Genomic DNA, 222,720 nt, shown 5'->3' with positions numbered 1-222,720 from the left:
CCTGGTCAGCGGCGCCCTGGGCACCTACTTCCTCAGCCGGGCCCTGCTGACGTTCAACGTCGGGGTCGGCTACGCCCTGTGGACCTCGGTCTCCGGCGTCGGCATCACGCTCCTCGGTGCCCTGCTCTTCGGTCAGAAGCTCAACTGGAGCAAGGCCCTGGGCATCGTGGTCATCATCGTCGGAGTCGTCGGTCTCCAGCTCAGCGGCGCCGCCTGAGCCCGCGCCCGCGCCGTCCCCTGCCCCGTAACCCCCAGGCCTCCACGCCCTCCCGAAAGGAACTCCGCTCATGTCCTCGACCCACACGCCCAACGGCTCCGCGGCCAACGCCTGGCTCATGCTCCTGCTCGCCGGTGTGTTCGAGATCGGCTACGCGCTCTCGGTCGGCGGAAGCCACGGCTTCACCCGCCTGACCTGGTCGCTGGTGGCCGTCGTCTTCTTCCTGCTGACCCTGTGGGCGCTGAGCGTCGCCCTGAAGACCATCGACGTCGGCACCGGCTACGCCGTGTGGGCGGGCATCGGAGCCGCCGGAGCCGCGGCACTCGGTCCCGTCTTCTTCGACGAGGGGCTCAACCTCGTCCAGTCCGTGTGGCTCGCCGTCATCATCGCCGGCGTCGTCTGGCTGAAGCTCGCGGACAAGACCAGCGGCGCGGACGACACCCAGGAGACGGCCGAGCGGCCGCAGGAGGTCCGCAGCGCGAGCGTCTGAGGCGTACGGCACCCCCGGGCAGCCCGCGGCCGGAACGACGGGCCGCCCCGGGTGCGCCGACCGCCTGGTATCCCCGCCGACGGCCCTCGTCCCCCAAGGACCCACTTCCCATGTCACGTGACACACTCGGCCGGCTCACCTCCCACGTGGAGGAAGCGGTCAGGATCAGCCGACAGCACGTCGCCGAGGGCGGCATCCCCTTCTCCGGGATCGTCGTACGCGACGGCCACGTCCTGGGCACCGGTTTCAACCGCGTCGCCGAGGACAACGACCCCACCGCCCACGCCGAGGTCGTCGCCCTGCGCGAGGCGACGCGCAAGGCCGGCAGGTTCGGCGTCGCGGGGGCGACCCTCATCGCCTCGGGCGAGCCCTGCGCCCTGTGCTACATGGCGGCCCTCTACTTCAACGTCGAGCACATCGTGTACGCCGCCGACCGCACGACCGCGGCCGCCTACGGCTTCGACTACGCCGGCTCGTACGCCATCTTCTCCAACGACCCCACCACGTGGCCGCTCAAGGTGACGCACGCCCCCGTCGAGGGGCACGAAGTGCCGTTCCAGGAGTTCCTGACCGGCCAGAAAGGCCGGATGCGGTGAGTGACCAGGCAGTGAACGACCAGGCAGTGAGCGACCAGGCAGTGAACGAACAGGCAGTGAAAGAACAGGCATTGACCGGCCAGGCGGTGAGCGACCGGCCGACGAGCGGTGCACCGGCGGGTGACCGACCGGTGAACAAGCCGGTGAAGATCCGGATCTGGTCCGACTACGTCTGCCCCTTCTGCATGCTGGCGGAGGGCCCGCTGGAAGAGGCGGCCGAGGGCCTCGACGTCGAGATCGAGTGGATGCCCTTCGAGCTGCGGCCTCACCCGCACCCCACCCTGCGGCCCGAGGACGCGTACCTGCCCGCCATCTGGCAGCGCGCCGTCTACCCCATGGCGCGGCGCATGGGCGTCGACATCACGCTGCCCACCGTCTCCCCGCAGCCCTACACGCGGCTCGCGTTCGAGGGCTACCAGTACGCCGTCGCACAGGGCAGGGGCGCCGAGTACACCGCCCGCATGTTCCGCGCCTTCTTCCAGGAGGACCGGGACCTCGGGCAGACGGACGTCCTCGTCCGGCTCGCGGAGGAGATCGGCCTGGACGGCGCGGCGTTCCGTACGGCGCTGGACGACGGCACGTACGGTGCCGCCCACCAGGACGCCCTGCGCGAGGCCGCCGCCCACCGCATCCAGTCCGTGCCCACCCTCCTCGTCGGCGACACCCGCATCGAAGGCGTTCCCGGCGTTGCCCAGCTGCGCAAGGCGATCCTCGACGCACAGGCGGCGCAGGACGGCCAGGACGCGGTGCACGGAGCGGCCTGCAGCGTGGACGGGGGCTGCTGACATGAGCATCCGCGCCCACTTCACCCCGGCCACCGAGTTACCCGGCACCGAACCGGGCCGGCACGTCCTGGCCACGGTCACCTACGGCGACACCGCCCGCCTCGCCTTCACCGCCCACGGCAACCCCGACCTGACCGTGCCCATGGCCGTCACGGGCGGCGGCGAACCGTTCCGCGAGGTGTGGACCGTGGCCGGCCGCCCCCGCTGGGCCCTGCGCGACGACCTCGCCTACGCCCACGACGGCCACCACCTGTTCATCGCCGGGATCCTGCCGGAACAGGACGTCTACACGCCCCCGGTCCGCGCCCTGTACGAGAAGGCGTTCGCGCTCGCGAGCCACCTCGACTACGGGCACGTCTTCCGGATGTGGAACTTCGTCGGCGACATCGTCGGCACCAACGCCGAGGGCATGGAGGTCTACCAGGACTTCGTCCAGGGCCGGGCCCAGGCCTTCCGGACCCACCTCGGCGACGGCACCGCCCAGCTGCCCGCCGCCACCGGCATCGGCACCCAGGGCCGCGGCATATCCTTCGTCCTGCTCGCCTCCCGCGGGGGAGCGCCCCGCCACCTGGAGAACAGCAACCAGACGGCCGCGTACCACTATCCCGACCAGTACGGTCCCAAGCCGCCCAGCTTCGCCCGGGCCACCCTCCTGGACGACGCCCTCTACGTCTCGGGCACCGCCTCCATCCTCGGCCACGAGACCGTCCACCGGGGCGACGTGCGCCGACAGACCCGCCAGACGCTGGACAACATCGCCCACCTCATCTCCCGCGACAACCTCGCGCCGCAGGGCGTCGACGCCGACCACGGCCTCAAGGACCTCCGGCTGATCAAGGTCTACGTGCGGCACGACGGCGACATCCCGGCGGTCCGTGAGGTCTGTGAGGAGACGCTCGGCGCCGGCGTCGAGGTGAAGTACCTCAACGTCGCCGTCTGCCGCGACGACCTCCTCGTCGAGATCGAGGGCATCGTCCCCGGGGCGGGGTGGAACCTGTGACCGAGCTGAAAGTGGGCATCGTCCTGCCCGGGCGCGAGTCCGTCATCGACGACGGCCCCTACCCCGAGAACCTCGCCTCCATAGCGGCCCTGGCCGAGGAGAGCGGCTTCGACTCCGTGTGGGCGGGCGAGTCCCCGCTGGCCCGCTCCCGGATGAACCCGTTGCTCGCCCTCACCGCGGCCGCCACCGCCACCGAGCGCCTGCAGCTGGGGACCGCCGTCCTCATGCCGCTGCGCCCGCCCGTTCATCTGGCCCACGAACTCGCGTGCCTCGACAGGATGTCGGGCGGCCGGCTCGTCGCGGGCATCGGATCCGGATTCGCCTCGCCGGCCACGGAGCGCGAATTCGGCAACTACGGGATCGACTTCACCACCCGCCTCGGGCGCATGCGCGAGACCGTCGAGATCTGTCAGGCGCTGTGGGCGGCCAAGGGCGACCCGGTCTCCTACGAGGGACGGCACTACCGGCTCCGGGACGCCGCCCTGCTGCCCGTACCGCACCAGCCGCAGGGCCCCCCGCTGTGGATCGCCCATTCCGGGCCCAAGATGCTGCAACGGGCGGGGCAGCGGTTCGACGGCTGGATGCCCACCTCGACCACGCCCGAGAAGTACGCCGAGGGCTGGAACCAGGTCGACGCCGCGCGCCGGGAGGCGGGCCGCCCGGACGGGGCCGTCACCGGAGCCGTCTACCTCTCCGTCGCGGTCGACCGGACCAGGGAGCAGGCCGAGGAGACCCTCTGGTCCTACTTCCAGGCCTATTACGGACTGCCCCTCACCACCATGCGCACGACCCAGGGCATCTTCGGCGGCACTCCCGGCGAGGTCGCCGACTGGCTGGGGCGGTACGTCGCGAACGGCGCCCGCCACCTGATCCTGCGCCTGCCCACCGGCGAGCTGACGGAGGCCGGCTACCGCGCCGCGGTACGGCGCACGGCGGACGAACTGCTCCCCCTCCTCCGCGACCTGTGACGCGCGGACCCCGGCGGTCCTGGGATGTCTGGGCAGCGGCGTGGCCGATCACGGCCGTGTTCATGCTGTCCAACATCCCGACCCCGCTCCTCGGCCTGTGGCAGCACCGCATCGGCTACTCCACCGGCACCACGACCGTGATCTTCGCCGCCTACATCGGAGGCCTGCTCCTGGCCCTCCCCTTCACCGGGGCGCTCGCCGACCGGTACGGCGCCCGCCGCGTCCTGGGCCCCGCCCTGGCGGCCGCCCTCGTCTCCTGTGTCCTGTTCATGGCGGCGGGTCACGTCCTCACCCTGATCGTCGCGCGGCTGCTCACCGGAGTGGCCGTCGGCGCCGTCCTCTCGGCCGGCACCGCCGCCGTCGTCCACGTCGGCGGCCCCGGGCGCCGCGCCCAGGCGTCCCTGGCCGCGTCCGTCTCCATCGGCACCGGCCTCGCGGCGGGCCCGCTGGTGGGCGGGGCCGTCTCCCAGTACCTGGGCGCCCCCACCGTCACCGCCTTCGTGGCCGAGGGCCTGCTGCTGCTGTCCGCCGCGGCCGTCGTCCACCTGCTCCTGCCCCGCCCCGCTCCCGCCGGACGGCACGGCCACGGCCCCGGATGGCTGCGCCTGCCCTCCGTGCCCCCCGCCAACCGGCGCGGCCTCGTCACGAGCCTCATGGCCTACGCCCCCGGCATGACGGGAACCTCGCTGCTGCTCGCCCTGGGCCCCACCCTGCTCGGCTCGCTCCTGCACACCTCCGACCGCCTGGTCACCGGCGGTATCGGCTTCCTGATGTTCGGGGCGTCCACCGCGGTCCAGTTCCTCGCCAAGAGGCTGCCGACGGGGCGCGTCCTGACCCTCGCGGGAGTCGTCACCGGGCTGGCCATGCTCGGCACGGCCGCCGCGGTCCACTCCCGGTCCCTCACCGCCCTGGGCTGCGCCGCGATCCTCGCGGGCGCCGGCCAGGGCATGAGCCAGTACGGCGGCTTCACCCGGCTGGCCACCGAGGTCCCCCCGCCCCGTCTCGCCGAGGCCAACGCCGCGCTCAGCGCGGGCGGTTACCTGTTCGCGGGCATCCTGCCCATCCTGACGGGATACGCCATCGACGCCACCGACGTCGTCACGGCCTCCACGGCCTTCGCGACCCTCATCGCGGCGGCCGCGCTCGCCGGGACCCTGGTGATCCGGACGGCGGGCCGCGAGGCGGTCGCCTCGTAGGGGTGCGGCGGGCACGTCGAGAGCCGCCCGCGGGGGCGGAGCGGCCCCGGGCCGGGTTCCGGGGCCGCTCCGGCCCCCACGTCGAATCATGCATGCGCGCTTGCTTGTTCTGCGTCCGGCTGCCAGGGTCCTGCCAAGACCTTCCGGGGTCTTCCCGAGCCGTACCCGTACAAGCCGTTCCGTCGCCACCACCCACCCAGAGTCAGGGGCCACGCGCGCATGGTGTTCTGCAGCGAGTACGAGGATGTCCCGGTCGCCTCCCTCCCCATCCACGACGCCGTCCTCGGCCGCGCCGCCGAGTTCGGCGACCTGCCGGCGCTGATCGACGGCGCCGGCGGAGACGGGGCGCTCACCCTCACCTACGGACAGGTCGACGCCTTCCACCGGCGGGTCGCCGCGGGGCTCGCCGAGGCGGGTGTCCGGCAGGGCGACGTGCTCGCGCTGCACAGCCCCAACACCGTGCTGTTCCCGGTCGCGTTCTACGCCGCCACCCGCGCCGGTGCGTCCGTCACCACCGTGCATCCCCTGGCCACGCCCGAGGAGTTCGCCAAGCAGCTGCGCGACTCGGCCGTCCGGTGGATCGTCACCGTGTCGCCGCTGCTCGCCACCGCCCGCGCGGCGGCCGAACTCGCGGGCGGCATCGAGGAGGTCTTCGTCTGCGACGCCGCGCCGGACGGGGACGGCGCCCGCTCGCTCCAGGCCTTCCTCGGTTCCACCGCGCCCGAGCCGGAGCCCGTCCTGGACCCCGCGACGGACGTCGCGGCGCTGCCGTACTCCTCCGGCACCACCGGCGTCCCCAAGGGCGTGATGCTCACCCACGCCTCCATCGCCACCAACCTCGCCCAGCTCGAACCGTTCATGCCGATGGGTCCGGGCGACCGCATCCTGGCCGTCCTGCCCTTCTTCCACGTGTACGGGCTGACCGCCCTGATGAACGCGCCGCTGCGGCGCGGCGCCACCGTCGTCGTGCTGCCCCGCTTCGAGCTCGACGGCTTCCTCGCCGCCATCGAACGGCACCGCATCAACGCCCTCTACGTGGCGCCGCCGATCGTCCTCGCGCTCGCCAAGCACCCGGCGGTCGCGCAGTACGACCTGTCGTCCCTGAAGTACATCGTCAGCTCCGCGGCACCGCTCGACGCGGCGCTCGCCGAGGCCTGTTCGGCGCGGCTCGGGCTGCCGCCGATCCTCCAGGCGTACGGCATGACCGAACTGTCCCCGGCCACGCACCTGGTGCCGCTCTCCGCGGAGAACCCGCCGCCCGGCACGGTCGGCAAGCTGCTGCCGGCCACCGAGATGCGGCTCGTCGCCCTCGACGACCCGGCGAAGGACGCCGGGCCCGGCGAGGAGGGCGAGATCGCCATCCGCGGCCCGCAGGTGATGAAGGGCTACCTCGGCCGGCCCGAGGCCACCGCCGCCATGGTCGACGCGGACGGCTGGCTGCACACCGGGGACGTCGGGTGGGTCGACGAGGACGGCTGGCTGTACGTCGTGGACCGGGTGAAGGAGCTCATCAAGTACAAGGGCTTCCAGGTGGCCCCGGCGGAACTGGAGGCGCTGCTGCTCACCCACGAGGGAATCGCGGACGCCGCCGTCATCGGCGTGACGGACGCGGACGGCACCGAGATGCCCAAGGCGTTCGTGGTCCGCCAGCCGGCCGCGGCCGGCCTGGGCGGCGAGGACGTCATGGCGTACGTGGCCGAGCGCGTCGCCCCGTACAAGAAGATCCGGCACGTGGAGTTCATCGACACCGTGCCCCGAGCGGCGTCGGGCAAGATCCTGCGCCGGGAACTGAGGGACCGCGCATGAGCACGGAAACGAGCCTCGTCGGCATCGCCACCGAGCGGGGGATCACCACCCTGACCCTGGACTCCCCGGCCAACCGCAACGCGCTCTCGGCGCCCCTGGTGACCGAGCTCGCGGACGCGCTCAGCGCGTGCGGCAAGGACCCCGGTGTCCGGGCGGTGGTCCTCGGTCACACCGGCGCCACCTTCAGCGCGGGAGCCGACCTCAAGGCCCCGCCGGGGCCGTACGCCTTCGTGGAACTGCTCCGGCAGATCGTCGCGCTGCCGAAACCGGTGGTCGGCGTCGTCGACGGGCACGCCCGGGCCGGCGGCCTCGGAATCCTCGGCGCCTGCGACATCGTCCTGGCCTCGGAGGGCTCGGACTTCGCGCTCACGGAGGTCCGGATCGGGGTCGCGCCCGCGGTGATCTCGCTGACGCTGCTGCCGAAGCTGGAGCCCCGCGCGGCCGCCCGCCACTACCTGACCGGCGAACGGTTCGGTACGGCCCAGGCCCGCGCCATGGGCCTCGTGACGGCCGGCACGGAGGAACTGGACGCGATCCTCGACGGGCTGCGCGGCGCCTCCCCGCAGGGGCTGCGCGAGGCGAAGCGGCTGGTCACGGCTAAAGTCCTGGAGACCTTCGAGCGCGACGCGGAGGAGCTGGTCCAGCTCTCCGCCTCGCTGTTCGCCTCGGCCGAGGCGCGTGAAGGGATGACGGCCTTCCTCGAACGACGGGACCCGACGTGGCGGCTCTGACCGGCCCCAAGCAGGACCGGAGCCGCGCCACCCGGCAGCGGCTCCTGGAGGCGGCGGTGGCCTGCCTGGCCGAGCACGGCTGGGCGGGCTCCACCGTCTCGGCGGTCGCCGAACGGGCCGGGGTGTCCCGGGGCGCCGCCCAGCACCACTTCCCGACCCGGGAGGACCTGTTCACGGCCGCCGTCGAGTACGTCGCCGAGGAACGCTCCCAGGCCCTGCGCACCCTGCCCCCCCAGAACCGCCGGGCGGTCGTCGCAGCCCTGGTCGACCTCTACACCGGCCCCCTCTTCCGGGCCGCCCTCCATCTGTGGGTCGCCGCCTCCAACGAGGACCAGCTGCGCGCCCGCGTCACCGAACTGGAGGCCCGGGTGGGCCGCGAGTCCCACCGCATCGCCGTCGAGCTGCTCGGAGCGGACGAGTCCCGCCCGGGGGTGCGCGAATCCGTCCAGGGCCTTCTGGACATGGCCCGCGGCCTCGGCCTCGCCACCCTCCTGACCGACGACCGCGCCCGGCGCGAACGGGTCGTGGCCCAGTGGGCGACCCTGCTGGACGAAGCCCTGAGCTGAGGGCTCGGCCCTGCGCCCGCCCCGCCCGCCCTGCCGGTCGTCCCGCCGTCCGGTCGTCCCGCCCTGCGCCCGGGCCGCCCTGCCTGACGCGCCCGCCCTGCGGCCCGGCCCCGCCCTGCGTCCCGGCCCTGCCCTGCGCCCGGCCCTGCCCTGCGCCCGGCCCCGCCCTGCCGCCCGGCCCCGCCCTGCGCCCGGCCCTGCCCTGCGCCCGGCCCCGCCCTGCCGCCCGGCCCCGCCCTGCCGCGCCCGCCCTCCCGGTCGTCCCGCCCCGCCTGCCGCGCCCGCCCTGCCTGCGCCCGGCCCCGCCCTGCCGGTCGTCCCGCCCTTGTCGGTCGCCCCAGCCCTGCCGTCGCGCGCCCCGGCCCTGCGCTGACCGGCCGGCCCCGCCACGCCGTCGTGCGGCGGGCGTCCTTCCGGGCGGCGGGCCGGGGCCGTCGGCGTGATCCGGCCGACACGGTGCGGCCCCCGCCGCCCCTCCGCCCCCGCAGTACGCTTGTCGCATGCTTTCGCTCGTACGTCGCCGCCACGTGGATCTCCTCCGCGTCGCGAGCATGGGCTGTCCGGGTTCTCGCTGACCCGTCGCCCCACCCCTCTCGTACACCCCCCGCGGACGCACACCATGAGTTATCCCTCGCAGCTCCCCATCGTCGACCTCTCCGCCGCCGACCGAGGCCCCCAGGCCCGGCGGCTGCTGCACGCGCAGCTCCATTCCGCCGCCCATGACGTGGGCTTCTTCCAGCTGGTCGGGCACGGCGTGACGGAGGCCGAGAAGCAGGCGCTGACGTCCGCGACGCGGGCCTTCTTCGCGCTGCCGGAGGCGCAGCGGCTGGCGCTCGACACCACGCACTCGCCCCACTTCCGCGGGTACACCAGGATCGGCGACGAGCGGACCGGCGGGGCCCGGGACTGGCGGGACCAGCTGGACATCGGGGCCGAGCGGCCCGCGCACGTACCGGCGGCGGGGGAGCCCGCGTACTGGTGGCTGCAGGGCCCGAACCAGTGGCCCGAGGCGCTGCCCGAACTGCGGCTCGCCGCGCTGAACTGGATCGAGCGTCTCTCCGGTGTCGCCGAGCGCCTGCTGCACGAGCTGCTCGCGTCGATCGGCGCCCGGCCGGACTACTACGAGGCGGACTTCGGCGCGCACGCCCACCCGCACCTGAAGCTGGTCCGCTACCCGGGCAGCAGCGGCGAGGGCGACGACCAGGGCGTCGGCGCGCACAAGGACTACGGCTTCCTGACCCTGCTGCTCCAGGACGACGTGGGCGGGCTCCAGGTGCAGCGGGAGGACGGCCTCTTCCACGACGTGCCCCCCTTGCCCGGGGCGTTCGTGGTGAATCTGGGCGAGCTGCTGGAGGTGGCGACGAACGGGTATCTCGTCGCCACCAACCATCGCGTGGTGTCACCGCCGGGGGCGACGGAACGATTCTCCGTCCCGTTCTTCTACAACCCGCGGCTCGACGCCCGGATCGCCCCGCTGGAGTTCCCGTACGCCGCCGCCGCGCCCGGTGTCACGGCCGACCCGGCGAACCCCCTGTTCGCCGAGTACGGCTTCAACGAGCTGAAGGGCAAGCTGCGCGCCCACCCGCTGGCGGCGGCCCGGCACCACGCGGACCTGCTGGTCAAGGACGGTCAGCCGGTGATGTCGGTGATGTCGGAGTAGCCCTCGATCTCGCGCGGGTTCCGCTGGCCGGGGCCCGTGTAGCGCGCGGACGGGCGGACGAGGCGGCCGGTGCGCTTCTGCTCCAGGATGTGCGCCGACCAGCCGGCCGTCCGGGCGCAGGTGAACATCGAGGTGAACATGTGCGCCGGGACCTCGGCGAAGTCCAGGACGATGGCCGCCCAGAACTCGACGTTGGTCGCGAGGACGCGGTCGGGACGCCGGTTGTGCAGCTCTTCCAGGGCCGCCTTCTCCAGGGCCTCCGCCACCTCGAAGCGCGGCGCGGCGAGTTCCTTGGCCGTACGGCGCAGGACGCGGGCGCGGGGGTCCTCGGCGCGGTAGACGCGGTGGCCGAAGCCCATGAGGCGCTCGCCCTTGTCGAGGGCCTGCTTCACGTAGGCCGTGGCGTCGCCGGTGCGCTCGATCTCCTCGATCATGCCGAGGACGCGGGACGGCGCGCCGCCGTGGAGCGGGCCGGACATGGCGCCGACGGCACCGGACAGGGCGGCGGCCACGTCGGCGCCCGTGGAGGCGATGACGCGGGCGGTGAACGTGGAGGCGTTCATGCCGTGCTCGGCGGCCGAGGTCCAGTAGGCGTCGACGGCCTTGACGTGCTTCGGGTCCGGCTCGCCGCGCCAGCGGATCATGAAGCGCTCGACGACGGACTGCGCCTTGTCGATCTCGCTCTGCGGCACCATCGCCAGGCCCTGTCCGCGCGCCGACTGCGCGACGTAGGAGAGGGCCATGACGGCGGCGCGGGCGAGGTCGTCGCGGGCCTGCTCGGCGGAGATGTCCAGGAGCGGTTTCAGGCCCCAGACCGGCGCGAGCATGGCGAGCGCGGACTGCACGTCGACGCGGATGTCACCGGAGTGGACGGGGATCGGGAACGGCTCGGCGGCCGGCAGGCCGGGGTTGAAGGCGCCGTCGACGAGCAGGCCCCAGACGTTGCCGAAGGAGACGTGACCGACCAGGTCCTCGATGTCGACCCCGCGGTAGCGGAGGGCGCCGCCCTCCTTGTCGGGTTCGGCGATCTCCGTCTCGAACGCGACGACTCCTTCGAGCCCGGGTACGAAGTCGGACATGAGGCGGCTCCTGATTCACGAGAACAACTGATCGATGATCAATCATTCGGGCGTTGGCTTGGTGGAGGGCAACAGCGATCCAGGGGACGAGTCTGTACGGTTTCGATGATGCGGGGAAAGGTGACATCCGGCACACTCCTCCGATCCGGCGAGGAAGGATTGGCGCCACGCGGTGCCGGGCAAACTCCGCCGCTACGGCAGGATGGGCCCGTGACCGACGCTCTCGATCCCGCCGACATGCGCGAGGTGTACCGGACCTTGGAGCTGACCCCGGCCGACCTCGCACCCGAACCGATCGAACAGTTCGCGCGCTGGTTCAAGGAGACCGCCGGCAGCCCGGCGATCCACGAACCCAACGCGATGGTCGTCTCCACCGCCGCCCCCGACGGCCGCCCGTCCTCCCGCACGGTGCTGCTCAAGCACTACGACGAGGACGGATTCGTCTTCTACACCAACTACGGCTCGCGCAAGGGGCGGGAGCTGACGGCCAACCCGTACGTGTCCCTGCTCTTCCCCTGGCACCCGCTGGCCCGCCAGGTCATCGTCACCGGCCGCGCGGCCCGCACCGGCCGCGACGAGACGGTCGCCTACTTCCGCACCCGCCCGCACGGCTCGCAGCTGGGGGCGTGGGCCAGCCACCAGTCCACGGTGATCGGGTCGCGGGCCGAGCTGCTCGCCCGCTACGAGGAGCTCGCCGCCCGCCATCCGGAGCACGAGCAGGTGCCGGTGCCGCCGGAGTGGGGCGGCTTCCGGGTGGTGCCGGAGACGGTGGAGTTCTGGCAGGGGCACGAGAACCGCCTGCACGACCGGCTGCGGTACGTACGGGAGGCCGGATCCTGGCGCGTGGAGCGCCTCGCGCCCTGACGGCGCGCCCCGCCCCGGGCCCCGGAGACGCAGACGACCCGTGGGCCTGGGTCCCGTCCGCCTAGGTCCGGACGGGAGCCGGCCGGACTGACCGGCGGCCCACGGGTCGGGTGACTGCGTTGGTGTTCGGCAGAGGGCCTGCCGAGGTGCACAGAGTGCGACGGCAGGCCTTAGCCCGCAGTCACCTCACGAGTCCGAAAAGAAACCATTTTTTCGGATCACCTCCTTTCGCGTGTGACCACACCCTAAGAACCTCTCCGCTCCTCCTTCAACCCCTTTTTTCTCGCCGTCACGCTCCGATGCGACCCCGATGCGCTCCGGATAGCCCGCGCAATACGGGGCCCGATACGGCGCTCGGGTTGGCTCGGTGGCACGAGTTCACCGACGAGCGGGGGAGTCATGGGCAGCACAGTGGTGCAGAAGTTTGGCGGCAGCTCGCTGGCCACCACCGGACACCTGCGCCGGGTCGCCCGCAGGATCGCCCGCGTCGCCGCGTCCGGCCGGCGCGTCGCCGTCGTCGTCTCGGCGCAGGGCAAGACCACCGACGACCTCCTCGGCACCGCCGGCGAGATCAACCCGGACGCCGACGGCCGGGAGCTCGACCAGCTCCTCGCCACCGGCGAGGCGGCCTCCGCGGCGCTCATGGCCATGGCCCTGCAGCGGCTCGGCACCCCGGCGACCGCCCTCGCGGGCGCCCAGACCGGCATCCTCGCCTCCGGACCACCGGGCGCCGGCGTCATCGTCGCCATCGACACCGAGCGCGCCGTGCGGCTCCTCGACGCCGGCCGGGTCGTGGTCGTCGCCGGCTTCCAGGGCGTCGACGCGGCCGGCGACATCATCACGCTGGGCCGCGGCGGCTCCGACACCACCGCCGTCGCCGTCGCGGCCGAACTCGGCGCCACCCACTGCGAGATCTACACCGACGTCCCCGGCGTGCTCACCGCCGACCCCCGCCTGGTCCCGACGGCCCGGCTGATGGACCGGCTCGACATGGACGTCATGGCGGAGATGGCCTTCGCCGGCGCGAAGGTCATGCACTCCCGGGCGGTCGAACTCGCCGCGCTCTGCGGCCTGGACATCCACGTCGGCCACTCCGCGGCCCCCGAGGTCGGCACCCGTATCCACGCGACGGACGGAGACACCATGCTCGAGACCCAGGCGGCCGTGATGGCGGTCGTCCACGACCACGACGCGGCCCGCGTCACCGTCCGCACCGCGCGGACGTCGGAGAACCCGGCGCTGACCGTCTTCCGCGCGCTCGGCCAGCAGGCCGTACCCGCGGACATGACCTCGGTGCACGAGGAGCGCGGCGGCGGCCACACCATCGGCATGACCGTGCCGCACACCCGGGTCGCGGCGGTACGGGAGTTCCTCGCCGCGCACGCCGCCGACAGCGCCGACGCGCTCACCGTGGACGACACGGTGGCGAAGGTGTCGATCGTCGGCAAGGGCCTGCTCAGCCGCCCCCAGTACGCGGCCCGGATGCTGTCCGCGCTCACCGACCGCGGCATCAGCGCCGGCGCCTTCTCCGCCTCCCAGCTGCGCATCTCGGTGACCGTGCCGCGCGCCGAGGCGGACCGGGCGGTCCGGCTGCTGCACACCGAGTTCGAGCTCGACGGCTCGCCGGACGACACCCCCCTGACCCTCGCGAGCCGCACGTGAGCCCTGCCCGTGTGAGCCGCCCGCATCCGAGCCACCCGCACCTCGCCCCCCTCTGGGAGAAGAACCGATGACCGAGCAGTTGTCCTTCGCCCGCCGCTTACGGCTGCGGAGGCTGTACCGCCACGCCCCGGACCGGCTCCTCGTCGTGCCGCTCGACCACTCCGTCACCGACGGCCCCGTGACCGGCGGCAGCCGGGTGGGCGAGCTCGTCGGCGACCTGGCCCGCCACCACGTGGACGCCGTCGTGCTGCACAAGGGCGCGCTGCGGCGGATCGACCCCGAGTGGTTCGCGCACACCTCGCTGATCGTGCACCTGAGCGCCAGCACCGTGCACGCCCCCGACCCCGACGCCAAGTACCTGGTCGCGGGCGTCGAGGAGGCGCTGCGGCTGGGCGCCGACGCGGTCAGCGTGCACGTCAACCTGGGCGCCGACGAGGAGCGGCAGCAGGTCGCGGACCTCGCGGCGGTGGGCGACGCCTGCGACCGCTGGAACGTGCCGCTGCTCGCGATGATGTACCCGCGCGGCCCCAAGATCGCCAATCCGCGGGACCCCGCCCTGGTCGCCCACGCGATCCAGCTCGCCGCCGACCTCGGCGCCGACATCGTGAAGAGCCCGTACGTCGGCTCCGTCGAGGCGATGCGCGACGTCACCGCCACCGCCGCGGTCCCGGTCATCGTGACCGGCGGACCCCGCAACGACGACGAGGCGGCCACCCTCGCCTACGTCGAGGACGCCCTCGGCGGCGGTGCCGCCGGCATCGCCATGGGCCGCAACGTCTTCCAGGCCCCGAACCCGGGCGCCCTCACCGACAAGCTTTCCGACCTCGTACACGGACGGCGCACCACCGCCTCCACCCCGCCGCACCACCCGCACCGCGTCGCTCAGACGACTCGCTGAAGCGCAAGCAGACCGACAGATCAGGAGAGTTCCGTGAAGATCAGCTGGCTCGACATCCGTTCGCTCGGCGAGGCCCGTGAGGCGATCCTCCAGGAGGCGCTGCACCACCGTGTGGAGGCGGTCGTCGCCGACGACACCGCGCACCTCAAGGACCTGCCGCCGACCATCACCAAGGTCCTGTTCCCGCAGAACAAGCCGCTGCCGGAGGACTTCGGCGACGCGACCGTCGTCATCGTCGACCCCGCCAAGCACGGCGTGACCCCCGCCGAGCTCGCCCTGAAGCACCCCGAGGTGGAGGTCGGCCGCTTCGTCGAGATCATCGACGCCCCCACCCTGGAGGACGCCTGTGAGTCGGCGCGCACCGAGAAGTGGAGCGTGCTGCTGTTCCGCGACCCCACGAAGATCCCGCTGGAGATCGTGATCGCGGCGGCCGCCCGGTCCACCGGTTCGCTCGTGACCGTCGCGCAGGACGTCGAGGAGGCCGAGATCATCTTCGGCGTCCTGGAGCACGGCTCGGACGGCGTCATGATGGCCCCGGCGAAGGTCGGCGACACCGCCGCCCTGAAGCGGGCCGCCGAGGCCGACGTCCCGAACGTCAACCTCACCGAGCTGCGCATCGTGGAGACCAGCCACATCGGCATGGGCGAGCGGGCCTGCGTCGACACCTGCACCCACTTCCGCGAGGACGAGGGCATCCTGGTGGGCTCGCACTCCAAGGGCATGATCCTGTGCGTCAGCGAGACCCACCCGCTGCCGTACATGCCGACCCGCCCGTTCCGGGTGAACGCCGGCGCGATCCACTCGTACACGCTGGGCAAGGACGAGCGCACCAACTACCTCAGCGAGCTCAAGGCCGGCAGCAAGGTCACCGCGGTCGACGTGAAGGGCAACACGCGTCTGGTCACGGTCGGCCGGGTGAAGATCGAGTCCCGTCCGCTGATCTCCATCGACGCCGAGGCCCCCAACGGGCAGCGGGTCAACCTGATCCTGCAGGACGACTGGCACGTCCGGGTCCTCGGCCCCAACGGCGTCGTGCTCAACAGCACGGAGCTGAAGCCGGGTGACGTGGTGCTCGGCTACCTGCCGAGCGAGGACCGGCACGTCGGCTACCCGATCGACGAGTTCTGCCTGGAGAAGTAGGTCCCGCGCGGTGCGCTCCCGGCCGTGCCACCCCTCACGGGTGGCACGGCCGGGGCCGTTCTCACACGCCGGCCGTGCCGGCCGGGACCTCCGGTGCCGGTACGGCCGGCGGGCGCCGCACCGCCCGGCTGAGGAGCACCGCGACCGCGCCGAGCAGGCCGGCCGCCGCGAAGACGAAGAACCCCCATCGCCCGTGGCCGTGGGAGAAGAGGTAGCCGCCCAGCCAGGGGCTCAGGACGGCGCCGAGCCGGCCGACCCCGGCGACCCAGCCGAGTCCCGGGGCCCGCAGCGCCGCCGGGTAGAAGCCGCCGGCCACCGCGTAGACCATCGTCGAGGCGCTGTAGAGCCAGATCCCGGTCACGGTGACGACGACGTACGTCACCGGCACCGGCATCCGTACCGAGAGCAGCAGCAGGGAGCCGGCCGTGAGCACGAACCAGGTCCCGGCCACCGGTACGGCGCCGAACCGGGAGGCGACCCAGCCCGCCAGCAGCATGCCGACGATGCCGCCCGCGTTGACCGCCATCAGGAAACCGACCGAGGACCCGAGGCCGTAGCCCGAGACCCGCATCAGCTGTGGCAGCCAGGTGCTCAGGCCGTACACGAGCATCAGCCCGCAGGCGGAGGCCAGCCACAGCAGCAGCGTGGACGTGCGGTGTTCGGGGCCGACGAGCGCGGCCACGGCCCGCCGCCGCTCCCCGGACCGCCCCTGGCGGGCCCGGCCCCTGGCGGCCAGGACGGTCGGTGACTCGGGCAGGAAGCGCAGCAGCAGCGGTACGGCGACGAGCGCGGGCAGCACGCCCGCGGCGAAGGCCCAGCGCCAGCCGTAGGCGGGGGCCAGCGCCAGGCCGACGCCCGTCGCGGTCATGCCGCCCGCGTGGTACGCCGACATGAGGATGCCGGTGGCCAGCGGCACCCGGCGCCCGGGCGTGAACTCGGCGACGACGGCGAGGCACACGGGGATCAGGCCGCCCAGGCCGAGCCCGGTGAGGAAGCGTCCGGCGCCGAACACGCCGACCGAGCCGGCCGCCGCGCAGACGCCGGAGCCGGCGGAGAAGGCGAGGATGCAGCCGACGAGCACCGGGCGGCGCCCGACGCCGTCGGTGAGGCTGCCGCAGCCGAGGGCGCCGAGCAGCATGCCGAAGGTGGTCCAGCTGCCGATGGTGCCGGCGGTCGCCGCGTCGAGACCGAACGCGGGGTCGTCGAGCATGTACGGCAGGCCTGCGCCGTACACCATGACGTCGAAACCGTCGAAGAAGACGGCCGCCCAGCACAGGGTGAGGACGGCCACGGGGGAGTGTCTTCGGGCGAGCACGATTACCTCCACAGGGTGGGGAGACACGAAGGCGCCGGACCCCGGCCTCCGGGGAGACCGAGGTCCGGCGCCTGCCGGGTGTCACTTGTCGTAGCGGTACCACTTGGTGTGGTCGATCAGGTCCTTGGGCGTCATGGTGTGCCAGGGACCCAGCGAGGTGTTGAGGTCGGGGACGTCCTGGGTGGGCTTGACGGGCAGGTAGGGCGGGACCTCGGGGTTCCGGGCCTGCCAGAGGGCCCAACAGCGGTCGATCATGCAGTGGTTGAGGAAGAACACCGGGTCGTTGGGCGAGCCGATGTACATCATGTGGCCGCCGACCCAGACGTGACCGGCCGCGTGCAGCTTGCCGGCGCTCTCCTCCCAGGCGAACTTGGTGTAGCCCTCCAGGTGGTTGCGGAAGCTCGCGTACGGCGGCTCGCTGCCCGCCGTGTGGTTGAACGGCGCCGAGTCGTACACCTTCAGGCTCAGGGTGTCGTCCAGCTGCTTCGGGGTGGGCAGCTTGTCGGTCAGGGTGCCCATGTCGCGGACGAGGAAGTCCCGGTCGTCATGGGTGTAGTTGCCGTTCAGCGCCGGGTTCTCGTCGCCGACGGGGATGACGCTGATGTTGAGGACCCAGCCGTTGTCACGGGCGAACGGCCCGGTCATGACCCGGCGGTCGCCGGGGCGCCCGTTGCCGCCCATGAAGTCGTCGGCCCACAGCGGGGAGTCCACGCCGTGGTCGATGGTCCAGTCCCAGTAGGGCAGGGTGACCCGCGGGTCGACCTTCTGCAGCTCCCGCTCGAAGCGCAGCAGGTACTGCCGGTGCCAGGGCAGGAAGCCGGGGTTGATGTGGCCGAGCCGCTTGCCGGTCACCTTGTCCAGGTAGTCCTGGGAGTTGACGCGTATGTGCAGGTCGACGAAGCGGTCGTAGATGCCTCTCCGCTTGATCTCCTTGACCGCGTGGATGAATCGGCGCTTCTCCTCGGCCGTCATGTCGAGGTGGTTCTTGCGTACGTGCACCATGGCGGAGCTCCGTTTCACAGGCGGGCGGGTCAGGCGGGCGTCGTGGCGTCCATGACGTGGGCGCCGTGGACGTTCGGGAGCAGGTGGGCGCCGCGGAGCTCCTCGACGGCGCGACGCGCGGCGACCAGCGGGGTCGGCGCCATCTCGTAGTGGCACAGCGAGCTGAGGTAGGCGTCGTCGGCGAACTTCATGAGGTGCAGCGGCCGCCCGTCGATGTACACGCCGCCGCCGGCCGCCGCGGACGCGACCCGGATGGTGCGGCCCTGGTACGTCTCGGTGTAGTCGCCCCCGGGGGTGCCGGCGGCCTGGGCGGGGGCCTGGTCGGCGCCGACGGCGCCGGTGGCGAACGGGACCGCGGCGGCGGAGGCGGCGAGGGCCGCGCCGGCGGTCAGTTTGACCATGTCGCGTCGCTTGATGGACACGCGTGATTCCTCTCTGAGGGGGAACGGATCCGGAGGGAACGATTCAGCGGGAGCGGTACGGCAGGCGCGTCAGGAGGCCGCGGCCACGACGCCCTTCGGCTCCAGCAGGAACTGCGTGTAGTTGTCGTCGTGCGGGATGCCCGGGACCGCCGTCCACGGCAGGACCGCGCCGCGCGTGACCTTGCGGACGCTCGGCTCGCGGACGGCCGCGTCGACCAGCCCCTCGTCCTCGGTGAGCAGGTTGAGGGCCAGCGACCCGCGCAGCGGGGCCACCCCGTCGGCGGGCGTCCAGGGCGCCACGACCACGAACGGGAACGGCAGCTCGGTGCCGACCGCCGGATGGTCCACCCGGTCGACCGACAGCACCAGCGGACGCAACAGCTGTGAGCCGTCGCCGAGTTCGACGACGACGGCGGTGGCCTCCGGATCGTGGCCCGCGCTGTGGTCGGTCACCCCGGGCGCCGCCCGGAGCTCGTCGACCTGGTGCCGGATCCGCGCCGCCCGCTCCCGGTCGGCGACCAGGAGGGTGGCGCCGGCGGTGGTCACGGGCACGCTCGGCAGGGCGGCCAGCCGCCGGGCGAGCGCGTCGGCGACGTCGTGCACGGGGCGGGTGGTCAGGACCGCCGAGAGGTTGGTGCAGCGGGTGCCGCCGTCGAAGGACGCCGCGAGCGCCAGGTGGGCGACGGTCGGCTCGTCGGGCTCGGCGTCCAGGAGCGCCTTCGTACGCCCCGGGCCGCGTACGGCGACCGACTCGTCGCCCTGCCAGCGGCGCACGGCGCTGTCCCCGCCGTAGACGATGCCGCGGTCGGCCTCCTTGAGCAGGAACTCGCCGGTCTGGTGCGAGGCCGGCAGGAACGCCAGCCTGTGCGCGGGCAGTCCGGCGGCGAGCAGCGCCCGGGTCAGCCGCAGCGGGGTGAACGGGTCGCGGCTGCCCGGCTTCACGGCGACGCTGTAGCCGTGGAAGAGGGCCTGCGCCCAGGTGACGTTGGGCGTCGGGTGGTTGCTGGCCATGACGGCGGCGAAGACCCGGCCGCGCGGCACCCAGCGGGTCGCGAACCCGGCGCCGAAGCCGGTGCCCGGCAGCTCGGCGGCGGTCGTCTCGGACAGCTCGCGCAGCTCGTCCACGAGGTCGCGGACGGACTGGGCGACGGCGGCGGCCGTGAGCCCGGTGGCGTAGGAGACGCGGTCGGCGTAGTCCTCGGGCGACTCGCCCCCCAGGACGGCCTCCTCGAAGAGCTCGGCCGCCCGGTCGAAGACCTCCTGGGGGACCGGGACGCCGTCGGCGTGGTCCCGCAGCTCGCGCAGGGCGGCGAGCGCCATGAGCCGTGGGGCGGAGCCGACGTCGGCGAGGTCGCCGCCGCGCACGTCGGGCAGCCGGCCGCGGTCGGAGCTGGTGACGGGCCGGCCGCAGACGAGCGGATCGATGCCGATCAGCTGGGTGTCCGCCATCAGTAGACCCCCTCGATGACGCGCACGTCGTCGACGGCGCGGTAGGTCTGGACGTCGGCGAGACCGTCCACGGGGGAGCCGGGGCGCGGGGCGATCCGGATGGCGCTGTCGCGTTCCAGGACGTTCGGCAGGAACATCTCCTCGGCGACCAGGTGCAGCCGGACCCGGCCGCGCTCCCCGTAGGCCACGGGCTCACCCCGGTCGTCGACGAGTTCCAGGCGGGTGGTGGCCGGGTACGGCTCGAAGACGCAGGGGTGGCTGTCGCCGGGGGCGGCCGGGCGCTGCGGGGCGACGCCCATCAGGCTGTTGCCGTAGACGCCGACGACGGCCGCGTCGGGGAAGAACTCCCGGTCGAGCATCCGCAGGCTCTCGGCGCTGATGGAGGTGCCGGCCCAGATGACCGCCTTCACGTTGCTCCGCACCAGCTCGTAGAGCGCGGGGCGGGCGCAGATGGCCTCCAGGAGCGGCGGGGTGGAGCTGAGGACGGCCACCTTCTGCGTGGTGAGGATGGTCTCGGCCTGGTCCAGCAGGTGCTGGACGTAGCGCTCCGCCTCGTCCTCGCGGCCGTCGCCGAGCAGCCGCTTCACCCAGCGCGGGTCGAGGTCGACGGTGTGGAAGAGGGCGCCGGACAGGGCGGCGTAGCGGGACACGTCGTAGCCGATGACGTGCGGGCCGCTCGGGCCCAGGTGCAGCCAGTCGCCCTCGGCGGGCACCCCGCTCTCGATGAGCCGCTGCCGCGCCCACACGAGGAGTTCGGCGCGGGCGGCGCTGTCCACGATCCGCTTCGGGGAACCCGTCGTGCCGCCGGAGTCGTAGACGCGGAAGACGCGGTCGGACACCCCGCGCGGGATGAGGTCGCCGACGGGCACCGTGCGCAGCTCGGCGCTGACGTCGGGGAACCGGGTCAGGTCGGCGAGGCCGCCGATGTCGGTGAGCGGGTCGAAGCCGAGGCTGTCGCGCTTGGCGAGCCAGAACGGCGAGCCGGTGTCCACACCGAAGTGCCAGGACATCAGCTTCCGTATGTGAAGGTCGAATTCCGTGGTCGGGGAGTCGGTCATGACGAGTACTGGTCTCCTTCAACGCGAAGAGGCGCCGACGAGCCCATCCTTCGGTCGGCGCCTATCGCGGCTGTATTGGTGTTGTTTCGGCGCCGGGCCCCGTGGGGGCCCGGCGCCGGGTGGGACGTCGGAGCGGGCTCCGGCTCAGGCCCTGGCCGCTCCGCCGCCGGAGCGCAGGGTGAGCGCGGACACCGCGGCGATCAGCGGGAAGACCGCGACGACCGCGAGCACGGTGGTCAGGTCCAGCGACTTGACCAGCGCGCCGGCGGTGGCGCTGCCGACGCCGCCGCCCACGAAGAAGGTCAGGTTGAGCAGGCCCATCGCACCGCCGCGCAGGGCGGGTTCGACGTGCGCCGACATCAGGGCGGTGGTGATGACCTGGGTGACGGCGAAGCCGGCGAAGCCGAGCGAGGCGCCGATCAGCAGCGGCGTCGGGTTGGTCGTGGCGGCCGTCAGGGCGAGCACCGCGGCCATCGCGAGGGCGATCAGGCTGAGCATCACCGCACCGGCCTGCCCGCCGGCGAACTTGCCGGCGAAACGGGACAGCACGGCGCCGACGGCCGCGCCGGGCAGCAGCCAGGAGCCCACGGCGAGGACGCTCCAGCCGTGTCCGCCGACGAGGATCTGCGGCACGAGGTACATGGCGGCGAAGAGGCCCGCGTAGGCGCCGACGCCGGTGATCGAGGCGCGCAGGAACACGCTGTCGGCGACCAGGCGGCGCGGCACGAACGAGCCCTCGGTGGTCCGCACCCGCTGGATCAGGCCGGCCAGGGACACCACGAGCGCGGCGGCGAGGGCGATCACGACCGACGTGGTCAGACCGAGCGAGTACGACTGGATGAGCAGCAGGAAGGACATGGCGGCGACGGTCAGGAGCACCGCGCCGGGCAGGTCGAGCCTGCGTCCGCTGCCGGCCCGGACCGAGGCGGCGCGCAGGCACAGCGGCACCGCGAGCAGCGACAGGGCGGGCAGGACGAGCGCGATCCGCCAGGTCACCCACTGGGTGAACACGCCGCCCGCGAGGGTGGCGCTGGCGGAGAAGACCGCCATCGTGGCGCCGAAGCCGCCCAACACCTTGGGCCGGTCCGCCGGGGGAGCTCCCGCGGACAGCGCCAGGGCGCCGGAGGTCATGGCGCCGGAACCGGCGGCGAGCACGAAGCGGCCGCCGACGAGGACGCCGATGTTCGGGGCCAGCAGGCAGATCACGGTGCCGACGGCGAGGACGACGGAGCCGATGAGCAGCGAGGTGCGGACGCCCTTCGAGTCGGCGAGCCGGCCGAAGAGGGCGGTGCCGACGCCGAGCGCCAGTGCGTGGGCGGTGAGCACCCAGGCCGCGGTGGCCGGAGTGGCGGAGAGGGCCTTGGCGACGTCGGGCAGGGCGACGCCGGCGGCGGTGACGCCGAAGACGGCGGGCCCGAACAGGGCACCGTAGCGGAGCCCGGCGGACCGGGCGCTGAGGACGGCGGCCGGCTGCCCGGAAGGGGTGGACACGGCCTGATCGGTGGTCATGGGTCTCCTCCTACGGAGACGAGCGGGTCGTGGATCGGTGGACGGGGGATCGGAGAAGGGGGAAGGGACCGGTGACCGCGGGGGAGCAGAGGCGGCCCGGGGGAGCCGGGGGAGCAGACATGGCAGGGGAAGCGGGGCGGTGCGGGTCGGGGGAGCGGGGAGCCGGGGGCCGGGGGACAGGCGAGGCCGGGGCGGCCGGGACGGCGGGGGCCACGGGGGGAGGGGAGGCCGGGTCGGGCCCGTCCGGGGGTGCGGGCCCGGCCCGGCCGGTCGGAAGGCTCAGGCGGCGCCGTCGGGGAGCAGCGCGTGCCCGAGCCGGAACGTGTTGTGCGGGTCGTAGTGCTTCTTGACCTGGAGCAGCCGGGCGAAGGTCGCCCGGTCGAAGCACTCCGGGGCGGAGCCCGCGGTGTCGGCCCCGGCGAGGAAGTTGAGGTAGCGGCGCCCGGTGGACCAGCCGGAGAGCGGCCGCAGCACGACGTCGGGCGAGCCCGGCAGGGAGAGCGTGGACAGGGTGTAAGCCCCGTCGCGGCCGACCGCGTTGGCCACGGCCGGCGGCCGGGACAGCGCCCCGCCCAGGTGCCGGAGCTCCACCATCGGGTCGGTGCAGCCGCTGTCCGGGCCCGCCGCGGCGAGCAGGGCGTCCAGCGCGTCCTCGTCGAGGTCCCGGAGCACGAGGTTGCGTTCGTGGTACGGCAGCGGCTCGGTCGGGTCCTGGTGGATCTCGGCGACGTCCCGGTACGGCATCTCGGCGACGGTGTCGGCGAGCAGCGGGCCGGCCTCGCGCAGCGGGCGCAGCAGCTCCTCGCCGTCCTCCTCGGTGCCGGTGAACGCGATCCGCACGTGGACGGCGAGTTCACCGGCCGGGTGTCCGGGCACCTGGTGCAGGCCGGGCAGCCGGAGCAGGGCCACGGAGGAGGTCAGGGTCTCGGGCACGGTCCGCGTCCAGGTGCGCCAGGCCTCCAGCACCTCCGCGGCCTGCGCGCCGGAGAAGTAGAGGCCGCCGCCGTAGAGCCGGGCGACGGGAACGAGGCGGAACTCCATGGCGGTGACGATGCCGAAGTTGCCCTTGCCGCCGCGCAGCGCCCAGAACAGGTCCTCGTCCGAGTCGGGGGTGACCGTGCGGTGCCGGCCGTCGGCGGTGACGAGGTGCACCCGGGTGACGTGGTCGGCCGCGTAGCCGTAGAGGCGCCCGAGCGGGCCGAGGCCGCCGCCGAGGGTGTAGCCGACGACGCCGACCAGGTGCGAGGAGCCGTTGAGGGGCGCGAGGCCGTGGTACGCGGCGGTCGCGATGACCTGGTGCCACTGGGCGCCGGCCTCGACGCGGGCGATCCGGGCGATCGGGTCGACGGCGACGGCGTTCATCCGGTGGGTGGTGACCAGGAGCGCCTCCCCGGCGGGGGCGGCGATGCCGTGGCCGGTGGCCTGCACGCCGACGGGCAGCCCGAGTTCGGTGGCGGTGCGGACGGCGGCGACCACGTCCTCGGCGGCGACCGCGCCCACCACGATCGCCGGCCGGTGCCGGCCGATCCGGTTGAAGCCGTCGAGCTCGGCCTCGTACCCCGGGTCGTCCGGGAGGAAGACCTCGCCCTTCACCTCGGAGACGAGCCGGTCCACCGCGCTGTCCGGGATGACGGTGTACTGAGGCTGGCGAGCCATGGACGGCCCCTCTCTCTGCGTACGGCCCCTGGGTGCCGTGCCTGGATGCGCCTCCGAGTCTTTCCGTGGCGGGTGGGGCGTCCCATCCCCCGCGGAGGAGGGACTTCGCGCCGGCCGCCCCCCTCAGCTGAGGGGGGAAGCCGGTCAGCGACGGACGCGGCCGGCGGCGGCCGGCTGCCCGAAGAGCAGGGCCTCGTCGGGGCAGGGGTGCTGGGCGGGACCGTCGAGCAGCCCGCAGCGGTCGGTGGTGGTCTTGTCGGTGGCGCCGAGGATCAGGCTCTCGATCGACTGGAGGCGTTCCCCGGGAACGATGCCGAGCTCGTCGCGGAAGCGCCGGTGGGTGTCGCGGAACAGCGCGAGGGCGTCCGCGGTCCGCCCCGAGCGGTAGAGGGCGATCATCAGCTGCGCGATGAGCGTCTCGCGGAACGGGTGCTCGGAGACGTGGTGGGTCAGCTCGCCGAGGACCCGGCGGTGGTAGCCGAGCCCCAACTCCAGCTCGTAGCAGTCCTCCAGGGCGGAGTGGTAGTCCTCGTGGTACTTGAGGGCCACCGTGTCGAGCAGCGGGCTGCCGAGCCCTTCGCCGAGAGGCCCCCGCCACAGGGCGAGGGCCTCTCGGTAGAGCAACGCCAGTTCGAGGTCGGGGCGGTCGGCCGCCTCGCCTCTGGCCCGGGATATCAGCTGTCCGAAGCGGTGCAGGTCGATGCCGGCCTCCGGGGTCCGCAGCCGGTAGCCGGTCTTGTGGGTCTCGATCGTCGCGGCGACGTCACCGGACGCGAACTGGCGGCGCAGCGAGGACACGCAGATGCGGATCTGGCTCCGGGCGGTGGCCGGCGGCGCGTCCCCCCAGATGGCCCGGATGAGGCGGTCGACGCCGACCACCCGGTTGCTCTCGAGTAACAGCATCGTCAGCAATATGCGCTGCCGGTTTCCGCTCAGCTTCACCTCGCCGTGCGCACCGTGCACGACAAGGGCCCCCAGGGCATGAAAAGTCGTCGGTTCTCTGGTCATGGATCTTCCCCCAAGATCGGATTGCCAGTGGAATGGACGTTGGTCTGACGGCCGTTCACCAGCTGGGCAGCAACTTTATTGCCCAGCCTTCCGGCGCAGCCAGTCTGTGGCTGATTTCCCTACCCAAAGATGTCAATTCGTCGAGAACCCGCGCGCGGTCGAGCCGTCCGGCGTCCAGGGCCCGCAGACCCGATCGATTGGCCAGCTCGATCACCCGGATCTTGGCCGATTCCTCGTCGGCCGCGACGAATATGTCGACGGGATGCCCGTCGATCAGGCCACGGTAGATCGACTCCGCGTCGCCGGCGGCGCAGGCCCGCACCCAGGAGGCGCCGGGTGCCGCCGCCATCAGGTCGCACATCTCGGTGCCGTACGCCTCGGCGGCGTAGGCGCTGGTCCCGGACGGGTCCGAGCCGTACGCGCCGGTCCGCGGCGCGGTCACCTCCACGAGCACCTTCCCGGCGAGCGTCCCGTGGTGGGCGCGCAGGAACTCCAGGGACTCGGCCCGGTCCACGGCCAGGATCACCAGGCCCGGCCGCAGCGCGGCCCGGACGGTGACGGCCTCGACGGAACCGGGGGTACCGCACGAGGTCTCACGGGCCACCCGCCGCGCCCGGCCGGCGCTGCCGTCGGCGAGCAGCACGCCCGATCCGGCCAGCGCGGCCCGGCGGGCCATGGCCCTGCCCATCGCGCCCGCGCCGATGATGCCCACTCTCATACGCGTACCCACCGCCTGCCGAGAAGTCGCTGTCCGAAAGAGCTTCGTAGATTCCCCGCCGGAGCCCTGCCGGAATGCGTGCCGTCACATTTTCTCGCAGGGCGCCCTCCGTTTCATCCCCCCTTTCGAGGGGTTGCGCGAGAACCCGGACGGTCTTCGAATGGGCGCCCTCCCGGCGGCGTAATCCCGCGTTAACGACGCTGTGGATTCGACCCCCTCAAGTGAGGGGTTGGCGCTCCGCCCCGGTCCTGCCAGGATCGGGGGGTGACCAGTGCCGGCCGCGTTTCACGCGCCTCCCGAATCGAGATCGGTCGCGCCGAGCTGCTGGCGCGGGCCGCGAAGAGCGACGACGCCCTCGGCATGTTCGCCGAGGCGTCCCAGCACGTCCGCCGGCTCATCCCGTACGACGCCGCCGTCTGGCGCGTCACGGACCCGGAGACCGGCATGATGGCCGCGCCCATCCGCGCGGAGAACCTGGACGAGCACGGCTGCGCCGTCTACTGGGAGACCGAGCTCTTCACCGAGAACGTGAACCTGTTCCGTGACCTCGCCCAGGCCAAGGTGCCGGTCGCGGGCCTGCGCCAGGTCACCGGCGACCTGCCGGCCCGCAGCAGCCTCTACCACTCCTTCATGAAGCCCCGTGGCCTGCAGGACGAGTTGAGGGCCGTGCTGCGCATCGGCGGCCGGCCGCACGGCCACATCAGCCTCTTCCGTGCCCACGGCAGGCCGGCCTTCGGCCCCGCCGAGACCCGGCTCGTCGAGAGCCTGGTGACCCCGCTCGCCCGCCGGCTGCGCTCCTTCGCCGGCACCGCCCCGCAGCCGCTGCCGGACTCCCCGCACGGCCCCGGCCTGCTCCTCTTCGACGCCTCCGGCGCGCTCCTCTCCGCCAACGACGACGCCCGCGCCCACCTCGCGGACCTCCCGGAGGGCCCGGCCATCGACGCCGCCGGTCTCCGCGTCCCCGCCTGGGTCCAGGCCACCGCGCTCAAGGCCCGTGCCATCTCCCAGGACCGCGACCGCGGCCACGCCCGGGTCCGGGTGCGCACCCGGACGGGTCACTGGCTGGTCTGCCACGCCTCCTGCCTGCGCGAGGCGGACGGGCGACTCGGCCCCTCGGCCGTGGTGATCGAGCCGGCCAAGACCTCCGAGATCGTGCCGCTGATCGTGGACGCCTTCGAACTGACCGAGCGGGAGACCGAGGTGACCCAGTGCATCGCGCGCGGGCTGCCCACCGGGAAGATCGCCGAGCAGCTCCACCTCTCGCCGCACACCGTCCGCGACTACATCAAGGGCGTCTTCGAGAAGGTCGGCGTCTCCAGCCGGGGCGAGCTGGTCGGCAAGCTCTTCACCGAGTACTACGCGCCGTTCGCGGAGAAGGGGATCGTCCGCGTCCACGGCGAATGAGTGCCGTGCGCCGGGGAGTCGGTCCCCGTTTCCCCCCGGTTTCCCCGAAAGGGCTGTGTCCTGGGTCACGTTCCAGTTGAATGAGGCCGGGGGGTGCCCGGATGAGTGGCTCTGCGAGTGACACGGCCGATACGGCGAGGGTTCCCGGGGTGCCGGGGGCCGACCTCCTCGCCGCCCTGCTGGACGGGATGGACGCGGCGCTCTGCGCGCTCGACGCCTCCGGGACCGTCACCCACTGGAACCGCGAGGCCGAACGGATCCTCGGCTGGACCGCCCGCGAGGCCGTCGGCCGGCCCGGCTTCGACGGCTGGGCGGCCCGCAGCGCCGACGCCGGGGAGATCCGGGCCCGCCTGCTGCGCGCGATGAGCGCGCCCGGCCGCCAGGTCCACGAGTTCGCGCTGCTGCGCAAGGACGGCGGCCGGGTCCTGGTCCGCACCCAGACCGCCGGCGTCCGCGCCGCGGACGGGCGGCCGGCCGGCGTCTACTGCGCGTTCAGCGAGGTCCACACCCAGATCGACCTGGAACGCTCCCTCGCCCTGAGCGAGGCCCTGTTCACCGACGCCGCCTGGGGCGTCGTCCTCGTCGACGTCGACCTGCGCCCCGCCGTCGTCAACGGCTACGCGGCCCGCGCCCTCGGCACCGCCCGCGGCTCGCTCCTGGGCCGCCCGCTCGGCGAACTCGTCACCCAGGGCGTCGAGGAGCTGGAGAGCGCCCTCCAGCACGTCCTGGCGGCCGGCTCCCCGCCCGAACCGGCGGACATCTGGGTGACCCTGCGCGGCGCCCGCGGCGAGCGCCGCCGCTGCTGGCGCTGCGGCTTCGTCCGGCTCGCCTCCCCGCTCGCCGAGGAGCCCGAGCCCGTCCCGCTGGGTGTCGGCTGGCTCTTCCAGGACGTCACCGAGGCACGTCTCGCCGAACAGGACGCCGACCGGATGCGGTTCCGCTGGAGCCAGCTGCACCGTGCCGGAGCCGCGGCCGCGGAGTGCGAGGACCCGGCGCGGGCCGCCGCCGTCCTCCTCGACTTCGCGCTGGCCGGCTTCGCCGACCACGTCCTCGTCGACCACGCCACCCCCGAGGGGCGTCTGGTCCGCGCCCTCGCGAGCCCCGCCGGCGCCCCCGGCCCGGTCGCCCCCGTGGCCAGCGGCGGCATCCCGCTGCGCTACCCCGCGACCCACCCCGCCCTCCAGGCCCTCGGCCGCCAGGGCCCCACCCGCGCCAGCGCCACCCCCGGCTCCCCGCGCTGGTCCACCGACCGGCTCTGGCCCGCCGGCACGGCCCACGCCCTCTGCCTCCCCCTCCGCGCCCGCGCGCGCACCCTCGGCATCGCCACCTTCCTGCGCACCCCGTCCCGCCCGGCCTTCGAACGCGAGGACGCGGTGTACGCGGAGACGGTCGCGGCGCGCGTCGCGGCGGCCCTGGACGTGGGGGAGGCGCTGGGGCCCGGTGGGGGCGGGTAGCCCGGAGCCGTCCTAATCCAGGGGGGACTTGTCGTTCGCCTGTGCGATCATCACGGCGAATCACCAAACTTCACCGCTCCGGGGGGACCGGTCATGCCTCGACCTTCGGGTACGCCGCCCAGATCCGCGCCGTACGCCGCACTTCTCGCTGTGCTCACCCTGCTGTCGTCCCTGCTGCTCCCGGTGATCACCGCCGAAGCCGCACGGGCCGCCGACGCACCCGCCGCGCAGCCGGGCGTCCCGGCCGCACCGGCGGCGGACAGGCCCGCCGCGGCCGAGGCGCCCGCCGCTCCCGCGGCCGAGGCGCCCGCCGCCGGGGACTGCGCGCCGCTCGCGCTCGCGCACTTCGGAGACCCGGGACCGGCGGTCGGCACGGTCGCGCTGGCCGGCAACGGCACGGCGTGCTTCACGTTCACCGCCGAGCAGCCCGGCATGCACCGGGTGCTGCCGGCCGCCCACTACAACACCCGTGCCACCGTCTTCGACGGTGAGACGGCCCTCGACTGCTACGACCACGACCGGGGCGCGGGCTGGTGCGTGCTGCCGCGCACCGGTGCGTTCACGCTGCGCCTCGACAACAGCTCGGTCGACCCCGACGAGCCGTCGGTGACCGTCACCCCGCTGGTCACGACCGAGGGGTGCCTCCCCGAGGCCCGCACGTCGTGGGACCAGCAGCCGCTGTCGGGGACCCTCCACCGACTGGGCCTCGTCTGCCAGCCGTTCGCGGCCGAGCCGGGCGAGCGCATCACCCACGACTTCGCGATGGTCGTGTACGGCGACGAGCGGGCCTGGATCACCGACGAGACCGGCGGCCCCGTCTGCGACCTGCGCGCGGAGGGCGAGGGCTGCGTCCTGCCCGGTGACGGCCCCTACCGGATCATCGGCGAGGGCATCTACGCCTCGGAGGGCTACCCGGCCGCCTACCGGCTGAAGATCCGCCGCCTCTCGGACCCCGAGGGCTGCGCGACCGTGGCGCCGAACGCCTACGGCTCGGCCCCCACGGCCGTGTCCCCGCCGACGGGCTGCAAGACCTTCACCGTGCCCAAGGCCGCCACGTACGACGTCTACGGCGTCGGTCAGGAGGGCCAGCGCTCGCACCTCCGGGTGTACGACCGCGCGGGCACGATCATCTGTCAGACCTACGACACCTGCGTGCTGAAGGACGGCGTCACGTACACGGTGACGACCGACGACCCGACCCTGATCCTGGACCCCGCCGCCACGGAGGGCTGTGTGCCCGCCGGCCTCGGCGCGGTCGACGGCTCGTTCGCCTCGCCCGGCGAGATCGACTGCCTGACGCTGCCGCTGCCGCAGGACGCGCACGTGGCGCTCCTCAAGCCGACCGGCGGCCCGGAGCCCCGCCCGGACGTCGTCGTCCGGAACGCGGACGGCGGCTACGTCTGCGGCGAGGAGAAGCTCCTCGACGGCACCTGCGTCCTGACCGGCCCCGCGCCGTACCGCGCCCTCGTGTCGACCGACGACACCCAGCCGCCCACCGGCGCCTACCGGCTGATGCTCCACCGCACGGACGCCGCCAACGACTGCCCGGTGTTCGCCGCGGGCGACTTCACCGGGACCGGCGCCGTCGCCCGTCTGACCACCGGCGGCGGGGTCTTCTCCCACTGCCTCACTATCCCGGCCGACGCGCACTCCGCCAACGAGAACGTGCAGATCACCGCCGGGGCGGCGCCCGCCGCCCAGTACGCCGTCCTCGACTCGACCGGCACGCCGGTCTGCAAGGGCTGGTCCAACTACGGCAGCTGGACCACCTGCGCGCTGACCCCGGGCCTCGCCCACACCGTGCTCTTCGTGGGCCGTGACACCCCGGCGGCGTACACCCTCGCCCGCCGGGACGTCACCGCGACCGCGAAGGGCTGCCCGGCGATCCCGGCCACCGCGGTCGGAGGTCCCTCCTCCGGCGGCGCCCTCGGCGCCCCGGGTGCGCTGATCTGCCGTCAGGTGACGACCGGCGCCGCGGGCGACGTGCTGCACCTCAACGTCCGCGACGCCCTCGGGACGGCGAACATCCTGGCGTACGACGCGGCGGGCGCGGGCGTCCCCACCTGCGGCTACCGCAACAGGTCCTGCTCGGTCACCGGATCGACCGCCTACCAGGTGGTGCTCTACGTGCCGCCGAGCCTGAAGGGCGCCGAGACCTACCGCCTCGACGCGCTGCGCATCGGCACCCCGGCCGGCCCGGCCCCGGAGTGCACCAGGGTCCCGAACATCACCTACGGCTACGGGCCGATCGCCGGCCGGCTGGACGAGCAGCACACGGCGGTCTGCCTGGCACTGCCCACCGCCGCCCGGGACCGGTTCGACCTGGTGGTCGCCGACACCGCCGGCCGGCCGGACACCGCGGTGCCCGCGCTGTACGACGCGAGCGGCGACTCCTGGTGCATGGGCACGGCCGCGGCGACGTACCAGTGCTACCTGCAGGAGCCGGGCTACGACGCCGCCTCGCCCAGCACCTTCGTGCTCGGTCTGCCCGAGAAGGCTTCGGTGACGGACTACAGCACCCGGCTCGACTGCACCTTCGGCCGCTGCGGCACCGAGAAGCTCACCGTGGGCACGGTCTCGCCGACGTCCGCCGCGAGCGGCAAGGTCACCACCCTCACGCTGACCGGCACGGCCCTCGGCATGAAGGACCAGGTCGTGCTGTCCGACGGCGCGCGGCAGCTCACCGCCACCACGGTGTCCGTCTCGCCGGACGCCAGGACCCTGACGGCGACGCTGGACCTGCGGTCCGCCGCCGAGGGCGTCTGGAGCCTCTCCGTGATCGCGCAGGGCGCCCAGTACGGCCGCGGCACCTTCACCGTCACGCCCGCCGAGGCCGCGTCCGGCCTCGGCCGCTACGTGCCCCTGGCGCCCACCCGCCTGATGGACACGCGCAGCGGGACCGGCGTGGCACCGGGCAAGGTCGGTCCGGGCGGCACCGTCACCCTCCAGGTGACGGGCGCGAAGGGCATCCCCGCCACCGGTGTCGGCGCCGTCGTCCTCAACGTGACCGCGACCTCGCCCACCGCCGGCGGCTTCGTCTCGGTGTACCCGGACGGGACCACGCGCACCTCCGCGTCGAACCTCAACTTCACGGCGGGACAGACGATCCCGAACCTGGTGGTCGTGCCGGTGGTCAACGGCAGGGTGACCTTCTACAACAGGGCGGGCTCCGTCGACCTGATCGCCGACGCGGCCGGCTACTACGTCACGGACGGCTCGGGGGCCACCTACCGGCCCGTGACGCCGACCCGGCTGATGGACACGCGGGCCGGCCTCGGCGTGCCCCGGGCCAAGGTCGGGGCCCAGAAGTCGGTGACCCTCAAGGTGACCGGACACGGCGGGCTTCCCGCCGCCGGGGTCACGGCCGTGGTCCTGAACGTGACGGCGACGGCGCCCACGGCCGCGAGCTTCGTCTCGGTCCATCCGGCCGACCGCCCGCGCACCTCCGCGTCGAACCTCAACTTCACGGCCGGGCAGACGATCCCGAACCTCGTCTTCGTCCCCGTCTCGGCCAACGGTGAGGTGACCTTCTACAACCACGCCGGGGCGGTGGACCTGATCGCCGACGTGGCCGGCTTCTTCACCATGGACGGGACGGGATCCGCCTACCGGCCGATGACCCCCACCCGCCTGATGGACACGCGGTCCGGGACCGGCGTGGCCGGGGCGAAGGTCGGGGCGGGGCAGACCGTGACCCTCCAGGTCGCGGGGCGGGCCGGCATCCCGGACACCGGGGTCACGGCCGTCGTGCTGAACGTGACGGCGGTCGCGCCGACGGCGGGGGGCTTCGTGTCCGTCTTCCCGGCCGGGACCACGCGCACCTCCGCGTCCAACCTGAACTTCACCGCCGGGACCACGATCCCGAACCTCGTGGTGGTGCCCGTGGTGAACGGAAAGGTGAGTTTCTACAACCACGCGGGGTCCGTGGACCTGCTGGCGGACGTCGCCGGCTACTACGTCTCCTAGGACCTGACGGAGAACGTGGGGGCCGCGGCGAGCACTCGCCGCGGCCCCCACGTCGCTTTCCGGCCTCAGTGGCGGAAGAAGATCCGGTCGCGGTACTCCGTCATCACACGGCCGTTCCACTCGTGCCCGCCGTCGACGTTCCCCGAGCGCAGCAGCGGCGGCTCGATGCCGCGGTGCACCAGCTCCTCGGCCGCCGCCGCCATCGTGGCCTGCATCAGGGCGCTGGTGACGACCGTGGACGCGGGCGCGAAGGGAGCCTCGATGCCCTCGTGGGTGAGCTCCGCGTCGCCGACGGCGATCCGGGAGTCGAGGACGATGTCGCAGTGGTCCTTCAGGTACGTGCCCGAGGTGTGCCGGGACTTCGTCTCGGTCGCGTAGGCCACCGAGGTCACGCCGATCACGGTGAGGCCGAGGGCGCGCGCGTTCATCGCCATCTCGACCGGCAGGGCGTTGCGCCCGGACAGGGAGATGATGATCAGGACGTCGCCGGCCTTGGCGGGGGAGGAGTCCAGGACCGCGCTCGCCAGGCCGTCCACGCGCTCCAGGGCGGAGCCGAGGGTCGCGGGCATCACGTCGACGCCGACCACCCCGGGGACCGCGAGCAGGTTCATCAGGGCGAGGCCGCCCGCGCGGTAGACCACGTCCTGCGCCGCGAGCGACGAATGACCGGCGCCGAACGCGAACAGCCGGTTGCCGTTCGCGACCGCCTCGGCGATGGCGGTCCCGGCGGCCGCGATCTCTTCCGCGTCCTCGTCCCGCACCTTCTGGAGCAGGCCGATCGCGGCGTCGAAGAACTGTCCGGCCAGCTTGCTCTCGCCCATGGCGGCGGCTCCTTCTCGTCGTGGTCGCGGATCACGGTGCGGTCTGGACCATTGCTCTGTCAATACCACCTCGCCCCGGCGCGCCCCGGTTGTCGGTGCGATGCGCAAGAATTGGGGCAGGGCCAGCGCACGACTCATCGAGGGGCACGTATGTCCGGACTGATCGACACCACGGAGATGTATCTCCGCACCATCCTTGAGCTCGAAGAGGAAGGTGTGGTCCCCATGCGCGCCCGGATCGCCGAACGGCTGGACCAGAGCGGTCCGACCGTGAGCCAGACCGTGGCCCGCATGGAGCGCGACGGTCTGGTGGCCGTGGCGAGCGACCGCCACCTGGAGCTCACGGAGGAGGGCCGGCGTCTGGCCACCCGCGTGATGCGCAAGCACCGGCTCGCCGAGTGCCTGCTCGTGGACGTGATCGGTCTGGAGTGGGAGCAGGTCCACGCCGAGGCCTGCCGCTGGGAGCACGTGATGAGCGAGGCCGTGGAGCGCCGTGTCCTGGAGCTCCTGCGGCACCCGACGGAGTCGCCGTACGGCAACCCGATCCCGGGCCTCGAGGAGCTGGGCGAGAAGGCCGAGGCGGAGTCCTTCCTGGACGACTCGATGGTCTCGCTCGCCGACCTGGAGGCCGGCGGCGAGGGCAAGACCGTGATCGTCCGCCGGATCGGCGAGCCGATCCAGACGGACGCCCAGCTGATGTACACGCTGCGCCGTGCGGGCGTGCAGCCCGGCTCGGTGGTGTCGGTGACCGAGTCGCCCGGCGGTGTCCTGGTGGGCAGCAGCGGCGAGGCGGCGGAGCTGGACTCCGAGGTCGCGGCGCACGTCTTCGTCGCCAAGGGCTAGACCCGGCACCGGCGTCCCGGGTTAGACCCGGCACCGGCGTCCCGGGTCCGCCGCGGGGCGTGGGGTCCGCCGTCGTGGAGCGGCGGCGGCGCCCCGTCCTTCCGGACTCCCGGCCCGTTTACGGCGGAACCGCCACGGCCGCGCCCTGTCCCGTGCCACGCTGGGGGGATGAGGGCCACCCTTCATACGGAGAACCCCGGCGCCTCGCGGCGCCGGGGTCCGTCCTCCCCTGTGTCGACCCGGAGCCCCGAGCTCCCAGGGTCGTTCCCCTCGGACCGTTTTCCCCGAGCGGTCCGCCTCCCGCTGAAGATCTCCCCTCGGCAGCAGCCGTCAATCCTTGAGCGCCGTCACTCGAACGTGGGGTGTTGAGTGGCAGAAGCGCATTTTCGAATACAGGTTCGATAGTCTGGCGTAGTTCCACGAGGCAGTTCCACGGGGTCAGCCACGGGGCCATGGAAAGAGGGGGTGCCGAGCAGCATGGTGCGACGACTCGACGTCACGGGAGCCGACGGCGTACGCCTGGCGGCCTGGGACTTCACGGAACAGACCGCCCCGCAGTCCGGGCCCGGTGTCTTACTGCTCCACGGCCTGATGGGCAGCGCCTCGCACTGGGCGCCCGCCGCCCGCCGGCTCGCCCCGCGCCACCGCACCGTCGCCCTGGACCAGCGCGGTCACGGCCGCAGCGAGAAGCCCACGGCCGGCCCCTTCACGCGCGAGGCGTACGTGGCCGACGCGATCGCCGTCGTCGAGGGGCTCGGTCTCGGCCCCGTCACCCTCGTCGGGCACTCCATGGGCGCGCTCACCGCCTGGCAGCTCGCCGCCGAGCGTCCCGACCTGGTGCGGGCCCTCGTCATCTGCGACATGCGGGCCTCCGCGCTCGGCGCCGCCTCCCAGCGCGAGTGGGGGGACTGGTTCGCCCGCTGGCCCGTCCCCTTCGCCTCGCTCGACGCCGTCCGCCGGTGGTTCGCCGAGGACGACCCCTGGGTGGAGCGCCCCCGTCCGGCGCGCGGCGCGTTCTTCGCCGAGGTGATGACCGAGCGGCCCGACGGCTGGCGGCCGGTCTTCGACCCGGCCCAGATGCTGACCTCCCGCGAGACCTGGGTCCACGACGCCCACTGGGACTCGCTCGCCCAGGTCCGCTGCCCCACCCTCGTGGTGCGCGGCCTCGACGGCGAGCTGGGCCGCGCCGAGGCCCAGGAGATGGTCCGCGTCCTCCCGCACGGCGCCTACGCGGAGATCCCGGACGCCGGCCACCTCCTCCACTACGAGCACGCGGACGCCTGGTGGGAGGCGGTGGAGCCGTTCCTGAACGGCGCCCTCACCTCGTGACCGGCCCGCCCGAGGGCGTGCGCCGCGGCCCTGCGCGACCGCGCCGGAGCGCCGGACGCACGGCGGCCGGCCGGGGAGGCCGGCCGTGGGCCCCGTCCGGTGCCGGACGGGGCCGGAGGACCTGCCGGGTGGGCCCGTGAGCCGTCGGGTCCACCCCGGTGGCGTCAGAACGAGAAGACCGCGCTCTCGCCCGTACGCGCCTGCAGCTCGCAGGAGTTGCCGTAGGTGGCCGACCAGCGCACGCGCTTGCCCTCCCACACGCCCTCGCTCGTGACCGTGACCGGGTTCCACTCGCGGGTGCACGGGCGGCCGCCGTCCCGTAAGGCCGTCAGGCGGGCGAAGTCGCCGTCCACGGAGTTCAGTTCGGCGCAGGCCGAGGCGGGGTCGGGGTGGCTGCCGGCGGTGGCCGGGCCGCAGGTGAGGGTGACCGCGCGGACGATCGTGGCGGTGGCGGGACGCTGGCCCTTGCCGATGGTGAGGACGAGGGCCGAGGGCGCGTAGAGGCTCGTCGGGGCGGCCTGGGCGGTGCCGGTGCCGGTGATCGCGGTGCCGAGGAGGGCGAGACCGCTCGCGGTGGCGAGCGCGGTGGCGCCGAATGCGCGGAAGTAGCGCACGGGTGGAATCCCTTCGCTTGTGGCTGCGGGTGCTGATGTGCACGCAGATGCCGGTGTGCACTGTTGTGCACGAGTTGTGGATGCGGAGTGGAGTCTTGTCGACGCGGAGGGTGATCGCACATCCGTACGCCGGTTTCCGGCCGGTCCGGCCGCGGGGAGCCGACCGACTGGTCGTTCGGGCAGCTCGGACGGGGGAACGCCCGCTTCCGGGACGCCCCCCGAGGCCTCGAACGCCCCGGCGGTTCAAGCCCGGACGACCCTCTGACCTGCGGGGATCCAAAACCGGTTCGGCCTTGTAGGACATCCGACCCGCTCGGCTCGACCGGAACATGCCGAAGGGCCGGACTCCCGTGGAAGTCCGGCCCTCCCTCGTTCGTGCCGAGGTCACCGAGGCGTCAGCCCTTGCTCACCGCCGCCAGGATCTCCGGCAGGCGTCCCGACACGCGCGGTGCCGCCAGCCGGAGCCCGCCCCAGACGAGCAGGACGCCGTAGAGCGCGCCGCCCGGGAATAGCAGCCACAGCAGGGACTCGTGGTCCGCGAGGTGGAGGAAGAGGGCCAGGCCGATCACCGGGAGGCACAGCAGCGCCGAGGCGAGCATGCCGCCGAAGATGGAGATCCAGGCGAGCCCGCCCTGTCCCGGCGCCACGTTCTTGTAGCCGTCCTGCGGGATCGAGTACGGGAAGTTCGCCGAAGCCATCGCCCCGCTCGCCACCATCGCGCCGAGCAGCGCGAACGCGATGCCCAGGGCCTCCGGCAGGCGGTCCCACTGGCCGAGCAGCCCGGCCGTCGCCGCCGTCACCAGGGCCGTGAACGGCACCGTGATCACCAGCAGGGCGAGGGCCCGGGCCCGGAGTTCGGCGTAGGCGTCGGCCGCCGTCGAGAGGGTCTGCGCCACCATCCAGAAGGCGGAGGTGTCCTGGCCGAACTGGTTGTACATCTGCATGCCGAGCATGCCCGAGGCGAAGCAGGCGAAGTAGATCGAGCCCGTGCCCTGCAGGGCGTTGAAGAGCGGGACGATCGCGCCGATGGCGAGCGAGGTCACCCAGGCCGCCTTCGTCTTCGGGTCACGCCAGATGTAGCGCAGGCTGCGCTCCATCACGGTGCCCGTGCGCCCGCCCGGCAGCAGTCGGCCGAGCCGCCCGGACGAGGCCGACTTGTCCTTGGCGCCGGCGTCGGGGGACGCGCCGATGGTGGAGCCGTCGGGCTCGGTCATCAGGCGGACCAGACTGCGCTGCCACCAGTACAGCAGCCCGGCGACCGCGGCCGCGCTGAGCAGCAGTTTGGCGGCGGCGACCGCGTAGTCGCCGTCGCCCGCCGCGTCGATCGCGGAGACCGCGGAGGCGGGCGGCAGCCAGCCCACCACCTCGGCGGCCGGCTCCAGCGACGAGACGCCGCCGGCCCGGCCGAGCCGCTGCGCGCCGAAGTTGACGAACTGCATGCCCACCGCGATCACCAGGCCCGACAGGACGGCCAGGTCGCGGCCCTTGCGGGAGGTGAGGAGCCGGACGTTCGCGGCGGCCACCGAGCGCGACAGCGCCACGCAGGACACCACGAGGAGCGGCACGCCGAGGACGGCGGCGACCGTCCCGGCGGCGCCCTCCGCGAGTGCCAGGCCCGCGCCGACCGCCAGGATCGTGGTGACGAGCGGGGCGATGCCGACGAGGGAGGCCACGAACAGCGCCCGGACCAGGGGCCGGGGCCGCAGCGGCAGCATCACGAGCCGGGTGGGGTCGAGGGTCTCGTCGCCGCTCGGCACGAACAGCGGCATGACCGTCCACGAGAGCGCGACGACGGCGGCCAGCAGGACGGTGACGGTCGGCGCCGCCGCGTGCCCGCGCATCAGGACGAAGGCGAACAGCATCCCGGCGGCGAAGAGTATGCCGACGACGATCGAGGAGACGAAGGCGGCGGTACGGCCGCCCGACTGTTTCAGGCCGTTCCTCAGCAGCGACAGCTTCAGCCGCACGAAGACGGAGGTGAGGGAGGGGACGCCGGCCGCCGCCGGGGCCGTCGGGTCGGCGGTGGTCATCGGGGCCGACCGCCCAGCCAGTCCAGGGAGTCGCCGTTGTCCTGCCTGTTCGCGCCGACCAGTTCCAGGAACGCGGCCTGCAGCGACGGCGCCGAGCCCCGTACCTGCTCCAGCGGGCCCTGTGCGCGGATCTGGCCGGCCGCCATCACGGCGACCCAGTCGCACAGCGACTCCACGAGCTCCATGACGTGGCTGGAGAAGACGACGGTCGCGCCGGAGGACGTGTAGCGCTCCAGGACGCCGCGGATGGTCTGCGCGGAGACCGGGTCGACCCCCTCGAACGGCTCGTCCAGGAAGAGGACTTCGGGGTTGTGCAGCAGCGCGGCGGCGAGGCCGATCTTCTTGCGCATGCCCGTCGAGTAGTCCACGACCAGTTTGTGCTGCGAGCCGGCGAGGTCGAGCACGTCGAGCAGCTGGGTCGCCCGCTTGTCGACCTCGGCGCCCGGCAGCCCCCGCAGCCGGCCGCTGTACGCCAGGAGTTCACGGCCCGAGAGGCGCTCGAAGAGCCGCAGTCCCTCGGGCAGGATGCCGATCCGCGCCTTGACCTGGGCGACGGACTCGGGGTCGGCCCACACGTCGTGCCCCGCCACCCGGATGCGGCCGGCGTCGGGGCGGAGCAGCCCCGTGATCATCGACAGGGTGGTGGTCTTGCCGGCCCCGTTGGGACCGACGAGACCGATGAACTTGCCCGCGGGCAGGATCAGGTCGATCCCGTTCACCGCGATCTGCTGGCCGAAACGCTTCCACAGCCCCTCGACGTGCACGGCGGGCGCGGCTTCGGATCCCCATCCGTCGCCCCCCGTTTCGAACGCTCCGTCAAATGCCTGGTCAGGCATCATGTTGCGTCAACCCTTCGGTTGTCCCCGTTGTGAGGGCACCACCTTACGGCTGAGCTCCTTCCGGCCATATGGCCAAAGCGCCCTGGCGGCAGGGGTCTCGGCGTCTCAGGCCTGCCGCGCCCGCGCGTCCGCGGCCTCCCGCCCGCTGGCGTAGGCGAGCGGGCTGATCAGCTCCTCGGCGTCCGGCAGCCAGCGGTTGGCCGCGGTGGGCTTGCGGGCCCACTGCACCGCGCCGAAGGCGCCGACCCGGGTCGGCGGGGCGGCCACGTAGTGCCCCTCGCCGCGGGTGGTGAGGTCGATCGAGGACGGGACCCAGCCCAGCTTGCGCACCAGGTCGGGGACCTTGACCGCGGCGCCGGGCAGCACGAAGAAGAACATCCGGCGGTCGGGCGTGCAGGTCACGGGGCCGAGGGTCAGCTCCATGCGCTCCATCCGGGCCAGGGCGAGGAAGCCGGCGGACTCGGGCACCTCGATCGCGTCGAAGGTGCGGCCCGTGGGGAGCAGGATCGACGCCTTCGGCTGCTTCGACCACATCCGCCGGGCCCCGACGGCGCTGCCCGTCGCCTGGGTCGACCAGTCGGGCCTGGCCGGGTGCGCGCCGGGTGCCGGGCAGGCGTCCGCACCGCAGGAGCAGCGCTCACCGCCCTCGACCGCCTCCAGCCAGGTCCCGGGGAACACGTCCCAGTGCCGCTCTTCCGCGTACCGCACGGCGCTGTCCAGGAGCAGCTCGCCTCGCTGCTGGGGGATCTGTGCGGCTTCGGTGACTCCGATGGTCTCTTCCACGTCGAACTCAACTCCCGCCGTCACCTGGGGTTACGGGCGCGGCCGAGAGCGGGGTGGCGCATCGATCCTGCATGCGGGGCGCACGGGTGCACGGGCGGGGGCGCGCGTGGGGCCGGTGAGCGGCGGCCGGGTATCCGTCGTCGGGGGGCGTCGGTGGCGTGCCGTACCGAGAGCGGCGGCCGACGTGTCCGGTTTCGCGTGTTCACATCTGCATTGACCGGATATCCGCAGGGCAGTGATCAACAGTCCCGTCGATCAACGGCCGTTGACCGTGGGACGGACGTGATCACCGCACCGGCCTCAGGGGGTAGTCATCATGGCAGCCAGGCCACTCGTCGCCCGCCAGCCCAACGAACGGCTGCAGGCGCTCATCCAGGAGGCCGGATGCTCCAACGCCGGCCTCGCCCGCAGGGTCAACATGGTCGGCACGGAGCGCGGCCTCGACCTGCGGTACGACAAGACCTCGGTCGCGCGCTGGCTGCGCGGGCAGCAGCCGCGCGGCCGGGCGCCCGGCATCATCGCCGAGGCGCTGGGCCGCAAGCTCGGGCGCACGGTCACCATCGACGAGGTCGGCATGGCCAACGGCCGCAACCTCGCCTCGGGCGTCGGGCTCCAGTTCGCGCCGACCGTGCTCGGGGCCATCGAGCAGGTCTGCGAGCTGTGGCGCAGCGACGTGGGCCGGCGGGACTTCCTGTCCGGCTCGACGGTCGCCGCCTCCGCGCTCGTCGAGCCGAGCCGGGACTGGCTGATCACCGCCGCCGACCCGCAGGTGGCGCGGGCCGCCGGGGCGCGGGTCGGGGCCTCGGACGTCGCGGCGGTACGGGCGATGACCTCCGCCCTGGTCGACCTGGACCGGCGGTTCGGCAGCGGGCACGTGCGGCCCGTGGTCGTCCACTACCTCAACAGCGTGGTGTCGGGCCTGCTCTCCGGCTCGTACCGGGAGACGGTGGGCCGGGAGCTCTTCGCGGCGGTCGCCCGGCTGACCGAGCTCGCCGGCTACATGGCCGTGGACACCGGCCAGGCCGGGCTCGCCCAGCGCTACTACATCCAGGCCCTGCGGCTCGCGCAGGCCGCCGGCGACCGTGCCTACGGCGGCTACGTGCTGGCCGCGTCGATGAGTCACCTGGCCGCCCAGCTCGGCAACCCGCGGGAGATCGCGCAGCTCGCCCGGGCCGCCCAGGAGGGCGCCCGGGGCCAGGTGCCGCCGCGGGCCGAGGCGATGTTCCTGGCGGCGGAGGCCCGCGGCCACGCGCTGCTCGGCGACGCGCACGCCTTCGAGCGGGTCGCGGGCCTCGCCGAGGAGGCCCTGGCGCAGGCCGATCCGGAGGCGGGTGACGACCCCACCTGGATCGGCCACTTCGACGAGGCGTACCTCGCGGACGAGCTGGCGCACTGCCACCGCGACCTGGGGCAGGCGCGGGAGGCGGCCCGGGCGGCCGAGCGGTCGCTGGCGGGCCACCCCGAGACCAGGGCCCGGCGGCGGGCGATCGGCCTCGCCCTGCTCGCCTCCGCGCAGCTCCAGCAGCGCGAGGTCGAGCAGGCCTGCCACACCGGCACCCGCGCCCTGGAGCTGCTCGCCACGCTGCGTTCCTCGCGCGGGACGGAGTACCTGGGTGACCTGCGGGAGCGCCTGGAGCCGTACGCGGGGGAGGCGGTGGTGCGGGAGTTCGGGGCGCGGCTCGACCTCTATGCGGCGTAGGGCCCGTGGGGCGGATCGGGGCCGGGGCCGCCGGACGGGGCCTACGTCACACCTCTGTCACACACGTGTGCGGGGCGCTGTGCGCACCGGGTAGCGTGGGCCGACGATTCCGTAGGTTCGGTCCAGCAGTCCATCAACAGGAGTCCCGGTGACGCACAGCGGACAGGGGCCGGAGCAGCAGTATCCGGCCGCTCAGCCCCTCCCCCCTGAGGTGACCCCTGGTGGCCCCTCGGACGCCCATGCGACGCAGTACCTGCCACCGGTCCCGGCCCAGCCGCCGGGGGCGCCGCCGCAGCCCGGGTACGGCTATCCGCAGGCCGCCCAGGCGCCGCAGCCGGGTTACGGCTATCCGCAGCAGGCCGCCCAGCCGCCGCAGCCCGGGTACGGCTACCCGGGCCCCGACTCGCAGGCGACGCAGTACATCGCGCCGGTGCCGTCGCAGGCCCCGCAGTCCGCGCAGGACGCCCAGGCCACGCAGTACCTGGCCCCCGTACCGCCGCAGGCCCCGCAGGACGCCCAGGCGACGCAGTACCTGCCGCCGGTCGCGGGCGGCCCGGACGCCCAGGCGACGCAGTACATCGCGCCCGTGCCGCCGCAGGCCCAGGCCCCGCAGCCCCCGGCCCCGCAGCCCCCGGCCCCGCAGGCCCCGCACCTACAGCACGAGCGGCCGCCGCTCGCCGACTTCGACAACCTGTTCCGCAGCGAGACCCCGCAGCCGGCCCCGGCACCCCCGGTCCAGCCGCAGCGGCAGTACCAGCCGCCGCAGCCGCCGCCGCAGCAGTACGGCTACCAGGACGCGTACCAGCAGGACGCCTACCAGGACGCCTACTACGACGACGAGCCGGAGCCGCAGCGCCGCCGGTCCCCGGCGGTGCTGATCGCGGCCGTGGTCGTCGGCTGCGCCGTGATCGGCCTCGGCGCGGGCATGCTGCTCAGCGGCGGCGACGACGACAAGAAGAACGACACGGCCAAGGGCGGACAGAACGTGGCGGCCAGCTCGGCCGCACCGTCCGGCGGGGTGACCGAGAAGGCCGCCGACCCGGCGGAGGGGCAGGCGAAGGCGCTGGACAAGCTGCTCGCCGACAGCAACAACAGCCGCGGCGCGGTGATCCGTTCCGTCGAGGCGATCAAGAGCTGTGACAACCTCGACCAGGCGGCCAGCGATCTGCGCGGCGCCGCCGAGCAGCGCCGCGGCCTGGTCAAGCGGCTCGAGGGCCTCTCGGTGGACCAGCTGCCGAACAGCACGGCGCTGACCGGGGCGCTCACCAGGGCCTGGCAGGCCTCGGCCGCCGCCGACGACCACTACGCGGCCTGGGCCGAGCAGGCGAAGAGCAAGAAGGTCTGCAAGGGCGGGCACGCCCGGTCGACCTCGCAGACGGTCGAGGCCACCAAGAAGAGCGGCGAGGCGACGACCGCCAAGCGCGAGGCGGCCGGGCTGTGGAACCCGACCGCCGACAAGTACGGACTGACGAAGCGCGAGCCCACCCAGCTCTAGCGGGTGCGGGTCCTGGTCGTCACGGAGCGGCCAGGACCGTACCGCCGACGTCGACGAAGCCGGGCTTCTGCGCCACGAGGCGCCCGTTGCGCACCACCTGGAACGTCACGTCGCGGTTGACGATCCGGGGGAAGTCGCGGGCGCCGAGGAGGTCGTCGTAGCGCCAGCGCAGCGGGGGTGTCAGGCCGCCGGTGTCGATCTTGGCGCCCTGGTCGAGGGCGTGGCTGATCTGCAGGGCGGTGACCTTGTCGCCGCCCAGCGACTCGATCACCTGCCGGAGGACGGTGTACGCGATCCAGGTCGTCTGCACGCCCGCGTCGTTGGGGTCGACCCGGTTGTCCACGAAGGCGTGCTCCTTGATCACCTTCCGCATCGGCTGCCAGGCCCGGCTGTCGGCGTCCGGGTACCACCCGGTGACGTACGCGCCCTCGAAGGGGCTGTGCGGGCCGCCGGTGCGGTCGATGAGCGGCTGCCCGACGCTGCCGAGGACGGAGGAGATGCGGACGGACTCGCCGTCCTCGCCCTTGCGCTCCGGGAGGCGCCGGAAGGAGTCGAAGAAGGTCTGGGTGCGCTCGCCGAGGACGGCGGTGACGCAGCCGTTCTCGCCGCCGGCCCGGTTGCGGGCCTTGTCGGCCTGCTCCGTGTACTCGGCGGCGTCCTCGACGGCCGGGATGTCGACGGCGCCGCGGTGGCTGGCGTCGCGCAGGCCGGAGTTGAGCAGGTCGGGCAGTTTGTCGCCGGCGATGGTGTCGGGGCGGACCAGGGAGACCTTGCGGCAGCTCGCGGCGAGCTGCATGCCGTGCCCGGCGATGAGGGAGGCCTGGCCGCCGTTGACGGGATAGGACAGCGGGCTGGTGAACTCGTCCTCGGAGATGCCGTAGCCGCCGATGTAGGGGATGCCGGCGCCCTCCAGGGGGGCCATGAAGGCGCGCCCGTGCTGGCTGTAGGAGCCGACGACGGCGACGGCGCCCTCCTGGACGGCCTGGCGCGCGCAGGCCGCGGCGCCGGAGTTGCTGTTCTGCTCGTTGCAGGTGAGGACGCGGAGCTCGTGGCCGTTGATGCCGCCGTTGGCGTTGACCCAGCGGGCGTAGGCCTGGGCCATGGCGGGCATTCCGGGCATGTTGGTGGCGCGGGTCTGGTCGGGGGCCCACGTCATGACGGTGACGGGCTCCCTGGAGCCCCCCGTGGCACCAGGGAGTACGCCGCAGCCGGTGAGCAGCGACGCTGCGGCCGCCGCTGTCGAGACGTACGCGAGAAGGGGAAGGAGTCGCCTACCGGTCATGACCATGCACACTTCCGCCTCATGGGTAACGCGGGAGTGAGCGAGACTCAACGCCGAGTGACGTCGAGGTGAATTGCAGGGGTCGGCCGGGGCCGGGAACGGCGCTGTCAGTGGGGAAACGTACGATCGAACGATGTCCGGTACCCCGTCCACCCCCACCTCCGGTTCGGTGAACTCTTCCCGTCGCGGCCGTCGCTCCTCCACCATGGGCGGCATGCCGCTCAACGACATGCCGTGGTGGCGCTGGCGCGCCAATGTGCGCTCGGCGCTGCACATGCTCTCGGACCCGGAGTTCCACGAGACGACCTGGCTGGCCGGCCAGGACGGGTTCGGCGACGTCACCGACGCCGTCTACCGACTGGTCGAGGACACCTGGCTGGACAGCTGGTCAGCCGAGAAGTACGTGGGGACGATCTTCCGCGACTCCGGCGAGGCCGCGCTCGTCGACGTGGCCGTGCTGCGGGTGCTGCGCATCATGCACCAGGTCGGCGCGGACGCCCCGGTCTCCGCGTACCTGGAGCACCACGGCTGGCCGGAGGCGGTACGGGCGGCCCGCGAGGCGCACGTACGGCTCGCGACGGCGGACGAGGAGGACCCGGACGCGCCGCCGCGCTCGCTGGAGGTCCTGCGCATCATGACGGGCGCGGCCTGAGGTCCGTCCGGCGCCGGTCCGGCGGTCGCCGGGGTTCCGCGCGCCGTTCGTCCGGCGGTCGCCGGGTCTCGGTGCGGTGTCCGTCCGGCGGTCGTCCGGCGTCCGTCAGACGGACGACGGGGCGGCCGGGCCCGCCCGGTGTGGCAGGCTAGCCGGATGACCGACCAGTACGTCCTCACCCTCTCGTGCCCGGACAAACAGGGCATCGTGCACGCCGTGTCGAGCTACCTCTTCATCACGGGATGCAACATCGAGGACAGTCAGCAGTTCGGAGACCGTGACACGGGTCTCTTCTTCATGCGGGTCCACTTCTCGGCCGAGTCCCCCGTCACGGTGGAGAAGCTGCGGGCGAGCTTCACGGCGGTCGGCGACGCCTTCCAGATGGACTGGCACATCGACCGGGCCGACGAGCCGATGCGGATCGTGCTGATGGTGTCGAAGTTCGGCCACTGCCTGAACGACCTGCTGTTCCGCTCCCGGATCGGCGCCCTGCCGGTCGAGATCGTCGCGGTCGTCTCCAACCACACCGACTTCGCCGAGCTGGTCGGCTCCTACGGCATCCCCTTCCGCCACATCCCGGTGACGAAGGACACCAAGCCGGCGGCGGAGGCGGAGCTGCTGGCCCTGGTGGAGGAGCAGAACGTCGAGCTGGTCGTCCTGGCCCGCTACATGCAGGTCCTCTCCGACGACCTGTGCAAGCGGCTCTCGGGCCGGATCATCAACATCCACCACTCCTTCCTCCCGAGCTTCAAGGGCGCCAAGCCCTACCACCAGGCGCATGCCCGCGGGGTGAAGCTGATCGGCGCGACGGCCCACTACGTGACGGCCGACCTCGACGAGGGCCCGATCATCGAGCAGGAGGTCGAGCGGGTCGGCCACGAGGTGACTCCGGACCAGCTGGTCGCCGTCGGCCGCGACGTGGAGTGCCAGGCGCTGGCCCGCGCGGTCAAGTGGCACGCGGAGCGCCGCATCCTCCTCAACGGGCGCCGCACCGTCGTCTTCGCCTGATCCGTCCCGGACGCGGCGGCTACAGCCGGCTCAGCGAGGCCGCGGCGAACAGCACGTCACGGATGGCCTCGCGGTCGCCGTCCTGGCCCGCCGCGGCCTCCTCGGGCGGGACGTGGCCCGCGACCAGCTGGCAGAACTCGACCGCGTCCATCGCCACCTGCGCCACCGCGTGGTCGCGCGAGCCGAGGGCCGCCGGTGAGTCCAGCGCGATGTACCAGTGGCCGCCGCCCGCGCCCTCGATCTCCAGGTGGAGCGAGCGGCCGGGCGCGCCGGCCGTGACGAGCTCGCGGGCCGGGGAGGCCAGGCCCGCGCGGCGCCGGCCGGCCAGGGCCGCCGGGAGCAGCCGGGCCGCCAGGTCGATCATGCCGTGCATGTGGGCGCCGGCCGGCGGGTCGTACGGATACGCCACCGCCTGCGCGATGTCCTCCGCGTGCACCCAGCACTCGAAGGCCCGCTCCAGGAGCGAGTCCCGCAGCGGCAGGGCGAAGTCCCCGTACGTCACCGTGAGGTCCGCCACCCCGCGGCCCGCGAACGAGACCGTGCGGATCAGGGTGTGGCTCTGCTCCCGCCAGGGCTCGCGGACGGTCCGGGTCGGCGGGCGGCTCGCGGAGTCCCAGTAGACGTCCGTCCGCTCGGTCGGCGACAGCTCGTCCGTGCCCGCGCCCAGCGGGTCGTCCAGCCCGAGGGAGGCGGCCACCAGGCCGTCCACCGCGAGCAGGTGGCCGATCACCCCGGCGACCGTCGTCTTCCGGTGCAGCCGGCGTTCGCCCTCGAACCACTTGAGCCGCACCGGCGCGTGCCACTCCGACTCGCCGATGTCCCGCAGCAGCGCGTCGAGCCGCGCGGTCTCCGCGTCGTAGGGCGTGGCCCAGGTCGGCACGGGGATGCGGGCCGGGCGCCGGCCCAGGCAGTTCTCCAGGACCCGGGAGCGCAGCAGCGGGTCGAGGTCCAGATCGCGCTCGGCGTGCAGCAGCCCGACCGCGTCGCGCAGCCGCAGCGCCTCGTCCGCGCAGGGGGCGCACTCGGTGAGGTGGTTCTCGACGGCCTGCGTCTCCTCGGCCGAGCAGGCCGACAGCGCCCATGCCCCGAGCAGCGACTTGAGCACGCGGTGGGGGAGTTCCGGGACCGGCCCGGCGACCTCGGCCGACGGCACGGCGGGCGCACCGGCGTCCGCGGGTCCCGGAGGCCCCTGGTCCGCTCCGGCGTCCCGGCCGCTCCGGGCGTCCCTCATGTCCTGGATGTCCCGCAGGGAGGACGTCAGGTCGGCGTGGTCGTCCGCGGCCGGCCGCGGGCCCGGTATCCAGGGGGCGCGTGCGGTCTCCTCGGGATCGTCGTTCGCCCCGGTCACAGTGCCCGTCCCAGGCCGCCGGTGCCGGGCGGCGAAGAGCCCTCCAGGGGGCGGGTGTTGGCCGTCGACAGCAGCTGCAGCCCGAGCCGCAGCCGACGCCGTGCCTCGTCCTCGGTCACCCCGAGGTCCGCCGCCGTCTGCCGGTAGTCCCGGCGCTGGAAGTAGGCCAGCTCCAGGGCCTGCCGCAGCGGGGTCGGCATGGACGTCACGATGTAGTCGGCGCGGGCCGCGACCGAGGCGCGGCGCACCTTCTGCTCCAGCTCCTCCGCCGAGCCCTCGCCGCGCTCCGCGTACGCCACGGCCTCGGCCTGCCGCAGCCGGTACACGGCCTGCCGCTGGGTCAGCCGGGCCACCCACGAACGCAGATTGCCCTGCTTGGGGTCGTACGCGTCGGGGTTCTCCCAGATGTAGCCGAAGACCTCGCGGGTGATCTGGTCGGCGGCCTCGTCGTCGTCGAGGACCCGGTGCGCGAGGCTGTGGACGAGGGAGGCGAAGCGGTCGTAGAGCTCGCCGAGCGCGGCCGCCTCACCACGCGCCAACCGCTGCTGCATCCTGCGGTCCCAGCGCGGTGGTGTGTTCTTCGCCGCCATTCGAAGCCCCTCCCGACAGCCCTCCCGACCCGAGTTCACGTTCCAAAGTAATGCGCCCGGACCCGGCGCACCTCTCTTTGCCGCAAGTGCGCCCTTGACGGATCGCCGAATGGTAAGGAAAGCGTCAACCGCGGCGGTTCGGGTTTCGATCAGGTCGCAGCGGGCAGCGGGAGGGGACAGGAAGCACTGCCTCCGCTTGAAAGGCGCCGCTCGTGACGATCCAGGTCGACGAGGACGAGCAGGAAACGTGGACCGTGCTGCGGATCAGCGGAGAGGTGGACCTGGTCTCCTCTCCGCTGATCCGCAGACGTGTCCACGCGGCCGTGGCCGGCGGACGCCACGACGTGGTCCTTGACCTGTCCGCGGTCCACTTCTGTGACTCCAGCGGCGTGGGCGTCCTCGTCGCCGCCCGGCGCCTCATGCGCTCCTGCGGCGGTCGCCTCCGGCTCATCCTGCCCGCCCGCGGCGCCGAGGACGGCGCCCACGTGAACCGGGTCCTCGCCGCGCTGGGCGTCCGCCGCCTCTTCGAGGTGTACGCGGACGTGCCGGCCGCCCTCGACGACACGGCCCCGCCCCTCTCGGCCTGACCGTCCCGCCCACGCCCGGACGCACGCCTCCCGGGAGCCGGCCCAGGCGCCCACCTAGGACCCCCCGAACCGCTCGCGCAGCTTGTACTTGAGCACCTTGCGCAGGGTGTCGTTCCGCGGCAGCGCGTCCACCACCTCCAGCTGCTCGGGCAGTTTGTGGACGGACAGGCCGGCCTCGCGCAGGAAGGCCGTCACCGACTCCAGGGTCAGCGGTGCGGCGCCCGGGGGCTGCTCGACGACCGCGCAGACCCGTTCGCCGCGCTCGGCGTCGGGCAGGCCGACGACGGCGGCGTCGCCGACGCCGGGATGTCCGTGGAGGAGGTCCTCGATCTCCTTGGCCGAGATGTTCTCGCCCTTGCGGATGATGATGTCCTTGATCCGCCCGGTCAGGACGAGATGGCCGCTCGCGGTCAGGTGTCCCACGTCTCCCGTGACGAGGAACCCGTCCGCGTCGAAGGCCGCCGCCGTCTGCGCCGGGTCGAGGTAGCCGCGGCAGACCGCCTCGCCGCGCAGCCGGACCTCGCCGTTCTCCGTGATGCGTATCTCCATGCCGGCGGGCGGGCGGCCCTCGGTCGTGGCCAGGTTCTCGGGGGTGTCGCCGGGGTCGCCCATGGTGATCATGGGGACCTCCGTCATGCCGTAGCCGTGGGTGAGCTGGCAGCCCATCTCCCGGACGACGGAGTGGTAGATCTCCGGCGGCTTGGGCGCGCCGCCGCCGGCGAGCAGCCGCAGGGTGGGGATGACCGGCTCGCCCGGCTGCTTGCGCTGCTCGGCGAGGAACATCGCGTAGAAGGCGGTGGACCCGCCGGCCACGGTGACCCCGTGCCTGCGGTACTCGTCCAGCGCGTCCGGCAGCGCGAAATGTTCGAACATGACGGCGGGGAATCCGTACAGCAGCAGCATGACGGTGTAGTCGGGGCCCGCGATGTGGGCGTAGGGGAAGGCCATCGAGCCGACGTCGGCCTCGCTCAGGTGCAGGGCGTGGGCCAGGCAGGAGCCGCCGGCGATCAGTGAACGGTCGGTGTGCAGGACCCCCTTGGGGTCGGAGGTGGTTCCGGAGGTCCAGTAGATCCAGCGCACGGAGGTGCCGTCGGCCGGCGGCGGCGGCAGGACGGCCGGGTCGCCCTCGGGCAGGGTCCCGTACGCCTCGAAGACCCCCCGCGCGCCGAGCCGGCGGGCCATCCCGGTGTGGTCGAAGCCGCGCCAGACGCCGGGCACCGCGAAGAACTCGGCGCCGGACTCGCGCAGCGCGAAGCCGACCTCCTTCTCCCGGTAGAAGGGGATGACCGGCGACTGCACGGCTCCGAGCCGGGCCAGCGCGAAGGAGAGCACCGCGGTCTCGATCCGGGTGGGCAGCTGCCAGGCGACGACGCTGCCGGGCCGCACCCCCCTGTCGTGGAGCCCGGCGGCGCAGCGCTCGGCGCGGTCGCGCAGTCCGCCGAAGGTGAGGGTGCGGTCCCCCTGGAGCAGGACGGGCCGGTCGGGGGTGAGGGCGGCCCGGCGCTCGACGAGCTCCCAGAGGGTCCGGGACGCGCCCAGGGCCCGTGCGGTTTCGGTCTCGGCTTCGCTCACGGCGGCTCCCCTGGCTGACGACTCCCCATAACTGACTATCCGTCAGATCGTGCGGAGAGCGTAGAGGGCCGGTCCTTGTCGGTCCAGGGGTGCGGGGCTAGCCTGATGCGGAGCCCGTATCTGACGGGTCATCAGGAACCGGAGGGGTCATGACGGAACTGCCCCGCATCATCAGCGTCGACGACCACGTGATCGAGCCCGCGCATCTCTTCGAGACCTGGCTGCCGGCCAGGTACCGGGACCGGGGGCCCCGGCCGCTGACCGCGGGGATCGGTGAGCTCGCGTACGTCGGCGGCAAGTACCGGATCACGATGGACCCCGACGGCCCGCCCACCGACTGGTGGATCTACGAGGACCTCCGGTTCCCGTACAAGCGGAACATCGCCGCCGTCGGCTTCGACCGCGACGACATGACCCTGGAGGGGATCACCCGCGAGGAGATGCGCCGCGGCTGCTGGGACCCGAAGGCCCGGCTCGCCGACATGGACCTCAACCACGTCGAGGCCTCGCTCTGCTTCCCCACCTTCCCTCGCTTCTGCGGGCAGACCTTCGCCGAGGCGCAGGACAAGGAGGTCGCCCTCGCCTGCGTCCGCGCCTACAACGACTGGATGGTCGAGGAGTGGTGCGGCGACAGCGGCGGCCGGCTCATCCCGCTGTGCATCATCCCGCTGTGGGACATCGACCTGGCGGTGGCCGAGATCCGGCGCAACGCGGCCCGCGGCGTCAAGGCCGTGACCTTCTCCGAGATCCCCACCCACCTCGGCCTGCCGTCGATCCACTCCGGCTACTGGGACCCCTTCTTCGCGGTCTGCCAGGAGACCGGGACCGTGGTCAACATGCACATCGGCTCGTCCAGCCAGATGCCCGCCGCCTCGCCCGACGCCCCGCCCGCCGTCCAGGCCTCGCTCAGCTTCAACAACGCGATGGCCTCGATGATGGACTTCCTCTTCAGCGGCGTGCTGGTGAGGTTCCCGCGGCTGAAGCTGGCCTACAGCGAAGGGCAGATGGGCTGGATCCCGTACGCCCTGGAGCGCGCCGACGACGTGTGGGAGGAGCACCGCGCCTGGGGCGGCGTCCGCGACCTGATCCCCGAACCGCCGTCCACGTACTACTACCGGCAGATCTTCTGCTGCTTCTTCCGCGACAAGCACGGCATCGCCTCGCTCGACGTCGTCGGCCGCGACAACGCCACCTTCGAGACCGACTACCCGCACGTCGACTCGACCTTCCCGCACACGAAGGAGGTCGCCCTCGACCATGTGAAGGGCCTCGACGACGAGACGGTCTACAAGCTGATGCGCGGCAACGCCATCCGCATGCTCGACCTCGGAATCGTCTGATGGAGCTCGCGTACACGGCGGAGGAGGAGGAGTTCCGGGCCCGGCTGCGGGAGTGGCTGGCCGCCGAGCTGCCGACCCTGCCGGACCGGCCCGACCCGCTCGACTGGCCGGGCCGGCGCGCCTACGACTGCGGCTGGCAGCGGCGGCTGTACGACGCCGGGTACGGGCACGTCCACTGGGACGCCTCCCCGACCCAGCGGCTGATCTTCCTGGAGGAGACCGAACGCGCCGGCGCCCCGTACGTCGGCGCCAACTTCGTCGGCCTCCTGCACGCCGGGCCCACGATCGCCGCCGAGGGGACGCCCGGGCAGCGGGAGCGCTGGCTGGATCCGGTGCTGCGCGGCGACGAGGTGTGGTGCCAGGGCTTCAGCGAGCCCGAGGCCGGCTCCGACCTGGCCTCCCTGCGGACCCGGGCGGTACGGGACGGGGACGCGTACGTCGTCAGCGGCCAGAAGATCTGGACCTCGCACGCCGAGGTCGCCGACTGGTGCGAACTCCTCGTGCGCACCGACCCGGACGCGCCGAAGCACCGCGGCATCACCTGGCTCGCGATGCCCATGGACACGCCCGGGATCACGGTCCGGCCGCTGCGGACCCTCGCCGGGTCGGCGGAGTTCGCCGAGATGTTCCTCGACGAGGTGCGGGTGCCGGTGGGCAACCGGGTGGGGGAGGAGAACGACGGCTGGCGGGTCACCATGGTGACCCTGTCCTTCGAGCGCGGCACGGCCTTCGTCGGCGAGGTCGTCGCCTGCCGCCGCGTCCTCGGCGAACTCGCCCGCGCGGCCCGCGGGAACGGGCGCTGGGACGACCCCGTGCTGCGCCGCCGGCTCGGCCGGCTCGGCGCCGAGTTCCAGGCCCTGTGGCGGCTGACCCAGTGGAACGTCAGCGAGGCCCAGGCGACCGGCGGGGTTCCCGGCGTCGGCGGCTCGGTCTTCAAGCTCCGCTACTCGCACGCCCGCCAGGAGCTGTACGCCGCGGCCGCCGCGGTCCTCGGGCCCGACGCCCTCGACCTGGGGCGCGACTGGAACCTGGACCGGCTGTCCTCCCTGTCGTACACCATCGCCGCGGGCACCTCGCAGATCCAGCAGAACATCGTCGCCGAGCGCATCCTCGGCCTGCCGAAGGGCCGGTGACCGCCGCATGGACTTCCGACTCACCGAGGACCAGCGGGCGTTGCGGCGCGGGGTGCGGGAGCTGCTCGACCGCCGCTTCGGCCGGGACGCGCTGCGGGCCGCCGTCGACGCGGGCGGCGTGCTCGACCGTGCCCTGTGGCGCGAGCTCGGCGCGGCCGGCTTCTTCGCGCTGCGGCTGCCGGAGGACGAGGGCGGGGTGGGGCTCGGCCTCCCCGAGGCGGTGCTCCTCTTCGAGGAGGCGGGCCGGGCCCTGCTGCCGGGGCCGCTGATCGCGACGCACCTCGCGGCGGGCCGGGTGGCGGGGGCCGCGGAGGGGGAGGTCGTGGTCGCGGCGGCCGACGGGGAGCTCGTCGAGTGGCTGGACGCGGCGGACGCGGTGCTCGGCCCGGTCGGGGGCGCCGCACCGGTCCGGTCGGTGGATCCGCTGACGCCCCTGCACCGGCTGCCCGCCCCGGCCGCTCCGCCGGGGGACGAGGCGTCCCTGCTCACCGCGGCCGAACAGCTCGGCAGCGCCGCCCGGACCACGGAGCTGGCCGTCGGCCACGCCCGGAGCCGGGAGCAGTTCGGACAGGCGATCGGCGCCTTCCAGGCCGTCAAGCACCTGTGCGCGCAGATGCTCGTACGAACGGAGGTCGCCCGGGCCGCGGTCTACGCGGCGGCCGTCACGGCCGATCCGGTCGAGATCGCCGGGGCCCGGCTGCTCGCGGACGAGGCGGCGGTGGACGGTGCCCGGGACTGCCTGCAGGTGCACGGGGGGATGGGCTTCACCTGGGAGGCGGATGTGCACCTGCATCTGAAGCGGGCGTGGGTGCGGGCCGAGCGCGGGGGGTCGGGGGCGGCGGCGGAGGAGTCGGTGGCGGCGGCGCTGTGACGGCCGGGTGGTCACGGGATCACGCAGCGTCGATATCGGGTTGTGTCCTGCGGCGCGGTCGTCACGGGCCGGAGTCGGCTCCCCGCTCGGGTACGCTCCGTGAGATGCGAGTGATTGCGTGTCCGGATCGCGCCGGTGCCGCCCCTGCGGCGGCTCCGCGGTCGGGAATGCCCGCCGCTCGCACGCCCTGGCGGCCTGGCGCGCGCCTCTGTTCGACTCCCCGCAACGCGCGTCGCACAGTATGGACCATGCGTACTCCTTCGCGCTGGAATATGCCCGAAGCGCTTGTTGCGGTGACTGTACGTCAACCATGCTGTCTCACAAGGGAATCACGTTCCGTTAGGTCGTCGAGGACGCCGGTTCGGATGGTGTGAACGGTGCAGGTGCTTCAGGTTCAGTTGGAGGTCGGGCCGGACCCGGCAGAGGTGGGGCGCGCCCGACGGTGGGCGCGGTCGCGACTGGTCGGCTCGGGGATACGGGACGACGAGCCGCTGGCGGAGACGCTGGTGCTGCTCATCTCCGAACTCGTGACGAACGCCGTGGTGCACACGGGCTGCCCGGCGGTGCTGCGGATGCTCTTCGGCGGCGCCGGGGTGCGGGTCGAGGTCGCCGACACGAGCGACCGCCCGCCGCGGCCACGGCACGCGGACGGCGAGGACACCAACGGACGCGGCCTGGAGCTGGTGGACGGGCTGGCGGACCGCTGGGGTTGGCAGCGTGAGGGCGCCGGCAAGAGCATCTGGTGCGAGGTGGACCGCGCTCCGAGTGCCGGACCCGTCCCGCAGGTGTCACCCGCCCGGGTGCACTGTTGACGGTTCGTGGCGAATTGATCACCCTTGGGTGAGCGATTCGTTCTGCGAGGGGAGTCGAGGGGCCCGGCCCCTCGACGAGTGCGGGTCGTGACGGGTGGCGGCGGTCGTGCCGTGCTCGGGGCGCGCGCGAGTGCGCCGCCACCCGCGAACGCTCCTGTGCGGCGCCGGGGTCGGCGCGTTCAGAGGACCGCGACCGGGGCCACCGGTGTGCCCGTGCCGCCCACGAAGGGCTCGGGCATCGCGGAGAGCAGGAAGCCGTAGCGGCGTTCCTGTGCACAGGCTGTGGACAACTTTTCCAGATTCCAGTTCTGGCCCTGGAGCATGCCCATCTCGACGAGGTGGAGGGCGTGCACGGGCAGCCACAGGTTCTCGATCTCGGGCGGGAAGATCTCGAAGGTGAGCGTGTCGTTGGCGACGGCCGCCACGTCCCGGGCGTGGAACCACTCGGGCGTCCGGACGGACAGGCCGGGTGACGGGAACGCGTAACCGTGCCGGTCGCCGGCCAGATAGGCCTGGAGCTGTCCGGTGCGCACGAGCACGATGTCCCCGGCCCGGACGGTGACCCCGCCGAACTCGGCGGCCTCGTCCAGGTCTTCCGGGGTGACGGCGTGGTCGCCGGGCAGCCGGTCGACACCCTTGGCCGCCGCCACGTCGAGCAGGACGCCGCGGCTGACGACGTGCCGTGCGGTGTGGATGCCGCTGAACTCGGAGCGCCCGTGCGGGGTGATGGTCGCGGCGGGGCGCCCGTTGTAGATCCGGCCCGAGTGCGAGACGTGGGTGAGGGCGTCCCAGTGGGTCCCCGCCTGGAGGCCGAGGGTCACGGCGTCGTCGCTGGTGGCGACGGTGCCGGGGCCGAAGAGTTCCTGGTTGACCTGCACCATGACGTGCAGCGGGTTGACCCGGCCGGGGATCACGCCGGTCTGCACGCCGTCCTGTTTGAGGTCGACGGCGAGCGGGACGCGCAGGCCGGTGCGGACGGTCGCGACCGCCTCCCGCACCACCTCGTCGGTGATCAGGTTGAGGGTGCCGATCTCGTCGTCCCGGCCCCAGCGCCCCCAGTTGTTCACGCGCTTGGCGAGGTCGTGAAACGCGCGAGGGAGGGTCGGGAGAGGAGGGGCCGGGGGGGCCTGGGGGTCCGGGGGGTGAGGGGGCGGGGTGGACATCGGGCGCCTCCGGGGTCTTGTTCTCCGGTATCTGACGGGTCGTAGAATCCTGTCGACGAATGAATCTAACGGACCGTCAGAAAATGCGGGAAGGGGCCGGGCGTGGGGAACTTCTTGGCAGGAAAGGTCGTCGCCGTGACGGGCGCGGGCCGGGGGATCGGTCGTGCGGTCGCCCTCGCCTGCGCGGCGGAGGGCGCGAAGGTCGTCGTCAACGACTACGGCGTCTCCGTCGAGGGCGGCGAACCGACGAGCGAGATCGCCGAGTCCGTCGTCAAGGAGATCGAGGCGGCGGGCGGCGCGGCCGTGGCCGTCGCCGACGACATCTCGACGATGGCGGGCGGACAGCGCGTGGTCGACGTGGCGCTCGCCGAGTACGGGCGGATCGACGGGGTGGTCTGCGTCGCGGGCATCCTGCGCGAGCGCATGCTCTTCAACATGTCCGAGGAGGAGTGGGACCCCGTGGTCGCCACGCATCTGAAGGGCACCTTCACCCTCTTCCGGGCCGCGTCCGCCGTGATGCGGCGGCAGGCTTCCGGGACGCTCATCGGCTTCACCAGCGGCAACCACCAGGGCTCGGTCGCCCAGGCCAACTACTCCGCGGCCAAGGGCGGCATCATCTCCCTGGTCCGCAGCGCCGCGCTCGGGCTGCACAAGTACGGCGTGACGGCCAACGCCGTCGCCCCGGTGGCCCGCACCCGGATGTCGGCCAACGTCCCCATGGAGCTCAAGGAGATCGGCGAGCCCGAGGACGTCGCCGCGCTCGTCGTCTACCTGCTCTCCGACCGGGCCAGGGCCGAGCGGATCACCGGCCAGGTCTACACGATCGCCGGGCCCAAGATCGCGGTCTGGGCCCAGCCGCGCGAACTGCGCGCCGGCTACGCGGAGGGCGGCGCCTGGACCCCGGAGCGGATCGCGGACTTCCTGCCGGGGACGGTGGGGACCGACCCCATGCCGATGCTCCGGCAGCTGGAGGAGATGGCCCGTGCGGCCGCTGCCGGTGACCGCCCCAACGCCCGTGAGGGGAAGGGATCATGAGGGGTGTCGTCTTCGACGGCGAGCGGGTCCTGGTCGTCGACGACCTGGAGGTCCGTGCGCCCGGCCCCGGCGAGGTGCTCGTCGGCGTCGCCGCCGCGGGGCTCTGTCACAGCGATCTGTCCGTCGTCGACGGCACGATCCCCTTCCCGTCGCCCGTGGTCCTCGGGCACGAGGGCGCCGGTGTCGTCGAGGCCGTCGGCCCCGGCGTCACCCACGTCGCCCCCGGCGACCACGTCGCCCTGTCCACCCTCGCCAACTGCGGGGCCTGCGCCGACTGCGACCGGGGCCGCCCCACCATGTGCCGCAAGGCGATCGGCATGCCGGGGCAGCCGTTCTCCCGGGGCGGCACGCCGCTGTTCCAGTTCGCCGCCAACTCCTCCTTCGCCGAACGGACCGTCGTCAAGGCCGTCCAGGCGGTGAGGATCCCCGAGGCGATCCCCCTCGCCTCCGCCGCCCTCATGGGCTGCGGCGTCCTCACCGGCGTCGGCGCCGTGCTCAACCGCGCCAGGGTCGACCGGGGCGAGAGCGTCGTCGTCATCGGCACCGGCGGCATCGGCCTCAACGTCCTCCAGGGCGCCCGGATCGCCGGCGCGACGACGATCGTGGCCGTCGACACCAACCCGGCCAAGGAGGGGCCCGCCCGGCGGTTCGGCGCCACGCACTTCCTGACGTCCACCGACGCCGTACGGGAGGTCCTGCCCACCGGCGCCGACCACGTCTTCGAGTGCGTCGGGCACACGGCGCTCGTCCGCGCCGCCGTCGACCTGCTCGACCGCCACGGGCAGGCGATCCTGCTCGGCATGACGGCGCCGAAGGCCGAGGCGACGTTCCTGCCGGCCGCGATGTTCCTCGACAAGTCCATCCTGGGCTGCCGTTACGGCTCCTCCCGGCCGCAGAAGGACATCGCGCTCTACGCCGAGCTGTACGGGGCGGGACGCCTCCTGCTCGACGAACTGGTCACCACCACCTACCCGGTCGAGGACTTCGCCCGGGCGGTGGCGGACATGGAGCAGGGGAAGGTGGCGCGGGGCGTGCTCACCTTCTGAGGGCTCGCGCCCGCACGGCCGGCGTCAGGCGGGTGAGTCCGCCGCCCGGAAGGTGCGCCGGTAGGCCGTCGGGGTCACGCCGATCGCCGACTGCAGGTGCACCCGCAGCGACTGGGCGGTGCCGAAACCGGCGTCGTGGGCGATCTGGTCGACCGGCAGGTCCGTGGACTCCAGCAGGTGCCGGGCACGTTCCACGCGCTGCTGGGTGAGCCACTGGCCGGGGCTGACACCGACCTCGTCACGGAAGCGGCGGGTGAAGGTCCGCACGCTCATCGACTCCCGTACGGCCAGGTCCCGCAGCTGGATGGGCTCGTGGAGGTGGGCGAGCGCCCAGGCGCGGGCCGCGGTCGTGGTCGAGGTCCCCGGCTCGGGCACCGGCCGCGCGATGAACTGCGCCTGGCCGCCGTCCCGGTGCGGGGGTACGACGGTGCGCCGGGCCACCTCGTTGGCGACGGCCGTGCCGTGGTCGCGGCGCACGATGTGCAGGCACAGGTCGATGCCCGCGGCGACGCCGGCCGAGGTGAGCACGTCGCCGTCGTCCACGAACAGCACGTCCGCGTCCACCCGCACCTTCGGGAAGAGCCGCTGGAAGTGGTCCGCGGAGGCCCAGTGGGTGGTGGCGGGGCGCCCGTCGAGGAATCCGGCGGCGGCGAGCACGTAGCCGCCGGTGCAGATGGAGACGAGCCGCGTGCCGGGCCGGATGTGCGTGAGGGCCGCCGCGAGCTCGGGGCCGAGCCTGCCCTCCTCGTACACCGGGCCGAGCTCGTAGGAGGCGGGGACGACGACCGTGTCGGCCGTGGCCAGGATCTCGGGGCCGTGCTCGACGTGCACGGAGAAGTCGGCGTCCGTCGGGACCGGGCCGGGGGCGGTCGCGCAGGTCACCGTCTCGTACAGCGGCCGGCCCGCCGGGTCCTTGGCCCGCCCGAAGATCCGGTGGGGGATCCCCAGTTCGAAGGGGAGGAGGCCGGGGAGGGCGAGGACGGCGACGCGATGGGGTCGCAGGGGCCGCACGGGTCGCACAGTGAGATCCCTCCGTAAAAGAGTGGTGGTCCAGACCACGCCCTGGTACGTGTGTCTGTTCGTGACGGACAACACGTACCAGTCTGAGGCCGCCGAACGGATTCCCGTACCGGGGCCGCCCCCCGAATCCGGACGGGCCGGGCCGCCCGCCCTGTGGAACCGCAACTTCCGGCTCTTCTTCGTCGCCCGCGCGGTCGCCGTCCTCGGTGAGGGCATGGTCCCGGTCGCCTTCGCCGCCGGACTCATCGGAGCCGGGCACTCCGGCTCCGCCGTCGGCTACGCGCTCGGCCTGTGGACCGCCGCCTTCGCCTGCTTCGTGCTCTTCGGCGGGGTGCTCGCCGACCGTTTCAGCGCCCGCCGGATGATGATCACCGCCGATCTGATCCGGCTGCCCGGCACCGTGCTGCTCGCGGTCGCCTTCGCGCTCGGCAGTCCCCCGCTGTGGGCCGTGTACGCGCTGTCCGTGGTCAGCGGCGTCGGCGCCGCGCTCTTCCAGCCCGGCGTCGCCTCCACGATCCCCCGCATCGCCCCCGACGTGCAGCGCGCCAACGCCGTCCTGCGGGTCGTCGAGGCCCTGATGACGATGGCGGGCCCGGCCCTCGCCGGTCTGCTCGTCGCCCTGTGGAACGCGGGCGCGGCCTGGGCCGTCAACGCCTCCGTCTTCGCGGTCAGCGCCGTCTGCTTCCTCCTCATGCGGATCGCCCCGGTGCCCTCCGACACCGTCCGGCGCGGCTCGATGCTCGCGGAACTGGCAGTCGGCTGGCGGGAGTTCCGCTCCCGCAGCTGGCTGTGGGGCGTGATCGCCATCTGGACCGTCTACGGTCTGACCGTCGCCGGCCCGATGGTGCCGCTCACCGCGAGCCTGGTCACCGAGGACCACGGCTCGGCGACGTACGGCGTGCTGATGGCGGTCGGCGGCGCGGGCAGTGCCGCCGGCGGGCTGCTCGCCCTGCGGCTGCGTCCGGTCCGCCCGCTCGCCGCCGGTGCGGTCGCGCTGCTCGGTCTGCCGGTCAGCCTGACGCTGCTCGGTACGGGCGCGCCGGTGCCGCTGCTCGGTGCGGGTCAGTTCGTCGGCGGCGCGGCCTTCGCCTTCTGGCTGGTCATGTGGTCGACCTCGGTCCAGACGCACGTCCCGCAGGACGCGCTGAACCGTATGCACGCGTACGACGTGGCCGGATCCCTGCTGATGATGGGCGTCGGCCGGGCCCTGTCGGGTCCGGTGGCGGCCGTGGTGGGCACGCACGAGGTGCTGCTCTCGGGGGCGGGCATCGCGGTGCTGGTGGTGGTGGCGCTACTGGCGGTGCGCCCGATCAGGACGCTGCCGAGGGCGGCGCCCCGGGGGTGACCGGACATGGCCCGATCCGTTGGAAAGCTGTCATTCGGGCCAATGGCGTGGCCGGGCCCGACCGGCGAGTCTGGGTGACGTGACCCAGACAACCGAGACCCCCGCCGCCTCCGGCCCGCCCCCCACCCGTGTTCCCGGCGGTCCCGGCCGCGCGCCCCGCGTCCACCGGGCGTGGTTCGTCGCCGCCGTCACCTTCGTCACGATCATCGGCGCGGCGGCCTTCGCCTCCCTGCCCGGGCTGCTCATCGAGCCGCTGCACGGGGAGTTCCACTGGTCGCGCGGCGCGATCGGCTTCGCGGTCTCGGTGAACCTGGCGCTGTACGGCCTGACGGCACCGTTCGCGGCCGCGCTCATGGACCGCTTCGGCATCCGCCGGGTCGTCGCGGCGGCGCTGAGCGTCATCGCGCTCGGCTCGCTCCTGACCGTGTGGATGACGGCGACCTGGCAGCTGGTCCTCTACTGGGGCGTCCTCGTCGGCCTCGGCAGCGGCTCCATGGCGCTCGCCTTCGCCGCGACGGTCACCAACCGCTGGTTCGTGGCGAGGCGCGGCCTGGTCACCGGCATCCTCACGGCGGCCGGCGCCTCCGGCCAGCTGGTCTTCCTGCCGCTGCTGTCCTGGCTGGTCGAGCACCACGGCTGGCGCCCGGCCGCCGTGACCGTCGCCCTCGCGGCGCTCGCCGTCGTCCCGTTCGTGTGGCTGCTGCTGCGCGACCATCCGGCCGACACGGGCCTCGCCCCGTACGGCGGGGAGTACGCCGAGAAGCCGGCGCCCGTCACCGGTGCCGCGCGCCGCGCGGTCACCGTCCTCCTCAAGGCGGCCCGCACCGGCCCGTTCTGGCTGCTCGCCGGCACCTTCGCGATCTGCGGCGCCTCCACGAACGGCCTCGTCAAGACCCACTTCGTGCCCGCCGCCCACGACCACGGCATGCCCGTCCAGGCGGCGGCCGGACTCCTCGCGGTCATCGGCGTCTTCGACGTCGTCGGCACGATCGCCTCCGGCTGGTTCACCGACCGCTTCTCGCCGCGCCGCCTGCTCGCCGTCTACTACGCCCTGCGCGGCGTCTCGCTCCTCTTCCTCCCGATGCTCATGGCCCCCTCCGTGCACCCGCCGATGCTCTTCTTCATCGTCTTCTACGGTCTCGACTGGGTCGCCACGGTCCCGCCGACCATCGCCCTGTGCCGTGAGCACTACGGCGAGGACAGCGCCATCGTCTTCGGCTGGGTCCTCGCCTCCCACCAGGTCGGCGCCGCCGTCATCGCCTTCGCGGGCGGCGTCGCCCGCGACGTCTTCGGCTCGTACGACCTCGTCTGGTACGCCTCGGGTGCCCTGTGCGCGGCGGCGGCGCTGATGGCCCTGGTGATCCGGCGCCCCGGCGCGCGGCCGCTCCCGGCGGTCTGACCCGGTTCGCGGCGGCCGGCCGCGGGCGGGCGTCTCCGGGGGCCGGGTCAGCCCTCGAAGCGCCCGAACCGCCCCCGGTGGAACAGCAGCGGGTCCCCGCCTCCGGCGGTGGCGCCCAGCGCCTCCACCCGGCCCACCACGATGAGGTGGTCGCCGCCCGTGTGGACCGTCGCGATCGTGCAGTCCACCCAGGCCGGGGCGTCCGGGAGCAGCGGCGACCCGGTCGACGGGGCCGGGGTCCAGTCCACGCCCGCGAACTTGTCCGCGCCGCTCACCGCGAACGCCCGGCACAGCCCGCCCTGTCGCGCCCCCAGGATGTTGACGCAGAAGCGCCCGGCGCGGGCGATCCGCGGCCAGGTCGTCGACGTGCGGGCGACCATGAAGGCGATCAGCGGCGGGTCGAGCGACAGCGAGGCGAAGGACTGGCAGGCGAAGCCGGCCGGGCCGTCGGCGTCGAGGGCGGTCACGATCGTGACGCCGCTCGCGAAGTGCCCCAGCACCCGCCGGAACTCGGCCGGATCGACGGGCAGCCGCTCGTCGTCCCGTACCGCCCGGAGCGCGGGTCGGGGCAGGGGTTCCACGGCCGTGGGCGCTCCGGCCGACCTGAGGTATCGGACGGCGGTGGCCGCCATCCCAGCGTGTCCCATCACATCGGCCATTGAAGCTGACGGTTCGTCAGATGAGAAGCCTTGTGCGGGACCACGTGCGATCCGGACGGGCCGGCCGGTCGCCGGCGCCGGCCCGTCCTTCCGGCGCGGACTACCTGCGGCGCGCGCGCCGCGCGGCGGGCCGGGCGGCCCCGTCCGGCCACAGCCGCGGTCCGCGCCGTGCCGCCAGGTCCTCGATCCAGCCGAACGCCAGGATCGCCAGCGCGATCAAGGGCCAGACCAGGACGAAGCTCCACAGCATGTACGTCGCGTCGAGCGCCGCGTTGCCCCGCTCGCTGTCCAGGAACGGCAGCCGGTAGCCCAGGTTGACGATCACCTCGGCCAGGCCGATCAGCAGGTTGTGCCACAGGTAGATGGTGACCGCGCGGTTGTTGGACAGGGTGACGAACCCGTCCCACTTCGCCAGCCGTCCCGGCAGGCGCTGCCACGAGGGTGCGTACTGGAGCAGGATCACCACGAAGCCGAACGACCAGGTCGCCTGCGCCAGCGGGATCTCGTTGAGGTCCCAGCCCTCCTCGGTCAGGTGGCCCGAGGCCCACCACAGGCCGAACGCCATCACCAGGACGGCCCAGGACACGGCGGCGTACCGCGGGATCCGCTGCAGCAGGCCGTCGTGGTGCGCGAAGCCGAGCATCCAGCAGGCGGCGTAGACCGCGAAGTCGGTGACTCCCTCGCCGGTCTCGCCGGGAATGGCGACCAGGCCGGTCCCGATGAGCGCCGTCAGCCCCAGCGGGGCCAGCAGCATCGCCCACGGCACCCGGCGGAAGGCCCGGAGCAGCAGGGGCGAGGCCACCACGAACCACAGGTAGGTGCGCAGGTACCAGAGCGGGCCCGCCGCCTGCATCGCCCAGTCGTCGTCGGACGGATAGGGCGGCGCGCCGACCGGCACCAGGTACGTCAGCAGCCGGACCAGGCCCCAGGTGCCGCCCTCGTCGGGGTCCTTCAGCGGATTCCAGCCGTCGACGAGCAGCAGGACCAGCGTCACCGCGCTGAACGCCCACAGGGGCGGCAGGAGTCGACGCACCCGGCTCGCGATCACCTGGCGGGCCGGGCGGTCGAGGGAGCGGGCCATCAGCATGCCCGCCAGCGCGAACATCACGCCCATGGAGGGGAAGACGACCGACAGCCAGCCCCAGCCGAAGACGTGGTACGCCACCACGCGGACCAGGGCGACCGAGCGCAGCAGGTCCAGATAGCGGTCCCGGCCGGGCCGGGGGGCTGCCGGGACCGGTGCGGCCCCGGCCGGGCCGTCCTGCCCGGGGAGGGCCGCCGGTGCGGCCCGTGGCGGGGTGACCGCCTGCTCGTGCGTCGTCATCCGACGGGCCTCCGATCGGGCGCCGGGGCACCGGCGGACTGCTGCTGCGGCAGCGCGCCCGGCGCCGCCTCCACCACTCCGGTGCGGCGCAGCTTCTGCCAGCGCAGCCGGCCGCCGGTGAGAGCGGTGATCCAGGACTGGAGCAGCACGACGTACATGAGCTGCCGGTAGAGGATCTGCTGGAGGGGCAGGGAGATGAGATGGGTCATCTTCTCCCGGTCCAGCCTGAAGGCGTAGGCGGCACAGACCGCCTGGACGGCCAGGACGCCCAGCCAGGCGACGACGGTCTTCCCGGTGGGACCGAAGACGAGGCCGTAGAGGAGGAACACGTCGATCAGCGGCGCCAGGAGCGGCGCCACGACCATGAACAGCGCGACCAGGGGCAGGCCCAGGCGGCCGAAGCGGCCCGAGGGGCCCCGGTCGACCACGGCACGGCGGTGCTTCCAGATCGCCTGCATCGTGCCGTACGACCAGCGGTAGCGCTGGGACCACAGTTGCTGGACGGTCTCCGGCGCCTCGGTCCAGGCGCGCGCGTTCTCCGCGTACACGACCCGCCAGCCGTCGCGGTGCAGGGCCATGGTGATGTCGGTGTCCTCGGCGAGCGTGTCGTCGCTCATGCCGCCGACGCGCTCCAGCGCCGTACGCCGGAAGGCGCCGACCGCGCCGGGGATCGTCGGCATGCAGCGCAGCATGTCGTACATCCGGCGGTCCAGGTTGAAGCCCATCACGTACTCGATGTGCTGCCAGGCGCCGATCATCGAGTCCTTGTTGCCGACCTTGGCGTTGCCGGCGACCGCTCCGACCCGGGGGTCGGCGAAGGGCTGGACCAGCTCGCCCACGGTGGACGGTTCGAAGACGGTGTCGCCGTCCATCATCACGATCAGGTCGTGACGGGCGTTCGCCACGCCCCGGTTGAGGGCGGCGGGCTTGCCGGCGTTGAGCTGGCGCACGACGCGGACGTTCGGCAGCCGCATGTCCTCGACGATGCGGGCGGTGCCGTCGCTGGAGCCGTCGTCGATGACGACGATCTCGATGGGGTGCTCGCTCGTCATGAGGGAGCGCACGGTGTTCTCGATGCACTTGGCCTCGTTGTACGCCGGCACCAGCACCGAGACGGGTTCGGTGACCGGCTGCGGTCCCCAGCGGAAGCCCTTGCGGCGCACCCGGTGCGCATGGGCGCCGGACAGGACCAGCATCAGGCCGAAGCGGGTGAAGACCAGCACGCCGATGACCGCCAGGGCGACGACCAGCCCGTCGGTGAGGTCGTCGGAGGCCTGCACCATGCCGACCCAGGCCTTGCCCTTCCACAGCTCCACGCCGGTGACCGGGGTGTTGGCGCTGGGGGCGTCGAGCGCCTCGGTGAGGTTCTGGAAGCGGTAGCCCTCGTCCTGCATCCGGGGCAGGAACGTGTCCAGCGCCCGCACCGTCTGGCTGCGGTCGCCGCCGGAGTCGTGCATGAGGACGATCGCGCCCGCGCCGTGCTTCGGGGTCGCGTTGCGGATGATCCGGTCGACGCCGGGCCGCCGCCAGTCCTCGCTGTCGGTGTTGTTGACGACGGTGAGGTAGCCGCGGGTGCCGACGTACTCGGTCACCGGCCAGGACGCGTTGTCCATGGCGTCGGCGAAGGAGGAGTACGGCGGCCGGAAGAGGGAGGAGCGGATGCCGGCGGCCCCGACCAGCGCCAGCTGGTTCTGGGACAGCTCCCAGTCGATGCGGCGCGGGGACTGGTAGGAGAGGTCGGGGTGGTTGAAGGTGTGCAGGCCGACCTCGTGCCCCTCGGCCACCATGCGGCGGACGAGTTCGGGGTGGCGGGACGCCATGGTGCCGGTGACGAAGAAGACCGCGTGCGCCCGGTGCTTCTTCAGCACGTCGAGCACCCTGGGGGTCCAGGTGGGGTCCGGGCCGTCGTCGAAGGTGAGGACGAGGCTGTGGTCGGGCACGCTCAGGCTGGTCGGCCGGCCGCCGTCACGGGTGTCGATGATCGGTCCGCCGTCGAGCACCTCCTCGGGCACCGCGTCGGCGGCGACCTCGCCGCGGACACGGTGGTCGGCGAGGATCTCGCTGTGCACGTAGCCGCGCAGCATCAGCATGGTCACCACGGCGACCAGGACCAGTGAGGGAAGGACGAAGCGGAGGGGCAGCGAGCGGCGCGGGCCGCCCCGTGCGGCGCCGCGGGGAGAGCGGCGTCTTCGGTTGCGCGGTGAGGTCACAGGATGTTCTCGGGAGAGGTGGGGGCGACGGCGTTGCCGTACCGGGTGGGTGCCGGACGGCCCAGGCCGAGGTTCATGGGTGCGCCGTCGGCGGGGGACGCGGAGGTGTCGGGTGTGCCGACACCGGTGGGGGCGGAGGGGGACGGCGTGGCGGTGGCCGTGGCGGTGGGCCCGGGACGGGGGCTCTGGGTGATGCGGCCCGGGGTGGGCGCGGTGGCGCTCCTGGAGGGCGCGGCGGTGGTCGTGACCGGGGTGCGCGACGAGGAGCCGGGCGTCCGGGTGGGCGTCGCGGAGCGCCTGTCGTCGCCGGCGCTCGGCGAGGGGGAGTCGCTCGGCGAGGCGGACGGGGAGGCGGAATCGGTCGCCGACGGCGAGGCGCCGTCCTGCCCGGCGGGCACGGCCTTCTCCTGCTCGGGGACGGGCACCCAGGGCGCGGAGGAGTTGCCGGTCAGCAGCGTGACCACGATGACCACGGCGTAGACGGCGCAGGCGATCCCGACCAGGGTGCCGATGCGCCGGTAGCGGCGGCTGCGACGGCCGGACTCGTCGACGAAGACGGGGCCGTTGGGCTCGGGGCGGGGCGCCGGTGCGGCCTCGGCCGGCTGGAGGCGCCGGGCGCCGTCCTGCCCGCCGATCCGGATGGCGTCCATCTGGACCGTGACCTCGTGCGGATCGTGCGCTCCGTCGAGCGCGTCGACGTCCTCGAAGGGGGCCGCGGGGGCCTTCTCGAAGAGGGACGCCGGGGCGGCCTCGAAGGGGGTCGTGACGAACGGTTGTGTCATGCCCGTGTCACTTCGCGGCAGTGAAGCGGCCGGGTGCGCTGAGGAGAGGACCGACGTCGCGGCGCCCCCGTCGTCGAACACGCTCAGTGACGGATCGCGGTCCGTGGGGAGTCGTCCGTCCATGCCCGCGACGGCTGCCGGCAGTCTCGTCGTGCCGACCTCGAAGGGGGCGCCGCTCGCCTCGGAGAAGGTGGGGTGCCCTCCCCTTTCGGCCAGGGGGTCGCTCCCGTGCAGGGGTATCCATCTGCCGGGTTGGCTGTGATCAGGCCACTTTTCCACTGCGTCGCACATCCCCAAGAAACATTCACGGGCGCACGTACGCTCCCGGGTCGACGTACCTGTTCACAGGATCGAACCCTCGTCGGCTCGAACGCCCCCTCTGTCACACTGTGCCCGGGGGCCATGAGGTTAGCGCATGGATCCGTCGAGAAGATGTTCTCCTCGACTGTGAAGTTCCTGTGAAGGATCGGGATATGGCTGAAACCAGCCCAACCCGGATTCCTACTGGCCCGTAGGGCCGAACCGTCACCCACGGGGACGGCGATCTGCCCGTCCGCGGTTCCGCCGCGGGTCCGCGTCGAGGGGACGGTGCGGGAGGCGGCGCCCGGGCCGGGACGCGTGCCGCCGGGCCGGGCGGGAGCCGCGATTACTCTGTGCGCCATGAAACGCGCCGGATGCCTCCTCGCCGCGGCCCTTCCCGTCGTGGTGACGGCGGCCGCCTACCTCTTCGCACCCGGACATCCGGAGGCCGACGGCCCGGCCGGGGCCACGGCCCCGCTGTCGCGTCAGGAGGCGAAGGCCGCCGCCGAGAACCCCGGGGACCCGGAGGACGAGGAGGCGGTCGCGGGGATGCCCGCCGGTCTTGCCGCCCCGGCGAAGAAGGAGCTGGCGGGGCGGATCGAGGCGAGCGCCGTGCACGCCACCCTCGACTGGCGCGGGACGTACGGCACCGTCAAGGACATCGGCGACGGGCAGGGCTACACCGCGGGCATCGTCGGATTCTGTACGGGAACCCACGACCTGCTCGGCCTCGTGGAGCGCTACACCGCCGCGCATCCGGGCAACGGCCTGGCCCGCTACCTGCCGGCCCTGCGCGCGGTCGACGGCACGGACTCGCACGAGGGCCTCGACCCCGGCTTCACCGCGGCGTGGCGGGCGGAGGCGGAGGTCGAGGCGTTCCGCGAGGCCCAGGACGAGGAGCGGGACCGGGTCTACTTCGACCCCGCCGTCCGCCTGGCCAAGCTCGACGGGCTCGGCACCCTGGGGCAGTTCGTCTACTACGACGCGATGGTCTTCCACGGCCCGGACATCAGCGCGAACGGCTTCTACGAACTGCGCGAACGGGCCACGGCGGAGGCGGACACCCCGGCCGAGGGGGGCGACGAGAAGGCCTACCTCGACGTCTTCCTGGACGTGCACCGCGAGGCCATCCGGGCGAAGCGCAACGACAACGACACCAGCAGGGTCGACACGACCCTGCGCCGCTTCCTCGAAGAAGGACGGCTGGAACTCGACCCTCCGCTCCGCTGGACGGTCTACGGCCGGGAGTACCGGACCTGACACCGCGCGCGCCGGCACCGGCTCCCGCCGGGGCCGGCGCGCCCCGGCGCCGTGCGGTGCGACGGCGCGCGCCCCGGGGGCCCGTCGGCCCGGTGCCGGGCCCGGCCGGCCCCCGGCGACGCCCTCGTACGACGGCGTCCAGCGCCCCTCGTACGACGGCGTCCAGCGGCCCTCGCATGACGGCGTCAGCTCCCCTCGTACGCCGGCGTCCGGCGTTCCACGAAGGCCGCCACCCCCTCCTGCGCGTCCCGCGAGGTCATGCAGAGCTCCTGCGCCGCCGCCTCCGCCGCGAAGGCGGCCGCCCGGTCGGACTCCAGGGAGACGTTCACCAGGTGCTTCGTCAGGGCGAGTGCGCGGGTCGGGCCCTGGGCCAGCCGCTCCGCCCACTCGCGGGCCGTCTTCTCCAGGTCCTGGGCCGGTACGACCCGGTTGACCAGGCCCATCGCCCGGGCCTCGGCGGCGGGCAGCGCGTCGCCGAAGAACATCAGCTCCTTGGCGCGCTGGGGCCCCACCAGGCGCGGCAGCAGATACGCCCCGCCGCCGTCCGGCACGATCCCGCGCCGGACGAAGACCTCCACGAACGTCGCCTGCTCCGCCGCGAGCACCAGGTCGCAGGCGAACGCCAGATGTGCGCCGAGCCCGGCCGCCGTCCCGTTGACCGCCGCGATCACCGGCTTCTCGCAGTCCAGTACGGCCCCGATGAAGCGTTGCGCGCCCTGCCGGATCATCCGGGCCACGTCGCCCGTGACCCGCTCCCGCGCCGGCGCGGACGGGCCTCCGCGCAGGTCCGCGCCCGCGCAGAAGCCGCGTCCGGTCGCGGTCACGACCACCGCCCGCACCGCCGGGTCGGCGGAGGCGTCCGCGAGCAGCGCGATGATCCGCTCCCGCTGGTCCCACGTCAGCGCGTTCATCGCCTCGGGGCGGTTGAGCGTGATCCACGCGACGCCGTTCCCGACGGTGTGCAGTACCTCGGCCATCGTCGTCTCCTACCGGCACACGGCGAGCGCGTCCAGGGCCACCGCGCCCTGCCCGCGCGGCAGCACCATCAGCGGGTTGATGTCCAGCTCGGACAGCTGCCCGTCGAGTTCGAGGGCCATGCGCTGCACCCGCAGGACGACCTCCACGAGCGCGTCGACGTCGGCCGCGGGAGCGCCGCGCACGCCGTCGAGCAGGGCCCGGCCGCGCAGTTCGCCGAGCATGTCCCGGGCCTCACGTTCCCCGAAGGGCGGTACGCGCACGGCCGCGTCGTTCAGGACCTCCACGAGGACCCCGCCGAGCCCGACGGTGACCGTCGGCCCGAAGAGCGGGTCGTGGGTGACGCCGACCACCATCTCGACCCCGTGTCCCACCATCTGGCAGACCAGGACGCCGTCCAGGTCGATGCCCTCGTAGCGGGCGATGTCGGTCAACTCCCGGTAGGCGTCCCTGATCTGGCTCGCGGAGGTGAGTCCGACCTTCACCAGGCCCAGCTCCGTCTTGTGGGCGAGCCGCGGGCCCGAGGCCTTCATGACGACCGGGTAGCCGACCAGGCCCGCGGCCCGTACGGCCGCGGCGGCGCTGGTCACCAGCTGCTCGCGCGGCACCCGTATCCCGTACGCGCGCAGCAGCTGCTTGGCCGCGTGCTCGCTGAGCCGGTGGCCGGGCCGCAGCAGGGCCTGGGCCTTGCGGAACGAGGGGGAGGGGGTGCGCGGGGCCTCGTCGAAGGGGGAGCGGTAGCCGGTGGTGAAGCGGTGGTGGTCGAGGTACGCCTTCACCGCGCCGATGCAGTTGCCGAAGGTGCGGAAGGTGGCGACGCGCGAGGAGCCGAGCAGGGTCGTCCGGTAGGCCTCCTCGGTCCCGACCGGGGAGCCCCACACCACGCAGATCAGCTTGTCGGTCTGCTCGGCCGCGTCGACGAGGTCCTGGGCGAGCTTGTCGCTCATGGGCGGGAAGGGGCCGGTGATGGGACAGATCAGCACCCCGACCGCCGGGTCGGCGAGGATCGCGTCGATGATCTTCCGGCCGCGCCAGTCGCCCACCGGGTGCCCGCCGTTGTCGACCGGGTTGGCCACGCTCAGGTAGTCGGGGATCCACTGGTGCAGCTCGTCCTGGCGGGCCTGCGAGAGCGTCGGCAGGGTCAGTCCGGCGGCGGTGGCCAGGTCGGAGAAGTGGGCGCCGGTGCCGCCGGAGATGGAGTAGACGACGACTCCCTCGGCGACCGGCCGGCGGGCCCGGGCGAGCAGCGCCGCGGTGTCCTGGAGCTGGTCGAGCCCGTCGACCCGGATCACCCCGAACTGCCGCATGGCGGCGTCGACGACCTGGTCGGCGCCGGTGAGCTTGCCGGTGTGGGAGGCGGCCATCCGTGCCCCGGCCTCGGTGCGGCCGACCTTGACGGCGACCACCGGCACCCGGCGGCGGGCGGCCTGGTCGGCGGCGAGCAGGAACGAGCGCCCGTCCTTGAGCCCCTCGACGTAGCAGGCGATGGCCCCGACCTCGGGGCGGTGGGCGAAGTACGAGAGGAAGTCGGCGGTCTCCAGGTCGGCCTCGTTGCCGGTGGGGGCCCAGTGCGAGAGGCGGACGCCGAGCTCCTGCATGGTGAAGACGGGCCGGCCCTGGTGGCCGGACTGGGTGATGAGCGCGACGGCGGGCCCGTCGAGGTCCTCGCGGAAGCGCTCGAAGGCGTTGAGGTTGGTGTTGGGGCCGAGCAGCCGGATGCCGGACCGCGCGACGGCGGCGGCGAGCCGCTCCTGGGCCCGCTCGCCCGCCTGGCCGGTCTCGGCGAAGCCCGAGGCGAAGGCGACCGCGAACCTGACCTTGGTGGAGCCCAGTTGTTCGATCACGGGCAGCGGGTCGGCGACGAGGAGGACGGCCAGGTCGACGGCCTCGTCGAGGTCGGCCACGGACGCCACGCAGTCGATGCCGAAGACGGCGGCGCGGGACGGGTGCACGGGGACGACGCGGGCCCCCACGCGTCCTGCCCAGTCGATCAGCTGTCGGGTGATCCCGGTGTTGGGCCGTCCCTCGGTGTCGGAGGCGCCGACGACGGCGACGACCTCGGGCCGGAAGAACCGGTCGAGCTCGGGCACCGGCGCGTACAGCGGGCGCCCGCTGACGTCCGTATCGCCCTCCAGGGCGGCGACGCCGTGCACGACGGCCCGGGCGGGCTGCTCGCCGCAGGCGTCGACGCGGGCGCGGAGGTCCGTGGTGAAGGTGCCGTGAGTGGATCCAAGCATCGTGTCGCTCCGCCCGTCCGTTCCGATTCCCTTCTCTGACACTCAGTCAGATTACAGAACTGACGGTCAGTCAGGAATGGGTGTGCGGGCAAAGGAGTGCGAGCGCCCGCGCGGTGGAGGGCCGCGGACCGGAAGGGAAGGGTGACGACGCCGTCGATCCGTGCCCGCACGGGCGCCGTTCCGGTGCCCCCGGCGCCGGCCTTCGCGGACCGCCGGACCCGGGCCGCGCCACGACCCGGGCCCGGCGCACCCGGCGCGCCCGGCGCCCGCGCGTCGGACCGCGGGTCGGGCCGCGCGTCGGACCGCGGGTCGGGCCGCGTCGGGCCGCGACTCGGACCGCGCTGCCGCGGGGCGGCGGCTTCACCCGGCCCTGGGCGGGCGGGCGGCGGCGGGCGGGTCCGTACGGTGACGCCGGCCCGGACGGCGCCGAGCCGGTCCGTGCGGCGGCCGGCGCGGCCCGTGCGGTGGGCCTCAGCGCTTGGCGGAGTGGCTCCGGGCGATCCGCCGGGCGATCCGCTCCGCGTCGAGCGCCATCTCGCGGAACATCCCGCTGATCGGGTTGGTGAATCCGGTGAAGTAGAGCCCCGGGGCCTCGGCGGGGCAGCGGGCGCCCCGGGTCACCGGGCGGCCCCGGGCGTCCAGGACGCCGAGGTGGCCGATCAGGGGCTCCAGGGCGCGCCGGTAGCCGGTCGCCGCGATCACCGCGTCCGGGGTGATGCGGGAGCCGTCGGCGAGGACGACCTCGGGGCCGTCGAAGGAGTCGACGGCGGCGACCGGTTCGACCCTGCCGGCCCGTACGGCGGCGACGAGGCCCACGTCCTGCACCGGGATCGCGCCCTGGCGCACCCGTGAGTAGAGGCCGCCCTCGGGCCTCGGCAGTCCGTACGCCGAGAGGTCGGCCGTCAGGAAGCGGCCGAACAGCCCGGTCACCCGGTCCACCAGGCCCACCGGCAGTCGCCGCACCAGGATGCCGTTGCGCTGGGAGGGCCAGCCGAGCGTGGCGCGGCGCACGATGTACGGCGCGGTGCGCACCGCGAGGCGTACGCGCGCGGCGCCGCCCTCGGCGAGGTCGGCGGCTATCTCGGCGCCGGTGTTTCCGGCGCCGACGACGAGGACGTCCAGGCCCTGGTAGGGCTCGGGGTTGCGGTACTCGCGGGCGTGCACGAGGGTGCCGCGCCCGGTCCCGGTGTAGGTGCCGAGGCCCGGCCAGTCGGGGACGCGGGGCGTGTGGTTGTGACCGGTGGCGACGACCACGGCGCTGCCGACGAGCCGGCGGCCCCCCGTCGCGTGCAGGATCCAGCGGCCCTCGTCCGGGGCCTCCGCCCGCTCGACCCGGTCCACCTCCACCCCGGTCACGATCTCCAGGTCGTGGAACTCGGCGTACTTCTCCAGGTAGCGCACCACGTCGGCCCGGGCGACCCAGCGGCCGAAGGAGCGGGGGATCTTGAGGCCGGGCAGGGCGGAGAGCCGGCGGGTGGTGTGCAGCCGCAGCCGGTCGTAGTGGTGGCGCCAGGAGTGGCCGACGGCGTCGGACTTCTCCAGGACGACGGCCCGTACGCCCCGCGCGCGGAGGGCGGCGGCGACGGCGAGTCCGCCGGGTCCGCCGCCGATGACGTAGACGGGGTGGGGCTGGGGGGTGACGGTCATGACTGCTGAGCGTAATGACGCGTACACGTCGTGGGTCTCGGTCAAGAGGGAGTTCGGTTGCGAATCGATCACGCATGCAGAGGTTCGGCAGAGGTCTTGCGGAGAGGGGTGGCCTTCCGCTGAACTGACGACTGAACTGACGACCTGTCAGATTCCATACCCGAAGGGCGGTCGGGGCACATGCAGACGATCTGGCTCACCGGCGCCGAATGGCTCGCCGTCCTGCGCATAGGCCTCGGCCTGTGGTGGCTGGAGAGCTGGCGCCACAAGGACCGCAAGGGCTGGTTCGAGCGCGGCACCGGCATCGCCTGGGCGGCCGGGGTCGCGGCCCAGCACCGCTGGGCGGCGGTGCGGAACGGCTTCGACGCGGTCGTCGCCCCGCGCCCCAGGCTCATGGCGTACGTGGTCGTGTACGCCGAACTCGCCCTCGGGCTGGGCCTGGTCGCCGGACTCCTCACCCCCGTCGCCCTCGTCGGCGGCCTGCTGCTCAACCTGCTCTACCTCACCCTGATGATCCACGACTGGGCCGAGCAGGGCCAGAACGCGATGATGGCGCTGATCTCCCTCGTCGCCCTCTTCGCGATGTCCTGGCAGACCTGGTCCGTCGACCACGCGATCGGACTCTTCTGATGACGGGCACCCCCGCGAGCCTCCCGGAGGTCGACGCCTTCACCCGCCCCTACTGGGACGCCGCCGCCGAGGGACACCTCCTGCTGCGCCACTGCACCGTCTGCGACCGGCCACACCACTACCCGCGCGAGTTCTGCCCGCACTGCTGGAGCGAGGCCGTCGAATGGCGGCGGGCGAGCGGGCGCGCCGTGCTCTACACGTGGTCCGTCGTGCACCGCAACGACCTCCCGCCCTTCGGCGAGCGCGTCCCCTACGTGGCGGCGGTCGTCGACCTCGCCGAGGGCCCGCGGATGATGACCGAGATCGTGGACTGCCCCGAGTCCGCACTGCGCATCGGCATGGACCTGGACGTCGCCTTCCGGGCGGAGGGCGACGTCCAGGTGCCGGTGTTCACGCCCCGGCGCCCCCGCTGAGCCGCTCGACCGGGATCCACAGCTGGGAGTCCGTCTCCGCGCCGATCTCCACCGGCCGGGTCCGCAGCAGCTCGGGACCCGGCCGGCTCGCGTACGGGTTGGACGGGAACCACTGCGTGAACACGTCCCGCCACAGCTCCTGCAGCGCGCTCGGATAGGGCCCGTGGTTGTCGAAGACCGCCCAGGTCCCGGCCGGCACGTCGAGGGCGTCGAGCCCCTCCACGGGCTCCCCGGCACCGGTGACGACACCGATCCAGTAGTCCAGCTCGGCGCCCTCCTCCCGGCTGTCGGTCAGGTGCACCACCGCCGACAGGACCCCCTCCGGCTCCCCGTCGGCCAGCTCCTTCATCCGTACGATCGCCCGCTCGTCCAGGCTCCCGACGTGCGCCGCGGCGGCCGCGTTGACCCCCTCGTGCACGAGCGGGATCCGCGCCTTCCTGCCGGCGACCCGAAACGCGTCCTTCTCGACGATCCGGTACCGCATGGTCGTACTCCCTTCGACGACGACACGGAAGGACATGCGCGGCTGCGCCGTGAGCGTCGCGCCCGTGCGCCGGGCCTCGCCCGGCCCGATGCCGTGCACCGACCGGAACGCCCGCGCGAACGCCTCGCCCGAGCCGTATCCGTACCGCACGGCCACGTCGAGCAGCGTCCGCTCCCCGTCCAGCACCTCGGCCCCGGCGAGCGTCATGCGCCGCCGCCGCACGTACACGGAGAGCGGCATCCCGGCGAGCGCCGAGAACAGGCGCCGGAAGTGGTACTCCGACGTCATCGCGATCCGCGCCACCTCGGAGACGTCGACCTCCCGGCCGGCCTCCGCGCCGAGGCACCGCTCGATGTGGTCCAGTGCCTGGTTGAGCTGCTCCAGCACGGGTGCGTGTCCTTCCCTTTGACGTCTCCACCGTAGGAACCGGCACCCTCCCGGGACCCGACCATCGGTGCCCGGAAAGGTCGGGTGGCCGGACCGGCCGGACGGTGCTCCCGCGGGCGGCCGGGCGCGGCCGGGTGACGTCGGCGTGCCTCTCATCCTTCCGCAGGTGCGGCGTCCGGTCGCGGGGGCGCTCGGCTGCGCGGGTGCGGCGCCGACCGACCGAGGGCGCGCCGCAGGTAAGGCGCTGTCGGGGGACGGCCCCCTTCCCGAGCCCGCGGCGTCCCCGCCCGCGTGACGGGCCCGGAGGGACACGGGCCCCGGACTTGCGGTTGACGCGACGTCAACTCCTACGGTCTTCGTACGGGGCCGGACCGACCGGCCCCATGCGAGGGAGGGACACCGCCGATGGCCTGGTCGATCACGGACGTGGTCCGGATGTCCGGGGTGACGTCCCGGACGCTGCGGCACTACGACGACATCGGCCTGCTGCCGCCCGCGTACGTCGCGGGCAACGGGCACCGCTACTACGAGGAGGCGCAGCTGCTGCGGCTCCAGCAGATCCTGCTCATGCGGGAACTGGACGTGGGACTGCGGGAGATCCAGGCCGTCCTGGACCGCCAGGCCGACCGGGTGTCCGTGCTCCGTGAGCACCACGCACGGCTGCTCGCGGAGCAGGACCGGATCGGAACCCTGGCCCGGACGGTGGCCCGCACCATCGCCGATCTCGAGGAGAGCGAGGAAGAGGAGGACATGGTGAGGATCAACCGCCCGGAGAACCTCTTCGAGGGGTTCCAGCCGGACCCCGAGATGGAGGCCGAGGCCCGGGAGCGATGGCCGGCGGCGTACGAGGAGTCCCGGCGCGCCGTCGCGGGGATGGACCCGGCGACCACCGAGGAGTGGCAGCGCGAGGCCACCGCCCAGATGATCCGCTTCGCCGAGTTCATGGCGGCCGGCACCCCGGCCGACGACCCGGCGGTGCAGGACCTGGTGGACGCCCACCACCGCGGCGTCCGCCGCTTCTGGACCCCTGACGCCGAGGCGTACCGGGGTCTGGCGGCGACGTACGCCGAGGATCCGCGCTTTCGCGAGAACTTCGACAGGATCGCTCCCGGTCTTGCCGACTATCAGCGCGATGCGATGGCTGTCTACGCGGACGCCCGGCTGAGCTGAGCCGGGCCGGGCCGCGCCGGGTGGGCTGGTCGGGCTGGGCTGATCCGGTCGGGCGGGGCCGGCCGGGCTGGGCTCATTCGGTCAGAGCCGGGCTGGTCGGGTCCGGGCAGGCCGGGCTGATGCGGTCGGGCCGGCCCGCCCGAGGGGGCCACGAGCCGGGCGTGGGGGCGGTCGACGGGCTGCAGACCGTCGACGGCCTGCGGAGGCGGGTGCGTGGGGGTGCGTGGCGGGGGACGTCCTCGAAGGCGCAGCGTGCGGACCTCACTCCGCCGCCGCGAGCACACGCGTCCCGTCCAGCGTCGGGTAGTCGTTGTAACCCTCCTCCCCGCCCGTGTACATCAGGTACTCCACCCGAACGGGGTTGAGCGGCGCGCCGGTCCGCATCCGTTCGACCAGATCGGGGTTGGCCAGGAAGCCGCGCCCGAGGGAGATCAGGTCCGCCCCGGCGGCCAGCAGCCGCTCACCGGCCGCGCGGCCCCCGTCGGCGGGCAGCGGCGCACCCCAGCCCAGGTTCGGGTTGGCGATCAGGGTGCCCGGCCAGGCCTTCCGGAGGGCCCGGAACAGGGGCTGCTCCGGCTCGGCGAAGATCAGGTGCAGATAGGCGAGGCCCTCGTCGGCCAGGGCGGCGACCAGCGCCGGGTAGATCGTCTCCGTCTCGCCGCCCTCGTCGATGCCGTTGATCGAGACGCCGGGCGACACGCGCAGCCCCACCCGCTCCGGCCCGATCGCGGCGGCCACCGCGCGGACGACCTCGACCGTGAAGCGGATCCGGTGGACGATCGGACCGCCGTACGCGTCGGTCCGCCGGTTCGTGTTCGGCGCCAGGAACTGGTGCGGCAGCATGCCGTTGGCCGAGTGCACCTCGACCCCCTCGAAGCCGGCCTCGACGGCCCGCCGCGCGGCGGCGGCGTAGTCGGAGACGGTGGCCCGGACCTCGTCCAGGGTGAGCTCGTGCGGCACGACGGACGGGGTGTGCCCGCCGCGCGTGTGGAGCCCGTCGGGCAGCGGCAGCGGCGACGGCGCGACCGGCGTGAACCCGCTGGTGTCGGGGTGCCCGATCCGGCCGCCGTGCTGCAACTGCAGGAACATGCGCCCGCCGGCCGCCCGCACGGCACCGGTCACCGCGCGCCACCCGGCCACCTGCTCCGGCGTGTGGATGCCGGGGATGTCGGGGTAGGTCTGGCCGACGGCGTTGGGCGTCGTGCCCTCGGCGATGATCAGCCCGGCGGAGGCGCGCTGGGCGTAGTGCGTGGCCATGAGGGCGGTCGGCACGCCGTCGGCCGAGGCCCGGTTACGCGTCAGCGGGGCCATGACCAGCCGGTTCGGCAGCGGGAGCGGGCCGAGGCGGGCGGGCTCGAAGAGGCCTGATTCCCTGGGGGAGTTCGCGTTGCTCGTCATGCCGGTACGGTAGAAGTTGACACCGGTGTCAGGTTCAAGCGTCTTCGGGCGTCGAAGGGGAGGACGGACCGTGCGGATCGGTGAACTGGCCCGACGGAGCGGCGTGAGCGAGCGCTCCCTGCGCTACTACGAGAAGCAGGGCATCCTCCGCTCCGAGCGCACCCCCGGCGGCCACCGGGACTACGGGGACTGGGCCGTCGACCGCGTCATCCGCATCCAGTCGCTCTACGCCGCCGGCCTCAACAGCCAGAAGATCGCCCGACTCCTCCCGTGCATGCGGGACGTGGACGCCGGTCCGACGGCGCTGACCGACGGGCAGCTGGTCGCCGAGCTGACCGCCGAACGCGCGCGCATCGACCGCCTCATCACGGACCTGCTCCGCTCCCGCGAGGTCCTGGACGAGTTCATCGACACCGCATCGGCGGCCGTCAGCTCCTGACCCGCGCCAGGATCTCGGGCGCGGCCTCGGCCAGGCTGCCGAAGTGCCGGTGCGAACCCTCGGCCGGGGCGGGCGTGTTGACGGTCCACACCGTCATCCCGGCCGCGCGCCCGGACCGTACGCCCGAGGGGGCGTCCTCGATCACGAGGCAGTCGGCCGGATCCGCGCCCAGCTTCTCCGCGGCCAGGAGATACGGCACCGGCGAGGGCTTCCCCTCGCTGACGGATGCCGCGTCCACGATCAGACCGGGCATCGGCAGCCCGGTCCGGTCGAACCGCCCGCGCACCCGGTGCTCGTAGTTGGACGTGACCAGCGCCCAGCGGTCGGCGGGCAGCGCGTGCAGCAGCTCGGCGGCGCCGCCGAAGGCCGCGTACGTCCCCGTCCGTACGTCCTCGTCCTCCAGCGCGTGCAGCAGGGCGAGGCACGCGTCCGGGTCCGCCCCCGGCGCCACGGCCGCGAACGTCTCCACCGGCCGCGTCCGCAGCGCGACGGCGTAGACCTCGTCCCCGTCGAGCCCGTGCCGGTCCGCCCAGGCATGCCAGACGCGCCGTTGGTTCTCGACGGCGTCCATCAGGGTGCCGTCGACGTCGAAGAGTACGAAGTTGTTCCTGGTCACGCGCCCGAGGCTACGCCGACGAACACGGCCCAGGCCGAGGGGGTGACGGCGAGCCGGGGGCCGTCGGGGTTCTTGGAGTCGCGGATGTGGACGGTGGTGGGGTGAGCGGCGACCTCGATACAGTTACCGCCTTCGCCGCCGCTGTAGCTGGACTTGCGCCATTCGTAGGCGACTTCGATGCAGTTGCCGCCTTCGGAGCTGCTGTGGCTGCTCTTGAACCACGCCAACCCGGTGGTGTTCATCGTTCTCCCAGCAGTTTTTCGACCCAGACCAGGGACTCCTGAGGTGAGAGAGCCCGCGCCCGGATGATCCCATACCGCTCGGTGTACTGGCGTACGAGTTCGGGGTCGGTGATCAGTCGTGCATGTCCGTAGATTTCCGTGTACGCCACCTCCCGCCTTCCCTTTGGAGTCAGGAGAGTGAAAGCCCCGTCCAGGTAGGGGTGTTCTGCCCCGTCCAGCGGCATGATCTGGAGCTCTACTGTCCGTTGCCGAGCCACATCGAGGATGCGGTGCAGCTGTTCTCGGTGGACTTCGGGCCCGCCGAACGGACGGACCAGCACGGCGGCCTCAAGGACGAAGCTGAATGTCGGAGATGGCCACTTGTCGAGGATGGCCTGCCGGGAGATCCGGTCAGCGATGCGCTTCTCGATCGTCTCTTCGTCCAGCATGGGGCGGCGGTTCTCGAAGAGGAAGCGTGCGTAGGAAGGTGTCTGCAGGATGCCCGGCACCGCCTGCACCTCGTAGTAGTGCATCGCCACTGCTTCCGCCTCCGCCTTCGCGAAATCCTGGAACCAATCCGGATGCCGCACCCGCGCCCGCGCCAGTGCCTCCCGTACGTCGTCGACCGCCGCGGTCAGGACGCCGCCCGCGCCCAGGACCGGATCCGCGCGGAGCAGGAAGTCCGGCTGCGGGGTCCGGACCCCGCGCTCCAGCGCCGAGATCAGGTCCTCGCTGCAGTGCGTCGCCTCCGCGAGCTCCGCCTGGCTCAGGCCCGCGTTCCTGCGCAGCACTTTGATCATCTTGCCCAGCGCCCTGAACAGGTGCGCCGTACCGTCGACCTCGGACGGCCGTTCCGGCCGTTCCTCCTCGTTGCCCGACATCCGTACCGCCCTCTTGGCGTGCTCGTACCGCTACTCAGCGTCGTGGTGTCGCCCCTGGTCAGGGTAAGTCCGGCACACCAGGCTCGGGGCCATGAAGACGGAAACCACCACCCCAACCGGTGAGTTCGGCGGCGAGTTCGCGCACCGGCTCTCGTCGACGCGCCGGGGCGCACGGCTGGCGCGGCTGCTGGCGGTGCAGCAGATGCGCGACTGGGGGCTGACGGACACCGACGCCGCCGAGCTCGTCGTCGCGGAGCTCGCGAACAACGCGGTGACGCACGGTCGCGTACCGGGCCGGGACTTCGAGGTGCGGCTGGTGCTGGGGGAGGGGTGCGTCCGGGTCGAGGTCTCCGATGCCCGGACCGAGCGCGGGCCGCGGCCCCCGGCGGTGCCCGTGCCCGGCTGTCCCGCCGAGGGTGGCTACGGCCTCCCCCTCGTGGCGGCCCTGTCCACCGCGTGGGGCGTGCAGGACCGCTCGGTCGGCAAGACGGTCTGGGCGACCGTCATCGCCTGACGCCGGGCGGGGGTGAGGCGGCCCCCGGCGCACCGGGGCGCCGGCGGCACCGCCGCCGCCCGGCCGGGGGCCGTGGTGGAGGTGCCGGTCCGCGCCGTCGCGTCAGTTCCAGCGGATGAGGGTTTCCAGGTGGTCGTCGGAGCCGTCCATCGGCGGGTCGAGGTCGGCGACCTTCACCGGCCGGGCGCCCGGAGAGGACAGGTCGCCCCGGTAGAGCGTGAGCTTTCCGCCCTCCCCGCCGGAGAGGAAGGCGAAGTGCTTGCCGTCCGGCGAGGCGACCGGCGTCATGTTGGAGCGGTCGTTGGCGGGGACCAGGTTCTCCTTCTTCACCACGCGCGAGTAGTCGGGTGCGAAGGTGATCTGCTCCAGATCGCACACCAGCCGGGTCTCGTCGCGCCAGAAGGCCGGAGCGCACGTCTCCTTGCCGTCGGCGCCCTTGAGGTCGGTGAGGGTGTAGCCGCCGTCGGACGCCCCGGCCGCGGTGAGGCGGTGCAGGGTGAGGACGGGGCCGGTGTCCACGCTTCCCGAGAGCTCGGCCGTGACCTTCGCGGAGGGGGAGACGGCCTGCGGCCAGGAGTTCGCCGCCAGCACCGTGGCGGCGGTGGCGGCGTCCCGGGTCACGACCTTCGCGGCCTCGTCGGGGCTGAGGCGCTTCTCGGTCGGGTAGCCGGCCTTGGGGTCACGCTGGGCGTAGCCGTCCTTGTCCCCGTAGGCACGCTTCTCGTCGTACCAGAAGAGGCCGGAGTCGGGGTGGAAGGCGGCACCCTTGTTCTCCGCCCGCTCGCTGAACTCGTCCGGGTCGGGCGGGGAGACCTCCTTGCCCGTGGTCAGGTCGTAGACGGCCGCCCGTTCGGAGGCGCCCGCGCTGGTGATCCCGGCCATCAGGGTGAAGTCCTTGTCGAAGGCGGAGGTGGCCAGATTGCGGTAGCTGCCGCTCTCGCACACCGTGACCGGCTCCACCTGTTCGGGCAGCACCATGCTCCGCTCCGCGAGCAGCGCACCGTTCTTCACCGCGTACGAACGCAAAGTGATCCCGAAGACCTCGCCGCCCCCGGAGGGGATCTCGTGGCAGTAGGCCAGGGTCAGGCTGTCCGTCTGGGCGAGCGAGGCCACCTTGACGTCGAGGGGCTTCTCCCCGCCGACTCCCGTCCCGCTCCCGCCCTGACCGTCCGCCTTCGTCCCGCCTCCGCCGCACGCGGTGAGCGCCAGTGCCGCCCCTACCGCGATCCCGGCCTGCGCCAGACGCTTCATCGTGCTGCCCCGTTCGTTCGTTCGGCTGATCGCTCGGATCGCCGTGGGTGTCCGCGCTTCCCGTGCGCCCGACAGGTCTCGACCTCGGAGGCGACGGCACGGGCAGCGCGCCGTACGCCCTCCGGCGAGCCGATCAAGAGCGTTCCCGATCTTGGCGGCTTTGTGGGTACACGGTCAAATGAATCGGTCGCGGTTGCTACGCCACGGTGCGCCGGGCGCCGGGCCCGCCGTGGCCGACGGCCGGCGGGCCGGTGCGGACGGTCGATTCGCGGCGGCGGCCGGAATCCGCCACCTCCCGCAGCGAGGCGTGCCGGAGCCGTCGGCCGCCCCCGCCCCGTGCGTGAGGTGACGTATCTGCGGGTGAAAGCCGTCCGCCTGGAGAGTGAGTGAGGGGCTCGTAGGGAGAAGTTCGCGCTTTTCTCCAGAAATCATCCTGTTTCGGCAAACCGCCAGCGTGTTGATGAGGAGTCGGACGATGCGCCACACCAGTTACGGCAACGACCTGCGGGCGCGGATCGCCGCGCCCGGGACCACTCCGCTGATCGGCGTCTACGACATGTACTCGGCGTCCGTCGCCGCCGCGCACTACGACGGGATGTTCGTGTCCGGCTTCGGCTTCGCGGCCTCGCACTACGGGCTGCCGGACATCGGCTTCATCGCGTGGCCGGACATGGTGGCGTTCGTGCAGCGGCTGCGCGGGGCGTTCCCGCGGCACCACCTGCTCGTGGACATCGACGACGGCTACGTCGACCCCGAGGTGGCGTGTCACGTGGTGGAGGGCCTGGAGCGGATCGGCGCGTCGGGGGTGATCCTGGAGGACCAGAAGCGGCCACGCCGCTGCGGGCACGCGGACGGCAAGCAGGTGCTGCCGCTCGACGAGTACCTGGCCAAGCTGGAGATGGTGCTGCAGACCCGGCGGGACATGGTGGTCGTGGCCCGGACGGACGCGACGGACGAGGACGACATCCTGCGGCGGGCCGAGCGGCTGGCGGCCACCGACGCGGACGTCGTCCTCGTGGACGGCGTACGGAGCGTGGAGTGGATCCACCGCATCCGCGAGGTGGTCGGCGGCAAGCCCCTGCTCTTCAACCAGATCGCCGGCGGCAGGTCCCCGCGCCTCTCCCTCTCCGAACTCGCCGAGCTCGGCGTGGACGTGGCGATCTACTCCACTCCCTGCCTCTTCGCCGCACACTCGGCCATCGACTCGGCCCTCGCCGAACTGCGGGCGTCGGACGGGCGCCTGCCGTCCTTCGACCCGGAGAGCGGCATCGGCGTCGCCGCCTCGACCCGCCTCCTGGAGCGCAACATCGCGAGGCATCGCGAGGCCCGCGAGAGGGTGGGCGTGTGACCCGCCCGGCCCCCTGCCGGCGGGCGGCGCTCCCGCTGCTGGGCGCGGGCGTGCCGGCGGCCCTGTGCGCCGGGCCCGCCGCGCAGGGCGGCCTCCTCGGGTCCTGCGCGCACCGGAACGGCCGGACACCGCCCTCGTGGTGTCCGGCCGTTACCCGCGGGCCCGTCTCCCGCCCGGTCCGTGGGCGGGTCGCCCACGACGTTCGACGGACTCCGGGTGGTCCGCCAGGGTTGCCCGGACAACGAACCGGCCCGGAGGGCGGACACGGAACGTGACGCCGGGAGAGGGAGAGGCGCACGCGGCGGACCCGAGCGCCCCCGGCGTGGGAGGGCGGCCCGGCTAGACCGCCTCGCCGCGTTCCACCACGCCCCGTACGTACGCCGCCTGGCCCGCGTGCTGGTTGTCCTCCGCGATGACGCTGACGAGGCGGACGCCCAGGGTGACGTGCGGGGTCCAGCGGGTGTCGACCACGCGGTCGAGGTCGGTGTCGCTCAGCGGGGCGACGTGGGTGAGCGTGCGGGCGTGGACCGCGTCGTAGTAGGCGAGGAGGAGGTCCGCGGGGGCGTGGACGGCGGCGACCTGCTGGGCGCTGTGGCCGAAGCCGGTGGCACCCTCGGGGAAGGGCAGGCCGAAGCGGCCGGACCAGCCCTCGGACGTCCACACCTGCTCCGTCCCGAACGCGTCCGCCACGTGGTCGTCCTGAATGCGGGTCAGGTGCCAGACGAGCCAGGCGATCGAGTTCGACTCGGCGTCGACGCGGGCCACCAGCTCCTTCTCCGAGAGTCCCTCGACGGCCTGGTGCACGGCCTCCTGGACCCGGGCGAACGCGTCCGTCAGCAGCTCGGCGGTCTTCATGGCCCTCCTCGTACGCTGGCGACGTGAGAGAGACGGATCTGGCTCTGGCCGATGGGCGCTCGCTGCACGTCTACGACAGCGGTGGTGACGGACCCGTCGTCCTCTGGCACCACGGTACGCCGAACATCGGCACCCCGCCCCGTCCGCTGTTCCCCGCGGGTGACCGGCTCGGGGTGCGCTGGGTGGCCTACGACCGGCCGGGCTACGGCGGTTCCGGGGCGCGTCCCGGGCGGACCGTGGGCTCCGCCGCCGAGGACGTACGGGCGGTCGCCGACGCCCTCGGGATCGGGCGTTTCGGCGTCCTCGGGCATTCCGGCGGCGGGCCGCACGCCCTGGCCTGCGCGGCTCTGCTGCCCGGCCGGGTGACCGCCGCCGTCGGCGTCTCCGGTCTCGCGCCCTACGAGCCGGAGGCCGACCGGGACTGGTTCGCCGGGATGACTCCGTCCGGGGAGGCCGGGCTGCGGGCCGCCCTCCGGGGGCGGGCCGCGAAGGAGGCGTACGAGGCCTCCGCGGGCTACGACCCCGAGATGTTCACCCCGGCCGACCACGCGGCCCTGACCGGGGACTGGGCCTGGTTCGACGAGGTCGTCGGGCCCGCGCTCGCGCAGGGGCCCGGGGGCCTGGTCGACGACGACCTCGCCTACGTGGCGCCCTGGGGCTTCCGGCCGGAGGAGGTGGCCGTGCCCGTGCTGCTCCTGCACGGGGAGCGGGACCGCGTCGTGCCCGTCGCGCACGCGCACCGGCTGGCCGCCCGCTGCCCGGCCGCCGAACTGCGGCTCGGGGCCGGGGACGGGCATCTGTCGGTGCTGCGGGAGGCCGGCGCGGCCCTGGAGTGGCTGGCCGGCCGCGCGTAGACGGCCGGGGCGGGGATCAGATCCGGTGGTAGTGGTACCCCTCGCCGTGGGAGGGGCCCACGTCGTGGATGAGCCCGCTCGGCACGGCGAGCTTGAACGCCGAGGTGTCGCCGTTCGCGCAGTAGGGATACGAGCCGGAACGGGCCTGGTCCACGATCGTGGTGCCCAGGTTGATGCGGCTGCCGCCGTCGGTGACCGACACCAGCTTGGCCACGTACTCGCAGTGGGCGCCGTTGATCTCGGTGATCAGCCGGGCCGCGATCTGGCCCGGTGCCACCCGGAAGATGGACACCGTCTCGGGCTGCCCGATGTTGTACGCGGCCGTGTACTTCCACGTGCCGACGAAGGCCGACGGAACACGGTTGTCGCTGCCGGCCGGAGGCCTGGGCGCGGTCGTGGCGGGCTTCGGCGCCGTACCGCCCGAGGACGGGGAACCGCCGCCCGAGGACGCCGCCGAGCCGCCGCCCGTGGTCGTGACCGAGCCGCCGCCCGAGCCCGTACCCCCGCCGCTCGCCGGGACGCCCCCGCCGGAACCGCCGCCGACGGCCGCACCCCCGGCCGCGCCGCCGGCCGCACCCCCGGCCGCGCCCCCCGGCGGCGGCACGGCGGCCGTCGTCGGCGCCCCGCCCGGGGCCTTGGTCGGCGGGACGGACGGCGGCGCGGACGAGGGGCCGCCCGCGGGTGGCGCCGTGGTGGTGGCCGTGGCGCCGGGGGCGCCCTGGAGGCCGCGTTCCCGCGCGCCGTCGTCGATCAGCTTCACGACCGTGCCGCTGACGCCGAGGACCACGAAGACGGCGGCCACGATCGCCCACACGCGGGAGGCCCGGCGCGGCTCGCGACCGGTGGTCCCGGCGGTGGCGGGCGTCCCGGCGGGGGTGCCGGGAGGGGTCCCGGCCACGGCCCCGTCGCCCCCGGTCCGCGGGAGCAGCCCCATCGTGCCGGAGGCCGGCGCCTTCGCCGCCGTCTCCGCCGCCTCCCGCTCCAGCTCCTCCGACAGCGCCTCCGCGTCGAGCAGCCGGGCCGCCTGCCGCGCCAGCCGCGCCACGAGCTCCGGAGGCAGCCAGGCCCCGGCGGTCGGCCCGCGGCCCGACTCCTCGCCCGGCAGCGCGGGGTCCGCGAGCAGGGCGGCGATGGCCGGCCGCTCCGCGGGGTCCTTGGTCAGGCAGCGTCCGATGAAGGCACGCAGCTCCTCGGACTCCACCCGGTCGAGCTCCGGTTCGGCCTCCACGATCTGGAACATGATCGCGTGCTGGTTGCTGGCCCCGTGCCCGAAGGGCAGCCGCCCCGTCGCCGCGTACATGAGCACGCAGCCGAGCGCGAAGACGTCGGCCGCCGGGCCGAGCCTCTCGCCGCGGACCTGCTCGGGGGCCATGAAACCGGGGGAGCCGACCACCATGCCGGTGCTGGTCAGCAGCGACTCGACGGAGGGCTCCAGGGCCCGCGCGATGCCGAAGTCGATCACCCGCGGGCCCTCGACCGTGAGCATCACGTTCGACGGCTTGAGGTCCCGGTGCAGGATCCCGGCGCCGTGGATGCCCTGGAGGGCCCGCAGCAGGCCCAGCGCGAGCGCGAGGATCGAGTCGGCGGGCAGCGGCCCGTGCTCCCTGACCACCTGCTCCAGGGAGGGACCGGGCACGAAGCCGGTCACCACCCAGGGCCGGGCCGCCTCCGGGTCGGCGTCCAGGACGGGCGCCGTGTAGTGCTCGCCCACCTTGCGCACGGCGTCGATCTCGCGGCGGAAGCGGGCCCGGAACTGCGGATCCTGCGCGTGCTCCTCGTGGACGACCTTCACGGCCACGGTGCGCCCGCTCCCGGAGCGGGCCAGGTACACCCGTCCCATGCCGCCGGACCCGAGCCGGCCGAGCAGCCGGTACGGGCCGATCAGCCGCGGGTCGCCGGAGGCGAGCGGCTCCAGTCCGCTGCCGCCGGCGCCGCTCCCCTTGCGCCGCCGTTCGTCGTTCCCGCCACCGCTCATGCCGGTCTGGTCCCCCTGGTCGTCCCTGCCCCGTTGGTCGCCCCGAACGCGCACAGCGTAGATGAGTGCGCGTCACATGGACGTCCGGGACGGGGACTTGGGTTCCTCCTGGCGCCCTCTCCTTACCGGAACCAGCCCTCCACGTCCGCGATCAGCTGAACGCTGCCGGAGTGGTTGTAGAACGTCACCTTGCCGTCGACGACCGGGACGACGACCTGGTTCGGCACGGTCTGCCCGGCACGGAAGTTCAGGCTCGACGCGGTGGTGCGCGGGGTGCCCGAGGGATACACGGAGACGAAGCCGGCGACCGTGGGCTGGGTCGCGGTGACGTTCAGGACGACGGCCTTCACCCCGGCGGGGACCGCGCCGACGCCCGCGACCGGCAGCGTCACGGACTGCCCGGCCCCGACCGCGCCCTTGCGGACGCCGAGGCCGCTGCGGGTGTCCATGAGCCGGCGGCTCTCCGAGCCGGTGAAGGCGTGTCCGGTGCCGCTCGTGTAGTAGCCGACGACGTCTCCGACCAGGTCCAGCGAGCCGAAGCGGTTGGTGAAGGCGACCCTGCCGTTGACGACCGGCACGACGACCAGGCCCGCGACGGTCCGGCCCGCGGGGACGTTCAGGTTCGACGTGCCGGGGAGGGGGGTGCCGTCCGGGTAGGCGGTGACGAAGGTGGACGAACTCGCGTTGGTGGCGGTCACGTTCATCACCACGGCCGTGACCCCGCTCTCCGGGACGCCCTGGACGCCTGCCACCCGCAGCCGCGCGGTCGCTCCGGGGCCGATCTTGGCCTTCGGCACGCCCGTCCCGCTGCGCGTGTCCATGAAGCGGGCCGGGGCGAGCGGCTGGTAGGCCGAGCCGGCGGCGCCGGGGGTGTAGTAGCCGGCGACGTCGGCGACGAGGTCGACGGTCCCGCCGGTGTCGGCCAGCAGCTCCACCCTGCCGTCGACGACGGGCATGACGACCAGGTTGGAGGTCGTCTCCCCGGCCCCGAAGTTGAGGTGGGAGGACGGGGTCCAGGTGGCGGACGCCGGCGCGACGTTGATGTGGCCCGGCTTCGTCGGGCCGGTGACCGTCACGTTCAGGACGACGCTGGTCGCCCCGGTGGCCGGGACGCCTCCGGCGCCCGCGACCTTCAGCGAGACCCGCTGCCAGGGGCCGACCTTGGCCTTGGGCGCGCCGACGCCGCTGCGCGTGTCGAGGACCCGGTGCGGCTGGAGCGGCAGGAAACCGCCGGGGAGGGTGGTCAGAACGGTGTTCCGGGCCTCGACGGACCCGCTCGTCTCCAGGACGAACCCGTCCCCCGCCTCCGGCGCGACGAGCAGCTCGTACCCGTAGGTGTCCGCGAAGACGCCGCGGCCGGCGTCGTCCCTGCCGTCCCAGCGCGCCGTGACGGTGGCCGCCGGGCCGCCCGTCCCGGTGAGCGTGCGGACGAGCCGCCGGGAGCGGTCCCGGATCTCGACCTTCCACTGCGCCACCGGTCGGGACAGGCGGAACAGGCCGTCCCAGGCCGGGTCCTGGGCGGAGGCGACGTCGAACCGCTCGTCGGCGGAGGCGTGGGTCAGGGCGGGGCCCGCCGGGGCGATCGGGACGTGCTTCACGTGGATGTTCCGCTGAGCGTCCACGAACCCGACGCCGCCGCCGTACTTGTCCACCGCCCAGTCGGTGCGCCGGCCCGCGTTGCCGGTGACGACCGGGACGTCGGCGAACTCGGAGGTCGTGCCCGTGGCCGCGTCGGTGAGCATCAGCTTCCCGGCCGCGTTGTCGCGCCGTACGACATAACCGTCGCCGAGCAGCGCCTCGCCCGCCGGGACGGCGACGTTCCTGTGCTGCCACCGGTCGTGGACACCGGCCTTGCCGTCCGGCCCGCAGGCCCAGTAGATCCAGCGGTCCAGCACCTGGAGCTCGGTGGGCACGCACCCGGAGCCCAGGTCGACGTCGGCCTCGGTCCACTTCCCCACCAGGTCGTAGGCGTTCACCTTGCCGGTGGCCGCGGCGGGCTTCCACAGCTTCGTGCCCCACAGGGCGGCGGCGGTGCGAGACCTGGTGAGCAGGACCCGCTCCTCGCCGGGACGTTCGCCGAGGTCGCCGACGTACTGCTGGTCGCCGGACTCGGCGATCACGAACCGGCCCGCGGCGTCGGCCAGGCGGTCGGTCGCAGGGAAGTTCACCTGGCGCGAGGTGCGAGAGCCGGACGGGGACACCGCCGAGCTGCCGTAGAAGTAGACGCTCTGCCCGTCGCCGAGGGCGCGCAGCCCGTCGGGCGCGTAGGGCTCGGCCAGCCGCCTCACCTCGCCCGGGGCGCTGGTGTCGGCCTCGTAGAGGCCGGTCCTCGGCCCGCTGTCGGCGAGGAAGTTCACCCGGCCTCCGGCGATGTCGAGACCGGCGTAGTTCGCGGGCATCCGGGGCAGGTCGCGGAGCTTCGTGAGCCGTGGCGCCCCGTCCTCGCCGAGGGTGATGCGGTGCACGGCCCAGTCGGTCGCGCCGCTGCCGCCGACGACGAGCACACTGCCGTCCGCGGCGACGGTGGGCCGTCCCACCGCGGCCGGCAGGAGTTCCCTGGCGGCTCCGCCGCCGACGGGGACGGCGTAGAGCTTCCCGCCCACGTGCTCGGGGGAGAGGCTGCTCACGTCGTGGTGCGTGATGACCCAGTCGCCGATCACGGCGTGGGAGCCCCAACGGGTCTCGTACGGCGCGGCGGGCGGCAGGGGTGTCGTCTCCGGCGTCGCGGCGGCGTCGTTCCGGCGGACGGTCAGGACCTCCAGGTCGCTCTTGGTCACCAGGAGGCGGTCGGCTCCCAGTCGCGCGGCGGCGTACGAGCTCACCTGGAGGGTCGGGGTGAGGGTGGCGCTCTCGTAGTCGAGGAGGAACGAGGTGTACGGCGCGGTGGGCGTCGCCTTGGTGCTCAGGACGGCTCCGCGTGCGTCCTGGGCCGCGACCACCAGTGTGGTGGCCTCGCCCAGGCCGGTGACGGGCCGCTCGGTGACCGTGCCGTTCGCGGCCGTGCGCAGGTAGAGCCCGGTGATCTTGCCGTCGGACGCCTTGGTGGAGGTGAGGACGGTGTCGGCGTTGTAGGCCTGCGTCCACTCCTGGTCCGCGGGAACGGGGACGTAGGTCCCGGTGCCGGTGGCGATGTCCGTGATCAGCACCTTGCGGCCGGTGGAGAACGTGTGGAGGCTCGCGCCCAGACCGGAATGGCCCCCGTTCGGAACGGTGTCGCGCGGCGTTTCGGTGCCCGTGGCGTAGTCCGTCCACACGGGCTTCCCGGCGCCCTCCGGGCTGTGCAGGAACCCGGTGGCGCCCGCGCTGTGGACGGCGTCGGTCCGCGGCTTGTACCGCCCCGGATCCGGGATCACCACCTCGTCGCCGACCGACGACGGCGCCGGGTCCTCGGCGAGGGCCGGGCCGGTCGTGGCGAGGCTCAGGCCGGTCGTGGCGGCCAGGACGGTGGCGGTGGCGAGCGCGGTGCGCGAGAGCGCGGTGCGGCGGGCTCTGCGGGCGTGACGAAGCATGTGTGGGTCCCCTCCCTGTGCGCGGGAGGAGATCTCGCCAGGTCACGCCTGTGCGGCGCGGCCCCGGCCCCCTGTCCCCCCCCGGATCGGGGGATCCTAGCCGAACGCCCTCACGGCGTCTTCGGAGGATGCGTCCTGCGCCACTCCGCCACCGCCGCCTCCACGTCGAACGGCGTCAGCCGCAGCGGCGGACCGGCCGGCGGCCGGGCCAGGGCTTCGATGATCCTGGTGTTGACGTCACCGAGGACGCGGCGCAGCTGGGACTCCGAGACGGCGGTCCGCACGGCCTCCGCCGCGTCCTCGGCCTCCTTGCGCAGGGTCAGGGCCGGCGGCAGCACCGACGCCCCCTCGCGGTGCATCTTCCGCTTGATCCACCACAGCTCGTCATAGGGAGCGGCCTCGTCCGCGAGCGGCTTGCCGAAGCCCTCCAGGCGGGAGAACTCACCGCGCTCCGTCGCCTCGCGGATCTGCTTGTCGACGAACGACTCGAAGCTCACTCCGGGCGGTTTCCGTTCGGTCATGCCTCCAGCCTACGGACCCGCTCACCCGGACGGCCGCGGCCGGAACGGGTGGAAAACGGCAGGGGCCCCGCCCCGTGCGCTCGGCGCGCACGGAGCGGGGCTCCTTGGGTACAGCTCTAGAGATCGCGATCAGTCGACCCGGGTCACTCAGACCGGGGTGACGTTCTCCGCCTGCGGACCCTTCGGGCCCTGCGTGACGTCGAAGTTCACCTGCTGGTTCTCCTCGAGGGAGCGGAAGCCAGAGGCGTTGATCGCGGAGTAGTGGACGAAGACATCCGGGCCGCCGCCTTCCTGGGCAATGAAGCCAAAGCCCTTTTCAGCGTTGAACCACTTCACGGTTCCGGTAGCCATGAGCCCTCCTATGGGCCAAAGGGTCGCCCTGCTCCAGAACATGCATACCAAGTCTGAAAACTACAAAAGCCTGCGGGTCACATGCTCCGCAGGCTCTGTACTGCAAGGGAAACCAAACTGCAACTTGCGTCGAGCGTAGCACGCAGCGTGGTCGAAGCGGTAGAGGTAAAGATCACGTCACCCGCATGTTTGATCCACCCCCACATGCTGACGCGCCCCCGGCGATGTCCACCGTGCGAGACGGGACTAGCCTCGCGATGTGGACAATGCAACCGACGACCACCAGCGCACCCGGCCCCGCGTCGGACACATCCAGTTCCTGAACTGCCTGCCCCTCTACTGGGGGCTCGCCAGGACCGGGACGCTTCTCGATCTGGACCTCACGAAGGACACCCCCGAGAAGCTCAGCGAGCGGCTCGTCCGGGGCGATCTCGACATCGGGCCGGTCACCCTCGTCGAGTACCTCCGCCATGCCGACGACCTCGTCGCCCTCCCCGACATCGCCGTGGGCTGCGACGGTCCCGTGATGTCCTGCGTGATCGTCTCCCAGCGCCCGCTGGAGCAGCTGGACGGGGCGCGGGTGGCGCTCGGCTCCACCTCCCGCACGTCCGTACGGCTGGCGCAGCTGCTGCTCGCCGAGCGCTACGGCGTGTCCCCCGACTACTACACCTGCCCGCCCGACCTCGGCCTGATGATGCAGGAGGCCGACGCGGCGGTGCTGATCGGCGACGCGGCGCTGCGGGCCTCGCTGCACGACGCGCCCCGGCTCGGGCTGCAGGTCCACGACCTGGGCCTGATGTGGAAGGACTGGACGGGCCTCCCGTTCGTCTTCGCCGTGTGGGCGGCCCGCAAGGACTTCCTGGCCCGCGAGCCGGAGACGGTCCGCGAGGTGCACCAGGCCTTCCTGGCCTCGCGCGACCTGTCCCTGGAGGAGGTCGCCAAGGTGGCCGAACAGGCGGCGCGCTGGGAGTCCTTCGACGCGGAGCTCCTGGAGCGGTACTTCCGCACCCTCGACTTCCGCTTCGGGCCCGAGCAGCTCGCCGGCGTGCGGGAGTTCGCCCGCAGGACCGGCCCGACCACCGGCTTCCCGGCGGACGTACGGGTGGAGCTGTTCGGCGCCCGCTGACGGGCGGAGCCGGTCAGGACGAGGGGATCGGCGCCTGGAGCTGCTTGCTGATCCAGGCGATGGTGCCCTCGTCCATGCCCCTGACGTAGCTGACCGCGTTGTGCCCGCCGTTCTGCACGACCTGCAGACGGGCCTTCACCGGGCCCCTGTTCGTGTAGGCCTTCATGAAGGCGTCCATCCTGGCGCGGGTCTTCTCCCGGGTGCCGATCTGGAAGCCCAGGTAGACCCGGTTCTCCGGCGTGTCGGGCTTCCTGTTCAGGGCGGCCGCCAGCTTCTCCGGGTTGTTCGCCTGGAGCTCCTTCTGGTGCCCCTTCCACAGCGGGGAGTCGGGGACGTAGTCGGGTCCGGAGGCGATGGCGGCCTTGAACCTGTCCGGCTTCTGCAGCACGGACTTGAGTGCGACGAAGCCGCCCGAGGACGAGCCCATGAACGCCCAGCCGTCCCGGGACTTGAAGGTCCGGAAATTGGCCCGGACGAAATCCGGCACGTCCTCGGTCAGCCAGGTGCCCATTCTCGGCTGGCCCGGGATATCACTGCCGTCGTAGTAGTGCTTGTCGTCCGGGTTGAGTACGGGCATCACCAGAATGAACGGAAGGCTCTTTCCCTCCTCCGACCACCGGGCGACGCTCGACTGGAGTTTGAGGTCCGTGCCCATCCAGTAATTCGTCGGATAGCCGACGCCGCCGGGCAGCGAGATGAGGACGGGGAAGCCGCTGTCCGCGTACTTCGGGTCGAAATACTGCTTGGGGGCCCACACCCACACCTTGCCCGTGAATCCGGACTTCTCGCCGTGGACCTCGGTGACCCCGATCTTCGTGCCGTCCTCGACCGTGCTGGCCGTCACGAAGTCCGCCTTCGGCCCGGTGGGGAAGACGGTCTCGGGCACCTTGGTCCTGCCGGTGCCGCTGTGCTTCCGGGCGACCTGGTGGTTGGCGGTCCGGTTGCCGCGCGGCGTGTCGAAGGAGACCGGTTCGTCCTCGTCCTTCGAGCAGCCGCTCACCACGGCCAGGGTGGTGCCGAGGGCGAGGGTGGCCGCGAGGGTCCGGGCGAGCGGGCTGCGACGTGTCATGACGGGGCTCCGGTGCGGTTCGGCGTGCGTTGCGCGGAATACGGCGATTCCGGTGAGGGAGAGGGACGCCGGCGGCGTTCGGTTGGCTCGGGACCGGGACGAATCCGCGCGGAGGCCCTGGCGTAGGCTGGTTCGGTCCGTGCAGTACGCGTCCGAACCCTCCGAAAGGGACACACCCGGTGACCGAGAAGGCCGAACTCCAGTCCGTTCTCGACCGCGCCGCCGCGGGTGGCCGGATCACCCCCGAGGAGGCGCTCGACCTCTACCGCTCGGCGCCGCTGCACGCCCTCGGCGCCGCCGCCGACGCCGTGCGCCGCCGCCGGTACGCGGGGACCGAGCACATCGCCACGTACATCATCGAGCGCAACATCAACTACACGAACGTCTGTGTGACGGCGTGCAAGTTCTGCGCCTTCTACGCGCCGCCGAAGGACACCAAGAAGGGCTGGACGCGCGACCTCGACGACATCCTGCGCCGCTGCGCGGAGACCGTGGAGCTCGGCGGCACCCAGATCATGTTCCAGGGCGGGCACCACCCGGACTTCGGCGTCGAGTACTACGAGAAGCACTTCGCCGCCATCAAGGCGGAGTTCCCGCAGCTGGTCATCCACTCCCTCGGCGCGTCCGAGGTCGAGCACATGGCCCGCATCTCCGGCGTCTCCGCCGAGGAGGCCATCACCCGCATCCACGCGGCCGGCCTCGACTCCTTCGCCGGCGCCGGCGCGGAGCTGCTCCCCGCGCGCCCCCGCAAGGCCATCGCGCCGCTCAAGGAGTCCGGCGAGCGCTGGCTGGAGATCATGGAGATCGCCCACAAGCTGGGCGTCGAATCCACCTCCACGATGCTCATGGGCACCGGCGAGACCAACGCCGAGCGCATCGAGCACCTGCGGATGATCCGCGACACGCAGGACCGGACGGGCGGCTTCCGGGCCTTCATCCCGTACCTGTACCAGCCCGAGAACAACCACCTGAAGGGCCGCACGCAGGCCACGGTCTTCGAGTACCTGCGGATGATCGCCATCGGCCGGCTCTTCATGGACAACATCGCCCACATCCAGGGCTCCTGGCTGACCACCGGCAAGGAGATCGGCCAGCTCACCCTGCACTACGGCGCCGACGACCTCGGCTCGATCATGCTGGAGGAGAACGTCGTCTCCTCGGCCGGTGCCAAGCACCGCTCCAACCTGCGCGAGATGATCGACATGATCCGCACCGCGGACCGGGTCCCGGCCCAGCGCTCGACCACCTACGAGCACCTGGTCGTCCACGACGACCCGGCGAACGACCCGGTCGACGAGCGCGTGGCCTCCCACATCTCGTCCATCGCGATCGAGGGCGGCACGGCCCACCCCGAGCTGAAGCTGCTCGACGCGAACTGACCGGAACCGAGGCTCCATGCTGACGCTGCACGTCGCCGACGCGTCGCCCGAGAACGCGGTCCTCGTCGACGGCGCCCTCCTCGCGGCCGTCGGCCCGTACGAGGAACTGGCCGCCGCCCACCAGGACGCGCGGCTGCGCAGGTGGCCCGGCATCCTCACCCCCGGGCTGCTCAACCCGTACGGTCCCGAGCTCCTCGAAGAGACCTACCACCCCGATCCGCGCGAGGCCGACGCGTACGGCACCGAGCCGATCACGGGGGAGCGGGCCCGGGAGATCCTCCGCGCCGACCCCGCGCGGCTCGGCGCCAGCGCGCGGCGCGGGGTGCAGCGGCTCCTCGCGCACGGCACGGTCGCCGTCGCCGGCGAACTGCGCGGACGGGCCGCCCAGGACGCGGTGCGCCGGGCCGGGCTCGCCGTCGGGCAGCGCCCGCCGAACCTGCCGGGTCCGCCGTCGCTCGCGCCGGCCCCGCTCGTCCTGCTGCCCGGACTCGTGGCGGGCGGCCCGGCCCGCTTCGCCGTCTTCGACGTGCCCGACCGGGCCGCGCTGGTGCGGCGGGGCCCCGCCACCTGCGTGGCCACCGTCGTCGGCGGCCGCCTCGTCTACCGGGCCCGCTGACCGCGGGTCACGGGGCGCCCTGCGACAATGCGGGCGTAGCGTCAGCCGGCAGTACGACACAAGTGAGGCGAAACCCAGTGACCCGCGCCACCCTGGACAAGCAGCCGCACGAAGTCGCGTCGATGTTCGACGACGTGGCGGCGAACTACGACCTCACCAACGACGTGCTCTCCCTCGGGCAGGACCGCCGGTGGCGCAGGGAGGTCGCCAAGGCGGTCGACGCGCGCCCCGCGCAGCGGATCCTGGACCTCGCCGCCGGCACCGCGACCTCCTCGCAGCCGTTCGCGCGGGCCGGGGCGTACGTCGTGCCCTGCGACTTCTCGCTGGGCATGCTGCGGGTCGGCAAGAAGAACCACCCCTGGATGCCGTTCACGGCCGGCGACGGCACCCGGCTGCCCTTCAAGGACGACGTCTTCGACGCCGTCACCATCTCCTTCGGGCTGCGCAACATCCAGGACACCGACCAGGCGCTGCGCGAGCTGTACCGCGTGACGAAGCCCGGCGGCCGGGTCGTCATCTGCGAGTTCTCGCACGCCACCTGGGCGCCCTTCCGCACCGTGTACGAGGAGTACCTGATGCGCGCCCTGCCGCCGGTCGCGCGCGCCGTGTCGTCCAACCCCGACGCCTACGTCTACCTCGCCGAGTCCATCCAGTCCTGGCCCGACCAGCCGACCCTCGCGGGAATGCTGCAGAAGGCCGGCTGGGAGCGGGTGGCCTGGCGCAACCTGACGGGCGGGATCGTCGCGATGCACCGGGGCTTCAAGGCCGCGTGACGCGTCGCGTCGCGGGCTACTTCCGGTACATGCCGTAGCCGCTGATCCCGGCGTACACGGCGTCGGCGACGGCACGGTGCACGTACACGCCGTTCACCCGGTCCGTCGGCGGCGTGCGCACGGTGGTGGTGCCCGCGGTGGTGGCGGTGATCAGGGTCGCCGAGCCGCCGCCGTCGAGGTTGAGCGCGTCGATCAGGCCGAGCTCCTCGGAGTCCAGGAGTTCCGCCAGGTCGTGCAGCCAGGCGCCGTCCTCGTGGGTCGTGGCGCTGCTCGCCTGGGGCTGCCCGGTCAGGGTGACGAGGACCGTGTGGCCGCGCACGTTCGTGCCGAGGGCCACGCGCGAGTCGGTGCAGATCGGGGTGCCGTCGACGCCGGTGTCCGTGTCGCCGCAGGTGTTGGGCAGTTCGGCCGGGATCTCGCCGTCGCGCAGGAGCTGATGGAAGGAGCTCACGACGTCCACCGAGGGGTCCAGCGGGATCTCCCGGCCGAACCGGGTGTCGGTCAGCTTCCGGGAGACCTTGAGCGTGCTGCCGAGGAGCGCGTGGTCGCGCAGCCAGGTGGCGCCGGTGCCGACGCCCTGGAGGATGCGGCCGCCGGACGGCACCTTGACCTGGACGGTGCTGCCCTTGCCGCCGCCGCGGCTCGCGCGGGCGGCCGTCACCTTGCCCGTGGCGTCGAGGACGACCTCGAAACCGGGGTCGTCGTCCGTGGCGACGGTCGGGTCCAGGTCGGGCTTGGGCACCGGGTACCTGTAGTCGGAGGTGAACAGGACGATCTCGTCGGGGTCGGTGTAGACGCCCTTCTGGCCGGTGACCGACTCGGCGACGAGCTTGTCCTCGCCGTCACGGGCGCAGCCGCGGGCGCGCCCGGGGTCCCGGTTGATGTCGTCGAGGCGGGCGGGCGCCCCGTCGGCCGCCGTCAGACCGAGGTCGGTGCGCAGCTTGGTGATGTAGGGGACGCCGTACTGGATGACGGCCCCCGACGTGCCCTGGCCGCCGCCCCAGCAGCTGGAGCCGTGCAGGACGCCGTCGGTGACCGAGACGCCCATGTGCTGGAGGGTGACGGGCGCCGCGGCCGCCAGGTCGGGGTGCGGCTTCTCCGACTTGAACAGGCTGCCGTTGACGCCGGCCACGGGGTGCCGGGAGGGCGCGCCGGCCCCGGCGAGCTGGTCGGCGACCGTCTCGGCCAGGCCGTCGCCCGCGCCGACGGTGCCCGACAGGTCGAGCGGGGCGGCCGTGGGGTCGATCTCGACGACCTGGAGGAGACGGGATCTGCTCCGGTTGTCCTTGCCCGGATCCTTCTCGGTCCAGTTGGTGACCGTGATGCCGGCGGGAAGCTCGGTGGCGCCCGGCACCGGAGTCGGCTGCCAGGAGGTGGCGAGCGGGCTTTCCACGACGTCGACCGCCGTGGAGGAGGGGGCGTTCGACGTGGACAGGGCGAGGGTCGCGGTGAGGGCGACGGCGACCGCGAGGGCCGGGCGCAGGGGCGTGTTCACTGGCACTCCGAGGTTCCGGCGACGAGCTCGTGGGAGCGGAACGTGCCCGTGAAGGGCGGGGGGACGGTGACGCTCTGGCCGCGCAGCACGACGTACGCGCCGTAGGTCGTGGCGCCCTGGGTCCAGCTGCCGCTGTAGTCGGCGTTCGGGTAGAAGCAGAGGTGCTCGGCCGTCCGGTTGAACACGGAGACGGGGGCGACCTCGGGGCCGTAGCTGCTGCCGTGGTTCCCGGTGGCGGCGTCGAGTCCCGGCGTGTGGACGGTCAGGGCGCCGCGCCCGTTCTTCTCGGCGAAGGTGCAGACCTGACCGTCCTGGCAGCGCTCGTAGCCGGTGAAGCACAGGGCGCGGGTGGGCACCAGCTTGTACGAGCCGACGACCCAGCGGACGCCGGCGGTGACGTACTCGTCGCCGTTGCCCGGCTTGACGGTCTGGAGGCCGCCGCCGTACTCGGGCCTGCCGTACATGCAGGCCCACATGCCGGTGGTGTTCTTCACGGAGAGGACGGTGCCGGCGTCCCGCTCCGCCTTGCCGCCCTCGGCGACGTCCACGCGGGTGCCGGACCCCTGGCTGCCGTCGTAGAGACACAACCGTCCGGTGGGGCAGTCCTCGAAGGGGAGGGGTTCGGCGTTGGCGGGCAGGACGAGGAACGCCGAGCAGAGCAGGGCGAGGAGGGCCGCGAGCAGCGAGCCCCTCCTTATCTGTGTACGAGTGATGGTCACACCGGATGATCTTGCACGTACGGTCCGTGGGCGGCGAGCCGTTTACGCCCGGGGCGGACGGTCTGCGCCCGGCGACGACGGGTGGAACCGGCCCCCATAGACTGCGAAGCGTCCTGAATCGCCGCATCCCCGGGAGCCTCCGCCGTGACCGAGCAGCCTCTCTCCGAGCACACCGCAGATGTGATCGTCGTCGGGGCGGGCCCGGCGGGCTCGACCACCGCGTACTACCTCGCGAAGGCCGGGCTCGACGTCCTGCTCCTGGAGAAGACCGCCTTCCCCCGCGAGAAGGTCTGCGGCGACGGTCTGACCCCGCGCGCCACCAAGCAGCTCGTCGCCATGGGCATCGACATCTCCGAAGAGGCCGGCTGGCTGCGCAACAAGGGCCTGCGGATCATCGGCGGCGGCGTCCGGCTCCAGCTGGACTGGCCGGATCTCGCCTCGTACCCGGACTACGGCCTGGTCCGCAAGCGCGACGACTTCGACGAGATGCTGGCCCGCCAGGCGCAGAAGGCCGGCGCCCGCCTCCACGAGCGCTGCAACGTCGGCGCGCCGATCGTCGACGACCGCACCGGCCGGATCACCGGCGTCCACGCCAAGCTCGGCGAGGACAAGCGCGAGGTCACCTTCCACGCGCCGCTCGTCGTCGCCGCCGACGGCAACTCCACCCGCCTGTCGCTGGCGATGGGCCTGCACCGGCGCGAGGACCGGCCGATGGGCGTCGCCGTCCGGACGTACTTCACCTCGCCGCGGCACGACGACGACTACCTGGAGTCCTGGCTGGAGCTGTGGGACCGGCGCGGCCCGCAGGACCGGCTGCTGCCCGGCTACGGCTGGGTCTTCGGCATGGGCGACGGCACCTCCAACGTCGGCCTCGGCATCCTGAACTCCTCGAAGGCCTTCCGGGAGCTGGACTGGCGCGAGGTCCTGAAGGCCTGGTGCGCGTCGATGCCGGAGGACTGGGGCTTCACCCCGGAGAACATGACGACGCCGATCCGCGGCGCCGCCCTCCCGATGGCCTTCAACCGCCAGCCGCACTACACCAAGGGCCTGCTGCTCGTCGGCGACGCCGGCGGCCTGGTCAACCCGTTCAACGGCGAGGGCATCGCCTACGCGATGGAGTCCGGACAGATCGCCGCCGACGTCATCGTCCAGGCCCACGCCCGCCAGACCCCGGCCCAGCGCGAACTGGCCCTGCACAACTACCCGAAGATCCTCAAGGACACCTACGGCGGCTACTACACGCTGGGCCGCGCCTTCGTGAAGATCATCGGCAACCCGAAGATCATGAAGATCGCCACCCAGCGCGGCCTGACCCACCCCGTCCTGATGAAGTTCACCCTGAAGATGCTGGCCAACCTCACCGACCCGACGGGCGGCGACGCGATGGACCGCATCATCAACGGTCTCTCGAAGGTGGCCCCGAAGGCCTGAAGCCCGCCCGGTAGGCGGTCGGGGACACCCCGACCGCCCGGGTGAAGTGGCGGCGCAGATTGGCCGAGGTGCCCAGCCCGCTGCGTGCGCCGATCTGCTCGACGGGCAGGTCGGTGGACTCCAGCAGCGCCTGGGCCCGCGCCACGCGCTGCCCGAGCAGCCACTGCAGCGGTGTCGTGCCCTGTGTCTCGCGCACCCGCCGGTGGAAGGTCCGCGGGCTCATGTGGGCCCGGCGGGCCAGCTCGTCCACGCTCAGCGGCTCGTGCAGGTGCTCCACCGCCCACTGGAGGGCCGGGCCGAGCGTGTCCGGCTCCCCGGCCGGCGGCAGCGGGACGGCCACGGACTGCGGCCGGTCGCCCGCCCGGTGGGCCGGCACCACGAGCCGGTCCGCGAGCGCGCCCGCGACCCCGGCGCCCAGGTCCTTCCGTACGAGATGCAGGCACAGGTCCAGGCCGGCCGCGGCGCCCGCGCTCGTCAGGACCGTCCCCTCGTCGGTGTAGAGGACCGACGCGTCGACCGTCACCTCCGGGTGCCGGACCGCGAGTCGGGCCGCGTACGCGTGGTGCAGCGTCGCCCGGCGCCCGTCGAGCACCCCGGCCGCGGCGAGCGCGAACGCCCCGCTGCACATCGACACCATCCGCGCCCCGGCCCCCGCCGCCGCCCGCAGCGCCCCGACCACGTCGGGGGGCAGCTCCTGGCGGCCCTCGACCACCGCGTCCGGCACCGACGGCACGACGACGGTGTCCGCGCCCGTCAGGCCGTCCGTCCCGTGGGTGGCGTGCGGGGCGGGGCCGCAGACCCGCAGGGTGTACCAGGGGTCGGCCAGATCGGTGTGCGCGATGCCGAACACCATCGACGCGACGGAGAGTTCGTACAGGTCCCAGGGGGAGATCCCGCCGCGCTCGTCGGGCACCAGGACGACGGCCACGGTTCCTGCGCTCATGTCCGCGACCCTATGGCAGGAATCGTGCGCCGGGCGGCAGTCCTTCGCCTGTCGGCCTGATTCCGCCGCTGCGAGCGTGGAGCCATGACCACGAACCACCCTGCCCCGCAGCCCGTCACCGTCATCGGCCTCGGCCAGATGGGCTCCGCCCTCGCCGCCGCCTTCCTGGACGCCGGCCACCCCACCACCGTCTTCAACCGCAGCCCGGAGAAGGCCCGCCCGCTCGTCGCCCGCGGCGCCGTCCACGCCGCCACCGTCGCCGAGGCGGTCACGGCGAGCGAACTCGTGGTGGTCTGCGTCCTCGACTACCCGGCGGTCCGCGCCCTCCTCGAACCCGTCGCCGCGGAGCTGCGCGGCCGGGTCCTGGTCAACCTCACCTCCGGCTCGCCCGGACAGGCCCGCGCGGAGGCCGCCTGGGCCGCCGGGCACGGCATCGGCTATCTCGACGGCGGCGTCATGACCACGCCGCCCGGCATCGGCGACAGCGCCCACATGATCCTCTACGCCGGCGGCCCCGAGCTCCTGGCCGCGCACCGCCCCGCCCTCGCCGTCCTCGGCGACCCGGTGGACCTGGGCGCGGACGCCGGCCTCGCCTCGCTGTACGACGCCGGGCTGCTCGGCCTGATGTGGTCGGTCTTCGGCGGCTGGCTGCACGCCGTCGCCCTGGCGGGCGCCGACGGGGTGCCGGCCACGGAGTTCACCGGCGTCGCGGTGCGCTGGCTGCGCACGGTCGCCTGGTTCATGACCGCGTACGCGGACCAGGTCGACGCGGGGGAGTACCCCGGCGACGACGCCACCATCGACGTCCAGGTGGCCGCCGTCGGACACCTGCTGCACGCGGGCGAGGAGCGGGGGATCGACGACCGGCTGCCGCGGCTCCACCTGGAGCTGATGCGGGAGGCGGTGGCGGCGGGCCACGGCGGCGACAGCTACGCCCGGATCGTCGAGAACTTCCGGAAGGCCCCGACGCGGAGGTAGGCCCCGTCCGGGCAAGACCGAAGGGCCGTCATTCCCCCGAGGAGTGACGGCCCTTCCGTGTGAACGGGGTGGGATCAGAGGATCCGCACGGCGCCCGACGGCGGGTCCCAGTCCAGGTCGCGCTCGACGACACCCGTGGACGGGTTCTGCGCGCCGACGTACTTGCCGCCGCCGACGTAGATCGCGACGTGGTACGAGCCGCTGCGGCTGCCCCAGTACAGGATGTCGCCCGGCTGGAGGTCGCTCAGGGAGACGGACGTGCCCATGCTCGACTGGTCGTACGAGATGCGCGGCAGGTCGATCCCGGCCTGGCGGTAGGCGGCCTGCACGAGGCCCGAGCAGTCCCAGGAGTTGGGGCCGGTGCCGCCGGAGACGTAGGCGTCGCCGACCTGGGCCTTGGCGAAGGCGACGATGGCGGCCGCGGAGCCGGTGGCGACCTGCGAGCTGCCGGAGTCGTCGCTGTCGGAGGCGCTGTAGGACGAGGTGCCGGCCAGCGAGGTGCGCTCCGCCGTGCGGGAGGCGCGCTCGCGGGCTTCGGCGCGGGCCTTCTCGGCCTCGGCCTTGCGGTCCGCCTCGGCCTTGGCCTTCCTGGCGTCCTTGGCGGCCTTCTGCAGGGCCGCGTTCTCCTGGGCGGCGAGGCTCTGGTCCAGGGCCTCCTGCTGGCTCGCCTCGGCGGAGGCGGAGACGGCGCTCGCGAGGTCGGCGTCGAGGGAGCCCAGCGTGGGCATCTCGAGGGTCTTCTCGGTCACCGGTTCGGCGTTCGCCGGCGCGGCGGCGCCGGCCACCGCGATGGTGCTGAGGACGCCACCGGCAACTCCGGCCCGGAACGCGAGCTTCGAGGCGCTGCGGCGAGGCTTCCGGTGGCTGGGTATGTGAGCGGTCTGGGACATGAGAACAACCGCTATCAGGGCTTCACGGTTCCCTTCAAGAAACGTGGATTGCGCCACAGTTACGTTCGGAACCTTCGAATCCGCTTCCTCTGCGCCCTTATTGACGCCGTAACGGGCAAAACGGGCACGACTCAATCCGGCCTTGATCACGGGTTTTCAATGAAAGGTCCGAATTGCCCGTCACTTACCACCTCTTCACCTCGATGGCCAAGCCCCGTTCTTTCATGCCCCTCTCATGTGTGGCGCAGGTCACAGTCGAGCTCGTGAATCCGCGCACGTGTCCACCTGGGTACGCCGGACCCCCCGACCGGGCGATGGCCGGTTCCTTTATCACTCGTACGCATCCATCGCCAATTTGCCTGGAGAGCGACTGGCTTGATAGTGCGGGACCCCCTCCGACCAGCGTTTTCCGGTGCGGATGTCACATCTGGTGATCACCTGGGCGCTTCGCGTGGCAAGATCACCGCTCATCCGGCTTCATGATCCTTCGTCAGGTGGTGGAGATCACAAAGTCCTTGGTGCACCCCGTGTCGCAGATCACAGAGGGGCGGGCTTAAGATACGCGGCAGTCGGGCTTGTGAACTGCCTCACATGTTGGCGATCTTTCGCGAGGCCCCCACGAGCCGACGGTGCGGTCCAACGGTCAAGGACGACTGGAAGGAGCGAGGAGCGTGAATGCGTACGCGCCCATCCTCGTGCTCGGTGCCCTGGGAGCGGGGTTTGCGATCTTCTCCGTGGTCATGGCCACGCTGATCGGGCCAAAGCGGTACAACAGGGCAAAACTTGAGGCGTACGAGTGCGGCATCGAGCCGACGCCGACGCCGACCGGAGGCGGTCGCTTCCCGATCAAGTACTACCTGACGGCGATGCTCTTCATCGTCTTCGACATCGAGATCGTCTTCCTCTACCCCTGGGCGGTCACCTTCGACGCCCTGGGGCTTTTCGGGCTCGTGGAGATGCTGCTCTTCGTGCTCACCGTCTTCGTCGCCTACGCGTACGTGTGGCGGCGCGGCGGCCTGGAATGGGACTGAGGGGCTGAGGAGCACCCATGGGACTCGAAGAGAAGCTGCCGAGCGGTTTTCTGCTGACGACCGTCGAACAGGCCGCGGGCTGGGTCCGGAAGGCCTCCGTCTTCCCCGCGACCTTCGGCCTCGCGTGCTGCGCCATCGAGATGATGACCACCGGAGCGGGCCGTTACGACCTGGCGCGTTTCGGCATGGAAGTCTTCCGCGGCTCCCCGCGCCAGGCCGATCTGATGATCGTGGCCGGCCGCGTCAGCCAGAAGATGGCGCCCGTCCTGCGGCAGGTCTACGACCAGATGCCGAACCCCAAGTGGGTCATCTCCATGGGGGTTTGCGCATCCTCGGGCGGAATGTTCAACAATTACGCGATTGTGCAGGGAGTCGACCACATCGTCCCGGTCGACATCTATCTGCCGGGTTGCCCGCCGCGCCCGGAGATGCTGATGGACGCGATTCTCAAGCTCCACCAGAAGATCCAGGGCTCCAAGCTCGGCGTGAACGCGAAGGAAGCGGCCCGCGAGGCGGAGGAGGCGGCGCTCAAGGCGCTGCCGACCATCGAGATGAAGGGCCTGCTGAGGTGACCGAGGCAAGCGACGAGACCCCGAACCCCGAGAGGGAGCTCAGCGAGCAGAACCTGCCGGGCCAGCGCGGCGACCACGGGGAGGAGATCCGCGTCCAGCGCGGCATGTTCGGCGCCGACAAGGGCGGCGACACCTCCGGCTACGGCGGCCTGGTCCGCTCCGTGCGCCTGCCCGGGCCGGCCACCCGCCCCTACGGCGGCTGGTTCGACGAGGTCGCCGACGAGCTGGAGGGAGCCCTGGAGGAGCAGGGCCTGGTCCCCGAGAACGCCATCGGGAAGACGGTGGTCGACCGCGGGGAGCTCACCTTCCACATCGAGCGCGAACACCTCGTCCGGGTCGCCCGCACCCTGCGCGACGACCCCGCCCTGCGCTTCGAGCTCTGCACCGGCGTCTCCGGCGTCCACTACCCCGGTGACAAGGGCCGCGAGCTGCACGCCGTCTACCACCTGCGCTCGCTCACCCACGGGCGGCTGATCCGCCTGGAGGTCTCGGCCCCCGACGCCGACCCGCGCATCCCGTCGCTGGTCCCGGTCTACCCGACCAACGACTGGCACGAGCGCGAGACCTACGACTTCTTCGGCATCGTCTTCGACGGCCACCCCGCCCTCACCCGGATCATGATGCCGGACGACTGGCAGGGCCACCCGCAGCGCAAGGACTACCCCCTCGGCGGCATCGCCGTCGAGTACAAGGGCGCCCAGATCCCGGCTCCGGACCAGCGGAGGTCGTACTCGTGAACACCCCCGGCGCCTCCGCGCGCGAGACCACCGAGGGAACCGTCTACACGGTCACCGGCGGCGACTGGGACGAGGTCGTCCAGTCCGCGGCCAAGGCCGACGACGAGCGCATCGTCGTCAACATGGGTCCCCAGCACCCGTCCACCCACGGCGTGCTCCGGCTCATCCTGGAGATCGACGGCGAGACCGTCACCGAGGCCCGCTGCGGCATCGGCTACCTCCACACCGGCATCGAGAAGAACCTCGAGTACCGGACCTGGACGCAGGGCACCACCTTCGTCACGCGCATGGACTACCTCACCTCGTTCTACAACGAGACGGCGTACTGCCTGGGCGTGGAGAAGCTGCTCGGCATCACCGAGCAGGTCCCGGACCGGGCGAGCATCATCCGGGTGCTCCTCATGGAGCTCAACCGGCTCTCCTCGCACCTGGTCTGCATCGCCACCGGCGGCATGGAGCTCGGCGCCACCACGATCATGATCTACGGCTTCCGGGACCGCGAGATGATCCTGGACCTGTACGAGCTGATCACCGGCCTGCGGATGAACCACGCGTTCATCCGGCCCGGCGGCCTCGCCCAGGACCTGCCGCCCGGCGGCGTCGACGCCGTGCGCGAGTTCGTGAAGACCATGAAGAAGAACCTGCCGGAGTACGACAAGCTCGCCACCGGCAACCCGATCTTCAAGGCCCGCATGCAGGACGTCGGCTACCTCGACCTCACCGGCTGCATGGCCCTCGGCGCCACCGGACCGATCCTGCGCTCCGCGGGCCTCCCGCACGACCTGCGCAAGACCGACCCGTACTGCGGCTACGAGACCTACGACTTCGAGGTCCCCACCGCCGACAGCTGCGACTCCTACGGCCGCTTCCTGGTCCGCCTGGAGGAGATGCGCCAGTCGCTGCGGATCGTCGAGCAGTGCCTCGACCGCCTGGAGCCCGGCCCGGTCATGGTCGGCGACAAGAAGATCGCCTGGCCCGCCCAGCTGGCCCTCGGCCCCGACGGCCTCGGCAACTCCCTCGACCACATCAAGAAGATCATGGGCACCTCGATGGAGGCCCTGATCCACCACTTCAAGCTGGTCACCGAGGGCTTCCGGGTCCCGGCCGGACAGGCCTACGCCGCGGTCGAGTCGCCCAAGGGCGAACTCGGCGTCCACGTCGTCTCCGACGGCGGCACCCGCCCGTACCGGGTCCACTTCCGCGACCCGTCCTTCACCAACCTCCAGGCCATGGCCGCGATGTGCGAAGGCGGCCAGGTCGCCGACGTCATCGTCGCCGTCGCGTCCATCGACCCCGTGATGGGAGGCGTCGACCGATGACGGACGGACACACCAGTCTCGGGATGCCCCAGCTGCCCGCGCCCGACTACCCGGCCGAGGTACGCGCCCGGCTCACGGCGGACGCGCAGGAGATCATCGCCCGCTACCCGGGATCCCGCTCCGCGCTCCTGCCGATGCTGCACCTCGTGCAGGCGGAGGAGGGCCACGTGACCCGGACGGGCATGCGGTTCTGCGCCGACCTGCTCGGCCTCACCACCGCCGAGGTCACGGCGGTCGCCACCTTCTACTCGATGTACCGGCGCAAGCCGTCCGGCGACTACCAGGTCGGCGTCTGCACCAACACCCTGTGCGCGGTCATGGGCGGCGACGCCATCTTCGAGGAGCTCAAGGAGCACCTCGGGGTGGGCAACGACGAGACGACCGAGGACGGCAAGGTCACCCTCGAGCACATCGAGTGCAACGCGGCCTGCGACTTCGCTCCCGTCGTGATGGTGAACTGGGAGTTCTTCGACAACCAGACGCCCGAGTCCGCCAAGCGGCTCGTCGACGACCTGGTCGCCGGACGCCCCGTCTCGCCCACCCGCGGCGCGCCGCTGTGCACCTTCAAGGAGACCGCCCGCATCCTGGCCGGCTTCCCCGACGAGCGCGAGGGCGCCGTCGAGGCCACCGGCGGTGCCGGACCGGCCTCGCTCGTCGGGCTGCGGCTGGCCAAGGGAGAGACCCCGCACCACAAGATCGTCCACCCGCGCGGCGAATCGGCCAGTGGGGAGGGGGAGTGATGACCTTGGCAGCCGAGATCAACAACAGCAGCCCCGAGAAGCTGCTCTCACCGGTCCTGTCGGCCTTCTGGGACCAGCCCGACTCCTGGACCCTGGAGACCTACCGCCGGTACGACGGCTACGAGGGCCTGCGCAAGGCCCTCGCGATGTCACCCGACGACCTCATCGCCTACGTCAAGGAATCGGGCCTCCGCGGCCGCGGCGGCGCCGGCTTCCCGACCGGGATGAAGTGGCAGTTCATCCCGCAGGGCGACGGCAAGCCGCACTACCTCGTCGTCAACGCCGACGAGTCGGAGCCCGGCACCTGCAAGGACATCCCGCTCCTCTTCGCCAACCCGCACTCGCTCATCGAGGGCATCGTGATCGCCTGCTACGCGATCCGCTCCTCGCACGCCTTCATCTACCTGCGCGGCGAGGTCGTCCCCGTGCTGCGCCGGCTGCACCACGCGGTGCGGGAGGCGTACGAGGCGGGCTACCTCGGCCGGAACATCCTGGGCAGCGGACTCGACCTCGAACTCACCGTGCACGCCGGCGCCGGCGCGTACATCTGCGGTGAGGAGACCGCCCTGCTCGACTCGCTCGAAGGGCGCCGCGGCCAGCCCCGGCTGCGGCCCCCCTTCCCCGCGGTCGCCGGCCTGTACGCCTGCCCCACCGTGGTGAACAACGTCGAGTCCATCGCCTCGGTTCCCGCGATCCTGCACAAGGGCAAGGACTGGTTCACCTCCATGGGGACCGAGAAGTCCCCCGGTTTCACGCTCTACTCGCTCAGCGGCCACGTCGCCTCTCCCGGCCAGTACGAGGCCCCGCTCGGCATCACGCTGCGCCAGCTCCTCGACATGAGCGGCGGGATGCGGCCCGGCCACCGGCTCAAGTTCTGGACCCCGGGCGGCTCCTCCACCCCGATGTTCACCGACGAGCACCTCGACGTCCCGCTCGACTACGAGGGCGTCGGCGCCGCCGGCTCCATGCTCGGCACCAAGGCGCTCCAGTGCTTCGACGAGACCACCTGCGTCGTGCGGGCCGTCACCCGCTGGACCGAGTTCTACGCCCACGAGTCCTGCGGCAAGTGCACGCCGTGCCGCGAGGGCACCTACTGGCTCGTCCAGCTGCTCCGCGACATCGAGGCCGGCAAGGGCGTGATGGCCGACCTCGACAAGCTGAACGACATCGCCGACAACATCAACGGCAAGTCCTTCTGCGCGCTCGGCGACGGCGCCGCCTCGCCGATCTTCTCGTCCCTGAAGTACTTCCGCGACGAGTACGAGCAGCACATCACGGGCAAGGGCTGCCCCTTCGACCCCGCCAAGTCGACCGCCTGGGCCGACAAGCACCGGGAGGTGAACGCATGACCGTCACCACGTCCGCCCCCGGAGGGGGAGGTGCGGCGGTGCCGCCGGAGGACCTCGTGACGCTGACGATCGACGGCATCGAGGTCTCCGTCCCCAAGGGGACCCTGGTGATCCGGGCCGCCGAACAGCTCGGCATCGAGATCCCCCGCTTCTGCGACCACCCGCTCCTCGACCCGGCCGGCGCCTGCCGGCAGTGCATCGTCGAGGTCGAGGGGCAGCGCAAGCCGATGGCCTCCTGCACCATCACCTGCACCGACGGCATGGTCGTGAAGTCGCAGCTGACCTCGCCGGTCGCCGAGAAGGCCCAGCACGGCGTGATGGAGCTGCTGCTCATCAACCACCCGCTGGACTGCCCGGTCTGCGACAAGGGCGGCGAGTGCCCGCTGCAGAACCAGGCCATGTCCCACGGGCAGGCCGAGTCCCGCTTCGAGGGCAGCAAGCGGACCTACGAGAAGCCGATCCCGCTGTCCACGCAGGTGCTCCTGGACCGCGAGCGGTGCGTGCTGTGCGCGCGCTGCACCCGCTTCTCCAACCAGGTGGCCGGCGACCCGATGATCGAACTGATCGAGCGCGGCGCGCTCCAGCAGGTCGGCCTCGGCAACGGCGACCCCTTCGAGTCGTACTTCTCCGGCAACACCATCCAGATCTGCCCGGTCGGCGCGCTCACCTCGGCCGCCTACCGCTTCCGCTCCCGCCCCTTCGACCTCGTGTCCTCGCCGAGCGTCTGCGAGCACTGCGCGGGCGGCTGCGCGACCCGCACCGACCACCGGCGCGGCAAGGTCATGCGGCGGCTCGCCGCCGAGGACCCCGAGGTCAACGAGGAGTGGATCTGCGACAAGGGGCGGTTCGGCTTCCGGTACGCGCAGCAGCGCGACCGGCTCACCACCCCGCTGGTCCGCGACCAGGAGACCGGCCGCCTGGAGCCGGCCTCCTGGCCGGAGGCCCTGGAGGCGGCGGCCCGCGGCCTCGTCCGCGGCCGCACCGGCGTCCTGGCCGGCGGCCGGCTGACCGTCGAGGACGCCTACGCGTACGCCAAGTTCGCCCGGGTCGCCCTCGACACCAACGACGTCGACTTCCGGGCCCGCGTCCACTCCGGCGAGGAGGCCGACTTCCTGGCCTCCGTCGTCGCCGGCCGCGGCCGCGACCTGGACGGCCGAGGGGTCACGTACACCTCGCTGGAAGCCGCCCCGGCCGTGCTCCTCGTCGGCCTGGAGTCGGAGGAGGAGGCCCCCGGCGTCTTCCTGCGGCTGCGCAAGGCCTGGCGCAGGAAGGGCCAACGGACGTACGCGGTCGCCGCCTTCGCCACCCGCGGCCTGGAGAAGACCGGCGGCACCCTGCTGCCGGCCGCGCCCGGCACCGAGAGCGAGTGGCTCGACGCCCTCACCTCCCGCGTCGGCCTCTCGGCGGACGGACAGGCCGCGGCCGAGGCGCTCCGCCAGGACGGCGCCGTCATCGCCGTCGGCGAGCGGCTCGCCGGGGTGCCCGGCGCGCTCACCGCCGCCGTACGGGCCGCGACCGCCACCGGCGCCCAGCTGGTGTGGATCCCGCGCCGGGCCGGCGAGCGCGGCGCCGTCGAGGCGGGCGCCATCCCGGCGCTGCTGCCCGGCGGACGGCCCGTCACCGACCCCCGCGCGCGGGAAGAGGTCGCCGCCGTCTGGGGCGTCCGCGAACTCCCGCACGGCTACGGACGCGACACCGGGCAGATCGTCGAGGCAGCCGCGACCGGCGAACTCGCCGCGCTGCTCGTCGGCGGCGTCGACGTCGACGACCTGCCGGACCCGGCACGCGCGCGTGAGGCGCTCGACGCGGCCTTCGTCGTCTCCCTGGAGCTGCGCCCCGGCGCGGTCACCGAGCGGGCCGACGTGATCCTGCCGGTCGCCGCGGTCGCCGAGAAGCCCGGCACCTTCCTCAACTGGGAAGGCCGCGCCCGGCTGTTCGAGGCCGCGCTGAAGCCGGAGCAGATGACCCGGCCGCTGCCGCCCGCCGACGCCCGCGTGCTGCACATGCTGGCCGACGCCATGGACACCCACCTGGGCCTGCCCGACCTGCGCTCCGTACGGCGCGAGCTGGACCGGCTCGGCGGCTGGACCGGCGAGCGGGCCTCCGAGCCGGCCGAGCCCGGCCAGGCCGCGCCCCGCCCGGGCGACGGCGAGGCCGTGCTCGCGGGACACCGGCTGCTGCTCGACCTGGGCCGCCTCCAGGAGGGCGACGAGGCCCTGGCCGGCACCCGGCACGCGGCCGTGGCCCGCTTGTCGGCGACGACCGCCGCCGACACCGGGGTCAAGGACGGCGACCTGCTCGACGTCACCGGCCCCGCCGGCTCGGTCGCCCTGCCGCTGGCCGTCACCGAGATGCCCGACCGGGTGGTCTGGCTCCCGCTGAACTCCACCGGCCACGGCGTCCTCACCGGCACCGGCGCCCGCCCCGGCGACCTGGTCCGCATCGGCCCGGCCACCCCTTCGACGGAGGTGCAGGCATGACCACGCCACTCGCCGCCGAAGACCTCTCCATGTTCGGCACGGACCCCTGGTGGCTCGTCGCGATCAAGGCGGTCTTCTGCTTCGCGTTCCTCATGGTGACGGTGCTCTTCTCCATCGTGTGGGAGCGCAAGGTCGTCGCCTGGATGCAGCTGCGCGTCGGCCCCAACCGGCACGGCCCCTGGGGCATGCTCCAGTCGCTCGCCGACGGCATCAAGCTGATGCTGAAGGAGGACGTGATCGTCCGGCGGGCCGACAAGGTCGTCTACGTGCTCGCCCCGATCATCGCCGCCATCCCGGCGTTCATGGCGATCGCGGTGATCCCCTTCGGCCCGGCCGGCAACGAGGTGTCGATCTTCGGCCAGCGCACCGCGATGCAGCTGACCGACCTGCCGATCGCGATGCTGTACGTCCTCGCGGTCGCGTCCGTCGGCATCTACGGCATCGTCCTCGCCGGCTGGTCCTCCGGCTCGACGTACCCGCTCCTCGGCGGACTGCGCTCCTGCGCGCAGATGATCTCCTACGAGATCGCCATGGGCGCCGCCTTCGCCTCCGTCTTCCTCTACTCCGGGTCGATGTCGACCTCGACGATCGTCGAGGCGCAGGCGGACCGCTGGTACATCGTGCTGCTGCCGGTCTCCTTCATCATCTACGTCATCACGATGGTGGGCGAGACCAACCGCGCCCCCTTCGACATGCCGGAGTCCGAGGGCGACCTGGTCGGCGGCTTCAACACCGAGTACTCGTCGATCAAGTTCGCGATGTTCATGCTCGCCGAGTACGTGAACATGGTGACGGTCTCGGCCGTGTCGGTGACCCTGTTCCTCGGCGGCTGGCGCGCCCCCTGGCCGGTCTCCGGCTTCTGGGAGGGCGCGAACCACGGCTGGTGGCCGATGCTCTGGTTCGTCCTCAAGGTCCAGCTGCTGCTGTTCTTCTTCATCTGGCTGCGCGGCACGCTGCCCCGTGTCCGCTACGACCAGCTGATGAAGCTGGGCTGGAAGGTGCTCATCCCGGTCTCGGTGGTCTGGCTGATGCTGGTCGCCACGGTCCGGGCGCTGCGCAACGAGAACTACGACTTCCAGACCATCGTGCTCTACGTGGCCGGAGCCGTCCTCGGGGTGCTGCTGCTCTCCTTCGCCGCGGACGTCTTCCGCGACAAGAAGGCGAAGACGCGGGAGCCCTCGGCCGAGGACACCCGCCCCTTCGACCCGATGTCCGGCGGGTTCCCCGTACCGCCCAAGCCCGGACAGACCCTGCCGCCCGTACCGCGGCGCCGGCCCCGCGGCGAGCGGGAGCTGATCGTCAGTGGTGGCCCCGATTCCGCTACGGCGACTGATGGAAAGGAGACGGACGGTGTCTGATTTCCAGAATCCGGTGGCCGGCTTCGGCGTGACCTTCAAGGCCATGTTCAAGAAGCGGCTGACCGAGCAGTACCCGGAGCAGCAGAAGACGACGGCACCCCGCTTCCACGGCCGGCACCAGCTCAACCGCCACCCCGACGGGCTGGAGAAGTGCGTCGGCTGCGAGCTGTGCGCCTGGGCCTGCCCCGCCGACGCCATCTACGTGGAGGGCGCCGACAACACCGACGAGGAACGCTACTCGCCGGGCGAGCGGTACGGCCGCGTCTACCAGATCAACTACGCCCGCTGCATCCTGTGCGGGCTCTGCATCGAGGCCTGCCCCACGCGCGCGCTGACGATGACCAACGAGTTCGAACTGGCCGACTCCTCCCGCGAGAACCTGATCTACACCAAGGAGCAGCTGCTCGCGGGCCTCACCGAGGGCATGGTCGACACCCCGCACGCCATCTTCCCGGGCACGGACGAGCAGGACTACTACCGCGGCCGGGTCACCGAGGCGGCGCCCGGGACCGTGCGCCAGACCGCCGCCTCCCAGGGGGAGACGCAGGAGGGCGAGTCGACGTTCGGCGAGTCCGAGCCGGCGTCCGGGAAGGTGGTGGGCCGATGAACGCGCTCGCCGCCTCCACCACCTCCACCGGAGAGGCGTTCCAGTTCTGGGTGCTCGGCACCGTCGCCGTCGTCGGCGCGCTGTGCACGATCCTCATGAGGAGGGCCGTCCACTCCGCGCTCTGCCTCGCCGGGACCATGATCGTCCTGGCGGTCTTCTACCTCGCGAACGGCGCGTACTTCCTCGGCATCGTCCAGATCGTCGTCTACACCGGCGCGATCATGATGCTGTTCCTCTTCGTCGTCATGCTCGTCGGCGTCACCGCCGCCGACTCGCTGAAGGAGACCATCAAGGGCCAGCGCTGGTGGGCCGCCGCCTGCGGGCTCGGCTTCGGCGTCCTGCTGATCGCCGGCCTCGGCCACGCCTCGCTGACCCGCTTCAACGGTCTCGGCACGGCCAACACGGCCAACGGCGGAAACGTGGAGGGCCTCGCCGCCCTCATCTTCACCAAGTACGTCTTCGCCTTCGAGATCACCGGCGCGCTGCTCATCACCGCGGCCGTCGGCGCGATGGTCCTCACCCACCGCGAGCGCACCGAACGCGCCCGCACCCAGCGCGAGCTGGCCGAGCAGCGCGTACGGGAAGGCAAGCACGTCCCGCCGCTCCCGGCGCCCGGCGTCTACGCCCGGCACAACGCCGTGGACATCGCCGGCCTGCTGCCCGACGGCACCCCGGCCGACCTGACCGTCATCTCGACCCTGCGCAAGCGGGGCCAGATCCGGGACGTGTCCGGCGAGGCGCTCGCGGACCTCAAGGCCCTGGAACAGCGCTCCGAGGAGCGCCTGGGCCGTACGCGGGACGAAGAGGAGGCCTCCCGGTGAATCCCGTCAACTACCTGTACCTCGCCGCCCTGCTGTTCACCATCGGCGCGGTCGGGGTGCTCATCCGGCGGAACGCGATCGTGCTCTTCATGTGCGTCGAGCTGATGCTCAACGCCTGCAACCTCGCGTTCGTCACCTTCTCCCGTATGCACGGCAACCTCGACGGCCAGGTCATCGCCTTCTTCACGATGGTCGTGGCCGCCGCCGAGGTCGTCGTCGGACTCGCGATCATCGTGTCCGTCTTCCGTGCCCGCCACTCGGCCTCGGTCGACGACGCCAGCCTGATGAAGCTGTGAGGGGCTGACCGTGGACAACCTCATTGCGCTGCTGATCGCGGCGCCCCTGCTCGGAGCGGCCGTCCTGCTGTGTGGCGGACGGCGCCTCGACAAGACCGGGCACTGGCTCGGCACCCTGCTCGCCGCCTCGTCCTTCGTGATCGGGCTGGTCCTGTTCGCCGACATGCTCTCCAAGAGCGCCGACGACCGGCTCCTGCACCAGCACCTCTTCACCTGGATCTCGGTGGGGGGTTTCCAGGCGGACATCGCCTTCCAGCTCGACCAGCTGTCGATGACCTTCGTGCTCCTGATCACCGGTGTCGGCACGCTCATCCACCTGTACTCCGTCGGCTACATGGAGCACGACGAGCGGCGCCGCCGCTTCTTCGGCTACCTCAACCTGTTCGTCGCGGCGATGCTGCTGCTCGTCCTCGCCGACAACTACCTGCTGCTGTACTTCGGCTGGGAGGGCGTCGGCCTCGCCTCGTACCTCCTGATCGGCTTCTGGCAGCACAAGCCCAGCGCGGCCACCGCCGCGAAGAAGGCCTTCCTGGTCAACCGGGTGGGCGACATGGGCCTGTCGATCGCGATCATGCTGATGTTCACCACCTTCGGCACCTTCGCCTTCGGCCCGGTCCTCGACTCCACCGCAGAGGCCTCCGAGGGCAAGCTGACCGCGATCGGCCTGATGCTGCTCCTCGCGGCCTGCGGCAAGTCGGCCCAGGTGCCGCTGCAGTCCTGGCTGGGGGACGCGATGGAGGGCCCGACCCCGGTCTCGGCCCTCATCCACGCGGCCACCATGGTGACCGCCGGCGTCTATCTGATCGTCCGCTCCGGCGCGATCTTCAACGCCGCCCCCGACGCCCAGCTCGTCGTCACCATGGTCGGCACCGTCACGCTCCTCTTCGGTGCGATCGTCGGTTGCGCGAAGGACGACATCAAGAAGGCGCTGGCCGGTTCGACGATGTCGCAGATCGGCTACATGGTCCTCGCGGCCGGCCTCGGCCCGATCGGCTACGCCTTCGCGATCATGCACCTGGTCACCCACGGCTTCTTCAAGGCCGGGCTGTTCCTCGGCGCCGGATCGGTCATGCACGGCATGAACGACGAGGTCGACATGCGGCACTACGGCGGCCTGCGGAAGTACCTGCCCGTCACCTTCGTCACCTTCGGCCTCGGCTACCTCGCGATCATCGGCTTCCCCGGCCTGTCCGGCTTCTTCTCCAAGGACAAGATCATCGAGGCGGCCTTCGCCAAGGGCGGCACCGAGGGCTGGATCCTCGGCGGCTGCGCCCTCCTCGGCGCCGCCATCACCGCGTTCTACATGACCCGCGTGATGCTGATGACCTTCTTCGGCGAGAAGCGCTGGCAGCCCGACGCCCACGGCGAGCTGCCGCACCCGCACGAGTCGCCGAAGACGATGACGATCCCGATGGTCCTGCTGGCCTTCGGCTCGGTCTTCGCCGGCGCCCTCTTCGGCATCGGCGACCGGTTCGTGAAGTGGCTGGAACCGGTCACGAGCTTCGAGCACGGGCACCCGCCGATCGGCGCCGGTGCCATCACCACCGCCACCGTCGTGGTCATGCTCCTCGGCGTCGGGCTCGCCTACCTCCAGTACGGGCGCCGCCCGGTGCCGGTGGTCGCCCCGCGCGGCTCGCTGCTCACCCGGGCCGCCCGCCGCGACCTGCTCCAGGACGACTTCAACCACGTCGTCTTCGTCCGCGGCGGCACCCACCTGACCCGCTCCCTCGTCTACGTCGACCACAGCCTCGTCGACGGGGTGGTCAACGGCACCGCGGCCTCGGTCGGCGGGCTCTCCGGCCGGCTGCGCAAGCTCCAGAACGGCTACGCCCGGTCGTACGCGGTCTCCATGTTCGGAGGTACGGCGGTGCTCATCGCCGCGACCCTGCTGATGAGGGCGGTGTGACTCCCATGTCCCAAGTGGTCAACGCGGGCTTCCCGCTCCTTACCGTGACGGCGGGGGTCCCGGCGGTCGGTGCCGTTCTCACCGCCGCCGTCCCCGCCGCCCGGCGCACCGCCGCCAAGTGGTTCGCGCTGCTCGTCTCGCTCGTCACCCTCGTGCTCGCCGCGGTCGTCTTCGTCCGCTTCGAGCCCGGCGGCGACCGCTACCAGCTCGTCGAGTCGCACCCCTGGATCCCGGCCTTCGGCGTCCGCTACGAACTCGGCGTGGACGGCATCGGGGTGGCGCTCATCGCGCTCACCGCGCTGCTGATCCCCTTCATCGTCCTCGCCGGCTGGCACGACGCCGACCCCCTGGAGACCTCCTCCAAGCGGTGGCGGCCCACCCAGGGCTTCTTCGCCCTGATCCTCATGGTCGAGGCGATGGTGATCCTCTCCTTCGAGGCCACCGACGTCTTCCTCTTCTACATCCTGTTCGAAGCCATGCTCATCCCGATGTACTTCCTCATCGGCGGCTTCGGCGACCGCGCCCACTCCGGCACCGACGAGAACGCGGCCGCGCAGCGCTCCTACGCGGCGGTCAAGTTCCTGCTCTACAACCTGGTCGGCGGCCTGATCATGCTGGCCGCGGTCATCGGCCTCTACGTCGTCGCCGGCGACTTCTCGCTCACCGAGATCACCGCGGCGCGCGCGAACGGCTCGCTGGAGATGGCCACCTCCACCGAACGGTGGCTGTTCCTCGGCTTCTTCTTCGCCTTCGCCGTGAAGGCGCCGCTGTGGCCGCTGCACACCTGGCTGCCCAACGCGATGGGGGAGGCCACCGCCCCGGTCGCCGTCCTCATCACCGCCGTCGTCGACAAGGTCGGCACCTTCGCGATGCTCCGCTTCTGCCTCGGCCTCTTCCCCGAGGCATCGAAGTGGGCCACTCCCGCGATCGTCGTCCTCGCCCTGATCAGCATCGTCTACGGAGCCCTGCTCGCCGTCGGCCAGCGGGACATCAAGCGCCTGGTCGCGTACGCGTCGATCTCCCACTTCGGCTTCATCATCATGGGCATCTTCGCGATGACCAGCCAGGGCCAGTCCGGCGCCACGCTCTACATGGTCAACCACGGGATCTCGACGGCCGCGCTGATGCTGGTCGCCGGCTTCCTGATCTCCCGGCGCGGCTCGCGGCTCATCGCCGACTACGGCGGGGTGCAGAAGGTCGCCCCGGTGCTCGCCGGCACCTTCCTGATCGGTGGTCTGGCCACCTTGTCGCTGCCCGGACTCGCCCCGTTCGTCAGCGAGTTCCTGGTCCTGGTCGGCACCTTCTCGCGCTATCCGGTGGCCGGGATCGTCGCCACCACCGGCATCGTCCTCGCCGCGCTCTACGTCCTCGTCCTCTACCAGCGGACGATGACCGGCCCGGTGAAGGAGGAGGTGCGCGAGCTGCCGGACCTGCGGGTGCGCGAGCTCGCGGTGGTGGCCCCGCTGATCGCGGTGCTGATCTTCCTCGGGGTCTTCCCGAAGCCGCTGACGGACGTCGTCAACCCGGCGGTGCAGTACACCATGTCCGATGTCCAGCAGAAGGACCCGAGCCCCGAAGTGGAGGCGGCCAAGTGAGTGCTTCAGCCGTCGCACCCGCTGTCCACAGCCTGTGGACGACGGCGGCCGCCGGGCCGATCGACAAGATCCCGGCACCCCACATCGAGTACACCCAGCTGTCGCCCGTGCTCATCGTGGTGGGCGCGGCCCTCGTCGGCGTCCTCGTCGAGGCCTTCGTGCCGCGCCGGGCCCGCCACTACACCCAGGTGTTCCTGAGCATCCTGGCCCTCGCCGCCGCCTTCGCCGCGGTCGTCGGCCTCGCCGCCGGCGGCTACGGCTCCACCAAGGCCCACATCGCGGCCATGGGCGCCATCGCCGTCGACGGACCCGCCCTGTTCCTCCAGGGCACCATCCTGCTCGCCGCGGTGGTCTCCGTCCTCACCTTCGCGGAGCGCAGGCTCGACCCGGCCGACCACGGCCACCGGGTCGACTCCTTCGCCGCCGAGGCGGCCGCCGTCCCCGGCAGCGAGCAGGAGAGGGCGGCGGTCAAGGCCGGCTTCACCACCACCGAGGTCTTCCCGCTGGCCCTGTTCGCGGTCGCCGGCATGCTGGTCTTCCCCGCCGCCAACGACCTGCTGACGCTGTTCGTGGCGCTGGAGGTCTTCTCGCTCCCGCTCTACCTGCTGTGTGCCGTGGCCCGCCGCAAGCGCCTGCTGTCGCAGGAGGCCGCGGTCAAGTACTTCCTGCTCGGCGCCTTCTCCTCGGCCTTCCTGCTCTTCGGGATCGCCCTGCTCTACGGCTACGCGGGCTCCGTCTCGTACGCCACCATCGCCGACGTCGTCGGCGGGGACGTCACCGCGATCGACCCGGCGCTCGCCGACACCATGGGCAACGACGCACTGCTGCTCATCGGCTTCGCCCTCGTCATGATGGGCCTGCTCTTCAAGGTCGGCGCCGTCCCCTTCCACATGTGGACCCCGGACGTCTACCAGGGCGCCCCGACCCCCGTCACCGGCTTCATGGCCGCCGCGACGAAGGTCGCCGCCTTCGGCGCGATGCTGCGCCTGCTCTACGTGGTGCTGCCGGGCCTCACCTGGGACTGGCGGCCGGTCATGTGGGCCGTCGCCATCGTCACCATGCTGGGCGGCGCGATCGTGGCCATCACCCAGACCGACATCAAGCGGCTGCTCGCCTACTCGTCGATCGCCCACGCCGGCTTCATCCTCGCCGGTGTCATCGCGGCCACGCCCAGCGGCGTCTCGTCGGTGCTGTTCTACCTGGGCGCCTACTCCTTCGTGACGATCGGCGCCTTCGCCGTCGTCACGCTGGTGCGGGACGCGGGCGGCGAGGCCACCCACCTGTCCAAGTGGGCCGGTCTCGGCCGGCGTTCGCCGCTCGTCGCCGCGGTCTTCGCGGTCTTCCTGCTCGCCTTCGCCGGCATCCCGCTGACCTCCGGGTTCTCCGGGAAGTTCGCGGTCTTCAAGGCGGCGGCGGAGGGCGGTGCGGGCGCGCTGGTCGTGGTCGGTGTGATCTCGTCCGCGGTCGCCGCGTTCTTCTACATCCGGGTGATCGTGCTGATGTTCTTCAGCGAGCCGAAGGCGGACGGCCCCACGGTCGCCGTGCCCTCGGGCCTCACCTCGATCGCGATCACGGCCGGCGTGGTGGTCACACTGGTGCTCGGCTTCGCGCCGCAGTACTTCCTGGACCTGGCCGGCCAGGCGGGCGTGTTCGTGCGCTAGGCGTCCGCAGGGCCCCGAGGGCCCGGTCCCCGCAGCCGCGGGAGCCGGGCCCTCGGCGTGTGCACGGGGCCGGGAGCGGCGCACGCGGGGGTGACCCGTCGCCGGGTGGCATGCCATCGTGAGTCACCGCCCGATTGGTCTCGACCATTGAGGAGGGTCGCCCCATGCGCGGCACCACCGCGTCGCCCGACGCCCCCTGCACCGCGCCCCGGCACGGGGAACCACCCCTGCACCGACTGGAGTTGAGACTCCCCGACGACGTGCCGTTCGCCGTCGGCACCTTCGACACCATCGGCCCCCTCTCCCGGGCCGCCTTCCCCCACCGGCACACCTTCTACGAGATCGTGCACGTCACCCACGGCACCGGCACGCACGTCGTCGACCTGAACCGCTGGGAGCTCCGCCCGCCGCACCTCGGCCTGATCCTGCCCGGACAGCTCCACCACTGGGAGGACGTCCACGGCCTCGACGGCTCCGTCGTCCTGTTCACGCCCGAGTTCCTCCTCGACCACCCCGGCGACCAGGACCTGCTGCGCCGCATCGGGGCCCGCCCCTGGCTCCGCCTCGATCCCGCCGCGCACCGCCGCACCGCGCGGCTGATCGCCGAACTCAGCGAGGAGTACGGGCACGGGGACGCCGGATTCGCCACCGTGCTGCGCTCGTTGCTGCACGTGCTGCTCGTCCGTACGGCCCGGCTCGGCGCCCCGCCGGAGCCGCCGGCCCCGTCCGGGCGGCCCGCCTCCGTCGCCGACGCGTTCACCCGCCTGATCGCCCGTACCGACGCGGACGGCGCGGCCGCCGGGCCCCGGTCCGTACGGGAGTGCGCCGAGCGGCTCGGGGTCACCCCCGGCTATCTCACCGAAGCCGTCCGGGCCGCCCTCGGCCGCACCCCGGCCGGCCTGCTCCGCGAGGCCCGCACCCGCGAGGCCCAACGCCTGCTCGCCCGAACCGCCCTGTCGGTGCGTCAGGTCGCCGCCCGGACCGGATTCGACGACCCCGCGTACTTCTGCCGCTTCTTCCGCCGGGAGACCGGCATGAGCCCCGGCGACTTCCGAAAGCACCACGACCACCGGCTTGCGTCCATCGAAGCGGAGTCCGGACCCGCCTAGGTTTCTGGTCGATCGTTCCGCCCCCCCACAGAGGAGCAGGCATGGACCGAGAGACCTCGACCGGACACGTCACCCGCAAGACCGTGCTGCGCGCCGCCCTCGCGGCCGGCCTGGCCGCCCCCGCGGTGCTCATGGGCGTCCCCGCGCTCGCACGCACCCTCGACGCCGGCACCGTCACGTCCGAGCTCACCCCGGCGTGCGACGACGGGGACCACCCCACACCGGCGCAGATCGAAGGCCCCTACTTCAAGCCCGACTCGCCCTTACGGAGCAGCCTTGCGGACGCCGGCACCCCCGGTGTGCGGCTGACCGTGAGCGGCTACGTCTTCGGACGGGCCTGCCGGCCGGTCGTCGGCGCCCTCCTCGACTTCTGGCAGGCCGACACCGACGGCGCCTACGACAACACCGGATTCCGCTTCCGCGGGCACCAGTTCACCGGCGCGGACGGCGCTTTCGCGCTCACCACGATCGTGCCGGGTCTCTACCCCGGCCGCACCCGGCACCTCCACGTGAAGGTGCAGGCGCCGGGCCGCCCGGTGCTCACCACCCAGCTGTACTTCCCGGGCGAGCCCCGCAACAACACGGACTCGATCTTCGACGCCCGGCTGCTGATGAGCGTCCGGGACGCGGGCGCGGCGAAGGAGGCGGCCTTCGACTTCGTGCTCGACGTGCCGCAGGATCCGGGGCCGAGCCCGACCCCGACGCCCACGGCGACCGCTCCCGGCGGCACCTGGGCGGCGGGGACCGCGTACCGGGCCGGCGACGCGGTCACGTACGCGGGGCGGGGCTATGTGTGCCTCCAGGCGCACACGGCCCAGCGCGGCTGGGAGCCGCCGGCCGTCCCGGCCCTGTGGCGGGCGGTCTGAGCCACCGGAACGGCCCGCGACTGCCCGCACCGGCCCCGGACCGCGTCGGGCCGGCCCCGGGGCCGAGGCGGGCCGTGCCGGTCCCGGGGCGGGCCGTGCCGGTCCCGGCACCGCGTCGGGGTCTGCTCGGGACCGCGTCGGGCCGGCTCCGGGGCCGAGGACGGCTCCGGGGCCGGCCGGGGCGGCTCAGGCGGCGCTGTTCGGCGCGATCCGGCCGGTGACCTCGCCCAGGGCGACCCGGACGCCGTCCGGGCCCGGGGCCCAGGCGGTGAGCGTGACCTCGTCGCCGTCCTCCAGGAACGTGCGCTTGCCGCCGGTGAGCTCCAGCGCGTCGCGCCCGTTCCAGGTGAGTTCGAGCAGCGAGCCGCGCTGACCGACCTCGGGCCCGGAGACCGTGCCGGAGCCGTACAGGTCACCGGTGCGCAGCGAGGCGCCGTTGACGGTCATGTGGGCGAGCTGCTGGGCGGCCGTCCAGTACATGGTGGAGAACGGCGGCTCGGCCACCACCTCGCCGTTGATGGTGACGGTGATCCGCAGGTCGAAGCCGCCGGGCTCCTCCTCGCCGGCGTCGTCCAGGTACGGAAGCAGCGGGAAGTCCCGCGCGGGCGGGGCGACCCGGGCCGCGTCCAGCGCCTCCAGGGGGGTCACCCAGGCGGAGACGGAGGTCTGGAAGGACTTGCCGAGGAAGGGGCCGAGCGGCACGTACTCCCAGGCCTGGATGTCCCGGGCCGACCAGTCGTTGAGCAGCGTCAGACCGAAGACGTGCTCGCGGAAGTCGGCGAGCGGGACCGGGGTGCCCAGCGTGGACGGGGTGCCGACCAGGAAGCCGACCTCCGCCTCGATGTCCAGCTTGACCGAGGGCCCGAAGACCGGTGCCGCGTCGGTGGGGGTCTTGCGCTGGCCGGCCGGACGGATCACGTCCGTGCCGGAGACCACGACGGTGCCCGAACGCCCGTGGTAGCCGATGGGCAGGTGCTTCCAGTTCGGGGTGAGCGGCTCGCCGTCCGGGCGGAAGATGTGCCCGACGTTGGTGGCGTGGTGCTCGCTCGCGTAGAAGTCGACGTAGTCGGCGACCTCGTACGGCAGTTGCAGGGTGACCGCGTCCAGCGGGTGCAGCAGCGGCTCCACGACCGGGCGGTGCGCGGGCACCGTCAGCCAGCCGGTCAGGGCGCGGCGCACGTCGCGCCAGGCGGTGCGGCCGGCCGCGAGCAGCGGGTTCAGGCTGGGCTGCGCGAGCAGCGCGGCGTACGGCGAACCGAGCGCGTGCGCCGCGGCTCCCGCGTCGAGCACGTGCCCGCCGATCCGGACGCCGAGCCGACGCCGGTGGGGCTCGTCGGCGGTGGAGAAGACGCCGTACGGGAGGTTGTGCGGGCCGAAGGGGTCGCCCTCGGCCAGGTCGAGCGGGCTCTGCTCGGGCATCGGTGCTTGCCTCGCTTTCCAGGTGTGTGGGGGACACGTTACGGGGCGGGCGTCGAGCGGCGGATGACATGTGTCACACAGAAAGTGCGGCCTCCGTGGGCAACTGTCCACCTTCGTGGGCTTTGTGACAGCTGTGGGGCGCCTGTGTCGACAAAGCGCTTGCCGCGGGCTCGCTAATCCGGCTATTCCCGCGCCTTATTCCGGTCATACGATCAGTGCGATGTCGCACCGCGTGAGGTATCCGCAGGCGCGACCCCACAACTCTGTTTCCTTTCATCTTCGTCCGACCCAGAAAGGGTCCATCTTGAAGATTCGCCGCATTGTGGCGACCGCAGTGGCCGCCGCCGTGACCACTCCGGTCGTGCTCCTGTCCGCCGTGCCCGCTTTCGCCGACACGAAGCCGGGCACCGCCCAGACGCAGGACCAGAAGACGGACATCGAGGCGCTCCGCCTCGCCGTCGCCAAGGCGCAGGCCGCCTACGACGCCTCGGTCCTCGCGGAGCAGAAGGCCAAGGACGCCCTGGAGGCCCTCGACAAGGCCGACCACCCGCTGTTCGCCGCCGCCGCCGACGCGAAGAAGGCCGCGGCAGCCGCCGCCGACGCGCAGAAGGCCGCCGACGCGAAGCTGGACGCCGCCAAGAAGGCCCTGGCCGAGCTGCCCGCCGACGCCACGGAGGAGCAGAAGACCGCCGCCCAGCAGGCCGTCACCACCGCCGAGACCGAGGCGGCCACCGCCAAGGCCACCGCGGAGGCCAAGGCCACCGACTCGGCCAAGGCCGTCGACGCCCTGGACGACGCGCGCGTCGCCGCCGCCCGGGAGATCGCGAAGGCCCAGGAGGCCAAGAAGAAGGCCGACAAGGAACTCGACGCCGCCAAGAAGGCGCTCGCCGACGCGCTGGAGGAGGAGCCGGGCGAGGAGTGCGAGGTCGACGAGAACCTCGTCACCTCCGTGACCGGCCCGAAGAAGATCACCGCCGGTGCCAGCGGCGTCTTCACCTTCCGCGTCACCAACAAGGGCAAGGTCGAGCTCGACGAGATCGGCGGCTACGCCGAGGCCTTCAACATGAGCGACGACCTCGACAAGTACCTGCACCTCACCTGGTCCTCCGCGACCAGCCCGAAGTGGCAGGCGGTCGACCAGGAGGAGGGCTTCTCCAGCCTCTCCGCCCTCAAGCCGGGCAAGTCCTTCGACTTCAAGCTGAAGGTCGCGGTCGACGCCAAGGCCCCCGCCGGTGACGGCGTCGTGGTCGCCGGCGGCGCCTACGTCAACAAGGACGGCTCCTGCGGCTGGGCCGAGGAGGGCTCCTACGCGGAGTTCGGCATCGTCAAGGCGGCCAAGCCCTCCAAGCCCGGCACCGGTTCCACCGGCGGCAACGGCAACACCACCCAGCAGGGCGGTCAGTCGAACACCCCGGTGACCGACGGCACCTCCGGCTCCACCGGCGGCACGCTCGCCAAGACCGGTGCCGGCTCCTCCACGATGCCGATCGCCCTCGCGGGCGCCGCGGCCGTGGCCCTGGGCGCCGGCGCGATGGTCGTCGTCCGCCGCCGCAAGGCCGGCGCGGACGCGTAACCGCGCGCCCCGGTGCCGGTGACGCAACGCACTGAAGGGCCCGCATTCCGTGACGGAATGCGGGCCCTTTCGTCGACCGGTTGCGGTCGCACGCTCACCCGGAATTCACCCCGCCGTCCGCGGAATGCGTTTCTCCCAGGTGCGGTGGAAAACGACCTCCCCGCCCTCCTTGCAGACGACTTCGTCCGACGTGAGAAACGCGTCCGCGTCGCACGAGATCTCCGAGCGGGTGGTGATGGTGACGTCCCAGGCGATTTCCGGGCGGTGCAGCCGGATCGACCAGTCCGAGCGGGTGCGCGCGGAGAGCGGGTCGGGCTCGGTGATCGTGTAGGTCTCCAGGGCGTCCTCGGTGACCTCCAGCCCGTCCGGATGGACCCGGGTGCCGCCGTGGCGGGGATCGACCTCCAGCTTCCACTCGCCCTTCGCGACGTCCCGGGCCACGATCCGCTCCGGCCGGGGCTCCTCCAGGGTGCCGGGGTGGCTGACGCCCAGCGGTGTGGACTGCTCCGGTTCCTCGAACTCGACGGCGTCGGTGGTGCGGGCGCGGACCGGGAGGGTCAGGGAGGAGCCGGCCGGGTCCAGGGTGAAGCCGGCCGCGTCGGGCTGGGGCCAGATCCAGGGCCAGTACGCGGAGGAGACGGCGAGCCGGACCCGGTGGCCGGGCGGGAAGGCGTGGCCGATGCCGTTCAGTTCGAGGTCGTACGTCTCCCACTCGCCGACCTGCGCCTCGACCGCCCGGTCGCGCCCGTAGCGGGCGGAGAGGTTCAGCACGCCCCGGGTGACCAGGGTCGAGGAGCCGTCCGGGGCGACGTCGCAGAGCCGGGCGATCACCTGGCCGGTGGGCGCGGGCGTCATGAGGTGGAGGCCGACGGAGGGCCTGCCCAGGATCTCGATCGGCTCCCCGTCCTCGGGGACCGGGAAGTCGAAGCAGGCCGAGTGGGCGTCCTCGTCGCGCTGGTCGGGCGGCAGGTCGGCGTCGTTGCCGCAGGGGAGGAAGCGGCCCGCGCCGAGGCCGGTCTGCTGGGGCGAGTCGACGACGACCGGGACGCCCTGGAAGGCGTACGTGACGGGGGTGACGTACGGCGAGGGCCAGGCGGGGTCGGCGACCCAGCGGCCCGGCAGCTCCGTGTACACCGTGGCCGGCGGGTGCGACTCGCTGATCCAGGAGCGCAGCAGCGGCTCGGCCATCACGTCGTTCTCGTGGCCCTTGAGGTGGTGGTCCCACCAGCGCAGGGTCTCCTGGAGGAAGCCGATCGCGGGGCCCGGCGGCAGTCCGCGGTCCGGGTACTGGTGCGCCCAGGGGCCGATGATGCCGCGGATCCGGTCCTGGGGGAGGTGCTCGGCGAGCCGGAGCACGGTGTCCCGGTACGGGTCGTGCCAGCCGCCCACGGCGAGCACGGCGGCACGGACGGCCCCGTAGTCCTCGCGGACGCTGCCGTGCCGCCAGTACGCGTCGCGGGTCTGGTGGGCCAGCCAGGTGTGGACGAACGGTTCCACCGCCTCCAGCCGCCGCAGCCACAGCGCCCGCCACTCCTCGCCCGCGTACCGGGGGTCGGGCGGGCGGCAGACGAAGGCGAGCATGGTCGCGGCCCAGGCGTGCGTGTCGACGGCGAGCACGGAGCCGCCCATGTAGTGCACGTCGTTGTCGTAGCGGTCGTCCGTGGCGCAGACGGTGACGACGGCCTTCAGCGGTTCGGGGGCGAGCGCGGCGATCTGGAGGGAGTTCGCGCCGCCCCAGGAGATGCCGAACATGCCGACCCTGCCGGTGCACCAGGGCTGCTCGGCGAGCCAGTGCACGACGGCCACGCCGTCGGCGAGCTCGGTGGCGTCGTACTCGTCGCCGGGCAGGCCCTCGCTGTTGCCGTGGCCGCGGACGTCGACGCGTACGGAGGCGTAGCCGTGGCCCGCGTACCAGGGGTGGCGCTGCCAGTCGCGGGGCGCCGTCCAGTCGGTCAGCCGGTGGGGCAGGTACTCCAGGAGGGCGGGGACGGGCTCGTCGGTGAGCGGGCGCCAGATCCGGGCGTAGAGCCGCGTCCCGTCCGGCATCGGGATGCGGACGTCCTCGTGACGGGTCTCGTACGGGAACTCGGTGCGGATCTTCGGCTTCGGGTGCATCGGTCACCTCAGTGGACGGGGTGCATGGTGCGGCGCGGCCACGGGCGCCAGGACGATCACGGCGAGCCGGCCGCAGGCCACCGGGACCGGGTGGACGAGCGTGCCGTGGGCGGCGGGGACGGAGGCGGCCGTGCCGGGGTCCCCGACCGTGCCGCCGTGGGCGGCGGTGTCGGCGAAGGAGAGGACGGGGGCCGCCCGCGCCCCGAGGCCGGGAAGCGCTGCCGGACCTCCAGGCCCGGGAGAGTGAGCAACCCCCTCGGCCGGCCGAAGACGGCCCGGTCGACTTCGGGCGGCGGCCGCTCGCCGTTCGTTCCGGTGTCGATCACTGTTCGGTACAAAACGCCTACTCCTGGTCGTATGAGCTGATCACGAACATACCGGGGGTGACGGGAAGGCGCCCACGGTGATCGAAACGTGACCGGATACGCTGGCTTGAGTGAGTGGACCGACACATCGACAATCCGAGTGATCGGCGTGTGGTCCGGACAGCGTCAGCAGGCGTCAGCAGACAGGAGATCCCCTCGTGACCGTCGTCGGGCCGTTCGGTCTTAGCGTGCGGGACCAGGCTCTCGAAGCCGATGTCCAGACCGGCCTCGCCGCCGTGGAGGCGGGTCTCCTCGACGCCACCAAGAGCGACGTACCGTTCATCACGGAGGCCGCCCAGCACCTCGTGCTCGCCGGCGGCAAGCGGTTCCGTCCGCTGCTGGTGATGCTCGCCGCCCAGTTCGGCGACCCCTACGCGCCGGGCGTCGTGCCCTCGGCCGTCGTCGTCGAACTCACCCACCTCGCCACGCTCTACCACGACGACGTCATGGACGAGGCGGCCGTGCGGCGCGGCGTCGACAGCGCGAACACCCGCTGGGGCAACTCGCTCGCCGTCCTCACGGGTGACTTCCTCTTCGCCCGCGCCTCGCACACGCTCGCGGACCTCGGACCCGAGGCCGTACGCATCCAGTCCGAGGCGTTCGAACGGCTCGTCACCGGCCAGATCCTGGAGACGGCCGGCCCCCAGGAGGGCCGCGACCCCGTCGACCACTACCTCGACGTCCTCGGCGGCAAGACCGGCTCCCTCGTCGCCGTCTCCTGCCGCTTCGGCGCCATGATGTCCGGCGCCGACGAGTCCGTCGTCGACACCCTCACCCAGTACGGGGAGCGGCTCGGCGTCGCCTTCCAGCTCGCCGACGACGTCCTCGACATCGCCTCCGACTCCCACGAGTCCGGCAAGACCCCGGGGACGGACCTCCGCGAGGGCGTCCCCACCCTGCCCGTGCTCTACCTGCGGGCCGCCGCGACCGCCCACGGCCGCCCCGAGGACCTGGAGCTGCTCGCCCTCGTCGACGGCGACCTGACCGACGACGCCCGGCACGCCGAGGCCCTGCGCCGACTGCGCGTCCACCCCGCCCTGGAGCAGGCCCGCCGGGAGACGGTCCGCTACGCGGAGGAGGCCCGTGCGATGCTCGCCCCGCTCGCCGACGGCTACGCGAAGTCGGCCCTGCAGGAACTGTGCGACGCGGTGGTCCACCGGGCGGGCTGAGCCGGCCTGCCGTCGCGTCCGGCGACAGGAGTCCGCGCCGCCCGAAGGCGGACGGCGTTGGCGCGCCCTGGGCGGGCAGGCGGACGGCGTTGGCGCCCTGAGCGGGCAGGCGGACGCGGACGAGCGGCTCTACCGCTCGATCGGCGCCTCCTTCGCCCCGTGAGCCCTCATCCGAGCACGGGAGGATGTGGGGGGCGGGGGCCCGTCCGGGCTACGCGCCCTAGGGGCGGGTCATCCCCGAGAGGTACGCCGGTTTGATCCCGGGGGCTGACGAATACGCCCCGCCGTCCTGGTGAGATGGAACCACCAAGCACGGTCCACGAGGGCACGGAGGGAACGCAGACCATGGCAGGACAGCGCAAGGCGAGCCGATACATCGTCCCGGTCGCGGTGGCCGGTGCGGCTGCGGCGACCATCGGGCTGGTCCCGGCGCTCGCCGCGTCGGGCGACCCGGATCTGCCGGAGATCACGGCGCAGCAGCTCATCGAGAAGATCGCCGCGTCGGACACCCAGACCCTGTCCGGCACCTTCAAGATCGACACCGACCTGGGCCTGCCGTCCTTCGCGGGCCTGCTCCCGTCGGCCCCGGGCGGCGACTCCTCCTCGGCCGACCCGTCGGAGAAGCTGACCCAGCTCGCCTCCGGCTCGCACACCCTCCGGGTGGCGGCCGACGGCCCGGACCGGCAGAAGCTGACGCTCCTGGACGGCTCGGACGAGTACAGCCTGATCCACAACGGCAGCGACGTCTGGGGCTACGACAGCAAGTCGAACGAGGTCTTCCACGAGAAGGACGCCCAGGGCCGGGCGCCCGAGGGGGAGAAGCTGCCGGCCACGCCGAAGGAGCTCGCGGACGAGGTCCTCAAGGCCGCCGGCGACACGACCTCGATCACCGTCGGCGGCACGGCCAAGGTGGCCGGCCGGGACGCGTACCAGCTCGTGATCAAGCCCAAGCAGTCCGGCTCGACGGTCGAGTCGGTCAAGATCGCGGTCGACGCGGCCAGCGGCACCCCGCTGAAGTTCACCCTCGCCACCGTCGGCGGCGGCAAGCCGGTCGTCGACGCGGGCTTCACCAAGGTCGACTTCGGCAAGCCGGACGCCGGCACCTTCGACTTCAAGGCCCCGAAGGGCGCCAAGGTGACGGAGGGCGCTGCGGAGAAGGGGGCCGGCAAGGGCCCCGCGGAGCTGGACGGGCTGTTCGGCGGTCTCGGCGGCCTGAACGGCCTGGACGGCCTGGAGAAGGGCCCGAAGGGCGGCCACGGCGGGGCGGGCGGCGGCTTCACCGTCATCGGCGAGGGCTGGACCACCATCGCCAAGCTGGACTCCGGCGCCCCGGCCCCGAAGACCGAGGAGGCGCCGCAGGAGGTCCAGGGCTTCCTGGACGCCCTCGGCGACAAGGTGAGCGGGAAGTTCGGCTCGGGCACCGTCTTCAAGACGAAGATCGTCAACGCCCTGATGACGGACGACGGCAAGGTCTACGTCGGCGCGGTCACCCCGCAGACCCTCGTGGACGCGGCGAACTCCGGCAAGTGACGGACCGGTTGGGACCCCGGGTGGGTCGGGGGCGATGGTCACCGACCCACCCGGGCGTTTCTGGGGGCGCGTGCCGTGCGGCACGCGCCCTTTTCCTTACGGGAAGGTCAGCTTGAAGCTGTTGATGTAGCCGGTGTCGATGGACGCCTTGTCCTGGACACGGAGCTTCCAGACGCCGTTGGCGACCTCGGAGGAGGCGTTGACGGTGTAGGTCTGGTTGATGTTGTCGGCGCTGCCGCCGGCGCGGTTGTGCAGGTTGTAGACCGAGCCGTCGGGGGCGATGAGGTCGACGACGAGGTCACCGATGTAGGTGTGGACGATGTTCACACCGACGGAGAGGTTGCTCGGGGCGTTGCCGGTGACACCGGAGACGGTCACCGAGGAGGTCACCGCGGCGCCGTTGTCCGGGACGGACACGTCGGCGGTGTTCTCGAAGACCTTGCCGGTCGGCGGGGTGGTGGTGCCGCTCGACAGGTTCCAGATCGCGTACGCGATGGCGTCGGCGTTGCGGTCCAGGGCGGTGTCGTTGATGTTCGCCGTGGTGTCGCACGAGGAGTGGTAGCAGCGGTCGAAGGCCTGGCCGGCCGTGCCGCCCCACTTCTGCGCCTGCGCGGAGGTCTTGGTGTAGTCGGCGCCGGTGAAGAGTCCGCCGACCGGGACGCCCACGTTCTTGAAGGGGGCGTGGTCGGAGCGGCCGTCGCCCTCGGTCTCGATCTCCGTCTGGATGCCGAGCCCGGCGAAGTAGGTCTTGAAGGTCTGCTCGATGGTCGGGTCGTCGTCGTAGACGAAGTAGCCCGGGTTCGGCGAGCCGATCATGTCGAAGTTCAGGTAGCCGCTGATCTTCGAACGCTCGGTGGCGGGCAGGTTGTTGACGTAGTACTTCGACCCGACCAGGCCGAGCTCCTCGGCGCCCCACCAGGCGAAGCGCAGGTGCTTCGTGGGCTGGAACTGGGTGCGGGAGACGGTGAGCGCGGTCTCCAGGATCGCGGCGGATCCGGAGCCGTTGTCGTTGATGCCGGGTCCTGCGGTGACCGAGTCGAGGTGCGAGCCCGCCATCACGATCTGGTTGGGGTCGCCGCCCGGCCAGTCGGCTATCAGGTTGTAGCCGGTGGCGCCGCTGGAGGTGAACGTCTGGAGCGAGGTGGTGTAACCGGCCGCGTCCAGCTTGGCCTTCACGAAGTCGATGGACGCCTTGTAGCCGGTACGGCCGTGGGCGCGGTTGCCGCCGTTGCTGGTGGCGATCGACTGGAGGTCGGTGAGGTGCTGCTTGACGTTGGTCACCGATATGTCGGGCGGAGTGACGGCTGCTGCGGTGCCCGGCGCGGCGTTGGCCGGGACGGCGCCGGCGAAGGCACCGAGGACGAGCACCGAGGCGCCGGCTATGGCGGACAGTCTCGCGGAGAGTTTCATGTGGGGGCTCCGGATTCCGAACTGGGGATGGGACGGAACGTGCGAGCGCCTCGCACCGTGGGTGGTGCGAGGCGTTGGAGCTGTGCGGCTGCGCTGTGTGTGACGAATGTTCAGTGAGAGTTTGACTTCCCGTCAAGAGCAGAAACCGGTCACGGGTGTTCGCTCATCGAACATCCGAATGCCCGCCCCTTCAGCGTCGCCAGCGCGCCGTCGACCGGATGGGGCTGCGGCCGCCCCGGGCCGTTCCAGCGCATGAGGTTGATCGCGAAGGAGAACTGGCGCCCGCCGTCCTCCCGGGTCATCGAGACCGTGCCGGCCCCCCAGACCGTGCCCTCGTTCCCCCAGAAGGTGCCGCAGCCCGGGATCTCGACCCGGTGCAGCCCGAGGCCGTACTCGATGGTCGACCCGTCGAGCGCGACCACCGGGACCGTGCGCCGCATCTCCGCCAGCGACGCCGCGGACACGACCCGGCCCGCGAGAAGGCGCCCGTAGAACCGGTTCAGGTCCTCCATGGTGGACACCAGCCCGGCCCCGGCCATCACCCACGACATGTCGTAGACGCTGTAGTCGCGCGGCGGGTCGAGCACGCCCCACAGCGCCTCGTACATCTTCGAATGCGGGCCCTCGACGCGCGGCCCGGTGGGGAACGAGGTGTGCCGCAGTCCGGCGGGCTCGATGACGTTCCGGGTGATGTGGTCCACTGCGGGGGTGCCCGTCACCCGCTCCAACAGCGCGGCCAGCAAGAGGTAGTTGGTGTTGGAATACGTCCCCGGGGTGGCGCCCGGCACGCCGGACGGCGGGGCCGCGAGCCCCAGCGTGATCAGCTCGGCCGGGCGGAAGCGCCGGAAGCGGTTGTCGTCCAGGCTCTTCGCGGATACGCCGGACGGGCCGCCCTGGATGGACGGAAAGGCGTAGGGGATGTACTCGGCGATGCCGCTGGTGTGGTTGAGCAGCATGCGCACCGTGACCGTGCGGCCACGCTCTCCCGGCACGAGATCCGGCAGGTGGTCACCGATCGGATCGTCCAGGCGTAGCCGACCCGCCTCGACCTGCTGCAGGACGGCGACGGCGACGAAGGTCTTGGTGATGCTGCCGACCCGGTGCCGCAGGCCGGGCGTGACCGGCCGCCCCGTGGCCAGGTCCGCGACCCCGGCGGCGCCGCGCCAGGTCCGCCCGGAGTCCCGCACCACGGCGAACACGCCCGGCATGCCCGCCTCGTGGAGACCGTCGAGCGCGGACTGCAGCCCCGCGCCGTCGAGCCGGGTCGCGGGGCGGCCCGTGCCGCCTGCCGGGGGTGTCGGACCGGCCCCGCCGGGTGCGGCGGCCGCCGTCACCGTGCCGGTGCCGATGGTCAGCGCGGCCATGCCGCCGCACAGCGCCCTGCGCATCCTCATGAGTTCGTCCTCTCGTGGGTGGTGGAAGGCCTCAGCCGGCGAGGGCGCGCCGGAGCACCGCGCCGAGCTCGGCGTTCTGCCGCTGCGAGACGTCGGCGGAGACGATCGCCTGCGAGCCGTGGAAGGTGCCGGGCCACTGGTGCAGCTCCACCGACACGCCCGCCCGCAGGAGGCGCAGCGCGTAGTGGATGTCCTCGTCCCGGTTCGGACACAGCTCCGCGGTGGCGACGTACGCGGGCGGCAGCCCGGACAGGTCCTCCGCCCGCGCGGGCGCCGCGTACGGGGTGGCGGGCCGCCCGCCGAGGTAGTGCCGCCAGGACGCGGCGGCCTTGTCGCGGTCGATCCACGGCGTGTCGGTGAAGTTCCGCTGCGACCAGGTCTCCTGCCGGTCGTCCAGCTGCGGCTGGTTGAGCAGCTGGAAGCGGATCGCTGGCCCCTGCTCGTCCCGCGCCCGCAGGGCTACCGCGGCCGCGAGTCCGCCCCCGGCGCTGTGCCCGCCGACCGCGATCCGCCCGGGATCGACGCCGAGTTCGGCCGCGTGCGCGACGGTCCACTCCAGGACGGCGTACGCGTCGTCAAGGGCGGCCGGGAACGGGTCCTCGGGGGCCAGCCGGTACCCGACCGAGACGACGACCGCTCCCGAGCCGGCGGCGATCCGGGTCGCCCACGGGTGCTCGGTGCGCACGTCGCCCGTGACGAACCCGCCGCCGTGCAGCCAGACGAGGGCGCCGTACGCCCCCTGCGGGCGGTAGACGCGCACCGGCACGTCCGGGTCGCCCGGCACCGTGACGTCCTCGACCTCCAGGCCGGGCGTCTCGGGCGAGGGGATCGCGGCGGCCAGCGCGGCGAGCCCCGCACGGGCGGCGGCCGGGTCGCCGAGTTCCGCCCGGGGGAACAGCGGGACGAACACTTCGAGTTCGGGATCCATGCCACCCATACTCGGGTCCGGCCCCGCGACGGATCATCCGCCGATCGTCGCGAACAGGCGGCACAGCACGCGCCGTTCGGCGCACCACCAACTCGTCCGCCCTCCGTATCCTGCTGCCATGGAGGCACTGGCCCTGCGCCTGTCGGGACTGGACCCGTACGTGGACGGCGCGATCCGCATCGTCGCGTTCTACGACACCCTGATGCGCCGCCGCGTGGACCTCCCGGCCCTCGCCCGCGCCTCCGCCGGCCTCGCCGAGTGCGTCACCGGAATCCGCCTCCACAGCAGCGAGCGGGCGGTCCGTGTCTCGCCCCTCGGCACCGAGGCGACCACGCAGCCCCTCCCGGCCTCGACCACGACCCCGGTCACCCTCGACGACGAGGAGATCGGCACGGTCTGGCTGGAACGCCCCGGCCCCCCGAACGCCCTCGACGACATCCTCCTCGACCGGCTCGCCCTCGCCGTGGCGGCGGCCGTGGAACGCTACGGCCCGGCGCGCACGACGATGGCGGACCCGGCGCTCGTCGAACTCGCCGTCGCCGACGGCACCGACGAGGCGGCCCGCGCCCGCGCCCTGCGCCTCCTGGGCTTCGCCCCGGTCCGCCCGGTCCACGTCGTCGCCGTTCGCGCCGAGCTCCCGCTCGACCGCGTCGGCACCCTCGTCTCCCCTTCCGGCCTGGTCAAAGCGGCGCCGCTCGACGACGTGGGCGTCCTCCTGACGGCCGTACCGGCGGACCCGGGCCGCTTCCCGCCCGGAGTCCAGGCGGGCCTCGCCGCCGCCGACCGCCCCGACCGCTCCTGGCGCCGCGCCCGCACCGCCCTGCGCTTCACCACCCCGCGCGAACCGGTGGTCCACCACGCCGACCTGGGCGCCCTGGCCCTCCTCGCGGAGGTCCCGCCGGAGGTGGCCCGCGCCAACCCGGACGTGGCGGCCCTCGCGAGCGTCGCCGGCACCCCGGAGGACCTGGCCACCCTCGACGCCTACTGCGCCACCGGCTCCCTCCGCCGCGCGGCCGACCTGCTCCACCTCCACCACAGCAGCGTCTCCCGCCGCCTGGAGCACCTCGGCAAGGCCCTGTCCCTCGACCTCACGGACCCGACAGGCCTGACGAGGGCACGGCTGGCGCTGGCGGTGTGGCGGCTGCTGGAGGGGTGAGGGGACTAGGGGTAGCGGGGCAGGCCGTCGGTGGGAATCGTCCAGTGGGCGATGGTCACGTCCTCGCCGTAGACGAAGTCCTTGCGGGCCGCGTAGCGCGGGCCCTCGGGGGTGGCGTGGATGTCGGAGAACACCGCTCCCGTGCCGCTGCGGGGATCGAAGATCGCGTACACCGGAATGCCGATCAGGGGGTAGTCCCGCAGCTTGCCGACCCAGTCGTTGTCCGGGTTGGAACGCGAGGCGATCTCGATGGCGGCGATGAGCGTGCGGGGGTCGAAGGAGCCGTCCCCTTCCATGTCCGCCCATGGGATCACCATCACATCGGGACGGCGCAGGACGCCCCCTGGTTCGTCCTCCACGTCGGGCTCGCCGGTGTGGGCGAGAAGGTCGTCGGGCATGACCCGTTCGAGGCGTCGGCTGACCTGCGCTGCGGTGAGCTCATGCGGACGACGCGGAGCCATCATGTCGTGAACGATTCCTTCTGAGGTGATCTCGAACTTGCCGGGGACGGTGTCGTCCAGGCTCTCCAGCGCGTCGCGCATGGTCCGGTAGAGGCGGGAGGCGGTGTTCATGGCGCTGGCTCCTCGTCCGTGCTCTGGTGCCCGAGTCATCACCATCATGCTAGGCGGCCTCTCTCGTGACGGGTTGGCAGTCGCGGCAGTGGCCGGCGTCGGGGGCGGCGGAACGGAAGGGGCGTTCGCAGCCGGGGCAGATCGGCCGGGAGGCGGCTGCCGGGCCGTGGTGCTCCGGGAGCGGGGCGGGTGGGGCGGGTGGGGCGGGTGACGGGGGCGCGGGTGGCCTGTGGGGTGCCGGTGGTGGCGGCCGGAACGCCCTCGGGGGCTTTGCGGGGGGTGGGGCCGCCGCCCCTCCCGGATCGGGCTCGGGGTCCTGGTTGGGGTCCTGCTCGGGATCCGGTTCCGGATCCGGAACGAGATCCACGGCGGGGCCTGGATCGGGCCCCGGGCCGGGATCCGCATCCGGCGTCTCCCCGGGGCACGCCGGGTCGGGCTCCCGACCGGAGGTCGGCTCCGGTGTCGCCCCGGCGGGCGCCGGGTCAGCCCCCGGCCGGTTGTACGAGAACGTGCGCGGTGCGATCCGGCCGTCGGGCAGCCGCTCCCTGGTGCGGAGCAGATAGCCGTGGGCCTCCAGCTCCCGCATGGCGCGGGCGACGCGCAGCTCGCTCTCCGGAACCCGGGCGGCGATGGCCTTGACGCCGACGGCGGATCCGGCGGGCAGGGACTGCAGCAGGAGGGCCAGGCCGCGGGCGACGAGCGTGAGCTCTCGGTGCTGGGCGAGGTGGTTGCCCACGACCGTGTAGTGCGTCCCGTGGTGGACGTTGCGGTGAACGAGCCCGGTGGAGGGCCGGGGCACGCTAGGGTGCTTGGAAGCCATCGGGAAGGCCTAACTTCCTCGGTGGTCAGGCCCTCGATCGGGATTGCGAGTCCCGGCCGGGGGCCGACGCATGTCTGGGGTGTGACAAGAGCATATGCCAGGCAACCCGTAGGAAATCCGGCCCAGTTGGGGCCAATCACCCGAGTGGGTGACGATCGGTCACGGGGAGGCTGGAGGGGTTGGAGGGGTACTTTCCCTGGTCTTTGGTCTTTTACGGCGTAGCCGCCCGCATCGCGGATCCCTCCGTCGCGGCGGCCCGCGGCAGGGGCAGCTCGGCCCATACCGTCTTGCGGGGGACGGGGCCCTGCCGGACGCCCCAGTTCCCCGACAGCGCCTCGACGAGCACCAGCCCGTACCCGCCCGAGGCGACGGGGAGCCGGTCACTCCGGGTGTCCGTGACCTCGATGCGGAGACGGTCCTCGTCGGCGAGGAGCCCGAGGCGGAAGTCCCGCCCCGGGACCCGGCCGTGCGTCACGGCGTTGGCCGCCAGCTCCGCCACGATCTGGGCCGCCGGCCCCGAGACCGCCTCCAGCTCCCATGAGTGCAGCTGCGCGACGGCGAGCAACCGGGCGAGCCGGGCGCCCCGCGGGGTCGCGGAGAGCTGAATTCCGAATTGGCGTGGAGACGCCAGGAGTTGGGTCGGTTCCTGATTCATGTCACTCAGCGTGGTGAGGCCTGCCTACGCTGCCCATCGAACATGCCCTTACGTACGGTGACTGTCCCGAGGCTGTCCGGCCGTGTCCCGACTGTCCCGCGCGACGCTCCGGGTAGGGGCCGCTGCAAGGAGGTGCGCGCATGGGCGTGGACGGTGTGGACGTGGAGAACGACGACGCGGGCTGGGAGGTCGAGCCCGGCGACGAGTCGGGGGCGGCGGTCGTCGCCACGGTAGGGCGCCAGATCAGGCTGTGGCGCGAGACGAAGAGGCTGAGCGCGGCCGAGCTCGGGGCGGCGGTGGGCTACGGCGAGGACCTGGTGCGGAAGGTCGAGCGGGGCGCGCGCATCCCCCGACCCGAGTTCCTGGACAAGGTGGACAGGGCGGTGAGCGCCGGCGGCCTCATCGCGGCGATGAAGAACGACGTGTTGGAGGTCCGGTATCCGAAGCAGGTGCGTGACCTCGCGAAGCTGGAGGCGCGCGCGGTCGAGTTCTGCTTCTACTCCAACTTCAACGTCCACGGTCTTCTGCAGACGGAGGAGTTCTCGCGGGCACTCATGCGCACATGGCGACCCGCGTACACGCAGCAGGAACTCGACCGCTTCCTGGCGGCCCGTGTCGCGCGCCGGGCGGTGCTCGAAAGGGACCCGGCGCCGGATTTCAGCTTCATCCAGGAAGAGGTCTCGCTGCGCAGGCCGGTCGGAGGGAGGGCGGTGCTGCGACGGCAGCTCGAACACCTTCTGGAGGTGGCCGAGTTGCCTCACGTCGAGATTCAGGTGATGCCGACGGAGCAGGCCGACCACCCCGCGACGGGAGGCCGGATCGCCATCCTGAAGTTCGGGGACGGCACGGCGGTGGGGCGTATGGACGGTGACTACGGAGGTCGCCCGGTGTCCGATCTCAAGCGGCTCCGGATCCTGGAACTGCGCTATGGCATCCTCCGGACCATGGCCCTCACTCCTGGGGAGTCCAGGGACTTCATCGAGCAACGGCTGGGAGAGACATGAACCACGACGTCGCACTGAAATGGCGCAAGAGCAGCTACAGCGACAGCGGCAACGGCAACGACTGCGTCGAGGTCGCCACCACCCCCCGCGCCGTCCACGTCCGTGACTCCAAGGACGCGGGCGGCCCGCACCTGACCTTCGACCCTGACGCCTGGGCCGGGTTCGTGAGCTCCGCGTCCGAATAGCGCCAGCGTGCGCACCGCGCGCGCGTGAGGGTGGGGGCATGGACACCATCCGCACCGCCTACACCGCCCTGCCCATCCCGCCCGAGGTCCTCGCCGAGCTGCGGCTCCGTGACGACGCCGGCCGGCCGTGTCACGCGTACGCCGCGACCGAGGAGAGCGGGGTCGGGAGCCCGCTGCGCTGCTGCCTGCGTGCCGTCGCGCCGGGGGAGCGGATCGCGCTCGTGGCGTACGCGCCGCTGCGCCGCTGGGCGGCCGCGAGCGGTGCCGAGCCCGGGGCGTACGACGAGCAGGGACCCGTGTTCGTCCACGCCGAGGAGTGCGGCGGACCGGACGGCGGGGAGCCGGGGCGCTACCCCTTCGACCGGCCCGGCGCGCTGCGCACCCTGCGCCGCTACGACGCGGCCGGGCGGATCGTCGGCGGGCGGCTCCTGGAGATCCCCGCGGCCGCCACCCAGGGCTTCGACCGGGCCCTGGACGAGGCCTTCGCGGACCCGGACGTCGCCCTCGTGCACGTCAGGGCGGTCGAGTACGGCTGCTTCCAGTTCGAGGTGCGGCGCCCGAACTAGCGTGTGGGGACGGGCGCTAGGGTCGAGGTCATGGTGAGCTCCTTCAGCGACGCGTTCCTTTCCGAGGCCGAACGGCATGCCGCCTGGGGGGCGGCCCAGCTCGAAGTACTGATGGCCTTCCTGCCCGAGGGGGACTGGACCGCCGACCTCCCCGCCTGCCGCTACCGCCAGGGCGGGCTCGATCTGCGGGTCGCCGTCCTCGGCACGTACGACATGGAGGAGCGGTCCTGGATGTGGGGCTGGGCGAACCCCGGGCTGCGCGGCACCGAGGTGGTCGCCCTGGCCGCCGCCGTCGAGCGCTACGGGCGGGCGCACGGCATCGCCGAACTCACCGACGAGGTCGTGGACCTGTCCGGCTTCGACGACCCCCGGCGGGCCGCCGAGACGCTCGCGTTCACGGGCATGGGGGTCGCCGAGGCACCCGGCTACATCGGGGTGCCGGCAGGTCCCGCCACCCAGGTGTACTTCCTCCCCGACGACCCGCAGGTGCCGCGAGCCGCCCTGGACCCGGTCTCCCTGCCGCGCACTCTGCTCACCGGCGCCGGCCTCATCGGCCACTCGCCACGGCAGGTGGTCGAGGGCTATCTCGACCACCACCACCTGCCCCGCCGCACCGAGGGCGACGACCGGATCGTCGCCGAACTCCCCGGAGGCAGCACCGTCGAGATCGCCTTCGACCCGCTGGGTCGCATCGCCGGCGTCCAGCTCACGGCGCTGTCCCAGGGCTAGGTGTACGGCCTCGTCAGGTCGGGGACGCGGCTTGCGGGGGCTTGCGCCTTCCGGGAATCGGATCGCCGTCAACGGGGTTGGTGGTCGGTGAGTCGACAGGGGAGGGTCATGCGAGCGATTCAGGTGCACCAGGTGGGCGGTCCCGAGGTGCTGCAGGAGGTCACGGTGGACCAGCCGCGGCCGGGGCCGGGCGAGGCGGTCGTGGAGGTCGCCGCATCCGGGGTCAACTTCCTCGACGTCTACCACCGCGAAGGCCGGTACAGCCTTCCGCTGCCCTTCACCCCGGGCACGGAGGGCGCCGGTACGGTCGTCGAAGTGGGACCCGGCGTCTCTGAGGTCGCCGTCGGGGACCGGGTCGGCTGGGTGGAGATTCCCGGCACGTATGCCGAGCGGGCCGTCGTGGACTCCTCCCGGCTGGTGCCGCTGCCCGACGACATCGGTTTCGAGACGGCCGCCGCCGTGCTTCTCCAAGGCATGACCGCGCACTATCTCGTCAAGGACGCCTACCCGGTTCAGGCGGGCGACACGGTGCTCGTGCATGCGGCCGCCGGCGGCATGGGGCTGCTTCTGACACAGCTCATCACCCATCTCGGCGGCAGGGTGATCGGCACGACGTCGACCACGGCGAAGGCCGAGTCGGCGAAGCGTGCCGGGGCCGCCGAGGTGATCGTCTCCTCCGCGGTCGACGATCTCGCGGCCGAGGTGCGGCGGCTCAACGGCGGTCGGGGACTGCCGGTCGTCTTCGACGGCGTCGGCGCGCACACCTTCGATGCGAGCCTCGCCAGCCTGCGCACCCGCGGCCACCTCGTGCTCTTCGGCGCGGCAAGTGGTGCCGTGCCGCCGTTCGATCCGATGCGGCTCGCCCAGGGCGGTTCGCTGACCCTGATCCGGCCCAGCCTCGGGCACTTCATCGCCGACCGGTCCGAACTGCTCCGACGGGCCGCCGACGTGTTCGAGTGGGTGCGCTCCAAGGCACTTGAGGTCACCGTGACGGGCCGCTACGCATTGTCCGAGGCCGCCCGGGCCCACAGCGATCTGGAGGCTCGGCGCACCACCGGCAAGCTGCTCGTCGTCCCCGATGCGGCCGCCGGTGGACGCCGCGAGGAGACGCGGAGCTGATCGCGGACGACGAGGTCGGGGATCGCGCAGACGGAGACGCGGATACGCAACCCGGATGCGCCGGAGAGCCGCCAGAACTCGCTCTCGGCCTGCTCCTCGATACGCGCCCTGGCCGCCGCCGCTCGGACCGTGCCTGCCTTCCGGCGTCAATCCGGAGGGCAGGCACGCGCGTTCGGTCAGCTGCCGAGCGCGCCGGACGGATCGTCGGCGTCGGGTGCCGTGAGCTGCTCGGTCGGTCCGGCGAAGGCCAGGAACAGGGTGCGGGAGTCGAGGAGCCATCGGCCGTCGCTCTTCCGGAACGTGTCCTCGTAGTGGCCGACCTGCGTCGGGGCCCGTGGCGGCACGAAGCCGCCCGCGTATCCGTCGGCACGGTAGGTCGTGAAGTAGGTGACGGCGGTCGCCGTGGTGGCCGAGGTGACCGTGACCAGGATGTTCGTGCACATCCGGCGTGAGAGCCGGTCCGCGGGGCGGCCGGCGAAGTAGGCGCGGAGGGCGTCCCGGCCCCGGATGCGGCGCTCGCCCTCCGGCCAGTACCAGTACCCGTCCTCGGTGAACAGCTCGGCCACGTCGCCGGGTTCGCCCAGGTCGAGCTTGTGCACGAAGTCGACGATCAGGCGCTCGCAGGCCCGCTCGGCGAGCAGAAGGTCTGTTCCGTCAAGGCGTTCGGCTCTCATCCCGCCTTCCTAGCAGGGTGATCGTCAGACGTCGAAGAGCAGGGAGTCCAGTCCGCGGCGCACGCCCACCGTCCCGCCCACCCGCCGTACGGCGAGCAGCGTCCCCGTCGTGTACGGGTCGGGGGTGGCGCCCGCGTCGTGGCGGAGGGTGAGCCGCTCGCCGTCACCGCCGAAGACGACCTCGGTGCTGACGACGAAGCTCGGCAGGCGCACCGAGTGCACCCGGCCGCCCGCCACCTCCGCGCCGCGCGCCTCCGGCGGGCCGATCAACTCGGCATCGGGAACGCCCTGTTCGGGTGCGCGGATCGCGCCGAGGGACTCGGCGAGCTCGCGGGCGGTACCGCTCGGCACGTCCGGCTTGGTCGCGCTCGCGTAGTCGATGATCTCCCAGTGCTCCAGGTGCTCGGCCGCGAGCGCGGCCGCGCGGGAGAGGACGGCGGCCATGACGGAGAAGTTGCCCGCCGCGATCACCCCGACGCCCCGCTCCCGGGCGAGCGCGTCCAGTGCGGCGTAGTCCTCGGCGGTCAGACCGCTGGAGCCGACCACGACGTGGACGCCCGCCTCGATCGCCGTCCGGACGTGCGGCCCGACGGAGGCCGCGCTCGTGTAGTCGACGAGCACGTCCGCCGGTTCGGCCGCGAGCGCCTCCGCGACCGAGCCGTAGACCTGCCCCTCCGCCCGGGACCCGACCGCCTCGGCCAGGGACCGGCCGGCGGAGGACCGGGAGACCCCGGACACCAGGGTGAGGTCCTCGGCCCGGTCGAGGGCGGCGACGATCGGCGGCGCGGTCCAGCCGGTGATCCCGGCGAAGCAGACTCGGATCATGCGGGGCGACATGGGGTCAATGTACGCAGAACTCGTTCTCCTCCGGGTCCGCCATGACCGTCCACGAGCCGCCCGGTTCCGCCACCTGGCGGAGGACCTTCGCGCCCAGCCCTTCGAGCCGCGCCACCTCGGCCTCGCGGGTGCCCGGATCGGGATGCAGGTCCAGGTGGAGGCGGTTCTTCCCCGCCTTCGGCTCGGGGACGCGCTGGAAGAGGATGCGGCGCCCCAGGCCCGTGTCGGAGGCCGGGTCGAACGGTTCGTCCGGGTGCCGGACCGCCGCCAGGTCCCGCCAGGCCGGGCGCCCGTCGACGGTCAGGGTGGCCTCGGGCGGGGCGGCGCCGGCGGCGAGCAGCCGCTCGACGAGGGCGCCGTGGTCCTCCCGCCGGTAGTGGAGGGCGGCGGACCAGAAGGCGGCCTGGGCGTGCGGATCCGCCGCGTCGATGACGAGCTTCCAGTGGAGTGCGGTCATCGCCCCTTTATAGGGGGCGGCGCCGGCGCCGCCCGTCAGGCCACGCCACGCATCCGGTCCGCCGCCTCGCGCGCGCCATGGGCCTGGTGCGCCGCCGCGATCTCGTACCGGCGCTCCTCCGCAGGAACGGGGGCCGGGAGCGGTCGCGGACCCGGGGAGACGTTCGCGGGCGGGTTCGAGGGCGACCTGACGGGATGCCCGCGAGGCCCCCCGGGGGCGATGCCCGCGAGGCTGCCGGGGAGACGTCTGAGGGGGTCCGGGAGACGCCCGCGAGGCCCCCGGAGCTGCGACCAAGCTCACGGTCTGAGGTACGCGTTCCGCGCCTAATGTGGAGGGATGAACGATTCGCCCGACTGTCCCCTGGTCGGTGTCGCCGCCGCGTACATGCCCCGGCTCTCGGGGTTCTCCTTCGAGCCGGCGCTCGTGGCCGCCGTCGACCAGCACGCGGCGGCCGTGTGCGATGCGCTCGTGCCCGCCCAGCGGGGCCCGCATGCCCGCACGGTGGCCCGCGAGGAACTCGCGGACTACGTCCTGGGCTTCACCGACCGGCTGACCGAGGCCGACTGGGTCGCGCCCGTCGGCCACGACTTCGCCACGCTGCGACTGACCGCCGTCTGCTGGCTGATCCGCGAACACGACCTGCTGGCCGCCTGAGACCGGGGCGGCGGGGGCCGCGCAGGTCCTACGGCGCCGGAAGCGGTGCGCTGTCGGTGTCCCCGTCGCCGGGTCCGGCCGCGGTGACGAGACCGGCGGCCGCCGCCGCACCCGTCGCCGCCCCCGTCGCCGCCCCCGCCACGCCCGTCGCCGAGGTCGCCGTAGCCGCCGCCGCCGTCGCCGCGACGGCCGCCGCGGCCAGTGCCTCCCGGCTGCGCCGGGCCGTTCGCAGGCCGTCCCAGGTCAGGACCGACAGGGCCAGCCACACCAGCGAGAAGCCGGCCCAGCGCTCCGGCGGCATCGCCTCGTGGAAGTAGAGGATGCCCAGCAGGAACTGGAAGACCGGCGCCAGGTACTGGAGCAGGCCGAGGGTGGAGAGCGGGACGCGGATGGCCGCGGCGCCGAAGGCGACCAGCGGCACCGCCGTGATCACGCCGGTCGTCGCGAGCAGGGCGGCGTGGCCGGCGCCTCCGGAGGTGAAGGTGGACTCGCCCTGCGCCCCGAGCCAGACGAGGTAGCCCATCGCCGGGAGGAACTGGACGGCGGTCTCGGCGGCGAGCGACTCCAGGCCGCCGATGTTCACCTTCTTCTTCACCAGGCCGTAGGTGCCGAAGGAGCAGGCCAGGACGAGCGAGATCCACGGCAGCCGCCCGTAGCCGATCGCGAGGACGACGACGGCGGCGAGGGCGATCCCGACGGCCGCCCACTGGGCGGGCCGAAGGCGCTCCTTGAGGACCAGCACGCCGAGGGCGATGCTCACGAGCGGGTTGATGAAGTAGCCGAGCGAGGCCTCGACGACGTGGCCGGCGTTGACGGCCCAGATGTAGACGCCCCAGTTGACCGTGATCAGGCCCGCCGCGAGGGCGATCAGGGCCAGTCGGCGCGGGGAGCGGACGAGCTCTCCCACCCAGGCCCAGCGGCGCAGGGCCAGCAGGGCGAGGGCGACCACGACGAGCGACCAGACCATCCGGTGGGCGAGGATCTCGACCGCTCCCGCGGGCTGGAGGAGGGGCCAGTAGAGGGGGAACAGGCCCCAGATGCCGTAGGCGGCGATTCCGTAGATCAGTCCTGATCGTTCGTCGTGCTCCGTCTTCACCGGACCTCCAGCCCCTGCCGGCCCTGCGCCGCGCGTCCAGTCGAAAGGTAGCGCCGCGAGGGGCCGGCTGTCATGCCCGTATCGCCATACGGTCCTGACGGATCAAGCACCTCGTCTCACGCGTCGGCGAGCGCCGCCCGGATCGTCTCCGCGACCGGCGTCGTCGGGCGCCCGATGAGGCGCGAGAGGTCGTCGCCGCGCGCGGCCAGCGCGCCACGCGCCACGGCCTCGTCCACCTCCACGAGGATCTCGGCGAAGGGGGCCGGGACGCCGGCGCCGACGAGGATCTCCCGGTGGGTGGCGGCGGGCACGTTCGTGTACGTGACCTCCTGGCCGGAGGCCCGCGCCACCTCCGCCGCGTACTCGGCGAAGGACCACGACACGTCGCCGCTCAGCTCGTAGGCGCGGCCCAGGTGCTCGTCGAGCGGACCGGTGAGGACGGCCGCGGCCGCGGCGGCGTAGTCGGCGCGGGGGGCGGAGGCGACCCGGCCCTCGCCGGCGTTCGCGACGACGGCGCCGTGGGCGAGGACGGGCGCCAGGTTGGCGGTGTAGTTCTCGGTGTACCAGCCGTTGCGGAGGAAGGTGTACGGCAGGCCGGAGTCGAGGACCGCCTGCTCGGTCGCCTTGTGCTCGTCGGCGAGGCCGAAGTCGGCCTCGGGGCCGCCGAGGATGCCGGTGTAGGCGAGCTGGGCGACCCCGGCGGCCTTGGCGGCGGCGATGACGGCCGTGTGCTGGGCGACCCGCTGCCCGACCTCGCTGCCGGAGATCAGCAGCACCCGGTCGCCGGCCGCGAACGCGTCCGCGAGCGTCTCGGGCCTGCTGTAGTCGCCGATCCGCAGCTCGACCCCGCGCTCCGCGAGGCCGGCCGCCTTGTCCTTGTCGCGGACGACGGCGGCGACAGACCCGGCGGGGACGCGGTCCAGCAGCTCGTCGATGACGAGGCGGCCGAGCTGACCGGTGGCTCCGGTGACGACGATGCTCATGACGGTGATCTCCTCTGTGCTTCGCGGGGTGATGCACTCACCGTAAGACCAGCGCTATCTATTCGTAAGTACCCACTTTGAAGTAAGGTACTGGTATGGAAGTAAGTGAGGAAAGGGCCGGCGTGCCCCCGCGGCCGGACATCAACGACGCCATGTGTCCCTCGCGGCTGGTCCTGGAGCACGTCACCAGCCGCTGGGGCGTCCTCATCCTCATCGCGCTCCTGGAGCGCACGTACCGCTTCAGCGAACTGCGCCGGCACATCGGCGGCGTCAGCGAGAAGATGCTCGCCCAGACCCTGCAGACCCTGGAGCGCGACGGCTTCGTGCACCGCGACGCCAAGCCGGTCATCCCGCCCCGCGTCGACTACAGCCTCACCGGACTCGGCACCGAGGCCGCCCTCCTGGTCGCCGAGCTCGGCCGCTGGACCGAGCGCCGGCTCGGCCCGGTCCTGGAGGCCCGCGTCCGCTACGACTCCGTACGTGATTCGTCCCAATGATGTTGTAGCCAGGGTCCGTTGGTGCCGCCCGGCGTACGATCGCTCACCTACGGGGGTTCCGTGACCGTTTGTGGGGGGAATCGTGGCGCACGTGAGGCGAAGACTGCTGCGCGCTTGCGGGGTGATGACGGCGGGCGCGGCGCTGCTCCTGGCCGGCTGCTCCGCGGGCGACGGAGGGACCGGCGGGACCGAGGGCGCGGGGAAGACCGCCGGCAAGGGCGGCACGAGCACCAGCGCGCCGGCGCCCGCGAGCCCGACCCCGACCGGCATCGGCTTCACCCCGGACCCGTCGCGCGCGCCGAAGACCGCGGCCGACGCCGAACGCATCGCCCTCGCGATCGTCGCCGGCCCCGACGGCTGGGGCCCGGACTACGTCAAGCGCACCCCCTACCTGAGCACCCCCGGCTCCTGGCCGGTGCTCGACGAGGACTGCACCTGGGAGGGTGGCGAGCGCCCCGGCAGCGTGCTGTCCAGCGTCACCGCCTACAGCGAGGTCCCGGCCGCCGGCGGCAAGAGCGTGCTGCGGGTCGCCGCGACCGTCACCGTGCACCGCACCGAGTCCGACGCCGACTGGGAGATGGCCGAGACGCTGGAGGAGGCACTGCGCTGCCCCGGCCAGCGACTGCGCGAGGGCGAACGCATCACCGACCTCATGTCCCTCGGCACCCCCTACGGCATCGGCGGCAACGTCACCACGACCGACTCCGTCCTGGAACGCGGCTTCTACCTCAACGACGCCTTCAAGGGACGCCAGTTCTACACGTGGTACCAGACCCGCATCGGCCAGGTCACCGTCGCCACCGTCGTCAAGGGAGCCCCCGGCTACACCGAGGCCGACGTCAACCCCGACCAGGTCCGGGCCAACGTGACGATGCAGGAACGCGTCAAGGCGCAGTTGGGAGCCCAGTCGTGAGCCCGATGGCCCAGCCCGCGCCCGGAGCCCCCGAGCCCGGCGCCCTCCAGCCGCTGCTCCCCTCCGACCCGTCCCAGCTCGCCGGCTACCGGCTCCTCGGGCGCCTCGGCGCCGGCGGCATGGGCGTCGTCTACCTGGGGCGCACCGCCAACGGCGAACTCGCCGCCGTCAAGGTCACCCACGCCGAGCAGGCCGACCAGGCCGACTTCCGGGCCCGCTTCCGCCGCGAGGTCGAGGCCGCCCGCCGGGTCGTCAGCCCCTGGGCCGTCCCGGTGCTCGGCGCCGACCCCGACGCGCCGGAGCCGTGGATGGCCACCGCCTTCGTGCCCGGTCCGTCCCTCGGCGAGGCGGTCCGCGGGCACGGACCGCTGCCCGAGCGGAGCGTACGGATCCTCGGCGGGGCCGTGGCCCGTGCGCTGGCCGCCGTGCACACGGCCGGGCTCGTCCACCGGGACGTGAAGCCCGGGAACATCCTGCTCGCCGTCGACGGCCCCCGGCTGATCGACTTCGGCATCGCCCGCGTGACCGGGGAGACCGGGCTCACCTCGGCCGACATGGTCGTCGGCACCCCCGGCTTCCTCGCCCCCGAACAGGCCGAGGCCCGCGCCCCGGAGATCGGCCCGGCCGCCGACGTCTTCGCCCTCGGCTGCCTCCTCGCCTTCGCGGCCACCGGCCGCCCGCCGTTCGGCAGCGGCAGCCTGGACGCGCTGCTCTACCGGACCGTGCACGACGAGCCCGACCTCGCCGGCGTGCCCGACGGCCTGCTCCCCCTCGTACGGCAGTGCCTCGCCAAGCGGCCGGCCGAGCGGCCCACGGCCGAGGAGGTCGCCGCCCGGCTCACCGAGGACGCGCCGGGGGCCGCCGCCGACTGGCTGCCGGCGCCCGTCGTCACCACCATCGCCGCCCGCTCGGCCGCGATGCTCGCGCTCCCCGCCATCGACGCGACCGCGCCCGGCACCGGCCCGGCCGCGGCGCCGAAGACCGGCAGACGCGGCTTCCTGCTGCTCGGCGCGGCAGCGGCCGTGCTCGCGGCCGGCGGCGGGGCCTACGCGCTGGTCGACGCGCGGCGCGACGACGACACCAAGGGCGACGGCAAGGCACCCGCGCCGAAGCGGACCACCTGGGCCATCGGCCTCCTCGCCGACCTGTCCGGGCCCGCCAAGGAGATCGGGCAGGCCCAGGAACGCGGCGCCCGCCTCGCCGTCGAGCAGTTCAACGCCCGGCACAGGGGAAAGCCCTTCACCCTTGCGCTCAAGGTGTCCGACGACCGCGGGGACCGCGGCGGCGCCCTCGCCGCCGCCCGCCGACTGACCACCGACCCCTCCGTGGTCGCCGTCCTCGGCCCCACGTCCGACGACACCGGCCAGGCCGCCCTGCCCGCCTTCGAGGAGGCCGGTCTGCCGCTCCTCACCGTCTCGGCCGGCTACAACATGCTCGCCCTGCGCGCCGCGCCCAGCCCGCCGAACACCACCGTGCTGCGCGCCATCCCGAACCACATCATGGCGGGCACCTACCTCGCCTGGACGGCCACGCTGCTGCCGCAGATCCGCCGCCCCGGCGTCCTCCAGGAGCGCACCGACGACCAGTACAGCTGGCAGTACACCGGCGGCGTCCGCTTCGGCTTCAAGCAGGCCGGCATCACCCCCCACTTCCGGGTGGTCCCCGGCCGGGCCACCGACTACCGGAAGATCATCGGGGAGATGATCGACGCCGGCATCGACGCGTACATCCACTGCGGCGTCCGCTCCACGGCCGTCCGCGCCGCCCGCGCCCTCAAGGAACTCGGCTTCACCGGCCCCAGGTTCACCGGCCAGCACGTCTTCGGCACCGCCTTCCTGAAGGAGGCCGGAGCCGACGCCGAGGGCTGGTTCGTCTGCGCGCCGGTCGTCGACCCGGTCGCCCGGGCCGCCGACCCGAAGCTGAAGGCCGCCGACCACAAGGCCGTGCAGGACCTCCTCACCGCCCACCGCAAGCGCTACGGCACCGACCCCGCCTACTACACGGGCGAGTCCTACGACGTCGTCAACATGGTCACCTCCTGGCTCTCCGCCCACGCGGCCAAGGGCCCGCTGACCCGCAAGGGCCTCTGGCAGGCCCTGCGTTCGCAGACCTACACCGGCGCCATGGGGGGCTACCAGTTCGACGAGCACGGCGAGCTGAAGGGCGTCGGCACGTTCGTCTACGGCGTGGAGAACGGGGCGTACAAGGCCATCGGCTCCGCCCCGGCCCTCCCCGCCAACAAGAAGAGCTGACGTGCAGCCGCTCAAGAAGGCCGATCCCTCCACGATCGCCGGATACCGGCTGCTCGGACGGCTCGGAGCCGGCGGCATGGGCGTGGTCTACCTCGCCCGTTCCGCCGGCGGCGCCCTCGCCGCTGTCAAGCTCATCCGGGCCGAGCACGCCGCCGACACCGGCTTCCGGGCCCGCTTCCGGCGCGAGGCGGCCACCGCGGAACGGATCACCGGCCGCTGGGTCGTCCGGGTGCTCGGCGCCGACCCGGAGGCCCGCGAGCCGTGGCTGGCCACCGAGTTCGTGCCCGGTCCCTCGCTCGCCGAGGCCGTCGAGCTGCACGGCGCCCTGCCCGAGCCGGCCGTCCGGGCGCTCGGCGCCCGGCTCGCCGACGCCCTCCACGACATGCACGGGGCCGGACTCGTCCACCGCGACGTCAAGCCCGGCAACGTCCTCCTCGCCCTCGACGGGCCCCGGCTCATCGACTTCGGCATCGCCCGCGTCACCGGGGCCACCGCGCTCACCGCCACCGACGCGATGATCGGCACCCCCGGCTTCCTCGCCCCCGAACAGGCCCGGGTCATGGGCGCGGGCGAGGTCGGCCCGGCCGCCGACGTCTTCTCGCTCGGCTGCGTCCTCGCCTACGCGCTGACCGGCCGCCGCCCCTTCGGCACCGGCGGCGTCGCCGCGGTGGTCTACCGCACCGTCCACGAGGAACCCGACCTCGACGGGCTGCCGGAGACGCTGCTGCCCCTGGTCGCGGCCTGCCTCGCCAAGGACCCCGCCGACCGGCCCACCGCCGCCGAGGTGCGGACCGCTCTGGGCGCCGCCGACGGCCCGGCGGGGGACTGGCTGCCGCCCGGCCTGCCCGCCCTGATCGCCCGGCGCTCCTCCCGGGTCCTCGACCTGCCGGTCGCCGACCCCACGATGCTGAACCCGGAGGAACCCCAGGGGACTTCGCGCCGCAGACTGCTCGTCCTCGGCTCGGCCGGGGCCGTCGCCGCGGCCGGCGGCCTCACCGCCTGGCTGCTCGGCCGCGACCCCGCCGGCGCCACGGCCGGCGGCACCGGCGGCGCCCCCCGGGCGACCTACACGCTCGGTGTCCTGACCGACCTCAGCGGCCCGAGGAAGGCGGACGGGCGCGCCCAGGACCGCGGGCTGCGCCTCGCGGCGGAGACCTTCAACGCCCGTGAGGGGCGGCCCTTCGACCTGAGGGTCACGACCGTGGACCACGGCAACGACCGCGCGCGGGCCGCCGCCGCGGCGCGCACCCTGCTCAGGGACCCGTCCCTGGTCGCCGTCATCGGGCCGCCGACCCCGGAGACGGCCCTGGCGGCGGCGGACGTGCTCGTCGACGCGAAGGTGCCGATGATGAGCATGGTGGCGTCGGTCCCCAACGGGACCCTCCGGGGACAGACACCGGAGTCCCGCACCTACTTCGAACCGCGGCCGGTCCCCGACGTGATGATCGTGCCCTTCGCCCGCTACCTCTCCGAGCACCGGCTCGGCCGCACCGCGGTCATCCACGACCGGGCGGCCGGCACCTACAGCTGGTTCGCCGTCCGCAGCATGAAGAGCTCGCCCCCCGCCCGCGGCACCGTCACCTCCCACGAGGTCGCCGCCGAAAGCGAGGACTTCGGGCCCGCGGTCCGCGCCGCCCTCGCCACCTCCCCGCAGGGCGTGATGTACGCGGGGAACTCGCCACGCCGGGGGGCCCTGTGCGCCAGGGCCCTGCACGAGGCGGGGTACCGGGGGCCGCGCGGAAGCGTGGAGTACGTGCTGGAACCCGAGTTCCTGACCCTGGCGGGCCCCGCCGCCGAGGGCTGGTACTTCGGCACCAGCTACGTCGACCCCGACACGGTCCCCTCGGCCAGGGAGTTCGCGGCCGCGTACCGCAGGCGCTGGCACCTCGCCGCCACCGACCGGATCGACCGGTACGCGGTGGAGGCCTACGACGCCCTGTACTGGCTGGGGAAGGCGCTGAGCACCGCGATCGGCAGGAACGCCGGGATCAAGGGCTCGGCGATCGCCAACGCGCTCATGACGGACGACGTGGCGTTCACGGGGGTGGCGAGGGCCTACAACGCGCGCGCCAGTGACGACTCGAAGTCCACTCTCGAAGGCCTCTACCTGTGGCAGGTCCGGTCGGGAGCGCCGCGCTGCCTCGGCCCGTTCGCCGAGGCGGCGCAGCGGGGCTGACGGAGGGCCGGAGCCCCCGTCAGCCCACCACCGTCCAGGTGTCCTTGCCGGTGAGCAGCTGGGACAGGTCGCCCTTGCCCTGCTGCTCGACGGCCTTCTCCAACTGCTCGGCCATCAGGGTGTCGTACACCGGTCGCTCCACCGACCGGAACACCCCGATGGGCGTCTGGTGCAGCGTGTCCGGGTCGGCGAGCCGGGACAGGGCGAAGGCGGTGGTCGGCGACGCGGAGTGGGCGTCGTGGACGAGCACCTGGGCCTCGTTCGCGGGGGTGACCGTGACGACCTTGAGGTCGCCGGTGGCCGGGTCGCGGACGACGCCCTTGTCGGACGCGGCGCCGAAGCGGATCGGCTGCCCGTGCTCCAGGCGGATGACCGCCTCCTTCGCCTGGTCGTTGTCCTTCAGGACCTCGAAGGCGCCGTCGTTGAAGATGTTGCAGTTCTGGTAGATCTCCACCAGTGCCGTGCCGTTGTGCTCGGAGGCCTGCCGGAGCACCTCCGTGAGGTGCTTGCGGTCGGAGTCGACCGTCCGGGCCACGAAGCTCGCCTCGGCGCCGAGCGCCAGCGACACCGGGTTGAAGGGGGCGTCGAGCGATCCCATCGGGGTCGACTTGGTGATCTTGCCGACCTCGGAGGTGGGGCTGTACTGGCCCTTGGTGAGCCCGTAGATCCGGTTGTTGAAGAGCAGGATCTTCAGGTTGACGTTGCGGCGCAGGGCGTGGATGAGGTGGTTGCCGCCGATGGACAGCGCGTCGCCGTCCCCGGTGACGACCCAGACGGACAGGTCGCGGCGCGAGGTGGCGAGACCGGTGGCGATGGCCGGGGCGCGTCCGTGGATCGAGTGCATCCCGTAGGTGTTCATGTAGTACGGGAAGCGGGAGGAGCAGCCGATGCCGGAGACGAAGACGATGTTCTCCTTCGCCAGTCCGAGTTCGGGCATGAATCCCTGCACGGCGGCGAGGACCGCGTAGTCACCGCAGCCGGGACACCAGCGGACCTCCTGGTCCGACTTGAAGTCCTTCATCGACTGCGCGGCCTCGGCCTTGGGCACCAGGTGCAGCAGGGGCTCAGGCATCGATGGCCTCCTTGAGAACGGCGGCGAGCTGCTCGGCCTTGAACGGCATTCCGTTGACCTGGGTGTGGCTCCGGGCGTCGACGAGGTACCGGGCCCGGAGGAGGGTGGCGAGCTGGCCCAGGTTCATCTCGGGGACCACCACCTTCTCGTAGCGCGCGAGGACCTCGCCGAGGTTCTTCGGGAAGGGGTTGAGGTGGCGCAGATGGGCCTGGGCGACGGGGTGGCCGGCCGCCCGCAGCCGGCGTACGGCGGCGGTGATCGGTCCGTAGGTGGAGCCCCAGCCGAGCACGAGGGTCGTCGCGCCGTCCGGGTCGTCGACCTCGACGTCGGGCACCTCGATGCCGTCGATCTTGGCCTGCCGGACCCGGACCATGAAGTCGTGGTTGGCGGGGTCGTACGAGATGTTGCCGGTGCCGTCCTGCTTCTCGATGCCGCCGATGCGGTGTTCGAGGCCGGGGGTGCCGGGCAGGGCCCAGGGCCGGGCGAGGGTCTCGGGGTCGCGCTTGTACGGCCAGAAGACCTCGGTGCCGTCGGCCAGGGTGTGGTTCGGGCCGGTGGCGAACGTGGTCGTCAGGTCCGGGAGTTCGTCGACCTCGGGGATCCGCCAGGGCTCGGAGCCGTTGGCGAGGTAGCCGTCGGAGAGCAGCAGGACCGGGGTGCGGTAGGTGAGCGCGATCCGGGCCGCGTCGAGCGCCGCGGCGAAGCAGTCGGCGGGCGTGCGCGGCGCGACGATCGGCACGGGGGCCTCGCCGTTGCGCCCGTACATGGCCTGCAGCAGGTCGGCCTGCTCGGTCTTGGTGGGCAGACCGGTGGACGGGCCGCCGCGCTGGATGTCGACGATGAGCAGCGGCAGTTCGAGGGAGACGGCGAGTCCGATGGTCTCGGACTTGAGCGCGACGCCCGGGCCGGAGGTCGTCGTCACGGCGAGCGAGCCGCCGAAGGCGGCGCCCAGCGCGGCGCCGATGCCGGCGATCTCGTCCTCGGCCTGGAAGGTGCGCACGCCGAAGTTCTTGTGCCTGCTCAGCTCGTGCAGGATGTCCGAGGCCGGGGTGATCGGGTACGAGCCGAGGTAGAGCGGCAGGTCCGCCTGGCGGGAGGCGGCGATCAGGCCGTACGAGAGGGCCAGGTTCCCGGAGATGTTGCGGTACGTGCCGGTCGGGAAGGCCCGGGTCGCCGGGGCGACCTCGTAGGAGACGGCGAAGTCCTCGGTGGTCTCGCCGAAGTTCCAGCCGGCCCGGAAGGCGGCCACGTTCGCCTCGGCGATCTGCGGCTTCTTCGCGAACTTCTGGCGCAGGAAGGTCTCGGTGCCTTCGGTGGGCCGGTGGTACATCCAGGACAGCAGTCCGAGCGCGAACATGTTCTTGCTGCGCTCGGCCTCCTTCCTGGACAGGCCGAAGTCCTTCAGGGCCTCGACCGTGAGCGTCGTCAGCGGCACCGGATGCACGTGGTACCCGGCTAGCGAGCCGTCCTCCAGGGGGGAGGTCTCGTAGCCCACCTTGGCCATGGCGCGCTTGGCGAACTCGTCCGTGTTGACGATGATCTCGCCGCCGCGCGGCACGTCCCCGATGTTCGCCTTCAGCGCGGCCGGGTTCATCGCGACCAGCACGTTCGGGGCGTCGCCCGGGGTCAGGATGTCGTGGTCGGCGAAGTGGAGCTGGAACGAGGACACGCCCGGCAGGGTGCCGGCGGGCGCCCGGATCTCCGCCGGGAAGTTCGGCAGCGTCGACAGGTCGTTCCCGAAGGACGCCGTCTCCGACGTGAACCGGTCACCTGTGAGCTGCATGCCGTCACCGGAGTCGCCCGCGAAGCGGATGATCACCCGGTCGAGCCGGCGGACTTCCTTGGCGGAACCGTGGTCGGCCGTCGCCGGGGCGCTGCGCTGCTCCCCGACCAGGGCCTCACCGGCCTCGCTACTGACCTGGCTGGTCACTGAACTGGACCTCCCTCGCGGCAAGGGTCTCTCCGACGGGGCTGGCACCTGCGGAGAGGCTCGGGAGACGACCGGCGTACCGGCCGTCCCGTGGCCCACCCTACGTCCGTGAGGTGGGCCGTCCCGGGACTTCTCGCATCGTGGACCCCGTTTTGAGACGCCCAAGACGCCCTTTTATTGTCAATTGTCGCTCTCTGTGAACCCCCGCGTCCAGCCGGGGGTGACGCACCGCTCATTCTCGGTCACGGAGCGGGGTTTCTCCTGCGCTCCGCGACCCACGTCGGCCGAAACTGTCTGACAGGGTGTCAGTTCATCAGGAATTGAGGTAGGTGAGCACCGCCAGGACGCGGCGGTGATCCCCGTCACTGGGCGACAGGCCCAGCTTCAGGAAGATGTTGCTGATGTGCTTCTCCACCGCGCCGTCGCTCACCACGAGCTGCTTCGCGATGGCGGAATTCGTACGCCCCTCGGCCATCAGCCCCAGGACCTCGCGCTCGCGCGGCGTCAGCCCCGCGAGCACGTCCTGCTTGCGGCTCCGGCCCAGCAGCTGCGCCACCACCTCCGGATCCAGCGCCGTACCGCCGTGCGCCACCCGCACGACCGCGTCCACGAACTCCCGGACCTCGGCGACCCGGTCCTTCAGCAGATACCCGACGCCCGTGCTGGACCCGGCCAGCAGCTCGGTGGCGTACTGCTCCTCCACGTACTGCGACAGCACCAGCACCCCGATCCCGGGATGCTCCTTCCGCAGTCGCACCGCGGCCCGGACCCCCTCGTCGGTGTGCGTGGGAGGCATCCGTACGTCCGCCACGACCACGTCCGGCAGGGCGCCCTCGCCCGCGAGATCGGACACGGTCTTCACCAGCGCCTCACCGTCGCCGACGCCGGCGACCACCTCGTGCCCGAGGTCGGTGAGCAGACGGGTCAGACCCTCGCGCAGCAGCACCGAGTCCTCGGCGATGACCACTCGCACTCCCCCCGGGGCCGTACCCCCGGGGGACCCCCTGTCCGTCCCCAAGTCCGTCACGTCCCTGCCTCTCTGATCGAGCTGAGCGGTCCCCAGCATCGCAGCAGAAAGGACGCCGTGGGCGGCAGAGGGGTTCAACTGGGCCAGAGGTCCCGGTCGGTAGGGGGCGCGGAGGCGGGCAGGGCGCCTCCGGGTCACACCCGCCAGGGCAGCTCCGCCGTGACCGTCGTCGGGCCGCCGGACGGGGAGTCGACCGCCAGGACACCGTCGACGGCGTCGAGGCGGTCCGCCAGCCCCGCGAGGCCCCGCCCGGCCGCCGGGTCCGCGCCGCCCACGCCGTCGTCCCGGACCTGGAGCATCAGACGGTCGTCCGTCCGCCACACGTCCACCCAGGCCCGGCGGGCCTTCGCGTGCTTGGAGACGTTCTGGAGCAGCTCGGAGACCGTGAAGTACGCGATGCCCTCGATGGCCGCCGTCGGCCGGGCCGGCAGGTCCACGACCACCGAGACCGGCACGGTGCAGCGGGCGGACACCGCCGACAGGGCGGCGTCGAGGCCGCGGTCGGTGAGGACGGCCGGATGGATGCCGCGGGCCAGGTCGCGCAGCTCCTGCAGGGCGAGCTTCACCTCGCCGTGCGCCTCGTCCACCATGGTCGCCGCGGCCTGCGGATCCGTCGCCAGCCGGTCCTTCGCCAGGCCCAGGTCCATGGCGAGCGCCACGAGCCGCGCCTGCGCGCCGTCGTGCAGGTCGCGCTCGATGCGCCGCAGGTCGGCGGCCGCGGTGTCCACGACCACGCCCCGGTCCGACTCCAGCTCCGTCACGCGCGAGGCCAGCCGCGACGGCCCCAGCAGCCCCGACACCATCAGCCGGTCGACCGCGACCAGTCCGCGCAGGACCCACGGCCCGACGAGGACGAACACCAGGCCCACCGCCGAGGTGAACGCGACCTCGAACGTCGAGTCCAGGTAGACGCTGTGGGTGTCGTCGCCGTACAGCTGGAGCCCGGCCTGCCCGGCGTACATCGGGAAGACCCACTGCCACAGCGGGTACGTGAACAGGCTCCAGCCCCACCCCCAGAGCGCGACGGCCAGGGAGAAGGAGAACACCGCCCACGGCATGTGCAGCAGGGCGTACAGCAGATGCCGCCAGGACGCCCCGCTCTTCAGCGTCGCCCCCATCCACGGCAGCGCCCCGCCGGTCCGCCCCCGGGCCGGCAGCGGCGCCGCCACGTCCAGCCCGAGCATGCCGCGCGCCCGGGCCCGCTCCACCGCGCCGAACCCCCGGCACAGCGCGAGCGCGCCCGCCAGCACCGGGATGCCGAGGAAGGTGACGAGCAGTCCGGCACCGGCCGACACCAGGGCGACGGCGAAGGAGAAGTACACGACGCTCAGCGGCAGACCGGTCAGGACGTAGCCGAGCTCGCGCCAGGTGCGTCCTTCGATCGGCGCGCGGACGGCGGCGGGGAGGCGGTGGAAGGCCATCGGGGGTCCGTTTCTGCGGCGGTGGTGGTGGTCGCTTCCACCCTCCCGGTCGGGGAGGGGGCCGGACCATGAGGCGAGTGGGCGTCTGCGGAGGGGGGATTTCCCTACCGACGCCGAGGGGAGCGCCCGCCGACGGGGCGGGCGGGCGCCATCGGCCGGGCGGCCGGGCGGCCGGGCGGGCGCGGTCGGCAGCTCCCGGTGGGGCGCCGCCGGTCGCGCCCCGTGGGGTCGGTCGCGCCCGGTGGGGTCGACCGCACCCGGCCGTTCGCCGCCGGCCCGGTGGGGCGCGGCGGCGGGTGCCCGGTCAGGGGCGGGGCGGGCGGGCGGCGCCGGGGGTGCGGTCGCGCCAGGGCAGTTCGGCCGTGACCACGGTCGGCCCGCCCTCCGGGGAGTCCACGACGAAGACGCCGTCGACCGCGCCGAGCCGCTCCGCGAGGCCCGCCATGCCCGTACCGCCGCCGTCGACGCGGGCGCCGCCCACCCCGTCGTCCCCGATCCGGAGCATGAGGCGGTCCTCCGCCCGCCACACCTCCACCGAGGCGGAACGGGCGCGGGAGTGCTTCGAGACGTTCTGGAGCAGCTCCGAGACGGTGAAGTACGCGATGCCCTCGATGGCCTCGGCGGGCCGCTCGGCCAGGTCCACCGAGACCTTCACGGGCACGGTGCAGCGGGCGGACACCGCCGACAGGGCGGCGTCGAGGCCGCGGTCGGTGAGGACGGCCGGATGGATGCCGCGGGCCAGGTCGCGCAGCTCCTGCAGGGCGAGCTTCACCTCGCCGTGCGCCTCGCCGACCATGGCCGCCGCGGCCTCCGGGTCGTCGAGCAGCTTCTCCTTCGCGAGCCCGAGCCCCATGGCGAGCGCCACGAGCCGCGCCTGCGCGCCGTCGTGCAGGTCGCGCTCGATGCGCCGCAGGTCGGCGGCCGCGGTGTCCACGACCACGCCCCGGTCCGACTCCAGCTCGGCGATCCGCCGCTCCAGCTCGTCGGAGGGCGAGAGCAGCCCGCGCACCATGGCCCGGTCGGCGTTGCCGAGCCCGCGGGCGATGAACGGCAGCACCGGCCACAGCACGATCAGCGACACCAGCGTCAGCGTGAAGGTCAGCACCCCCCACGGCAGCCGCACGAACCCGTACAGCTGGCTGCGCCACGCCACCGGGTCCTTCAGCTGCGCCCACAGCCAGGCGAAGAACCCGTGCCGCCGCGGCAGCCGGCTCGGCTCGTCCACGCGCACCCCGAGCAGTCCCCGCGCCCGGGCCCGCTCCGCCCGCGCCATGCCGCGCGCCCCGGCGAGCCCCAGGGCGAGCAGCGGCAGGCCGATGACGGTGACGGCCAGGCCGACGCCGAGCGCGACGGTCACGACGGCGTAGAGGAAACCGGCGAGCGCGCACGGCAGATCGGCCAGGAGGTGGGCGACCTCCTTCCAGGTGTGCCGGCCGTAGGCGAGGCGTGCGGGCGGCGGCGGGGTGTCGGTGTGGTCGCTCATGGGCGCAAGCCTGCCGGGCGGGGCCCCCGGGACGCCATGGGGAAGGTGGGTGAGGCGCCGGGGGGATAACCCCACCGGGCGGTGTCCCTCACCTCACCCGCGACTGCTTACACCCCCTTTAACAGGGCCTAGACTCGCGTGCGTAAGCGACGTGAAAGATGAGACACCGAGACCGAGGGGCGGACGTGCGGGAACCGACCGTTGTCGCGGCGGACCAAGCGGCGGGTCACGCGGCGGACTATTTCCAGACGTACTCCGTCGTCGGACTGCTCGCCGTCCTCGGCGTGCTCTTCGTGGCGGTCGCGTTCGGTGCGGCCAGGCTGCTGCGGCCCGTCGTGCCGACCCCGGAGAAGCTCCTCACCTACGAGTGCGGTGTCGACCCGGTCGGGGAGGGCTGGGCCCACACGCAGGTCCGCTACTACGTGTACGCCTTCCTCTACGTGATCTTCGCCGTCGACTCGATCTTCCTCTTCCCCTGGGCGACGGTCTTCGCCGCTCCGGGCTTCGGGGCGACGACGCTGGTCGAGATGTTCGTCTTCCTCGGCTTCCTCGCCGTGGGACTGCTCTACGCGTACAGGAAGGGCGTTCTGGCATGGACGTAACACCCCTGCCGGCCCCGAAGCTGGGCCCGCTCGCCCGCCTGGCCCCCGAGCCGATGAAGGTGGTCCTGAACTGGGGCCGCCGCTACAGCCTGTGGGTCTTCAACTTCGGCCTCGCCTGCTGCGCGATCGAGTTCATCGCCGCGTCGATGGCCCGCCACGACTTCATCCGGCTCGGCGTGATCCCCTTCGCGCCAGGCCCGCGCCAGGCCGACCTGATGATCGTCTCCGGCACGGTGACGGACAAGATGGCACCGGCCGTGAAGCGCCTCTACGAGCAGATGCCCGAGCCGAAGTACGTCATCTCCTTCGGCGCCTGCTCGAACTGCGGCGGCCCGTACTGGGACTCGTACTCGGTGACGAAGGGCGTCGACCAGATCATCCCGGTCGACGTCTACGTCCCCGGCTGCCCGCCGCGCCCGGAAGCCCTGCTCCAGGGCATCCTCAAGCTCCAGGAGAAGATCGCCGCGGAGAGCCTGGGCGAGCGCTACGGCGCCGGGGACCCGTCCGTGGCGCAGCTGACCAGCGGTCTCGTCGAGCCCCCGAAGCCGGCGGGAGGCGACGTCCGGTGAACGACCACGGCACGAACGCCTACGACACGCTCCCGGACTCCGTCACGGAGGTCTTCGGCGAGGAGGCGACCGCGGAGCAGGCGTACGACCTGCTGACCGTCGACGTCCCGACCGCGTCCTGGATCGCCGCGCTGGAGATCGCCCGGGACAAGCTCGGGCTCACGTACTTCGACTGGCTGAGCGCCGTCGACGAGCCCGGCACCGGTTTCCGCGTCTGCGCGCACGTGGCGTCGGTGGACCGGGGCAACGTGCGCCGCCTCCTGCTCCGCACGACCGTCCCGCACGCGGCCGCGACCCTGCCGTCGGCGGTCGCGGTGTACGCGGGCGCCGCGTGGCACGAGCGCGAGACGTACGAGATGTTCGGCGTGACCTTCACGGACCACCCGCACCTGGTGCACCTCCTCCTCCCGGAGAACTTCGAGGGCCACCCGCTGCGCAAGGACTTCGTCCTCGCCGCCCGCGTGGCCAAGGCCTGGCCCGGCGCGAAGGAGCCGGGGGAGTCGCACGACCCCCACGCCCCGAAGCGCCGCCAGATGCTCCCGCCGGGCGTCCCCGACCCGAACGAATGGGGCCCGATGAAGGGCCGGCTCCCCGCCGCCCCCGCCCGCCCCGCCCGGGCCGCCGCCGGCGACCGCCCGGTCCGCCGCGCCCGCACGGCGGCCGAGGGCTCGGCCGCCCAGACGGACCCGCCCGCCCCGGTGCGCCGCGCCCGCACGGCGGCGGAGGGTTCGGCGAGCCAGGCTCCGGCGGATCCGTCCGCTCCGGTGCGCCGCGCCCGCACGGCGGCGGAGGGTTCGGCGAGTCAGGCTCCGGCGGATCCGTCCGCTCCGGTGCGCCGGGCGCGTACGGCGGCGGAGGGTTCGGCGAGCCGGCGCAGGGACTCCGCGACGGAGCCGGGCGCCACCGACGCCTCCGCGCCCCCCGTCGCTCCCGGGACCGCGGGCGCGCCCGCACCCGCCGCCGGTCCGCGGCGCAGCCGCAGCGCGAGTGCCGGTTCGGCGAGCCAGCGCGAGGGCGCGGCCGCCGCGGCGCCGCAGACGCCCGCCCCCGCACCGCGTACCCGCAGCTCGGACGCCCCGTGGCACCACGCCCGCCCGGCGTTCGACGAGGAGTCCACGGCGCCCCAGGCCCCGCCCGCGGGGGCCACGGAGGCCGCCGAGACCGCCGAGGCCGCCGAGACCGCGGAGGCACCGGCTTCCGAGGCACCGGCTTCCGAGCCGCCGGCCTCCGAGGCCGACGGCACCGGCCCGGGCACCCCGGCAGCGCCGGACACCCCGCCCGCGAAGGGCGACACCGACGCCGACGGGCAGCCCGCGCAGGGCGGAGCCGACACCGACGCCCCGCCCGCGCAGGGCGACCGTCCCGGCCGGCCCCCCACCGAGTCCGAGTCCACCGAGTCCGAGTCCACCGAGTCCGAGTCCACCCACCCCACCGACCCCGCCGGAGGCGATCCCGCGTGAACGACGTACTCGACGTCGCCCTCCGGCTGGTCGTCGTCTTCGTGTGCTTCCTCGTGCTCCCGCTCGTCGTCGGGCAGACCGAGCACAAGGTCATGGCGCACATGCAGGGCCGGCTCGGGCCCATGTACGCCGGTGGTTTCCACGGGTGGGCGCAGCTCGTCGCGGACGGGGTGAAGTTCGTACAGAAGGAGGACGTCGTACCGAAGGACGCCGACCGGCGGGTGTTCCAGCTCGCGCCCGCCGTCGCGCTCCTGCCGTACCTCCTCGTCCTCCTCGCCATCCCCGTCGGCCCCGGTGAGGGCGCCGTCGGGCAGGTCGTCGACGCCGGCGTGTTCTTCGTGCTCGCCGTGATGGGCGTCGGCGTGCTCGGCTCGCTCATGGCCGGCTGGGCGTCCGCCAACAAGTTCTCGCTGCTCGGCGCGCTCCGTACGGCCGCCCAGCTCCTCGCGTACGAGCTGCCGATGCTGCTCGCCGCCGCGTCCGTCGCGATGGCCGCCGGCACCGTCTCGATCCCCGGCATCCTCGACGCCTTCGCGTGGTGGTGGGTGCCCTGGCAGATCGTCGGCGCGCTGGTCTTCTTCGTCGCCGGGCTCGCCGAGCTCCAGCGGCCGCCGTTCGACATGCCCGTCGCCGACTCGGAGATCATCTTCGGCGCGTACACCGAGTACACCGGTCTCCGCTTCGCGCTGTTCCTGCTCGCCGAGTACGCCGGCATCGTCGTCCTCTGCGGCCTCACCACCGTCCTCTTCCTCGGCGGCTGGCACGGCCCCTTCGGCGCCGACGGCCTCGGCTGGGTCTGGACCCTGCTCAAGGTCGCCGTCCTCGCCTTCGTCGTGATCTGGCTCCGGGTGAGCTACCCGCGCCTGCGCGAGGACCAGCTGCAGAAGCTGGCCTGGACGGCCCTCGTCCCGCTCGCCCTCGCGCAGATCGCGCTCACCGGCATCGTGAAGGTGGCGATCCAGTAACCATGGCTCCCCCGATCCCCGGCTCCGGCCTCGCCAAGGGCCTCGCCGTCACCCTCCGCACGATGACCCGCAAGAGCGTCACCGCGCAGTACCCCGAGGCCCAGCCCGAGCTGCCGCCCCGCACCCGCGGGGTCATCGGGCTGTTCGAGGAGAACTGCACGGTCTGCATGCTGTGCGCCCGCGAGTGCCCCGACTGGTGCATCTACATCGACTCCCACAAGGAGACGGTCCCGCCGGCCGCCCCCGGCGGCCGCGAGCGCAGCCGGAACGTCCTCGACCGCTTCGCGATCGACTTCTCGCTCTGCATGTACTGCGGCATCTGCATCGAGGTGTGCCCCTTCGACGCCCTCTTCTGGTCGCCGGAGTTCGAGTACGCCGAGACCGACATCCACGAGCTCACCCACGAGCGCGACAAGCTCCGCGAGTGGATGTGGACCGTGCCGGAGCCGCCCGCGCTCGACCCGCGCGCGGAGGAGCCGAAGGAGTTCGCCGCGGCCCGCAAGGCGGCCGAGAAGGCCGCCGCCCAGGCCGCCCTGGAGCAGGCCGCCCAGCAGCCCACCACCGGGGAAGGGGGCTCGCAGCAGTGATCCTCGCCGCTCAGCTCGCCGCCCCGGACGGCCACGGCTTCCTCTCGCCCACGGGCGTCGAGATCGCCTTCCTCCTGGTCGGCCTGGTCACCCTCGGCGCCGCCCTCGTCAGCGTCACCACCAGGCAGCTCGTGCACGCCGCCCTCTGGCTGGTGGTCGCGCTCGGCGGCCTCGCCGTCGAGTACCTCCTCCTCACCGCCGAGTTCATCGCCTGGGTCCAGGTGCTGATCTACGTCGGCTCGGTCGTCGTCCTCCTCCTCTTCGGCCTCATGCTCACCAGGGCCCCGATCGGCCGCTCCCCGGACTCCGACTCGGGCAACCGGCCGGTCGCCCTCGCCGTCGCGGCGGCCGCCGCGACGGCCCTGGTCTGGGTGGTCGTGGACGCGTTCCGCACCACCTGGATCGACCTCGACGGGCCCGCCCAGGGCTCCACCGAGGTGTCCGGCGAGATCCTCTTCCGGCACTGGGTGCTGCCCTTCGAGGCGCTGTCCGTGCTGCTGCTCGCCGCCCTGGTCGGCGCGATCGTGCTGTCCCGCAAGAAGGCCCCCGAGGACGCGGAGGAGACGCGCTGATGCACCTCGCCTACCCCGCCGTCCTCGCCGCGCTCCTCTTCTCCGTCGGCCTGTACGGCGTCCTCGCCCGCCGCAACGCGATCCTCGTCCTGATGTCCGTCGAGCTCATGCTCAACGCCGTCAACCTGAACCTGGTCGCCTTCGACGTCTGGCTCCGCGACACCCTGCACGCCGGCCAGGCGCTCACCCTCTTCACCATCGCCATCGCCGCCGCGGAGATCGGCATCGGTCTCGCGATCGTCCTGATGGTCCACCGCAACCGCGGCACCTCGGACGTCGACCGCCTCCGCGACACCAAGGAAGCGCCCGCCGCGGACGAGACGCCCGCGGACGGGCCGTCCGCCGACGAGAAGGCCGAGGCCACCGCGTGACCACGACGACCCTCGCCGTCCTCGTCCCCCTCCTCCCCTTCCTCGGCTCCGCCGCCGGCCTGCTCCTCGGCCGGACCGCGCCCGGCTTCGTGCGCCCGCTCGCCGTGCTGCCCACCCTCGCCGCGGCCGTACTGGCCGCGGTCGTGGCCTCCCGGCAGGGCGGCGGGACGGCGATCGACGCCTCCACCCAGCTCACCCCGACCGGCTCGGTCCCGATCGACCTGGCCCTGCACATCGACGGCTTCGCCGCCCTCGTCGCGGTCCTGGTCGGCGTGGTCGCCACCTGCGTGCAGGTCTACTCGACGGGCTACCTGCGCCACGACCCGCGCTACCCCTCCTACGCCGCGCTGGTCTCCCTCTTCACCGCCGCGATGCTGCTGGTCGTCTACTCCGGCGACCTGATGGTGCTCCTGGTCGGCTGGGAGATCATGGGCATCTGCTCGTACTTCCTGGTCGGGCACTACTGGGAGACCCCCGAGGCCCGCTCGGCCTCCCTCAAGGCCTTCCTCGTCACCAAGCTCGGTGACGTGCCCTTCCTGATCGGCCTCTTCGCGCTGGCCACCGACGCGGGCACCTTCCGGATCACCGGCGTCCTCGGCGCCGTCGCGAGCGGCGGCCTCGACCACCCCACCCTGGTGGCGCTGCTCCTGCTCGCCGGTGTGGCCGGCAAGTCCGCGCAGTTCCCGCTGCACACCTGGCTCCCCGACGCGATGGCCGGCCCGACCCCGGTCTCCGCGCTCATCCACGCCGCGACGATGGTCGCCGCCGGCATCTACTTCGTGGCCCGGCTGCTGCCCGTCTTCACCGCCTCCGCCGCCGCCCTGACCGTGCTCGCCGTGATGGCGGGCGTCACCATGGTCGGCTCCGGTCTCGCCGCGCTCGCCCAGGACGACATCAAGCGGGTCCTCGCCTACTCGACGATCGGGCAGCTCGGCTACATGGCCGGCGCCCTCGCCGTCGGCGACCGCGGGGCCGCCGTCTTCCACCTCATGTCGCACGGCGCCTTCAAGGCGCTGCTGTTCCTCGCCGCCGGCGCGGTCATCCACGCCGCCGGCACCAACTCGCTCTCGGCCATGTCCCGCATGAGCGGACTGACCAGGCGCGTCCCGGACGCCTACTGGACGATGACCGTCGGCCTGCTCGCGCTCGCCGCGATCCCGCCCTTCGCCGGCTTCTTCTCCAAGGAGGCCGTCCTCGTCGCCGCCGAGCACACCGCGACCGGCGAGCGGACCCTGGCGCCCGCCGGGGCCGGCTGGATCGTGCTCGTCGCCGGACTGCTGACCGCGCTGCTCACCGCCGCGTACGCGATGCGCCTGTGGCTGCTCGCCTTCCGCGGCCGCGGGGCCGAGGCACCCGACCACGGGCGCCAGCCGATCGCCATGACCACCGTCCTGTGGGTCCTCGCGATCCCCTCGCTCGGCTTCGGCCTGAGCGCGGCCTACCTCGACGACTGGTTCGACGGGCACCCGCTGACCCCGACCCTCACCACGGCCGTCCTCGGCACGGGCCTCGCCGTCGTCGGCGCCGCCGTCACGTACGCGGTCCGCCGCTCGCTCACCGCGAAGCTCGCCGCCCCCGCCCCCCTGCCGGCCGAGCCGGCCGCCGCCGGGGCCGTCACCGCCCCGGCCCCGCACGTCGCCCACCCCGACGCCGAGGCCGGGCAGGTCGAGGCCGAGGCACTGGACCTGCCGCACCCGGCCGCGGACCCGGCCGACCCGGGCCGCGCCCTGCTGGGCCCGCTGCACCGGCCCGCGGCCGCCGGCTTCCACCTCGACGCCGTCTACCGCGCCGCGTTCGTCCGCCCCGTACTCGCCGCCGCCTCCCTGGTCCAGTTCCTGGACCGCGAGGTCGTCGACACCTACGTACGCGGCGCGGGCGCCGGCGCCAGGGGCCTCGGCCGGCTCGTCCGCCGCGCCCAGACCGGCAACGTGCAGACGTACCTCAGCGCGCTGCTCGCCGGCTCCGTCGTCCTGGCGATCGTCGCCGTCGTCCTCGCCAACGCCGCCGCCGGAGCGTGAGCCGTGATCGATATCAGCCCCACCGTGATGCAGGTCCTCCTGCTCCTGGTCGTCGGCGGCCCGCTCGTGGGCGCCGCGGCCGCGCTCCTGCCCGCCCCGCCCGGGCTGAGGGGGAGCTCGCCCGGCCAGGCCGTGCTCCGCCACGGCGTGACCGTGACCGGCGTGGTCCTGCTCGCCACGATCGTCCTCGCGCTCGGCTTCGACCACGACCACCCGTCGACGATGCAGGCGACCACGGACGTCACCTGGATCCAGGCGCTGGACGTGCGGATCCACCTCGGTGTCGACGGCATCTCCCTCCCCCTCGTGGTCCTGACCGCGCTGCTCACCTTCCTGTGCGCGCTGTACAGCTACTTCAAGATGCCCTCGGGCCCGTCCCCGAAGGCCTTCGTCGCCCTGCTGCTCGTCCTGGAGTCCGGCACCCTGGCGACCTTCGCCGTCCTCGACCTGGTCCTGTTCTTCCTGGCCTTCGAGACGGTCCTCATCCCGATGTACTTCCTGATCGCCCGCTGGGGAGGCGCCGGCCGACAGGCCGCCGCCTGGAAGTTCATCCTCTACACGCTGCTCGGCTCCGTCGTGATGCTGCTCGGCCTCCTCCTCGTCGGCGTGCAGGCGGGCACCTTCGACATGGTGGCGCTGGCCGCCCAGAACGGCCGCGGACTCACCACCTCCGTCCAGATCACGGCCGTCCTCGCGATCGGCCTCGGGCTCGCCGTGAAGACCCCGATGTGGCCGCTGCACAGCTGGCTCCCGGACGCCCACACCGCCGCCCCGACCGTCGGCTCGGTGCTCCTCGCCGGTGTCCTGCTGAAGATGGGCACGTACGGGTTCGTGCGCATCGTGCTGCCGGTCGCCCCCGACGGCATGCGCGTCTTCGCCCCGTACCTCGCCGCCTTCGCCGTCGCCGGGATCATCTACGGATCGCTCGCCTGCCTCGCCCTCGCGAAGCCGGGCGGCAAGGGCGACCTCAAGCGCCTGATCGCGTACTCCTCCGTCGGGCACATGGGCTTCGTCCTCCTCGGCATCGCGACCATGACCCCCACCGGGGTCAACGGCGCCCTCTTCGCCAACATCGCCCACGGCCTCATCACCGGCCTCCTCTTCTTCCTGGTCGGCGCGCTCAAGGACCGCTACGGCACCGCCGACCTGGACACCCTCGCCGGGGCCACCGGCGCCGCCCTCTACGGCCGCGCCCCCCGCCTCGGCGGCCTCCTCGCGTTCGCCGCCGTCGCCTCCCTCGGCCTGCCCGGTCTCGCCGGGTTCTGGGGCGAGATGCTGGCCCTGTTCGGCGCCTTCGAACCGGCCGCGGGCCTCAGCCGGCCCGCGTTCCTCACCTTCATGGCGATCGGCGCCTTCGGCACCCTCCTCACCGCCGGCTATCTGCTCGTCGTCGTCCGCCGCGTCTGCATGGGCGGTCCCCGCCCGGCCGGCGAGGCCGCCCTCGCCGACGTCCAGGGCTACGAGCTGGCCGCCTGGACCCCGCTCGTCGCCCTCACCGTCCTCGCCGGACTGTGGCCCGCGGTCCTCCTCGGCCTCACCGACCCGGCCGTCCAGCAGCTCCTCGCGGGAGGCACCCAGTGACCGCCACGGCCGCAGCGCCCAGCCTCGTCCAGTCCGTCGACTGGCTCGCCATCGCGCCGCCGACCCTCACCGCGGCGGTCGCCGTCGCCGTGCTCGTGGCCGACCTGTTCGTCCCGGCCGCCCGCAGGCAGCTCCTCGGCTGGACGGCCGTCGCCGGCCTGGCCGCCTCGCTGCTGCTGCTCCTGCCGCTGCGCGGCGCCGACCGCTCGACCTTCTGCCTCACCGCCGACACCCAGGTGCGGGCCTGCAGCTACACCGTCGACCAGTTCACCCTGGTCATCCAGTTCCTGGTGCTGGCGGGCGCGCTGGTCACCGCGCTGCTGTCGCTCGCCGACACCCGGGACCGGCTGCCCGCAGGCGAGTACTGGTTCCTGCTGCTGTCCTCCGCGGCCGGCGCCGCCCTGCTGCCCGCCTCGCGCGACCTGGCGACGCTCGTGGTCGCCCTCGAAGTGGCCTCGCTGCCCGCGTTCGCGCTCGTCGGCCTCAGGCGCGGCGACCGCATGTCCAGCGAGTCCGCGCTCAAGTTCTTCCTCTCCTCGGTGACCGCCACGGCCGTCACCCTGCTCGGCGTCAGCTTCGTCTACGCGGCCACCGGCACCCTGCACCTCACCGAGGTGGCGCAGCGGCTCGGCGACGTGCCGGGCCAGCTGCAGACCCTCGCCCAGGCGGGCGTGGTGCTCACCCTGGTCGGCTTCGCCTTCAAGACGGCCGCCGTCCCCTTCCACTTCTGGGTGCCCGACACCTACGTCGGCGCCCCGCTGCCCGTCGCCGCCTACCTGTCCGTGGTCGGCAAGGCCGTCGGGTTCACCGGTCTCATCCTGGTGACCGTCGTCGCCTTCCCCTCCTACGCGGACGTCTGGGGCCCGGCGCTCGCCGCCCTCGCCGCGCTCACCATGACCGCCGGCAACGTGGCCGCCCTGCGGCAGGTCTCCACGCGCGCGTGGAGCGCGGTGCGCCTCCTCGCCTGGTCGTCCGTCGCCCAGGCCGGCTACCTCCTGGTGCCGATCGCGGCCGCCGCGTACTCCAGCGACGACCAGATCGGCGCGACCGTCGCCTACGCCCTGATGTACGCCGTCGTGAACCTCGGCGCCTTCGCGGTCGTCGCCGTGGTCGCCCGCACCCACCCGGAGGCCCGGATCTCCGACTTCCGCGGGCTGTACGCGACGAGCCCGGCGGCCGCGCTCGCGCTCGGCTTCTTCCTGCTCAATCTGGCGGGACTGCCCCCGGGTATCATCGGCCTCTTCGCCAAGGTGACCGTCTTCTCGACGGCCGTCGACGCCGGCCTCGGCTGGCTCGCCGTGATCATGGCCGTCAACGTCGTGATCGCCCTCTATTACTACCTGCGGTGGACGGCGCTGCTCTTCCGCGCGCCGCGGACCGCGCCCGAGGGCGAGCCGCGCACGTCCCGCGCCGGGGTCCCCGCCCCGATCACGCTGGCCGTCGCGCTCACCGCCGTCGCGGGCGTCGTGCTGTCGGGCTATCCGCAGTTCGCCCTCCGCTTCGCGGCGAACAGCCTCTTCTGACCCCCCCCACAGCGAGCACTGCAAGGAGCGGACCACCGTGCTGAACGGTTTCAAGGACTTCATACTTCGCGGGAACGTCGTCACCATGGCCATCGGTCTGGCCGTCGGCTCCGCGTTCACGGCCGTGGTCACCGGCTTCAGCAAGGCGTTCATCACCCCGCTCATCGGCCTGGCCACCGGCACGGTCGGCGACTTCAGCGAGGCCCGGTTCACCGTCGGCAAGACCGTCTTCCCGTACGGCCTGGCGATCGCCGCCGCCATAGCGTTCCTGATCACGGCCGGGGTCCTGTACTTCCTGATCGTCGTCCCCATGACGAAGATCCAGGCGCGGTTCGTCAAGGCGGCGGCGGCCGACCCCAAGTCGGAGAAGCGCGACTGCCCCCGCTGCTTCACCGAGATCCCGGCCATCGCCTCGCGCTGCGGCCACTGCACCAGCGAGGTCGAGCCGATCCCCGCCGCCCTGGAGAAGGCCGGCCTGGACCGGGTCGCGATCCCGGCGTCGCGCTAGGCGCGCTCGGGGGCCGTCGGACGGACCGGCCCGGGCCGGGTCCGTCCGTCCGACGGCCCTCACCCGTACGGCCCACACGGCACACCCCCGCCACCTGGGGAACCCGAGCTTCCCGCCTGGCGTTGACCAGGAGGGAAGGGTCCACTGGACGCGTAGCACCGCGTGGATCCCGACAGAGCGAAGGGTTCCCCTGCCGCACCACTTGGAGGGCGTACCGTGCACCGCCGGCACAACGGCCTGAGGACCGCGGTCCTCCTCGGAGGGCTCTCGGCCCTCATCATCGTCATCGGCAGCTTCTTCGGCCGTACGGGCCTGATCGTGGCGCTCGTCGTCGCGCTCGGCACCAACGCGTACGCGTACTGGAACAGCGACAAGCTGGCGCTGCGTGCCATGCGCGCCCGGCCGGTGAGCGAGTTCGAGGCCCCGGCGCTGTACCGGATGGTCCGCGAGCTCTCCACCCAGGCCCGCCAGCCCATGCCGCGGCTGTACATCTCGCCCACCCAGGCGCCCAACGCCTTCGCCACCGGGCGCAATCCCCGCAACGCCGCCGTGTGCTGCACCGAGGGCATCCTCGCGATCCTCGACGAGCGCGAGCTGCGCGGGGTCATCGGCCACGAGCTGAGCCACGTCTACAACCGGGACATCCTGATCTCCTCGGTCGCCGGCGCCCTCGCTTCGGTGATCATGTTCCTGGTGAACTTCGCCTGGCTGATCCCGGTCGGCCGGTCCAACGACGACGAGGGCCCCGGCCTGCTCGGCTATCTGCTGGTACTGATCCTCGGCCCCATCGCCGCCTCGGTCATCCAGCTCGCCATCTCCCGCTCCCGCGAGTACGAGGCCGACGCCTCGGGAGCGCAGCTCACCGGCGACCCGCTGGCCCTCGCCGACGCCCTGCGCAAGCTGGAGGCGGGCACCAAACAGCTCCCGCTCCCGCCGGAGCCCAGGATCGAGACCGCGAGCCACATGATGATCGCGAACCCCTTCCGGCCCGGACAGGGGATCTCGAAGATGTTCTCCACCCATCCGCCGATGGCCGAGCGCATCGCTCGGCTCGAACAGATGGCAGGTCGACGCCCGTGAAAACGATCCTGAACGTCATTTGGCTGATCCTGTGCGGATTCTGGATGTTCCTCGGCTACATGCTGGCCGGTCTCCTGCTCTGCATCACGATCATCGGCATCCCCTTCGGGCTCGCCGCCTTCCGTATCGGCCTCTACGCCCTGTGGCCCTTCGGGCACACGGTCGTCGACCGCCATGACGCGGGCGCGCCGTCCTGCGTCGGCAACGTGCTGTGGCTGGTCCTGGCCGGCTGGTGGCTGGCCCTCGGCCACATCACCACCGGCATCGTCCTCTGCATCACGATCATCGGCATCCCGCTGGGCATCGCCAACTTCAAGCTGATCCCGGTCTCGCTGCTGCCGCTGGGCAAGGAGATCGTCCGTACGGACGACGCGCACGCCATGTACGGCTACGCGGGCCGGTAGACCGCCGCCGCAGCGTCCCGCCGCGGCCCGTGTACGAGTCGTCCACGGCCCCGCCGCACCGTCGCCGCCGAGCGCTCCCCGGGACCGCCCCCGCCAGGCACCAGGCAGCAGGCCCGGCGCCACGCCGGGGGATCCGCGCCCGCGCGGGCGGCGCCCGGCCGCGCACCGGACGGCCCCGGCCGGCTCCCGGGAGTCCGTCGACCGCCTCAGGAGCGTGGGGCCGCCGGCCGTCCTCGGCTGACCGCGTACGCCACCACGCCGACCGCCAGGACCCCGGTCCCGGCCACCACGGCGGTCGGCGGCAGGGAGAACGCGAGCGCCGCGCAGCCGGCCAGCCCGAGCAGCGCCAGCGGCCGCTCCCGCCGGCCCAGGGTCCAGGCGGAGGCGTTGGCGACCGCGTAGTAGACCAGCACGCCGAAGGACGAGAAGCCGATCGCGCCCCGTACGTCCGCCGTGGCCGCCACCACGGCCACCACCGCGCCCACCGCGAGCTCCGCGCGGTGCGGCACCCGGAAACGCGGGTGCACGGCTGCCAGCGGAGCCGGCAGATAGCCGTCCCTGGCCATCGCGAGGGTGGTCCGGGACACCCCGAGGATCAGCGACAGCAGCGAGCCGAGCGCCGCCACGGCCGCCCCCACGGTGACCACGGGCACCAGCCAGTCCGCGCCCGCGGCCCGCGCCGCGTCCGCGAGCGGGGCGGAGGAGGAGGCCAGGCCCGCGGGCCCGAGGACACCCAGCACGCACACGGCGACGGCCGCGTAGACGACGAGCGCGATGCCGAGGGCGAGCGGCACTGCCCGCGGGATGGTCCGCTCCGGGTCGCGCACCTCCTCGCCGAGCGTCGCGATCCGCGCGTACCCGGCGAAGGCGAAGAACAGCAGTCCCGCCGCCTGCAGCACCCCGCCCGCGGGGGCGTCCCCGGCGAGCCCGAGCCGGTCCACCTGCCCGGCCCCGGCGGTCGTGACCACCACCGCGGCCAGCACGGCCAGGACGACGGCCACACCCACCCGGGTGAGCAGCGCCGACTTCTGCACGCCGCCGTAGTTGACGGCCGTCAGCGCCACGACGGCGGCGACCGCCACCGCGTGCGCGTGCGCCGGCCACACGTAGGACCCCACGGTCAGCGCCATCGCCGCGCACGAGGCCGTCTTCCCGACGACGAAGGCCCAGCCCGCGAGATGCCCCCAGAACGAACCCAGGCGCTCCCTGCCGTACACGTAGGTGCCGCCGGAGGCCGGATAGCGGGCGGCCAGCCGCGCCGACGCCATCGCGTTGCAGTAGGCGACGAACGCCGCCACCCCGAGCGCCGGCAGCAGGCCGGCCCCGGCCGCGTCGGCGGCGGGGCCGAGGGCCGCGAAGATCCCCGCGCCGACCATCGAGCCGAGCCCGATCACGACGGCGTCGAACACCCCGAGAGTGCGGCGCAGTTCCTGTGTCATGTGCCGCACATTAAGGGGTACGGCAACCGGGCGGGACCGCCGGGCGTCCTCCTGGGCATGAGCATCATCGGATGGATCGTTCTCGGCCTGCTCGCCGGCGTCATCGCCAAGATCCTGCTGCCGGGCCGCGACCCGGGCGGCCTGATCGGCACGACGGTCATCGGCGTCGTCGGCGCGTTCCTCGGGGGCTGGCTGTCGGCCCGCTTCCTGGACCGCCCGGTCACGGCGGACTTCTACGACGGGGCCACCTGGCTCTCGGCGATCGGCGGCTCCCTGGTGCTGCTGATCGCGTACCGCATAGTCTTCGGCCACTCACGCGAGCGCTGAGACCGGGTCAGAGCCCCGTCTCGCGCAGGGTGATGTTCAGCCGTCCGTCGAGTCCGAGCCCGGGCGCGGCGGTGCCCGCGTACACCCTCGGCACCCCGTGGAAGGCCAGGCGCGACGGACCGCCGAAGACGAACAGGTCCCCGGAGGCCAACTCCACGTCGGTGTAGGGGCGTCCGCGGTTCTCCGTGTTCCCGAGCCGGAAGACGCAGGTGTCGCCGAGGCTCAGCGACACGACGGGGGCGGGCGACCGCTCCTCCCGGTCCTGGTGCATGCCCATCCGGGCGCCGTCCGCGTAGAAGTTCACGAGCGCGGTGTCCGGCGCGAAACCGCCGTGCTCCCCGTAGGCCTCGACGAGCGCCGCCCGTCCGAGCTCGGCCAGCCAGGGGGGCAGTTCGGCGCGGATGTGCTCCTCCCCGAGATAGCGGTACGGCTCCCAGCGCCGCCCCAGACAGAGCGAACGCACCGACATCACGCCGCCGCCGGGCAGCACGGTGTGCTCGTACGCGACCGGGCCGCGCCCGAACTCCCGGCACGCGGCGACCAGTTCCCGCTGCCGATCGAACGACAGCCACCCCGGCACGTGCACCGCGCCGGGCGCCGGCACGGACCGCTCGCGCGGGAACAGCCCCTCGCTCACCCGGGCACTCCCCCCAGAGCCCCTTCGAGCCCGAGCAGCCGCTCCTTGCGGTCGAGGCCGGCCGCGTAGCCGCGCAGGCTCCCGTCGGCCCCGATCACCCGGTGGCAGGGCCGCACCACGAGCAGCGGATTGCGCCCGATGGCGGTGCCCACGGCCCGCACCCCGGCGCCGGGGGAGCCGACCCGGCGGGCGATGTCCCCGTACGAGACGGTCGTGCCGTACGGGATCTCCTCCAGCGCGCGCCAGACCCTGCGCTGGAAGTCGGTGCCGGTCTCCGCGAACGGGATGTCGAACGCCCTGCGCCGTCCGGCGAAGTACGCGTCGAGCTGCTCGGCGATCCCGGCGAAGGCCGCATCCGCGCGGACCCAGCCCTCCTCGACGACGGCGCCGCCCTTCTGGCCCTCCAGGGACAGCGACCGCAGCACGACGTGACCCCCGTCGGCAGCCTGCCCCACCAGGAGCAGGGCGCCGAGGGGGCTGTTCACGTGGGTGTGGAGAGTGCGCGTCATGCGTTCCAGTGTGCGAGCCCGGAGGGGGTCGGGGCTGGCGGTTTTCGGACGCGGGGCTCGACGGTCTAGCGGTAGTTCACGAACTGCAGCGCGAAGTCGAAGTCCTTGCCCTTGAGCAGCGCGATGATCTCCTGCAGGTCGTCCCGGCTCTTCGAGCTGACGCGCAGCTCGTCGCCCTGCACCTGCGCCTTGACGCCCTTGGGGCCCTCGTCGCGGATGACCTTGGCGACCTTCTTCGCGTTCTCCTGGGAGATGCCCTCCTGGATGGAGGCGAAGAGCTTGTACTCCTTGCCGGACAGCTGCGGCTCGCCCTCCACGTCCAGCACCTTCAGCGAGATGCCCCGCTTGATCAGCTTGGACTGGAAGATGTCGAGGATCGCCTTGACCCGCTCCTCGCCGCTCGCCTGCATGAGGATCTTCTCGCCCGACCAGGCGATGGAGGCGTTGGTGCCCTTGAAGTCGTAGCGCTGCGTGATCTCCTTGGCGGCCTGGTTGAGGGCGTTGTCGACCTCCTGCCGCTCGACCTTGGAGACGATGTCGAAACTGGAGTCGGCCATGAGGTGAGGCTCCTTGCTCGGATCCGTATGGGTGCAGCACAAAGCGTAGCCACCCGCACCGCCGCCGACCCGTGATCAATCCGGTGGCGGAGCACCCCCGGGGATCAGGTATTGTTTACGTCGTTGCCAGGGAGCACCGCCGAAAAGCGGCTCCGAGGCAGCGATCCCATGGCGGTGTGCCCGAGTGGCCAATGGGAGCGGACTGTAAATCCGTCGGCTTAGCCTACCCAGGTTCGAATCCTGGCGCCGCCACGCGATAGAGACGGCCCCTGATCTGCGGAAACGCGATCAGGGGCCGTCTTGTTAAGTTTGGACCCGAGGCGCGAACTGTCTCGCTGTATCCCGCCGAATCCCGGGGTCTACCAGCGGTTGTGGACGAGACGTGGACGAGATTCCCGGGGCCTACCTGCTGCTGCGACCGACAGGGTGCCTCACGGCGCGGCGCGGTGCTGGTTCAGCCGGGCGGAGATCTTCGCGTTGGCAGCGTCGTCGCCGCCCTTGAGGAACTTCGCGTAGACCCGGAAGAGGACAGCCATGGAGTGCCCGGCCCGCTGCGCGACCAGCTGAGGCTCCACCCCGGAGCTGAGCCAAGTCGAGACGGCGGCGTGACGAAGGTCATACGGCCGTTTAGCCAGCTTCGATTCCTGTTCGGTCGCGGTGAGGGTGTCCTCTCGGGCGTTCGCCCAGACCTCCCCGTAGCCGCTCTCCTGAACCATCCCGCCCCGGGCGGTCCGGAAGATCCGGCCGTCGTGGTGAGTGCCGTGCACGGTGACGTGCCACCGGAGCATGGAGACCAGCTCGGGCGGGATGGGCACGTGCCGGACCGCCTTCCGCGTGCGGTGCTTCAGCCCCCGCCGGTCGTGGGCTTCACCGGTGTCCGTCCAGGAGCTGCCGGAACGGGCCCGGCTCTCGCGGAGCCGGACGAGCCCCCAGCCTCGCCGCGGCAGGTCGAAATCCTGCAGCCGGATGCCGACCAGCTCGCCGGGACGGGCGCCGGCGTAGTAGATGCACCCGAAGAACGCCTCCAGGTGCCGCCCACGGCCGCCCTGCTTCCGTACGGCCGACAGGAGTGCGGCGACCTGCTCCGGGTCCGGCACGGCTTCGGGGTCCACTTCCTCCTCGACCTTCTCGGGCGCCTTCCACTTGATCGCCGCCATAGGGTTCTCGGCCAGCAGCTCGGCATCCACGGCAAGACCGAGGGCCTGATGGAAGATGGCCCGCTTGCGGGCGATGACCGACCCGGACGACGTCTTCCCGTCCAGCCGGCGGGCGCAGGCGTCTAGGGCTCGACGGACGAGCATCCGATCGGCCAGGCTCGACGTCGGAACCGACTTCCGCTCGACCCAGGCGAGGTGCGCTGCGACGTCCTCGGGCATCTCCTCCTTCCAGCGGTTCACGTTGAAGCCCCAGGTGTAGAGCGATCGGCGGACGGCCTTGTAGTCGGCCATCCCCTTCGTGTCCTTCAGCAGCGCCAGCGTCACGGTGGCCATGGCCTCGGCGAGGTTCCGGCGGGTGGAGGCGGGGGAGTGGTCCCACTTCATCTCCACGTAGTTCCTCGCGTGCTGGTACCAGGAGATGTCCTTGGCCTTCTGGACCATCGACTTCGGCAGGCCGCTCTCCGTGTCCCACGGCTCGCCTTCGCGGGTCGCGGTGATGAACTGCGCCCGTCGGCTCTCGGCGAGCCCGAGCGTCAGGAAGGACTCGGAGAACGGCTTGGTGCCGACCTGCCAACGGAGCTGGTACGGCTTGCGGTAGGGCCGCTTGCGGATGCTCCAGATCCGAACGGTGTAGCTCCAGTCGGTCATGCGGTCTCCAGCTCGTTCAGAAAGGCGTCCAGGGCGCTGCGGCGCACCCGCAGGTGCCCGTTGGGCAGGCGCTTGACCTCGGGGCCGTAGCCGCGGTTGCGCCAGCGGTACCAGGTGGCTCGGGTGATGCCGATCTCGGCCAGGACGTCGGTCAGGGGCAGCAGCTCGTCGGTGGGCGGACGGCGGCGGGTGATGCGGGCCATCGGGTCCCCTCCTCGGGGCGAAAAAGTTGGCGTGACATTGCGATGAGTCGCGACTCATCGCGCACAGAGGCCGTTGGGCGGGGGCGTGTGCACGATGAGTCGCGACTCTCAGGAATGTGGATCCGACGCGTTGAGCGTGATTCCGGTGTAGGTGGTGACCTGTCGGCCGTAGGCGTCCCGGGGCCGGGTGCGGCGGAGCTGGGGGACGACGGAGAGGAGATTGCGGCCGAAGAGCTGCTTCGTGCCGATCGACTTCACGCCGTTGTCCTCGGCCCACTCCCGCCACGCGGCCCAGAGGACGTCCACGGGGACCTCGCGAGTCGGGCCGGTGGCGCAGCGCTCGCGAACGAACGCGCTCGTCGGCGAGGCGGTGTCCTGCATGGTCACGACCGCGTCCTGCGAGGACGCCGGCTCGGTGATCCGGCCCGTTCGCTCCAGGCGGGCCAGGCCGTCGAGGGCCCAGTTGATGATCCCGGGCATCTCGGCGGCGAGCTTGTCGGTGAGCCCGGTGTCTTCCTTGCCGAGCCACGAGACGGTCATGTTGAGCACGATGAACCGCCGGGCGATCACGCCGGAGGAGTCGCCGAAGTTCGGCAGCTCGTTGGTGAGGATCATGAGCCGAGTGGGCAGCTTGCCGGTCCAGGGCTCGCGATACTTCCGGTCGATATCGATGGTGTCCTCGCCGGAGATGGTGAGCAGCCGCTCGACCACCTGTCCGCCGTCGCCGGACAGCCGGGCGTCGGAGATGACCGCGAGCGGCTTGCCCACGAGAGTGGACAGCCCGAAGTTCGTCCCGAGGCCGGCGAGGGTGGGGCCGGCCAAGTTCTCCTTGCCGACCAGCTCCTTCAGGATGCGGGCGATGGTGCCCTTCCCGGAGCGGGACGGCCCCTTCATCAGCAGGATCTTCTGCTGGTCGGTGCGGCCGGAGAGCACGTAGCCGAACCACTCCTGGAGCGCGGCGATGGACTCGCGGTCGTCCGGCCAGATCCCGCGCAGGAACGTCTCCCAGGCGGGCGCGGTGGCGTCCGGGTCGTAGTTGTACGGAACGGAGACGAGGTTGAAGAAGCCGGGGCGGTGGGGCAGCAGCTCGCGGTCCCGGATGCGCAGCAGCCCGTTCTGGCAGGCGACGATCGGGCTGCTGTCGTGCTGGCCGCGCTCGCCGTCGATCCAGGACGGCGCGTCGGTGTCGCTGGGCAGGAGGGTGATCGCGCCGAGCGCGTCGAGCAGATTGCTGATCTTCGTCTTGGTCGGTGCCCACTCCCGCACCTCCGGGAAGCCGTTCTTGTCCTCGCCGGCGGTGAAGGTGGCGTGCTCCAGCCGCTTGTAGAGCCCGGCCCGCATCTGCTGCTCGTCGTACTCGCGCCAGCAGGTGCCGTTCCACCACATCCAGGACCCGCGCCACCGGCGCAGCCGCAGGTGCCCGTCCGGGGTGTGCCAGTCGGGGACGATGCGGCGTGCAACGGCGAGCGGGTTGGCGGGGGAGGGCATCTCCTCGGCGGCGGTCACGCGACCGCTCCCAGGGCCGTGTGGAGCCCGTTGCTGACGCAGCGGCGGGCGTACGGCTCGGGCACGCCGACGGACACGGCGGCGCCCACGATGTCCTCGCCCATGGCCTCCAGGCCGCACGGGCCGGGGCAGTCGGCGTGCTGCTTGGCGAGGAACGCGGCGGCGCCGTACGCGGCCGTCCCGGCGCCCTTGTCGGGGTGCGCCCTGACGTGGTCGACGCTCCGCGCTACGCCGTTGCGGACGTAGAGCTCGGTGTGGCGGCACCCGGTGCCCACGCTCCGGTCCCACCGGGCGCGCGTCAGGGACGAAGAGTCCACTCCCCTGGCGGGGCGGGTGGTCTCTTCCCTCTCGACCAGCGCGAGGACGACCGGCGGCAGGGGCGCGAGGGCGCCGGTGCCGGGGCCGAGCCAGCGGGCGTAGGACATGCGGGACTTGATGTCGACCCCGGGCCGGACGTGGTTGGCGGAGCGCATCGTGCCCCGGTAGAGCCAGTGCTCGCCGCGGTCGGTCGGGACGGTGCGGGTTGGGGGCAGGGTGGCGCGGGCCCACTTGATGGCTTCGGCGTCGTCCAGGTCGACCACGGTCAGTCCGGCGCCGGCGGGGTGGTAGGCGACCTCGGCCGCGGTGCGCCATCCGGCGGCCCACGGCGGGGAGGACAGGACGTGGGGGTCGGCGGTGGCGGCGGCCCATCCGTGGCAGGTGGAAGGGCACATGCAGGGGCCGGGGGTCTTCATGTTCGGCCGGCCGCCGCAGACGTTGTCGTGGCAGGCGGGGCAGTTGCCGAACGGGACCTTCTGCCCCTGGAGCGGCAGCACCGGCACGCCACGGGCGGCCAGCCATAGGGCGAGGGGGAGGTAGCCGGTCCGGGCGTCTCGCCGGATCGGGATGGCATGGGTCATGCCGCCACCCCCAGCCGGGCCTGGTCGAGGAACGCGACGCCGAGCCACTGGCTGAAGGCCGGGGGGATGGCCTCGGTCAGCTCCTCGCGGACATCGGTCCAGGTGATGCCCATGGCGTTCTGGAGTTCCGGCACGGTGGGCTTGCCCCCGCCGTTGCCGTACGGGGCGACGTAGGGACCGTCGTGGTACTCGCCGTGTCGCCACCCGCGCACGCGGCCCCGATGCTTGGGGTGGGCGGGCCTGGCGGCCGTCCAGCGGCCCAGTTCGAAGTTCCGGTGTCGCAGGACGCCGAGGGAGAACATCTCTCCGCACAGGGAGATGTCCTTGCGGATCTCGGCGCGGCCGTTGGGCTGCTCGATGACGTACGGCAGGCCGGAGGCGTCGAGGAGATCACGGGTCGGAGCGACCAGGTCGACGTGGGTCCCGCCCCATCCCTTCGAGCGGTTCGTGCCCACGCTCAGGGTGCACTTGGCCTGGCACGGCGGGGACGAGTGGACGAACGCATACCGCTGGATCTCCCGCGACGCGATAAGCGTGGCCAGGTGCTCCAGCGCGTCGGCCTGGATGAAGGCGAAGGGGTAGTGGGGGCGGGGCCGGATGTCGACGCCGACGACGTCGAACCCGGCTCGGTGGTAGCCCATGGCGGCTCCGCCGGCGCAGCAGAAGAGATCCAGCAGCAGCGGCCGGGCGCCGTGCTCTCGCCGGATCGGGGCGGGATGGGTCATGCTGGGGTCTCCAGTTCTGTAGAAGGTGCTGGTAGCGAGGGCGGCCCCGGACTTTGGCGAGACGGGGGCCGCCCTCCGCGTACCTAGAGGTGGTTCTCGATCCAGGTGGCGTACTGCCGGCGGACGTAGCCGCGGGGGCCGCAGACGTCGGTCACGCCGTCGACTTCCAGGAGCCGCTGTGCGGCCTGGTCGGCGGCCTCGTTGGCGTCGCTCTGGGCCGGGGCGGCGTCGTCGCCGAGGGCGATGCGGTCCAGGAGCGCGGCCTTGCGCAGCCAGAACTCCCGGTCGAGCAGGGCGAAGGTGGGGCGGCCGATGGCGGCGTTGGCGGTCCAGCCGATCTCGCTGATGATGCTGGGGGCCTTGGCGTATGCCTGGTCGGGCGTGGGCCAGTCATCGGCTGTGGGGCGGTGGTCGGCGGTGACGTAAAGGCGGGTGCGCTGTCCGTCGCGGGTGGGGTGCTCGCGTACGGAGCCGGTGGTGAAGGCGCCGGCGAGGGCGGTTGTGACGCGGTCGGTGTCGTTGGGGTCGCAGATGATCCGGATCTCGAACACAGTTGTTCCTCTTGGGGCTAGAAGGGCGGTTCGGCGCTGTAGCCGTTCGGGTGGCGGCGCGGGAGCGGGAGGAGGACCCAGCGCCGGTTCTCGTCCCAGCAGGGGCACGGGTCGCACTCCCACCCGGTCCAGGCGTCTTCGCTGGTCTCGTAGTCGCCGTAGTCCCGGCCGCACCAGCCGTCGCCCTCGCAGTTCGGGCAGTCGGGGCGGGGGGTGTCGGTGAGGACGAGGGCGGGGCGGGGCCACGTGGTGCGGTGAATGCGCGGTCGCACGGGGCGTCTCCTCAGAGGTTGGGGATGGCGTCGAGGACGGCGTTGGCGAGGTTGTTGATGGGCTCGGCGGCGCCGGTGGAGGCGAGGAAGAAGCCGAAGCCGGCGGCGATGAACGCGGATCCGTAGCCGAGGGTGTTGGAGCGCAAGAGGAAGAACAGGACGAGCCCGAACAGGGCGACCAGGGAGACGGTCACGGCCATCGTGAGAACTCCTTTGACGGGTGGTTCGGGTGGCTAGGTAGGCTGCGCGGGCCCCGGGTGCTCGCAAGCTCGGGGACATGGACCGGTGGTCGTGCTGGCGAGCCCTTGCCTGAGGGCGAGTCCCCGGTAGGGGGCGACCACCGGTCCCACGACGCTGTTCAGCGGGTGCCGGCGCGGTAGGTGGCGGTGGCGCGGTTGTAGAGCCAGCGGCCGACGCGTATGCGCTTGCCGGTGGTCTGACAGCGGTGGCAGTCCTTGCCGCGCTTGGGGCGTCCCTTGCGGTCGGTCTTGAGCGCGTAGCCCAAGCCGCGGCACTTGCGGCAGTCCCCGAACGGCGACGCCATGCACTTCGCTATGTAACCGAGGGTGACGGCGAGTAGGCAGGTGATGGCGAGCAGGGCGGGGGTCATGAAGGGCCCTCCCAGGCGGTTTCCAGGGGTTTTCGCAGGTGGGCCGCTATCCGCTAGCAGCCTGATCAGGGGCGGTTTCGGGTGCTAGCGGGGCCGCTATCGATAGCGGGGGTCGGCGCTATCGATAGCGACCCCGGACGGTCATCCCGCGTCCCGCTTTCCGTTACGCTGCGCGATCGTGTCGGCGATGTGGGCGCGGTGGATGCCGCGCTTGTTGGTGAACTTGCCGTCGATGCGGCGGCCGACCTGGACGGTGGAGATGCCGTGCGGCTTGAGCGCGGCGGCGAGCGCGTCCGGCTCCCACCCCTCGTAGACGTCGGGACGCAGCTCGGCGAGCCGGGCCACGACCGTCTCGGACCACACCTTGGCCTCGGCGGCGGGGACGACGGCGAGGATGTCGGCGAGCAGGTCGTAGGCCGGGCCGGTCACCACCTCAGCCTCCTCACCCACGGCGTAGCCGGTCAGCAGTCCCGCCTTCTCCCGGGCGGCGCGGGCGCGGGCGCCGATGGCCTCGGCCCCGGGAGCGTCGACGTACACGGAGGAGACGATCCGGGCGTCCGCCCCCTCACCGACGAAGTAGTGGATCCCCTTGTCGCCCCAGGCGAACATCGTGGCCCGGACGCCGCGCTTGTACGCGGAGGTGCCCAGGACCATGTCGTTCTCGGTCTGGCCCATGACCTTCAGGCACCAGCGGGCGCCGGCGTTCGCCGAGATCCCCGTGGGCAGCGACTTGGCGTCGGGCCGCTGGGTGGCGAGCAGCAGCACGATCCCGGTGGCGGGGCCGCGCTTGACCAGGTCGGTGGCGATCTCCTCGAACTCCTTGCCGTGCTCCGGGTGCTCGAAGAGAACCTGGCACTCGTCGACACCCACGACGATCGGGTGCAGCCCCAGCGACCGCTTGTCCGCAAGCTGGCTGGTCACCTTGGATTCCGGGCAGATGTCCCGGGGCAGGGAGCGGATCACCTTCGTCCGGCGCCGCAGTTCCTCGCGCAGCGCCCGGAAGTCGGCCAGCGCGTACTGGATGGATTCGTCGTCGTCGCCGGCGGCGTGCCGGTGGGAGACGGCGTTGCCGACCGGGTCGAGGTCGCCGGTGCCTTTCATGTCGTACGTGTGGACCTCGGCCCGCGGGTCGAGCGCGGCGATGAGCAGCAGCAGCCGCAGGAGGAACGTCTTGCCCATGCGGGGGATCGCGCCGATCACTCCGGCGATGTACATCAGGGTGACCTCGACCCAGCGTCCGCGCTGGTCGGTGCCGTAAGCGACGGGCTTGAACAGGTCGACGGACCCGGACTTCGCCAGCGGCCACGCGGGCTTTTTCGCCTGGTTCATGTCCTGGTCGCCCACCCACAGCACCAGCCGTCCGGTGTGCTCGTTCGGCACCGCCTCGGGCCACACGCAGCCGAGCGGACGGCGCAGACCCGAGGCGAGACGCTCGCGGCGCTCGATGATGTCGGTGACCGTGACGCCGAAGGGGAGGTTGCCCTCGGCGCGCCAGCCGGGGCCGTCGCGGGTGATCGGGGCGGTGAACTCGAACCCGTCCCGGCCCTTGCCCTGCGCCTGGTTGATCGCGGGGATGCCGAGGGCGCCGAGGGCGCGCAGCACGATGTCCGAGGTGAGCTTGGTGGCCTTCGGGAGCTCGACCGCGCGGTGGATGACCGGGGCGTCGGCCTTGCGGCCGGCGGCGCCGAGGGCGAGCACGACCGTTCCCACCGAGACGGCCTGGACCCAGCCCGGGGCGAGGACGTAGATGGCGAGCGCGGTGATGAGCCCCAGGAACGCGGCGAGGGCGGCGACCATCATGCGCAGCTTCACGCGGCTGTCGCGCTGCGCGGACAGCCGCAGGTACTCGGCCGCGTCCTCGCGGCGGACGGCGGCGGCGCGGACCGGTTCACCCTCGCGGTCGGCCACCCACCGCATCGTGCCCCCGACGAACCGGGCCGCCCCGGTCGGCGACTGGAGCGCAAGGCGGGCGGCGTAGATCGGGGCGCGCAGGGCGTGGTAGCCGGCGGTGTGGGCGTAGTGGCGGGCCACCCACCCAGCGGCCGTACGCAGTTCAGAGGTAGACCGCAGCCAGATGGGGATCACGTCCCGGCGCTTGGCCCCGGCCAGTCGCCCCAGGTAGCCCGGACCGGTTGCGACCGGCGTCGGCAGGTCGACCAACGGCCGCTCGCCCTCCAGCTCGGTCGGGTCGACCACGGCGGGCGTGGTGGTGTCGCGGGCGGCGCGGGCCTTGTCCAGGTCGACCACCTCGGCCCCGCTGTCGGCGGCCATCTCCGCTTCCAGACGGTTGAACAGTTCGTTGTCGTCGTCGGGGTGCTTCACTGAAGTGCTTCCTCTCTGCAGGGGAGGGAACAAGGGCCCGGGGCGGTCGGGATGCTTGGCGGCTGTCGGCCGCCCCGGGGCACAGCTACTTGCGGCGGTTCTTCGCGCTCTTCTCGGCGCGGTCGCGGGCGCCGTCGATGATCCGGTCGATCCGGCGCTCCAGGTCGCCCTGGTAGACGGTCTCGCTCGCGATCGACCGCTTCGCCATGCGGGCGACGTTCCACGCGATGCGGGCGTGCTCGCCGGCGGTGAGCTTGGGGTAGTTCGGGTCCGGCTGCTCGTTCCTCTTGCTGGCCACGACTCGGTCCCTTCTGGTGCCGGGGCTGTCCCGGCTCCCCGCCCACCCCCACGTCGGTGGGGGTGGACAGGCAGCCGTCAGCGACGGCGCTTGCGGGCCCGGCGGAGGGTCTTGGCCGCGGCCTTACCGTCAGGGCCCCCGATCGACTTCACGACCGTGTGGACGCCCCAGGCGAGGACCGCGGCGAGGAACGCGAGCAGGGCCAGGTTCGCGGCGATCGCCGTCAGGACGCCGACCAGCAGGGGGCCGAAGTAGACCCCGGCGGCGACCGTTCCGGCGCCGATCCCGGAGCCGAGCGCGATGCGCTGCACGGTGCGGTCGGGTGGCGCCTGGTGGATGTGCTGGTGGACCACCTGCGGAACGGCCGACCGCTCGAACGCCGCGGGGAGCTGGTCACTGTAGGCGTAGGTGCCGTCCGGGAGCTGCACGACCCGGACGGGCTCGGGGAGGTTCGTCATGATGCCTCCAGGTCGAAGAGGGCGAACTCGTCGCCGGTGTCTTGAGTGGCGGCACGGTTGGCGATGCGGCGGGCCGCCGAGTAGCAGGCGGGGCACCATGCCCGGAGTGCGGCGACGGGCAACCGGGCGGCGGCCAGCGTGCTTGTGAGCGGGTCGGGCGGTGCGGCCACGAGGTGGACCGGGCCGCGGGTCTTGCTGGCGTGGTGATCGTGCTCGCGAGGGCAGCGACCGTCGCCCTTGGCGTGCGTGCTGCCGCACTGGCCGGTGCACTGGCAGCGGTAGCCGGCCGCTTCCATGACCGGCCGCCACACGCCAGCCGCAACGAGGGGTTCGCTCATGCCGCGGCCTCCCGTTCGCCCTTGAGCGTGTCGCGCAGCCACCGGCCGTTCGCCGGGGATGTGCGCAGGGACTTGCGGATCCGGTCGGCCGTCAGATGCTCGACCGGCCACGACTCCGTGAACTGCCTCGCCTCGGCCAGCAGCTCGTCTTTCGTACGGCGCGGCTGAGTCGACTTGGCGGCCTCGGGAACCCGGCGGGTCACTCGACGCGGGGTCGACTGCTCGGCAGCGACCGCCCGGACCACGGCCGGACCGGCCGACTCCATCAGTCCCTCGGAGGGCGGCGGGGTGGACTCTTCCGACTCGACCAGGTCGCAGACGTCGCGGTGGTCGACCGGTGCAGGCTCCAGGGCCGGTACCGGCTGCTCAGAGGTAGACCGTTCCATGGCGATCTGGGGCGATTCCTCCCCATTTGAGGGATGGATCGGTCGGGTAGACCGGTCGACCTCCAGCTCCACCGAGACCACGTCCGCCACGTCGACCGGTCCGGCCGGAGACTCGGCGGCGGTCGGGGCGGCGGGGAGCGCATACATGGCCGACAGGGCCGCCTCGGCGCCCTCGGTGAGCTGAGCGCGCTGAACATCGAGCAGCCGCTCACCCAGGGCGAGGTCGCCCGTGCCGACCTTCCGCGCGAGCTTCCAGGACTCAAGGTCCGACTTTCGCCGGACCTTCTCGTCGGGGTGGTTCGCGGCCCGCGCCCGGTGATATGCCAAGGCCTGGACGACCTCGGCGGCCCGCCGCTCCGCCTCGGCGTCACGGCCGTCGCGGTAGACCACGATCCGGCGGGCCAGGAACGCGGCGCCCTCGGCGGACGCGGTCATACCCAGCGGCGTCAGGGCGTAGATGACGATCTCGCCCGGGGTCCTGGCGGCCATCGCCGACATGGCGGACGCGGCGGTGGGAAGAGCCCACAGCCCCGCCCGGATCACGACCGGCGCGGACTGCCCCAGCAGCGTGAGGCCGAGCAGCACGATCGCGAGGACGGCGGTGGCGCCCTCGCCGGCCGCAACCGCACCGACCGCCGTGCCGGAGCCGTAGGCGGCCGTGATGTTGGTGTAGGTGCCGTACGCGCCGGCGCCGCCGGTGGCGAGCATCGGGACGAACGCGAGACCGAGCACCACCTTTTGCACCTGGCTGAGCGGCTTGCCGGTGGGGTTCACCGCAACCACCCCCGCTTCTTCGGCTCCTCGCGGAAGGTGGCGTAGTCGCCCGGCGGGTACACGTAGTTGCTCAGCGCGCCCTCGGCCGCGACGGCGGCCGCGCCGAGGACGGAGACGCCGGCGGCCGCCACGGTGGAGTGGTCGGCGGCGACGTCGGCGAGCCCGGACGCGGCCTGTGTCGCGCGGCGCGCCAGGTTCGGCGTGCCTTCCGGGTCGGTCATGCTGCTGATCGCGTAATCGCGGATCCGGTCGCGGAGGCCCATCAGGCCACCGCCCCGGCACCGGCGCGGTTCGTCAGGGCAGCGCGCGCCGCCATGACCCGCCTGCGGGCCCGGCGGATGCGCTGGTGGTCCAGCGTCGTGGCCGGACGGTCGATGGTCATGATCTGCGCGTCGAGCAGGTCGACCTCCGCCAGGATCAGCGGCATCTCCCGCTCGATCGCGGCCAGCTCCGCGCCCGACGGCTCACCGTCGAACGCGACGGCCGTAACGGCCGTCTGAAGTGCAGCGATGGGCTTCATTGGGTGTGTTCCTTCCAGACAGGAACGGCCCGAACCGAGCCCCCGGCGTCCTACCGCCGGGGGCTCACGCCGTTGGAACCAGGACTTCCGGCTCCCCTCGGCCCCGCCCGTACAGGCACCCCATGAAGGGGCCCCGGACGGGCGGAGGAGGCAACCGGCCGCAGCCGAGTCGGCCGCGGAGAGGTTGAGCGCGCGGACCTGTGCCGCGCCGGCCGCCTTGTTGCGCCTAAGGACAGGCGGCGAACCCTCATCACGCTGTTCAGTTCTCAAGCAACGGGCGCTTCCTTCGGGGCCGTTTCACGGGCCCTCCGGGCACTGGGAGCAGCCCAAAGAAGGCCCCTCCACGCTCGCTGTCCTGGGACTGCAGAGCGGTTGAGAAGACTGTGGCGCACAGTCCCGGGACTGTCAACAGTCCTGGGACTGTGTTTGACTGGACTCAGTCGAGAGGAGTTCGCGTGGCACCGAAGTGGCGGGAACTGGCGGACAAGCTGGCCGAGAAGATCAGGAACGGGGACTACGCCCCTGGCCAGCAGCTTCCGCAGATCCGTGACCTGGTCGAGGCGGGTGAGGGGTCGAAGACGACCGTCCACGCGGCCTACAAGGCGCTGGAGGCCGAGGGTCTGGTGACCTCATCCCGTGGGCACGGCACCGTCGTGCGGGAGCGTGCGCCCCTCAAGCGGCTGGGTATTGCCCGATATGACAAGGCGAAGTGGCGCGACGGCGATGAGGTCGCGTTCATCGCGGACCGGGTCGCGTCCGGGCGCGCGTACAAGCGTGGCGAGCAGACACAGACGGTCAGCCGCATCACGGCGCCTCCCGCCGTCGCTGCGGCACATGGGCTTCCCGAGGGCGCCGAGGTCTACGCACGGGCCCGCCTGGTCAAGGAGGGCGACCAGCCGACGCATACCCTGACCAGCTACTACCGGCCGGAGCACGTCGAGGGAACGCGGATCGTCGATCCGACCCCAGGGCCCGCCGGCCGAGGTGGTGGCTTCCGTGTGCTGTATGACGCCGGGTACGAGATCGACCACATGCGGGAGGAGCTGTTCGCCCGAGCGGCCAAGCCGGAGGAGGCGGAACAGCTCAAGCTCCTGCCGGGGGAGTGGGTTGTGGAACTCCATCGGACCACGTACACGGCTGACGGCACGGTCGTGGAGTTCGCCATCGGTGTCCACGCCGCGACGCGATTCGCGTGGGCTTACGACTTCAAGGTCCCGGACTCGACGGCAGAGGAGAGCAAGTGATTTCCGCGCAGAACTGGGCCGACGCCCAAAAGTTGTGGGACTTTCAGCAGATGGGCCACGAACCGCGCCCCTGCTCGGTGGGCATCGGGCTCGGCAGCCACGATCTCGGCGTGGCGGACGCCACGGTCGACCTGTACCGCCGCGGCATGTTCCCTCTGATTGTCTTCACCGGCGCCACGAGCCGGACCACACAGGGGCGGATGCCCAAGGGTGAGGCGCAGCACTACTGGCAGCGGGCGGTGGAGTTGGGGGTGCCGACGTCCGCGATCCTGGTCGAGCCGAACGCCCGGAATACGGGCGAGAACATCCAATTCTGCCGAGCCCTGCTCGACGAGAAGGGGGTGGACGTCGCGTCGATTCTTCTCGTCAGCAAACCGTACGAAGAGCGGCGAGCGTACGCGACGGCCCGCAAGATCTGGCCCGAGGTCGACGTCGTAAGTGCCTCCACGGGCATGAAACTGGAGGAGTATGTCGACTCGATCGGGGACGCCCACCTAGTGCTGGACATGCTTGTCGGCGCCCAGCAGCGCCTGCTGATTTACCCGGAGCGCGGCTTCACAATCGCTCAGGAGGTGCCGGATCGCGTGCTGTCGGCCTACGGCCGTCTTCGGTGCGCGGGGTTCACCAGTCGCCTCATTCCGGAGTAGCAGGCCCTGCAGCACACGAGCCGATGGTAACCCTGAGAAAAACCGCCCCCAGCCCGCTTGCTTCGGGCACACTTGGAGCCTCCAGGGGACCGGCGGGTACCTGAGCGATTCACAGGGGGCGCACCGATGGCACTCTTGCAGGACCTGATCCGAGACGCAGCAGGCGAGATGGTTTCCACAACCAGCCTCCTTCGGCAGGCTCGCATCGTGGCGAGGAGGCTAAGGATCTCCGATGCAGATCAGTGGATTGAGCATGAACTCTTCGGCTACCCAGATGATCAGGTCCCCACGTACCGCGGGCCGATTGAAGTCCTCACGTTCGGCAGATTTCACGGTCCCTTCAACTCGTCGATCAGCAAGGCGCCGGTAGCGCTTTCGCTACTGCCCGCCCCGTTTGACTCAGAGACTCTGAGGACGATTTCCATCACGCAAGGGATACCTGAGCTACAGGAGATCTTGCAGGGTGACACCTCGGACATCACCATGCCCTGGTCGCCGGATCTCGTCGCTCAGTTCAATTACCTACAAAACCGCGGCGACTTCACCCTCTATGAAGGAATGGGAGCGTTCTCTATCTGGCGCTCAGTGCCTGCCGCGCACTTGAGGGCGATCCTCGACGGCGTTCGCGCTCGAATCTTGGACTTCGCACTCCAGTTGGAAGCAGAGGACCCGGAAGCGGGAGAGAGGGCAGGAGAGTCCCTAGTGCCAGAGGAAAAGGCCAAGGAAATCTTCCAGACCGTAATTAACGGGCCTGGAGCTAATGTGGCCATGGGGTCACATAGTTTCACCCAGAACTCCTACACAGCTCCCGCCAAGAGCGATGAAGAGCTGATTGGATCCCTACGCCAAGCGGGAGTGAACGAGGAGCTGCTGACTGAACTGGGGGCGGCCCTGGCTGGCGATAGGGCCGAGAGTGGCGGTGCATTGACCGAACCGGGGTCTCGCGTGCAGGGGTGGCTTGGCCGCGTTCTGGCACTCGGGGGGCGGTCGTCCAGCGAGATCGGCACGGGGGTCACGACCAGCGTAGTCACCCAACTCGTGCTTGCCTACTTCGGTCTTGCCTAGCGCCAGCCTGAGAATCGGACTGCAGTGACCTAGCGCGACCGCACCATCTACGCACCTACGGCGGCAAAGCACGGTCAATGGCGGTCGCGGTCGCAACCAGGTGGCTTGTCGGATCCCACGGAACTAACAAAGGTCTGTTGCTCATTGCAGGCGGTCCTACAGACCGTTCATTATGAGGTAGCGCTGCGCCGCTTGAAGTGCCGAGTCAGAATCGGATGAATCTCCGCCGATAAACACATCGCGACGCTCGTCATCGGCCAGCCACTGAAGACGCCAACCAGGAACGCCGTCTTCGCCAAGGGACCCGTATACGAGTACCGCCCGCGTCTCGGACAGAGTTACCGTCTCCGGCTGATCCGGCGGAACGACCTTGATCTCCATACGTCTCCTCCCACGCTTCCAGTTCTACTTAAACGCCCATAGGCATCAAGCGCACGCCAGGCCGGGACGGGGCACTTGCTGCTCACCTCGCAGCACAGAAACAGCCATGGGCTGCCGAGACCCCAACAGGAGTCGCGACACGTCTGCTGTCGAGTCGATGGGGGAGGACTACGCCTGTGCGCACGCCCGACGCCCTGGGGACAGTCACCTGTGCTAATTCAGTCTGAGCCGGCATCGGTCCCTGACGCTGGTGGCAATCATGGCCATTCGCCTGATCACTGGCATGGTTGCCTGCGACGATGCAGGCATGTCGACGTCTGGAATGCCTATCCAAGCCGCCCTCATCCCCGACTGCACCGACCCGAGAGCTCACCACGCTGCTTACAAGAAGGCCAAGGCCGACAACGCGATCTTTGTGTGCATCGCTCGCCGTGGGCAGCGCTGGAAGGTGGAGCTTGACGCCATGGCCAGCCGCAAGCCCTACGTTCCGGACCAGGCGCTGGCCATCCTGCAGTCCGCCGCTGAAGCGTTGGTGTCGGATGGCATCGTGACGGACGCCAACGTCGGAGCCGACTACATCTCGATGTGGCCGATCGAGACCGAGGAGAAGGCACGTGAAATCGCGGCTGCGTTCCACGCTGCGATGCATGGTCTCCAGCAACTACACATCGTCGTTCCGGCGCCGCGCGAAGACCGGTAGCCCGCAGCTTCTTCCGGAGCAGCTCGTGAACTCTCCGCTGGCCAGCGGACCTGAACCGTTGGCCAAGGTGGTGCACGCGCCCCTACGCATCGAGTGAGCAGGGGTCCGATGCCTGCTGAGTCCCCACCGACCTCATCCGGAACCAGACCGAGCACCTGCGGACGGGGCAACGGGCTCAGCCCGTCTTTCAAGGACCTGTGGACGACCCGTGGACAAAAATCCGGCACTGGTAGCGAATTTGGTGCTGCGCCGCAGGTCAGGGCGAGTCATGCGCAGTTGGCACCAGCGGACTGTAAATCCGTCGGCTTAGCCTACCCAGGTTCGAATCCTGGCGCCGCCACGCGATAGAGACGGCCCCTGATCTGCGGAAACGCGATCAGGGGTCGTTTTGTTGAGTTTGGACCCCGGGGCGAGACGCCTCGCCGGGGCGGTGCCGCCCGTCGGCCGGAACGGCCGGGGTGCGCCCGGCTGTCGGCAGCGGTGCCGATCAGCCGGGCGGGGACCAGGGTGTCGGCCGCCTCGCCGCCGCCCGCGCGGTCAGTTGCCCGCCACGTCGCGCACCGCGACCGTGACCGGGGTCGAGCCCGAGATCAGTTCCAGGGTCAGGCCGGCCGTCGCCGGGGTCTCCAGGAGTTCGGCGAGGACCGCGGCCACGTCGTCGCGGGGGATCGGCCCGCGGCCCGTGGAGGCCTCCAGGCGGACCAGGCCCTTGCCCGCGTCGTCGGTGAGCATCCCCGGGCGCAGGATCGTCCAGTCGAGGCCCGGGCGGGCCCGTACGGAGTCGTCCGCCGCGCCCTTGGCCCGCAGGTAGGCGTCGAAGATCTCGTCGCCCCGGTGCTCCGCGTCGGCGCCCATCGAGGACACGAGCAGGAAGCGCCGTACGCCCGCCGCCTCCGCCGCGTCCGCGAAGAGCACCGCCGCCGCCCGGTCCACCGTGTCCTTGCGGTCCGCCCCGCTGCCCGGCCCCGCTCCGGCCGCGAAGACGGCCGCGTCGGCACCCTCCAGGGCCGCCGCGACCTCGCCGACCGAGGCCGACTCCAGGTCCAGGACGACCGCGCGGGCGCCGGCCTCCCGCAGGTCGGCCTCCTGTTCCGGGCGGCGGATGACGCCCACCGGCTCGTGTCCGCCCGCGGCGAGCAGCCGCTCCAGACGCAGGGCGATCTTTCCGTGTCCTCCAGCGATGACTACGCGCATACTCACGACCGTACGGCCCCGGGCCCGGCCGGGCCTCCCGAGTCGGGGCGGGACTGCCGGGGCAGGTCCAGGGCCGCCGCCGAGTCGCAGTACTCCCGCACCGCGCTCGTCCGGGCCACCACGCGGCCCCGGTGCACCACGATCCGGCTGTACGCCAGGGAGAGCGCGCCCGACAGGCGTTCGCCCCGCACCGCGAGCAGTTCCGCCGGGAAGCCGGCCTCGACCCGCACCTCCGGAAGCCCCATCGCGGCCCGCGCGTCCGCGCTCACCGCGCCGTACGCCTCCTCGGGCGACAGCCCGGACAGCGAGGCCAGCAGGTAGGCGGCCTCCAGTGGGTCCCCGCGGCCCACCGGGTTGGAGACGTCCCGCAGCGCTCCGCCGCCCGCCGCGACCCGCACCCCGGCGGCCCGCAGCAGCCGCACCGGGGCCGTGCCGCGCAGTTCGGTGGCCGCGCAGCCGCCCTGCGGCAGGGACACCACGGTCACCCCGGCCGCCGCCAGCTGGTCCGCGGCCCGGCGGGCCTGGTCGGAGGGCAGCCGGGAGAGGCCCGCGCAGGGCCCGATCGCCACCCCGGGCCGCAGGCCGCCGGCCATCGCCGCGAGCCGGGCCAGCCGGGCCGGGTCGTCCCCGTCGGTGTGCAGGTCGACCGGACAGCCGTGCTCGGCGGCGACCTCCAGGACCGCCTCCACGTATCCGGTGGGGTCAGGGTCCAGGTCGGGGCAGCCGCCGACCACCCCGGCGCCCATCTTCACCGCGTCCCGCAGCATCGCGAGCCCGTCGGCGCCGGCCGCGCCGGTGAGCAGCCGGGGCGCGGCCACGGCCGTCAGGTCGGCCAGGCCGCGCAGCGAACGCCGCGCCTGCAGCACGGCTTCGAGGGGGCCGAGGCCGTGCACGTCCCCGATCCGCACCTGCGCGCGCAGCGCGGTCGCGCCGTGTCCGAGCTGGAGCAGCGCGGCCTCGGTGGCCCGGCGCTGGACCTCCTCGGTCGTGTGGGCGACGGGCCCGGGGGAGTCGGCGGTGAGCGCGGTGTCGGAGTGGGCGTGGGGCTCGGCGGGGGCGGGCAGCAGCAGATAGCCCGCGAGGTCGACGCGGGCTCCCCGGGCGGCGAGGCTGCCGGCGGTGCCGACGGCCTCGATCCGGCCGCCGCCGAGCCGTACGTCGACCGCGCGCCCGTCGGTGAGCCGCGCGTTGGAGAGCAGCAGCGACGTGGTGTCGGCGGGGGTCGCGGCCCGGTCGTCGGGCGGCGGCTGGGGCTGCTTGCTGTCGGCGGACATCGGGCTCCTCACGGCTCGCCAAGACCAAGATCACGCAGCGGGGGCCCCGAGCCTAGGGGCCCCTGCTCCGGGCTTCGAGGAGGAGCGCAATAGTCGTACCGATGAGGGCACGAGTGGCCTAGGAGGGGCCTGGGGCGAGCCGCCGGGAAACGGATTTGGGTGATGGGCGGAGGACCGTGTAATGTCTTCCTCGCTCGCCCCAATAGCTCAGTCGGCAGAGCGTCTCCATGGTAAGGAGAAGGTCTACGGTTCGATTCCGTATTGGGGCTCTGGTGAGAGGGAACCCGCCTTCGGGCGGGAACCTGAACATCAAAGCGGTGTAGCTCAGTCGGTAGAGCAAGCGGCTCATAATCGCTGTGTCACCGGTTCAAGTCCGGTCACCGCTACACACAGTAGCCGATTGTGGGGTCGGTCCTGCGATCGGCTACTCTTTCATGCGTTCATCCGTTAATCAGTCCGTCCAAGGAGCACTCACGTGGCTGCCACCGACGTCCGCCCGAAGATCACGCTGGCCTGCGTGGAGTGCAAGGAGCGGAACTACATCACCAAGAAGAACCGGCGTAACAACCCGGACCGTCTTGAGATGAAGAAGCACTGCCCTCGCTGCAACTCGCACACTGCGCACCGCGAGACGCGCTAAACAGGCTCGAACACGAGGCCGTCCCCAGCCGGGGACGGCCTCGCGTCGTTTGTACGCAAGAGATCCAGGAGGTATCGAGGCCATGGCGCTCGACCAGTCCTTCGTGGGCCGGACCTACCCGCCCACCGCGCCCTACGAGGTCGGCCGCGAGAAGATCCGCGAATTCGCCGAGGCGATCGGGGACGCCAATCCCGCGTACACCGACCAGGAGGCCGCCAAGGCCCTCGGTCACCCCGACGTGGTCGCGCCGCCGACCTTCGTCTTCGCGATCACCTTCAAGGCCGCGGGCCAGGTCGTCGAGGACCCGCAGCTCGGCCTGGACTACAGCCGCGTGGTGCACGGCGACCAGAAGTTCGCCTACACCCGTCCGGTGCGCGCCGGTGACCGCCTGTCGGTCACCAGCACCATCGAGGCCGTCAAGTCGCTCGCCGGCAACGACATCCTGGACATCCGCGGCGAGGTCCACGACGAGACCGGCGAGCACGTCGTGACCGCCTGGACCAAGCTCGTGTCCCGCGCCCCCGAGGAGGCCTGACCGTGACCGCGAAGATCGCCTACGACGAGGTCGAGGTCGGCACCGAGCTGCCCGCGCAGACCTTCCCCGTGACCCGCGCCACACTGGTCCGGTACGCCGGCGCCTCCGGTGACTTCAACCCGATCCACTGGAACGAGAAGTTCGCCAAGGAGGTCGGCCTCCCCGACGTCATCGCCCACGGCATGTTCACCATGGCCGAGGCGATCCGCGTCGTGACCGACTGGACCGGCGACCCCGCCGCCGTCGTCGAGTACGGCGTCCGCTTCACCAAGCCGGTCGTCGTCCCCAACGACGAGGACGGCGCGGTCGTCGAGGTCTCCGCGAAGGTGGCGGCCAAGCTGGACGACGGCCGGGTGCGGGTGGACCTCACCGCGACCAGCGCCGGGCAGAAGGTGCTCGGCATGTCCCGGGCCGTCGTGAAGCTCGCCTGACGCGTACGACCCGAGCCCCGGCGCCCCACGGCGCCGGGGCTCCGTCGTGCCACGCGGCGGACGGGGCGCCCCGTGCGCGGAACGTACTCTTGAGCCCGTGCACGTACTCCAGGACGCTCCCCTCGCCCCCCTGACCACCTTCCGGCTCGGCGGGCCCGCCGCCCGGCTCGTCACGGCCACCAGCGACGACGAGGTGGTCGCCGCGGTCCGCGAGGCCGACGCCGCCGGGACCCCGCTGCTCGTCATCGGCGGCGGCTCCAACCTGGTCATCGGCGACAAGGGTTTCGACGGCACCGCCCTGCACATCGCCACCCGCGGTTTCTCGCTCGACGGGACCCGCCTGGAGCTCGCCGCCGGCGAGGTCTGGACGGACGCCGTCGCGCGCACCGTCGAGGCCGGGCTCGCGGGCATCGAGTGCCTGGCCGGCATCCCCGGCTCGGCGGGTGCCACCCCGATCCAGAACGTCGGCGCCTACGGCCAGGACGTGTCCGCCACCGTCACCGAGGTCGTCGCGTACGACCGCCGGGCCGAGGAGACGGTCACCCTCACGAACGCGGAGTGCGCCTTCTCGTACCGGCACAGCCTCTTCAAGGACCAGCCCGACCGCTACGTCGTGCTCCGCGTCCGCTTCGGGCTGGCGGACGCCGGCGGGATGTCGGCACCGATCGCGTATCCGGAGACGGCCCGGGCCCTCGGGGTCGAGGCGGGCGACCGGGTGCCGCTCGCGCGGGCGCGGGAGACCGTGCTGAGGCTGCGGGCCGGCAAGGGCATGGTCCTGGACCCCGAGGACCACGACACCTGGTCGGCGGGCTCCTTCTTCACCAACCCGATCCTGACGGCGGGGGAGTACACGGCCTTCCTCGGCCGCGTGGCCCGGCGACTCGGCCCGGACGCCGTGCCGCCCGCCTTCCCCGCGGGCGAGGACGGCTCGATGAAGACCTCCGCGGCCTGGCTGATCGACAAGGCCGGCTTCGAGAAGGGCTACGGCTCCGGACCCGCCCGGATCTCCACCAAGCACACCCTCGCCCTCACCAACCGGGGCGAGGCGACCACCGAGGACCTGCTCGCGCTCGCCCGCGAGGTCGTCGCCGGGGTCCGGGAGGCCTTCGGGATCACCCTGGTCAACGAGCCGGTGACCGTCGGCGTCGAGATCTGAGGACCACCAGCCGCCCGGGGCGGGCGCCCCGCGGGCCGGACCCCGCCCCGGCGGGCCCGCGGCGGCCGGCCCCGGCTCAGTAGGCGACGCCCACGCCCCGCCTCAGCGTCGCGGGGTCGTCGATCATCGCCAGCATCGCGTGCGCCACGTCGGCGCGCGCGAGCGAGCGGCCGCGCGGCGGGTTGCCGCCCACCACGGTCCGGTAGCGGCCGGTGACGGGCTTGTTCGTGAGCTTGGGCGGGCGGACCGAGGTCCAGTCGGTCGCGCTCGCGGCGAGCTCCGCCTCCATCACCCGCAGGTCCGCGTAGACGTCCTTCAGGACGGAGTTGACGATCGCGAGCACCGCCTTGTCGGTGACTCCCTGACCCGGCGGCACCGGGCCGAGCGGCGCGGCGCTGACGACGAGGAGCCGGCGGACGCCCTCGGCGTCCATCGCGGCGAGCACCGGGCGGGTGAGGCGGGCCGCGACACCCGTGGCCGCGTCCGCCCGGTTGCGGGCGCCCAGGCCCGAGAGGACCGCGTGCCGGCCGGCCACCGCGCCCCGCAGGGCCTCCGGGTCGGTGAGATCGGCGCGGAAGACCTCCAGCCGCTCCCCGGAGACGGTGAACCGCGCGGGGTCGCGCACGACCGCCGTCACCTCGTGGCCGGCGTCCAGCGCCTGGCGGACGATCTCCTGGCCGATACCGCCGGTCGCACCGAAGACAGTGAGCTTCATGTCGCACTCTCCAGGCTCTCAAGGGGTGAGTGAGTATTCACTTACCCCTGGAGTGGGTGGGCCCTCACTCACCCGTCAAGCCCTTCCCGGGAGTCCCTGTGGACCAGAAGCCGACCCGCACCCGGATCATCGACGCCGCGCGCGACCTCATGCGCACCGCCGGCCTGGCCCGCACCACCACCAAGGAGATCGCGAAGGCCGCCGGCTGCTCGGAGGCCGCGCTCTACAAGTACTTCCCGAGCAAGGAGGAGCTGTTCGTCACGGTCCTGAACGAACGGCTGCCCAGGCTCGGCGACCTCCTCGGCACCCTCGCGGTCGACCCCCAGGGCCGCGGAGTCGAGGAGAACCTCGCCGAGATCGCCCGCCGGGCCGCGCTCTTCTACGAGCAGACCTTCCCGATGGCGGCGTCCCTCTACGCCGAGCCCCAGCTCAAGGCCCGCCACGAGGAGGTCATGCGGGAGCTCGGCGCCGGCCCCCACAAGCCCATCGAAGGCCTCGCCGGCTACCTGCGCGCCGAGCAGGAGCACGGCAGGATCGACGCCGGGGCCGACCCCCGGGCGGCCGCGGCCCTGCTCCTGGGGGCCTGTGTGCAGCGCGCCTTCGCCTACGAGATGACCCCGGAGCGCAAGCCGCCGGAGACCCTCGACGACTTCGCCCGCTCGATCGCCCGCACCCTCATGCGCGGCATCGCCGTACGCGACTGAGCCGCCCGGCGCCGGGCCGCACCCTCTTCGCGGCCTCCCGGCCCGGCCGCCGCAGCGGGGTTCAGGCCGCCGGCACCGCCAGCCAGTCGTCGACCCCGGAGAGCAGCTTCTGCTTGACGTCCTCCGGGGCCGCCGAGCCCCGGACGGACTGCCGGGCCAGCTCGGCCAGCTCCGCGTCCGAGAAGCCGTGGTGCGTGCGGGCGATCTCGTACTGCGCCGCGAGCCGGGAGCCGAAGAGCAGCGGGTCGTCCGCGCCCAGGGCCATCGGGACGCCCGCGTCGAAGAGCGTGCGCAGCGGCACGTCCTCGGGCTTCTCGTAGACGCCGAGCGCGACGTTGGACGCCGGGCACACCTCGCAGGTCACCCCGCGCTCCGCGAGCTTGCGCAGCAGCCGGGGGTCCTCCGCCGCCCGTACGCCGTGCCCGACCCGGGCCGCCCCCAGGTCGTCCAGGCAGTCCCGTACGGACGAGGGGCCGGTCAGCTCCCCGCCGTGCGGGGCCGCGAGCAGACCCCCCTCGCGGGCGATGGCGAAGGCCCGGTCGAAGTCGCGGGCCATGCCCCGGCGCTCGTCGTTGGACAGTCCGAAACCGACCACGCCCCGGTCCGCGTACCGCACCGCGAGCCGGGCCAGGGTGCGCGCCTCCAGAGGGTGCTTCATCCGGTTCGCCGCGACGACGACCCGCATGTCGAGCCCGGTGTCGCGGGCGGCCGCGTCCACGGCGTCCAGGATGATCTCCAGAGCCGGGATCAGACCGCCGAGCAGCGGCGCGTACGAGGTGGGGTCGACCTGGATCTCCAGCCAGCCGGAGCCGTCCCGGACGTCCTCCTGGGCGGCCTCGCGCACCAGGCGCTGGATGTCCTCGGGCTCGCGCAGGCAGGAGCGGGCCATGTCGTAGAGCCGCTGGAAGCGGAACCAGCCGCGCTCGTCCGTGGCCCGGAGCTTCGGCGGCGTACCGCTCTTGAGCGCCTCGGGGAGGTGCACCCCGTACTTGTCGGCCAGTTCGATCAGGGTGGTGGGGCGCATCGAGCCCGTGAAGTGCAGGTGCAGGTGGGCCTTCGGCAGGGTGCTGAGATCGCGGTAGAGGTGCTCCATCGGCCGATCCTGCCGCACCCGAATGGACGAATACAGTCCGTTTCCCCGATCGGGACCTTGCTAGAACGGAAAAACGGGCCCCCGCCCCAGGAGAGGCGGGGGCCCGCAGGGCCGGTGAGGCGCCCGGTCAGTCGCGCGCCTCCGCGAGGAGCTTCTGGATCCGGGACACGCCCTCCACCAGGTCCTCGTCGCCCAGCGCGTACGACAGGCGCAGGTAGCCCGGCGTGCCGAAGGCCTCGCCCGGGACGACCGCGACCTCGGCCTCGTCCAGGATCAGCGCGGCCAGCTCGACCGAGCTCTGCGGGCGCTTGCCGCGGATCTCCTTGCCGATCAGGGCCTTCACCGAGGGGTACGCGTAGAACGCGCCCTCGGGGGTCGGGCAGTACACGCCCTCGATCTCGTTGAGCATCCGCACGATCGTCTGGCGGCGCCGGTCGAAGGCGGTGCGCATCTCGGCGACCGCGTCCAGGTTGCCCGAGACGGCGGCGAGCGCGGCGACCTGCGCCACGTTGCTGACGTTGGAGGTGGCGTGCGACTGCAGGTTGGTGGCGGCCTTCACGACGTCCTTCGGGCCGACGATCCAGCCCACGCGCCAGCCGGTCATGGCGTACGTCTTGGCGACGCCGTTCACGACGATGCACTTGTCGCGCAGCTCGGGCACCAGCGCCGGGAGCGAGGTGAACTTCGCGTCGCCGTAGACCAGGTGCTCGTAGATCTCGTCGGTGAGGACCCACAGGCCGTGCTCGACGGCCCAGCGGCCGATGGCCTCGGCGTCGGCCTCGCTGTAGACGGCGCCGGTCGGGTTCGAGGGGGAGACGAAGAGGACGACCTTGGTCCGCTCCGTGCGCGCCGCCTCCAGCTGCTCCACCGAGACCCGGTAGCCGGTGGTCTCGTCGGCCACGACCTCCACCGGGACACCGCCGGCGAGGCGGATCGACTCGGGGTAGGTGGTCCAGTACGGGGCCGGGACGATGACCTCGTCGCCCGGGTCGAGGATCGCGGCGAACGCCTCGTAGATGGCCTGCTTGCCACCGTTGGTCACCAGGATCTGGGACGCCTCGACCTCGTAGCCGGAGTCGCGGAGCGTCTTGGCGGCGATGGCGGCCTTGAGCTCGGGCAGGCCGCCGGCCGGCGTGTAGCGGTGGTACTTCGGGTTCTTGCAGGCCTCGACGGCCGCCTCGACGATGTAGTCCGGCGTCGGGAAGTCGGGCTCACCCGCGCCGAAACCGATCACCGGACGGCCGGCGGCCTTGAGGGCCTTGGCCTTGGCGTCGACGGCGAGAGTGGCGGACTCGGAGATCGCACCGATGCGGGCGGAGACCCGTCGCTCGGTGGGAGGGGTAGCAGCGCTCATGCCGCCATGGTCCCAGACCCCGTCAGGGCCCGGCACAGGGGTTTCACGGAGCGGACAGGAACGGTCAATCCCGGTCGTACGCGGTGATCTTCCTGTGTGCGCGGCGGGCGATCGGCAGGTCGGGGCGCTACCTGTTCGACGGGAGGGCCCCTGACCACGTACACTCACTGCTCGTTGGCCCGCACCGACCACATCTCACGATGCGGTAGGTTGGGGGAGCCACAAAGGGTCGTAGCTCAATTGGTAGAGCACCGGTCTCCAAAACCGGCGGTTGGGGGTTCAAGTCCCTCCGGCCCTGCTACACACACCGCCAGGCTGTGTGCGCATGTACGTACTTCATTGCACCGCCGTGCGGCTCCACCCGATCCGGGCGCGGCACGGCCACGACCCGGAATCAGGTGAGACATCGTGACGGATGCCGTAGGCTCCATCGACATGCCTGATGCCGAGGACGCCGCTCCGGAGTCGAAGAAGACCCGCAAGGGCGGCAAGCGCGGGAAGAAGGGCCCTCTGGGCCGTCTCGCCCTTTTCTACCGCCAGGTCATCGCGGAACTCCGCAAGGTCGTCTGGCCCACTCGTAGCCAGCTGACGTCGTACACCAGCGTGGTGATTGTCTTCGTTGTCATCATGATCGGCCTTGTGACCGTGATTGACTATGGCTTCCAGGAAGCAGTCAAGTACGTCTTCGGCTGACTTTTTGTTCCACCCCATCTGTATCGCAGGAAGAAGCAGCCACCGTGTCTGACGCGAACCTGAACGACGCCTTCGAGACCGAGTCCGTCGAGGACGAGCTCGACATCGTCGAGGCGGCCGACGAGGACCAGGCCGAGGCTGCGGACGCCGAGGCCGGCGAGCCCGACGAGGTCGAGGCCGCCGAGCCCGACGAGGTCGAGGCCGACGCCGAGCCCGACGTCGAGGACGAGGACACCGAGGACGACGGCACCGAGGTCGCCGACGTCGAGGCCGCCGAGGAAGAGGCCGAGGAGGCCGCGGAAGAGGCCGAGGACGCCGAGCCCGCCGCTCCGGTCGACCCCATCGCCGCCCTCCGCGAGGAGCTCCGCACCCTGCCCGGCGAGTGGTACGTGATCCACACCTACGCGGGCTACGAGAAGCGCGTGAAGGCCAACCTCGAGCAGCGTGCCGTCTCGCTGAACGTCGAGGAGTTCATCTACCAGGCCGAGGTCCCCGAGGAAGAGATCGTCCAGATCAAGAACGGCGAGCGCAAGAACGTCCGGCAGAACAAGCTGCCCGGCTACGTGCTCGTCCGGATGGACCTGACGAACGAGTCCTGGGGCGTCGTCCGCAACACGCCCGGCGTCACCGGCTTCGTGGGCAACGCCTACGACCCGTACCCGCTGACCCTGGACGAGATCGTCAAGATGCTCGCCCCCGAGGCCGAGGAGAAGGCCGCCCGCGAGGCCGCCGAGGCCGAGGGCAAGCCGGCGCCGGCCCGCAAGGTCACCGTCGAGGTCCTGGACTTCGAGGTGGGCGACTCGGTCACCGTCACCGACGGCCCCTTCGCCACCCTGCAGGCCACGATCAACGAGATCAACGCCGACTCGAAGAAGGTCAAGGGCCTCGTCGAGATCTTCGGTCGCGAGACCCCGGTCGAGCTCAGCTTCGACCAGATCCAGAAGAACTGACGACTCAAGTTTCCGGACAGGTCAGAGGGGCTGTGACAGCCGCTCTGACCTGCTCGGTTTTTGGACGCGCAGCTATACCCGTTATCGTTGTGCGGTATGCCTCCATCCGGATGACCGGATGGATCGGCTGAAAACTCTCACTAGGACCCGGAGAGAGCAATGCCTCCCAAGAAGAAGAAGGTCACGGGGCTTATCAAGCTCCAGATCAACGCCGGTGCGGCCAACCCGGCCCCGCCGGTCGGCCCCGCGCTGGGTCAGCACGGCGTCAACATCATGGAGTTCTGCAAGGCCTACAACGCCGCGACCGAGTCGCAGCGCGGTTGGGTCATCCCGGTGGAGATCACGGTCTACGAGGACCGTTCCTTCACCTTCATCACCAAGACTCCGCCGGCCGCCAAGATGATCCTCAAGGCCGCGGGTGTGGAGAAGGGCTCCGGCGAGCCGCACAAGACCAAGGTCGCCAAGATCACCGAGGCGCAGGTCCGCGAGATCGCCACCACCAAGATGCCCGACCTCAACGCCAACGACCTGGACGCCGCGTCCAAGATCATCGCTGGCACCGCCCGCTCCATGGGCATCACGGTCGAGGGCTGATCACCCCCCCCGTAGTCCTTCAGTGGTAGGGCCCGCGCCGGCCCGCACCACGACTCCATACCTGCCACGCGGCGACAGCCGCATGGTGTAACTGCACAGGAGTAGCAGTGAAGCGCAGCAAGTCCCTCCGCGCTGCGGACGCCAAGATCGACCGGGAGAAGCTCTACGCCCCGCTCGAGGCCGTCCGTCTCGCCAAGGAGACCTCCACCACCAAGTTCGACAGCACCGTCGAGGTGGCCTTCCGTCTGGGTGTCGACCCGCGCAAGGCCGACCAGATGGTCCGTGGCACCGTGAACCTTCCGCACGGCACCGGTAAGACCGCCCGGGTCCTGGTCTTCGCGACCGGTGACCGTGCCGAGGCCGCGATCGCCGCGGGCGCCGACATCGTCGGCTCCGACGAGCTCATCGACGAGATCTCCAAGGGCAACCGCCTGAACGAGTTCGACGCCGTCGTCGCCACCCCGGACCTCATGGGCAAGGTCGGCCGCCTCGGCCGCGTCCTCGGCCCGCGTGGTCTCATGCCGAACCCGAAGACCGGCACCGTCACCCCCGATGTCGCCAAGGCTGTCAACGACATCAAGGGCGGCAAGATCGAGTTCCGCGTCGACAAGCACTCGAACCTGCACTTCATCATCGGCAAGGTGTCCTTCGACGACACCAAGCTGGTGGAGAACTACGGCGCGGCCCTGGAGGAGATCCTCCGTCTGAAGCCGTCCGCCGCCAAGGGTCGCTACATCAAGAAGGCCGCCATCAGCACCACGATGGGCCCCGGCATTCCGGTCGACTCGAACCGCACCCGCAACCTCCTCGTCGAGGAGGACCCGGCCGCGGTCTGAGCCTGACGGCTCAGGAGCCCTCGTAGGGCTCCAGCGTCCTGGAAGCCGCCCCTCACGCCTCTCCGGAGGCATGGGGGGCGGTTTCGCGTCTGCGGGCCCGGGCCGGCCGTCCCCGCCCGTACAGAGGCGATTTGCACCCCGCCCGGGGTATCACGTACGCTTTCGAAGAAGCCAAAGACCGCTGGTCGTCGCTGTGCCTGTGAGGGTGCGGTGACCGAAGGATTCGCTGTATATGCGAACGACCCGCGCAGGTGATCGTGGATGAGTTCCCGGATCCTCCGAGATTCGGTCGAGCTGAGCCCCGTGCGCCTGCGCCCGGGGCGTTCTGTTTTGTTCAGCCCCTTCCGAGCGGTCCCATCACCCGGAAGGAGGCCGACGCTCTATGGCAAGGCCCGACAAGGCTGCCTCGGTGGCCGAGCTCGCGGACCAGTTCCGTGGCTCGAACGCCGCTGTGCTGACCGAGTACCGGGGTCTCACCGTGGCGCAGCTCAAGACGCTGCGTCGTTCGCTCGGTGAGAACGCCCAGTACGCCGTGGTGAAGAACACGCTGACCAAGATTGCGGCCAACGAGGCCGGGATCACCGCACTGGACGAGCACTTCGCTGGTCCGACCGCGGTCGCCTTCGTCACCGGTGACCCGGTGGAGTCGGCGAAGGCTCTGCGTGACTTCGCCAAGGAGAACCCGAACCTCATCATCAAGGCCGGTGTCCTTGACGGTAAGGCTCTCTCCGCCGACGACATCAAGAAGCTTGCGGACCTCGAGTCCCGCGAGGTTCTGCTCAGCAAGCTGGCCGGTGCCTTCAAGGGCAAGCAGTCCCAGGCTGCTCAGCTCTTCCAGGCGCTGCCGTCGAAGCTCGTCCGCACCGTGGACGCGCTTCGTGCCAAGCAGGCCGAGCAGGGCGGTGCCGAGTAACTCGGCTCGCGCAATGATCCGGACCGCCCACAGGGGCGGCGCGGGTCGCAGCGGGCCGAACGTACGCCCGCCTCACATGTACATCCGGCACCTGCCGAATTAGTGGAAGGATCGCCCATCATGGCGAAGCTCTCTCAGGATGACCTGCTCGCGCAGTTCGAGGAGATGACCCTCATCGAGCTCTCCGAGTTCGTGAAGGCGTTCGAGGAGAAGTTCGACGTCACCGCCGCCGCGGCCGTCGCCGTTGCCGCCGGCCCGGCCCAGGGTGGCCCGGCCGAGACCGTCGAGGAGAAGGACGAGTTCGACGTCATCCTCACCGGCGCCGGCGACAAGAAGATCCAGGTCATCAAGGTCGTGCGTGAGCTGACCTCCCTGGGTCTGAAGGAGGCCAAGGACCTCGTCGACGGCACCCCGAAGCCGGTCCTCGAGAAGGTTGCCAAGGACGCCGCCGAGAAGGCCGCCGAGGCCCTCAAGGGCGCCGGCGCCTCCGTCGAGGTCAAGTAACACCTCGTCGCGTCAGCGACTCCTCTGTTGAGCGTGTAACGCTTGCAGCGTGAAAGGCGATCATCCATCTGGGTGGTCGCCTTTCGGCGTTCCCGGACCCGCGTGGCGGCGGTCGTCCGGGCCCGGGGAAGCGGAGTATGGTGATCTTCGCCGTGCGCCGCGCAGAGGCGGGGGCCTTGACGAACCGCACGCAGCGCGCAATTCTCAGGACGCGTCGTCACAACGATCCGAATCCGAGGCATGGATCGGCGACCGAACGGGCAGTATCGAGGTGCGCCACACGGCGCGAGGTACCGCGGAGTTGAGAACAACGAGGGATGCGAAGAACTCGCCCTGGACATCAGTGGGCCAAGTGGCTACACTGACCCTTTGCGCTGCCTGTTAGCTGCCCCCTGCCCGTCACCAGGGGCATCCCCTCGCATCCGCTTCGCTGGTCGACCCACTCTGACCTGGTCTCTTGGCCATATCGGGAGTCGTCTTCCACGGGGCTCAGCAAGGGACCGGTACGCGCGTAGTGAGTCCGAGCCCTCGGAAGGACCCCCTCTTGGCCGCCTCGCGCAACGCCTCGACCAATACGAACAACGGCGCCAGCACCGCCCCGCTGCGCATCTCCTTTGCAAAGATCAAGGAGCCCCTCGAGGTTCCGAACCTCCTCGCGCTCCAGACCGAGAGCTTCGACTGGCTGCTCGGCAACGCCGCGTGGAAGGCTCGCGTCGAGGCCGCCCTTGAGTCGGGACAGGACGTCCCCACGAAGTCGGGTCTGGAGGAGATCTTCGAGGAGATCTCCCCGATCGAGGACTTCTCCGGGTCGATGTCGCTGACCTTCCGCGACCACCGTTTCGAGCCCCCGAAGAACTCGATCGACGAGTGCAAGGACCGTGACTTCACCTACGGTGCCCCGCTCTTCGTGACCGCCGAGTTCACGAACAACGAGACCGGCGAGATCAAGTCCCAGACGGTCTTCATGGGCGACTTCCCGCTCATGACCAACAAGGGCACCTTCGTCATCAACGGCACCGAGCGTGTCGTCGTGTCGCAGCTGGTCCGTTCCCCTGGCGTCTACTTCGACTCCTCCATCGACAAGACGTCCGACAAGGACATCTTCTCCGCCAAGATCATCCCGTCCCGGGGTGCCTGGCTGGAGATGGAGATCGACAAGCGCGACATGGTCGGTGTGCGCATCGACCGCAAGCGCAAGCAGTCCGTCACCGTCCTCCTCAAGGCGCTCGGCTGGACCACCGAGCAGATCCTGCAGGAGTTCGGCGAGTACGAGTCCATGCGCGCCACCCTGGAGAAGGACCACACCCAGGGCCAGGACGACGCGCTGCTCGACATCTACCGCAAGCTCCGTCCGGGCGAGCCGCCGACCCGCGAGGCCGCTCAGACGCTGCTCGAGAACCTCTACTTCAACCCGAAGCGCTACGACCTCGCGAAGGTCGGCCGCTACAAGGTGAACAAGAAGCTCGGCGCGGACGAGCCGCTGGACGCCGGTGTCCTGACCACCGACGACATCATCGCCACGATCAAGTACCTGGTGAAGCTCCACGCGGGCGAGACCGAGACGATCGGCGAGTCGGGCCGGGAGATCGTCGTCGAGACCGACGACATCGACCACTTCGGCAACCGTCGTCTGCGCAACGTCGGCGAGCTCATCCAGAACCAGGTCCGCACGGGTCTGGCCCGTATGGAGCGCGTCGTGCGCGAGCGCATGACCACCCAGGACGTCGAGGCGATCACGCCGCAGACCCTGATCAACATCCGGCCGGTCGTCGCCTCCATCAAGGAGTTCTTCGGCACCAGCCAGCTGTCGCAGTTCATGGACCAGAACAACCCGCTGTCGGGTCTGACGCACAAGCGGCGTCTCTCGGCGCTGGGTCCCGGTGGTCTGTCCCGTGAGCGGGCCGGCTTCGAGGTCCGAGACGTGCACCCGTCCCACTACGGACGCATGTGCCCGATCGAGACCCCCGAAGGCCCGAACATCGGTCTGATCGGTTCGCTCGCCTCGTACGGCCGCGTCAACGCGTTCGGCTTCATCGAGACGCCGTACCGCAAGGTCGTCGACGGCCAGGTCACCGACGAGGTCGACTACATCACGGCCGACGAGGAGGACCGCTTCGTCATCGCCCAGGCGAACGCGACCCTGAACGACGAGCTCCAGTTCACCGAGCCCCGCGTTCTGGTCCGCCGCCGTGGCGGCGAGGTCGACTACGTCCCGCCGACCGACGTCGACTACATGGACGTCTCGCCGCGCCAGATGGTGTCGGTCGCGACCGCCATGATCCCGTTCCTCGAGCACGACGACGCCAACCGTGCCCTCATGGGCGCGAACATGATGCGTCAGGCCGTTCCGCTGATTAAGTCGGAGGCCCCGCTCGTCGGCACCGGCATGGAGTACCGCTGCGCCACCGACGCCGGCGACGTGCTCAAGGCCGACAAGGCCGGCGTGGTCCAGGAGCTCTCCGCCGACTACGTCACGGTCGCCAACGACGACGGCACGTACAACACGTACCGCCTGCACAAGTTCTCCCGCTCGAACCAGGGCACCTCGGTCAACCAGAAGGTCGTCGTCAACGAGGGCGACCGGGTCATCGAGGGCCAGGTCCTCGCCGACGGTCCGGCGACCGAAGAGGGCGAGATGGCCCTCGGCAAGAACCTGCTCGTGGCGTTCATGCCGTGGGAGGGTCACAACTACGAGGACGCGATCATCCTGTCGCAGCGCCTCGTGCAGGACGACGTCCTCTCCTCGATCCACATCGAGGAGCACGAGGTCGACGCCCGTGACACCAAGCTCGGCCCCGAGGAGATCACCCGGGACATCCCGAACGTCTCCGAGGAGGTCCTGGCCGACCTCGACGAGCGCGGCATCATCCGCATCGGTGCCGAGGTCGTCGCCGGCGACATCCTGGTCGGCAAGGTCACCCCGAAGGGTGAGACCGAGCTGACCCCGGAGGAGCGCCTGCTCCGCGCGATCTTCGGTGAGAAGGCCCGTGAGGTCCGTGACACCTCGCTGAAGGTCCCGCACGGCGAGACCGGCAAGGTCATCGGCGTCCGCGTCTTCGACCGCGAGGAGGGCGACGAGCTTCCCCCGGGCGTGAACCAGCTGGTCCGCGTCTACGTCGCCCAGAAGCGCAAGATCACCGACGGTGACAAGCTCGCCGGCCGTCACGGCAACAAGGGTGTCATCTCCAAGATCCTCCCGATCGAGGACATGCCCTTCCTCGAGGACGGCACCCCGGTCGACATCATCCTCAACCCGCTCGGCGTCCCGTCCCGAATGAACCCGGGACAGGTCCTGGAGATCCACCTCGGCTGGCTCGCCAGCCGCGGCTGGGACGTCTCCGGTCTCGCCGACGAGTGGGCGCAGCGCCTCCAGGCCATCGGTGCCGACCAGGTCGCCCCCGGCACCAACGTCGCCACCCCGGTCTTCGACGGTGCGCGTGAGGACGAGCTCGCGGGTCTGCTCCAGCACACCATCCCGAACCGCGACGGCGAGCGCATGGTGCTCCCGTCCGGCAAGGCGCGCCTGTTCGACGGCCGCTCCGGCGAGCCGTTCCCGGACCCGATCTCGGTCGGGTACATGTACATCCTCAAGCTCCACCACCTGGTCGACGACAAGCTCCACGCGCGTTCGACCGGTCCGTACTCGATGATCACCCAGCAGCCGCTGGGTGGTAAGGCCCAGTTCGGTGGCCAGCGCTTCGGTGAGATGGAGGTGTGGGCGCTCGAGGCGTACGGCGCCGCCTACGCCCTCCAGGAGCTGCTGACGATCAAGTCCGACGACGTGACCGGCCGCGTGAAGGTCTACGAGGCCATCGTCAAGGGCGAGAACATCCCTGAGCCCGGCATCCCCGAGTCCTTCAAGGTGCTCATCAAGGAGATGCAGTCCCTGTGCCTCAACGTGGAGGTGCTGTCCTCGGACGGCATGTCCATCGAGATGCGCGACACCGACGAGGACGTCTTCCGCGCAGCGGAGGAGCTCGGCATCGACCTGTCCCGGCGCGAGCCGAGCAGCGTCGAAGAGGTCTGACGGGAGTTCGGTCGGGGGCTCAGCGAATGAGCCCCCGGCCGGCCCCAGGACCCCCGTATCAGACCCACAGCCTTACAACCCTGAGAGGGATTGACGCATAGTGCTCGACGTCAACTTCTTCGACGAGCTCCGGATCGGTCTGGCCACCGCTGACGACATCCGTCAGTGGAGCCACGGCGAGGTCAAGAAGCCGGAGACCATCAACTACCGCACCCTGAAGCCCGAGAAGGACGGACTCTTCTGCGAGAAGATCTTCGGTCCGACCCGGGACTGGGAGTGCTACTGCGGCAAGTACAAGCGTGTCCGCTTCAAGGGCATCATCTGCGAGCGGTGTGGCGTCGAGGTCACCCGCGCCAAGGTGCGCCGTGAGCGGATGGGCCACATCGAGCTCGCCGCTCCCGTCACCCACATCTGGTACTTCAAGGGCGTTCCGTCGCGTCTTGGCTACCTGCTCGACCTCGCCCCGAAGGACCTCGAGAAGGTCATCTACTTCGCGGCGTACATGATCACGTACGTCGACGACGAGCGCCGCACGCGTGACCTGCCGTCGCTGGAGGCCCACGTCTCCGTCGAGCGTCAGCAGATCGAGAACCGTCGCGACTCCGACCTGGAGAACCGCGCCAAGAAGCTCGAGTCCGACCTGGCCGAGCTCGAGGCCGAGGGCGCCAAGGCCGACGTGCGCCGCAAGGTGCGCGAGGGTGCCGAGCGCGAGATGAAGCAGCTGCGCGACCGCGCGCAGCGCGAGATCGACCGCCTCGACGAGGTGTGGACCCGCTTCAAGAACCTCAAGGTCCAGGACCTGGAGGGCGACGAGCTCCTCTACCGCGAGCTGCGTGACCGCTTCGGCACGTACTTCGACGGCTCGATGGGTGCCGCGGCGCTGCAGAAGCGCCTGGAGTCCTTCGACCTCGAGGAGGAGGCCGAGAAGCTCCGCGAGATCATCCGCACCGGCAAGGGCCAGAAGAAGACCCGCGCGCTCAAGCGCCTCAAGGTCGTCTCCGCGTTCCTGCAGACCGCGAACAGCCCCAAGGGCATGGTTCTCGACTGCGTGCCGGTCATCCCGCCGGACCTGCGTCCGATGGTGCAGCTCGACGGTGGCCGCTTCGCGACCTCCGACCTGAACGACCTGTACCGCCGTGTGATCAACCGCAACAACCGTCTGAAGCGTCTGCTCGACCTCGGTGCCCCCGAGATCATCGTGAACAACGAGAAGCGGATGCTCCAGGAGGCGGTCGACGCCCTCTTCGACAACGGCCGTCGCGGTCGCCCGGTCACGGGCCCCGGCAACCGTCCGCTGAAGTCCCTCAGCGACATGCTGAAGGGCAAGCAGGGTCGATTCCGTCAGAACCTGCTCGGCAAGCGCGTGGACTACTCCGCGCGTTCCGTCATCGTCGTCGGCCCGCAGCTGAAGCTGCACCAGTGCGGTCTGCCGAAGGCCATGGCGCTGGAGCTCTTCAAGCCGTTCGTGATGAAGCGCCTGGTCGACCTGAACCACGCGCAGAACATCAAGTCGGCGAAGCGGATGGTCGAGCGCGGCCGCACGGTCGTGTACGACGTCCTCGAAGAGGTCATCGCCGAGCACCCGGTCCTGCTGAACCGTGCGCCCACGCTGCACCGCCTCGGCATCCAGGCCTTCGAGCCGCAGCTGGTCGAGGGCAAGGCCATCCAGATCCACCCGCTCGTCTGCACCGCCTTCAACGCGGACTTCGACGGTGACCAGATGGCCGTGCACCTGCCGCTCTCCGCGGAGGCGCAGGCCGAGGCCCGCATCCTGATGCTGTCCTCGAACAACATCCTCAAGCCCGCCGACGGCCGTCCGGTGACGATGCCGACCCAGGACATGGTCCTCGGTCTGTTCTTCCTCACCACCGACGGCGAGCTGCGTGACACCAAGGGCGAGGGCCGCGCGTTCGGCTCCACGGCCGAGGCGATCATGGCGTTCGACGCCGGCGAGCTGGCGCTGCAGTCCCCGATCGACATCCGCTTCCCGATCGGCACCGTCCCGCCGCGCGGCTGGGTTCCCCCGGTCGCCGAGGAGGGCGAGCCGGAGTGGCAGCAGGGTGACTCGTTCCGCCTGCGGACGACCCTGGGCCGCGCGCTCTTCAACGAGCTGCTGCCCGAGGACTACCCGTTCGTCGACTACTCCGTCGGCAAGAAGCAGCTCTCCGAGATCGTCAACGACCTCGCCGAGCGCTACCCCAAGGTCATCGTGGCGGCGACGCTCGACAACCTGAAGGCGGCCGGCTTCTACTGGGCGACCCGTTCCGGTGTCACCGTGGCCATCTCCGACGTCGTCGTTCCCGAGGCGAAGAAGGAGATCGTCGCGGGCTACGAGGCGCAGGACGAGAAGGTCCAGAAGCAGTACGAGCGCGGTCTGATCACCAAGGAAGAGCGCACGCAGGAGCTCATCGCGATCTGGACCAAGGCGACCAACGAGGTCGCCGAGGCGATGAACGCGAACTTCCCCAAGACGAACCCCATCTTCATGATGGTTGACTCGGGTGCCCGAGGAAACATGATGCAGATGCGGCAGATCGCCGGTATGCGTGGTCTGGTGTCGAACGCCAAGAACGAGACCATCCCGCGTCCGATCAAGGCGTCCTTCCGTGAGGGCCTCACCGTCCTCGAGTACTTCATCTCGACGCACGGTGCCCGTAAGGGTCTCGCCGACACCGCCCTGCGTACCGCCGACTCGGGTTACCTGACCCGTCGTCTGGTGGACGTCTCGCAGGACGTGATCATCCGCGAGGAGGACTGCGGCACCGAGCGCGGTCTGAAGCTGAAGATCGCCGAGCGCGGTGCGGACGGTTCGCTGCGCAAGACGGACGACGTCGAGACCTCCGTGTACGCGCGGATGCTCGCCGAGGACGTCGTCGTGGACGGCAAGGTCATCGCGCCGGCCAACGTCGACCTGGGTGACGTGCTCATCGACGCCCTGGTCAACGCGGGCGTCGAGGAGGTCAAGACCCGCTCGGTCCTGACCTGTGAGTCGGCCGTCGGCACCTGTGCCTTCTGCTACGGCCGCTCGCTGGCCACCGGCAAGCTGGTCGACATCGGTGAGGCGGTCGGCATCATCGCCGCCCAGTCCATCGGTGAGCCCGGTACCCAGCTGACGATGCGTACCTTCCACACCGGTGGTGTGGCCGGTGACGACATCACCCAGGGTCTGCCGCGTGTCGTCGAGCTCTTCGAGGCCCGTCAGCCCAAGGGTGTCGCCCCGATCTCCGAGGCGGCCGGTCGCGTCCGCATCGAGGAGACCGAGAAGACCAAGAAGATCGTCGTCACCCCGGACGACGGCAGCGACGAGACGGCGTTCCCGATCTCGAAGCGTGCCCGTCTGCTCGTGGGCGAGGGCGACCACGTCGAGGTGGGTCAGAAGCTCACCGTGGGTGCCACCAACCCGCACGACGTGCTGCGCATCCTCGGCCAGCGTGCCGTCCAGGTCCACCTGGTCGCCGAGGTCCAGAAGGTCTACAACTCGCAGGGCGTGTCGATCCACGACAAGCACATCGAGATCATCATCCGGCAGATGCTGCGCCGCGTGACGATCATCGAGTCCGGCGACGCGGAGCTGCTGCCGGGCGAGCTCGTCGAGCGCTCGAAGTTCGAGACCGAGAACCGTCGTGTGGTCCAGGAAGGCGGCCACCCGGCCTCCGGCCGTCCGCAGCTGATGGGTATCACCAAGGCCTCGCTGGCGACGGAGTCCTGGCTGTCGGCCGCCTCCTTCCAGGAGACGACCCGAGTCCTGACGGATGCGGCGATCAACGCCAAGTCCGACAGCCTCATCGGCCTCAAGGAGAACGTCATCATCGGTAAGCTCATCCCGGCCGGTACGGGTCTGTCCCGCTACCGCAACATCCGGGTCGAGCCGACCGAGGAGGCCAAGGCCGCGATGTACTCGGCCGTCGGCTACGACGACATCGACTACTCGCCGTTCGGCACCGGCTCCGGCCAGGCCGTCCCGCTGGAGGACTACGACTACGGTCCGTACAACCAGTAAGGCGTAGGAACGCGAAAGAAGGGCGGCACCCCCACGGGGGTGCCGCCCTTCGGCGTTTCCGGGAAGCGTCAGCGCGCGGTCAGTTCCCAGGCGGCGACCACGACGGTCGCGATCGCGGCGAGGGCGCCGATGCTGGCCAGCGGCCAGCGGGAGCGTTCCAGCTCGTCGAGCCGGGCCTCGTGGTCGGCGAGCTGCCGGTCGGTCTGGTCGCTGCGCTGCACGAGTAGGGCGAGCGAGCCGTCGACCCGGGCGAAGCCGGCCTCCAGGGTGCCGCGCAGCCGCTCCAGTTCGAGGGCGACGGCGACCGGGTCGTTCGGGTCAGACTCGGTCATCGGCCGCCGCCTCCGGGAGGTCCTCCGGGAGGAGCGCCGGTACCGGGGCGAGCGCCGGGGCCTGCGCCTCCGGGACGGTGCGCAGCCACGAGGGCAGCAGCGCCTGGAGGCCCGGGAAGGCCATGACGCGGGCGAGGGCGCCCGCGACGGCGAGGGCTCCCGCGACCCAGGGGAGGGTGGCGGGGATGCCGGAGGCGTCGACGAGCGCGGGCAGCACGACGGCGATGCCGACGGCGGTCTGCAGAACGGTGCGGGCCGTGCGCTTGGCGGCTTCGGACATGGGTGGTTCTCCTTGCGTGGGGGAGCTGTGGCGACGGTGGGGCTACTGCACGAACGGCACCTTGAGCGCGTTCCAGGACGCGGCGCCGGGCCAGCCGTCGGCGTCGGAGCCGCGGAAGCCGAGCTTGTGCTGCCAGGCGGCGTACGACCGGCGGTCGGCCTCGGACCAGCGCGGGCCGGGACCGGTCTGGTAGCGGCCGCAGCCCTCGGCGACCAGCCGGCGGCCCATCGCGGTGACGACGGCGGAACTCGGGGTGGTCCGGAAGAAGGCGGTCCCGGGGAACGGCTGGTAGCGCGGGGCGGTCGGCTTCGGGGCGGTGGGCTTGGCGGCGGGGGCGGAGCCGAGGCGCTTCTGCACCCGGTCCCGCATGCCCGGCATGCCGAAGCCGCGCGGGTCGTTCTTCCAGTCGGACCACTCGGAGTGGCCGATCACGGACTTGGCGCCCCAGCCGTGCGCACGGCACAGCGCCGCGGACACCCGTTCGATGGCGTCGAGCTGTGCGGCGGGCCAGGGGTCGCTGCCGTTGCCGAGGTTGATGCACTCGAAGCCGTAGAAGCGGGAGTTGCCGTCGACGGCGCCCGCGCTGCCCTGGTGCTCGCGGGGGACGGGCGGCCGCACCCCGTAGGTCTCGCTGATCACGGCCTGGAGGACGGACGGGTCGCCGCCGCCGGCGTGGTTGGCGCGGCCGCTGGAGACCAGGTGGACCGTGCCGTCCTTGGCGATGACGCCGTGGCACAGCGGGCCGGGCAGACCCTCGTAGCCGTTGTAGCAGAGCTCGACGGTGTTGGCGGTGCCGCTGGAGACGGTGTGGTGGATCACCACGCCGACCACGGGGCCCCAGGCGCCGTGGCCGTTGCGGTTGTGGGCGCGCCAGCCGTCGTGCTCGACGACGGTGACGCCTTCGGCGCGGAGCGCGGCGACCAACCGGTCCGCGGAGAGGGGAGTGGCCATCTGTGTCCTCCGGGCAGGGATGCCGGGATGCCGGGGCTCCGTCGGTCCGGGGCTCCGGCATCCCGGGTTCTCGGGCATGAGAAAACCCCGGCCGTTCGGTCGGCGCGGGGCGGGCGGGGTGGGGCGGGGGTATTACGGGACGGGGGTCTCGGGCGGCGGGGCCGGGGCCCAGTTGGCGCTCAGCTTGGCGTAGGCGAGCCGCCGCTCCTCGAAGTCGGCGAGGGCGGCCGCCACCGCCCGCTGGACGGCCGTGCGGTCGGGGACGACCGGGCTGCCGTTCTGGCCGGCGATCGTGATCGTGCCGGAGGCGCGCAGCACGGAGTCCCCGTCGCCGTACTCGGAGAACTGGGCGGTGACGTACACCGACGGGTACTGGCCGGTGACGGGGTCCCGCTCCACGGAGCCGCCGAGGCTGTTGTCGAAGACACGGACGGCGAGGGTGTGCCCGTTCTCGACGACGGTGGCGCGGCCCGCGTAGTCGATGGCCACGCCCCAGGGCTGGTTCGGGTCGATGTTCATGGTGTGCTCCTCGGTGGCCGGATCAGGTCTGGGTGCCGTAGATGAGGGTGGGCTGGGCGTAGACCGTGCCGCCGCCGGCCAGGGCCTGGATCTCGATCTTCATCGTGGTGCCGAACTTGGTCTTCATGTCGCCGGGGATCAGGGCGAGGTGGTCGAAGGTGTTGCCGGCCGTGACGGTGGGACCGAACTGCACGTCGTCGACCATGACCCGCACCTGGCCGGTGGCGCCGGCGGATGCCGCCGTGCTGAGGGCCAGGCGCAGCTTCGGCTGCCAGACGGGGTTGAAGGAGCGGGCGATGGTGGTGAAGCTCGCGCTCGTGGTGGAGGGCCACCGGGTGGGGTCGGTCGGGACCGGCGGCATCAGATGCAGCCAGGGCCGGGCGAGACCGCCCGTCATGATGTCGTCGGCGAAGATCTCGTGGTCGTAGCCGTCGAAGATCCGGAAGAGCGGCCGGGCGTTGGTGACGGTGCCGCTCTGCTTGGGCGGGCGGATCTCGCTCACGGCGGGCCGGACGTTCACGGCCGTCGACAGGGCCTTGATCCGGCGTTCCATCTGGTTCAGCCGGTCGATGATGTCCTCGGGCAGCTGGGGCATCAGGCCTCCTCAAGGTAGAGCTCGGCGGTGTCGGGACGGCCGCGTTCCGGCGGGGTGATCTTGATGCCGATGATGCGGTAGCGGGCGTCGAGGCCCCCGGAGAACCACTCGTCGGTGATCCGGATCCGGGCCACCCGTCCGATCAGGGCGGGCGGGACGATCCCGCCGAGGTGGATGCTGACCGCCGGGATCACGACGGGTCCGCGAGCCGCGTCGAGCTCCGCCTTGGCCAGGGCGTTCAGCGTCAGCTGGTCGCTGATCTCGTTGTGGTCCGAGGACAGGTCGATCAGCGGCCAGCCGTCGCTCAGCAGCTCGGTCGCCAGCTCCTGCGGGGCGGAGATCAGCGGCCGTGACTCCTGGCCGGCGTTGCCGCCGGCGGAGGCGCCGCGCGCCACGGCCGTGGTGCCGCCGCGGGTCGCGTCGTAGGGGAAGGAGTACGACAGGATCACGCCGGGCCGGTCGAAGAGCAGGTCGGTGGCGCCGGTGCGGATCTTCGGGTGGCCGAGCCGCAGCTGCCGGATGCGCTCGCCGCTGGACGGGTCGCGGTAGACCAGGAACTGGTACTCGAAGCCGTCCTGGAGGCCGGCCAGCTGGTCCAGGGCCTCCAGGTAGACCACCTCGTCGCCGTCGCGCCAGCTCATCGTCCGCAGGACGTCGGACTGCTCCTCGCCGAAGGCGACCTTGAAGCAGGCGGCGTTCTTCGTGGTCATCTCCCGCCACAGACCGCGGGCGATCTCCAGCTGGTCGGTGTCGGTGTAGGTCAGGTCGGCCCGGATCCGGCGGCGGCCGGCGTACGAGTCGAAGGTGGCGGCCTGGATGCCGAGGGTCAGCACCCCGCGGCCGCTGGACTGCAGCGTGGTGGTCCAGATGATGCCGCCCCACCACAGGTCGCCGCCGCGCTCCAGGTAGACCGCGGTCCGGCCCTCGCGGACCTTCTTGACCCGGTCGGCGATCTCCTTGTTGGGGATGGGGATGGTGCCGGACAGGGAGCCGGCCTTGCCGATGTAGTCGTCGAAGGAGACGTCCCGCAGCGGCAGGATGTCGATGGTCTGATCGGTGATCAGGTCGCAGAAGATGGCCCGGTAGGGCGTGTCGATGGCCATGGGCGGGCCTCCTTACAGGACGAAGGTGGCGGAGACGCGGATGTTCCGCCCGGCGGCGAGCGCACCGTTGGAGGACCAGGTGCGCAGGTCGATCTGGCCGTTGGCGCTGAGGTAGGCGGCGCCGGAGCCGAAGCCGTCGCAGGCGACCGCCTCCATGGAGATGGCGGGGCGCCAGCCGGAGGGCAGTACGACCAGCGGCTCGTCGCTGATGTTGCCCGCGCTGTCGGCGTTGACCTGCGCGCCGGTACGGGTGACCGAGACGGACAGGCTGCACAGGCCGGTCTTGGTCCTGCGGGCGGAGAAGCCCACCAGCGACCAGTTGGGGAGCGCCGTCGCACCGGTGGTGGTGGTCTCGACCTCGGTGGAGGCGTAGTTCACCCACGCGGTGCCGTTCCAGCGCTGCAGGTTTCCGCCGTTGTCGCGGTACTGCCCGCTGTAACTGCCGGTGGCGACGGTGCCGCTGGGCGCGATGCCGCCGATCTCCTTCGGGTAGGCGACCCAGGCCGTGCCGTCCCAGCGCTGCAGGAAGTGGGCGTTGTCGTTGTCCTGGTACTGGCCCGGGTAGGAGCCGGCGACGCCGGCGTTGTTGTAGACGGGCAGGATGCCGCCCGCGGAGACCACGGTCGTGCGCAGGTCGGTGGAGGCGCCGCCGGCCCAGTCGATGCCGCCGGTGCCGGCCGACGCGCCCTTCTTGACCAGCACGGAGAACAGCGCCAGGGAGCGGGCGGGCGCGGCCGGCACCTCCGGCACCGCCTTCGGCGTTCCCTTGACGATCTCGATCCCGGCCTCGTACTTGCCCAGGGTGTCGACGTCGTTGTCGTACACGCGCAGCACGACCAGGTCGATGCGCGGGTTGAGCGGGTCGCCGTCGCCGAAGGTGATGGTGATGTCCTCGTCGAGGGCGACCGGGTAGGCACCGTCGGTGGTGGCGCCCTGGACGACGGCCTTTCCGTGGTAGACGGTGGCCGTCATCGGGCCGGTGCCGGTCATCCACAGGCCGCCGACGCGGTACTTGCCGTCGTACGTGCCGGGCAGGATGCCGGAGCGGGAGGCGAGGGGGTTCGCGGGGGTGGCGGCCCCGAGGGCGGTGATGCGGGTGTTCTGGCGGGTCTGACCGGTGGGCAGCAGCCAGCCGGAGCGTACGGGCATGGAGATCTCCTGGGGAAAAGGGCGGTCGGGCGGCGGCCTCGCCGGCTCAGTACTGCGGGGTGACCTGGATGAAGGTGTTGTCGAACCAGGCCTTCACGTTGGTGTTGGTGCTGCGGTAGTACGCGGTGACGGTGTACGTGGCGCCCGGCGTCAGGCTGTGCAGGCGCTGGGTCGTCGAGGAGGAGAACGCGTCCGTCGGATCGGCCGACTTGGAGGCGACGGCGGCCAGTTCGTCGTCCAGGTCGCGGTGGACGGTGGTGCCCTGCATGATCCGGACGCACATGTAGGCCGAGCTGGCGATGCCCGTGGTGCCGGAGGCCAGGCTCAGCTCCATCCGGGAACCGAAGGTGAGGATCGCCTGCCGCGACTCGGGGGCCACGAAGGTCACCGACAGCGGGTTCTCGGCCCGCTCCAGCAGCGTGGTCACGTAGGTGGTGGAGGTGGTGTAGCCGGCGTCGAGCGAGTCGTTGAAGTACGGACCCGGGTAGGCGGGAGCCCACTTCGCACCGTCCCAGCGCTGCAGCGGGCCCGGCGCGGAGGCCCGGTACTGGCCGGTGTAGCTGGCCTGGGTGGTGGCGGCGGAGGCGGGGATGATGCCGCCGACCGCCGCCGGGTAGGCCACCCACTTGCCGCCGTCCCAGCGCTGGAACTGCCCGTCCGCGGTGTCCTGGTACTGGCCCGGGTGGGCGCCCGGCAGCACCTGGCCCTCGACCGGGAGGATGCCGCCGACCGAGACGACCGGCGTGCGCAGGTCCTTCAGGGCGGTGGCCCACGGGATGCCGCCGTTGCCCGCGCTGGCCCCGGCCGGCACCGTCACCTGGTACAGCGGGAGGCTGCGCGCCGGGGTCGGCGGGGCCTTCGGGGTCTGCTCCGCGATGCCCTTGACGATCTCGATGACGGCCTCGTTGCGGGTGCCGCCGTCGTAGAGCTTGTCGTAGACCTTCAGGACGACCAGGTCGATGCGGGCGTAGCCCTCGCCCGCGGCGAAGGTGACCTGCTCCGAGACCGGCAGGGACACCGGGAAGACGCCCTGCGAGATGTCTCCCTGGATGACCGCGCGGCCCTCGGAGACGGTGGCGGTCATGGCGGAGGCGCCGTCCATCCAGAAGCCGGACAGCCGGTACTTGCCGTCGTAGGAGCCGGGCAGGATGCCGGAGCGGACCTGCACCGGGTTGATCATGGTGGTCGCGCCGACCTGGTTGAGGCGGGTGTCCTCGCGGGTCTGGCCGGTCTCGGCGACCCAGCTGCTGCGCAGGTTCATGGTGTTCTCCTATCGGGGGAGTCGAGGGGCGTCAGGGCTTGATCCACTCGGCGGAGAGGTTGCAGGCGTAGCCCGAACCGCCGAGCGTCTTCACCGGCGCCGTGTGGGAGTGGTAGGCGGCGAGCTGCAGCGTGTTGCCCGCGGTGAGTCGGATCAGGCCGCTGCCGCCGACGGTGACGGCGCCGTTGCCGGCCGGCAGGAGCCAGGTCGTGCGGTTCACGCCGGCGCCGTTGACGAGGATGCGGGCGCCGCGCATGCCCGTCTGGGCGTCGTTGACCCAGGCCACGAGCCCGGAGACCCGCCACCAGCCGGTGCGCGGGACGACGTAGGTGGTCGTCCCGTTGAAGCCGCTGGTGTCGTCCACGTCGACGTTCGGCAGGCTGACGGTGGTCCAGGTGGCGGGGCTGATGCTCTGCTGCTGGGTCGCCAGCAACTGCGAGGCGCTGAACAGGACGGTCGCCGCGCCCTGCGCGTACTGCCAGGCCGATCCGTCCCAGCGCTGCAGGGCGCTGCCGTCGTCCCGGTACTGGCCGGTGTAGCTGCCGACCGTGACGAAGCTGGGCGCGATGCCGCCGAGCGCCTTGGGATACGACACCCACGTCGTCCCGTCCCAGCGCTGGAGGAAGCTCCCGGCGTCGCGGTACTGGCCGACGTAGGCGCCCTTGAAGCCGGTGGTCGGCATGATGCCGCCGAGCGCCACGACCGGCCAGTGCAGGGTGGTCGCGCCGCCGGAGGTCCAGGCGATGCCGCCGGTGCCGGCCGAGGTGCCCTTCGGGACCCGGACCGAGTACAGCGGCATGGTGCTGCCCGGACCGCTCGCCGGGACGACAGGCGTCGCGGCGGGCGTTCCCCTGACCAGGCGGACGACGGCCGCGGTGGTGCCGGTCTTGTCGTAGTCGTCGTCGACGACGGCCAGTTCGATCAGATCGATCCGGTCGTACTGGGGGTCGCCGTCGGTGATGGTGACGGTCTCGGGAGCGACCGCGCTCACCAGGTAGGCACCCTGACGGGTGTCGTTGCCCTGGACGATCGCGCGCCCCGTGCCGATCGTGCACTGCATGGCGGCGGTCCCGGTCAGGACGAAGCCGCCCGGCACGATGCCCGGCCGGGAACGCAGCGGGGTCTCCTCCGGGCTCTGGCCGCTCGGGGTGAGCAGCGCGGCCAGGGTGAGACGGGTGTCCTCGCGGGTCTGGCCCGTGGGCGTGAGCCAGGCGGCCCGTACGGTCATGGGTTCACCTCTTCTGGAGGGGGTGGATGGGGAACCGGTTCACCGGGCAGGGCCCCGGGTCACCATTCGGCGCTGCGCCAGCGGACCGTCATCAGGGCGTCCGGGGTCGACGCGTCGGCCCGGAAGGACAGCTCGGTGCGCCCCGGTTCGAGCAGGAACAGCTCCTCGGGGCTGGAGTCGGCCATCGCGGTGTGCCGACGGGACGCGCTGCTGTTGAGCATCACCGTGCCGTTGGCGGTGTCGATGACGAGTTCGTCGCCTGCGGCCAGGTCGATCGCGTACCGCAGCCGGCGCCTGCTGACCCGCTCGGTGACGGTCGGCATGGAGCACGGGCCGCGGAAGACGATCACCGGGTGGGTGGGGGCGGAGCCGGTGTTCTCGGCGACGGCGTCACCGGTGGACTTGGCCTGGCCCCAGTTGAGCGGCCAGGTCAGCGGCCAGGTCAGGCCGGACTCCGGCTGCGGAGGGGTGGTCGTGGCGACCTGCTCGTTGACGGCGTAGCGCCGCGGGTCGGAGGCCAGCCACTGGATCGACATCTTCGAGCTGCCCTGGGTGGCGAAGCCCTGGTCGGCCGGGACCACCCGCTGGGCGATCCGGGCCCGCACGGCGAGCAGTTCGCCGTGCAGCCGTACGGTGAGCCAGCGCTCCTCGTCGAGCAGGGCGAGCGCCTGGCGCAGCGCGCGGACGGCCTCGGGGACGCCGTTGAACTCCGGCACCAGCACGATCGTGCCGCCGATCTTGCGCGGCTTGGCGTACCGGGAACCGGGCCAGGAGCCGTGCGAGGTGGGCCGCTCGGCGTCGGAGGCGTCGTACTCCGGGAGGTCCTCCCAGCCGGTGAGACCGGACTTGTCGATGTTGAACGGCGTGCCGGGGCCGATGAGAAGCCCGGCCCACTGGATCTGCCCGTCCTGGGTGATCAGCGAGCCGGGCGCGAGGTCGGCGGTGTAGGCGTTTCCGGCGTATGCGGTGGTGGTCTCGGCCATGGGGCCGTCACCTCACTTCTGAGGAGGGCGGGTTGGCGGGGGAGCGGTCATGCGTGGGCGGCCATGAGGAAGAGCAGGTCCTCGGCGGTCGAGCGGGGGCCGGCGCCCGGCTCCTCGTGGAAGTCCCGGATGCGGTGGGGCCGCGGGGCAGCCTCGGTGACGGCCGGGACCCGGCGGTTCTCCAGTACGGCGAGCGGGTCGATGCGCGGCGCGGAGTCGGCGCCGGGAAAGACGACACCGCCGTCGGCGAGCATCGGGATCTTGTCGAGGTCGACGCCGAAGTGCTTGCCGAGGAAGTCGAAACTCAGCTTGTTGAGGCCGTCGATGATCCAGTTGGCGAAGGCGATGAGGCCGTTGATGGGGCCCTTGACGACGCCGATGACCGTGGTCAGCGCGCCCTTGACCAGGTCGCCGATCCCGCGCATGGCGTTGCCGACGGCGTCCTTGGCCGTACGGAAGAAGCCGGGCACGGAGCTGGTGAAGAACGACAGGAAGGGCTGGACGGCGTTGCGGATGCCGCCGATGGTGCTGGAGGCGATGCCGCGCAGCGCGTGGGACGCGGATGTCACGGAGGAACGGGTGCCGGAGAAGCCGTTGACCGCGGAGCCGATGATCGTGAGCGCGGCGGTGAACAGGGCCAGATAGCCCTTGAAGTAGGTCGTGACGGCGTCGCCGATGAGCTTCATGATCGGCTGGAGGTACTTCCAGACGGACTGGAAGCCCTTGAGCGCCTGCTGGAAGACCTGCTGCATGATCCGCTGGCCGGCTTCGCTGTTCATCGCGTACTCGATGAGGGCCGCCGCGACGGGCAGGATGATGCCGACGACGAAGCCGAGCGGGTTTCCGCGCATGGCGATGTTGATGGCCATCATGACGAACGAGGCGATGGTCATCACCGTGCCGTACTTGTCCATCAGACCGGTGATGACATCGGTGAAGGGAAGCAGCGGCATCAGGAGGGACAGGATCGCAGCGACGCCGACGCCCATCTTGCCGAGGATCGTCCTGGCCTTGCCGGCGCGGTCGCCGAAGGACTTGACTCCCCTCGGGGCGGAGGAACTTCCCAGCCTGGTCACCGAGCCGGCCGCGGAGGTCGCGTCGGCGCGGAGGCGTCCCGTGGCGGTCGCGGCGGCGCGGGCGTCCGAGCCGAGTCGACCGGTCTTGCCGTCGGCGTCGCGGATCGCGTTCGCCAGCTTGCCCAGTGCGGTGTTCGCCTGGTTGACGGCGCTGCGCATGGTGCCGATCGCAGCAGGGACACCGGCGAGCAGGCGGCTCGAATAGAACGGTGTCAGTGCGACGGCACTCATCCGCGTGCCTTCGCCAGGTACATCAGCGCGTCCGCGGTGGACTGCGGGTCACTGTTGCGGGCCGCGTGATAGTGCTCGATGTGCAGTCCACCGCCGGCGCCTCCGCCCGCCTGCAGCTGCTGGTGCATGCGGGCGCGGCGGGCGGTGTGGGCGAGCAGCCGGTCCAGCTTGGAGAGCGGGAGGACGGCCTCGGCCTCGCCGGCCTCGGCGATGATCGCCGGGACACCGCCGTTGCGCGGCATGACGACGCCACCGGTGGCGAGCATGGGGATGGTCGGGATGCTGACGCCGAAGGTCTTGCCGCCGACGAGCGGCACCCAGCCGGGGACGCTGACCTTGACCCGGTTGAGGCTGCCGATCATCCGGTTGATCAGGCCGATGACGGCGTTGATCGGGCCGGACACACCGCTCTTGATGCCGTTGAACGCCCGGGACGCGATGTCCTTGAGGCCGTTCCAGGCGGACGACATCTTGTCCTTGACGGCGTTGAAGGCGTTCGGGATCGCGCTCTTGATCCAGTTGACCACCGGCGTGATGACGGCCTTGATGCCGTTCCAGACGGTGCTGATGACGGCCTTGATCGCGTTCATGACCGTGGTGATGACCGTCTTCCAGATGGTCACGTAGGTCTTGATCACGGTCGCGACGGCCTTGACGACGGTGGAGATCGCCGACTTTATGCCGTTCCAGACGGTCTTGATCAGGGCTCCGGCCTTCTTCATGATCGGCCCGATGGCCTTCATGACAGAACTGATCACGGTCTTGATGACCGTGAACGCCTTCTGCATGATCGCCTGCATCAGCTTCGAGCGGGTCGCCATCTCGACGACCTTCTCGATGAGCGGCATGAACAGCTCGATCAGGCGGGCCAGGAAGTTGCCCTTCATGGACTTGTTGAGCTTGTCCTGGCCCTTGGCCGCCTTGCCGGCGCCGGACTCGTACTTGCCGAGCTTGCCGCCGGCGGACTCGCCGGTCTTGCCGGCCTTGGTCATGGACTTCTCGGCCTGGTCGGAGGCCGTCTTGAGGTTCTTGAGCTGAGAAGTGGACGACTCGGCCGAGGACTTGAGCTGCTTGACCTTTCCCGAGGCGGTGTTCGCACCGCTGCCGATGCGGGAGACGGCCTGGGCGCTCTGTTCGGCGTTCGTCTTGAGGGTTCTGAGCGCCGACGAGGTGTTGGTCAGGGCACTTTTGAGAGACATGGTCACCTGATTTCAGTGGGTCGGAAAAGGACGTGCCGGGCTGACCGGCCGGCTAGGAGCCCTCCTCCGTGCCGTCCAGCTTGAGAGAGACCTTTCCGACGGCGTTCCGCAGGCGGTTGAGGTCCTCGGTCAGGACCTTTTTCCCTGATTCCGCCCACTTTTCCTTGGCCTCCTTTTCGGCGTCCAGGAACTTCCTGGCCTCCCGGTAGCGCGAAGAGGCCTCCTTCTCCAGCTGCTTCGCCTTCTTCTCCGCCTTCTCGAGCTCCCTCTTGGCCTTGTCGGCCAGCTTCTTCGCCCGGTTGTACTTCTTCTCCGCCTGCTGGAAGGCTTCGAGGGATTCGGCGGTCCTTTCCGTCCGGAACCGGCGCCGGGCGGCTTCCATGTCGTTCTGGGCCTGATCCCGTGCGGTGTTCCGGTTGCTCGCGTCGGTCCGGGCGTTGTTGAGCCTGGCGATCGCCTCCTTCAGCTCGCCCTGCTCCTTCGCGAGCTTGCGGAAGCGGTTCTCCGCGCTGAGGTTCGCGGCCTTGGCCGGGTCGGCCCACGGCCAGCCGATGCGCTGGCGGCCGTTGATCGTGACGCCCTTCTCGTCCATCTTGAAAAAGGTGTAGTCGATCTTGAAAAGGCTGGCGCCGATGGAGAGGACGGCGAGGCCGGCGATCTCGGCCTTGAGGGCGGTGATGTCGCCCTTCATGCCCGTGACCGTGCTGGTCGCGCCGAAGGCCGCCTCCTTGGTGGCCTTGTAGTCGTTCTCGCTGATCCAGGGGGCGAACCAGAGCTGATCGGGTTGCTTCGGGTTGTTCGGGTTCGATGGGGGCGGCGTGGGAGTTCCCATTGCTGTCCTCGATTCGGGGGGATCGTGCCGAGACGGACCCGTGAACGCCGAAGCCGCCTGCCCCGAGGCGGGGCCGGCGGCTCATGAGTGCGGGCGGCGGGGTGATCCCACCGGCGAGGCGTGGCGTGGGGGTGTCAGCGGCGGCGGTGTTCGGCGAGGGCGTCGGTCCAGCCCGCCGCGTAGGCGACCGCTTCGCGCCGGCTGACCTCGGCGTACAGCGTGCCGAGCAGCGCTCTCTTGTCGAGGGCGACAGGCCCGTCCAGCAGCTCGGCGAGGCGGTCATGGAGGGGGATGTGCGGTCGCGATGCCTCGGCCTCGGCCTGCTGGGTCATGGACGCCTGCCTTCCGGTTTGCTTGCCCTTGCTTACGTGGTGGCGCCGCGGAGTGAGGCGGGGGCACCACGTTATCGAACGTGTGTACGAGCAGAGTGTGGAACATCTGTTCGAGGTTTGTCGAGCGCGAAACGCCTGACGCTGTGTCTTCTCGCCAACTCCCCGCAGGGGTTGATGCCCGATCGGATCTGGTGTTCGACCGGGGTACTCTGGATGGCGCGTTCCCGAACCTGACACAGTCGGGGGCGGGGGGCGCGAGGGGCGCGCGGGGACCCCAGGGGGTTGGAAGGCAGTGCGGACACATGGACACGGAGCCGAGCGCCAGCCGGCGGGAGCGGGTCGTCGACTGGCTCGAAACCCACCCCGACCTGCCTCATCTCTTCGCGAGACTGGCGGAACTCGTCCACGTCGCCGGGTACGCCCCCGAGGATCTCGTCGTGCTGCCCAGGGCCGAGGTGGACCGCCGCGAGACCGCCGCCTTCACCGCCGGATGGGCCGAGGCCGTCTCCGACGAACTCCCTCGTATCCGCCGCGAGTACGAGAAGCGCGTTGCTGATGCATACGCTCAGGGGCAGGGTGACGCGCGTGGAATCCGGCGTCCCCAGCGGCGTACGGACATCTCCCCGGACGGTGCCCGGGTCATCGCGCTGCCCTTCGCCCGGCTCCTCGAACCGCCGGCCGTGGTCGTCCAGGCCGAGGAGCGGGTCCGCAGGGAGCGCGAGCTGTTCGAACAGCGACCTGAGCCGGAACCTGTGCACGAGTCCGGCCCCGAGGCCGCGTACGTACCCGAGCAGGGGTCCGGGGTCGCGCCCGAAGCGGAAGCGGAGCCCGATCTCCTGGTGACGGCCCAGGAGAGCCGTACCCGGAGGAATGCCCAGCCCGTACGCAAGGTGGTCCGGGGCAAGGGCGGGCGCCCGATAGTGCCGCCGCTCACCAGTGTGCCGATGCAGCACGGGCCCGCCCCCGAACGGCGCGGCCCCGACTCCGAGCAGGAGACGCGTCCGGGCGGCCGGGGGCGCCGGCTGTCGGAGCGGGCCAGGGCCCTGGAGGAGGACCTGGTCGGCGAGCGAGCACAGGAAGCGCCCCCGGA

212 protein-coding genes and 5 tRNA genes (2 of these 217 running past the window's edge) are annotated in these 222,720 nt (G+C 72.2%); 115 read left to right on the top strand and 102 right to left on the bottom strand.

Going from position 1 to position 222,720, the window contains the following annotated elements:
- The 12 genes from ACGF1Z_RS18735 to ACGF1Z_RS18680 form a co-directional block, all read left to right on the top strand.
- Positions 1 to 217, top strand: partial view of a DMT family transporter gene (locus ACGF1Z_RS18735; RefSeq protein WP_393005207.1) — the 3' portion only. It extends 104 nt beyond the left edge of the window; 217 of the gene's 321 nt are visible here — the last part of the coding sequence; the start codon falls outside the window, past its left edge; it ends in the stop codon at positions 215 to 217.
- A 70-nt stretch (positions 218 to 287) separates the two neighbouring features.
- Entirely contained in the window at positions 288 to 707 is a 420-nt protein-coding gene (locus tag ACGF1Z_RS18730) for a DMT family transporter (protein ID WP_393005205.1), read from the top strand.
- Between the two features lie 110 nt (positions 708 to 817).
- The gene (locus ACGF1Z_RS18725; RefSeq protein ID WP_393005203.1) at positions 818 to 1,303 is read left to right on the top strand and encodes a nucleoside deaminase; all 486 of its coding nucleotides are present in this window, start codon (positions 818 to 820) and stop codon (positions 1,301 to 1,303) included.
- A gap of 131 nt (positions 1,304 to 1,434) precedes the next feature.
- On the top strand, positions 1,435 to 2,088 hold the full coding sequence (locus ACGF1Z_RS18720; RefSeq protein ID WP_393005201.1) for a DsbA family protein: 654 nt from the start codon (positions 1,435 to 1,437) through the stop codon (positions 2,086 to 2,088).
- Between the two features lies 1 nt (position 2,089).
- Positions 2,090 to 3,088, top strand: coding sequence for an FkbO/Hyg5 family chorismatase (locus ACGF1Z_RS18715; protein ID WP_393005199.1), 999 nt, complete (start codon positions 2,090 to 2,092; stop codon positions 3,086 to 3,088).
- Positions 3,085 to 4,056 (top strand): LLM class flavin-dependent oxidoreductase, encoded by a 972-nt coding sequence (locus ACGF1Z_RS18710; protein WP_393005197.1) that lies wholly within the window; start codon positions 3,085 to 3,087, stop codon positions 4,054 to 4,056. Before ACGF1Z_RS18715 ends, ACGF1Z_RS18710 begins: the two co-directional genes overlap by 4 nt.
- Positions 4,057 to 4,118: 62 nt before the next feature.
- On the top strand, positions 4,119 to 5,252 hold the full coding sequence (locus ACGF1Z_RS18705) for an MFS transporter (RefSeq protein ID WP_393005195.1): 1,134 nt from the start codon (positions 4,119 to 4,121) through the stop codon (positions 5,250 to 5,252).
- Positions 5,253 to 5,471: 219 nt separating this feature from the next.
- A complete protein-coding gene (locus tag ACGF1Z_RS18700; RefSeq protein ID WP_393005193.1) occupies positions 5,472 to 7,058 on the top strand; it encodes a 4-coumarate--CoA ligase family protein in 1,587 nt (528 codons plus the stop codon).
- Entirely contained in the window at positions 7,055 to 7,789 is a 735-nt protein-coding gene (locus ACGF1Z_RS18695) for an enoyl-CoA hydratase family protein (protein WP_393005191.1), read from the top strand. Before ACGF1Z_RS18700 ends, ACGF1Z_RS18695 begins: the two co-directional genes overlap by 4 nt.
- Entirely contained in the window at positions 7,777 to 8,355 is a 579-nt protein-coding gene (locus ACGF1Z_RS18690; protein WP_393005189.1) for a TetR/AcrR family transcriptional regulator, read from the top strand. The genes ACGF1Z_RS18695 and ACGF1Z_RS18690 overlap by 13 nt, the downstream gene beginning before the upstream one ends.
- 500 nt (positions 8,356 to 8,855) lie before the next feature.
- Complete coding sequence (locus ACGF1Z_RS18685; protein WP_393005668.1) at positions 8,856 to 8,930, top strand: putative leader peptide; 75 nt, start codon at positions 8,856 to 8,858, stop codon at positions 8,928 to 8,930.
- Positions 8,931 to 8,974: 44 nt separating this feature from the next.
- On the top strand, positions 8,975 to 10,015 hold the full coding sequence (locus ACGF1Z_RS18680) for an isopenicillin N synthase family dioxygenase (protein WP_393005187.1): 1,041 nt from the start codon (positions 8,975 to 8,977) through the stop codon (positions 10,013 to 10,015).
- Here ACGF1Z_RS18680 and ACGF1Z_RS18675 read toward each other — a convergent pair.
- Complete coding sequence (locus tag ACGF1Z_RS18675) at positions 9,985 to 11,094, bottom strand: citrate synthase 2 (RefSeq protein ID WP_393005185.1); 1,110 nt, start codon at positions 11,092 to 11,094, stop codon at positions 9,985 to 9,987. The two genes, ACGF1Z_RS18680 and ACGF1Z_RS18675, sit on opposite strands and share 31 nt — an antisense overlap.
- 237 nt (positions 11,095 to 11,331) lie before the next feature.
- Between ACGF1Z_RS18675 and pdxH the strand changes: the two genes are divergently transcribed.
- From pdxH to griH, 4 genes are all read left to right on the top strand, one after another.
- Positions 11,332 to 11,958, top strand: a complete 627-nt coding sequence (gene pdxH, locus ACGF1Z_RS18670) for a pyridoxamine 5'-phosphate oxidase (protein WP_393005666.1) — start codon at positions 11,332 to 11,334, stop codon at positions 11,956 to 11,958.
- Positions 11,959 to 12,357: 399 nt separating this feature from the next.
- Entirely contained in the window at positions 12,358 to 13,620 is a 1,263-nt protein-coding gene (locus ACGF1Z_RS18665) for an aspartate kinase (protein WP_393005183.1), read from the top strand.
- 67 nt (positions 13,621 to 13,687) lie between these two features.
- Entirely contained in the window at positions 13,688 to 14,518 is an 831-nt protein-coding gene (locus ACGF1Z_RS18660; protein ID WP_393005181.1) for a 2-amino-3,7-dideoxy-D-threo-hept-6-ulosonate synthase, read from the top strand.
- 33 nt (positions 14,519 to 14,551) lie between these two features.
- Positions 14,552 to 15,658 (top strand): 3-amino-4-hydroxybenzoic acid synthase, encoded by a 1,107-nt coding sequence (griH, locus tag ACGF1Z_RS18655; RefSeq protein WP_393005179.1) that lies wholly within the window; start codon positions 14,552 to 14,554, stop codon positions 15,656 to 15,658.
- Between the two features lie 61 nt (positions 15,659 to 15,719).
- Here the strand turns inward: griH and ACGF1Z_RS18650 are convergent, their stop codons facing one another.
- The 9 genes from ACGF1Z_RS18650 to ACGF1Z_RS18610 form a co-directional block, all read right to left on the bottom strand.
- Positions 15,720 to 16,973 carry an MFS transporter gene (locus tag ACGF1Z_RS18650; protein WP_393005177.1) on the bottom strand — a complete coding sequence of 418 codons (1,254 nt, stop codon included), beginning with the start codon at positions 16,971 to 16,973 and terminating at the stop codon, positions 15,720 to 15,722.
- An 81-nt stretch (positions 16,974 to 17,054) separates the two neighbouring features.
- Complete coding sequence (gene griF / locus ACGF1Z_RS18645; RefSeq protein ID WP_393005175.1) at positions 17,055 to 17,975, bottom strand: grixazone synthase; 921 nt, start codon at positions 17,973 to 17,975, stop codon at positions 17,055 to 17,057.
- Positions 17,976 to 18,004: 29 nt separating this feature from the next.
- Positions 18,005 to 18,397: a tyrosinase family oxidase copper chaperone gene (locus tag ACGF1Z_RS18640; protein ID WP_393005173.1), complete on the bottom strand. Its 393-nt coding sequence runs from the start codon at positions 18,395 to 18,397 to the stop codon at positions 18,005 to 18,007.
- 69 nt (positions 18,398 to 18,466) lie between these two features.
- A complete protein-coding gene (locus ACGF1Z_RS18635; protein ID WP_393005171.1) occupies positions 18,467 to 19,846 on the bottom strand; it encodes an aldehyde dehydrogenase family protein in 1,380 nt (459 codons plus the stop codon).
- Entirely contained in the window at positions 19,846 to 20,904 is a 1,059-nt protein-coding gene (locus ACGF1Z_RS18630; RefSeq protein ID WP_393005169.1) for a phenazine biosynthesis protein, read from the bottom strand. The genes ACGF1Z_RS18635 and ACGF1Z_RS18630 overlap by 1 nt, the downstream gene beginning before the upstream one ends.
- A 144-nt stretch (positions 20,905 to 21,048) precedes the next feature.
- On the bottom strand, positions 21,049 to 22,413 hold the full coding sequence (locus tag ACGF1Z_RS18625; protein ID WP_393005167.1) for an MFS transporter: 1,365 nt from the start codon (positions 22,411 to 22,413) through the stop codon (positions 21,049 to 21,051).
- 279 nt (positions 22,414 to 22,692) lie between these two features.
- Positions 22,693 to 24,069 (bottom strand): FAD-binding oxidoreductase, encoded by a 1,377-nt coding sequence (locus ACGF1Z_RS18620; RefSeq protein ID WP_393005165.1) that lies wholly within the window; start codon positions 24,067 to 24,069, stop codon positions 22,693 to 22,695.
- Positions 24,070 to 24,213: 144 nt separating this feature from the next.
- Positions 24,214 to 24,972 carry a BTAD domain-containing putative transcriptional regulator gene (locus ACGF1Z_RS18615; RefSeq protein WP_393005163.1) on the bottom strand — a complete coding sequence of 253 codons (759 nt, stop codon included), beginning with the start codon at positions 24,970 to 24,972 and terminating at the stop codon, positions 24,214 to 24,216.
- Positions 24,973 to 25,132: 160 nt separating this feature from the next.
- Complete coding sequence (locus ACGF1Z_RS18610) at positions 25,133 to 25,795, bottom strand: NAD(P)-binding domain-containing protein (RefSeq protein ID WP_393005161.1); 663 nt, start codon at positions 25,793 to 25,795, stop codon at positions 25,133 to 25,135.
- Between the two features lie 264 nt (positions 25,796 to 26,059).
- Here ACGF1Z_RS18610 and ACGF1Z_RS18605 point away from each other — a divergent pair, with 264 nt between their 5' ends.
- The 3 genes from ACGF1Z_RS18605 to ACGF1Z_RS18595 all read left to right on the top strand — a co-directional run bounded on the left by ACGF1Z_RS18605 (position 26,060) and on the right by ACGF1Z_RS18595 (position 32,619).
- On the top strand, positions 26,060 to 27,199 hold the full coding sequence (locus tag ACGF1Z_RS18605; protein WP_393005159.1) for a LuxR C-terminal-related transcriptional regulator: 1,140 nt from the start codon (positions 26,060 to 26,062) through the stop codon (positions 27,197 to 27,199).
- A gap of 101 nt (positions 27,200 to 27,300) precedes the next feature.
- On the top strand, positions 27,301 to 28,653 hold the full coding sequence (locus ACGF1Z_RS18600) for a PAS domain-containing protein (protein ID WP_393005157.1): 1,353 nt from the start codon (positions 27,301 to 27,303) through the stop codon (positions 28,651 to 28,653).
- A 150-nt stretch (positions 28,654 to 28,803) separates the two neighbouring features.
- Positions 28,804 to 32,619 carry a hypothetical protein gene (locus ACGF1Z_RS18595; RefSeq protein WP_393005155.1) on the top strand — a complete coding sequence of 1,272 codons (3,816 nt, stop codon included), beginning with the start codon at positions 28,804 to 28,806 and terminating at the stop codon, positions 32,617 to 32,619.
- 65 nt (positions 32,620 to 32,684) lie between these two features.
- On the opposite strand, the gene ACGF1Z_RS18590 is transcribed toward ACGF1Z_RS18595, so the two are convergent.
- Positions 32,685 to 33,440 (bottom strand): SIS domain-containing protein, encoded by a 756-nt coding sequence (locus ACGF1Z_RS18590; RefSeq protein WP_393005153.1) that lies wholly within the window; start codon positions 33,438 to 33,440, stop codon positions 32,685 to 32,687.
- 150 nt (positions 33,441 to 33,590) lie between these two features.
- Between ACGF1Z_RS18590 and ACGF1Z_RS18585 the strand changes: the two genes are divergently transcribed.
- Positions 33,591 to 34,283 (top strand): metal-dependent transcriptional regulator, encoded by a 693-nt coding sequence (locus ACGF1Z_RS18585; RefSeq protein WP_393005151.1) that lies wholly within the window; start codon positions 33,591 to 33,593, stop codon positions 34,281 to 34,283.
- Between the two features lie 477 nt (positions 34,284 to 34,760).
- Positions 34,761 to 35,612 (top strand): alpha/beta fold hydrolase, encoded by an 852-nt coding sequence (locus ACGF1Z_RS18580; protein WP_393005149.1) that lies wholly within the window; start codon positions 34,761 to 34,763, stop codon positions 35,610 to 35,612.
- Positions 35,613 to 35,776: 164 nt separating this feature from the next.
- Here ACGF1Z_RS18580 and ACGF1Z_RS18575 read toward each other — a convergent pair whose 3' ends face one another.
- The 4 genes from ACGF1Z_RS18575 to ACGF1Z_RS18560 all read right to left on the bottom strand — a co-directional run bounded on the left by ACGF1Z_RS18575 (position 35,777) and on the right by ACGF1Z_RS18560 (position 39,878).
- Positions 35,777 to 36,226 carry a subtilase-type protease inhibitor gene (locus tag ACGF1Z_RS18575; RefSeq protein WP_393005147.1) on the bottom strand — a complete coding sequence of 150 codons (450 nt, stop codon included), beginning with the start codon at positions 36,224 to 36,226 and terminating at the stop codon, positions 35,777 to 35,779.
- Positions 36,227 to 36,621: 395 nt separating this feature from the next.
- Positions 36,622 to 38,256 (bottom strand): transporter, encoded by a 1,635-nt coding sequence (locus tag ACGF1Z_RS18570; protein WP_393005145.1) that lies wholly within the window; start codon positions 38,254 to 38,256, stop codon positions 36,622 to 36,624.
- Positions 38,253 to 39,092: an ABC transporter ATP-binding protein gene (locus ACGF1Z_RS18565; RefSeq protein ID WP_393005664.1), complete on the bottom strand. Its 840-nt coding sequence runs from the start codon at positions 39,090 to 39,092 to the stop codon at positions 38,253 to 38,255. The genes ACGF1Z_RS18570 and ACGF1Z_RS18565 overlap by 4 nt, the downstream gene beginning before the upstream one ends.
- A gap of 108 nt (positions 39,093 to 39,200) precedes the next feature.
- Positions 39,201 to 39,878: a bifunctional DNA primase/polymerase gene (locus tag ACGF1Z_RS18560; RefSeq protein WP_393005143.1), complete on the bottom strand. Its 678-nt coding sequence runs from the start codon at positions 39,876 to 39,878 to the stop codon at positions 39,201 to 39,203.
- A 316-nt stretch (positions 39,879 to 40,194) separates the two neighbouring features.
- On the opposite strand from ACGF1Z_RS18560, the gene ACGF1Z_RS18555 reads away from it, so the two are divergent.
- Together ACGF1Z_RS18555 and ACGF1Z_RS18550 are read left to right on the top strand one after the other, a co-directional pair.
- Entirely contained in the window at positions 40,195 to 41,577 is a 1,383-nt protein-coding gene (locus ACGF1Z_RS18555; protein WP_393005141.1) for a transcriptional regulator, read from the top strand.
- Positions 41,578 to 41,725: 148 nt separating this feature from the next.
- Positions 41,726 to 43,072: a hypothetical protein gene (locus ACGF1Z_RS18550; protein WP_393005139.1), complete on the top strand. Its 1,347-nt coding sequence runs from the start codon at positions 41,726 to 41,728 to the stop codon at positions 43,070 to 43,072.
- Positions 43,073 to 43,091: 19 nt separating this feature from the next.
- Here ACGF1Z_RS18550 and ACGF1Z_RS18545 read toward each other — a convergent pair whose 3' ends face one another.
- On the bottom strand, positions 43,092 to 44,354 hold the full coding sequence (locus ACGF1Z_RS18545) for an ABC transporter substrate-binding protein (RefSeq protein WP_393005137.1): 1,263 nt from the start codon (positions 44,352 to 44,354) through the stop codon (positions 43,092 to 43,094).
- A gap of 133 nt (positions 44,355 to 44,487) precedes the next feature.
- On the opposite strand from ACGF1Z_RS18545, the gene ACGF1Z_RS18540 reads away from it, so the two are divergent.
- Together ACGF1Z_RS18540 and purU are read left to right on the top strand one after the other, a co-directional pair.
- Entirely contained in the window at positions 44,488 to 45,006 is a 519-nt protein-coding gene (locus ACGF1Z_RS18540; RefSeq protein WP_393005135.1) for a hypothetical protein, read from the top strand.
- Positions 45,007 to 45,162: 156 nt separating this feature from the next.
- Complete coding sequence (gene purU / locus ACGF1Z_RS18535) at positions 45,163 to 46,014, top strand: formyltetrahydrofolate deformylase (protein WP_393005133.1); 852 nt, start codon at positions 45,163 to 45,165, stop codon at positions 46,012 to 46,014.
- Positions 46,015 to 46,033: 19 nt separating this feature from the next.
- Here purU and ACGF1Z_RS18530 read toward each other — a convergent pair whose 3' ends face one another.
- The gene (locus tag ACGF1Z_RS18530; protein ID WP_393005131.1) at positions 46,034 to 47,362 is read right to left on the bottom strand and encodes a zf-HC2 domain-containing protein; all 1,329 of its coding nucleotides are present in this window, start codon (positions 47,360 to 47,362) and stop codon (positions 46,034 to 46,036) included.
- Entirely contained in the window at positions 47,359 to 47,952 is a 594-nt protein-coding gene (locus ACGF1Z_RS18525) for a sigma-70 family RNA polymerase sigma factor (RefSeq protein WP_393005129.1), read from the bottom strand. Before ACGF1Z_RS18525 ends, ACGF1Z_RS18530 begins: the two co-directional genes overlap by 4 nt.
- Positions 47,953 to 48,164: 212 nt before the next feature.
- Between ACGF1Z_RS18525 and ACGF1Z_RS18520 the strand changes: the two genes are divergently transcribed.
- A complete protein-coding gene (locus tag ACGF1Z_RS18520) occupies positions 48,165 to 48,539 on the top strand; it encodes an STAS domain-containing protein (protein ID WP_393005127.1) in 375 nt (124 codons plus the stop codon).
- Positions 48,540 to 48,593: 54 nt separating this feature from the next.
- On the opposite strand, the gene ACGF1Z_RS18515 is transcribed toward ACGF1Z_RS18520, so the two are convergent.
- The gene (locus ACGF1Z_RS18515) at positions 48,594 to 50,111 is read right to left on the bottom strand and encodes a class I adenylate-forming enzyme family protein (RefSeq protein WP_393005125.1); all 1,518 of its coding nucleotides are present in this window, start codon (positions 50,109 to 50,111) and stop codon (positions 48,594 to 48,596) included.
- 149 nt (positions 50,112 to 50,260) lie between these two features.
- Here ACGF1Z_RS18515 and ACGF1Z_RS18510 point away from each other — a divergent pair, with 149 nt between their 5' ends.
- The 4 genes from ACGF1Z_RS18510 to ACGF1Z_RS18495 all read left to right on the top strand — a co-directional run bounded on the left by ACGF1Z_RS18510 (position 50,261) and on the right by ACGF1Z_RS18495 (position 54,267).
- Complete coding sequence (locus ACGF1Z_RS18510) at positions 50,261 to 51,451, top strand: amidohydrolase family protein (RefSeq protein ID WP_393005123.1); 1,191 nt, start codon at positions 50,261 to 50,263, stop codon at positions 51,449 to 51,451.
- Positions 51,451 to 52,584: an acyl-CoA dehydrogenase family protein gene (locus tag ACGF1Z_RS18505; protein WP_393005121.1), complete on the top strand. Its 1,134-nt coding sequence runs from the start codon at positions 51,451 to 51,453 to the stop codon at positions 52,582 to 52,584. The genes ACGF1Z_RS18510 and ACGF1Z_RS18505 overlap by 1 nt, the downstream gene beginning before the upstream one ends.
- Before the next feature lie 7 nt (positions 52,585 to 52,591).
- Complete coding sequence (locus tag ACGF1Z_RS18500) at positions 52,592 to 53,455, top strand: acyl-CoA dehydrogenase family protein (protein WP_393005119.1); 864 nt, start codon at positions 52,592 to 52,594, stop codon at positions 53,453 to 53,455.
- A 377-nt stretch (positions 53,456 to 53,832) separates the two neighbouring features.
- Positions 53,833 to 54,267, top strand: a complete 435-nt coding sequence (locus tag ACGF1Z_RS18495; protein ID WP_393005117.1) for an ATP-binding protein — start codon at positions 53,833 to 53,835, stop codon at positions 54,265 to 54,267.
- A gap of 179 nt (positions 54,268 to 54,446) precedes the next feature.
- On the opposite strand, the gene ACGF1Z_RS18490 is transcribed toward ACGF1Z_RS18495, so the two are convergent.
- Positions 54,447 to 55,430 carry a cyclase family protein gene (locus ACGF1Z_RS18490; protein WP_393005115.1) on the bottom strand — a complete coding sequence of 328 codons (984 nt, stop codon included), beginning with the start codon at positions 55,428 to 55,430 and terminating at the stop codon, positions 54,447 to 54,449.
- Positions 55,431 to 55,532: 102 nt separating this feature from the next.
- Here ACGF1Z_RS18490 and ACGF1Z_RS18485 point away from each other — a divergent pair, with 102 nt between their 5' ends.
- On the top strand, positions 55,533 to 56,465 hold the full coding sequence (locus ACGF1Z_RS18485) for an SDR family oxidoreductase (protein WP_393005113.1): 933 nt from the start codon (positions 55,533 to 55,535) through the stop codon (positions 56,463 to 56,465).
- Entirely contained in the window at positions 56,462 to 57,511 is a 1,050-nt protein-coding gene (locus tag ACGF1Z_RS18480) for a Zn-dependent alcohol dehydrogenase (protein ID WP_393005111.1), read from the top strand. The genes ACGF1Z_RS18485 and ACGF1Z_RS18480 overlap by 4 nt, the downstream gene beginning before the upstream one ends.
- 24 nt (positions 57,512 to 57,535) lie before the next feature.
- Here the strand turns inward: ACGF1Z_RS18480 and ACGF1Z_RS18475 are convergent, their stop codons facing one another.
- The gene (locus tag ACGF1Z_RS18475) at positions 57,536 to 58,513 is read right to left on the bottom strand and encodes a GlxA family transcriptional regulator (protein WP_393005662.1); all 978 of its coding nucleotides are present in this window, start codon (positions 58,511 to 58,513) and stop codon (positions 57,536 to 57,538) included.
- 73 nt (positions 58,514 to 58,586) lie between these two features.
- On the opposite strand from ACGF1Z_RS18475, the gene ACGF1Z_RS18470 reads away from it, so the two are divergent.
- Positions 58,587 to 59,876: an MFS transporter gene (locus ACGF1Z_RS18470; protein WP_393005660.1), complete on the top strand. Its 1,290-nt coding sequence runs from the start codon at positions 58,587 to 58,589 to the stop codon at positions 59,874 to 59,876.
- 79 nt (positions 59,877 to 59,955) lie between these two features.
- A complete protein-coding gene (locus ACGF1Z_RS18465) occupies positions 59,956 to 61,275 on the top strand; it encodes an MFS transporter (RefSeq protein WP_393005109.1) in 1,320 nt (439 codons plus the stop codon).
- Positions 61,276 to 61,322: 47 nt separating this feature from the next.
- Here the strand turns inward: ACGF1Z_RS18465 and ACGF1Z_RS18460 are convergent, their stop codons facing one another.
- From ACGF1Z_RS18460 to ACGF1Z_RS18445, 4 genes are all read right to left on the bottom strand, one after another.
- Positions 61,323 to 61,907 carry a flavin reductase family protein gene (locus ACGF1Z_RS18460; protein ID WP_382478768.1) on the bottom strand — a complete coding sequence of 195 codons (585 nt, stop codon included), beginning with the start codon at positions 61,905 to 61,907 and terminating at the stop codon, positions 61,323 to 61,325.
- Positions 61,908 to 62,034: 127 nt separating this feature from the next.
- Complete coding sequence (locus ACGF1Z_RS18455) at positions 62,035 to 63,258, bottom strand: acyltransferase (protein ID WP_393005107.1); 1,224 nt, start codon at positions 63,256 to 63,258, stop codon at positions 62,035 to 62,037.
- Positions 63,255 to 65,468: a bifunctional polysaccharide deacetylase/glycosyltransferase family 2 protein gene (locus ACGF1Z_RS18450; RefSeq protein ID WP_393005105.1), complete on the bottom strand. Its 2,214-nt coding sequence runs from the start codon at positions 65,466 to 65,468 to the stop codon at positions 63,255 to 63,257. The genes ACGF1Z_RS18455 and ACGF1Z_RS18450 overlap by 4 nt, the downstream gene beginning before the upstream one ends.
- On the bottom strand, positions 65,465 to 66,250 hold the full coding sequence (locus ACGF1Z_RS18445) for a hypothetical protein (protein ID WP_393005103.1): 786 nt from the start codon (positions 66,248 to 66,250) through the stop codon (positions 65,465 to 65,467). The genes ACGF1Z_RS18450 and ACGF1Z_RS18445 overlap by 4 nt, the downstream gene beginning before the upstream one ends.
- A 660-nt stretch (positions 66,251 to 66,910) precedes the next feature.
- On the opposite strand from ACGF1Z_RS18445, the gene ACGF1Z_RS18440 reads away from it, so the two are divergent.
- On the top strand, positions 66,911 to 67,810 hold the full coding sequence (locus tag ACGF1Z_RS18440; protein ID WP_393005101.1) for a chitosanase: 900 nt from the start codon (positions 66,911 to 66,913) through the stop codon (positions 67,808 to 67,810).
- Positions 67,811 to 67,995: 185 nt separating this feature from the next.
- Here ACGF1Z_RS18440 and ACGF1Z_RS18435 read toward each other — a convergent pair whose 3' ends face one another.
- The 3 genes from ACGF1Z_RS18435 to ACGF1Z_RS18425 all read right to left on the bottom strand — a co-directional run bounded on the left by ACGF1Z_RS18435 (position 67,996) and on the right by ACGF1Z_RS18425 (position 72,669).
- Positions 67,996 to 68,787, bottom strand: a complete 792-nt coding sequence (locus ACGF1Z_RS18435) for an enoyl-CoA hydratase/isomerase family protein (RefSeq protein WP_393005099.1) — start codon at positions 68,785 to 68,787, stop codon at positions 67,996 to 67,998.
- Positions 68,788 to 68,796: 9 nt separating this feature from the next.
- Positions 68,797 to 71,022: an acetate--CoA ligase family protein gene (locus tag ACGF1Z_RS18430; protein WP_393005097.1), complete on the bottom strand. Its 2,226-nt coding sequence runs from the start codon at positions 71,020 to 71,022 to the stop codon at positions 68,797 to 68,799.
- Between the two features lie 471 nt (positions 71,023 to 71,493).
- Positions 71,494 to 72,669: a flavin-containing monooxygenase gene (locus ACGF1Z_RS18425; protein WP_393005095.1), complete on the bottom strand. Its 1,176-nt coding sequence runs from the start codon at positions 72,667 to 72,669 to the stop codon at positions 71,494 to 71,496.
- A gap of 180 nt (positions 72,670 to 72,849) precedes the next feature.
- On the opposite strand from ACGF1Z_RS18425, the gene ACGF1Z_RS18420 reads away from it, so the two are divergent.
- Positions 72,850 to 73,299 (top strand): DoxX family protein, encoded by a 450-nt coding sequence (locus ACGF1Z_RS18420; protein WP_393005093.1) that lies wholly within the window; start codon positions 72,850 to 72,852, stop codon positions 73,297 to 73,299.
- Positions 73,299 to 73,712, top strand: a complete 414-nt coding sequence (locus tag ACGF1Z_RS18415) for a Zn-ribbon domain-containing OB-fold protein (RefSeq protein ID WP_393005091.1) — start codon at positions 73,299 to 73,301, stop codon at positions 73,710 to 73,712. Before ACGF1Z_RS18420 ends, ACGF1Z_RS18415 begins: the two co-directional genes overlap by 1 nt.
- Here ACGF1Z_RS18415 and ACGF1Z_RS18410 read toward each other — a convergent pair.
- Positions 73,690 to 74,583 (bottom strand): GyrI-like domain-containing protein, encoded by an 894-nt coding sequence (locus ACGF1Z_RS18410; RefSeq protein ID WP_393005089.1) that lies wholly within the window; start codon positions 74,581 to 74,583, stop codon positions 73,690 to 73,692. The two genes, ACGF1Z_RS18415 and ACGF1Z_RS18410, sit on opposite strands and share 23 nt — an antisense overlap.
- A gap of 405 nt (positions 74,584 to 74,988) precedes the next feature.
- Here ACGF1Z_RS18410 and ACGF1Z_RS18405 point away from each other — a divergent pair, with 405 nt between their 5' ends.
- Positions 74,989 to 75,753 (top strand): MerR family transcriptional regulator, encoded by a 765-nt coding sequence (locus tag ACGF1Z_RS18405; protein ID WP_393005087.1) that lies wholly within the window; start codon positions 74,989 to 74,991, stop codon positions 75,751 to 75,753.
- A gap of 261 nt (positions 75,754 to 76,014) precedes the next feature.
- On the opposite strand, the gene ACGF1Z_RS18400 is transcribed toward ACGF1Z_RS18405, so the two are convergent.
- Entirely contained in the window at positions 76,015 to 77,151 is a 1,137-nt protein-coding gene (locus ACGF1Z_RS18400; protein ID WP_393005085.1) for an alkene reductase, read from the bottom strand.
- Positions 77,152 to 77,221: 70 nt separating this feature from the next.
- Between ACGF1Z_RS18400 and ACGF1Z_RS18395 the strand changes: the two genes are divergently transcribed.
- The gene (locus ACGF1Z_RS18395; protein WP_393005083.1) at positions 77,222 to 77,590 is read left to right on the top strand and encodes a MerR family transcriptional regulator; all 369 of its coding nucleotides are present in this window, start codon (positions 77,222 to 77,224) and stop codon (positions 77,588 to 77,590) included.
- Here the strand turns inward: ACGF1Z_RS18395 and ACGF1Z_RS18390 are convergent.
- The 3 genes from ACGF1Z_RS18390 to ACGF1Z_RS18380 are packed head-to-tail and all read right to left on the bottom strand — an operon-like array spanning position 77,580 to position 79,308.
- Positions 77,580 to 78,206 (bottom strand): HAD-IA family hydrolase, encoded by a 627-nt coding sequence (locus tag ACGF1Z_RS18390; RefSeq protein WP_393005081.1) that lies wholly within the window; start codon positions 78,204 to 78,206, stop codon positions 77,580 to 77,582. The two genes, ACGF1Z_RS18395 and ACGF1Z_RS18390, sit on opposite strands and share 11 nt — an antisense overlap.
- Entirely contained in the window at positions 78,203 to 78,448 is a 246-nt protein-coding gene (locus ACGF1Z_RS18385; protein WP_393005079.1) for a DUF397 domain-containing protein, read from the bottom strand. Before ACGF1Z_RS18385 ends, ACGF1Z_RS18390 begins: the two co-directional genes overlap by 4 nt.
- A complete protein-coding gene (locus ACGF1Z_RS18380) occupies positions 78,445 to 79,308 on the bottom strand; it encodes a helix-turn-helix domain-containing protein (protein WP_393005077.1) in 864 nt (287 codons plus the stop codon). Before ACGF1Z_RS18380 ends, ACGF1Z_RS18385 begins: the two co-directional genes overlap by 4 nt.
- A 91-nt stretch (positions 79,309 to 79,399) precedes the next feature.
- Between ACGF1Z_RS18380 and ACGF1Z_RS18375 the strand changes: the two genes are divergently transcribed.
- Entirely contained in the window at positions 79,400 to 79,822 is a 423-nt protein-coding gene (locus tag ACGF1Z_RS18375) for an ATP-binding protein (RefSeq protein WP_393005075.1), read from the top strand.
- Between the two features lie 102 nt (positions 79,823 to 79,924).
- Here the strand turns inward: ACGF1Z_RS18375 and ACGF1Z_RS18370 are convergent, their stop codons facing one another.
- Positions 79,925 to 81,073, bottom strand: a complete 1,149-nt coding sequence (locus ACGF1Z_RS18370; RefSeq protein WP_393005073.1) for a hypothetical protein — start codon at positions 81,071 to 81,073, stop codon at positions 79,925 to 79,927.
- 475 nt (positions 81,074 to 81,548) lie between these two features.
- Between ACGF1Z_RS18370 and ACGF1Z_RS18365 the strand changes: the two genes are divergently transcribed.
- On the top strand, positions 81,549 to 82,421 hold the full coding sequence (locus ACGF1Z_RS18365) for an oxaloacetate decarboxylase (protein WP_393005071.1): 873 nt from the start codon (positions 81,549 to 81,551) through the stop codon (positions 82,419 to 82,421).
- A gap of 339 nt (positions 82,422 to 82,760) precedes the next feature.
- Here the strand turns inward: ACGF1Z_RS18365 and ACGF1Z_RS18360 are convergent, their stop codons facing one another.
- Entirely contained in the window at positions 82,761 to 83,276 is a 516-nt protein-coding gene (locus ACGF1Z_RS18360) for a DUF664 domain-containing protein (RefSeq protein ID WP_393005069.1), read from the bottom strand.
- Between the two features lie 23 nt (positions 83,277 to 83,299).
- On the opposite strand from ACGF1Z_RS18360, the gene ACGF1Z_RS18355 reads away from it, so the two are divergent.
- A complete protein-coding gene (locus tag ACGF1Z_RS18355) occupies positions 83,300 to 84,130 on the top strand; it encodes an alpha/beta fold hydrolase (protein WP_393005067.1) in 831 nt (276 codons plus the stop codon).
- Between the two features lie 16 nt (positions 84,131 to 84,146).
- On the opposite strand, the gene ACGF1Z_RS18350 is transcribed toward ACGF1Z_RS18355, so the two are convergent.
- The 4 genes from ACGF1Z_RS18350 to ACGF1Z_RS18335 all read right to left on the bottom strand — a co-directional run bounded on the left by ACGF1Z_RS18350 (position 84,147) and on the right by ACGF1Z_RS18335 (position 90,486).
- Complete coding sequence (locus ACGF1Z_RS18350) at positions 84,147 to 86,105, bottom strand: serine/threonine-protein kinase (protein WP_393005065.1); 1,959 nt, start codon at positions 86,103 to 86,105, stop codon at positions 84,147 to 84,149.
- 122 nt (positions 86,106 to 86,227) lie between these two features.
- Positions 86,228 to 89,614: a hypothetical protein gene (locus ACGF1Z_RS18345; RefSeq protein ID WP_393005063.1), complete on the bottom strand. Its 3,387-nt coding sequence runs from the start codon at positions 89,612 to 89,614 to the stop codon at positions 86,228 to 86,230.
- Between the two features lie 110 nt (positions 89,615 to 89,724).
- The gene (locus ACGF1Z_RS18340) at positions 89,725 to 90,135 is read right to left on the bottom strand and encodes a DUF1992 domain-containing protein (RefSeq protein WP_393005061.1); all 411 of its coding nucleotides are present in this window, start codon (positions 90,133 to 90,135) and stop codon (positions 89,725 to 89,727) included.
- Between the two features lie 147 nt (positions 90,136 to 90,282).
- The gene (locus ACGF1Z_RS18335; RefSeq protein ID WP_046908818.1) at positions 90,283 to 90,486 is read right to left on the bottom strand and encodes a cold-shock protein; all 204 of its coding nucleotides are present in this window, start codon (positions 90,484 to 90,486) and stop codon (positions 90,283 to 90,285) included.
- A gap of 259 nt (positions 90,487 to 90,745) precedes the next feature.
- On the opposite strand from ACGF1Z_RS18335, the gene ACGF1Z_RS18330 reads away from it, so the two are divergent.
- Positions 90,746 to 91,612 carry a menaquinone biosynthetic enzyme MqnA/MqnD family protein gene (locus tag ACGF1Z_RS18330; protein ID WP_393005058.1) on the top strand — a complete coding sequence of 289 codons (867 nt, stop codon included), beginning with the start codon at positions 90,746 to 90,748 and terminating at the stop codon, positions 91,610 to 91,612.
- 13 nt (positions 91,613 to 91,625) lie between these two features.
- Here the strand turns inward: ACGF1Z_RS18330 and ACGF1Z_RS18325 are convergent, their stop codons facing one another.
- Positions 91,626 to 92,681 (bottom strand): alpha/beta hydrolase, encoded by a 1,056-nt coding sequence (locus ACGF1Z_RS18325; RefSeq protein WP_393005056.1) that lies wholly within the window; start codon positions 92,679 to 92,681, stop codon positions 91,626 to 91,628.
- Between the two features lie 179 nt (positions 92,682 to 92,860).
- Between ACGF1Z_RS18325 and mqnC the strand changes: the two genes are divergently transcribed.
- The 3 genes from mqnC to ACGF1Z_RS18310 all read left to right on the top strand — a co-directional run bounded on the left by mqnC (position 92,861) and on the right by ACGF1Z_RS18310 (position 95,449).
- On the top strand, positions 92,861 to 94,060 hold the full coding sequence (gene mqnC / locus ACGF1Z_RS18320; protein WP_393005054.1) for a cyclic dehypoxanthinyl futalosine synthase: 1,200 nt from the start codon (positions 92,861 to 92,863) through the stop codon (positions 94,058 to 94,060).
- A 16-nt stretch (positions 94,061 to 94,076) separates the two neighbouring features.
- Positions 94,077 to 94,676, top strand: coding sequence for a hypothetical protein (locus ACGF1Z_RS18315; RefSeq protein WP_393005052.1), 600 nt, complete (start codon positions 94,077 to 94,079; stop codon positions 94,674 to 94,676).
- Positions 94,677 to 94,753: 77 nt separating this feature from the next.
- Positions 94,754 to 95,449 carry a demethylmenaquinone methyltransferase gene (locus ACGF1Z_RS18310; protein WP_393005050.1) on the top strand — a complete coding sequence of 232 codons (696 nt, stop codon included), beginning with the start codon at positions 94,754 to 94,756 and terminating at the stop codon, positions 95,447 to 95,449.
- 16 nt (positions 95,450 to 95,465) lie between these two features.
- Here ACGF1Z_RS18310 and ACGF1Z_RS18305 read toward each other — a convergent pair whose 3' ends face one another.
- Together ACGF1Z_RS18305 and ACGF1Z_RS18300 are read right to left on the bottom strand one after the other, a co-directional pair.
- Entirely contained in the window at positions 95,466 to 96,944 is a 1,479-nt protein-coding gene (locus tag ACGF1Z_RS18305; RefSeq protein WP_393005048.1) for a phosphodiester glycosidase family protein, read from the bottom strand.
- Positions 96,941 to 97,663: a peptidase inhibitor family I36 protein gene (locus tag ACGF1Z_RS18300; protein WP_393005046.1), complete on the bottom strand. Its 723-nt coding sequence runs from the start codon at positions 97,661 to 97,663 to the stop codon at positions 96,941 to 96,943. Before ACGF1Z_RS18300 ends, ACGF1Z_RS18305 begins: the two co-directional genes overlap by 4 nt.
- Before the next feature lie 144 nt (positions 97,664 to 97,807).
- On the opposite strand from ACGF1Z_RS18300, the gene ACGF1Z_RS18295 reads away from it, so the two are divergent.
- Entirely contained in the window at positions 97,808 to 99,094 is a 1,287-nt protein-coding gene (locus ACGF1Z_RS18295; RefSeq protein ID WP_393005044.1) for a geranylgeranyl reductase family protein, read from the top strand.
- Here the strand turns inward: ACGF1Z_RS18295 and ACGF1Z_RS18290 are convergent.
- Positions 99,060 to 100,037, bottom strand: coding sequence for a GlxA family transcriptional regulator (locus tag ACGF1Z_RS18290; RefSeq protein ID WP_393005042.1), 978 nt, complete (start codon positions 100,035 to 100,037; stop codon positions 99,060 to 99,062). The genes ACGF1Z_RS18295 and ACGF1Z_RS18290 overlap by 35 nt on opposite strands.
- 84 nt (positions 100,038 to 100,121) lie before the next feature.
- Here ACGF1Z_RS18290 and ACGF1Z_RS18285 point away from each other — a divergent pair, with 84 nt between their 5' ends.
- Positions 100,122 to 101,015 (top strand): NAD(P)-dependent oxidoreductase, encoded by an 894-nt coding sequence (locus ACGF1Z_RS18285; protein WP_393005040.1) that lies wholly within the window; start codon positions 100,122 to 100,124, stop codon positions 101,013 to 101,015.
- A 74-nt stretch (positions 101,016 to 101,089) separates the two neighbouring features.
- On the opposite strand, the gene ACGF1Z_RS18280 is transcribed toward ACGF1Z_RS18285, so the two are convergent.
- Positions 101,090 to 101,905 carry a C40 family peptidase gene (locus ACGF1Z_RS18280; protein ID WP_393005038.1) on the bottom strand — a complete coding sequence of 272 codons (816 nt, stop codon included), beginning with the start codon at positions 101,903 to 101,905 and terminating at the stop codon, positions 101,090 to 101,092.
- Between the two features lie 671 nt (positions 101,906 to 102,576).
- Between ACGF1Z_RS18280 and ACGF1Z_RS18275 the strand changes: the two genes are divergently transcribed.
- The 16 genes from ACGF1Z_RS18275 to ACGF1Z_RS18200 all read left to right on the top strand — a co-directional run bounded on the left by ACGF1Z_RS18275 (position 102,577) and on the right by ACGF1Z_RS18200 (position 120,352).
- Positions 102,577 to 102,936, top strand: a complete 360-nt coding sequence (locus ACGF1Z_RS18275) for an NADH-quinone oxidoreductase subunit A (RefSeq protein ID WP_376633154.1) — start codon at positions 102,577 to 102,579, stop codon at positions 102,934 to 102,936.
- A gap of 17 nt (positions 102,937 to 102,953) precedes the next feature.
- Complete coding sequence (locus tag ACGF1Z_RS18270; protein WP_265863904.1) at positions 102,954 to 103,508, top strand: NADH-quinone oxidoreductase subunit B family protein; 555 nt, start codon at positions 102,954 to 102,956, stop codon at positions 103,506 to 103,508.
- Entirely contained in the window at positions 103,505 to 104,245 is a 741-nt protein-coding gene (locus tag ACGF1Z_RS18265; RefSeq protein WP_393005035.1) for an NADH-quinone oxidoreductase subunit C, read from the top strand. The genes ACGF1Z_RS18270 and ACGF1Z_RS18265 overlap by 4 nt, the downstream gene beginning before the upstream one ends.
- The gene (locus ACGF1Z_RS18260; RefSeq protein ID WP_393005033.1) at positions 104,242 to 105,564 is read left to right on the top strand and encodes an NADH-quinone oxidoreductase subunit D; all 1,323 of its coding nucleotides are present in this window, start codon (positions 104,242 to 104,244) and stop codon (positions 105,562 to 105,564) included. The genes ACGF1Z_RS18265 and ACGF1Z_RS18260 overlap by 4 nt, the downstream gene beginning before the upstream one ends.
- Positions 105,561 to 106,304, top strand: coding sequence for an NADH-quinone oxidoreductase subunit NuoE (gene nuoE, locus ACGF1Z_RS18255; RefSeq protein ID WP_393005031.1), 744 nt, complete (start codon positions 105,561 to 105,563; stop codon positions 106,302 to 106,304). The genes ACGF1Z_RS18260 and nuoE overlap by 4 nt, the downstream gene beginning before the upstream one ends.
- Positions 106,304 to 107,653 (top strand): NADH-quinone oxidoreductase subunit NuoF, encoded by a 1,350-nt coding sequence (nuoF, locus tag ACGF1Z_RS18250; protein WP_393005029.1) that lies wholly within the window; start codon positions 106,304 to 106,306, stop codon positions 107,651 to 107,653. The genes nuoE and nuoF overlap by 1 nt, the downstream gene beginning before the upstream one ends.
- Entirely contained in the window at positions 107,650 to 110,133 is a 2,484-nt protein-coding gene (locus ACGF1Z_RS18245) for an NADH-quinone oxidoreductase subunit G (RefSeq protein ID WP_393005027.1), read from the top strand. The genes nuoF and ACGF1Z_RS18245 overlap by 4 nt, the downstream gene beginning before the upstream one ends.
- A complete protein-coding gene (gene nuoH / locus ACGF1Z_RS18240; RefSeq protein WP_393005025.1) occupies positions 110,130 to 111,491 on the top strand; it encodes an NADH-quinone oxidoreductase subunit NuoH in 1,362 nt (453 codons plus the stop codon). Before ACGF1Z_RS18245 ends, nuoH begins: the two co-directional genes overlap by 4 nt.
- Positions 111,484 to 112,098 carry an NADH-quinone oxidoreductase subunit NuoI gene (nuoI, locus tag ACGF1Z_RS18235; protein ID WP_393005023.1) on the top strand — a complete coding sequence of 205 codons (615 nt, stop codon included), beginning with the start codon at positions 111,484 to 111,486 and terminating at the stop codon, positions 112,096 to 112,098. The genes nuoH and nuoI overlap by 8 nt, the downstream gene beginning before the upstream one ends.
- A complete protein-coding gene (locus ACGF1Z_RS18230) occupies positions 112,095 to 112,919 on the top strand; it encodes an NADH-quinone oxidoreductase subunit J (RefSeq protein ID WP_393005021.1) in 825 nt (274 codons plus the stop codon). The genes nuoI and ACGF1Z_RS18230 overlap by 4 nt, the downstream gene beginning before the upstream one ends.
- Entirely contained in the window at positions 112,916 to 113,215 is a 300-nt protein-coding gene (gene nuoK, locus ACGF1Z_RS18225; protein WP_376633172.1) for an NADH-quinone oxidoreductase subunit NuoK, read from the top strand. Before ACGF1Z_RS18230 ends, nuoK (ACGF1Z_RS18225) begins: the two co-directional genes overlap by 4 nt.
- 10 nt (positions 113,216 to 113,225) lie before the next feature.
- Positions 113,226 to 115,121, top strand: a complete 1,896-nt coding sequence (gene nuoL, locus ACGF1Z_RS18220) for an NADH-quinone oxidoreductase subunit L (RefSeq protein WP_393005018.1) — start codon at positions 113,226 to 113,228, stop codon at positions 115,119 to 115,121.
- Positions 115,122 to 115,126: 5 nt separating this feature from the next.
- Positions 115,127 to 116,716 (top strand): NADH-quinone oxidoreductase subunit M, encoded by a 1,590-nt coding sequence (locus tag ACGF1Z_RS18215; protein ID WP_393005658.1) that lies wholly within the window; start codon positions 115,127 to 115,129, stop codon positions 116,714 to 116,716.
- Positions 116,713 to 118,377 (top strand): NADH-quinone oxidoreductase subunit NuoN, encoded by a 1,665-nt coding sequence (nuoN, locus tag ACGF1Z_RS18210; protein ID WP_393005016.1) that lies wholly within the window; start codon positions 116,713 to 116,715, stop codon positions 118,375 to 118,377. The genes ACGF1Z_RS18215 and nuoN overlap by 4 nt, the downstream gene beginning before the upstream one ends.
- A gap of 164 nt (positions 118,378 to 118,541) precedes the next feature.
- The gene (locus ACGF1Z_RS18205; protein ID WP_393005014.1) at positions 118,542 to 119,486 is read left to right on the top strand and encodes an AraC family transcriptional regulator; all 945 of its coding nucleotides are present in this window, start codon (positions 118,542 to 118,544) and stop codon (positions 119,484 to 119,486) included.
- 41 nt (positions 119,487 to 119,527) lie between these two features.
- On the top strand, positions 119,528 to 120,352 hold the full coding sequence (locus ACGF1Z_RS18200) for a carbohydrate-binding protein (RefSeq protein ID WP_393005012.1): 825 nt from the start codon (positions 119,528 to 119,530) through the stop codon (positions 120,350 to 120,352).
- 186 nt (positions 120,353 to 120,538) lie between these two features.
- Here ACGF1Z_RS18200 and fahA read toward each other — a convergent pair whose 3' ends face one another.
- Complete coding sequence (gene fahA, locus ACGF1Z_RS18195; RefSeq protein ID WP_393005010.1) at positions 120,539 to 121,771, bottom strand: fumarylacetoacetase; 1,233 nt, start codon at positions 121,769 to 121,771, stop codon at positions 120,539 to 120,541.
- A 322-nt stretch (positions 121,772 to 122,093) separates the two neighbouring features.
- Here fahA and ACGF1Z_RS18190 point away from each other — a divergent pair, with 322 nt between their 5' ends.
- On the top strand, positions 122,094 to 123,344 hold the full coding sequence (locus ACGF1Z_RS18190) for an LPXTG cell wall anchor domain-containing protein (protein WP_393005008.1): 1,251 nt from the start codon (positions 122,094 to 122,096) through the stop codon (positions 123,342 to 123,344).
- 105 nt (positions 123,345 to 123,449) lie between these two features.
- Here ACGF1Z_RS18190 and ACGF1Z_RS18185 read toward each other — a convergent pair whose 3' ends face one another.
- Positions 123,450 to 125,459: a CocE/NonD family hydrolase gene (locus ACGF1Z_RS18185; protein ID WP_393005006.1), complete on the bottom strand. Its 2,010-nt coding sequence runs from the start codon at positions 125,457 to 125,459 to the stop codon at positions 123,450 to 123,452.
- A gap of 523 nt (positions 125,460 to 125,982) precedes the next feature.
- On the opposite strand from ACGF1Z_RS18185, the gene ACGF1Z_RS18180 reads away from it, so the two are divergent.
- Together ACGF1Z_RS18180 and ACGF1Z_RS18175 are read left to right on the top strand one after the other, a co-directional pair.
- Entirely contained in the window at positions 125,983 to 126,993 is a 1,011-nt protein-coding gene (locus ACGF1Z_RS18180) for a polyprenyl synthetase family protein (protein ID WP_393005004.1), read from the top strand.
- A gap of 297 nt (positions 126,994 to 127,290) precedes the next feature.
- Positions 127,291 to 128,523, top strand: a complete 1,233-nt coding sequence (locus ACGF1Z_RS18175) for an outer membrane lipoprotein carrier protein LolA (RefSeq protein ID WP_393005002.1) — start codon at positions 127,291 to 127,293, stop codon at positions 128,521 to 128,523.
- Between the two features lie 96 nt (positions 128,524 to 128,619).
- Here the strand turns inward: ACGF1Z_RS18175 and ACGF1Z_RS18170 are convergent, their stop codons facing one another.
- The 3 genes from ACGF1Z_RS18170 to ACGF1Z_RS18160 form a co-directional block, all read right to left on the bottom strand.
- The gene (locus ACGF1Z_RS18170; RefSeq protein ID WP_393005000.1) at positions 128,620 to 129,933 is read right to left on the bottom strand and encodes a M28 family metallopeptidase; all 1,314 of its coding nucleotides are present in this window, start codon (positions 129,931 to 129,933) and stop codon (positions 128,620 to 128,622) included.
- Between the two features lie 149 nt (positions 129,934 to 130,082).
- On the bottom strand, positions 130,083 to 131,327 hold the full coding sequence (locus tag ACGF1Z_RS18165) for a serine hydrolase domain-containing protein (RefSeq protein ID WP_393004998.1): 1,245 nt from the start codon (positions 131,325 to 131,327) through the stop codon (positions 130,083 to 130,085).
- A gap of 31 nt (positions 131,328 to 131,358) precedes the next feature.
- Complete coding sequence (locus tag ACGF1Z_RS18160) at positions 131,359 to 132,255, bottom strand: alpha/beta hydrolase (RefSeq protein ID WP_393004996.1); 897 nt, start codon at positions 132,253 to 132,255, stop codon at positions 131,359 to 131,361.
- 118 nt (positions 132,256 to 132,373) lie between these two features.
- Here ACGF1Z_RS18160 and ACGF1Z_RS18155 point away from each other — a divergent pair, with 118 nt between their 5' ends.
- Positions 132,374 to 133,411 carry a helix-turn-helix domain-containing protein gene (locus ACGF1Z_RS18155; RefSeq protein ID WP_393004994.1) on the top strand — a complete coding sequence of 346 codons (1,038 nt, stop codon included), beginning with the start codon at positions 132,374 to 132,376 and terminating at the stop codon, positions 133,409 to 133,411.
- 5 nt (positions 133,412 to 133,416) lie between these two features.
- Here ACGF1Z_RS18155 and ACGF1Z_RS18150 read toward each other — a convergent pair whose 3' ends face one another.
- The 3 genes from ACGF1Z_RS18150 to ACGF1Z_RS18140 all read right to left on the bottom strand — a co-directional run bounded on the left by ACGF1Z_RS18150 (position 133,417) and on the right by ACGF1Z_RS18140 (position 135,458).
- Positions 133,417 to 134,022 carry a Uma2 family endonuclease gene (locus ACGF1Z_RS18150; RefSeq protein ID WP_393004992.1) on the bottom strand — a complete coding sequence of 202 codons (606 nt, stop codon included), beginning with the start codon at positions 134,020 to 134,022 and terminating at the stop codon, positions 133,417 to 133,419.
- Positions 134,023 to 134,032: 10 nt separating this feature from the next.
- On the bottom strand, positions 134,033 to 134,803 hold the full coding sequence (locus ACGF1Z_RS18145; RefSeq protein ID WP_393004990.1) for a helix-turn-helix domain-containing protein: 771 nt from the start codon (positions 134,801 to 134,803) through the stop codon (positions 134,033 to 134,035).
- 211 nt (positions 134,804 to 135,014) lie between these two features.
- Positions 135,015 to 135,458: an ATP-binding protein gene (locus ACGF1Z_RS18140; protein ID WP_393004988.1), complete on the bottom strand. Its 444-nt coding sequence runs from the start codon at positions 135,456 to 135,458 to the stop codon at positions 135,015 to 135,017.
- Positions 135,459 to 135,598: 140 nt separating this feature from the next.
- On the opposite strand from ACGF1Z_RS18140, the gene ACGF1Z_RS18135 reads away from it, so the two are divergent.
- The 5 genes from ACGF1Z_RS18135 to ACGF1Z_RS18115 all read left to right on the top strand — a co-directional run bounded on the left by ACGF1Z_RS18135 (position 135,599) and on the right by ACGF1Z_RS18115 (position 139,061).
- A complete protein-coding gene (locus ACGF1Z_RS18135; RefSeq protein WP_393004986.1) occupies positions 135,599 to 136,462 on the top strand; it encodes a Scr1 family TA system antitoxin-like transcriptional regulator in 864 nt (287 codons plus the stop codon).
- Positions 136,459 to 136,647: a DUF397 domain-containing protein gene (locus ACGF1Z_RS18130; RefSeq protein WP_393004984.1), complete on the top strand. Its 189-nt coding sequence runs from the start codon at positions 136,459 to 136,461 to the stop codon at positions 136,645 to 136,647. The genes ACGF1Z_RS18135 and ACGF1Z_RS18130 overlap by 4 nt, the downstream gene beginning before the upstream one ends.
- Positions 136,648 to 136,685: 38 nt before the next feature.
- Positions 136,686 to 137,213 (top strand): DUF1203 domain-containing protein, encoded by a 528-nt coding sequence (locus ACGF1Z_RS18125; protein WP_393004982.1) that lies wholly within the window; start codon positions 136,686 to 136,688, stop codon positions 137,211 to 137,213.
- 30 nt (positions 137,214 to 137,243) lie between these two features.
- Positions 137,244 to 137,942: a DUF6882 domain-containing protein gene (locus ACGF1Z_RS18120; protein WP_393004980.1), complete on the top strand. Its 699-nt coding sequence runs from the start codon at positions 137,244 to 137,246 to the stop codon at positions 137,940 to 137,942.
- A 108-nt stretch (positions 137,943 to 138,050) separates the two neighbouring features.
- Positions 138,051 to 139,061 carry a quinone oxidoreductase family protein gene (locus ACGF1Z_RS18115; RefSeq protein WP_393004978.1) on the top strand — a complete coding sequence of 337 codons (1,011 nt, stop codon included), beginning with the start codon at positions 138,051 to 138,053 and terminating at the stop codon, positions 139,059 to 139,061.
- A gap of 176 nt (positions 139,062 to 139,237) precedes the next feature.
- Here the strand turns inward: ACGF1Z_RS18115 and ACGF1Z_RS18110 are convergent, their stop codons facing one another.
- From ACGF1Z_RS18110 to ACGF1Z_RS18100, 3 genes are read right to left on the bottom strand one after another with little or no spacing between them, the layout of a single operon-like run.
- Positions 139,238 to 139,735, bottom strand: a complete 498-nt coding sequence (locus tag ACGF1Z_RS18110) for a nuclear transport factor 2 family protein (protein ID WP_393004976.1) — start codon at positions 139,733 to 139,735, stop codon at positions 139,238 to 139,240.
- 24 nt (positions 139,736 to 139,759) lie between these two features.
- Positions 139,760 to 140,572, bottom strand: a complete 813-nt coding sequence (dapB, locus tag ACGF1Z_RS18105) for a 4-hydroxy-tetrahydrodipicolinate reductase (protein ID WP_393004974.1) — start codon at positions 140,570 to 140,572, stop codon at positions 139,760 to 139,762.
- Between the two features lie 4 nt (positions 140,573 to 140,576).
- Positions 140,577 to 141,029, bottom strand: a complete 453-nt coding sequence (locus tag ACGF1Z_RS18100) for a VOC family protein (protein WP_393004972.1) — start codon at positions 141,027 to 141,029, stop codon at positions 140,577 to 140,579.
- Positions 141,030 to 141,365: 336 nt separating this feature from the next.
- Between ACGF1Z_RS18100 and ACGF1Z_RS18095 the strand changes: the two genes are divergently transcribed.
- Positions 141,366 to 141,683, top strand: a complete 318-nt coding sequence (locus ACGF1Z_RS18095; protein ID WP_393004970.1) for a DUF6401 family natural product biosynthesis protein — start codon at positions 141,366 to 141,368, stop codon at positions 141,681 to 141,683.
- 28 nt (positions 141,684 to 141,711) lie between these two features.
- On the opposite strand, the gene rarD is transcribed toward ACGF1Z_RS18095, so the two are convergent.
- Positions 141,712 to 142,779: an EamA family transporter RarD gene (rarD, locus tag ACGF1Z_RS18090; protein ID WP_393004967.1), complete on the bottom strand. Its 1,068-nt coding sequence runs from the start codon at positions 142,777 to 142,779 to the stop codon at positions 141,712 to 141,714.
- A gap of 116 nt (positions 142,780 to 142,895) precedes the next feature.
- Entirely contained in the window at positions 142,896 to 143,762 is an 867-nt protein-coding gene (locus ACGF1Z_RS18085) for an NAD(P)H-binding protein (protein ID WP_393004965.1), read from the bottom strand.
- 95 nt (positions 143,763 to 143,857) lie between these two features.
- Here ACGF1Z_RS18085 and ACGF1Z_RS18080 point away from each other — a divergent pair, with 95 nt between their 5' ends.
- The 4 genes from ACGF1Z_RS18080 to ACGF1Z_RS18065 all read left to right on the top strand — a co-directional run bounded on the left by ACGF1Z_RS18080 (position 143,858) and on the right by ACGF1Z_RS18065 (position 149,600).
- Positions 143,858 to 144,259: a winged helix-turn-helix transcriptional regulator gene (locus ACGF1Z_RS18080; protein WP_393004963.1), complete on the top strand. Its 402-nt coding sequence runs from the start codon at positions 143,858 to 143,860 to the stop codon at positions 144,257 to 144,259.
- A gap of 91 nt (positions 144,260 to 144,350) precedes the next feature.
- Positions 144,351 to 145,172: a hypothetical protein gene (locus ACGF1Z_RS18075; RefSeq protein WP_393004961.1), complete on the top strand. Its 822-nt coding sequence runs from the start codon at positions 144,351 to 144,353 to the stop codon at positions 145,170 to 145,172.
- A 5-nt stretch (positions 145,173 to 145,177) separates the two neighbouring features.
- On the top strand, positions 145,178 to 147,424 hold the full coding sequence (locus ACGF1Z_RS18070; RefSeq protein ID WP_393005656.1) for a bifunctional serine/threonine-protein kinase/ABC transporter substrate-binding protein: 2,247 nt from the start codon (positions 145,178 to 145,180) through the stop codon (positions 147,422 to 147,424).
- Position 147,425: 1 nt separating this feature from the next.
- Positions 147,426 to 149,600 (top strand): bifunctional serine/threonine-protein kinase/ABC transporter substrate-binding protein, encoded by a 2,175-nt coding sequence (locus ACGF1Z_RS18065; protein WP_393004959.1) that lies wholly within the window; start codon positions 147,426 to 147,428, stop codon positions 149,598 to 149,600.
- A 19-nt stretch (positions 149,601 to 149,619) separates the two neighbouring features.
- On the opposite strand, the gene ACGF1Z_RS18060 is transcribed toward ACGF1Z_RS18065, so the two are convergent.
- From ACGF1Z_RS18060 to ACGF1Z_RS18040, 5 genes are all read right to left on the bottom strand, one after another.
- Entirely contained in the window at positions 149,620 to 150,672 is a 1,053-nt protein-coding gene (locus ACGF1Z_RS18060) for a 2-oxoacid:ferredoxin oxidoreductase subunit beta (RefSeq protein ID WP_393004957.1), read from the bottom strand.
- Positions 150,665 to 152,602: a 2-oxoacid:acceptor oxidoreductase subunit alpha gene (locus tag ACGF1Z_RS18055; protein WP_393004955.1), complete on the bottom strand. Its 1,938-nt coding sequence runs from the start codon at positions 152,600 to 152,602 to the stop codon at positions 150,665 to 150,667. The genes ACGF1Z_RS18060 and ACGF1Z_RS18055 overlap by 8 nt, the downstream gene beginning before the upstream one ends.
- A 313-nt stretch (positions 152,603 to 152,915) precedes the next feature.
- Positions 152,916 to 153,575, bottom strand: coding sequence for a LuxR C-terminal-related transcriptional regulator (locus ACGF1Z_RS18050; protein WP_393004953.1), 660 nt, complete (start codon positions 153,573 to 153,575; stop codon positions 152,916 to 152,918).
- Positions 153,576 to 153,763: 188 nt separating this feature from the next.
- Positions 153,764 to 155,050 carry a sensor histidine kinase gene (locus ACGF1Z_RS18045; protein ID WP_393004951.1) on the bottom strand — a complete coding sequence of 429 codons (1,287 nt, stop codon included), beginning with the start codon at positions 155,048 to 155,050 and terminating at the stop codon, positions 153,764 to 153,766.
- 304 nt (positions 155,051 to 155,354) lie between these two features.
- The gene (locus ACGF1Z_RS18040) at positions 155,355 to 156,533 is read right to left on the bottom strand and encodes a sensor histidine kinase (protein WP_393004949.1); all 1,179 of its coding nucleotides are present in this window, start codon (positions 156,531 to 156,533) and stop codon (positions 155,355 to 155,357) included.
- A gap of 158 nt (positions 156,534 to 156,691) precedes the next feature.
- Here ACGF1Z_RS18040 and ACGF1Z_RS18035 point away from each other — a divergent pair, with 158 nt between their 5' ends.
- The 13 genes from ACGF1Z_RS18035 (at position 156,692) to ACGF1Z_RS17975 (ending at position 168,773) form a co-directional block, all read left to right on the top strand.
- The gene (locus ACGF1Z_RS18035; RefSeq protein ID WP_393004947.1) at positions 156,692 to 157,135 is read left to right on the top strand and encodes an NADH-quinone oxidoreductase subunit A; all 444 of its coding nucleotides are present in this window, start codon (positions 156,692 to 156,694) and stop codon (positions 157,133 to 157,135) included.
- Positions 157,126 to 157,704, top strand: coding sequence for an NADH-quinone oxidoreductase subunit B (locus ACGF1Z_RS18030; protein WP_393004945.1), 579 nt, complete (start codon positions 157,126 to 157,128; stop codon positions 157,702 to 157,704). The genes ACGF1Z_RS18035 and ACGF1Z_RS18030 overlap by 10 nt, the downstream gene beginning before the upstream one ends.
- Positions 157,701 to 159,164, top strand: coding sequence for an NADH-quinone oxidoreductase subunit C (locus tag ACGF1Z_RS18025; protein WP_393004943.1), 1,464 nt, complete (start codon positions 157,701 to 157,703; stop codon positions 159,162 to 159,164). The genes ACGF1Z_RS18030 and ACGF1Z_RS18025 overlap by 4 nt, the downstream gene beginning before the upstream one ends.
- Positions 159,161 to 160,129: an NADH-quinone oxidoreductase subunit H gene (locus ACGF1Z_RS18020; RefSeq protein ID WP_393004941.1), complete on the top strand. Its 969-nt coding sequence runs from the start codon at positions 159,161 to 159,163 to the stop codon at positions 160,127 to 160,129. The genes ACGF1Z_RS18025 and ACGF1Z_RS18020 overlap by 4 nt, the downstream gene beginning before the upstream one ends.
- 2 nt (positions 160,130 to 160,131) lie before the next feature.
- Positions 160,132 to 160,716, top strand: a complete 585-nt coding sequence (locus ACGF1Z_RS18015; protein WP_393004939.1) for a NuoI/complex I 23 kDa subunit family protein — start codon at positions 160,132 to 160,134, stop codon at positions 160,714 to 160,716.
- The gene (locus tag ACGF1Z_RS18010) at positions 160,716 to 161,288 is read left to right on the top strand and encodes an NADH-quinone oxidoreductase subunit J (protein WP_393005654.1); all 573 of its coding nucleotides are present in this window, start codon (positions 160,716 to 160,718) and stop codon (positions 161,286 to 161,288) included. Before ACGF1Z_RS18015 ends, ACGF1Z_RS18010 begins: the two co-directional genes overlap by 1 nt.
- Positions 161,288 to 161,659, top strand: a complete 372-nt coding sequence (gene nuoK, locus ACGF1Z_RS18005) for an NADH-quinone oxidoreductase subunit NuoK (protein ID WP_393004937.1) — start codon at positions 161,288 to 161,290, stop codon at positions 161,657 to 161,659. The genes ACGF1Z_RS18010 and nuoK (ACGF1Z_RS18005) overlap by 1 nt, the downstream gene beginning before the upstream one ends.
- Entirely contained in the window at positions 161,656 to 163,677 is a 2,022-nt protein-coding gene (locus tag ACGF1Z_RS18000) for an NADH-quinone oxidoreductase subunit L (RefSeq protein ID WP_393004935.1), read from the top strand. Before nuoK (ACGF1Z_RS18005) ends, ACGF1Z_RS18000 begins: the two co-directional genes overlap by 4 nt.
- A 27-nt stretch (positions 163,678 to 163,704) precedes the next feature.
- Complete coding sequence (locus ACGF1Z_RS17995; RefSeq protein WP_393005652.1) at positions 163,705 to 165,258, top strand: NuoM family protein; 1,554 nt, start codon at positions 163,705 to 163,707, stop codon at positions 165,256 to 165,258.
- Positions 165,255 to 166,781, top strand: a complete 1,527-nt coding sequence (locus tag ACGF1Z_RS17990; protein WP_393004933.1) for an NADH-quinone oxidoreductase subunit N — start codon at positions 165,255 to 165,257, stop codon at positions 166,779 to 166,781. The genes ACGF1Z_RS17995 and ACGF1Z_RS17990 overlap by 4 nt, the downstream gene beginning before the upstream one ends.
- Positions 166,782 to 166,818: 37 nt before the next feature.
- Positions 166,819 to 167,289, top strand: coding sequence for an MscL family protein (locus ACGF1Z_RS17985; protein WP_393004931.1), 471 nt, complete (start codon positions 166,819 to 166,821; stop codon positions 167,287 to 167,289).
- 216 nt (positions 167,290 to 167,505) lie between these two features.
- Positions 167,506 to 168,369, top strand: coding sequence for a zinc metalloprotease HtpX (gene htpX / locus ACGF1Z_RS17980; RefSeq protein WP_393004929.1), 864 nt, complete (start codon positions 167,506 to 167,508; stop codon positions 168,367 to 168,369).
- Positions 168,366 to 168,773, top strand: a complete 408-nt coding sequence (locus tag ACGF1Z_RS17975; protein WP_393004927.1) for a YccF domain-containing protein — start codon at positions 168,366 to 168,368, stop codon at positions 168,771 to 168,773. Before htpX ends, ACGF1Z_RS17975 begins: the two co-directional genes overlap by 4 nt.
- Before the next feature lie 206 nt (positions 168,774 to 168,979).
- Here the strand turns inward: ACGF1Z_RS17975 and ACGF1Z_RS17970 are convergent, their stop codons facing one another.
- Entirely contained in the window at positions 168,980 to 170,212 is a 1,233-nt protein-coding gene (locus ACGF1Z_RS17970; protein WP_393004925.1) for an APC family permease, read from the bottom strand.
- Between the two features lie 57 nt (positions 170,213 to 170,269).
- Here ACGF1Z_RS17970 and ACGF1Z_RS17965 point away from each other — a divergent pair, with 57 nt between their 5' ends.
- A complete protein-coding gene (locus ACGF1Z_RS17965; RefSeq protein ID WP_376635305.1) occupies positions 170,270 to 170,539 on the top strand; it encodes a GlsB/YeaQ/YmgE family stress response membrane protein in 270 nt (89 codons plus the stop codon).
- Between the two features lie 7 nt (positions 170,540 to 170,546).
- Here ACGF1Z_RS17965 and ACGF1Z_RS17960 read toward each other — a convergent pair whose 3' ends face one another.
- The 3 genes from ACGF1Z_RS17960 to ACGF1Z_RS17950 form a co-directional block, all read right to left on the bottom strand.
- Positions 170,547 to 171,176: an alpha-ketoglutarate-dependent dioxygenase AlkB family protein gene (locus tag ACGF1Z_RS17960; RefSeq protein ID WP_393004922.1), complete on the bottom strand. Its 630-nt coding sequence runs from the start codon at positions 171,174 to 171,176 to the stop codon at positions 170,547 to 170,549.
- Positions 171,173 to 171,685 (bottom strand): methylated-DNA--[protein]-cysteine S-methyltransferase, encoded by a 513-nt coding sequence (locus tag ACGF1Z_RS17955; RefSeq protein ID WP_393004920.1) that lies wholly within the window; start codon positions 171,683 to 171,685, stop codon positions 171,173 to 171,175. The genes ACGF1Z_RS17960 and ACGF1Z_RS17955 overlap by 4 nt, the downstream gene beginning before the upstream one ends.
- A gap of 65 nt (positions 171,686 to 171,750) precedes the next feature.
- Entirely contained in the window at positions 171,751 to 172,242 is a 492-nt protein-coding gene (locus tag ACGF1Z_RS17950; RefSeq protein WP_376635310.1) for a YajQ family cyclic di-GMP-binding protein, read from the bottom strand.
- 170 nt (positions 172,243 to 172,412) lie between these two features.
- Here ACGF1Z_RS17950 and ACGF1Z_RS17945 point away from each other — a divergent pair.
- Positions 172,413 to 172,494, top strand: a tRNA-Tyr gene (locus ACGF1Z_RS17945).
- A gap of 179 nt (positions 172,495 to 172,673) precedes the next feature.
- On the opposite strand, the gene ACGF1Z_RS17940 is transcribed toward ACGF1Z_RS17945, so the two are convergent.
- From ACGF1Z_RS17940 to ACGF1Z_RS17865, 16 genes are all read right to left on the bottom strand, one after another.
- A complete protein-coding gene (locus tag ACGF1Z_RS17940; RefSeq protein ID WP_393004918.1) occupies positions 172,674 to 174,047 on the bottom strand; it encodes a tyrosine-type recombinase/integrase in 1,374 nt (457 codons plus the stop codon).
- Positions 174,044 to 174,250 (bottom strand): helix-turn-helix transcriptional regulator, encoded by a 207-nt coding sequence (locus ACGF1Z_RS17935; protein WP_393004916.1) that lies wholly within the window; start codon positions 174,248 to 174,250, stop codon positions 174,044 to 174,046. The genes ACGF1Z_RS17940 and ACGF1Z_RS17935 overlap by 4 nt, the downstream gene beginning before the upstream one ends.
- Before the next feature lie 108 nt (positions 174,251 to 174,358).
- Entirely contained in the window at positions 174,359 to 175,756 is a 1,398-nt protein-coding gene (locus tag ACGF1Z_RS17930) for a phage/plasmid primase, P4 family (RefSeq protein ID WP_393004914.1), read from the bottom strand.
- On the bottom strand, positions 175,753 to 176,655 hold the full coding sequence (locus ACGF1Z_RS17925) for a bifunctional DNA primase/polymerase (RefSeq protein ID WP_393004912.1): 903 nt from the start codon (positions 176,653 to 176,655) through the stop codon (positions 175,753 to 175,755). The genes ACGF1Z_RS17930 and ACGF1Z_RS17925 overlap by 4 nt, the downstream gene beginning before the upstream one ends.
- Entirely contained in the window at positions 176,652 to 177,380 is a 729-nt protein-coding gene (locus ACGF1Z_RS17920) for a DNA methylase (RefSeq protein WP_393004910.1), read from the bottom strand. The genes ACGF1Z_RS17925 and ACGF1Z_RS17920 overlap by 4 nt, the downstream gene beginning before the upstream one ends.
- Before the next feature lie 83 nt (positions 177,381 to 177,463).
- Positions 177,464 to 177,931: a hypothetical protein gene (locus ACGF1Z_RS17915; RefSeq protein WP_393004908.1), complete on the bottom strand. Its 468-nt coding sequence runs from the start codon at positions 177,929 to 177,931 to the stop codon at positions 177,464 to 177,466.
- A 17-nt stretch (positions 177,932 to 177,948) separates the two neighbouring features.
- The gene (locus ACGF1Z_RS17910) at positions 177,949 to 178,203 is read right to left on the bottom strand and encodes a hypothetical protein (RefSeq protein WP_393004906.1); all 255 of its coding nucleotides are present in this window, start codon (positions 178,201 to 178,203) and stop codon (positions 177,949 to 177,951) included.
- Between the two features lie 11 nt (positions 178,204 to 178,214).
- A complete protein-coding gene (locus ACGF1Z_RS17905; protein WP_393004904.1) occupies positions 178,215 to 178,403 on the bottom strand; it encodes a hypothetical protein in 189 nt (62 codons plus the stop codon).
- A gap of 158 nt (positions 178,404 to 178,561) precedes the next feature.
- Positions 178,562 to 178,813 carry a hypothetical protein gene (locus ACGF1Z_RS17900; RefSeq protein ID WP_393004902.1) on the bottom strand — a complete coding sequence of 84 codons (252 nt, stop codon included), beginning with the start codon at positions 178,811 to 178,813 and terminating at the stop codon, positions 178,562 to 178,564.
- 141 nt (positions 178,814 to 178,954) lie between these two features.
- On the bottom strand, positions 178,955 to 181,135 hold the full coding sequence (locus ACGF1Z_RS17895; protein WP_393004900.1) for a cell division protein FtsK: 2,181 nt from the start codon (positions 181,133 to 181,135) through the stop codon (positions 178,955 to 178,957).
- Between the two features lie 85 nt (positions 181,136 to 181,220).
- Positions 181,221 to 181,433, bottom strand: a complete 213-nt coding sequence (locus ACGF1Z_RS17890) for a DUF6257 family protein (RefSeq protein WP_393004898.1) — start codon at positions 181,431 to 181,433, stop codon at positions 181,221 to 181,223.
- Positions 181,434 to 181,510: 77 nt separating this feature from the next.
- Entirely contained in the window at positions 181,511 to 181,891 is a 381-nt protein-coding gene (locus tag ACGF1Z_RS17885) for a DUF6251 family protein (protein WP_393004896.1), read from the bottom strand.
- Complete coding sequence (locus ACGF1Z_RS17880; RefSeq protein ID WP_393004894.1) at positions 181,888 to 182,229, bottom strand: hypothetical protein; 342 nt, start codon at positions 182,227 to 182,229, stop codon at positions 181,888 to 181,890. The genes ACGF1Z_RS17885 and ACGF1Z_RS17880 overlap by 4 nt, the downstream gene beginning before the upstream one ends.
- Positions 182,226 to 183,389: a conjugal transfer protein gene (locus ACGF1Z_RS17875; protein ID WP_393005650.1), complete on the bottom strand. Its 1,164-nt coding sequence runs from the start codon at positions 183,387 to 183,389 to the stop codon at positions 182,226 to 182,228. Before ACGF1Z_RS17875 ends, ACGF1Z_RS17880 begins: the two co-directional genes overlap by 4 nt.
- Entirely contained in the window at positions 183,386 to 183,610 is a 225-nt protein-coding gene (locus tag ACGF1Z_RS17870) for a hypothetical protein (protein WP_393004892.1), read from the bottom strand. The genes ACGF1Z_RS17875 and ACGF1Z_RS17870 overlap by 4 nt, the downstream gene beginning before the upstream one ends.
- 41 nt (positions 183,611 to 183,651) lie before the next feature.
- Positions 183,652 to 183,909 carry a DUF6284 family protein gene (locus tag ACGF1Z_RS17865; protein ID WP_393004890.1) on the bottom strand — a complete coding sequence of 86 codons (258 nt, stop codon included), beginning with the start codon at positions 183,907 to 183,909 and terminating at the stop codon, positions 183,652 to 183,654.
- Between the two features lie 455 nt (positions 183,910 to 184,364).
- On the opposite strand from ACGF1Z_RS17865, the gene ACGF1Z_RS17860 reads away from it, so the two are divergent.
- The 3 genes from ACGF1Z_RS17860 to ACGF1Z_RS17850 all read left to right on the top strand — a co-directional run bounded on the left by ACGF1Z_RS17860 (position 184,365) and on the right by ACGF1Z_RS17850 (position 186,865).
- Complete coding sequence (locus ACGF1Z_RS17860; RefSeq protein WP_393004888.1) at positions 184,365 to 185,153, top strand: GntR family transcriptional regulator; 789 nt, start codon at positions 184,365 to 184,367, stop codon at positions 185,151 to 185,153.
- Positions 185,150 to 185,800 (top strand): YdcF family protein, encoded by a 651-nt coding sequence (locus ACGF1Z_RS17855; RefSeq protein WP_393004886.1) that lies wholly within the window; start codon positions 185,150 to 185,152, stop codon positions 185,798 to 185,800. Before ACGF1Z_RS17860 ends, ACGF1Z_RS17855 begins: the two co-directional genes overlap by 4 nt.
- A 126-nt stretch (positions 185,801 to 185,926) precedes the next feature.
- Positions 185,927 to 186,865: a hypothetical protein gene (locus ACGF1Z_RS17850; RefSeq protein WP_393004884.1), complete on the top strand. Its 939-nt coding sequence runs from the start codon at positions 185,927 to 185,929 to the stop codon at positions 186,863 to 186,865.
- Between the two features lie 156 nt (positions 186,866 to 187,021).
- On the opposite strand, the gene ACGF1Z_RS17845 is transcribed toward ACGF1Z_RS17850, so the two are convergent.
- Positions 187,022 to 187,246 (bottom strand): hypothetical protein, encoded by a 225-nt coding sequence (locus ACGF1Z_RS17845; RefSeq protein WP_393004882.1) that lies wholly within the window; start codon positions 187,244 to 187,246, stop codon positions 187,022 to 187,024.
- A 259-nt stretch (positions 187,247 to 187,505) separates the two neighbouring features.
- Here ACGF1Z_RS17845 and ACGF1Z_RS17840 point away from each other — a divergent pair, with 259 nt between their 5' ends.
- Together ACGF1Z_RS17840 and ACGF1Z_RS17835 are read left to right on the top strand one after the other, a co-directional pair.
- Positions 187,506 to 187,946 (top strand): hypothetical protein, encoded by a 441-nt coding sequence (locus ACGF1Z_RS17840; protein WP_393004880.1) that lies wholly within the window; start codon positions 187,506 to 187,508, stop codon positions 187,944 to 187,946.
- Positions 187,947 to 188,206: 260 nt separating this feature from the next.
- A tRNA-Tyr gene (locus tag ACGF1Z_RS17835) sits at positions 188,207 to 188,286 on the top strand.
- 197 nt (positions 188,287 to 188,483) lie between these two features.
- Here the strand turns inward: ACGF1Z_RS17835 and ACGF1Z_RS17830 are convergent.
- Positions 188,484 to 189,140: an NAD(P)H-binding protein gene (locus ACGF1Z_RS17830; protein WP_393004878.1), complete on the bottom strand. Its 657-nt coding sequence runs from the start codon at positions 189,138 to 189,140 to the stop codon at positions 188,484 to 188,486.
- Positions 189,141 to 189,142: 2 nt separating this feature from the next.
- Positions 189,143 to 190,414, bottom strand: a complete 1,272-nt coding sequence (locus ACGF1Z_RS17825) for an amidohydrolase family protein (protein WP_393004876.1) — start codon at positions 190,412 to 190,414, stop codon at positions 189,143 to 189,145.
- A gap of 196 nt (positions 190,415 to 190,610) precedes the next feature.
- On the opposite strand from ACGF1Z_RS17825, the gene ACGF1Z_RS17820 reads away from it, so the two are divergent.
- From ACGF1Z_RS17820 to ACGF1Z_RS17795, 6 genes are all read left to right on the top strand, one after another.
- Positions 190,611 to 190,683, top strand: a tRNA-Thr gene (locus tag ACGF1Z_RS17820).
- A 44-nt stretch (positions 190,684 to 190,727) separates the two neighbouring features.
- Positions 190,728 to 190,800, top strand: a tRNA-Met gene (locus ACGF1Z_RS17815).
- An 89-nt stretch (positions 190,801 to 190,889) separates the two neighbouring features.
- Positions 190,890 to 191,054: a 50S ribosomal protein L33 gene (gene rpmG, locus ACGF1Z_RS17810; RefSeq protein WP_003956487.1), complete on the top strand. Its 165-nt coding sequence runs from the start codon at positions 190,890 to 190,892 to the stop codon at positions 191,052 to 191,054.
- 82 nt (positions 191,055 to 191,136) lie between these two features.
- Positions 191,137 to 191,589, top strand: coding sequence for a MaoC family dehydratase N-terminal domain-containing protein (locus tag ACGF1Z_RS17805; RefSeq protein WP_393004874.1), 453 nt, complete (start codon positions 191,137 to 191,139; stop codon positions 191,587 to 191,589).
- A 2-nt stretch (positions 191,590 to 191,591) separates the two neighbouring features.
- A complete protein-coding gene (locus ACGF1Z_RS17800) occupies positions 191,592 to 192,020 on the top strand; it encodes a MaoC family dehydratase (RefSeq protein WP_393004872.1) in 429 nt (142 codons plus the stop codon).
- Positions 192,021 to 192,066: 46 nt separating this feature from the next.
- Positions 192,067 to 193,176 (top strand): UDP-N-acetylmuramate dehydrogenase, encoded by a 1,110-nt coding sequence (locus tag ACGF1Z_RS17795; RefSeq protein WP_393004870.1) that lies wholly within the window; start codon positions 192,067 to 192,069, stop codon positions 193,174 to 193,176.
- A 76-nt stretch (positions 193,177 to 193,252) separates the two neighbouring features.
- Here the strand turns inward: ACGF1Z_RS17795 and ACGF1Z_RS17790 are convergent, their stop codons facing one another.
- Positions 193,253 to 193,891, bottom strand: coding sequence for an NAD(P)-dependent oxidoreductase (locus tag ACGF1Z_RS17790; RefSeq protein WP_393004868.1), 639 nt, complete (start codon positions 193,889 to 193,891; stop codon positions 193,253 to 193,255).
- 98 nt (positions 193,892 to 193,989) lie between these two features.
- Between ACGF1Z_RS17790 and ACGF1Z_RS17785 the strand changes: the two genes are divergently transcribed.
- Positions 193,990 to 194,595, top strand: a complete 606-nt coding sequence (locus tag ACGF1Z_RS17785; RefSeq protein ID WP_393004866.1) for a TetR/AcrR family transcriptional regulator — start codon at positions 193,990 to 193,992, stop codon at positions 194,593 to 194,595.
- Positions 194,596 to 194,656: 61 nt separating this feature from the next.
- Here ACGF1Z_RS17785 and ACGF1Z_RS17780 read toward each other — a convergent pair whose 3' ends face one another.
- Together ACGF1Z_RS17780 and ACGF1Z_RS17775 are read right to left on the bottom strand one after the other, a co-directional pair.
- Entirely contained in the window at positions 194,657 to 195,688 is a 1,032-nt protein-coding gene (locus ACGF1Z_RS17780; protein WP_393004864.1) for an adenosine deaminase, read from the bottom strand.
- Between the two features lie 127 nt (positions 195,689 to 195,815).
- Positions 195,816 to 197,042 carry a pyridoxal phosphate-dependent aminotransferase gene (locus ACGF1Z_RS17775; protein ID WP_393004862.1) on the bottom strand — a complete coding sequence of 409 codons (1,227 nt, stop codon included), beginning with the start codon at positions 197,040 to 197,042 and terminating at the stop codon, positions 195,816 to 195,818.
- 225 nt (positions 197,043 to 197,267) lie between these two features.
- Here ACGF1Z_RS17775 and ACGF1Z_RS17770 point away from each other — a divergent pair.
- The 9 genes from ACGF1Z_RS17770 (at position 197,268) to ACGF1Z_RS17730 (ending at position 209,559) form a co-directional block, all read left to right on the top strand.
- Positions 197,268 to 197,340: transfer RNA gene (locus tag ACGF1Z_RS17770), tRNA-Trp, on the top strand.
- Between the two features lie 110 nt (positions 197,341 to 197,450).
- A complete protein-coding gene (gene secE / locus ACGF1Z_RS17765; RefSeq protein ID WP_393004860.1) occupies positions 197,451 to 197,735 on the top strand; it encodes a preprotein translocase subunit SecE in 285 nt (94 codons plus the stop codon).
- A gap of 44 nt (positions 197,736 to 197,779) precedes the next feature.
- Positions 197,780 to 198,685 (top strand): transcription termination/antitermination protein NusG, encoded by a 906-nt coding sequence (gene nusG / locus ACGF1Z_RS17760; RefSeq protein WP_393004858.1) that lies wholly within the window; start codon positions 197,780 to 197,782, stop codon positions 198,683 to 198,685.
- A 159-nt stretch (positions 198,686 to 198,844) separates the two neighbouring features.
- On the top strand, positions 198,845 to 199,279 hold the full coding sequence (gene rplK / locus ACGF1Z_RS17755; protein ID WP_030494213.1) for a 50S ribosomal protein L11: 435 nt from the start codon (positions 198,845 to 198,847) through the stop codon (positions 199,277 to 199,279).
- 107 nt (positions 199,280 to 199,386) lie between these two features.
- Positions 199,387 to 200,115 carry a 50S ribosomal protein L1 gene (gene rplA, locus ACGF1Z_RS17750; protein WP_376635334.1) on the top strand — a complete coding sequence of 243 codons (729 nt, stop codon included), beginning with the start codon at positions 199,387 to 199,389 and terminating at the stop codon, positions 200,113 to 200,115.
- Between the two features lie 382 nt (positions 200,116 to 200,497).
- Positions 200,498 to 201,028: a 50S ribosomal protein L10 gene (gene rplJ, locus ACGF1Z_RS17745; protein WP_376635336.1), complete on the top strand. Its 531-nt coding sequence runs from the start codon at positions 200,498 to 200,500 to the stop codon at positions 201,026 to 201,028.
- Positions 201,029 to 201,148: 120 nt separating this feature from the next.
- The gene (gene rplL / locus ACGF1Z_RS17740) at positions 201,149 to 201,532 is read left to right on the top strand and encodes a 50S ribosomal protein L7/L12 (RefSeq protein WP_393004855.1); all 384 of its coding nucleotides are present in this window, start codon (positions 201,149 to 201,151) and stop codon (positions 201,530 to 201,532) included.
- Positions 201,533 to 202,076: 544 nt separating this feature from the next.
- Positions 202,077 to 205,559 carry a DNA-directed RNA polymerase subunit beta gene (gene rpoB / locus ACGF1Z_RS17735; protein ID WP_393004853.1) on the top strand — a complete coding sequence of 1,161 codons (3,483 nt, stop codon included), beginning with the start codon at positions 202,077 to 202,079 and terminating at the stop codon, positions 205,557 to 205,559.
- 100 nt (positions 205,560 to 205,659) lie between these two features.
- Positions 205,660 to 209,559, top strand: a complete 3,900-nt coding sequence (locus ACGF1Z_RS17730; RefSeq protein WP_393004851.1) for a DNA-directed RNA polymerase subunit beta' — start codon at positions 205,660 to 205,662, stop codon at positions 209,557 to 209,559.
- A 68-nt stretch (positions 209,560 to 209,627) separates the two neighbouring features.
- Here ACGF1Z_RS17730 and ACGF1Z_RS17725 read toward each other — a convergent pair whose 3' ends face one another.
- From ACGF1Z_RS17725 to ACGF1Z_RS17660, 14 genes are all read right to left on the bottom strand, one after another.
- Complete coding sequence (locus tag ACGF1Z_RS17725) at positions 209,628 to 209,891, bottom strand: hypothetical protein (RefSeq protein WP_393004849.1); 264 nt, start codon at positions 209,889 to 209,891, stop codon at positions 209,628 to 209,630.
- Complete coding sequence (locus tag ACGF1Z_RS17720; protein ID WP_393004847.1) at positions 209,878 to 210,171, bottom strand: hypothetical protein; 294 nt, start codon at positions 210,169 to 210,171, stop codon at positions 209,878 to 209,880. Before ACGF1Z_RS17720 ends, ACGF1Z_RS17725 begins: the two co-directional genes overlap by 14 nt.
- Positions 210,172 to 210,213: 42 nt before the next feature.
- Positions 210,214 to 211,122, bottom strand: coding sequence for a peptidoglycan-binding protein (locus tag ACGF1Z_RS17715; RefSeq protein ID WP_393004845.1), 909 nt, complete (start codon positions 211,120 to 211,122; stop codon positions 210,214 to 210,216).
- A 132-nt stretch (positions 211,123 to 211,254) separates the two neighbouring features.
- A complete protein-coding gene (locus tag ACGF1Z_RS17710; protein WP_393004843.1) occupies positions 211,255 to 211,641 on the bottom strand; it encodes an ATP-binding protein in 387 nt (128 codons plus the stop codon).
- Between the two features lie 22 nt (positions 211,642 to 211,663).
- Complete coding sequence (locus tag ACGF1Z_RS17705; RefSeq protein ID WP_393004841.1) at positions 211,664 to 212,236, bottom strand: hypothetical protein; 573 nt, start codon at positions 212,234 to 212,236, stop codon at positions 211,664 to 211,666.
- On the bottom strand, positions 212,236 to 213,339 hold the full coding sequence (locus ACGF1Z_RS17700) for a hypothetical protein (protein ID WP_393004839.1): 1,104 nt from the start codon (positions 213,337 to 213,339) through the stop codon (positions 212,236 to 212,238). Before ACGF1Z_RS17700 ends, ACGF1Z_RS17705 begins: the two co-directional genes overlap by 1 nt.
- A 12-nt stretch (positions 213,340 to 213,351) precedes the next feature.
- Positions 213,352 to 214,488, bottom strand: a complete 1,137-nt coding sequence (locus ACGF1Z_RS17695) for a hypothetical protein (RefSeq protein WP_393004837.1) — start codon at positions 214,486 to 214,488, stop codon at positions 213,352 to 213,354.
- Positions 214,489 to 214,534: 46 nt separating this feature from the next.
- Positions 214,535 to 215,749 carry a hypothetical protein gene (locus ACGF1Z_RS17690; protein ID WP_393004835.1) on the bottom strand — a complete coding sequence of 405 codons (1,215 nt, stop codon included), beginning with the start codon at positions 215,747 to 215,749 and terminating at the stop codon, positions 214,535 to 214,537.
- Between the two features lie 31 nt (positions 215,750 to 215,780).
- Positions 215,781 to 216,977, bottom strand: coding sequence for a hypothetical protein (locus ACGF1Z_RS17685; RefSeq protein WP_393004833.1), 1,197 nt, complete (start codon positions 216,975 to 216,977; stop codon positions 215,781 to 215,783).
- Between the two features lie 59 nt (positions 216,978 to 217,036).
- Positions 217,037 to 217,960 (bottom strand): phage distal tail protein, encoded by a 924-nt coding sequence (locus ACGF1Z_RS17680; protein ID WP_393004831.1) that lies wholly within the window; start codon positions 217,958 to 217,960, stop codon positions 217,037 to 217,039.
- 47 nt (positions 217,961 to 218,007) lie between these two features.
- A complete protein-coding gene (locus tag ACGF1Z_RS17675; RefSeq protein WP_393004829.1) occupies positions 218,008 to 219,267 on the bottom strand; it encodes a tape-measure protein in 1,260 nt (419 codons plus the stop codon).
- Entirely contained in the window at positions 219,264 to 220,466 is a 1,203-nt protein-coding gene (locus ACGF1Z_RS17670) for a phage tail protein (protein WP_393004827.1), read from the bottom strand. Before ACGF1Z_RS17670 ends, ACGF1Z_RS17675 begins: the two co-directional genes overlap by 4 nt.
- A 52-nt stretch (positions 220,467 to 220,518) precedes the next feature.
- Positions 220,519 to 221,298: a hypothetical protein gene (locus ACGF1Z_RS17665; RefSeq protein ID WP_393004825.1), complete on the bottom strand. Its 780-nt coding sequence runs from the start codon at positions 221,296 to 221,298 to the stop codon at positions 220,519 to 220,521.
- Positions 221,299 to 221,432: 134 nt separating this feature from the next.
- On the bottom strand, positions 221,433 to 221,630 hold the full coding sequence (locus tag ACGF1Z_RS17660; protein WP_393004823.1) for a hypothetical protein: 198 nt from the start codon (positions 221,628 to 221,630) through the stop codon (positions 221,433 to 221,435).
- Between the two features lie 302 nt (positions 221,631 to 221,932).
- Here ACGF1Z_RS17660 and ACGF1Z_RS17655 point away from each other — a divergent pair, with 302 nt between their 5' ends.
- Positions 221,933 to 222,720: the 5' portion of a hypothetical protein gene (locus tag ACGF1Z_RS17655; protein ID WP_393004821.1), read on the top strand. It continues 13 nt past the right edge of the window; only the first 788 of its 801 coding nucleotides appear in the window; it begins with the start codon at positions 221,933 to 221,935; its stop codon lies beyond the right edge, outside the window.

Origin of the sequence: Streptomyces sp. NPDC048018 (assembly GCF_043202995.1) — a bacterium.
Taxonomy (GTDB): Bacteria; Actinomycetota; Actinomycetes; order Streptomycetales; family Streptomycetaceae; genus Streptomyces.
This window is presented reverse-complemented; position numbering and strand designations above follow the sequence as displayed.

What these genes read in the sequence shown, in the direction of transcription:
- ACGF1Z_RS18730 (WP_393005205.1), top strand. Translation starts at nt 288, where the DNA reads ATGTCCTCGACCCACACGCCCAACGGCTCCGCGGCCAACGCCTGGCTC.
- ACGF1Z_RS18725 (WP_393005203.1), top strand. Translation starts at nt 818, where the DNA reads ATGTCACGTGACACACTCGGCCGGCTCACCTCCCACGTGGAGGAAGCG.
- ACGF1Z_RS18715 (WP_393005199.1), top strand. Translation starts at nt 2,090, where the DNA reads ATGAGCATCCGCGCCCACTTCACCCCGGCCACCGAGTTACCCGGCACC.
- ACGF1Z_RS18705 (WP_393005195.1), top strand. Translation starts at nt 4,119, where the DNA reads ATGCTGTCCAACATCCCGACCCCGCTCCTCGGCCTGTGGCAGCACCGC.
- ACGF1Z_RS18700 (WP_393005193.1), top strand. Translation starts at nt 5,472, where the DNA reads ATGGTGTTCTGCAGCGAGTACGAGGATGTCCCGGTCGCCTCCCTCCCC.
- ACGF1Z_RS18695 (WP_393005191.1), top strand. Translation starts at nt 7,055, where the DNA reads ATGAGCACGGAAACGAGCCTCGTCGGCATCGCCACCGAGCGGGGGATC.
- ACGF1Z_RS18680 (WP_393005187.1), top strand. Translation starts at nt 8,975, where the DNA reads ATGAGTTATCCCTCGCAGCTCCCCATCGTCGACCTCTCCGCCGCCGAC.
- ACGF1Z_RS18675 (WP_393005185.1), bottom strand. Translation starts at nt 11,094, where the DNA reads ATGTCCGACTTCGTACCCGGGCTCGAAGGAGTCGTCGCGTTCGAGACG.
- pdxH (WP_393005666.1), top strand. Translation starts at nt 11,332, where the DNA reads ATGCGCGAGGTGTACCGGACCTTGGAGCTGACCCCGGCCGACCTCGCA.
- ACGF1Z_RS18665 (WP_393005183.1), top strand. Translation starts at nt 12,358, where the DNA reads ATGGGCAGCACAGTGGTGCAGAAGTTTGGCGGCAGCTCGCTGGCCACC.
- ACGF1Z_RS18660 (WP_393005181.1), top strand. Translation starts at nt 13,688, where the DNA reads ATGACCGAGCAGTTGTCCTTCGCCCGCCGCTTACGGCTGCGGAGGCTG.
- griF (WP_393005175.1), bottom strand. Translation starts at nt 17,975, where the DNA reads ATGGTGCACGTACGCAAGAACCACCTCGACATGACGGCCGAGGAGAAG.
- ACGF1Z_RS18635 (WP_393005171.1), bottom strand. Translation starts at nt 19,846, where the DNA reads ATGGCGGACACCCAGCTGATCGGCATCGATCCGCTCGTCTGCGGCCGG.
- ACGF1Z_RS18630 (WP_393005169.1), bottom strand. Translation starts at nt 20,904, where the DNA reads ATGACCGACTCCCCGACCACGGAATTCGACCTTCACATACGGAAGCTG.
- ACGF1Z_RS18625 (WP_393005167.1), bottom strand. Translation starts at nt 22,413, where the DNA reads ATGACCACCGATCAGGCCGTGTCCACCCCTTCCGGGCAGCCGGCCGCC.
- ACGF1Z_RS18620 (WP_393005165.1), bottom strand. Translation starts at nt 24,069, where the DNA reads ATGGCTCGCCAGCCTCAGTACACCGTCATCCCGGACAGCGCGGTGGAC.
- ACGF1Z_RS18615 (WP_393005163.1), bottom strand. Translation starts at nt 24,972, where the DNA reads ATGCTGTTACTCGAGAGCAACCGGGTGGTCGGCGTCGACCGCCTCATC.
- ACGF1Z_RS18610 (WP_393005161.1), bottom strand. Translation starts at nt 25,795, where the DNA reads ATGAGAGTGGGCATCATCGGCGCGGGCGCGATGGGCAGGGCCATGGCC.
- ACGF1Z_RS18600 (WP_393005157.1), top strand. Translation starts at nt 27,301, where the DNA reads ATGAGTGGCTCTGCGAGTGACACGGCCGATACGGCGAGGGTTCCCGGG.
- ACGF1Z_RS18590 (WP_393005153.1), bottom strand. Translation starts at nt 33,440, where the DNA reads ATGGGCGAGAGCAAGCTGGCCGGACAGTTCTTCGACGCCGCGATCGGC.
- ACGF1Z_RS18585 (WP_393005151.1), top strand. Translation starts at nt 33,591, where the DNA reads ATGTCCGGACTGATCGACACCACGGAGATGTATCTCCGCACCATCCTT.
- ACGF1Z_RS18580 (WP_393005149.1), top strand. Translation starts at nt 34,761, where the DNA reads ATGGTGCGACGACTCGACGTCACGGGAGCCGACGGCGTACGCCTGGCG.
- ACGF1Z_RS18570 (WP_393005145.1), bottom strand. Translation starts at nt 38,256, where the DNA reads ATGACCACCGCCGACCCGACGGCCCCGGCGGCGGCCGGCGTCCCCTCC.
- ACGF1Z_RS18565 (WP_393005664.1), bottom strand. Translation starts at nt 39,092, where the DNA reads ATGCCTGACCAGGCATTTGACGGAGCGTTCGAAACGGGGGGCGACGGA.
- ACGF1Z_RS18555 (WP_393005141.1), top strand. Translation starts at nt 40,195, where the DNA reads ATGGCAGCCAGGCCACTCGTCGCCCGCCAGCCCAACGAACGGCTGCAG.
- ACGF1Z_RS18545 (WP_393005137.1), bottom strand. Translation starts at nt 44,354, where the DNA reads ATGACCGGTAGGCGACTCCTTCCCCTTCTCGCGTACGTCTCGACAGCG.
- ACGF1Z_RS18540 (WP_393005135.1), top strand. Translation starts at nt 44,488, where the DNA reads ATGTCCGGTACCCCGTCCACCCCCACCTCCGGTTCGGTGAACTCTTCC.
- purU (WP_393005133.1), top strand. Translation starts at nt 45,163, where the DNA reads ATGACCGACCAGTACGTCCTCACCCTCTCGTGCCCGGACAAACAGGGC.
- ACGF1Z_RS18525 (WP_393005129.1), bottom strand. Translation starts at nt 47,952, where the DNA reads ATGGCGGCGAAGAACACACCACCGCGCTGGGACCGCAGGATGCAGCAG.
- ACGF1Z_RS18510 (WP_393005123.1), top strand. Translation starts at nt 50,261, where the DNA reads ATGACGGAACTGCCCCGCATCATCAGCGTCGACGACCACGTGATCGAG.
- ACGF1Z_RS18505 (WP_393005121.1), top strand. Translation starts at nt 51,451, where the DNA reads ATGGAGCTCGCGTACACGGCGGAGGAGGAGGAGTTCCGGGCCCGGCTG.
- ACGF1Z_RS18500 (WP_393005119.1), top strand. Translation starts at nt 52,592, where the DNA reads ATGGACTTCCGACTCACCGAGGACCAGCGGGCGTTGCGGCGCGGGGTG.
- ACGF1Z_RS18490 (WP_393005115.1), bottom strand. Translation starts at nt 55,430, where the DNA reads ATGTCCACCCCGCCCCCTCACCCCCCGGACCCCCAGGCCCCCCCGGCC.
- ACGF1Z_RS18480 (WP_393005111.1), top strand. Translation starts at nt 56,462, where the DNA reads ATGAGGGGTGTCGTCTTCGACGGCGAGCGGGTCCTGGTCGTCGACGAC.
- ACGF1Z_RS18460 (WP_382478768.1), bottom strand. Translation starts at nt 61,907, where the DNA reads ATGGCGGCCACCGCCGTCCGATACCTCAGGTCGGCCGGAGCGCCCACG.
- ACGF1Z_RS18455 (WP_393005107.1), bottom strand. Translation starts at nt 63,258, where the DNA reads ATGACGACGCACGAGCAGGCGGTCACCCCGCCACGGGCCGCACCGGCG.
- ACGF1Z_RS18445 (WP_393005103.1), bottom strand. Translation starts at nt 66,250, where the DNA reads ATGACACAACCGTTCGTCACGACCCCCTTCGAGGCCGCCCCGGCGTCC.
- ACGF1Z_RS18440 (WP_393005101.1), top strand. Translation starts at nt 66,911, where the DNA reads ATGAAACGCGCCGGATGCCTCCTCGCCGCGGCCCTTCCCGTCGTGGTG.
- ACGF1Z_RS18435 (WP_393005099.1), bottom strand. Translation starts at nt 68,787, where the DNA reads ATGGCCGAGGTACTGCACACCGTCGGGAACGGCGTCGCGTGGATCACG.
- ACGF1Z_RS18430 (WP_393005097.1), bottom strand. Translation starts at nt 71,022, where the DNA reads ATGCTTGGATCCACTCACGGCACCTTCACCACGGACCTCCGCGCCCGC.
- ACGF1Z_RS18425 (WP_393005095.1), bottom strand. Translation starts at nt 72,669, where the DNA reads ATGACCGTCACCCCCCAGCCCCACCCCGTCTACGTCATCGGCGGCGGA.
- ACGF1Z_RS18420 (WP_393005093.1), top strand. Translation starts at nt 72,850, where the DNA reads ATGCAGACGATCTGGCTCACCGGCGCCGAATGGCTCGCCGTCCTGCGC.
- ACGF1Z_RS18415 (WP_393005091.1), top strand. Translation starts at nt 73,299, where the DNA reads ATGACGGGCACCCCCGCGAGCCTCCCGGAGGTCGACGCCTTCACCCGC.
- ACGF1Z_RS18405 (WP_393005087.1), top strand. Translation starts at nt 74,989, where the DNA reads ATGGCCTGGTCGATCACGGACGTGGTCCGGATGTCCGGGGTGACGTCC.
- ACGF1Z_RS18400 (WP_393005085.1), bottom strand. Translation starts at nt 77,151, where the DNA reads ATGACGAGCAACGCGAACTCCCCCAGGGAATCAGGCCTCTTCGAGCCC.
- ACGF1Z_RS18385 (WP_393005079.1), bottom strand. Translation starts at nt 78,448, where the DNA reads ATGAACACCACCGGGTTGGCGTGGTTCAAGAGCAGCCACAGCAGCTCC.
- ACGF1Z_RS18380 (WP_393005077.1), bottom strand. Translation starts at nt 79,308, where the DNA reads ATGTCGGGCAACGAGGAGGAACGGCCGGAACGGCCGTCCGAGGTCGAC.
- ACGF1Z_RS18375 (WP_393005075.1), top strand. Translation starts at nt 79,400, where the DNA reads ATGAAGACGGAAACCACCACCCCAACCGGTGAGTTCGGCGGCGAGTTC.
- ACGF1Z_RS18370 (WP_393005073.1), bottom strand. Translation starts at nt 81,073, where the DNA reads ATGAAGCGTCTGGCGCAGGCCGGGATCGCGGTAGGGGCGGCACTGGCG.
- ACGF1Z_RS18365 (WP_393005071.1), top strand. Translation starts at nt 81,549, where the DNA reads ATGCGCCACACCAGTTACGGCAACGACCTGCGGGCGCGGATCGCCGCG.
- ACGF1Z_RS18360 (WP_393005069.1), bottom strand. Translation starts at nt 83,276, where the DNA reads ATGAAGACCGCCGAGCTGCTGACGGACGCGTTCGCCCGGGTCCAGGAG.
- ACGF1Z_RS18350 (WP_393005065.1), bottom strand. Translation starts at nt 86,105, where the DNA reads ATGAGCGGTGGCGGGAACGACGAACGGCGGCGCAAGGGGAGCGGCGCC.
- ACGF1Z_RS18345 (WP_393005063.1), bottom strand. Translation starts at nt 89,614, where the DNA reads ATGCTTCGTCACGCCCGCAGAGCCCGCCGCACCGCGCTCTCGCGCACC.
- ACGF1Z_RS18340 (WP_393005061.1), bottom strand. Translation starts at nt 90,135, where the DNA reads ATGACCGAACGGAAACCGCCCGGAGTGAGCTTCGAGTCGTTCGTCGAC.
- ACGF1Z_RS18335 (WP_046908818.1), bottom strand. Translation starts at nt 90,486, where the DNA reads ATGGCTACCGGAACCGTGAAGTGGTTCAACGCTGAAAAGGGCTTTGGC.
- ACGF1Z_RS18325 (WP_393005056.1), bottom strand. Translation starts at nt 92,681, where the DNA reads ATGACACGTCGCAGCCCGCTCGCCCGGACCCTCGCGGCCACCCTCGCC.
- ACGF1Z_RS18315 (WP_393005052.1), top strand. Translation starts at nt 94,077, where the DNA reads ATGCTGACGCTGCACGTCGCCGACGCGTCGCCCGAGAACGCGGTCCTC.
- ACGF1Z_RS18290 (WP_393005042.1), bottom strand. Translation starts at nt 100,037, where the DNA reads ATGAGCGCAGGAACCGTGGCCGTCGTCCTGGTGCCCGACGAGCGCGGC.
- ACGF1Z_RS18285 (WP_393005040.1), top strand. Translation starts at nt 100,122, where the DNA reads ATGACCACGAACCACCCTGCCCCGCAGCCCGTCACCGTCATCGGCCTC.
- ACGF1Z_RS18280 (WP_393005038.1), bottom strand. Translation starts at nt 101,905, where the DNA reads ATGTCCCAGACCGCTCACATACCCAGCCACCGGAAGCCTCGCCGCAGC.
- ACGF1Z_RS18270 (WP_265863904.1), top strand. Translation starts at nt 102,954, where the DNA reads ATGGGACTCGAAGAGAAGCTGCCGAGCGGTTTTCTGCTGACGACCGTC.
- nuoE (WP_393005031.1), top strand. Translation starts at nt 105,561, where the DNA reads ATGACGGACGGACACACCAGTCTCGGGATGCCCCAGCTGCCCGCGCCC.
- nuoF (WP_393005029.1), top strand. Translation starts at nt 106,304, where the DNA reads ATGACCTTGGCAGCCGAGATCAACAACAGCAGCCCCGAGAAGCTGCTC.
- ACGF1Z_RS18245 (WP_393005027.1), top strand. Translation starts at nt 107,650, where the DNA reads ATGACCGTCACCACGTCCGCCCCCGGAGGGGGAGGTGCGGCGGTGCCG.
- nuoH (WP_393005025.1), top strand. Translation starts at nt 110,130, where the DNA reads ATGACCACGCCACTCGCCGCCGAAGACCTCTCCATGTTCGGCACGGAC.
- ACGF1Z_RS18230 (WP_393005021.1), top strand. Translation starts at nt 112,095, where the DNA reads ATGAACGCGCTCGCCGCCTCCACCACCTCCACCGGAGAGGCGTTCCAG.
- ACGF1Z_RS18215 (WP_393005658.1), top strand. Translation starts at nt 115,127, where the DNA reads ATGTCCCAAGTGGTCAACGCGGGCTTCCCGCTCCTTACCGTGACGGCG.
- ACGF1Z_RS18205 (WP_393005014.1), top strand. Translation starts at nt 118,542, where the DNA reads ATGCGCGGCACCACCGCGTCGCCCGACGCCCCCTGCACCGCGCCCCGG.
- ACGF1Z_RS18200 (WP_393005012.1), top strand. Translation starts at nt 119,528, where the DNA reads ATGGACCGAGAGACCTCGACCGGACACGTCACCCGCAAGACCGTGCTG.
- fahA (WP_393005010.1), bottom strand. Translation starts at nt 121,771, where the DNA reads ATGCCCGAGCAGAGCCCGCTCGACCTGGCCGAGGGCGACCCCTTCGGC.
- ACGF1Z_RS18185 (WP_393005006.1), bottom strand. Translation starts at nt 125,459, where the DNA reads ATGCACCCGAAGCCGAAGATCCGCACCGAGTTCCCGTACGAGACCCGT.
- ACGF1Z_RS18175 (WP_393005002.1), top strand. Translation starts at nt 127,291, where the DNA reads ATGGAACCACCAAGCACGGTCCACGAGGGCACGGAGGGAACGCAGACC.
- ACGF1Z_RS18170 (WP_393005000.1), bottom strand. Translation starts at nt 129,933, where the DNA reads ATGAAACTCTCCGCGAGACTGTCCGCCATAGCCGGCGCCTCGGTGCTC.
- ACGF1Z_RS18165 (WP_393004998.1), bottom strand. Translation starts at nt 131,327, where the DNA reads ATGAGGATGCGCAGGGCGCTGTGCGGCGGCATGGCCGCGCTGACCATC.
- ACGF1Z_RS18160 (WP_393004996.1), bottom strand. Translation starts at nt 132,255, where the DNA reads ATGGATCCCGAACTCGAAGTGTTCGTCCCGCTGTTCCCCCGGGCGGAA.
- ACGF1Z_RS18155 (WP_393004994.1), top strand. Translation starts at nt 132,374, where the DNA reads ATGGAGGCACTGGCCCTGCGCCTGTCGGGACTGGACCCGTACGTGGAC.
- ACGF1Z_RS18150 (WP_393004992.1), bottom strand. Translation starts at nt 134,022, where the DNA reads ATGACTCGGGCACCAGAGCACGGACGAGGAGCCAGCGCCATGAACACC.
- ACGF1Z_RS18145 (WP_393004990.1), bottom strand. Translation starts at nt 134,803, where the DNA reads ATGGCTTCCAAGCACCCTAGCGTGCCCCGGCCCTCCACCGGGCTCGTT.
- ACGF1Z_RS18140 (WP_393004988.1), bottom strand. Translation starts at nt 135,458, where the DNA reads ATGAATCAGGAACCGACCCAACTCCTGGCGTCTCCACGCCAATTCGGA.
- ACGF1Z_RS18135 (WP_393004986.1), top strand. Translation starts at nt 135,599, where the DNA reads ATGGGCGTGGACGGTGTGGACGTGGAGAACGACGACGCGGGCTGGGAG.
- ACGF1Z_RS18130 (WP_393004984.1), top strand. Translation starts at nt 136,459, where the DNA reads ATGAACCACGACGTCGCACTGAAATGGCGCAAGAGCAGCTACAGCGAC.
- ACGF1Z_RS18125 (WP_393004982.1), top strand. Translation starts at nt 136,686, where the DNA reads ATGGACACCATCCGCACCGCCTACACCGCCCTGCCCATCCCGCCCGAG.
- ACGF1Z_RS18120 (WP_393004980.1), top strand. Translation starts at nt 137,244, where the DNA reads ATGGTGAGCTCCTTCAGCGACGCGTTCCTTTCCGAGGCCGAACGGCAT.
- ACGF1Z_RS18115 (WP_393004978.1), top strand. Translation starts at nt 138,051, where the DNA reads ATGCGAGCGATTCAGGTGCACCAGGTGGGCGGTCCCGAGGTGCTGCAG.
- ACGF1Z_RS18110 (WP_393004976.1), bottom strand. Translation starts at nt 139,735, where the DNA reads ATGAGAGCCGAACGCCTTGACGGAACAGACCTTCTGCTCGCCGAGCGG.
- dapB (WP_393004974.1), bottom strand. Translation starts at nt 140,572, where the DNA reads ATGTCGCCCCGCATGATCCGAGTCTGCTTCGCCGGGATCACCGGCTGG.
- ACGF1Z_RS18100 (WP_393004972.1), bottom strand. Translation starts at nt 141,029, where the DNA reads ATGACCGCACTCCACTGGAAGCTCGTCATCGACGCGGCGGATCCGCAC.
- ACGF1Z_RS18095 (WP_393004970.1), top strand. Translation starts at nt 141,366, where the DNA reads ATGAACGATTCGCCCGACTGTCCCCTGGTCGGTGTCGCCGCCGCGTAC.
- ACGF1Z_RS18085 (WP_393004965.1), bottom strand. Translation starts at nt 143,762, where the DNA reads ATGAGCATCGTCGTCACCGGAGCCACCGGTCAGCTCGGCCGCCTCGTC.
- ACGF1Z_RS18080 (WP_393004963.1), top strand. Translation starts at nt 143,858, where the DNA reads ATGGAAGTAAGTGAGGAAAGGGCCGGCGTGCCCCCGCGGCCGGACATC.
- ACGF1Z_RS18070 (WP_393005656.1), top strand. Translation starts at nt 145,178, where the DNA reads ATGGCCCAGCCCGCGCCCGGAGCCCCCGAGCCCGGCGCCCTCCAGCCG.
- ACGF1Z_RS18060 (WP_393004957.1), bottom strand. Translation starts at nt 150,672, where the DNA reads ATGCCTGAGCCCCTGCTGCACCTGGTGCCCAAGGCCGAGGCCGCGCAG.
- ACGF1Z_RS18045 (WP_393004951.1), bottom strand. Translation starts at nt 155,050, where the DNA reads ATGGCCTTCCACCGCCTCCCCGCCGCCGTCCGCGCGCCGATCGAAGGA.
- ACGF1Z_RS18040 (WP_393004949.1), bottom strand. Translation starts at nt 156,533, where the DNA reads ATGAGCGACCACACCGACACCCCGCCGCCGCCCGCACGCCTCGCCTAC.
- ACGF1Z_RS18035 (WP_393004947.1), top strand. Translation starts at nt 156,692, where the DNA reads ATGAGACACCGAGACCGAGGGGCGGACGTGCGGGAACCGACCGTTGTC.
- ACGF1Z_RS18030 (WP_393004945.1), top strand. Translation starts at nt 157,126, where the DNA reads ATGGACGTAACACCCCTGCCGGCCCCGAAGCTGGGCCCGCTCGCCCGC.
- ACGF1Z_RS18015 (WP_393004939.1), top strand. Translation starts at nt 160,132, where the DNA reads ATGGCTCCCCCGATCCCCGGCTCCGGCCTCGCCAAGGGCCTCGCCGTC.
- nuoK (WP_393004937.1), top strand. Translation starts at nt 161,288, where the DNA reads ATGCACCTCGCCTACCCCGCCGTCCTCGCCGCGCTCCTCTTCTCCGTC.
- ACGF1Z_RS17995 (WP_393005652.1), top strand. Translation starts at nt 163,705, where the DNA reads ATGCAGGTCCTCCTGCTCCTGGTCGTCGGCGGCCCGCTCGTGGGCGCC.
- ACGF1Z_RS17970 (WP_393004925.1), bottom strand. Translation starts at nt 170,212, where the DNA reads ATGACACAGGAACTGCGCCGCACTCTCGGGGTGTTCGACGCCGTCGTG.
- ACGF1Z_RS17965 (WP_376635305.1), top strand. Translation starts at nt 170,270, where the DNA reads ATGAGCATCATCGGATGGATCGTTCTCGGCCTGCTCGCCGGCGTCATC.
- ACGF1Z_RS17955 (WP_393004920.1), bottom strand. Translation starts at nt 171,685, where the DNA reads ATGACGCGCACTCTCCACACCCACGTGAACAGCCCCCTCGGCGCCCTG.
- ACGF1Z_RS17950 (WP_376635310.1), bottom strand. Translation starts at nt 172,242, where the DNA reads ATGGCCGACTCCAGTTTCGACATCGTCTCCAAGGTCGAGCGGCAGGAG.
- ACGF1Z_RS17940 (WP_393004918.1), bottom strand. Translation starts at nt 174,047, where the DNA reads ATGACCGACTGGAGCTACACCGTTCGGATCTGGAGCATCCGCAAGCGG.
- ACGF1Z_RS17935 (WP_393004916.1), bottom strand. Translation starts at nt 174,250, where the DNA reads ATGGCCCGCATCACCCGCCGCCGTCCGCCCACCGACGAGCTGCTGCCC.
- ACGF1Z_RS17925 (WP_393004912.1), bottom strand. Translation starts at nt 176,655, where the DNA reads ATGACCCATGCCATCCCGATCCGGCGAGACGCCCGGACCGGCTACCTC.
- ACGF1Z_RS17920 (WP_393004910.1), bottom strand. Translation starts at nt 177,380, where the DNA reads ATGACCCATCCCGCCCCGATCCGGCGAGAGCACGGCGCCCGGCCGCTG.
- ACGF1Z_RS17905 (WP_393004904.1), bottom strand. Translation starts at nt 178,403, where the DNA reads ATGGCCGTGACCGTCTCCCTGGTCGCCCTGTTCGGGCTCGTCCTGTTC.
- ACGF1Z_RS17900 (WP_393004902.1), bottom strand. Translation starts at nt 178,813, where the DNA reads ATGACCCCCGCCCTGCTCGCCATCACCTGCCTACTCGCCGTCACCCTC.
- ACGF1Z_RS17885 (WP_393004896.1), bottom strand. Translation starts at nt 181,891, where the DNA reads ATGACGAACCTCCCCGAGCCCGTCCGGGTCGTGCAGCTCCCGGACGGC.
- ACGF1Z_RS17880 (WP_393004894.1), bottom strand. Translation starts at nt 182,229, where the DNA reads ATGAGCGAACCCCTCGTTGCGGCTGGCGTGTGGCGGCCGGTCATGGAA.
- ACGF1Z_RS17870 (WP_393004892.1), bottom strand. Translation starts at nt 183,610, where the DNA reads ATGACCGACCCGGAAGGCACGCCGAACCTGGCGCGCCGCGCGACACAG.
- ACGF1Z_RS17865 (WP_393004890.1), bottom strand. Translation starts at nt 183,909, where the DNA reads ATGAAGCCCATCGCTGCACTTCAGACGGCCGTTACGGCCGTCGCGTTC.
- ACGF1Z_RS17850 (WP_393004884.1), top strand. Translation starts at nt 185,927, where the DNA reads ATGGCACTCTTGCAGGACCTGATCCGAGACGCAGCAGGCGAGATGGTT.
- ACGF1Z_RS17845 (WP_393004882.1), bottom strand. Translation starts at nt 187,246, where the DNA reads ATGGAGATCAAGGTCGTTCCGCCGGATCAGCCGGAGACGGTAACTCTG.
- ACGF1Z_RS17840 (WP_393004880.1), top strand. Translation starts at nt 187,506, where the DNA reads ATGGCCATTCGCCTGATCACTGGCATGGTTGCCTGCGACGATGCAGGC.
- ACGF1Z_RS17830 (WP_393004878.1), bottom strand. Translation starts at nt 189,140, where the DNA reads ATGCGCGTAGTCATCGCTGGAGGACACGGAAAGATCGCCCTGCGTCTG.
- ACGF1Z_RS17825 (WP_393004876.1), bottom strand. Translation starts at nt 190,414, where the DNA reads ATGTCCGCCGACAGCAAGCAGCCCCAGCCGCCGCCCGACGACCGGGCC.
- ACGF1Z_RS17805 (WP_393004874.1), top strand. Translation starts at nt 191,137, where the DNA reads ATGGCGCTCGACCAGTCCTTCGTGGGCCGGACCTACCCGCCCACCGCG.
- ACGF1Z_RS17790 (WP_393004868.1), bottom strand. Translation starts at nt 193,891, where the DNA reads ATGAAGCTCACTGTCTTCGGTGCGACCGGCGGTATCGGCCAGGAGATC.
- ACGF1Z_RS17780 (WP_393004864.1), bottom strand. Translation starts at nt 195,688, where the DNA reads ATGGAGCACCTCTACCGCGATCTCAGCACCCTGCCGAAGGCCCACCTG.
- ACGF1Z_RS17775 (WP_393004862.1), bottom strand. Translation starts at nt 197,042, where the DNA reads ATGAGCGCTGCTACCCCTCCCACCGAGCGACGGGTCTCCGCCCGCATC.
- rplK (WP_030494213.1), top strand. Translation starts at nt 198,845, where the DNA reads ATGCCTCCCAAGAAGAAGAAGGTCACGGGGCTTATCAAGCTCCAGATC.
- rplJ (WP_376635336.1), top strand. Translation starts at nt 200,498, where the DNA reads ATGGCAAGGCCCGACAAGGCTGCCTCGGTGGCCGAGCTCGCGGACCAG.
- rplL (WP_393004855.1), top strand. Translation starts at nt 201,149, where the DNA reads ATGGCGAAGCTCTCTCAGGATGACCTGCTCGCGCAGTTCGAGGAGATG.
- ACGF1Z_RS17725 (WP_393004849.1), bottom strand. Translation starts at nt 209,891, where the DNA reads ATGACCGAGTCTGACCCGAACGACCCGGTCGCCGTCGCCCTCGAACTG.
- ACGF1Z_RS17720 (WP_393004847.1), bottom strand. Translation starts at nt 210,171, where the DNA reads ATGTCCGAAGCCGCCAAGCGCACGGCCCGCACCGTTCTGCAGACCGCC.
- ACGF1Z_RS17715 (WP_393004845.1), bottom strand. Translation starts at nt 211,122, where the DNA reads ATGGCCACTCCCCTCTCCGCGGACCGGTTGGTCGCCGCGCTCCGCGCC.
- ACGF1Z_RS17710 (WP_393004843.1), bottom strand. Translation starts at nt 211,641, where the DNA reads ATGAACATCGACCCGAACCAGCCCTGGGGCGTGGCCATCGACTACGCG.
- ACGF1Z_RS17705 (WP_393004841.1), bottom strand. Translation starts at nt 212,236, where the DNA reads ATGCCCCAGCTGCCCGAGGACATCATCGACCGGCTGAACCAGATGGAA.
- ACGF1Z_RS17700 (WP_393004839.1), bottom strand. Translation starts at nt 213,339, where the DNA reads ATGGCCATCGACACGCCCTACCGGGCCATCTTCTGCGACCTGATCACC.
- ACGF1Z_RS17695 (WP_393004837.1), bottom strand. Translation starts at nt 214,488, where the DNA reads ATGCCCGTACGCTCCGGCTGGCTGCTGCCCACCGGTCAGACCCGCCAG.
- ACGF1Z_RS17690 (WP_393004835.1), bottom strand. Translation starts at nt 215,749, where the DNA reads ATGAACCTGCGCAGCAGCTGGGTCGCCGAGACCGGCCAGACCCGCGAG.
- ACGF1Z_RS17685 (WP_393004833.1), bottom strand. Translation starts at nt 216,977, where the DNA reads ATGACCGTACGGGCCGCCTGGCTCACGCCCACGGGCCAGACCCGCGAG.
- ACGF1Z_RS17680 (WP_393004831.1), bottom strand. Translation starts at nt 217,960, where the DNA reads ATGGCCGAGACCACCACCGCATACGCCGGAAACGCCTACACCGCCGAC.
- ACGF1Z_RS17675 (WP_393004829.1), bottom strand. Translation starts at nt 219,267, where the DNA reads ATGAGTGCCGTCGCACTGACACCGTTCTATTCGAGCCGCCTGCTCGCC.
- ACGF1Z_RS17670 (WP_393004827.1), bottom strand. Translation starts at nt 220,466, where the DNA reads ATGTCTCTCAAAAGTGCCCTGACCAACACCTCGTCGGCGCTCAGAACC.
- ACGF1Z_RS17665 (WP_393004825.1), bottom strand. Translation starts at nt 221,298, where the DNA reads ATGGGAACTCCCACGCCGCCCCCATCGAACCCGAACAACCCGAAGCAA.
- ACGF1Z_RS17660 (WP_393004823.1), bottom strand. Translation starts at nt 221,630, where the DNA reads ATGACCCAGCAGGCCGAGGCCGAGGCATCGCGACCGCACATCCCCCTC.